We start from the raw sequence: 229,703 nt of genomic DNA on the forward strand, positions 1-229,703 counted from the left end.
GGATGATTTTATAAAGGAAAATGTCTGTTTTTTTGTTTGCTTTTGGCTTATAATACCTGATAGTGGAAAAAGAGTTCAAGTTTATCGATTAGAGAACCGCATATATGTTATTGCCATTTTGCTTTTAACTTTGGCGAGCGCCCGAGAGTAAGCTGAGGGACGTACTTTATTCTCTATCAATTAAAACATGAAATGCGGACATGGTTTGTATCCGGCTGGACTTTATTTCATCATTTATGTTGTCTTTAAGTAATCGTTCGAGAAAGCGATGATATTCATGAACAAAGAAACCCTAAAATATATACTCACGATTTTCTCAATATGTGCAACCCTTCAGGAAACCGATCATATGCGTATTGCCCATAGCTGGATTTTGAGTGAAATCGTACGATTTTTAATTTGCACGGCTGTGTTTTTGATCATGACATTTCTATTAGATGCTGTTTTTCCAAACAAAAAAGAGTCACACTAATGTGTGGCTCTTTTTGCTTAACATCATCTCATCAATAACATCACAAATGAATCAATCATTATGATCAAAAACAACAGGCAAAAATAAATAAGCGAGTAGATAAACATATCCTTTGCCCACTTCACGTCATCGCCTGTTTTGAAGCCTTTGATGCTTTTTTTGATCCATATGCCCCCGAGAACCAAGGCAGCTAAGAAATAAAAAGGGCTTATCCGATCGGTTCCGAGAGAAAAAGGAAATAACAGCGTCACCGGGACAAGGACTGCAATATATTGAATCATTTTTATTTTCGTTACATGATTTCCTTTTACAACAGGCAAGAGCGGAACGCCCGCCGCCCGATATTCCTCTTTGCGCCTGATTCCAATCGCCCAAAAATGCGGGGGCTGCCATAGAAACATAATCGCGTACAACAGCACTGCCGTCATGCTGATGTCTCCAGTTACGGCACAATACCCCATCAATGGCGGCGCTGCTCCCGGAAAGCTCCCAATAAAGGTGCTCCACACAGAGGTTCGTTTTACCCATACCGTATAGATGATTGCATAAAAAGTAAAGGCGGCCAGTCCGAGAAAAGCTGTTAATGGATTGAGGGAATAGAGCATCGCAAGGCCAGCGATTCCTAAAATGGAGCCATACGTTAAGATCATAGCTGGCGGCATTTTCCCTGTGACTGAGGCCCTGCTGCGGGTGCGTGTCATTTTTGCATCTATATGGCGGTCAAAATAATTATTATAGACAGTGCCGGAAGCCATAACAAACGCGGTTCCGAGCATTGCTGTCACCATTGTCATCAAAAAAGCGATTCCTGTTAATGGTGTTTCTGCCCTGGCAAATGCGATCCAAAATCCGCCGAAGGCAGCTATTGAGTTTGATATGATAATGCCGGGTTTTGCAAGTTTGATAAAATCGTAAACTGTTACCCGGTTCGCAGGTTTTATGTATGACGTTTCAGATATAGCCGCAGAATCCCTTGTATTCTCCAAAAATAGACGCCTCCCCCAAAAACTGCATGCTTTTGTTATCGTAACAAGAGGGCTGTGAAAACGCAATTATTTCCTATATCTGTCATAATATTGTCATTTTTAAAACAAAAAAATGGGGAGCTGGACTGCCCCCATTTCGGTAAACAAAGCCTAGTATCCTCCGCCGTATCCTCCGCCATATCCGCCGCCGTAACCGTACCACGGGGAGTAAGGCGGACGCGGGCGCGGGTAGTAGTAAGGCGGACGCGGATAAAACGGGAAGAACGGATAAAACGGTCTTGGATAATAATAAGGCGGATAAAATGGCGGTCTCGGGCGCGGATAATAATAAGGCTGTCTTTCATCATAAGGTGTAATTTGATCAAATGACTGTTCGTTTAAAGGATAATCCAAGAGGAAAACCTCCCTAACTTTTTTATTCTATTTACCATATTCTTGATGTGAAAGTTGGGTGTATGTACATTTGTGAATTCAATTTTTTTTATGGTGTAATCCTTGAAAAAGGATTGACAAGAACTTCTAAATCTCATAGTATTACAAATGTGAAATAAATGTTACTTTAATGTTACAAAAATATTTCTAAAAAGTTATGATTCTAACATTGATACAGGATAAATCGAAACGGTTATGAAAGAAGGAATTTGTGTTGTTGGCAAAAAGAATCAAATGGTTTCATGTATTATTAGCAGTTGTATGTGTGGCGGGCCTTATCGGCTTTTTCCATAATTCATTACAAAAAGAAACGGTTATGAATAAAGTGAAAACGGATTCTCAGTATGGGAATGTAGAGATCGCAACGCTTGTGAATGACGGGAAAACTTTCAATTACGCGGTCAACTATCCAGTTTTCAAAAATAAAAAAATGGATGCAGTATTAAAGAGTTTTGCAGAGAAAGAGGTTCGCCAATTTCAGAAGGAAACAAAAGACGTGAATCAGGAACATACGACAAAACGCAACGAATTAAATGTTGATTATCAAATTGTCCATTATGCCAAGCAGACAGTAGCGATTGTATTTACTGAATATAAATATATCGGCGGTGCAAACGGACAAACCGTGAAAAAAACGTTTAACTATGATTTTAGTAAGCAAGCTTTTCTATCAATTGATGATATTTTCAATGAGAATGCTGACTATTTACATAAGCTTTCGTTAATTGCCTATCATGAGCTGAAAAAAGATAAGGACATTGCTGCAGATGATGCGCTGTTAAAAGAAGGAACGGCACCGAAAAAAGAAAATTTCAGCCGCTTTGCCATTAAGGAAGATTATATCGAATTTTATTTTGATACATATCAGGTCGCAGCAGGCCATCTTGGAGAGCAATCGATTGCGATTAAGAAAAGCCTTTTGAAAGACATCGTAAAAGAACAATATATGGATAAAGCAAAAAACAAAAATAAAATCAAAGAACAAAAGCCAAAGCATGAAGTGATTTCCTTGCCCAAGGAGGAATCAGTTGATCCAAATCAAAAAGTCATTGCGCTTACTTTCGATGACGGCCCGAATCCTGCGACAACAAATCAGATTTTGGATTCCTTAAAGAAATATAAGGGCAATGCCACGTTTTTTGTTTTGGGGAGCAGGGTTCAATATTATCCGGAAACACTAAAAAGAATGCTGAAAGAAGGAAATGAGGTGGGGAACCATTCATGGAGCCATCCGCTTCTCACAAGGCTTTCAGTGAAAGGAGCGTTAAAACAGATCAATGATACGCAAGACATCATTGAAAAAATAAGCGGATACCGCCCGACGCTTGTAAGACCTCCATACGGCGGCATTAATGATGAACTGCGGAGTCAATTGAAAATGGATGTCGCGTTATGGGATATTGATCCGGAAGATTGGAAAGACCGTAACAAAAAAACAATCGTTGACCGTGTCATGAGCCAGGCGGGAGATGGAAGAACCATTTTGATTCACGACATTTACCAAACCTCTGCTGATGCGGCCGATGAAATTATAAAAAAGCTCACCGATCAGGGCTATCAATTGGTAACGGTCTCTCAGCTTGAAGAGGTGAAAAAACAAAGAGAAGCGAATTAATACGAAAAGGCTGCCGCGGATATTGTCCGTCTGGACAGCCTTTTTTCTATTTAATAAGAGCCTGTGGTGGCCCAAACATTCAGATTCGGTCCTGAATACTTGCCGAAAGCGTAAGAAGTCCTTGGATCTAAATCATATACCATCGGTGTATAACAGGACTTTTGGCCGGCGACCGCTTTTCCGTTGCCGCCTGCAGAATCACAGTTATATCTCTTTCCATCCGTGTTCCGGGTAATCTCCGCATTAGCCTCAAAGCCCGTCGTCAAAGTGTTATTCATCGTGATTTTTGCCCAAGCCGTTTTACATGTACTGCTGAATTTGAGCTCGACCACTCCGATGACTTGATTATTGGCATTGACTAAGTTTGAAGATTTTTTTGTGGAGCCGCTGGACGCACAGTCATTGTAATAAGGGCTTTTTCCATCGTAGGCATGAGTTTCCGCATTGGCGGGTGCTCCTTTGACGGCAAAAATAAATACTGCTGCGAATAACACCAATGAAGCCTTCGTAAACAATCTTTTCATGTCCTTTGTAACCTCCTTAATATGGCAAACAATAAATCATACGGAGGAACAATCAAAACATGCATGCTTTTTTGTGAACAATAAAGGCGGCCGGGAGGATGGAATTCTTGGCCGCCTATTGTGTGAGGTTAAGCTTTTACATCAATGGTTTGTCCAAGCGTTGGATGCTGAATCATCTTTAAGGTTTGATCTGCATTTTGCTGGGCGGTGTCCAACATTTTTTTCGTAAGTGCGATATTAACATTTTGGGCAAGCGATGCTTGATGCATCGCAACTGATAAAGCAGGAATATCCATCGTTCCACCTCCTATGCCTTACCTATCGGCGTCTTTGTATGATTTTACAGTGGAAAAAGGATTACTTTTCCCTGTTGACCCTTACGCTGCGGCATATCATATGTATTTGACAGGAAGGGATCAGGATGAATCTTGTCATGGAAAAGACCTTTGAGCAATACGAAAAGCTGTTTTCAATGGAAGAACAGAAAAGAGAGGATGAATTTCGGTATACGATGATGAGGCCGTTTGAAAAGATGTGGAGCGCCATCCGAGTCCGCTGAAAGCAAAGGAGCCAAACGGCTATGATGTGATGATGGCTGTGAAAATGCTTGGATTTGGATGTCCGTGACGCTGAAACCGGGCAGAAAGCTCTAAAAATATTGAAGGAATCACATGCTGCAGAGACAGCTGAAACTGCGCTTCGGCAATGTATGCGTTTTGCTGAGCGGAAGCAACTGGGGGTGAATGCCGGCGAGATCAAATTCGGACTTTATATCGCTGATCCAAATAAGCTACAGCTGCAAAAAGGCTACTGCGGGTTTGGCGGGATACCGGGCTTTATTCATGTATGGATTGACCCGAACAGCTATAACCTGAAAAGGATTCCTTCAATTATTGCGCATGAGTTTCATTATAATTTACGGTTTTCGTATATTGATTTTCATCACGGCTCTGTGAGTGTCGGGGATTATCTTGTGATTGAAGGGTTGGCTGAGTCATTTGCCAGAGAGCTGTTTGGCGAGGAACAATTGGGTCCTTGGGTAACGCGTTTCGATCATGAGGATTTGCAATATTCCATTGATGTGATCAATGAGGTGCTGGATGTGAAAAGGCTTTTCGGAAGTCAGCCGTTATATGTTTGGTGATCCAATTGCTAAAGAGCAGGGCTTTGAGCCTGCAGGATTATCGGCATTTGCGAGTTGCGGTTGGCTATCATGCCGTTCAGTCATTTATGGAGCAACAGCAAGTCACGATAAACGAGGCCACACGCTTAGATGCGAAGACTATTCTATCTCAGTGCGGGCTGTTTTCCAAATGAAAAAAGCGTCATCTAGCGGCGCTTTTTTCTTCCCAAAACAGCAGTTCTATGGCGGCACAGGCGGCTATTCCGATTGTATATGCTTCGATATCGCTCCATAAAAAACCGTACCCCAGTACAAGTCCGCCAAGAAAAGTGTCTCTGATCCGATCAATCCATTCAGCGTGATACAGCTGGCTGCATTCAATGACAAAACAGAAAGAAAGACTGATCATCCCCGATGTCATTGTCTTCAGTTTCTGAAATAGAAACCCGCATCCCGTAAAGATCATGGCGGCCCACAGCGAGTCTCCCAAATACATGTTGACGGTAGCTGGAAGAATGTTGGAGAACGCTCTAGATCCCAGCCCCAGCCCGATGACCAGTATGGTGAAAGCTGCATATATCCATCGATTTCGATTCATTAACAATTGATACCCCGTCTCGGTTGATCTCCCATGTATTGTAAGGAATATATCTTTTATTTGTCCAATAAAAAAGCGGCTGAACAGCCGCGAAAGGGTTTATTTTGCTTTTAGGTTTACATGGTCGGCGGTCTGGTCCGTGCCTATTACAAAATGGAGTTCATATTGGCCTGTATCATATACATAATCGATTTCATCGGTAAACGGAACAGTTAACACTCGATTCGCGGGACCTAATTCATTTCGCAGCACTTCCGGTGTTACCCCGCCTAAATTAAGCTGCCGCTCCACGCCGGTTCCAAAGTAGCGGATTTCTGAAATCGTCATGTCCTTATGATAGGAAAATCCGTAGCCCGGCTGCCCCATATTCCAGTGATATAAATCAAATCGATTGTCTCCCCCCACTGGTCTTTCCGGTTCCCCTAATGCTGCATGAACATCGCCTTTTGTGCTTTTGTTAATGGTCAGACCCTGCACCTGCTGAGGCATTTCTCCTGTGTAGGCGGTGTTGTAGAGATTTTTGACAAGCTCGGCGGCTGAGTGATTCGTATCTTCGGAGATCGTGCTTGTTTGCGTTGCTGCTTTTGCGGGAGTTGAGAAGGACGCCGCTCCAAAGCCGGAAAGAGTGCCTGTCAGTGCAGCTGCCGCGGTTAGAATAGACATTGTTTTTTTCATGTTAATCCCTCCTTTTTCATCTCGTTTCCCGGTGTTTATGCAATAAAACATGAGAGTGCGCTTTGTATGTTTTATTGATCACGCGCAAGGGAACAGAATTAGGTAATTCGGTATATAGAGCAAGAAAGGGGAATGGAGATGGCTGACAAGAAAAAAATCACTATAAACGGCGTTGAAATGGAAGCATCCGAAGAACAGACGGTGCTGCAGCTTTTAAATAACAGTTCAATTGAAGTGCCGCAAGTTTGCTATCATCCAAGCTTAGGGCCGATTGAAACATGCGATACGTGCATTGTCAGCATCAATGGCGAGCTGAAAAGATCGTGCTCCGCTGAGTTAAAGGATGGGGATGTCATTGACACGCTTTCGCCTGATGTAAAGAAAGCGCAGGTCATCGGGATGGACAAGATTTTATATAATCATGAGCTGTATTGTACAGTTTGCGATTACAACAACGGGGGATGCGAAATACATAATACGGTGAAGGAAATGAAAATCAATCACCAAAGCATCCCGTTTGATCACAAGCCCTACCATAAGGATGAATCCCATCCGTTTTACCGCTACGATCCGGACCAATGTATTTTGTGCGGCCGCTGTGTCGAAGCGTGCCAGGATGTTCAGGTAACTGAAACACTGACCATTGACTGGGAGCGGAAACGCCCGCGCGTCATTTGGGATAACGATGTGCCGATCAACGAGTCGTCATGTGTGTCATGCGGCCACTGTTCAACCGTCTGTCCATGCAACGCGATGATGGAAAAAGGAATGGAAGGGGAAGCCGGATATTTAACAGGCATCAATAATGAAACCCTGCGTCCGATGATCGAGATCACAAAAGGCGTAGAGACAGGTTACGGCTCGATTCTTGCCATTTCTGATATGGAATCGGCCATGCGTGATGAACGAATCAAAAAAACGAAAACCGTCTGCACGTATTGCGGCGTCGGCTGCAGCTTTGATGTCTGGACAAAGGGAAGAGACATTCTGAAAGTAGAGCCGCAGGAGGAGGCGCCAGCCAACGGTATTTCTACCTGTGTAAAAGGGAAGTTCGGCTGGGATTTCGTCAACAGTGAGGAACGCCTGACAAAGCCGCTGATCCGGGAAGGCGATCATTTCCGTGAAGCAGAGTGGGAGGAGGCGTTATCGCTGATCGCCAGCAAGTTCACCGAATTAAAAGATACCTTTGGTCCGGATTCACTTGCTTTTATTACATCGTCTAAATGTACAAACGAGGAATCCTATCTCATGCAAAAGCTGGCCAGAGGGATCATCGGCACAAATAATGTGGACAACTGCTCGCGCTATTGCCAATCTCCTGCGACTGCCGGCCTGTTCCGGACAGTGGGCTATGGCGGTGATTCAGGATCAATTACAGATATCGCGCAAGCGGATCTGGTTTTGATTATCGGTTCGAACACATCTGAGTCGCATCCGGTCTTGTCCACTCGGATTAAACGGGCTCATAAGCTGAGAGGGCAGAAAGTGATTGTCGCCGATATCAGAAAACACGAAATGGCAGAGCGCTCTGATTTATTTGTCCAGCCGCGTGCCGGATCAGATATCGTCTGGCTGAATGCGATCGCCAAATATTTAATTGAAAACGGCAAGGCCGATGAACGCTTTTTGCAGGAAAGAGTGAATGGCCGGGATGAATATGTAAAAAGCCTGGCGCCGTACACACTTGAATATGCCGAGGAGAAAACCGGAATCGATCAAGAAACCCTTATCCAAATGGCGGAGATGATTGGCCAAGCTGACAGTGTGTGCGCATTGTGGGCGATGGGCGTGACACAGCATATTGGCGGAAGCGACACGAGCACGGCAATCTCTAATCTGCTGCTTGTGACAGGAAACTACGGAAAACCGGGAGCGGGCTCATACCCATTGCGCGGCCATAACAACGTACAGGGAGCGAGTGACTTCGGAAGCATGCCTGACAGACTGCCGGGCTATGAAAAAGTGACGGACGAACAAGTCCGCCAAAAATACGAGCAGGCGTGGGGTGTGCCGCTGCCGAAGGAGCCGGGCATGACCAATCACGAGATGATTGAAAAAATCCATTCCGGCCAGTTGAAAGCAATGTATGTAAAAGGTGAAGAAATGGGACTGGTCGATTCCAATATTAATCATGTACATTCCGCCTTTGAAAAGCTTGATTTCTTTGTGGTGCAGGACATTTTCCTTTCACGTACAGCCGAGTTTGCTGATGTGGTTCTTCCAGCGAGCCCGAGCCTTGAAAAAGAGGGAACCTTTACAAACACAGAACGCCGGATTCAGCGTCTGTATCAGGTGTTTGAACCGCTGGGCCAATCAAAGCCTGACTGGCAGATTATTATGGAGGTTGCCAATAAGCTTGGCGCTGGCTGGCACTATGAGCACCCTGCTGACATTATGGAGGAAGCAGCCAAGCTGTCTCCGATTTATGCCGGCGTCACCTATGAACGGCTTGAAGGCTACAATTCCCTGCAATGGCCTGTAAGCGCTGATGGAAAGGATTCGCCTTTGCTCTTTACCGAGCGCTTTCCTTTCCCGGACGGAAAAGCCATTCTTTATCCTGTTCAGTGGACGGAGCCTGAAGAGTTCGGCGAGGAATATGATATCCATGTCAACAATGGGCGGCTCTTGGAGCACTTCCACGAGGGGAACCTGACCTACAAATCAAAAGGGATTTCCGAGAAAACACCGGAAGTGTTCCTAGAAATTTCTCCTGAGCTTGCGGCAGAAAGAGGGATTCAGGACGGAACCCTTGTCAGACTCACATCGCCTTTTGGAAATGTCAAAGTGAAGTGCTTGATCACTGATCGTGTCAAAGGGAAGGAAGTATACCTGCCCATGAATGATTCAGGGGAAGCGGCGATCAACCTGTTAACAGGCAGCCATGCCGATAAGGATACTGATACGCCTGCTTACAAAGAAACATCAGCCAAAATGGAAATTTTGAAGCGCGACGGGAACAATCCACTGCCTAAGATCAATCACCGCAATGGCAATCCGCAGCCGCAAATCGGTGTGCAGGTACAAAAGAAATGGGCGAGGAAGGATTATATTTTCCCTGGTGACGCCGTGAAAAGGGGGATTGGGCACCATGGCTAAAGCGATTAAACGAATTCAAAAAATCGAGGTAACCGAAGAGGATCAGCGAAAGCGTGATTTGAGGGAAATTGAAGATGCTCTAGTTGACCATAAAGAAGCGATTCTCGAAACCTTGCATATGCTCGGCCATATGAACGAGCGCGGCGTGCTGCCATTGCTGCGCGGCCTTTTTGGCCAAGGAGATAAAGTTCTTGACATCTTAGTGAAAAAGGCTGATACAGAGGAAACGGCCAACACATTGAAAAATCTATTGCTTCTGTTTGGAACCCTCGGCATGCTGGACGTGAAACAGCTGGAGCCTCTCATTTTGAAAGTGAATGCGGGAGTGGCAAACGCGGTGGAGCAGAAGGACAGGGAAGAAAAGACAGGGTATTTTGATATCATCCGTTCGCTCAAAGACCCGGAAATCAACAAATCAATTACACTGCTCTTTTCCTTTTTAAAAGGAATGGGACAAGATACAAAGGAGCTAGAACGCACGACGCAGCCTCCAGAACACCAAAAACATCATCAGGAACCCCGCGCAAAAAGGGGGATGAATAAGCGAGATTGACCACCCGCCCGAGCCGGCTTCAGCCAGCTCGGGTTTTTTGATGAAAAGGCCTAATGGACTAGTCGAAAATGTTCAAATACTAGAAATTAGTAAGTTTGTGATGAATGAGATAAAAATAATCGTTACTTTCTTACCTGTTAAGAAAAGGAAAAATCTGATTATAATAGAAATCGATTACTTTAGATGGGGGAACAGTCATGAAAAAAGTCTTATTACTACTGTTTGTCTTGACGATCGGGTTAGCGCTTTCTGCGTGCAGCCAATCGAGCGATGCGTCAGAGAAGGAAAAACCGAAAGAAAAAAAATCACAAGAAGAGCTTGAAAAGGAACTTGATAAGGAATTGAAAGAAGGCGGTGAGCCGAAGACCAAAAAAGATGATCAAATACATAAAATAGGAGAAACATTTAAAGCAGGACATACGAATTTTACAGTGAATAAAGTTGATAGAGTGCAAAAAGGTGAATATATGAATGTTGGCGGAGCTGTAAATGAGGAGACAAAAACAATAAAAGATGATGAGGAACGGCTTATTATAGAAGTTACGATGGAAAATATAGGGAAAGATTCAATAGGCTACAATTTTATCGGGTTTGATTTAAGAGATAAGAATGATCAATCAGTGCGGCCTGTTTTTTCTATAGAAGAGAAGGGCAGAATCCTTATGGGAGGAACACTAGTATCGGGGAAAAAGGTTACAGGTGTACTCAGTTATGTCATCCCTAAAGGAGAACAGAAACATTACACACTGGTATATAATCCGTTTTTAGCTGATACAAATAGCAGTAATGCAGAAGAGAGAGTAAAGGACGATATTGATTACTTGGTGAAGTTAGATTAGAAGCTAATTTACAGTTGCACGTTTTCATCTGTGGAAAACGTGCATTTTTTATAGCGAAACTTGACTTGAAAGGATGAGTGATAAAAGTGCAAGTCAAATGGCTGGAACGGGCGCAGCGGATTCGGGCGATCGCACAGGCGGGGCTCGCTTTTTCCAAGGATGTGTATGACAGAGAAAGGTACGAAGAGCTGATGAGGATCAGCGCAGAAATGATGGCGGATTACTCAAAGACGGACATTGAAGTGGTCACTGATTTATGGAAAGGCGAGAAAGGCTATCCGACACCAAAAGCGGATGTTCGTGCCGCTGTATTCCGAGAGAATCAGATTTTGCTTGTCCGGGAGATACATGATGAGCTGTGGTCGCTGCCGGGCGGATTTTGCGAGATTGGTTTATCACCAGCTGAAAACGTAGTCAAGGAAATCAAAGAAGAGTCGGGGTACGATACAGAACCGTCTCGATTGCTGGCCGTACTGGACAGCCAAAAACACCCTCATCCGCCTCAGCCTTATCATTATTATAAAATCTTCATTGAATGCAGGATGACGGGCGGGCAGGGGGAAACAGGATTTGAGACGAACCATGCCGCTTTTTTTCCAGAAGACAGGCTCCCGCCGCTTTCTCCAAAACGAAACACACCCTCACAGCTCTGCATGCTGTTTGACTTTTTGCGCCATCCGGACAAAAAAGCGATATTTGACTAAGCAAAAAAAGAGCCCTAAAGGCTCTTTTTTTATAGCGCAATATGTTTTTCGTTGGCAAGTTTCAGAAGGGTCAAAATAGAATCGGCTTGTTTATGGCCGAGTTTTTGCTTTAATTTGTTTTCTTCAACTAATCGGCTGCCATAAATCTCGACAGAAGCCTTGTCGACGACAGTATGCCAGTTTTCCTGCTTTTTTCCCTCAACAAGCGGTTTTCCGTGTCTCTCAGAAAAAGAGAACACAAATAATACAAATGCAAGTGAAAGTAGGATGCCGACAACTTGTTTTTTGAAATTGGTCTGTGCTGCCATGTTGTTCTCTCCTTCACCTTTTACCTTCTATTTAATCATAGATCCAGCTTATTTTACATAATGGGAAAGTCATTTTTGGAGTTAGTGCATTTGGTTGAAAACAGGGATATTTTTTGAGCGGAGCGGTGTAATTGAATGCATATTGGATTTGTGTGCTTATGCCTAAGGTCACGTTGTGAGCCAAAACAGCAGTGCAGAATAGAAAAAAATTGAAAGATTATGGTAAGATGAACGAAATTCGAGGGGGAATATATGATGCCTGCATCGGACATCATGATCGCCTGCCTGCTGTTATTGATCTGTCTATATTTGATTGTCCCTCTCTTTTTCGAAAGCGGGAGGTGAAGAAAGACGTCAATTGCTGAATTCTTTCAAGGGAGTGACAATACATGAATGTGTTAAACCGACGGCAAGCCTTGCAGCGAGCGCTGCTTAATGGAAAAAACAAACAGGATGCATATCATCCGTTTCCATGGTACGAATCGATGAGAAAGGAAGCGCCTGTTTCCTATGATGAAGAAAATCAAGTGTGGAGCGTTTTTCTTTATGATGATGTCAAAAAAGTTATTGGGGATAAAGAGGTGTTTTCCAGTTATATGCCGCAGCAGTCAAGCGTTATTGGGAATTCCATCATAAATATGGACCCGCCAAGGCATACGCAAATCCGTTCTGTTGTGAATAAAGCGTTCACACCGCGTGTGATGAAGCAATGGGAACCGAGAATTCAGGAAATCACAGATGAACTGATTCAAAAATGTCAGGGGCGAAGCGAGTTTGACCTTGTTCATGATTTTTCATACCCGCTTCCGGTTATCGTGATATCTGAGCTGCTGGGAGTGCCTTCAGAGCATATGGATCAGTTCAAAGCATGGTCTGATCTTCTGGTCAGCACACCGAAGGATCTGAGTGAAGAAGCTGAAAAAGCCTTTTTGGAAGAACGAAACAAGTGTGAGGAAGAACTGGCGGCGTTTTTTGCCGGCATCATAGAAGAAAAGCGAAACAAACCGGCACAGGACATCATTTCAATTTTGGTGAAAGCGGAAGAAACAGGCGAGAAGCTGTCAGGTGAAGAGCTGATTCCGTTTTGTACACTGCTGCTGGTGGCCGGGAATGAAACCACAACAAACCTGATTTCAAATGCGATGTACAGCATATTGGAAACGCCGGATATCTACGATGAACTGCGCAGCCATCCTGAACTGGTGCCTCAGGCAGTGGAAGAAACCCTGCGTTTCAGGGCGCCGGCACCGGTTTTGAGGCGCATTGCCAAGCGGGATACGGAGATCGGAGGGCATCTGATTAAAGAAGGTGATATGGTTCTGGCCTTTGTGGCATCAGCAAATCGTGATGAATCGAAGTTTGACAGGGCGCACACGTTTGATATCCGCCGCCACCCCAATCCGCATATTGCGTTTGGCCATGGCATTCATTTTTGTCTTGGGGCACCGCTTGCCCGTCTTGAAGCAACGATCGCTTTAACGTCTTTGATTACTGCTTTTCCGCATATGGAGTGCGTCAGTATCACTCCGATTGAAAACAGCGTGATATACGGATTAAAGAGCTTCCGTGTGAAAATGTAATAGATAAGGAGAATGGAGATTTATGAAAAAATACCATATTTCGATGATTAATATCCCGGCGTACGGACATGTCAATCCTACGCTCGCTTTAGTAGAGAAGCTTTGTGAGAAAGGGCATCGCGTCACGTATGCGACGACTGAGGAGTTCGCATCTGCTGTTCAGCAAGCCGGTGCAGAAGCATTGATCTATCATACATCCCTGAATATTGATCCTAAGCAAATCAGGGAGCTGATGGAAAAAAATGAAACACCAATCAGTCTATTAAAAGAATCACTAAGCATTCTGCCGCAGCTTGAGGCGTTATATCAGAATGATCATCCTGATCTGATTGTCTATGATTTTATTGCGCTAGCGGGAAAATTGTTTGCTGACAAGCTTCATGTACCGGTCATCAAGCTCTGTTCCTCATATGCCCAAAATGAATCCTTTCAGCTAGGAAATGAAGACATGCTGTTAAAAATGAAAGAAGCAGAGGCTGAATTTAGAGCCTACTTGGAGCAAGAGCAATTGCCGGCTGTTTCATTTGAACAGTTAGCTGTGCCGGAAGCATTAAATATTGTCTTTATGCCGAAGTCTTTTCAGATTCAGCATGAGACGTTCGATGACCGTTTCTGTTTTGTCGGCCCATCCCTTGGAAAACGCACGGAACAGGAAAGCCTGTTGATCGAAAAGGATGATCGCCCAGTTATGCTGATTTCATTGGGAACGGCGTTTAACGCATGGCCGGAGTTTTATAAGATGTGCATTGAGGCATTTCAGAATTCTTCATGGCAAGTGATTATGTCCGTCGGGAAAACGATTGATCCTGAAAGCCTGGATGAGATCCCTGCTAACTTTACCGTTCGTCAAAGTGTGCCTCAGCTTGAGGTGTTGGCAAAAGCCGATTTGTTTATTTCTCATGGCGGGATGAACAGTACGATGGAAGCGATGAATGCCGGTGTGCCGCTCGTCGTCATTCCGCAAATGTATGAGCAGGAGCTCACTGCCAAGCGTGTCGATGAATTAGGCCTTGGCGTTTATTTGCCGAAAGAGGAAGTGACGGTTTCCAGACTGCAGGAAGCGGTGCAGGCGGTAGCAGGTGATCAAGAGGTGCTCAGCCGCGTCAAGAATATGCAAAAGGATGTAAAAGAAGCAGGCGGAGCTGAGCGTGCGGCAGCTGAGATTGAAGCGTTTATGAAAAAATCCGCTGTACCGCAGTAAACATAAGAACCGAAATCACATTGATTTCGGTTTTTTATTTAAATGTTCTTTTTCATCCCGCACCTCCGGCATTCTCTGAGAAATTTCCCCCCTTTTACAGAGCTTTTGAACAGGGTGTAATCACAATTGTCGCAGCGTCCGCTGTGGACGTCCGGATATTCATTAAACTCGTAAATGATCGATGTATCGTAGCCTTTTGTTTCATATTCTTCTTTTTTTGTTTCCATGATCGATCCTCCGTTCGTAAACGTGTCTGCTGTATATCTTACAGCAAGCTTCCGGCGTATTCAATGGATTTTAGAGGCTTTGGTTTATCTTGATTTCTCCTTTGGTTTGCGCCACAATAGCTTTATTACGTTTGTATACATAAAAGAATGTGCAAGAAGGAGAGGAAACGGGTATGGGAAAAGGATTACATGGAAAGCGCGTGGCGATCGGGGGCTCCCGAAAAACCGAAGAAATCAGCACGATCATTGAAAAACAGGGCGGAACTCCTGTCATCCGTCCTCTCCAAGGAACGGTTTACTTGGCAGAGAAGCAGGTGGAGCCGGATTTGAGAACATTTGCGGAAGAAAAAGCTGACTGGATCATTTTCACGACAGGCATCGGGTTGGAGACTCTTGTCGATATGGCAGAGAAAATTGGACTGAAAGATGAGTTTCTGCAGGCCATTCGCCAAGCGAAAGCGGCGTGCCGGGGATACAAAACGCTGTCTGCGCTGAAAAAGCTTGGGATCACACCGGAAGCTTCGGATGAAGACGGGACAACAAGAGGCTTAATCCGTTCCCTGGAGCCTTACGACTTTAAAGGAAAAACAGTCATGGTGCAGCTTCATGGCGAAAAAGCGCCGGCCCTCATGGCATTTCTTGAAGAAAAAGGCGCGTCTGTCCTGCCGATTCTGCCTTATCAGCACATCCCGCCGGAGGAGGAAACGGTGGAACAGTTATGCCGAGAGCTGATAAATAGTAAGGTTGATGCCGTTTGTTTTACAACGGCCATTCAGGTTCGTTCCCTGTTTGATTTTGCCAAGGAGCGCGGCTATATCGATGAAGTGAAGGCTGTATTCGAAGAGCGGGTCATCGCTGCGGCTGTCGGAAAAGTGACTGCTGAAGCACTGCGGGAAGAAGGCATCACGAGATTGCTTGCGCCGGAGATTGAGCGGATGGGCGCGATGATTATTGAGCTGTCCAAGTATTATGAAGAAAAGGAATAACGAGTACAAAAAGCCGCTTTCCAAGGGAAAGCGGCTTTTGTATGCCGGAAAAGCCGATTGGCTGTATGCTGGTTTTCTGTCTCGCTGTTTTGAGAATCGTTAATTTCCGTCAAACCATGCTTTGTATCATTGCACTTTTGTTTAATCTTGAAGTTCCTGCTAGTCTGTTGCTATTTAAGCCTCTCAGTTCCATTTAATACTGTCAAACTATTTTACTGATTATTAAAGCACTAGTCTTTCTATAGCAAATGAAGTTTTTTCTGCAATTCTTCTTTTATTTCGTGTAAACGCTCATCAACCGAGACCTGGGGGATTTTATAGCCAACGAAGAAAGGGGAAACAACGAATCTTGGTACGATTTTGCAGATGATATGATGATTTGCATGATAGAAAAATAAATTATAGCTTGTGCATTTATAGCTGAAATCTTGGGTCAAATATGTAACAGCTGTTTGAATGTAATCAGCCATAAGGTCTGTATGTTTCAGCGAGTCACTTATGATGATATTCATTTCCGTGAAACCCATAATCGGATCGCTCGACAGGTTGAATTCGGCTTTATTTGGATGCTCTGCAACCTTAATCCCTAGAAAGTTCTCATATGAGAGCGATTCCATATAATCCACATATTTTAATCCGACAATCTGCATATGGGCGTGTTTTATACTGCCGCCTGAAAGCGGGCCGTGGTTTTTATACAATATGACGCTGTTGTATTGAGGATCCTGTTCCATATGTATCAGTTTTTCTAAGCTAAACCGTATCAGCTTTCTCATTTTTTCATTGCTGTAAGTCGTGATATCTTCATCGCACTGGCCTGTCTCCACAATCAGTGTCTGATACGTATCTTGGATAGTGGGATATTTGTTTTCGAGCCAAATCATTTCCCCGTCTGTTTCTAAAATGCCGGTGAGGTTATCACGGTCACAAAAAGGACAGGCGTTTTGCTTGTTGACAATGGTTTCAGGTTTTTGTGCACTGATATAGCTGGAAAAATATAATTTCTGCATTTGATGTAACGACCTTTCGAAATTTTCTAATTCCTTACTCCACTTCAACATTCTATATGGGTTACATGAGGCTTGCAATATTTTCTTTGTTTTTTGTATGAAATAACCAAAAAAGAATTAATTTTTTTATAAAATAATTTATGTTAAATAGGAAAACGTTTCCAAAGGGGGCAAAACCCTTATTTTATAAGGTTTTTAGGGTGTTTTTTCGTAAGGCGAAAGTCTTTAATTAAAAATCAATAAAAATATAAATTTTTAGAAAATAGTTATTTACAAATATTCCCCTCCTGTGTATATTAGGGAATATCTTACTGAAAGGAGAAAACTGGGAGTATTTCACTACAAAAGGAGCGAGCAAGAACATGACTACATCTCATTTTAAAAAAGGTGTGCTTTTTTGCCTGATTGCAGGTATTTGTTTTGGAGCGCAATGGCCTGTAGCTGGAAGAGCTCTGAAACATATTGATCCATTCTTTTTTACACTGATACGTTATCTGATTGTGGCAGTCGTGCTATCTATTATTCTGTTTTTTACAGAGGGATCCAAAAGTTTTAAGACGGAAGGGAAACTGATTCCGATTTGGTTTTATGGGAGTATGGCATTCTGCGCTTATAATTTTCTCGTATTTTTAGGTCAAAAGATGGCGGGCGATAACGGCGCTATTTTAGGCTCTATTTTAATGGCCTTGATCCCAATGGTGTCACTGCTTGTTTTATGGGTGTATAAAAAGAACAGACCTGAGAATGTTACACTGCTTTTGGTTGCGGTGTCCTTCATCGGCGTATTGCTTGTTGTGACAAAGGGGGATGTTGCTTTTTTTGCAGATAGCAATAATCAGGCCGTTCCTATTATTTTAATGTCAATCAGTGTGTTAGCTTGGGTTCTTTATACGATTGGAGGCAGCAGCTTTCCGGAATGGTCATCCTTGCGTTACACAGCGTTGAGCTGTATTTTCGGAAACATCACATCTATAGCTGTTATTTCAATATTTGTAATATTAGGAAAAATAGAAGTGCCTTCTATTAATCAAGTCGCGGACATCAAATGGGAAATGATTTATATGAGTATTTTTGCAGGTGTTATCGGTGTGTTTGCATGGAATATCGGCAATAAAATACTGACACCGATCAACGGTTCTCTGTTTATGAACTTGGTTCCGATTGTTTCGTTTATGATTTCTATTATCACAGGCTATAAAATGTCACCTGTTGAAGCAGGAGGAGCTTTCTTAACGATCGGTGCAATTGTGTTAAATAATATTTACCAGAGACGGCGTTCTGTCGCGCCTGCGGTTAAGACAAGCAAAAAAGAAGCGGTATAACATCAAATCCAATAAAAAAGGGGTTTTAAGATGAGTATAAAATTAATGGATGTCACGTTAAGAGAATCTGTTCATGTTGATGGGGCGAAGATCAATTTAGATGCTGCCCGCCAAGTTGTCAGCGGACTTTCAAAAGCGAATGTTGATTTTATCGAAATCGGCTATGTGTCTTCGAACGAAGGGCTTAATCTACAAAACTACTGTCCGATTGAATACATAGAAGAAATGGCTTCCGTGATAGATGCGGAGTCAAGCTCACAATTAGTGCTCATGCTGCATCCGGCTCAATATATAGAAGAATTTCTAGATCGTATGAAGCATCCTTCCGTTGGTATGGTCCGTTTATGCATTCCTCTTGCGAAAACGGATGCTAGCCTGCCGGTCATCAAAGAATTGAAAGCACACGGAATCAATGTCAGTGCAAACTTAATTAGGGCAAGTCATGCTAATATCCAAGACATTATCGTATTTACGGAAAAAGTCATAGAAGCGGGAGCGGATTATATCTACCTGGCTGATTCTAACGGAGCTATGATGCCGCCAGCTGTTTCATCTTTATTTACCAAGCTGAAAGAACATTCATCTGTAGAACTCGGTTTTCATCCTCATGACAATTTAGGCCTTGCCTCGGCAAATGCCATTGATGCGATTCAGTGCGGTGTACAGTTAATTGACGGAAGTTTATACGGTTTTGGTAAAGGACCGGGGAATCTGTGCATCGAGACATTTGCAGCGATACTCAATCGCTTAGACCTTAGCAAAAAATATGATATTTGTGAATTAATCCAGTTATCAAGACAAGCCTATTCCTTATTCATCAATGATGCGTCAGAGAATACCTTCTTTGACAAAGAGGAAGGGATTTTGTCCGGTCTGCATAATTTGAATTTAGATGTATTAGACAAGCTTGACAGAATGGCGCAATCAAGCGGTCTCAAGTTATTGGATTTATTAGTGATATTAGAAAAGCAGACGTTGATTCATCGTGCGGAATTTGCGCTGAGAAGCACCGAACTGAGTCAAGTAGGGTGAGGAAGGTCATGAACAAACCGAACGAAAAACGCAGTTGGAAACTGGAGTTAGGAACCGGGGACAGAGTAATTTTGGTTTTGCCGAGAATGGACGCAGATGCATTAAGCCGAGAAGAATGGATGGTGTCACTTGCACCGTACATCAGCAACTATACATTTATCATTTTAGATGTCCCGGAAAAACTGATCCAAGAGAATCAGGAAAAAGATTCATTTACCGTCCCTGAACTGGCACAGTGGGCACATGATTATGTCGAAAAGAATAACATCAAACCTTATATGATTTGGGGCTTTTCTCTCGGTGGGATGATGGCTCAGTATTTAAGTACGTTCACTGCATATGAAGACACTCCCGTTTTATTGGTGTCTACCATGTTATATCCAAATAAAAAATTAAAGGCTGTTTTTTCCACATGGTATATGCTTTGCGATAAATTTGGCGTAAAAGGGCTTCAAGCGGGATTAGTGCCGTGGGTCGTCAAAGAAAGCGAGCTTCCTTTAATGCGGTTGGAGACGACAGACATAGAAGATGAGGTGATTGCCGTGGCCAAAATGAAAGCCGGCGTGCAAGCTATAATAAGCCATAACGGAAAAGCATATCACGATCAGATGAAGTCACCGATTCAAATCATTTTCGGAGAAGAATCGATTTTATTAGGGGAAGAAGAGTCGGAATATTTTGAAAAATATGTTCCGCAGGCGAACATTTATTTTATACAAAACAGCGGTATGCGCATGTTCGGTGAAAAACCAGAGGAAGTCAAACAAGTGATCGAGAAATTTATTGATTCACATTTCGGAGCAGAGGTGTAAAAACAAATGTCGAAAATAACAGCAGCGGTTTTACCAGGAGATGGAATCGGTCCTGAAGTTATAGAATGCAGTCTACCTGTATTTGATCGATTAGGTGTCGATATTGATTTAAAGTTTGGTGATATCGGATGGGAGTTTTGGAAAAAAGAAGGTGATCCAGTTCCGCAAAGAACGTGGGATTTAATTGAAAAATGTGATGTGACATTATTAGGCGCGATCACCAGTAAACCTCACGCTCAGGGTCTAAAAGAATTAGATCCGTCATTACAAGATAAAAACTTGAAGTATGTCTCACCTGTCATCCAACTGAGACAAAAATTAAATTTGTTCGCAAATGTGCGTCCTGCTTACAGTTTAGAGCATCAGCAATCAAAAAAGTTTAGAATGACCGTCATTCGAGAAAACACAGAGGGACTTTATGCAGGACTTGACTTTTCACCGATACCCAAAGGTTTATATGATTTTATTCAGGCAAACAAGAACGGACTACATCATTGGCAGCTTGACGGAGAAGATGCTGCAGGTGCCGCGATTCGTTTGATTACGAAAAATGGTTTAAGGCGATTGTTGAAGTTTGCCTTTGAATGGGCGAAAAAATACAACTATCAACGAGTGACTTGGTCAGATAAGCCCAATGTGATGAGGCAGTCCGGTCAGTTTGCGTTAACCATTTTGGAAGAAGTGGCGAAGGATTACCCGGAAGTGGACTGGGAGGTCCAAAACGTTGATGCGACAGCAATGTGGATGGTAAAAGATCCGGGACATTTCGGCGTCATTGTCAGTGAAAATCAATTCGGCGACATTCTCTCCGATCTCGGAGCAGGAATCATGGGCGGCTTAGGTCTTGCACCGAGTTCAAACTTCGGTTACGAGAATGCTTATTTTGAACCGGTACACGGCTCAGCGCCAAAACATGCCGGTAAAATGAAAGTGAATCCGATGGCGCAATTTTTAACCATTTCTCTTTTGCTTGAGCATTGCGGATTTATGGAAGAAAGCATTCGGATCAAAAACGCTGTCAATAAGGTATTAAAAGATGGAAAAACGTTAACGTACGATTTAGGCGGTATCGCAAGCACAAAAGAAACGGCAAATGCTATCATTCAAAACTGCTAGGAGGACTGAATAAGTGGACAACCAACAAATTATAAAAGAACTGAAATCGTTTGATACGCCGACGATTTCTGACGCATTGGATAGTTTAAATATAAACGGCGGATTATGCGGTATCATACCGAGAAACAAGTCTGCAAATATTTGCGGAACAGCTTTTACGGTTGAATACAGAGAACCGAACGAAGAGGAACAGCAAGTTGCTAAAGCAGCCGATTTCATTGATGCAGCGGACGAGAATTCAGTCATCATTCTGGCTAACAACGGCCGTGCGGATTGCACCGTATGGGGCAACATTTTAACCCAAATCGCTATACAAAAGAAAATCGCGGGCACTGTAATAGATGGCGCTTGCCGTGATATTGACTTTATTCGGGAAACTGAGTACGCAATGTTCAGTAAATCAGTCTATATGAAAACGGGAAAAGGCCGTACGAAAAAAAGAGCCCATCAGGTGCCTGTCACGATCAGCGGCACGATCATTCAGCCAAACGATTTTGTTCGCGCGGACCAAAATGGAGTGATCGTCATTCCCCAACACGTTGCCGAAGAAGTTATCAAGCGCTGTAAAGCAATTGAAGAAACGGAAGAGAAAATTAAAGAAGCCGTTTCTCGAGGCATCCATTTAAAAGAAGCACGTGAAACGTATAAATATCATCGTCCTTGGGAGAATGAAGTGGTAGCCAAATGAAGCTTGACCGATTTTTAGATCTTCATGTACACGCATGGCCTGATACGTATAATAGAAGATATACGATTTTTAATTTGGGTGAAGAACTAAAAGCGAACAATGGAGCAGCCGTTATGAAAAGCCATTTGATGGTCACAACACCGCTTGCCCATATGGCCCGGGAGATGGGGCTGCCGCTCTTTGGCTCTATTACATTAAACCAGTATAACGGCGGTATCAACCGATCGGTGGTTGAAGCAGCGATTGCTGCAAACGGTCCAGATGATTCTTCAATGATGATTTGGTTTCCCACTTTGACCATACCGTCAAACAAACCAAAAACAAAACAAACAACATCTCACCCTGTTTTAGCTGAAAATGCAGTGAAATATGAAAGAGTCAGCGAAAACGGAAAACTTCGGCAGGAAACAAGGGAAGTCATTCAATTAGCATCGGCGTTTAACATTCCATTAGCAACAGGTCACTCTTCAAAAGAAGAAGTGTATATGCTGATTGAAGAAACAGAAAAACAAAATTGTAAGCTGATGATCACTCATCCGTTTTACCAATGTACGAATTTTACTATAGCTGAGATCATCGACATGCTTTCTTCTTCAAACAACGTCTATGTTGAATTTGCTGTTTTAATGAGCAAAATTGGTTATGACCGGCACGAGGATTTAGTAGAAGTGTTGAAAACATGGGGAACGGATCGTATTTGCGTATCGACGGATTTCGGGCAGTTAAAAAATGGCACAGTGACTGAAGCATATACGGAATATTTGACAGAAGTAAAAAAAGCTGCTGAAGCAAACGGATTTGATTTTAATAAAAAAAGCGCTGATGAAATTTGTTATTTGAATCCAACTGCTTTTTTAGGTGTGAAATAAAGATGAGCCCTTCCCGAAAAGGAAGGGCTCATCTTTCTGTGTCATCCATTTTCCTTCAATTGCTGATGCACTGTAAATAATGAAGGGTATGTCAGTACGCTTAAGATCACACATGTCAGCGCGGCTGACGCCATTGTTGTAAAGACGATTAACAGCTGAAAACGTACCGCCTGAATCGGGTCCGCACCGGCTAGAATCTGGCCTGTCATCATGCCGGGAAGCTGAACAAGTCCGAGCGTTTTCTGGCTTTCCAGCGTCGGAATCATGCTCATTTTCATCGCAGAAGTAAGAATGCGCTGTATAGATTGCTTCGGTGTGCCTCCAAGAGACAATATTAACTGAATTTCTTCTTTACGCACGCCGACTTCAGAGTTGAGCCGGTTTAAAAACAAACTTGCGAGCACCATCGAATTTCCGATGACCATCCCGCTGATTGGGATGACATATCGGGCCGTAAGCGGGATGATATGAAGAGACAGCAGAATTCCCTGCGTCACAATTTCTACAATCGCTAACGCGGCGAACACCCTCCAAAACGAACCGATTGTATTTTTCTTTCGTTTGATCACATTTTGCGCTGCCACTGCCAGCATTAACAGCACCATCAGCACGATAAAAACAGGATGGTCTCCGCGAAAAATCAGCGACAGTACATAACCGATGATAAGCAGCTGTACCGCGGCCCGGATGGTGGCAATGATCATGTCTTTTTCTACGCCGGCTTTAAAGGATTTTGATAAAAACAAGGCGATCAAAACAAAGATCATCGTTAAAGAGAGGGAAAGGTAATCCATTACCGGGTTCCTCCCTTCAAAAATTCCTTGGCTGCTTCATGCAGCGGATTAGAGAAAAATGTTTCAGTTTCTGCAATTTCCAGCAGCCGTCCATCCGCCATAAACCAAATGGTATCGGCTACTCGTTTTGCCTGCTCCATGTTATGGGTCACCCACATGACTGTCCATTTTTTCTCTTGATGCTGACGTTTAATCAGCTCTTCAATCTCAAGAACAGAAACCGGGTCCAAGGCCGACGTGATTTCGTCAAGCAATAAAATAGAGGAAGGATTTGCGAGTGTTCTGGCCAGTGACAGCCTTTGCCGCTGTCCGCCCGATAAGTCCTTGGCGCTTCTGTCTAACAGCTCTGGCGGCAGCCCTATAAGAGAAGCGAGCTCTTCGGGGGAGTATAGCTGGGATTGATGCAGCCTTTGCACGAGACTAAGATTGTCACGCACTGTTCCGTCGAGGACGGGAGCCGATTGAAACGCGAGAGCTGCCGTTCGCCTCAGCTCATTGACATTCCAATCCCTGATTTCCTTTCCGTATATGTTCACTTCGCCGTGATCCGGCGTTCTCATTAAATTGCACATGGACAGAAGGGTGCTTTTGCCTGAACCGGAAGGGCCTAAAACAGCTACGATTGCGCCCTGTTGAATGTCTCCGGTGACATCCTGCAATACATCATAGGCTTGTCCATCTTGTTCATAGCTTTTTCTGACTGATCTAAAGGAAATGGCTGGTATGTTTTGTGTTTGATCATTTGCTTCCATTACAATAATCACCTTTCAGTATAAGTAGGCTGAACCTATATTTAAATATAACGTGAAACCGATGCCTTTTGGTAGAAAAAATAAAGGAGAACAGGCTTTCACCTATTCTCCTGCTCAAACTATGCGGTCAGGTTTGGCTGTGTTTTCTTTTTCGGTTTTCTCGGCTGTGAAGCAAAGGTATGTAATACCATCCCCGCAATAATAATGAATAAACCGGCAAATGATAACAGGGACGGAAAAACGCCTGACAGCAGAACAATTTCACCAAACAGCGCGAAAATCACTTCACCGGACTGAGTGGCTTCAACGGCCGCGAGTTTCTGCGGGTTGTCTCTTACCATATCAGTGGCCCAGAAAAATAAAACCGTCGCAATGATGCCTGAGCTGACGGCAACGATAAAGGATTGAACGGTTTGCCCTGCTGATGGAAGGCCGTCTGACCACCAGCCGTAAGCCGCCAGTATAAGCCAGAACGGAAGGCTTGCCAATGTCATTCCCAGCACGCGCTGAAATGTATCAAGCCGGCCTCCGTATTCTTCCAGCATTCTCCGGTTTCCTAACGGATAGGCAAAAGCCGCAATAACAACCGGCAGCACACTGAAAAGCAGCATCTTCCCTGAAAGCGATTCTGCATGCTGAAGCTGAATCAGCGCCGCTCCGATCAGGATGATCACGGAAGTGCCAAGTGATACTAGGGGAATCTTTTGCCGAACGAGTTGCGGACCACCCGGCATGTCTTTTTTGACATAGAAAAAAGGAGATAAGAGCACACCGGCTACAATGGTGATTTGCCAAGTTCCGGCTACAAGCCATCCGGGACCGTAAGCAGCCGCAAAGGTAATCGGCGCGTAAAAAAGCACAAAACCGACAAAACTCCACTTGATCCAAAAGAACGGCTTTTTCCTCATCTCTTGTAAAAGAGGAGCGAATGTCCCTCTCATGATGACTATCAAACATAAAAAAGGCACCATAAAAATAAAGCGCAGCGAAGAGCTCCAAAGCCAGCTGCCTCCGGATAACTCCATCGCCCTGTTTAAAATAAAGGTAACGGCGAAAAAGAGTGAAGCTAATATTCCGATAATGATTGCTTTCATGATATCCCTCATTTTGGCATTATTTTTTATACTATACTATTCGGTATTATTCAGTTCAATGGAATCGTGAGAAAAACATCAGGTTTTGCGAGCCGCTAGGTGTGGAAGACAAAAAATAGGAGGTGACATTGATGGGAACAAAGACACAGACGTACTTCTTTCAGGATGACGGCAGGATTCCGAATCACCCAAATTTTCCGCTCGTTCGGTATCAAAACGCGTTCAGGGATACGAGTGAGGCAGAGCGGACCGTCAACTGGCATGGCTGGTCAAACAGCTGGTCAGGCAGTGTTTTTCCATACCATCATTATCACAGCAATACACATGAAGTGCTGATTGCTGTCCGCGGAGAGGCCATGATTCAATTTGGGGGAGAGAAAGGGGCCGTCATTCCTTTCTCATCCGGTGACGCTGTCGTGATTCCAGCCGGAGTCGGCCATAAAAAGCTAAGTGCTAGCTCAGATTTTACCGTCATCGGCGCATATCCGGGGGGCATTCAGTATGATATGAAGACGGGAGAGCCAGATGAACGGAAGGAAGCGATGAAACAGATCAAGCAGGTGCCGCTGCCGGCGAAAGACCCGATCACAGGAAAAAGGGCTCCTCTTTTGGAAATATGGGTAAAGTGAAGGGGAGAAATTGCTGGATTGTCAATAACTAGTGCCAGAGAAACGATATGACACGAGCTCCAAATAAATTAATTTCATAATCGAAGCAATTCACGTTCAAATTTTGTTCAAAAAGTGTTATCATATAGAAGGTAATCGAATTGGAGTTTTTTGTGTTTGCTATTTTCAGAGAGAGTAAAGGATTTTGACTTATTCAATTGTTTATTTTTGAGATAAAAATAATACTGAATATGGCAAGATGAAAAACTGGGTAGTAAACATTTATTTTTGTAAATGATTGTGCATGAATTCACAATCCTTATTCTTATGCCTTCAAGCGTGAGATCAGGGAGAGGCACTACCCTTTCCAAAAAAAATCAGCAAACTGCTTATAGTAAAGGAGAATTGGATATGCCAGAAACAATCGATCAAACAAATGCGTCTGTCAGCCAAAGCCAGCAAGATCTTATTGATCAGCTATTAAAGCCAGAAGTTCAAGAATCACTGACTGTTTTAGTTGACCAGCTTCCGAAGCTGACTGAGTTAGTGAATATTTTAACGAAGTCTTATGATTTCGCTCAGTCTGTAGCAACTGACGAAGTGCTAAAAAGCGACACAGTCGGTGCGATCACTGAAATTCTTGAGCCTGTAAAAGAAACGGCGAAAGAAGTAGCTGCGACTGCAATCGAAGCAAAAGACCGTGCAGAAGCAAGCAACGAAACGATTGGACTGTTCGGCCTGCTGCGCATGCTGAAGGATCCTCAAGCTCAAAAGCTGTTCCGTTTTGCTAACAGCTACCTTGAAGTGATGAACGAACGCGAAAACCAAAAATAATCTCAGATACAAATTGATATAAAGGACGGAGGATATACGATGTCAAAACATATTGTCATTCTAGGCGCTGGTTATGGCGGAGTTCTTTCTGCTCTAACAGTTCGCAAACATTACACAAAAGAACAAGCACGCGTGACAGTGGTAAACAAATACCCAACTCACCAAATCATTACGGAATTACACCGCCTTGCAGCAGGCAACGTGTCTGAAAAAGCGGTTGCAATGCCATTAGAAAAACTTTTCAAAGGCAAAGACATTGATCTTAAAATTGCGGAAGTAAGCTCTTTCTCAGTAGATAAAAAAGAAGTTGCGCTTGCTGACGGTTCTACATTAACTTATGATGCGCTTGTTGTAGGACTTGGTTCTGTCACAGCTTACTTCGGCATCCCAGGTCTTGAAGAAAACAGCATGGTATTGAAATCTGCTGCTGATGCGAACAAAGTCTTCAAACATGTTGAAGATCGTGTGCGTGAGTACTCTAAAACGAAAAACGAAGCAGATGCAACAATCCTTATCGGCGGAGGCGGCTTAACAGGCGTTGAGCTTGTCGGTGAGCTTGCTGACATCATGCCAAACCTTGCGAAAAAATACGGCGTAGACCATAAAGAAATCAAACTGAAACTGGTTGAAGCAGGTCCGAAAATCCTTCCTGTTCTTCCGGATGATCTTATCGAACGTGCGACGACAAGTCTTGAAAAACGCGGCGTTGAGTTCTTAACAGGTCTTCCTGTTACAAATGTAGAAGGCAACGTGATTGATCTGAAAGACGGATCAAAAGTTGTTGCCAACACATTTGTTTGGACTGGCGGCGTACAAGGTAACCCATTAGTCGGTGAATCAGGCCTTGAAGTGAACCGCGGACGTGCGACAGTAAATGACTTCCTGCAATCTACATCTCACGAAGATGTATTCGTTGCCGGAGACAGCGCTGTTTACTTTGCTCCAGATGGCCGTCCATACCCGCCAACTGCACAAATCGCATGGCAAATGGGTGAGCTGATTGGTTACAACCTATTCGCTTACTTAGAAGGCAAAACGCTTGAAACATTCAAGCCAGTAAACTCTGGTACACTTGCAAGCCTTGGACGCAAAGACGCGGTTGCCATCATTGGTGCTAATTCTACACCGCTTAAAGGTCTTCCTGCTTCCTTGATGAAAGAAGCAAGTAACGTACGCTACTTAACACACATTAAAGGACTATTCAGCCTGGCTTACTAATCCTTTCTTGTGGATCAGACATTGCCAAAAGCGTTCCTTCGGGGATGCTTTCCGGCAATGTCTTTTTTTGTTTCAAAAAAAGACATTGATCCTAGAGGAATATAAAGGTAAAATAAGACTAAATCAAAATGTTAACGTTAACATTTTGAAATAGAATGAAAGACGGTGAGGACATGGAACCCTTTATGGGCGAAAATTTTTTGTTGAAAAATGAAACCGCTGTCAACCTCTATCACCATTACGCGAAAGACATGCCGATTATTGATTACCACTGCCACTTAAGCCCGAAAGAAATCTATGAAAATAAGACATTTCAAAACATCACGGAAGCCTGGCTGTATGGAGACCATTACAAATGGCGCATTATGAGAGCCAATGGGATTGAAGAGACATACATTACAGGCGATGCGACTGATGAAGAGAAATTTATGGCTTGGGCGAAAACCGTGCCTATGGCGATCGGCAATCCCCTCTACAATTGGACCCACTTAGAACTGCAGCGTTTTTTTGGCATTTATGATGTTTTAAATGAGCAAACCGCGCCGGCTATATGGAAACAGACGAATGAACTGCTCAAAGAAGAAGGCTTCGGGGCAAGAGATTTGATTGTGAAATCAAATGTAAAGGTCGTTTGCACAACGGATGACCCTGTCGACTCTCTTGAATACCACCTATTATTAAAAGAAGACAAAGATTTTCCTGTCAGCGTGCTGCCAGGATTTCGGCCGGATAAAGGGCTTGAGATTAATCGTGAAGGCTTTCCTGATTGGGTGCGGGCACTTGAAAACGCTGCAGCCATATCGATTTCAACATACGATGAGTTTCTAAGGGCGCTGGAAAAACGAGTGCGGTTCTTCCATTCAGCCGGCGGCAGAGTGTCTGATCACGCGATCGATTCAATGGTATTTGCCGAAACGACAAAAGAGGAAGCGGGCCGCATTTTTTCTGACAGATTGCGAGGAACAGAGGTTGCTGATGAAGATGAGAAGAAATTTAAGACGTATACGCTTCAGTTTCTTTGCGGTTTGTATGCGGAACTCGATTGGGCGATGCAGTTTCATATCAACGCCTTAAGAAATACGAATACAAAGATGATGAAGAGGCTCGGACCTGACACAGGCTATGATTCTATGAATGATGAAGAAATAGCCAAGCCTTTATATAAACTGCTGAACTCAGTTGAGATGAAGAACCAGCTGCCGAAGACAATTTTATATTCACTGAATCCAAACGATAACTATGTCATCGCCAGCATGATCAACAGTTTTCAGGACGGTGTCACCCCGGGAAAAATCCAATTCGGCACGGCCTGGTGGTTTAATGATACAAAAGACGGGATGCTTGATCAAATGAAAGCGTTGTCAAATGTCGGCCTTTTCAGCCGCTTTATCGGCATGCTCACCGATTCCAGAAGCTTTCTTTCTTATACGCGCCACGAATATTTCAGGCGGATCGTCTGCAATTTGATCGGGGAATGGGTGGAAAACGGCGAAGTGCCGCGTGATATGGAGCTTTTAGGAAGCATTGTGCAAGGAATTTGCTATGACAATGCGAAACACTATTTTCAATTTCAAGAAGAGTAAGCAAACGTGTAACAAAGTGTCCACTCAGCATCACTGAGCGGATCACTGCCCGAAAATTTCTAAGACACAGAGGTGGAAGATGCGAACTGAACTGGCAAATAAGGTTGTGTCGATCGAAACAGAGAAAAGGCTTTCATTGAAAGAGAAGATTTCCTATGGTTTTGGTGATTTTGGCAACGGTTTTATGTTTGATCTCGGCCAGATTTATTTATTGAAGTATTTTACTGATGTAGCGGGAATCCCGGCTGCGATGGCCGGAGGCATTTTTTTAGTCAGCAAGCTGTTTGCAGCGATCACAGATCCAATTGTCGGCTCATCAATCGATTATCGCAAAAACATCGGCAAGCGGGGGAAATTCAGGCCTTATCTATTAATCGGCAGCATCGTGCTTGCGGTGCTTACTGTACTTATTTTTCTGTCTCCTAATGTATCAACGACCGGAAAACTGATTTATGCATATGCATCCTACATGATTTGGGGCATCGGTTATTCGTTTGTGAATATTCCGTACGGCTCATTAGGGGCTGCGATGACTCAAAATTCTGAGGATCGCACCTCCATTTCGACTTTTCGCCAGATCGGATCACTTGGAGCCTTGTTTATCACAAGTGTGGCCGTGATGCCGCTGCTCGTCAAATTTGATAATCCGAAGGTCGGCTACCCGGTGGTCATGGGCTTGTTCGCCGCACTCGGTGTGCTATGGTTTTATATTTGCTACCGCAACTGCAAAGAGCGCATTGTGATATCGGAAGCGCCAAAAGAAAAATTAACACTCTCATCTGTCGTCAAAACATTTATTGCGAATAAACCGCTGCTGACCCTTGTCTTAATGACGATTTTTTCAATTTCCGCATACAACATCAAATCCGCTATGCTCGTCTATTTCGCACAATATAATCTCGGCAATGTTGAACTGATGGCTTATATGAACTTTATTATTATCGGTTCTTCCTTTTTGGGCGTCATATTCCTTCCAAAGCTCGTCAAGATGTTTGGAAAAAAACGAACGGCAATGATTGGCTTCGGCATCAGTGTGGCTGCGGATCTGGTCAACTTTATGCTTCCGTCAAACGTCTATGTGTTTACGATTTTGGCCAGCATCGCCTTTATCGGAATCAGTATCCCGAATGGCATTACGTGGGCGCTTGTCTCCGATATTATTGACTATGGTGAATGGAAATCTGGTGAACGGAAAGAAGCAACGACATATTCACTTTTTAATTTCTCCAGAAAGCTTGCTCAGTCCTTGTCCGGTTTTCTCTCGGGCATCGGTTTAGGGCTTATCGGTTATGTTCCGAATGCAGTTCAGACAGCACAGGCACTGATCGGCATCAAAGCGCTTCTGCTTCTGTATCCGGCCATTGCTTTGGCATTAGCAATGATCATTATCGGTTTTCTTTATAAACTCACAGACCAGCAGCATGCACAGATCGTTCAAGATCTTCATCAAAAGAGCTGACAGCACAATATAAAGAATATTTAAAATAATTAGTAAATAACATGTATTTGTAAGGGTTTTCTCTAGGAGGTGCCCAAAGAACTAGAAAGGAAGGAGGCACTGGATTGAAAACGGTAACGATATCGGCTGAAGAAGCAAAGGAACTCGTTTTGGAAAAGCTGACTGATGCACGTTTGAATGAACAAGACGCTGAAAAAGTGGCAGATGTGCTCGTGCACGCCGATTTACGCAGCGTACATTCTCATGGGGTGCTGCGAACAGAGCACTATGTGAACAGGCTAAGGGCAGGAGGGATCAACCCTGAAGCGCATCCTGCCTTTAAAGAGACGGGACCCGTGACAGGAGTGCTGGATGGTGATGACGGTTTCGGCCATGTGATTTGTGATATGGCAATGGACCGTGCAATTGACATGGCAAAGAAAAACGGTGTCGGCATGGTGACGGCCGTAAACAGCAGCCATTGTGGAGCGTTAAGCTATTTTGTGCAAAAAGCGGCTGATGAAAAGCTGATCGGAATAGCAATGACACATACGGACAGTATCGTTGTCCCGTTTGGCGGGAGGACTCCCTTTTTAGGGACAAATCCGATTGCTTACGGTGTTCCGGCTAAGCAAAAAAAACGTTTATCCTAGATATGGCGACATCGAAAGTGGCTTTTGGGAAGATTTTGCAAGCACGTGAAGAGGGCAAAGACATACCTGAAGGATGGGGAGTCGATGAAAACGGAGAAGCAGTAACTGATCCTGACAAGGTCGTTTCACTTTCAACATTCGGCGGCCCGAAAGGCTATGGACTATCGATTGTCGTGGATGTGTTTTCCGGATTGCTGGCGGGCGCGGCTTTTGGCCCTCACATTGCCAAAATGTACAGCGGCCTTGATCAAAAAAGAAGGCTGGGGCATTACGTTTGCGCGATCAATCCGTCCTTTTTTACCGATCAGGATGCATTTTTAGAGCAGATGGATGCCATGCTCGATGAACTGCAGGCGTCCCCTCCGGCTGTTGGAGTCGAGAGAGTGTATGTGCCTGGCGAGATCGAGCAGCTGCATGAAGAAAGAAATAAAATCCACGGAATATCAATTGCTCGGAGCGTGTATGAATTCTTAAAAAGCAGGTGAGTAAAATGAAAGCGGTTCAAGTGCGAAAAGCGTATGATCTGGTGACAGCGGAGATGAAGAAGCCGGTTCTTTCAAAGGATGATGAAGTGCTCGTCAAAGTCAAGCGGGTCGGCATTTGCGGGTCAGACATGCACATTTATCATGGCACGAATCCGCTCGCCACCCTCCCGAGAGTCATCGGACACGAGGTAACGGGACAAGTGGAGGAAGTTGGGGCGAATGTGCGCAGCCTAAAAGCTGGTGACCACGTGGTCATTGAGCCGATTTCTTATTGCGGAACGTGTTACGCCTGCCGCAAAGGGCGGCCGAATGTTTGCGCAAAGCTTTCTGTATTTGGCGTACATGAAGACGGCGGCATGCGGGAATATATTGTGCTTCCGGAAAGACAGCTTCACGCAGTATCAAAGGACTTGCCTTGGGAGGAGGCGGTCATGGCTGAGCCTTACACGATAGGGGCACAGGCAGTGTGGAGGGGCCAGGTGGAAAAAGGTGATACCGTCCTGATCCAAGGAGCGGGACCTATCGGGATCTGTGTGTTAAAAATGGCAAAGCTGGCGGGCGCTCTCGTCATGATGACTGACTTGAACAACGAGCGGCTGGCATTTGCGAAAGAAAACGGTGCTGACGCTATTGTAAATGCCCAAACAGAACATGTTGCTGAGCGGGTCCGTGAATGGACTGGGAATGAAGGAGCCAATGTGGTCATTGATGCGGTTTGCCTGCCGGCGACTTTTGCGCTTTCAGTTGAGGTCGTTTCTCCGGCGGGACATGTGGTTGTGCTTGGATTTGATGAAAGAGCGGCACAGATTTCTCAGCTGCCGATTACAAAAAAAGAAGTCACGATAACGGGATCGAGATTGCAGACCAATCAGTTTCCAAAAGTGGTTGAGCTTTTGAATGAAGGCCGGTTAGCGCATAACGGGCTGGTGACCCATACCTTTTCAGTTGCTGACGTTCATCACGCATTTCAGTTTATCAAGGAGCACCCAGATCAGGTGCGGAAAGCTGTCATCACGTTTGATTAATGGACTGATTCCGGAGGTGTAAACATGAATATAACATTCAGATGGTATGGCCGAGGCAACGATACTGTCACGCTTGAACACATAAAGCAGATTCCCGGAGTCAAAGGCATCGTCTGGGCTCTCCATCAAAAGCCTGTCGGCGGCGTGTGGGAAGAAGAAGAAATCAAAGCCGAGACCGAATATATCCAATCCTATGGTTTTCATGCAGAAGTTGTAGAAAGCGTGAATGTTCATGAAGCGATTAAACTCGGAAACGAAGAGCGCGGCCGGTATATTGAAAACTACAAACAAACGATCCGCAATCTTGCCAAATTTGGCGTGAAAGTGATCTGCTACAATTTTATGCCGGTTTTTGACTGGACACGCACGGACATGTTCCGGCCGCTGGAAGATGGGTCAACTGCTTTGTTTTTTGAAAAGGCAAAGGTAGAAAGCCTTGAGCCCCAAGAGCTGATTCAGACGGTGGAGGAAGCATCTGACATGACACTGCCGGGGTGGGAGCCAGAAAAACTGGCTCGAATCAAAGAGCTGTTTGCAGCCTACAGAACGGTCGATGAGGAACAGCTATGGGACAATTTATCATTCTTTTTGCAAGAAGTCCTTCCTGTTGCTGAGGCGCATGGCGTACAAATGGCCATTCATCCGGATGACCCGCCATGGCCGATCTTAGGACTGCCGCGCATTATCACAGGGGAGGCAAGCTATAAGAAGCTGCGGGCGATATCAGATTCACCGTCTAATTGCATCACCCTTTGTACAGGTTCAATGGGAGCCAATCCCGCAAACGACATGGTGGAGATCGCTAAGACGTATGCAGGCATTGCTCCATTTTCACATATTCGGAATGTAAAAATTTTTGAGAATGGCAATTTTATTGAAACATCTCATCTGACGAAAGACGGTTCGATCAACATTCAAGGCGTGATGGAAGAACTGCATAAGCAGGATTACAAAGGATATGTCAGACCGGATCACGGGCGCCATCTTTGGGGCGAGCAATGCCGGCCGGGTTATGGCTTATACGATCGGGCCCTTGGCATCATGTACTTGAACGGACTGTGGGACGCATATGAAGCAATGGCCAAAAAAGAGGTGGAAGTATGATCCAGATGCATGAGAACTTGGCTGGTAAAACGGCTGTCATCACTGGCGGCAGCGGGGTGCTTTGCTCTGCAATGGCCCGAGAGCTTGCCCGTCATGGCATGAAGGTGGCGATATTGAATCGGACGGCTGAAAAGGGCCAAGCGGTCGTGAAGGAGATTACAGAGGCTGGCGGCACAGCATGCTCTGTTACTGCGGATGTGCTGGACAGGATGTCACTGGTACAGGCAAAGGAGGACGTCCTCAGCCGGCTTGGCTCTGTCGACCTGTTAATTAACGGGGCTGGCGGCAATCATCCTGCCGCGATAACCGATGTGGAGACATATGAAGAAGCGGGAGCAGGCCAATCCTTTTTTGATATGGATGAGGAGGGCTTTTCAACTGTATTCTCCACCAACTTCACCGGAGCGTTTTTGGCCTCTCAAGTGTTTGGAAAAGAGCTGCTGAAGGCGGATTCACCGGCGATTATCAATCTTTCTTCCATGAGTGCTTATTCACCCATGACGAAGGTTCCGGCGTACAGTGCCGCCAAAGCATCCATTAATAATTTTACGATGTGGATGGCCGTTCATTTTGCCGAAACCGGGCTGCGGGTCAATGCCATTGCCCCAGGCTTTTTTCTGACAAAACAAAATCATGATTTGCTGATCAATCAAGACGGAACCTTAACCAGCCGATCTCACAAAATTATTGCGGGAACACCGATGAAGCGCTTTGGAAAACCGGAGGACTTGCTCGGCACGCTGCTTTGGCTTGCGGATGAATCCTATTCCGGTTTTATCACCGGGATCACCGTTCCTGTCGATGGAGGATTTATGGCTTATTCAGGCGTATAACGAAATCGGAGCAACAGAAACTGAACCAACATAGGGGTGAGGTTGAGATGTTTTCAAAAGATAAGCTTCCCATTATCCTTTTTTTGTTCCTGGCAGGAGTGATTAATTACCTGGATCGCTCGGCGCTTTCCATTGCAGCTCCTTTTATTCAGGATGATCTCACATTGTCTGCTACGCAAATGGGCTTGATTTTCAGCAGTTTTTCGATTGGCTATGCCATTTTTAATTTTCTTGGGGGAGTGGCATCTGACCGCTATGGGGCAAAGCTGACCCTGTTTGTCGCCATGGTCGTTTGGTCGCTATTCAGCGGAGCAGTCGCCCTTGCCTTTGGTTTTGTCAGCCTTCTGATTATACGCATCCTCTTCGGAATGGGAGAAGGCCCGCTTTCTGCGACCATCAACAAGATGGTGAATAACTGGTTTCCGCCAACCCAGCGGGCGTCCGTTATCGGTGTGACCAACAGCGGCACGCCGCTCGGGGGAGCCATTTCCGGGCCGATTGTCGGCATGATTGCAGTGGCGTTCAGCTGGAAGGTATCCTTCGTTCTCATTATGATTATTGGTTTGATTTGGGCAGTGCTCTGGTTCAGGTTTGTCAAAGAAAAGCCCCCTGAGGCGATGAGGGAAGCACCGGCGATAAGAGCAGAAACGTCTCCCGGAGAAAAAATTCCGCTCACCTTTTATCTGAAGCAAAAAACGGTTTTATTCACGGCGTTTGCTTTTTTCGCCTACAATTATATTCTTTTCTTCTTTTTGACGTGGTTTCCGAGCTACCTTGTTGAAGAACGTGGATTAAGTGTTGAATCGATGAGTGTCATCACGGTCATTCCGTGGATTTTAGGCTTTATCGGGCTCGCAGCCGGGGGGTTTGTTTCTGACTATGTGTACAAAAAAACGGCCCGAAAAGGTGTGCTGTTCTCGCGCAAGGTAGTGCTCGTCACGTGTTTGTTTTCATCTGCGGTTTTGATTGGTTTCGCCGGGCTTGTGGCAACGACGGCAGGCGCTGTTACCCTTGTCGCTCTGTCCGTGTTCTTTCTTTATTTGACCGGCGCTATCTACTGGGCTGTCATTCAAGATGTAGTGGATCAAAACAATGTCGGTTCTGTAGGCGGCTTCATGCATTTCCTCGCCAATACGGCAGGAATTATCGGGCCGGCGTTAACCGGGTTTATTGTTGATCAGACGGGTACGTTTTCTGGAGCATTTTTGCTTGCAGGAGGGTTAGCTGTCTTTGCTTCACTTGCTGTTATTCGTTTTGTCCGTCCAATCATCGGCAAACCAGCAGGAACTGAAGCGGAGGATTCCGTGTCTTATTAATCTGGAAATAGAGTGGGAGAGAGGTATGTTTGATGATACAATATACAGTAAATAATCGCAGCCGGTATGATAAGGAAGGGAAATAGATGGTAACCATAAAAGATATCGCAAAACTCGCAAACGTATCCCACACAACCGTTTCCAGAGCACTCAACAACAGCCCTTACATCAAAGAACACACGAAGAAAAAAATACTGGAGCTCGCAGCACAGCTCAACTATACACCGAATGTAAATGCAAAAAGCCTGGCGATGCAAAAGTCACATACGATCGGGCTTTTCTTTACAAGTATCACAAACGGAACCTCACATAGCTTTTTTGCTGACACGATCAAAGGCGTCAATCAAGCCATAAGTGAGGATTACAATCTCTATGTACGCGGCATCGATGATCTGAAAAACTATGACTCCGTTACGCCGATGAGATATGACGGCATCATTTTAATGAGCCAAAGTGACATTGATAATTCTTTTATTTATCATATTCGGGAAAAAAACATCCCGCTCGTCGTGCTGAATCGCGACATTGATGACCGCAGCATCACGAATATTTTGTCTAATGACAAGGAAGGCTCGCAGGAAGCTGTAGAATACTTCATTAAGAACGGACATCAAGACATCGCCATCATCGAGGGAATCGAAGGCTTTAAATCCTCCCAGCAGCGAAAGGAAGGCTACTTAGCTGCACTGATTCATCATCATATTCCGATCAAACATGAATACAGTGTCAAAGGGCAATACGATATGGAAAGCGGCTTTCAAGCGATGGAGCGGCTGCTGGCGCTGCCAAATCCCCCAACCGCTGTCTTTTGCTCGAATGATGACATGGCAATCGGAGCGATGAATGCGATATTCGCCAAGGGCCTAAAGGTCCCTGATGATATTTCCGTAATTGGTTTTGATGATATTGGTTTTTCACAGTATATAACGCCGAGGCTTTCAACTGTAAAGCGCCCAGTAGAGAAAATCAGTGTACTTGGCGCGCAAAAACTATTGTCGCTGATCAGCGAGCCGGAAACAAAAGCAGAAAAAATTTTCGAAAATACAGAGTTCATGGTTCGTGATTCAGTGAGGCAATTGTCAACGTGATGCCCCGTTTTTCAGCGGGCATTCTTTCTGCGGAAAAATGTTAACGTGTGCATAAAGGAGAGGGAGGCAATGAAGGTGCAGAAGCTGAATAAAAACATGTACGATCACTATACACAGTATCCGGAAAAAATTCTCCAATTCGGTGAAGGGAACTTTCTTCGAGGCTTTGTCGACTGGCAGATTGATCAATTGAATCAACACACTGATTTTAATGGAAGCGTCGCAGTTGTACAGCCAAGGGGGTCAGAAAAAATCAAAAGATTAAACGATCAAGATGGCTTATACACACTTTTTTTACAGGGAATGAAAGATGGAGAAGCGGTAAACGAGCATATGATTATCAACTCAATCAGCCGTGGAATTGATCTGTTTTCTGATTATGAAGCTTACAAAAAGTTGGCTGCGAGCGAAGAGCTGCGGTTGATCATTTCCAACACCACTGAGGCTGGTATCGTATGTGATGAAAAAGACCGTTTAGAGGATAGGCCGCAAAAAACATTCCCTGGGAAATTAACTGCATTTCTATACTTTCGCTATCAGGCCTTTAAAGGAAATCAGACTAAAGGCTGTGTCTTGATCCCATGTGAGCTGATCGAGAATAATGGCGAAAAGCTGAAGGAAACCATTCTTCATTATGCAAAGCTGTGGAAGCTGGAAGAAGGATTTACACAGTGGATCCATGAGGCCAACACGTTTTGTAATAGTTTAGTAGATCGCATTGTCCCGGGTTTTCCTGTAGACAGCATTGATGAGATCACGGCTGATCTGGGCTATCAGGATGATTTGATTGTTGTAGGAGAGCAATATTATTTATGGGTTATCGAGGGGCCGGATTGGATTGGAAAAGAACTGCCCTTTGCGGCTGCCGGGCTCCATACAAAGATCGTAAGCGACCTCACCCCTTATCGGACAAAAAAAGTAAGGATTTTAAATGGCGCTCATACAGCAATGACACCAGTAGCTTTATTATACGGCTTAAAAACTGTGCGGGACGCTGTCGAGCATCCGGAAGTGGGGCGGTTTATCAGAGAGATGATTCATGACGAAATTCTTCCTGTTTTAAAAATGGAAGGGCTTTCTGAATATGCTGAGGATGTGCTGAATCGTTTCAAAAACCCGTATATTAAGCATTACCTGGAAAGCATAGCATTGAACTCCGTTTCCAAATTCAAAGCGAGAAACCTGCCGACTATTCAGGAATATGTTGAACAGAAGGGACAGCTTCCTGAACGCTTGGTGTTTTCGTTCAGCGCTTTGCTGTATTTTTATCAGGGAAACGAGAAATTGCAGGATGATCCTGATGTTCTTCAATTTTTCAAAGCTGTGTGGCATCAGGAGAATGGAGACTTGCTTTGTATTGCATCAAGAGTGTTAGGTGAACGGCGGCTGTGGGGGGCAGATCTCAACAAGATACCGAGGCTGACCGAGAGAGTTGCTGATTACTTGAATCATATTCATGAACTTGGCATGCAGCGGGCTTTTGAACAATGCTGCACACAAAGGGGAGAGGTACGATGAAGTCATGTATAAAGATTCATAAACAAGATAATGTCCTTCTTGCGCTTCGGGATATCCAAAAGGGAGAGCGGCTGAATGCTGACGGCGTGTCGATTGAAGTCAGAGATAATATAAAAAGAGGCCACAAGATTGCGCTGCAGCCGATCAAAGAAAACGACAGCATTATTAAATACGGGTTTCCAATCGGGCGTGCGACACAAGATATCTCGATCGGAGAGCATATTCATGTCCATAATACGAAAACAAATCTGTCTGATATCCAAACATACAGCTATACTCCGAGATTTGCAGAGAATCCATATTCAAATGAGAACCGGACGTTTAAAGGATTCAGAAGAGAAAACGGAAATGCCGGTGTGCGAAATGAATTATGGATTGTGCCAACTGTCGGCTGCGTCAATGGGATAGCTGAAAAAATGCTCCAGCGTTTTGTCAGAGAAACGGGGGATATTGCTCCATTCGATAACGTGCTCGTGTTAAAACACCAATACGGATGCTCGCAGCTTGGCGACGATCATGTAAATACGAAGCAAATCCTGCTGAATGCCATCCGCCATCCAAATGCCGGCGGCGTTTTGGTGTTAGGGCTTGGGTGCGAGAACAACGAGCTGGCAGGAATGAAGGAAGCACTGCAAGATGTGAACCTGAATCGGGTGAAATTTCTCGAATCCCAGTCGGTAACCGACGAAATGGAGGCAGGTGTTGCTTTGCTGAAGGAAATTCATGAAGCGGCAAAAGGCGATAGGAGAGAAGACATTCCGCTGTCCGAACTGAAGATCGGGCTGAAATGCGGAGGTTCGGACGGTTTTTCCGGCATAACGGCAAACCCGCTGCTTGGCCGTTTTTCAGACTATATCATTGCACAGGGAGGGAGCACGGTGCTGACGGAAGTTCCGGAAATGTTCGGTGCGGAAACCATCCTGATGCAGCGGGCTGCCAATGAAGAAGTGTTTCATAAGATTGTCCATTTAATCAATGATTTCAAACAATATTTTATCAAACATGATCAGCCGGTGTACGAAAATCCTTCGCCGGGCAACAAGGCAGGCGGCATTTCTACACTCGAGGATAAATCGCTGGGATGCACGCAAAAAGCGGGGATTTCACCTGTCGCGGATGTCTTGAAATACGGCGAAACGCTCAAGACAAACGGGCTGACGCTTTTGAGCGCGCCGGGCAATGACTTGATTGCTTCCTCCGCATTGGCGGCGGCCGGCTGTCAAATTGTTCTGTTTACAACGGGGAGAGGCACGCCGTTCGGCACCTTTGTCCCGACGGTGAAGGTAGCGACAAACACCCAGCTGTATGAGGCGAAGCCGCATTGGATTGATTTTAACGCAGGCCTTTTAGCGGAGGATGATGTTCATGAGGAATATGTGCTGCGAGAGTTTATCCAATATATGATTGAGGTGGCAAGCGGTCAGCTTGTAAACCATGAAAAGAATGATTTCAGAGAACTTGCCATTTTTAAATCGGGTGTAACGCTATAAAGAGAACAGGCTATCCTCCAAGAGGATAGCCTTCTTCATTAGATCAGTTTTAAGCCGCTGATTAAAATGATGGACGCCATAATAAATTGCAGCGGACGCGGGGAGAATCGAGGCGAGAGATGGCTTCCGATCAGCACGCCTGGAATTGAACCGAGCAGCAGATTAGCTGCCAGCATGTAATCCACGCTTCCGAAGCTTGCGTTCAAAATGCCTGCTGCTGTAACAAGAAGAAAAGCATGCGCGATATCGGTTCCGACAATCTGTGACGCTTTCATGTTAAATAAGTAAATCATAGCAATGGCAAATAATGATCCTGAACCAATTGATGTTAATCCGACGATAAATCCAAACACAACACCAATAAGAATCGTCAGCGCCCGCTTGTTTTCAAGCGGCATCAGCTGCCAGCGGTTCGGGCGAAGTTTTCGATCCAAAAACAAGCGGACGATGATTGAAATGGCAACCAGTGTTAACACATAGCCAAGAGCGTGCTTAATAATTTCTTCCTGATGCTGATGAAAGGCGGGGAACAAATGCAGTATGCCAATGGCCAGCGATGCACTCGGAATACTGCCAATGGCTAAGTATTTGACCAATTTAAAGTTAATCGTTTTCTGCCGCCAATGGGAGGCAACGCCAAACAGCTTTGTGATCGAGTTATATACAAGATCCGTCCCGACCGCGATGGAAGGATTAATTCCAAGCACAATTAAAAGAGGAGTCAATAAGGCAGCCCCGCCCACTCCCGTCAATCCGACTAAGGCTCCGACAAACAAACCCATCAATATGATGCTTACACTCATGATAAAGGCCTCCTGAAAACCCGACTATTTTTATCAGATTATATATGATTAGGTCATGTTAATCAATTAAATGTTTTGAATTTTTGTACGTTAGCTGCTTGAAATTTTGGTATGCTCAATATCTCTATTCATTTGCCCTATAATGAGTGTCTGGACGAAATCCAGAAGTGAGGCGGAGGCAAAAAAAAGATACCTTTTAACAGGTATCTTTTTTTCCTTTACATTACATGCGCTGCTGATAGAATGGAAGCTCCGTGTGGCCCATTTCCCGCACATAAACGAACAGGTTGCCTTTATGGTGAATTTCATGCTCCATTGCAAGCTGAAGCAGTGCGCTGCCTGTGACTTTTCTGCCGAAAACGGCTGTCAGGTCAATTTCTCTGTCCAGCTGCTCTTCAGTCAGCTGTTCAAGGATAGCGACCGTTTTGTCTGTATATGTTTTTGCCAGAACATTGAGATCTGTTTCTGTTTCTTCCTGCTTGTTTTGAAAAGGTGAGGCATTGCCTTCTTTAATGACATTTGCGAACAAGTGGAAAGACGTAAGAATGTGTTTGACCAGCTCTTCTGCTGACATTGATGTTTCTGCCGGTTTGTAGCTGTAATTTTCTTTGCTAATTTTTTCAGCCAGCTCATTGGTCACGTTTCGATGGGATAAAAAATGGCTGACAATTTGATTGGGTTGGCTCATTATGATCTCCTCCATATGTAAAAATGAATGGTGCAATGAAATCCTATATCAACGGTTATCAATTCACAAGCAATATGCTGTGGGATGAAACAAAAAGCGATGTCAATCGTATATATAACGTTCACAAAAGTTCAAGAAATGGAGATTTAACATGACAAACATACCTTTCATTTATCAGTACGAAGAAAAAGAGAATGAAAGAGCTGCGGCGGGCTACGGCACTTTTGGTTATCTTATTACACGAATTGAAGAGGCGCTTTATGATCAATATGGCGTTTTCTATGAGCTTTATTCGAGTGATGACCCGAATACTGAGTACTGGGAGCTTCTTGAAGAAGATGTCCGCAGCGGTTCATTGGAGACTGAGCATGTGGCTTATATATTTGAAAAGCTTGAAAAGAAAACCTTTGCTTACGATGAAGATGAAAAAGAACCGGATTATACCGTTCATCAATCTATAAGAAACAGCGTATATGCATATCCTGAAAAGGGTGTTGCTTTTGCCAGAATTCCATATTTTCAAGATGGGAGCATTATGAGCTTCGATTGCCTGTTTGCGGTTAATGATGAAAAAATGCGTGCATTCCTAGAGGGCGTCAGGCCGCGCCTTTGGGAAAAAAGCAAGCGGAAAGTGACCGTCTTTACGGATGGGGACGGCGGAACTTCAAAAGAACAGGAAGCGATCGTCAGAGAGGTTCAACGAAATCAGGTGATTATGAGCCCAGTGTTGAAAAAAGAAATATACCGTTCAATTGATCAATTTTTTCATAGTGATAAAACGTTTTATCAAACGTATAACATCCCTTACAAGCGCGGCATCCTGTTATATGGACCTCCGGGAAATGGAAAGACAACATTAGTAAAGTCGATTGCAGGCAGTATCGATGCACCTGTTGCCTATTGGCAAATAACAGAATTTACGTCAAGCGAGACAATAGAAGAAGTCTTTCAGTCAGCGAGACGCCTCGCTCCTGCAGTTTTGGTCATCGAGGATATAGATTCGATGCCGGAAGATGTGCGATCCTTTTTTCTCAATACGCTGGACGGCGCGACATCCAAAGAGGGGCTCTTTCTCATCGGCACGACAAACTATCCCGAAAAGATCGATCCGGGCTTGATGAATCGCGCAGGACGGTTTGACCGTGCCTACGAAATCGGACTTCCGGATGAAGAGCTGCGGCGGGAATATATGAAAATGAGAGGCTTTGACATCTTCCTGAATGAAGAAGAAATCAAAAGCACCGCGAAGCTTACAGAAGGCTTTTCCTTTGCACAGCTGGGAGAATTATATGTATCTTCTGCCCTTCAATGGCACCAAGAAGGGGAGCATCATATTGAAGCCATGGTAAAAGACATGACAGGAGAGCAAAGAAAAAGCCGGCACGGAAGCTGGATGGAAAGAAACAAGGTCGGTTTTCATTAAAAGAAAGCGCGGGTTTTGAAAAACCCGCGCTTTTTTGTTGCGGTTAGCCGAAATTCGACAATTGCGGTTATTTTGCGTTCTTCTTTTTCTTGTAAATATGATAAAATATGACATATCTCGGGTAACTCAAAAAGGGGGGATTAATTGAGGATGAAGCAGACGATTCCGTCCTCTTATGTCGGGCTTAAAATTAATGAATGGTATACCCATATCCGGCAGTTCCACGTTGCTGAAGCCGAACGGGTCAAGCTCGAAGTAGAAAGAGAAATCGAGGATATGGAAGAAGACCAAGATTTGCTGCTGTATTATTCTTTAATGGAGTTCAGGCACCGTGTCATGCTGGATTACATTAAGCCTTTTGGAGAGGACACGTCTCATCTGGAGTTTTCAGAATTATTAGAAGACATTGAAGGGAATCAATACAAACTGACAGGGCTTCTCGATTATTACTTTAATTTTTTTCGCGGAATGTATGAATTTAAGCAGAAAATGTTTGTCAGTGCCATGATGTATTATAAACGGGCGGAAAAGAATCTTGCCCTCGTCTCGGATGATATTGAGAAAGCCGAGTTTGCTTTTAAGATGGCCGAGATTTTTTACAATTTAAAACAAACCTATGTTTCAATGAGCTACGCCGTTCAGGCGTTAGAAACGTACCAAATGTATGAAACGTACACCGTCCGCAGAATCCAATGTGAATTCGTTATTGCAGGAAATTATGATGATATGCAGTATCCAGAAAGAGCATTGCCCCACTTAGAACTGGCTTTAGATCTTGCAAAGAAAGAAGGCAATCCCCGCCTGATCAGTTCTGCCCTGTACAATCTCGGAAATTGCTACGAGAAAATGGGGGAACTGCAAAAAGCAGCCGAATATTTTGAGAAATCTGTTTCTATTTGCAAGTCGGAAAAGTTCGATAATCTTCCGCATTCTATCTACTCTTTAACACAGGTTCTGTATAAACAAAAAAATAATGCCGAAGCGCAAAAAAAGTATCGTGAAGGATTGGAAATCGCCCGTCAATACAGTGATGAATTATTTGTGGAGCTTTTTCAATTTTTACATGCGTTATACGGAAAAAACATTGACACAGAATCAGTCTCACACACCTTTCAATTTCTTGAAGAACATATGCTGTATCCTTATATTGAAGAGCTGGCGCATGATGCTGCCCAATTCTATATTGAAAACGGACAGCCCGAAAAAGCACTTTCATTTTATGAGAAAATGGTGCACGCACAAAAACAAATCCAGAGAGGAGATTGTTTATATGAAATCTAAATGGATGTCAGGTTTGTTGCTCGTTGCGGTCGGGTTCAGCTTTACACAGGTAATGGTCCATGCAGGAGACACAGCAGCCACAGAGGATAAAACATTTCATATTGCGGCACGCAATCAAACATAATGATAACAAAAAAAAGACCCTCAGGGGTCTTTTTTTACTTCAGCTTCCATTCCTTTATGGTCAGCTCAGAAGATCCGCCTGCCACCAGCGGATCTGCATGTCCGATTTCCGCTGCCTCTTCCAGCGAACTTGCCTCGATGACGTATGCTCCGCCTGTGGCGTCGCTGAATGGCCCGAACATCTTTAAGCGCTTTTCTGCCTGTAAGCGATCCAAAAATTCATAATGTTCGGCTACATGCCCCTGCTTGAATTGATTTGTTCTTGTGGTCAGCATTAAATATGTGTTCATGCTCTTCCCCCTCCCAATGAACATCAGTTTAACACTATGATCCATATAACGGCGACAGATGAAATGAGCTTTTCGTCCTACGAATGCCACCTATTGATGAAAAAGAAAAAGGAGAGATGATAGGTGAGCATTCAAGTGAAGAAAAATTTGGTTTCTGAGGCGAAATACGCGCTGAAGTGTCCCAATCCGATGTCCGCTGAATACATTACCATTCATAACACGGCAAACGATGCGTCAGCGGCTAATGAAATCAGTTATATGATAGGGAACACCAGCTCGACAAGCTTTCATTTTGCAGTGGATGATCAAGAGGTGATTCAAGGTCTTCCGCTTAACCGAAACGCCTGGCATACCGGTGACGGCACAAATGGTACAGGAAACCGCAAATCCATCGGCGTTGAGATTTGCTACAGCAAATCGGGAGGTCCAAAGTACGAGGCGGCTGAAGCCTTGGCGATTTCATTTGTCGCACAGCTTTTGAAGGAGCGCGGCTGGGGAATCGATCGGGTGAGAAAGCATCAGGACTGGAGCGGAAAGTACTGCCCGCACCGCATTTTATCAGAGGGACGCTGGGATCAAGTGAAGGCGGCAATTGAGAAGGAACTAAACGGAGGCGTATCAACGAAAAAGGCTTCCGTCTCTTCTTCGGAGCCTGAATACCATGTGAAAAAAGGCGATACACTGTCAGGTATTGCCGCATCACACGGTGTCAGTGTGAAAACACTGCAAAGCATAAATCATATCACTGACCCGAACCGCATCATAGTCGGACAGATAATAAAGCTGCCTCAGACGGCATCTGCTTCTAAAAGCCATGCCGGGTCCTCATATCCGCTCCCATCCGGAGTGATCAAAGTAACAAGTCCTCTGACGAAAGGGACAAACGTTAAACAAGTGCAGAACGCTTTAGCTGCCCTTTATTTTTATCCTGATAAAGGAGCGAAAAATCACGGCATTGACGGCGTTTATGGCCCGAAAACAGCAAATGCAGTAAAACGTTTTCAGTCTGTCAGCGGATTAACGGCAGATGGGATTTACGGTCCGAAAACGAAGGCGAAAATGGAGAAAAAACTGTAATCAATAAACGGAAGCTGGCAGGCTTCCGTTTTCTTCTTACATACAAACTGCAGCAAGAACTTTTTGAATATCATAAATGCTCTCATCTTTTTTAAACTGTTTTGAGACAGCGGGAAGTTCCGCGCCGGAAATCCAAATTTTCAGTTCAGAGTCAAGGTCAAAGCGTCCGGCGGTCTCCACGCTGAATCTGGAAATGCTTTTGTACGGAATCGATTGAAATTCCGTTTTCTTCCCTGTGATTCCCTGCTTGTCTACAAGAATAAGCCGCTTGTCAGTAAAGACAATAATATCGCGAACCAGCTTAAATGCGGCATTGACATTCTCACCCTCTAGTAAAATATCAGCCAGTTCTTCTTTCGCCGCTGCCGTAGACAGTGTTGACGCATTGCCAAGTAATCCATCGATAAATCCCATGATATACCTCCTGGTACGTATTCTATCAAATCATACTATAAAAAGGTTTTCATTCATAGATGAGTAGAGTAAACTGGTGCTGACTGGCAAAGGAGAGCGTTCAAAATGAAAGATATGTATAAAAGCTTTGCAGCCCTTTCCGCGTCTGAATCGGAGTACCGGATTATCTATGAGGAAAAAAACGGAAGTGAATATATTGTCCTCGGACCTCATGGCGGCAGAATTGAACCTGGTGTCAGTGAGCTGGTACGGGCATTTTCCGATCAATGTTCGATTTATTTGTTTGAAGGTGTAAAGCAGCGTAATAACCGTTCCTTGCATCTGACAAGCACTTGTTTTGACGAGCCGCTGGCTGTAGAAAAAGTGAACGCCCACCATTATGCATTAGCAATTCATGGGTATCATGATCCAAAAACTCCGCATACACTGGTCGGAGGCGCCGATCGCCAGAAAGCCAAGCTTATTTGTGAGCGGCTGAATGAAGCGGGCTTTAGTGCCAAGCTCATCAATGAGAAGGACAGGCTGGCAGGTGTGCATCCGAAAAATATTGTCAATCGAACGAAAAGGGAAAAGGGTCTGCAATTGGAAATAAGCACGGCACAGCGAAAAGCATTGTTCTCTAATTTTGGCTGCCGTGATCAAAGCTACACACAAAATGATCTGTTTGATCGATATGTGGATGCCGTTAAGCTTGGTTTTTTGAACCAATGAAATTGGACCTGCACGATCAGCCTATTCCTTCATACGCTGGGGTTGTGCGAAAGTGTAGGGAGGAATGAATCATGTTTTATCATATTAAAGAGCTTCAATACCAAGCGAAGCCTGCTCATCCCGATCCTGTTTATGCGAAAAAACTTCAAGAGGTGCTGGGCGGTCAATTTGGTGAAATTAGCGTTATGATGCAGTATTTGTTTCAGGGGTTTAACTGCAGGGCGGATGCTAAGTATAAAGATTTGTTATGTGATGTGGGAACGGAAGAGATTGGGCACGTAGAAATGCTGGCTACGATGATTTCCAGGCTTGTGGACAATGCACCCGCTGATGTACAGGAGGATGCTTATAAAAGCAATCCAGCTGTTGCAGCAGTCATGTCAGGGATGAATCCTCAGCATGCTATTGTGTCCGGCTTGGGCGCGATGGCATCAGATAGTGAGGGCTATCCGTGGAATGCCAAATACATCATCTCAAGCGGAAATCTGTTGGCTGATTTTCGCGCTAACTTAAATGCGGAAGCACAAGGACGCCTTCAGGTGACACGGCTTTATGCCATGACTGATGATCCTGGGGTAAGAGATATGCTGTCATTTTTGATTGCAAGGGATACTTATCATCAAAATATGTGGTATGCGGCAATTAAAGAGCTGGAAGAAAGAGAACGGGATATTGTGGTTCCAACGACGTTCCCGCGTGAGCTCGAAAAGCAGGAAGTGTCCTATGATCTGTTTAACTTTTCCAGAGGGGATGAAAGCTCACAAGGAAGATGGGCTCATGGCGAAGCCTTTGACGGCCGGGGAGAGTTCAGGTATATTCCCGCTCCGATTGCGTTCGGGCCTGCGCCTCGTCTTAAACCGGCGCCAATGTGGGTGCATAATACAGTTCCCCCAATGTCGAAATGTTAGTTCTCTTCTGGGCTGAGGATATTTTCCTCAGCCCATATTTGATCAGCTGTATTTGCCGATATGATATAATGCTTTTTCCTCAGCGACCTGCAAGTGCTGCTGCTCGCCTTCCTCGTACGCATTTGGCCGCTTGTGTGATAATAAGTAAGCGAGCCGCTTCTGAAATTGAATACCTGCTTTACGCCGTTCAAACATTTCAAGCCTTTTTTCCGCAAATTCCTTTGTTACCCGGAAAACCGCTGCAATTGTCGCGAGCGCCTGGCTTCTCCATTGCGGCAGTTCCATCTGCAACAGCATAAAGGTTGGCACACAGAAGTGGTACATAAATTGATTTGCCTGAAATTCCTGCAGTTCCCGAAAGAGCTTGTTCATCTGAAAATGATTGCCTGCATGCTTTAACACATGGCACAGTTCGTGGCCAAAATCCTCCCATTGCTCTTCCCGTGATTTTCTCTGGTTCAACACGATACTGTACATGCCGTCGTATTTGACCATCATGCTCCCCATATCCTCAAAATGAACCCAAATATCCAGATCCTTTGCGATTTTCAGCATATCAATGTGATGTGGGGAGGTGATGCCCAGCCGGCTGTACAAATTTTTCACGTATTCCTCCAGATGTGATAAGTAATCTCCCAATTGAATACTCCCTTTCGAACGTGTGTTCTGTTTTTAGCGAGAAAGAAAAGCCCTTATAGGACTGGAAAGCGTGTAGAAATCTTTCCCTTTTCTTTAAAAAATAAACTCTTTTTTCTTTATATCGGTCTATTTTTTATATGTTTTAGAGAACAGAGAACGATTTATTTATTTTTCGGTTTGCGGTTCTTCTCTTTTTCTTTTAAATACTTGATAAATTCGATGGCCTGCTGTTTGCTTTCCGGGGAGAAATCCTGCATATCGCGGTACGCAAGCTGCAAGTCGGGATCTGAGAACACGTCGTCCTCGGATGTTTTGTCTTTTCCTGTTAATAAATAATCAGTTGTTACCTGAAAGTAATCAGCCAGCTTTTGGAGTGTGTCGTAATCAGGTTCGCTTCGCCCGTTTTCATAGTGGGAATATCGTGCCCGTGACACACCGATGTGAGATGCGATTTCTTCCTGTGTCCTTTTCCCTCTGAGACTCTTCAATCTGCCGCCTATCATACTATGACCTCTCTTTTTTAACTCCCTAAGTTACTTATGATTATAGATACAATATGTATCAAAATAAAGTCATGATAAAAAAAGTATCAAAAATAACTTGATGATACGAATTGTATCGTTTATACTTGGTAACAGTTGATACGAAATGTATCAAAAAATGATCAGGAGAGTGATTACATGTATCCGATCCAAATTGTTTTTAGTGAAAATCCCATAGATCAGCGCCATCTCGGACAATCCGGCGGCACTATTTCGTTTACGGCATGCGGCCTTCCGGTATTCCATTTTGAAACGCAGGAGCAGTTTCAAACCTACATGATGTTAAAAGGAGAAACGGCATACAATGAAAACCGATAAAAGCTATCCTTTTCCTACGTATTCAGGGTTGTTGAATTCAGAACATTATGACAAAATTGGTCCAGCGCTTTGGCTGTTTCTTTGGTTCATCAGCTCAACAACAAAAGAAATTGAAAAAGACGGTGTAAGCTGGGGAATTGTGCTAGGCCATAAGCCATTAAAAGCGAGAGAAATGGCTGCTGTATTCGGTGTGAGTGAAAAAACCGTCAGAAGATGGCTGGAGCTTCTGGAAAGCCATGAATACATAAAGGCTGTCCGTGCGCCCTACGGACTGATCATTTCGGTAAAGCATTCCAAAAAATTCAGCTTCAGATCGGACAGAACTGTACACGGGGGCATAAAGGAACGGCCATTTTCGCCGCAGGCTCCGGACACAGACGTCCGATCAGATAAAGATAAAACAAACACATATACTGCTGCTGATGATGCAGTGGATCACATTGCGAAGCGGTTTACACAATTACGGTCGGCTCAAGAAGGACGCACCGTGTATCCTTCCTCAAGAGATTATCAAGCCATCGCCCGTATTGTCGCCATTGGCGTTCCTGTGACGCAAACAATCAAATGGCTGGAGGAATGCTTTCAAGCCTTTGAAAACCGGCGGACCGCCGCTTCGGAAACAATCAAGGCCTTTCGCTACTGCTCGAAATTCATCGAGGACCGATTTTTCGCGCAGCAAGCCAAAAAGAATGCCGCAATTCAACCTGAGAGGATGGAAAGACATGAAAAAACGAACAATCGAGCAAATTTTGGACGAGCTGAGAAGAGGGAGACATCCATTACTGGCGGACAAACCGGCCGAATCAGACGCAAGCCGGTATGATTGCCCGCGATGCAAGGATCAGGGAGGCTATCTCATCAGGCAGAACGGCATGGAAGTCTGGACGATGTGCAGCTGCATGGCAGAACGGAAGGTGAAGCGGCTGCTAGGTGCGAGTGAGATTACCCCCGCCTTCAGACAGCTGGGCTTCAAGGAATTCTGCGTCGAGGGAAAGCCGCAGGCCATAAAAGACGCGTTTGAATGTGCAAAAGAATATGTGGCGGATTATGAACAAATCAAGGACAGCCGGAAAAACAGCATTGCTCTTTTAGGACAGCCGGGATCAGGGAAAACGCACCTTTTGACCGCTGCTGCCAATGAATTGATGAGAACAATCCATGTGCCGGTCATTTATTTTCCGTTCGTAGAAGGCTTTACTGATCTAAAAAATGACTTTGATCTTTTGGAAGCAAAACTGAGCCGAATGAAGCAGGCAGATGTGCTGTTCATAGATGATCTGTTCAAACCGGTTAACGGCAAACCCCGTGCCACAGATTGGCAACTAGAGCAAATGTATTCGGTACTCAACTACCGCTACTTAAACCATAAACCCATTTTGCTATCCAGTGAGCTGACGATTGAAACACTTGTCCGGGTTGATGAAGCGCTCGGTACGAGAATTTACGAAATGTGCAGCGACTACTTGGTGATTATCAAAGGGGCAGCCTACGAGCTTAACCACAGATTGGAGGGCGTCAGATAATGTGTAAGCTTTGTCAAACAAAGAAAGTCATTGTGGAACATACCGGTATTGGAGTCGTTTTTCATCCATGTCCGAACTGCCGGTCCGGCACTGATTTAACGCCTGTCATTCAAAAGCTGGAGCAAATGCTGACAGCAGGAAAAGCGAGGCTGAATATCTATGATTAAACAGCTGACTGCCCTGGTTGCTTTGCTGTTTCGGGCAAAGCGAACCGAAAAAAACATTGAACAATGGTATCAGGATGACGGGAAGTGAAAGTGATGGCAAAAAAACAAGCAGAGAAAAGCCCTGCACCATGGCGTGCTGTCCCGTGCGGGGATACGAAACCGATCTATATTTATTCAGCTTACAGTGAAGAAGAAAAAGAAAGATTCCCATATTCAAACGGACGGCTGATTGCCGCTGTCTTTGACCTCAGCTCTTTTTCGCAAAAAAGCAATGCCGCTTTGATGGCCGCTGCGCCTGAACTGCTGGAAGCATGCAAAGCATCTCTAGATTTTCTAAAAGGGGATTCTGTTCATTCTAAGGAACGCATCATTCAGCTATTGGAAAAAGTCAAAACAATCGCTGCACCGGGAAGGGAGGAAAAGAAACATGATCAATCCTAAAAAGCTGCCGCATATCGATTCCATCACATTGGAGAGCCAGTTGGAGGACGGAAAAATCCATGTCATTATTGTAGACGGCATCAAGCAAGAAGCATGGATCACAGAAGCGCCGGAGCACGGAAAAACACTCGTCGAAACGAGAAAGGGAGATCTTGCCCGTGTGGAATTTGAAATCGGCTTCAAATTAAATTAAAGCGAAAAAAAAGAATACGTCCAAGACGGAAAGCCTGCGGACACTGATCAACTGCACAGCATTTGTGCGTTGATTGGTGTCCGTTTTTTATTGCCAAAAATGAGGAGGATCATAGAATGCAAGACTTACTATTTGAATATAAACGCACACTCAAACAAACAAGAACACAATATAAACCGCTCGCTGAAGCAGATGAATCCGTGCTCTCTGCTGAAGAGCTGAAGGATAAAAAAATCATCAGAAATATGATTACTGATCTTGAATATGTAACAGAATGGCTTGAAAAAGGAAGACAACCCGGCATCAGACGGGCGATTGACCGTCGTGATGCCTACCAGCGGCTGATGATCAAAGATCCGAGAATCATCGAATCATTTTCCAGCACTATGATGGTTGAGCCGGACGGACAGGTATCAGAAGAAGACAGAGAGAGAATTCAAGAAGCATTAGCCCTGTTAACGGACAGAGAAAAAGAAATGTTTTTGCTGCATAAGGTAGAGTGCTTTTCTTATGAACGGATCGCTGATCTTCTCGGCGTGAAAAAATCAACTGTGCAAACGACCATCAAACGGGCGATCGCAAAGATGCAAAGACAGCAGGAAGAAATGAATCGATCGCTTGCCTGAGCTTGTCATACGTTTGCCACCTATAAGTGAATAGAGCATGACACATAAGCGGCTGGCGGGTTCAGCCGCTTTTATGAATAGACATCCATGCTGGAGGTGGCGGTGATGCCGTAGCATGAAAACACAACAGCGCGAACAAGCATTCGCAATCTATCGACAACATCAGGGAAACATCACAAATCGGGCGATCGCGGACACAATCGGCGTTTCTGCAAAAACGATCGGCATCTGGAAAAAACAAGACAAATGGAAAGAGGCTTTGTTTTCAGAAACCAGAAACGAACCAAAACAGCGCCGGATAGACAATGATGAATTAAATGAACGCCAGCGGCTGTTTTGCCTGTATTACGTCAAAAGCTTCAATGCCACACAGTCAGCAATCAAAGCGGGCTATTCTCCGGACAGCGCCCATGTGACGGGCAGCCGGCTGTTAAGGAATGAAAAGGTCGCTGCTGAAATCAGACGCATAAAAAAAGAAATGGTCAATGAAATGTTTATTGAAGCGATGGACGTGCTTCAGGTTTATATCAAGATCGCATTTGCAGATATTACGGACTATGTGACCTTCGGAAAAAAAGAGGTTCAGGCTGTCGGGAAATCGGGACCGCTGTTTGATGAAGATGATAACCCGATTATGAAGGAAATCAGCTTTGTCGATGTCAAAGATTCCGGGCTCGTTGACGGCACCATTGTGACGGAAGCAAAGCTCGGCAAAGAAGGCATCGCCATCAAGCTGGCCGATAAAATGAAGGCGCTCGAGAAACTGTCCTTATATTTTGATTTGTTTCCGGATCAATTTAAACAAAAAATTGAAAACGAGAAATTGAAGCTTGCCAAACAAAAAGCGGAGAAAACAGATGACAGCCAAGCGCCGCTTGAAATCATGATCAAACGAAAAGAGGGCAAATCATGATTGTAAAAGAAATCAACCCTCATTTCGAAGATTACGTGTTCAATTGGGAGCAGACGTACCAGTTTCTCGTCGGCGGCTACGGCTCATCCAAAAGCTATCATACCGCATTGAAAATCGTGTTAAAGCTGCTGAAGGAAAAACGGACGGCCCTTGTCATCCGCGAGGTATTCGATACCCATCGGGATTCAACGTTTGCCTTGTTCCAAGAGGTAATCGAAGAGCTCGGCCTCACAAAGGCTGTGGCATCCCTTTCTTCCCCGCTGCAGATGCGGTTTCAAAACGGCAGCCGAATCATGTTCAAAGGAATGGATAATCCGGCAAAATTAAAATCAGTTCATAACATTTCATTAATATGGATTGAAGAATGCTCAGAGGTGAAGTATGAGGGCTTTAAAGAATTAATCGGCCGTCTTCGCCACCCTGAGCTGAAGCTTCATATGATCTGCACCACCAATCCCGTCGGCACCTCCAATTGGACGTACCGGCATTTTTTTCGGGATGAACGCAATAATCGGTTCGTGCTGGATGACAGCGAGCTTTACGAAAAGCGGACGATTGTGAAGGGAGATACGTATTATCACCATTCCACTGCTAACGACAACCTCTTCCTCCCAGAAAGCTATGTGAAACAGCTTGACGGACTTAAGGAGTATGATCCTGACCTGTACCGGATTGCCCGCAAAGGCCGATTCGGCGTCAATGGGATCAGGGTGCTGCCGCAGTTCGAGGTACTCCCGCATGATCAAGTGAAAAAATGTATCGCAGCCATCAGCAAGCCAATCTTTCGTACAGGCATGGATTTTGGATTCGAGGAATCCTATAATGCCGTCGTCCGGCTTGCTGTCGATCCTGAAAAAAAATACCTCTACATTTATTGGGAGTATTATCAAAACAAAATGACAGATGACAGGACGGCTGATGAGCTGCGTGAGTTTATTGAGACACAGGAATTGATCAAAGCCGACTCGGCTGAGCCGAAAAGCATTCAATATTTCCGCCAGCAGGGCTTTCGGATGGTTGGAGCCAGAAAGTTTCCCGGCTCCAGGCTTCAATATACCAAAAAGGTAAAACGGTTCAAAAAAATCTTCTGTTCGGACCGCTGTGAAAATGTCATCTATGAGCTCAAGACACTTACGTATGCCAAAGATAAAAACGGAGCTCTGATTGAGGATGAATTCACGATTGACCCGCATACGCTTTCTGCCATTTGGTATGCGCTTGATGATTATGAGGTTGCTGATATGAAAGAGACAGCACACAAACGAATCCGGCCGAACCGAGAAAGGAGGAGGTCATAAATCATGCACAATCAAACAGTCAGAGCCACTGTATTTAAAGCCAATGCCGCCGCTCCACAGACAAAGCAAATCTATGAAGATGACTTTTCTGAGCTGTACGGAGAGGACATTATCGCTCCGCCCTACAATATCACCGAGCTCAAAACCATTGCCGAATACTCGACCATTCTTCAGCAATGCATTGATGCATACAGAGTAAATATTACAGGTTTTGGATTCGATGTTGAGTACACATTTGATGTCAACGCGAGTGATGTCGATCAGGCAAAAAAGAAAAAAGCAGAAAAAGACTGGGCCAGACTTGAAGCCTTTTATAAATGCCTTCATTTTGATGAATCAGCCGAAACGATTTTAGGATATGCCATCGAAGACAGGGAAAAAACAGGAAACGGTTTTATGGAAGTGCTGCGCGATGGGATGGGAAAACCGGCTGGGATCGAATATTTAGATGTGAAGAATATGCGTGTATGCGGTGCCGGTGAACCTGTCGAGGTTTCATTTGTATATGAGGAAAATGGAAAAATGAAAAGAATCAAGCGGCAAAAACGCTTTCGAAAATATGTGCAGATGATCAACGGAAAGAAAGTATTTTTCAAAGAATACGGTGATCCCCGAAAAATGGACATGCGCACGGGTGAATATGTGAGCGCATTGGCAGAGAAGTATCAAGCGAATGAAGCCATTCACCTCAAAATCGGAAGCGGCGTATACGGCGTGCCCCGCTGGGTCGGCAATATTGTCAATTTATACGGAGCCCGAAAAGCGGAAGAGCTCAATTTTATGTATTTTAAACAGGGCCGTCACGTTCCCGCTGCCATCACAGTGGAAAACGGGATGCTGTCGGAAGCTTCTTACCGGGAGCTGCAGGAATACATGAACGATCTTGAAGGTGTGGAAAACGCCCATAAATTTCTCTTGATTGAAGCGGAAGGTATCGCAAAAGAGAAGGATCTTCACGGTGGCGAGGATATTACGCCGGTTTCCGTGGAAATCAAATCCTTGGCGGAAATTCTCCAAAACGACGCCCTGTTTCTTGAATACGATGAAAAAAGCAGAAATAAGCTGCGTTCGGCGTTCCGCCTCCCGCCGCTGTATACGGGCGAGGCTCAGGAATACAACCGTGCGACAGCTGATACGGCTAGAAAAATTACGGAGGAGCAGGTCTTTCAGCCGGAGCGAAAAACGCTCGTGAATAAACTGAACACGCTGCTATTGCCGGAGCTGAATATCCATGACGTCAGACTGACATTAAAAGGACCGGACTTTCGTGATCCGCTTGAGATTGCGAAAGTGCTCGGTCCTTTTATTACAGCCGGAGCCGTTTCGCCGAATGATTTACGCGACCTTGCCGGACGGGTGCTTGGCAAAACGCTGGAGGAGTGGCCTGAGGAAATCTACAAACGGCCTGCAGGACAGGATGCGGAAAAGACAAACCTGGCTGCGCTCATGCAGGAGCTGAAAGAAAGCATCGAAGCGATCAAAACGTCCTGAAGGGAGGTGAATCAAGCAGGTGGCGCGGGAATTAAGAAATGCCAAAATCAGCTTTGTCAGTTATGTAGACAAGGCAGCTAACCAGACAGAATTTTTCTTTACGAAGTCAGACGGACCTCCGTCATTTGAAAAAAAGGTTCGGCTGTTTACAAAAAGTGAACAGGATGAACAAAAGCTCGTGTACGGAATCGTGTATGAGCCTGATGTTCCTGATGCCCACGGTGATTTTATGACCGCCGAGGAAATTGAAAAAGCGGCCCACGGCTTTCTCGCAGAAGCACGGGAGATTGATATCAATCACAGCTTTGAGGGCGGAACCGGCGTCGTGGTCGAGTCATATGTGGCGCCCGATGATTTTACGATCGGGTCTAAGCGGATTACAAAGGGCTCGTGGGTGCTCGTGACAAGAGCGTCTGACGAGGTGTGGGAACAGATTAAGGCCGGAATTATCACCGGCTACAGCATGGCGGGCACTGCTGACGTGTATGAGGAAGAACCGGTTGAAAAATCGGGATTCTTCAGTGTTTTCAAGCAAATGCTGGCTGACAAAACAGGGAAGGAGACTGAAGAAATGAGAAAAGAAGACATGAGAGAATCATTCGAGCATGCGCTTTACCCTTTGCTCAAACGGCTTGAGCGGATTGAAAAGAATACAGACACGGAGGAAAAGCCGGAGCAGACGGGTGATGATGAGCGTCTGAAAAAGCTCGTCGAGGACATGCTCGCTCCGCTGATCGAACGAATCGAAGCTTTGGAAAAAGCGCGAGGCGCGTCTAAGCAGACAGCGGACGATGCGGACGGCAATACAGAGCAAGTCAAAAAATCAATCTGGAGCGGACTGCTGTAAACCAGTCATAGAGGAGGAAATCAATTGAGAAATCAAGAGATCATTCGGAAAGCGGAAATGTCGCTTTCAGCTTTAAAAAGCGGCGGGCTTATGAATCCTGCACAAGCATCGGCTTTTATCCGCATGGTGCAAAATACGCCGACCATTTTCAGTGAATCCCGCGTGATTCAAATGGAAAATGACTCGCAAAAATTTGAAAAAATCGGCTTCGGTCAGCGTATTCTGCGGGCTGCGCAAGAAGGAAAAGCACTGTCAAACGACGAGCTGACAGTTCCAACGACAAGCACGGTCCAATTGAACACGAAGGAAGTCATTGCGGAAATTAACATTACGTATGACACACTCGAAAACAATATTGAAAAAGACGGCCTGCAACAGACGATCATGCAGATTTTAGCAGAGCGCGCAGCAGTTGATATTGAAGAGCTGATCGTTAACGGCGATACAGCATCAGCTGATCCGTATCTGGCACAGCTGGACGGCATCCGTAAACAGGCGGTTTCCCATATCGTTGACATGAACGGTGAAGAACTGTCCAGAGCAACATTCAAGAAAGGCTTAAAGGCAGTTCCGCCAAAATATTTGCGCATCCCTCAGGAATTCAGATTCTATACGTCTCACGGCTTAGAAGTTGAATGGAAGGACCGCGTGGCAGACCGCCAGACAAACCTTGGGGACCAGGCTGTTCAGGGCGGCTTGTCAACAGCATTCGGCGTACCGGTCAAAGGGGTATCCAATATTCAGCCGTACACAGTCGGTGAGGGAGACGCGCAATATGACGCTTCTGATATCATTCTCACACATCCGAAAAATATCATTCTCGGCTTCTCCCGCAATATCCGAATTGAAGTCGACAAAGACATCCGCTCCCGTAAATTCATTATTGTCTTAACGGCCAAGCTGGACAGCAAGTTCGAGGAAGAGGATGCCTGCGCGAAATTAATTAACGTAAAAGAATAATAGAAACGAGGTGGTCAGCTCATGCTCATTGAACCGACTGACGTAGCCTCCTATTCGGTCTATGATCGGGTGAAAAACAGGCCGGAAGAGTTGCTGGCGCAGGATATCATCGAGGCGGAAGCAGAAGCGGCTCTCATCACGGGCCACCGCTTTGAAGACAGCTTGTATGATCCGCTGCCCGGCAAGGTGAAGTTGGCTTTAGTAAAGCTTGCCCAGTATTTTGCGCTTGTCAACAGCGATGAAACTGCCTCATCAAGCTATCAGTCTGAGAAAATGGGGGATTATTCCTACACGGTTTCCGGAGAAGGCGGGATTCAGCGGCCTGAGGTGTATCATTTGCTCGAAGAGTTTATCACGCCGGGCTACGTCCCTGAATCCTCCAGACTGAAGGTGAGATCTTTATGAGCTACAAGCAGATGCTCATTCACCGTTGCGACATTTATCATGAAGCAGCGCAAGCGCCGTCTGCTGGCCGATTCGGGATTCCGGCAGATAAGCTGCAGCCGGTGATTTCATATCCGGATACACCCGATGAACAAGATGTCCCTTGCTATTTTACCGAAAAAACACAGCAGCTGGTCCAGGCGGAGCCCGATCAAACTGTATATCACAGCTTTCTCGTCCATTTTCCGTTGTCAGCGGACATCCGCGTAAACGATAAAATCATGTGGGAGAATCATAAATATATACTAAAGCTGCCGAAAAGGATCAGACAACATCATTGGGAAGTCATTGCGGTCAGAGATGAAAGCCTATGAAAATAGCGGGACTGAACCAGCTAAACACAACATTAAAAGAAGCAGCTTCAGGCGGCTTTTCCCGACAGGCGTCCCGGTGGCTTGAGGAGTGCGGGCAAGATTTTCTGGAAATCGTCCAATCTGAGCTCATCAGCACACAAACGATTGATACAGAGAAACTCCTCCGCTCGTTCGAAAAAGGGGCGGAGGATAATCTCTGGATTGTGCAAAGCGGCGGGCTTTCGCTTGAGGTCGGAACACAGCTTGATTACGCCTCATTTCTTAATGACGGCCATTGGACGTCAAAAGAAGACGTGAGATGGGTGCCGGGGCATTTTCAAGGCTCACGGTTTATTTATGATCCCGCGTCTTCAACGGGAATGGCGCTCAAGAGAAAATGGATTGCGGGCTCGGGCTACTGGGATCATGCGCTGCTTTTATATGAGCAGCTGTTTGAAACATCGCTGGAAAGCAAACTGTGCCAGTGGCTGAAGAAGCTGTAAAGGAGGAGCAGGATGAACAGCGAAACAGGGTCGATTATGGCATTTTTGTACAGCCGTTGGCCTGTACTCATTTATGAACGCGAGCTGCCTGATCACTTTCAGATACCGTCGTTATACGTCCCATCGCCTTCTGTGTTTGAGGAAACAGATACGGTCTCAACTTTTAAAAAAACCTACAGTCTCAATGTGAAGCTGTTTCATCATGACTCCGTACAGGCACTGGATGAAGCGGACAGGCTCGCGGATGCCATCAGAGAAGCGAGAAATATGGTTCCGCTGCTCAGTGAATCTGGAGAGAAGACAGGGGATAAAATCCGCATCTCCCGAATCGAGACAAGGGTAGGAGACAGAGGCGAGGCGGTCATGGTGATCAGGTGGAGCAGCCGGTATTATTATCACAAAACAAAACAGCCTGTCTTACAGGATATCGACATGAACAGCGGGGTGAAATAAGCGGTGGCAAAGGACAAACAACATAAAAAGGCTGTACATACAGAGAGCAGGGAAGCTCTTTTTGATACAGCGGATTTGATTAAGCACGCAAAGGAGCTGTTCGGCGTTAAGCCGGATATTCTTCAGGGGGCTTTATTTGGCGTGGATCAAACACGTATGACGAAATCAGAAGCCAATCAATTGATTCAAACATTTCTAAACGAGGAGGTCATGTCATCATGAATGGCGGAACATTTACAACAGGCAAAGAAAAAGAACGTGCAGGCATTTATTTTAACTTTAAAACGACAGCACAGGAGCGGGTGTCACTCGGAGAACGGGGAACAGTCGCACTCCCGGTCGCATCAAGCTGGGGGGAAGCGAAAACGTTTGTCTCCATTTCCAGCGTTGAGGATTTAAATAAAAAGGTGGGCCTCAGCATTGATGATCCATCATTATTGCTTTTGCGTGAAGCAAAGAAAAATGCGAAAACGGTATTAATGTACCGTCTAACCGAAGGTGTCCGAGCGTCTGCTGATATTGCCGAAGGTGTCAAAGCGACTGCTGTATATGGCGGATCAAAAGGAAATGACATCATCATCCGCATTAACCCAAATGTGCTCGATGCTGCTTCTTTTGATGTCACAACGTATATGGATGAGTCAGAGGTCGATAAACAGACCGTCAAAAAAGCGGAAGAATTAACAGCTAACGGGTATGTCACCTTTAGCGGAACAGGCGATCTTTCTTCAACGATTCCGCTCACTGGATCAGAAGGAGAGACTGCAGCTGAATCTCTGAATGCCTCAGCAGGGATCCGTTTATCCGGCGGTACGGATAAAGCCCCTGTCAACTCCGACTATACGGATTTCTTAGCCGCGGCTGAGACGGAGAGCTTTGATGTGATTGCGCTTCCTGTTGCAGAAGGCGACCAGCTGAAGGCGACATTTGCTGCATTTATTAAGCGCCTGCGCGACGAACAAGGACAAAAAGTGCAGGGGGTTACAGCGAATTATGCCGGTGACTATGAAGGCATCATCAACGTAACAGAAGGTGTGCTGCTCGAAGATGGCACGGAAGTTACGCCGGACAAAGCAACAGCTTGGGTAGCTGGAGCGAGCGCAGGAGCAACCTTTAACCAATCGCTGACGTTCGTTGAGTACGAAGGCGCCGTTGATGTGTTACACCGCCTTGACCACGATACGATTGTTGAACGTCTGGGCAAAGGAGAATTTTTATTCACATTCGACGCTCGTGACAAGTCCGTCAGTGTAGAAAAGGACATTAACTCGCTTGTTACGTTCACAGCTGAGAAAAACAAGAAATTTGCGAAAAACAAAATCGTTCGTGTCCTGGATGCTGTAAATAACGATTTAACACGCGAGCTGAAAGCCCTAATCAAATCAAGAAAAGGCAGCGGAAGCGATATTCCGGCATCTGAAGACGGACTTCAGTATGTGAAAACGATGATCACCCAATACATGACAACGCTTCAGGATGCGGGCGGCATCACCGGCTTTGATTCTGATGAAGATATCACCATTTCAATGAATGAAGACCGTGACGGCTTCTTGATTGACCTGGCCGTACAGCCTGTCGACGCTGCAGAAAAATTCTACTTTAATGTGGAGGTAAACTAATATGGCATTAAAAGCACAAAACACAATCTCAGGAAAAGAAGGCCGTTTATTCCTCGATGGGGAGGAAATGGCGCACATCAAAACTTTTGAAGCAAACGTCGAGAAAAACAAGTCTGAAGTAAACATTATGGGCCGCCGCATGACAGGCCATAAAACAACAGGGGCAAATGGAACAGGGACCGCAACGTTCTACAAAGTCACATCAAAATTCGTGCTATTGATGATGGACTATGTCAAAAAAGGCAGCGACCCTTACTTCACGCTCCAAGCCGTGCTGGATGATCAATCCTCCGGCCGCGGCACAGAGCGAGTCACGCTGTACGACGTCAACTTTGACTCTGCCAAAATCGCAAGCCTTGATGTCGATTCAGAAGCGTTAGAAGAAGAAGTGCCATTTACATTTGAAGACTTCGACGTGCCTGAAAAGCTATCTGACACGTTTTAATCAAAGCTGAACAAGCCATTACGCAGGCCTTTCTCAGAAAGGTCTGTTTTTTACACGATGAAATCAATCAAAAGACAAGGGAGTTTTTTACATGAGCGAGAAGAACGAAAACGTATATGATCTTTCCTTTTTTATGCCGGGAAAAACAATTGAAGCTGAAGAAATCAAAGTACCGATCTCAAAGCGTTTTGTTGATAAAAAAGGGAATGTCATTCCGTTTATTTTAAAACCAATTACTACTGAACGGATTGATGAATTAGAGAAAGAAAACACCACATTTAAAAATGTGAAAGGCCGCGGCCGCGTCAAAGATTTAGACTCCCAGCGCTTTTATGCGAGAATTGCCATCGAATCTACTATTTATCCTGATTTTCGTTCAAAAGATTTAAGGGAAGCATACAAAACTGCGGATCCGGTAGAAGTTGCCAAACGTGTATTATCTGTTGGGGGAGAGTATGCGAACTGGCTGAATAAAGCAATTGAAATCAATGGTTTTGAAGATGATCTTGAAGATCTAGAAGAAGAAGCAAAAAACTAGTAAAGGATGGCGATAAAGAAGCTGTGTATTTGTACTATGCAATGCATGAGCTTCATTACTCGCCATCCCAACTTCTTGAATTATATGAAGCACCAAAACATTTTAAAGCTCTTTTATTTGGGTTGATAGGTTATAAGCTAGATCTATTAGAAAAAGAATCAAGGAGAGGAGGGAACTAATATCGCAAAATTAACAGCCCGTTTTGATCTCGAAGACAAGGTATCTAAAAAACTAAAACGGATACATAAAGGATTCCAAGAGGTCGAAAAAAAAGTCAAAACCATTAATCGGCAAATCAAAATCAGTATCAGAGCGGAAGATCAGGCATTTTACCGGCTTAGAAAAATAAACGACTATATCATTTTGAAATTCGCGAAATCGCTTGAAATTAAAGTTGTACTTGATGACCAAGTCACTTCAAAGCTTGATGCAATTGAAAGAAAACTTAAACGGCTGCCAAAAGAAACGAAGCTGACTGTCTCTTTGGTAGACCGGACAGCAGTTGCGTATAAAAAAATAAAGAAGATGCTATCTAATCAAAAGCTATCATTCCTTTTGATTCCAGATGACAAGGTTACTTCTACAGTTAAAAGGATTATCGGTTATATTAAGAAAAATTTGAAAAACGGATACACAGTAAAACTAAAGGTCATCGATGAAATCACCAAAACAGTTAATCGATTAACAGCCCTTCTAAGGAAATTTGAAAAAACCTATTATGTAAAAGTGGTTGTTAAGACAAAAATATCAGACAAAATCAATAAAAAAGAAAGCCCGATTAACAAAGAAACTTCTAAGAAAGAATCAGACAAATCCTCAGATAAAGGCTCTGATAAAAGCTCAGATCAAAAACCTGGATGGGTCGGAAAAATAAAAGGCTGGCTGAAGGATTGGTGGACAAAATCAGCTTGGCCTTGGATTAAAGATACATTCAATGAAATAGGCAAAGCTTTTTTGGATCGTTTCAAAGAGAGATTGATAGAAAAGCTGAAAAATGATGTGTTTGATAAGATCATAGATAAAATTCTAGGACCACAAAAAAAGGACGATTCTGGTGAAAATTCTGACACAGATAAAAAAGTCCTTAACCGTAATACAGGAGGAAATTGTTGCTGCGACTGCTGTGAAGGCGGCGGCCTCAATCCGAGCACTAAAAATAAAAAAACCTATAGAAAAAAGAAAAGTCCCACAAAGGCTCCAAACAGAACACTCAAGGTTCCTGGAGAGGTGATAAGAAGACGCCAAAGCGGCACACCTGCTGAAAGTGCACCTAGGACCTCGGGTTCCAAGTTAAAGAACTGGCTTGGAGGCTTAAAATCGCTAGGGAAGGATTCATCCAAACTAGGTAAAGCGTTCAGAGGAATGGGAAAGGCTGTTCCATACGTAGGATCTGCTTTAGCAGTGTTTGATTTAGCTGGAATCAATAAAGATAATGCTGGCGAAAAGGTTGGTTCAATCGGAGGACGCATTGCCGGAGCGGAAGCTGGTGCAACAGCCGGAGCGGAAGCTGGTGCAACGATTGGATCTTTCGTTGGTCCGGAAGGTACAGCAATCGGCGGGGCAATTGGTGGAATTGGCGGCGGATTAGTAGGCGGAATCGGCGGCGAAGAAGCAGGTAAGAACATTGGTAAGATGTTTGATACTTCTAAGTTAAAGGAGAGCATAAGCAATTCACTATTTAACAAAGAGTGGTGGAGTGGAAAATGGAACTCCATTTCTGATACTGCCAATGGGGCTATTACTTGGATTGAAGATACATGGAGTAAAGTTTCAACTTGGTTTGACCAGTATGTGTTTACACCTATTTATAATGTTGCTGTACCTGTGATTAATTTTATAGTAGGATTATTCGCCTATGCATGGGATGGCATATTGGCAGTATGGAACATTGTCTACCCGTGGTTTAAGGATAACGTGTGGGATCCAATAAGCGGAGCAGTTACTAATGTTGCTACAACGATATGGACTGGGTTGTGCAACGCCTGGACGGTTATTTCAGGCATATGGTCTACTGTTTCAACATGGTTTATGGACAATGTGTGGAATCCTGTAAGTGAAGCCGTAACCACTGCGGCAACATGGATTTGGAGTAAGATCAATGATGCATGGACAATGATTTCCAATATTTGGATAGGTGTATCAAATTGGTTTTATGATAATGTATGGAACCCGATCGTCACAAAAGTAGAAGATATTAAAACTTCAATAAAAGAAAAATTCGATGATGCAAGGAAATTTTTTGAGGATGCATGGGATGGAATTGAAACTTGGTTTAATGAACATGTGAAAGATCCATTGGTTAAAGTATCAGAGAAAATTGCTGAGAAATTTCAATGGCTATTCGATTTAAAAGATTCAGTTGGAGGTTTCGTTGCAAAAGTAATACACAGGGGGGAGGAGGTTACTCACCTCAAGAAAAAACCTAGCAAAAAGGATTCGAAAGAGAAAAAAACTAGTTCCAAAACAATTACTAATAACATTTTTGCTCAATCTCCATCAAATAATAATATGACTGTTTTTCAACAAGCACTGGATCAGAACGCCACAGGCGGCTACATCACCAAACCAACCATCTCTTGGATCGGTGAAGCCGGCAAGGAATTCGTTATCCCGGTTGATAACAACCGAGGCCGCGGTAAAATGCTCCTTTCACAAGCGGCATCTAAGCTGGGGATGCAAGTCGTAGACGACATGGGAGCCGCTTCGTCTTCCGGTGGAAGTCCGGTATCTGTTTCAGGAGGAGCAGCTGTCAGTCCATTATCAGGCTCGGTCACCCCGGCAATGAACACTGCAAATCTGACTGGCCAAGCGTCCACACTCGGACAGCAATTTTCAGAAGGCTTTGGTAAAGGTATCAGCAACCAACCTGTCAAAATGGAGGACTGGAAAAAGAAAAACATCAATACGCCATTTACACAAATGATTTCTGCTTCACCAAATTACGGTAAACAAATGGTAAGCGGGTATGCCAAGGGCCAAAACGGCACTGCAACCGGAACGGACGGCTTTTTGCAATCAAAAGTTAAAACGCCGTACCAAGCCACTGTGAGCAAATCGTCTTCATGGGGCACAGGAACGGTCAAAGGCTTTGCGCAAGGACAAAACTCAACCCAAACAGGCACAGCACAATATGTCAGCACACATGTTGACAAACCGTTCCTGCGTTCAAAAGACACATCGAATAGCTGGGGTTCAGGCATGGTCGGAAACTTTGTGACAGGCATGAATTCTAAATCCAGTGAAGTAAAACAAGCGGCAAAGGATATGGCCAAGAGAGTGGAGCAGGCTTTCCGTGAGGAGCTAGATATCCATTCACCTTCCCGTGTCATGATGAGCTTGGGGCGTTTTGCTTCAATTGGTGTTGTCAAAGGCCTTGGCTCAGTAGATGTAAAGAAATATGCTGAAAAACAAGCCGGATCACTGGCGGCTGCCTATTCCGGAATGGGAGCCATGGGCGGGAACGTAAAACAATGGATTATGGCTGCTCTCATGGCCACAAAGACACCAATGAGCTGGCTTCCGGGACTTATGACGATTGCGCAGAATGAATCCGGAGGCAATCCGAATGCAATTAACTTGTGGGACAGCAACGCAAAAGCGGGGCATCCGTCACAAGGTTTGATGCAGACCATCCCAAGCACCTTTAATGATCACAAGGCGCCGGGCATGGGTAACATTAGAAATCCGATTCACAATGCAGCTGCTGCGATCGGCTACATTAAAAGCAGATATGGGTCAATCAATAATGTGCCGGGGATTAAAAGCTTGAATCATGGCGGTCCGTACGTCGGTTATGCCAACGGCGGACTGATTACGAAAGAACAAATTGCACGTGTCGGAGAAGGAAACAAGCGGGAATGGATCATTCCAGAGGAACGGGGCATACGAGGCCGCTATCTCCTTCAGAGAGCTGCGCAAGCTCTGGGAATGGAAGTGACAGATCCGTCTCAATCCGAGCAATCTGAGCTTTCTTCAGGTCGAGTTTCCGCTGTTACTTCAGCTAGCCGGCCAACCGCAACGGTTTCCGGATCAAAAGAGATTTATATTCAATTTAACGGAGACCAGCACTTCCATAATGGACAGGACGCTGAAACCCTTGCAGCGAGAATCAAGCAGGCGCTTATAGACGAACTGCAAAAGGATATCAATATTGGAACGAAGGGAGTCGTTGCATTTGACTAAATCCGTATATGAATTTTGGATTTCACAAGGGAAGGACAAGCTGCGGCTCCCCGTTCTTCCCGACCAGTTAAATATTTCAAATACGGTTCAGAATGAGACGGTTAAAGTAGCCAAGTTCGGTGACCTTACATTTATTGATGAACAGGGAGCGAAAGAAATTTCGTTCTCTTCGTTTTTTCCGAAGAAATACAGCCCAATAGCTGAATATCAAACCTTCCCGTCGCCGGAAAGTGCGATATCAAAAATTGAAAAATGGATGAAGGCCAAAAAACCGGTCCAGTTTTTGATTACGGGAACTAAAGTGAATCTGACTTGCAGCATTGAAGGTTTTTCCTATAGCGAAGGCCAGCAGGATATAGGTGATCGTTCCTTTGATATTCAATTAAAAGAATACAAAACCGCTTCCCCACGGAAAATCAAGCAGAAGAAAAAAACAAAGGCAAAACGTCCGTCGAAGGCTTCTCCGAAAACGTACACAGTGAAAAAGGGAGACACGCTATGGGACATTGCCGGCAGGTTTTACGGGAACAGCACCCAATGGCGCAAAATTTGGAACGCCAATAAAACAGCAATGATCAAACGAAGCAAACGAAACATCAGGCAGCCGGGCCACTGGATTTTTCCCGGCCAAAAATTAAAGATACCGCAATGAAACAGGTGATGTGAGATGATAGAGCTGTTCGTCATTAAAGACAAAGAATGGCTTGAACTGGTGGCAGAAAGCGTATCGCTGGAAGGCCATCGCTATCAGGCACCGCGCTCCATTGAAGCGACCATCGTCGTCAAACAGGGCGACCAGACGTATTACAGCGTCAATGAGGGAGATACCGTTTTGTTTAAGTGGAAGGGAAAAGAGCTTTTTCGGGGAATTGTTTTTGCAAGAACCCCTGACGAGTATACACTTGCCTTCAGCGCATACGATATGCTTCAGTACCTGGTCAAAAACCAGGATGTGTATGTGTTTTCCAATCAGCGGGCTGACCAGATGATCAGAAGGATTGCCAATGATTTTCAGATACCGACAACCTCGATTGCGAATACAGGCCATACGATCAAAAGCCTTGTCATTAAAAATGATACGACATTGTATGACATCATCTTAAAAGCGCTAAAACAGACGAAAAGCCAGACAGGACGGCATTATCAGCTGTATTCAGAAAAAGGAAAGCTCGGCCTGCGCGCTTGGCCAGATCCGTCAGAGGTATGGGTGCTGGAAACAGGTGTCAATATCACTGGCTACCAATACAGCACTTCCATAAACGACACGGCAACACGGGTGGTGCTTCGCCGGCAGAAGGATAATCGGACGTATAAAGCCTCTGTCAAGGACAGTTCAGGCTTAAATAAATACGGTGTGCTTCAATATACGGAAACGGTCACAGATGACATCAACCAGGCACAGCTTCAGCAGCGGGCAGATGTACGCCTTGCTGAAAAAAAGGGCGTGAAAAAAGAACTGAAAAATATTCAGGCAGTGGGCATCCCGGAAGTGCAGAGCGGCTTGCCCGTCTATATTTCGATTCCGGAGGCCGGTATCAAGAAAACCTATTGGGTAGATACGGACCGGCATGAATTTAAAGGAACGAAACATACGATGACCCTTGATGTTGTCGAAAAGAACACCTTGCCGGAAGGAGTTTCCTGATGAGATTGAGTGACGCTATAAAACATTTGGCTGTTGGCGCAGTTGACGCTGAGTCTCCGGTAGAACTGCTCCCGGCTGAAGTCGTTTCGGTTTCTCCTGTGGAAATCAAATTAAAAGAAAACAGCAAACTGATCATACCGGCTGACGCCATCATCATCCCAAAACGGATGCAGTCCGGGGGAGACGATGCACTCGAGCCGGGAGATCGCGTCATGACCGCGGCTCTGACTGGCGGCCAATCGTTTTTTATTTTAGATAAAGTATAGACAAAACCGCTTCGAACGAAGGGGTTTTTATTTAGCATGTAAAAAGGAGTGGGCATCATGGCCCTGACACCAGAAGTGGAGTTTGAAGATATTAAAGATGACAGCGAAGTCATTGAAACCTCGCAAACGTACAAAATAGATTTTGAAAACGGGAGAATTACAAATGAGCTGATTACCGGGCTTGAAGCGATCAGGCAGTTCGTCTATATCGCCTTACAGACAGAACGCTATGCGTATTCCATTTACAGCCATAATGTCGGAAATGAGCTTCAAGACGTGCTGACGGATCATGAGACGACCGATGCCTATAAAAAAATGGAGATTCCGAGGCTGATAGAGGAGGCGCTGGTTTATGATGACCGGATATCGGCTGTAACAGATTTTGAGATTGAAAAACAAGGCGACGCGTTTCATGTGTCCTTTGTGGTGGAGACGGATGAAGGGACGCTTGAGATTGAGGAGGTGATTGGCGAAGATGTTTGAAGATCAGACGTTTGAAGCGATTATGGAGCGTATGCTGAACAGCATTTCCGCAGATATTGACACAAGAGAAGGCAGCGTCATTTATAATGCGTTAGCCCCGGCGGCGGCCGAGCTTGCGAAATCTTATATATGGCTGGATACTGTGCTTGAGCTAGTTTTCTCTGATACCGCCCAAGGCGAATTTTTAGACAGGCGTGCAGCGGAAGCGGGGATTGAACGGACAGCCGCGACGAAGGCGGTCAGAGCGGGAGAGTTTACGTCGGGAGTAACTATTCCTGTCGGCTCCCGCTTCTATGTGGATAATCTTTATTTTCAATATATGGCAGATGGGACGCTCATCTGTGAAACACCTGGTGAAGCAGGAAACGCCAATCTGACCGGACGCAATTTGCTGTCATTGGATACCATTCCCGGTTTAGAAAAGGCCATTGTCAAAGAAATCCTGATTCCGGGACGCGAGGAAGAAGGAGATGACAGCTTAAGAGAACGGTATTTTACGAGGGTTCGGCGTGAGGCTGTCAGTGCCAATAAAATGCATTATAAAGAGTGGGCTGAAGAAGTGGACGGTGTTGGAAAGGCAAAGATCTTCCCGCTTTGGAACGGTGACGGCACGGTCAAAATTGTCGTCACGAATGCGAATCTTGAGCCGGCTTCCGACATCTTAATACAAAAAGTAAAAAATTATATTGACCCTGAACCAGGACAAGGGGAGGGACAGGCGCCAATCGGGGCTGTAGTTACAGTGGAAAGCGCGGTCTGGAAGGAAGTTGAGATTTCTGCCGAAGTGCTGCCTGAGATCAATCACTCAATTGATGAAGTGAAGTCAGAAATTGAAGAAGGCATTTTAAATCTCTTTAAGAAAATGGCGTTCGAAGACAACGTCATCCGTCTTTCTCAAATTAACAATATCGTCTATCATTCACCGTCAGTCAGTGACTACTCCAATATTCAAATCAACGGCACCTCTGAAAATCTGGTGCTGAGCGATGTGGAAATTCCTAAGCTTGGGCAGGTGAAGATCATTGAGCAAACAAGATGATATTGCAGCTTATCTGCCGCCGTTTCTTACCAGCCTTAAAGAAATGGCCGAGCTGCTGAAAGCGGAAGCGCCTGAGTTTGATAAACAGAATAACAGCATATTTGATCTGACGGATCAGTTATTCGTGCCGACGGCGACATGGGGGCTCAGCCGCTGGGAAAAGATTTTAAACGTGCCGCGGGAATCAGGCGACACTGATGAGATCAGACGGTTGCGGCTCATTTCAAAAATGTCGAACATCCCGCCGATTACTTACAAGGCCATTGAGCAGGCGGTGAATCGTTTCTTAAAAAACCCGTCTGCACAGGTCCGCCTGCTTCCCGGCGAATACCGCTTTAACGTGGATATCAATGTTGATGACCTTCAGCACATGAATGAGCTGATTGAAGCCGTAGAAAACATGAAGCCCGCTCATTTGTCATATACGCTCAGAGGCGGATTAAATGAGACGCTTCAAATCAAAGATACAGTCATCCTGAATCACCGCAGATACCGAACAGCCAGTGAGCTCAAGGTCGGTTATTCTGTCACCCTTAACAACAATGAGGTGGTTTTAACTTGATTTCAACTATATACAGAGAACGCACAGCGGCTGATCTAAAAAGCAGAATCGATCATGTGCTCCTCAACGGCCAAAAAACAGAAATAGTAGAGCTCGCCATTGACGGTGCGACTGTCACCGTTCTGACAAGACGTGAAGAAGACATCAAGCATATCGAAACGGTACAAATTTTTGACGAGCTGGGCAACATCATTACAGAAAGAAAAACAGACCTGGACGTCAGCGAAAACAGAACACTCGATTTCAGATTTACCTTTGAGGTGGTGTAAACATGGCATATGAAGAAAAAACAGACTGGCTTCCGGACGATCCGATCAACGAAGATGACGTCAACCGCTGGGAAAAAGGAATAAAAGACGCCCACACAGACCTGGCCGCCCACAAAAACGACATGAACAACCCCCACAACACAACAAAGGCGCAAATTGGGCTGGGGAACGTAGATAATGTGCAGCAGGCGGCGAAGAAGGATTTCGACAAGCATGAGCAAGATCAGGTGCGGCATATTACTGAGGAAGAACGAGAGAAATGGAACGGCAGTCAGTTATCTAAGATTACGAAAGATGATGGTTCAGTTTTTATCACTATTGGTAATGGACAAGACTTTAACGAGGTAGCTGCTCAACAAAAGAGATCATTTACTTTTTATACAGCAAAAACAGGTCTGAATACACCTCCGCAACCTACTAAAGGCATTTACTTGTACTCTTCTGAAAAAGAAGGGGAAGCAGTTGCTATGACAAATGATGGGGGCATCTGGAGAAAGACTCTAACGGGGGGAGAATGGTCGGAGTGGAATGCTTTCGAGACAGAAAGTGGATCTAAACTGAAGGCTGATCAAGCTGAAACAAATGCTAAATCTTATACGGACAATCATACTACTAACAGTAGCATACACATAACAAATGCTGAACGTACGAAATGGAACGGGGCTCAACTGACAAAGTTAACGAAAGATAACGGCAGAAGAACTTGGGTACCTGATGGGACTGATATTCTATCATTATCAACGGGGTATTATTATGGTGTAGGTAAGAATTTAGTAAACAATCCAGTTGATGATAATGCTTGGTATAACTACGATGTGATAGAGGGTGAGAGCGGCAGAAAAACAATTGTTGCTTACCAAAGCTTTGAAGTCACCATGTGGATTGGGATGGTGCATACCGATGGAGAATTCAGAGGATGGAAACGTCTGATCACATCAGAAGAATTGAATAGTGAAAATATCAATAAAATTGGCGATGAGTCACTTTATCAGGACGCATCATACTCTGGAAACAACTATCCTATTGGTATTACCACAGTCGGAATTCTTCAAGGGTCTACAGGATATCCTCATGAATACGGTGAAGTGCTGAATATAAAATCTAGTAAATACCGTTTTGCTCAGTTTTTCTTTTATGCTGGAAATACAGGCCAAAAGAAAATATTTATTCGTCATTGGTATGATAGTGTAGGCTGGACTGAGTTTATTACCATTCCTTCATCAGATGAACTAGAATCTGTTTTAAATACAGCAAGGCTTTATACTGACAGTCATGCGAATAACACGGAAATCCATGTTACGGAGAACGATAAAACAAAATGGAATAACAGCCAGATTTTCAAATTGACTCAAGATGACGGAACGTTGGAAAAATTATATAATGTTGATTTGAATAGTATTACAAAAACTGGATTTTATTACATTTTATCTTCGACTACTGAATTAAATGCTCCCATTAATAAAAATGGGTATTTACTTGTATATAATGTTGGAACCTATCCGTATCAAGAGTTTATTTCTTATTCGGGCGAAACAGCATCTATTCCAGACAATAGAAGAAAGTTTATAAGGAATAAAAAACAGGATTCAGAAGAGTGGAATCCATGGATGGAGATTGAATATTCACAGGGAGCTCAAGCGAAAGCAGACAAAGCATTAGCTGATGCTAAAAACTATGTTGACTCTAATTATACGAATAATAAATTAACAGTTCTTACAGGGTCCAATGCAATTCAAGACGCTAGAACAAGCGGCAATGAGTATCCTGCTGGGCTGACTTTTATGGATATAGGAGCAAATAACACAACAGGATACCCACTTACCTATGGAATTGTAAAAAATGAAAAGCATAGCAACTATCGATTTACTCAGTATTTTTATGGAACTGGAAACCAATCTAACACTTACTTTTCAAACACAGGTTCTTGGATCCGCCATTGGTGGGCAGATTCAGGCTGGACAGCTTGGCAGAAAATTTCAGGATTTGCTCACGCAAATATAGGAACTACAGGCATACAGTATTTGGATAAAGCAGCCCATACAAAAATTCAGTTCAATCGTAAAATAAAAGATAGTCACAATGCTTTTGATACTAAAAATAATAGATTCGTTGCTCCTAATGATGGAATGTTTTTAGTAGGAGTTGGGCTGTATATGTTGAATACACCGGCATACATCAATTTTCATTTGAAACTCTATCTAAATGGATCAGTGTATAAAACAGTTGACCATAAGAGAGGGTACTTTGAGAATAAGGAAAATGAAATGAATCTCGGTTTAAATGGTAATGTAACCGTTCCAATGAACAAAGGTGACTATATAGAAATCTATTGTTATTGTAATTATCAAGGTGATGATAGAAGAGGTGTATCCGATTATAACGGGGTATACAATTATTTAGACATTCAAGAACTTGGAGGACTGAACTATCCTACAGTATAAGTATAGGAGGAAAAACGATGATCGCAGAAGCAATCATGTATAAATACCCCAATACAGATCCAACAAAAGATTTTATCGTTCAAAATGACGGGGAAGGGTCTTATATAGCTGAATGGAACCTGCGCGCCCCCATCCCAACCCAAAAAGAGATCGAATCCTGGTGGGAGGAGCTGCAAAAAAACCCGCCGTACGAACCGCCTGGTCAGGTGGAGCTACTTGCTCAGGAATTGTCGCAGGAAAAGCTGGCACGCAAGCAGCTTGAAGAACTGAACAAAACATTGGGGAGCGAGCTGGCAGAAATAAAGCTTTCATTACTTTCTTTGAAAGGAGATCATGCTGAATGAATTATTGGGTGCTTGCCCTCTATTATGAGTGGGCGACAACGGATATGGTGAAACAGGCCGTAGCATATAAGGACTGTTCAATTGAGGATCTGGCAGAAGGTGTGAACAAAAAGCTGATTACATCTGATCAGTATAAAGAAATTACCGGTAAAGCCATGTAAGGCTTTTTTATTTTGCCTGTTTTTAGATCAAAAGGAGGATGAAGATGGTGAAGTATCAATATGAATTTCCTCTCGATAAGACTGGAAAAGCCGGAGCAGTAAAGCCCTATAGAGGAGAAAAAAATGATTTTGTGACACCTGTTTCGAACTTGTCCGGTGTCGCAGAGATTTTAACAAACGCTGCCTTAAAGGCAACTGAAGCATATAGTCAGCTCGGGCAAGACAGACTGGGCGCAGTTCTGGTTTCGAAAGTAAAGGGCTGGGCGTATGCAGATCGCGAAGGCACACTCTTTATAGAAGAAAGCGAAAATAACAACGTGTGGACAACGACAGCAGCAATGAATGTCGCAGCGGGTGTCCTGACGGCGACGGACTGGGTGTACCTTTCTAAACGGTATTACCGCTTCCGTTATGTGAATGGAAATCTTCAGCAATCAGAGTTTGTATTATACCAATCAGTCGGCGCGGGAGAAATGGATGTTCGTGTAAATGAAAAAGCCCCTTTGCAGATTGACCTTTCGGAAATTCAAACAGGGGATGGGCGGCTGAAAGTAAAAGCCAGCCAAACGTTTGACTTTGTCTTTCATGAAAATGCCGAGTCCGCAGGCGAGGGAGCTGCTTTACCTGTGAACGGCGCCGAACATTTACTCGTTGAAGTATACGGCACAGCGGAAATGAGTGAAGTCAAATTTTGGGGCAAATCGGTGTCAGGACAGAAAATTCCGATCAGCGGCGTGAAATCTGATGATGCGAGCTCTGCCTCGAGTACGTTAGGAAAAGCTGAGGCGTGGGCCTTTAATATTAAAGGATTTAAGGAAATTATTATGGAGATTGCCAGTATTAGCGGCGGGACTCTTTCGGTAAAAGGAACCGCGGTTTTATAACAAGTTCGGCCCTCGGAAGGGAGGTGATCCGCATGTAAAGGAGGAGTGAATGATGCAAGAAGAGACAGATGTGAATGTATTCCAGCAGGATTTAGCAGACATGAAAGGCGAGCATAAAGCGCTTGAACAGCGGGTTTCCGCATTAGAACGAGTGTCTGACCGGCAAGACCAGCAAATCATGACGCTGAACGAAAAATTAAACAAAATTGAAGAGAACACAACATGGATTAAGCGCACCATCACAGGTGCCATCATTACAGCAGTGTGCACAGGAATCATTGGCGGAGCCATCGCGATTATGTACAACCTGCTGCAGTATTAAGGGGGATTTTCATGAAAACGTATGACAAAGGCACGGTCATCAGGACGGTGCTTCTTTTGGTTGCATTAATTAACCAGACCATGCTGATGTTTGGCAAATCACCATTGGACATTCAGGAGGAGCAGATCAATCAGCTTGCTGACGCTCTTTATTCAGCCGGTTCCATCGTCTTTACAATTGGAACAACACTTGCCGCTTGGTTTAAAAACAACTATGTAACAGAAAAAGGGAAAAAACAGCGCGACTTGTTAAAGGAAAATAATCTGACAAAATAAGGAGAGATGAAAATGGTTAACATTATACAAGACTTTATCCCAGTCGGTGCAAATAACCGTCCAGGCTACGCAATGACACCTCTTTACATTACAGTGCACAATACAGCGAACACTGCAGCCGGGGCCGATGCTGCGGCGCACGCCCGCTATTTGAAAAATCCTGATACCACTACAAGCTGGCATTTTACAGTTGACGATACAGAAATTTATCAGCATTTGCCTTTAAATGAAAACGGCTGGCATGCGGGAGACGGAAACGGCAGCGGTAACAGGGCTTCGATCGGGATTGAAATCTGTGAGAATGCCGATGGGGATTTTGCACAAGCAACAGCAAATGCGCAGTGGCTCATCAAAACATTAATGGCTGAACACCATATCAGTCTCGCCAATGTCGTCCCTCATAAGTATTGGTCTGGGAAGGAATGTCCGCGAAAATTGTTGGATACGTGGGATTTGTTCAAAGCGGGGATTGGGGGAGGCGGCAGCCAAACCTACGTTGTGAAACAAGGTGACACACTTACATCCATAGCGAGAGCGTTCGGTGTCACTGTTGCTCAGCTGCAAGAGTGGAACAACATCGAAGATCCGAATTTTATTCAGATCGGTCAAGTGCTAATTGTAAGTGCCCCGTCAAATGTTCAAAAACCAGAACTTTATCCGCTCCCTGATGGTATCATTCAATTGACAACACCTTATACCTCAGGAGAACACGTCTTTCAGGTGCAGCGAGCACTGGCTGCTCTGTATTTTTATCCTGATAAAGGCGCTGTCAACAACGGAATTGACGGCATTTACGGACCGAAAACAGCGGACGCCGTTGCGCGTTTTCAGTCAGTTAATGGTCTAACTGCCGATGGTATCTACGGGCCTGCGACGAAAGAAAAGATCAGTGCTTTATTAGTTTTGTAGAAAAAGAAAACATTGACAATGCATGTTAGTAAAACCATACTGAATATGATGAATTTGTATTTTGGGTGGTTATACTATGCAAAAAGATATGAAACTAAATAATGTCAAAGGCGTATTGATATTTTTGGTTGTATTTGCCCATCTGCTGGGTGTTAGTAAAAGCGGGTTGGAAAATATGATTGAATTCATTTATTCATTCCATATGCCTGCTTTTATTTTTTTAAATGGTTATTTTTCCAAAAGGCCATCAATCAAAAAAGTGATCAATCTCATTCTGTTATATGTTATTTTTCAAACCTTTTACTGTGTGTACCGTTACTACGCAGGTAATTTTTCTGTCATTCAATTTACTTATGGCAGCCCGCATACTCACTTATGGTATATTGTCAGTCTGGGTAGCTGGTATACGTTGGCTATTATTTTAAAGAAAATAAACAGGAGAAAAATCTTAAAGCTGGCTTTACTGATCTTGTTGTTGGGGCTAAGTTTTTATTCCAGATTTTATGCAGATCAGGTTATAGAATTGATCAAAATATATTATAGCAATATGCATACGCAAACGCTCTCTATATTAAGGACTTTTGTTTTCCTTCCATTTTTCCTGGCTGGTTTTTATTGTTCAAGAGATCTGATGGGGAAAATATACAGTTCTTTAGAAAAATTTAAGTTTAAATTGTTTTCAACTTTAGCTATTTCTGTATTGGTATTCATTATATTAGATTTTCATCATGATAAATTTAATCAGCTGTTTTTTGGTTTTCTTGGCTATCAAAAGTTCCATATAGAGAATCACAGCTATACTGGTATTGTATTTTTTCATTATTCCTTAGCTGTATTAGGCATTTTCTTGTTATTCAATATAGTTGGGGCCGGCAAAAATAAGTTGACCCAATGGGGAGAAAACTCTCTTGCGATCTATTTATTTCATATGATCTTTGTCTTCCCGCTATTTACTCATAATAGCTGGCTAAATGAGCAAAGCCCTGACACCCGATTGATATTATGTTTTACGATGGCATTAGGAATAACGTATCTATTTGGATCTCGTGTTTTTAACCGGATCGTGAAATATCTAATCTATCCAATGAAATATTTAGAAATCATTTATGCACGGTTCTTTAATCAAACAGATAAAAATAATGAATATAAAAAGCGACATGTTGTTTAAATGTCGCTTTTTTTTGTGCGTTTTTTTAGATGTTTCAATATTATGGCACTACGCTCCCTCACCCGAAGCGAATACCCGGAAAGACCAAATCTTCCGTAATCAACAAACTTCACACGCCTCACCAATTTTTTCACTGTATCACCTGACAATATCCTCTGTTTGTTTTAGTATATGTAACCCTTTAAGAAAAGGAATAAGGACAAGAGCTGTTTTCCCTTGTCCTTTTAGTGTGATCATGCTTTTTTTCGTTTATACTCGTCAATCAGCCGTTCGTTTTCTTTGAAAATTCTTGCTGTATGCGGACTGACTTGATAGCTTGCGACACTGGTGGTTGAACGTTTTTTCAGGATTTTAAACGGCTTTGCCGCTCGGGGTTCGCATTTGTTTTGAAACGCGCGTTCCATTATCCTTCACCTTCCTCCTCAATTGGCAGCACCAAATCATATATGCTTGTTAATGATGTGAAAAGCAAATAATCAAATTCCGTGACAATGCTGTCAGACGTCAGCTTGATGACATAGCTCTGTGTCTCGATAGTAAAAGGGATGAGAACCATTTTTCCGTATTGGTCGTAATAAACATCCTTTCGATCAAGCCGTGTTTGCACGTCTGCCGGATTGTCCATATGCTCAGTTAACCGGTCTTTATCAGCCTGTGTCGAATAGTGACAAAGGGAGGCCGTTAAGTTCATTTTATCGGCATAGGTTTTCAACAGCTTATCAATACCTTCAGCATATGCTTCTATACTTCCATAATAAACATGGATCGGTTCGTTTTTCAATAGGTATTGGTATGTTTTCAGCCGATTGAGGTACATGTGGAGCATTTCGTTGTTTTCTTCGAGAATTTCTCTTGTGTCTGTTTCCAGTTCGCTGCCGGCCAGTTTTTTGACATATGCGCTTAAGAAGATGAAAGCATCAATTAAAGCGAAACTGACAGCCACAATGAGGTACCGTTCCCAGTGGGTAAACAGGGAAGAGGGCTCATATGTCCAGTATACCATAGCGCCCAGAACAAACAGCAAGTACCATGTTTTCCGGATGGCGGACATTTTTTCTTTGACCTGCGATTCGAACCGCCACGTGGCGTACACGTATAAGCCTAATCCGGCCATGATGCACCAGACCATGATCTGAAAGAATAAAAGCATACATCAATCCCTCACATCTGAAATAGGTTCTGCTTATTGTATTCGAGAGATCCGGCAGGTTTTCCTGTTTCATCAAAAAAACCGCTCCTTTGACAGAAGCGGTGTAACATTAGAAAATCATATTTAAAATAAAGTAAGCGATGGCACCAAGTGTAGCTGAAATCGGAAGCGTAATGACCCATGTAATAAGCATCCGCTTAGCTGTGCCCCAGTTTACGCCTTTTACCCGGTGTGACGCACCGACGCCAAGGATTGATGAAGAAATGACGTGGGTTGTACTGACCGGCAAATGAATAAATGTAGCACCGAAAATAATGGCTGCTCCGGTTAAGTCAGCAGATACGCCGTTTACCGGACGGATCTTCATGATCTTTCCGCCAACGGTTTTGATGATTTTCCATCCGCCGATTGAAGTTCCGAGACCCATCGCTGTGGCGCAGGCGAATTGCACCCATGTTGGAATATCATTAGCAGAAGTATGTAAATTCGCTGTGATGAGAGCCATTGTGATAATTCCCATTGCTTTTTGTGCATCGTTTGTTCCGTGTGTATACGATTGCAGGGCAGCTGTTACAATTTGCACTCTGCGGAATTGCTTGTTCGTTTTCGCCAAATTGCTGTCTTTGAAAATCAGCTTAACGATGCTGTAAAGAATAAAACCAAGGACAAAGGCAATAATTGGTGATAGGATCAGCGCTTCAATGATTTTAATGAAGCCCTTATAATTTAACGCAGCAAAACCGGCTGCCGCAATGGCTGCACCGGCAATAGCCCCGATGATGGCATGGGATGAGCTGCTTGGGATGCCGTAGTACCATGTGATAAGGTTCCAGGCAATCGCAGCAACTAGCGCAGCCAAAATCACGACAGAGCCATTCTCTAACGTATAAGGATCCACAATGTCTTTTGTAATGGTTTTGGCAACACCTGTAAATGTCATTGCTCCGACAAAGTTCATCACAGCAGCCAATATAATGGCATGGCGAGGTTTCAACGCTTTTGTTGATACCGAAGTCGCAATTGCGTTTGCCGTATCATGAAACCCGTTGATGAAATCAAACGCCAGAGCACAAATGACTATTAGTATCGTTAATATAAATAGAATATCCATTTTTACCCCTCGTTACGCGTTTTTCATAATGATGGTTTCAAGATTATTGGCAACACTTTGACAAGAGTCGGCTATTTCTTCAAGCGTTTCGTAAATTTCGCGATATTGAATAACTTTAATTGGATCTGTTTCATTTCCGAAAAGATTCTTTAATGATTTTCTGTGCAAGTTGTCACAGCTGTGCTCATATTCTTTAATTTTGATTGCGTGAGGCTGAATATCCTTTAAGCGGTTTTCTGCCAGCAGCTCTATGGTAATCAAAATCTCTTTCGCACATTCTCTGATGTATCCGCTGAATTTATCGATATGCTCGTCTGATGAAGTAATGGAGAAAATCTCCATCATGGCAGAGAAATGTTCGATACCGTCAAGCACATCATCCAGGCTGTTTGTCAGCTGAAGGATATCTTCGCGCTCAATAGGAGTGATGAACGCCTTGTTAAGCTCTTTAATCATGACATGAACATGATTGTCACCTTTTGTTTCGTATTCCTTTAACGTATCTGCAAATTCTTTAAGCGTCGTTTGGTTAGTGACCTTAAAATTCACAAAATATTCTGCAGTTTCGTCTATGTTCTTTGCAATTTCTGTTAAAAGGAGTGAGAACTTATCTTTTTTTCTTCTTATCATTAAAAACCCTCCATAGTTTGAATGAACAATGCACACATCAAATTATTATATAGCCTTTTGTCGAAAAAAAACAGGTAAAGTCGAAAAAAACGTATCTTGACTTTTTCGATAAATCATGTCTCCTTATTTTGACCTACTTCGCTACAAAAAAACGACCCAAGTTTGCAAAAACTTTCTGCTTAACGTAAAAAGTATATCAAAAGTTGTGTTTTTCCTGTCAACTTTTATCTTCTGTTTCACCAAAAAACGGTTCCCTAAACAAGGGAACCGTTTTATCAGTTTGCTTTTCGTTTTTTCATCCAGTAATAAACAGGCAGTCCGGCAAGGCCGATGAGGATGGATAATCCGCAGCTCAGTGTATCTGTAATGAGTGTGCTTCCTAACACAAAAAAGGAGCCTGCGATGGCCAAAATCGGCATGAAAGGATAAAGCGGGACACTATAGGCGCGCTTTTCTCCCTTTGCTCGCTTGCGGAGGATAAACACTGCAAAAAAGGCCATTACATAAAAAATGTAGATCATGAAAATAGAGATTTCTGAGAGCTTATCAGGGTTGCTGATCAGCATCATAATCAAAGCCACAGCAATTTGAAAAGAAATCGCAATCCATGGCGTGCGGAACGTTGGGTGTACATGTGACAGTTTTTCAGCGAATGGAAGCTGTTTTCGTTCCGCCATTGCAAATGACACTCGCGGGAAAGAAAGAACCTTTCCGTTTAAGCAGCCGAAGATACTGACAATAATCCCGACACTGATCAGCTTTCCGCCAATTGAACCGAACAGCATGGTGGCAGCAGTGCTTGTTGCATTTTCACCAAGCGTGACGATTTCGTTCGAAGACAGGATGTGAAGCAATGCAAAGTTAATGAAAATATAGATTGCTGTTACAATTAATAATCCGCCCGTCATTGCGCGTGGCAGCAGCTTTTCGGGATTTTTCATTTCTCCGCCGAGAGCGGCCAGAAGAATCCATCCGTCGTAAGCAAACAGTGTGGCCAAAATGGCTGCTCCGAAGTTCATATCGGAAATGCTCTCATTTACTGCTGTGAAAATGTGCTGATCGCCTTTCCAAAGACCAAAGATGATGATGCATGCAATCGGAATCAGCTTTCCGATCGTTGTCAGCGTTTGGACGAAGCCGCCGTATTTTGTACCGATAATATTAATAACGCATAAAAAGAGAACTGCTATAATTCCGATTACCTTTGATAGGACAGATCCCCAGCCGAAAAGATTTGCCATTAAAGATCCAAAATATAAACCTAGGGCGCCAATAATCGCCGGACCGTAAATGATAATCTGCACCCAGCCGCACAAAAATCCCCAAAACTCCCCATACACTTCTTCAAGGTACGTATAGAGCCCGCCGGTTTTTGGTATTTGCGTTCCGATTTCCGCGATTGTCAAACCGCCCGCCAGTGTTAAAATCCCGCCTAACAGCCAGGCGAACAGCGCTGTTTTTGAATCACCAGAATAAGCGAGCACAGCGCCAGGCTTCATAAAAACACCCGAGCCGATGATGGTTCCGATGACAAGAGTAAGGGCAAACAAGAGGCCTATCTCTTTTTTCAAACCGTTGTCTTCAGTATGCATGTCCTTAACCTCCTATGATGTTGAAGCTTATGATGAAGAATCTATTTTTCATATTGTAAACCCTATTTTAGAAAAGTGAAATAAAATAAATTTTCTGATTTTCGATAATTGCTTTGTTTGCGACGGATAAATTTATGAAAACGCCTACTTTATTAAGTTATAAACGAACAAATATATAATTTTTTAGTTGGAAAGTTCGTGTTTTGAGTTAGGGGTTTAGCTGGTATCGAAGGTGCAGCGTGAAATCAGCGAATGAACGAACCTTTGTTGAAGCTGATATGTTGACTTTTCCATGCGAATAAAATACCTTGTCATTAGAACAATAAACCTAAAACTATGATATAATATCTCGAAATCGAGATAAAATGACCTGGAGGGACAGCATATGAAAGTCAATGGCATTCACCACGTGTCTGCATTAACCGCCGATGCACAAAAAAACTTGGATTTCTATAAGAACGTATTAGGATTAAAGCTTGTCAAAAAATCCGTCAACCAGGATGAACCGACAATGTATCATCTATTCTACGGAGATGAAGTGGCCAATCCCGGAACCGAGCTGACGTTTTTCGAGATTCCCCGCATTGCACCGTTTCATGCGGGAACAAACAGCATTTCTTCTATTGGATTGCGCGTTCCAAGCACAGAAGCACTCCATTACTGGAAAGAGCGTTTTGAAGAGCATCAGGTGGCGCATAGCGGCATTGCCAAAAGAGCCGGGCGTGACATATTGGCATTCCAAGACCATGAAGGACAGCGCCTTGTCCTGACTGCTGATGAGAAAGGCAAAGGTTATGGCCTGCCTGTTAAACAAAGCGGCATTCCGGAAGAATTTTCATTTCGCGGGTTAGGACCGGTTGAACTGACTGTGCCTTACGCTGATTCAACCTTACACGTATTGATAAATATTCTTGGTTTTACAGAAATCAGCCGGGAATCAGTTGAAGGACAAGGAACCGCCGTTATTTTGGAATCAGGAGAAGGCGGTGCGGCAACGGAAATCCATTTAATAGAAAGAAATGATCTTCCGCGCGAGCGCCAAGGCAAAGGAAGTGTTCACCATGTCGCATTTCGCGTAAGAGATGAAGAAGAGCTTGCCGGATGGCATCAAATCATCAGCCGAGAAGGGTACAGCAATTCCGGCATTGTTGAACGCTATTACTTCAAGGCACTGTATTTCAGAGAGCCGAACGGCATTCTGTTCGAGCTATCAACAGACGGACCGGGCTTTATGGTTGATGAAAACCTTGATGAGCTTGGCCAAACGATCGCTCTTCCGCCGTACCTTGAACATCGAAGAGCTGAAATTGAAGCAAAACTAAAACCAATTCAATAAACTGTGTTTTCATTTGCCTTCCGGCGCGGCCGGAAGGTTTTTTATTTTGGCATAAACATTGGGCAGGAAAGATCATGCGCAGATTGGGAGAAAAGGCTTAAAACCCTTTGTGTATATGGGCGATTGGCATGAAAGAGCCTCGGCAAAAATATTGTCTTTGTTTATTAATAGTTTATTCATATTTGCTTGTTACACTATCTCAAAGTTAGACAAAAAGGAGTGAAAAACACGTGGAAAAGAAAAAACGCGAGCTGGATATCGTCCTCATCCTCATTTTGCTCGCATCTGCATTCTTAAATATCTATAACATTTGGAAGGACGACACGGTGAATCCTTATTACACCGCGGCAGTTACAAGTATGATGCAAAGCTTTCATAATTTCTTTTATGCTTCGTTCGATGCTGCCGGCTTTATAACAGTTGATAAACCGCCTGTTACATACCAAATCCAAACGATCAGTGCGCTGATATTCGGTATGCATGGGTGGAGTGTCATTCTCCCTCAGGCATTGGCGGGTGTAGGCTCAGTACTTCTCATGTACCTGCTGATAAAGCCGGCATTCGGAAAAACGGCGGCGCGCATTGCCTCATTTGTTATGGCCTGTACGCCAATTGCAGTAGCCGTAGCACGTACAAACAATGTTGATGCATTACTGGTATTTTTCTTGTTGCTGGCTACATGGCTTCTCTTTAAAGCCATCAGAAAAGGAAAGCTGATCTGGCTGTTAGCGGCATTTTTCGTCGTTGGAGTAGGTTTCAATACAAAAATGCTTCAGGCTTATATGATTTTACCGGCCTTCTTATTGTTCTATCTGATTGCGGCAAACGCCACGATGAAGAAAAAAATCATTTCGTTGGTAAGTGCATTTGCCGTATTAGCAGCCGTTTCGTTATCATGGCCGCTCATTGTTGACAATGTCCCTGCAAGCAAACGGCCTTATATCGGAAGCAGCCAGACCAACTCTGTTTTAGAATTGGCTTTCGGCTATAACGGGATTCAGCGGCTGACAGGCCAAAATTCCGGCGGCCAGGGTGGGACAAACGGAGACGCTTCAAAAGAAATGTCTTCTTCCGATAACACGCAAGCACCGCCTAATCAGTCATCCAGCAGCAGCTCTTCAAGTGATGACAAATCATCAAATGCCAATATGACGCAACCTCCAGCCAATGGCCAAATGCCAAGCAACGGAGAAATGCCAAGCGGCGGTCAAGGAGGCCCTCCGAGCGGAGGAGATGGCGGACAAGGCGGACCTGGCAGAGACGGAGGGAAAGGCGGTACAGGAACCGGCTCGAAAATGCAATCAGGTTCAGGAATGTTCGGAACGGGAACACCTGGTCCGCTGCGGCTTTTCCAACAAGAATTATCGGATCAAATCAGCTGGCTTCTGCCATTTGCAATTTTTGGAATCGCAGGCTTACTGATTGCAGGCGCGAGAGAAAGAAGAAGGCTATCTGCTGAACAGAAGGAAACGGTGTTCTGGGTCGCATGGCTTGTACCGATTGCCGGATTCTTCAGTGTCGCAGAATTTTTCCATCACTATTATCTCATTATGCTGGCACCGCCGATTGCGGCTCTAGTCGGTGCGGGCTGGGTTGCTCTTGTTCATCTGTACCGCAATCAGACAGGCTGGAAATCATGGCTTCTGCCGGCAGCGATTATTGCGACAACTGCATTTGAATTGTTTATTCTCAGGAACTACAACGATCAGATCGGAGCGGGCTGGAGCATTGGTGTAGGCGTTCTCGGCGCGCTGTCAGCGATTGCTCTGCTGCTGTTCAAACAGCGCCAAAAACCGATCAGTTATTATGTATCCCTTGCAGCTCTTCTCGCATTGCTGGTGATGCCGATTTATTGGGCAAGCACACCGCTTCTGTATGGAGGCAACAGCTCACAGCCTGAAACGGGTCCTCAGCTCGCTTCAACCAGCGGAAAAGGCATGAGAATGTCTGATGCAACTGTAAATGAAAAACTCATCAACTATTTAGAGGAGAATAACTCCGGAGCTGAATACCTATTCGCCACAACCGACTCGAACACAGCTGCTCCATATATTATCAAAACGAAGAAAGCTGTTATGACAATCGGCGGATTCAGCGGTTCTGACCCGGCTATCACGCTGACTCAATTTAAAAAGCTTGTAAAAGAAGGAAAGGTGAAATACTTCTTAGCTTCTGAAAGAGGAAGAGGCGGAAACAATGACATTGTTGAATGGGTAGAGAAAAACGGAATAGAAGTGTCATCAGATAAATGGCAATCAAGTTCTGAACAACAAACATCATCTGATCAGAAAACAGACAATACTGATTCAGCCGATACATCAAGCAGTAGCAAGGCTTCGGGCGAAAACGGCCAAATGGGCGGCGGACCTGGCGGAATGAATCAGTCGGCTACATTATACGAATTACATGCTGATGAATAGGAGGAGAAAACATGAGCAGACATATTCAATATTCCATTGTTGTACCTGTGTATAATGAGGAGCTTGTCATTCATGAAACCTATCAGCGCTTAAAAGAGGTCATGGATCAAACGAAGGAAAACTACGAGCTGCTTTTTGTCAACGATGGAAGCAAAGATCGCAGTATTGATATTTTAAGAGAACACAGCCTGATCGATCCGAGAGTGAAGATCATTGATTTTTCAAGGAACTTTGGGCACCAGATCGCCATTACAGCAGGTATGGATTATGCACAGGGGAATGCAATCGTCGTCATTGACGCCGATTTGCAGGACCCTCCTGAATTGATTTTAGATATGATTGAAAAATGGAAGGAAGGCTATGAGGTTGTGTACGCCGTGCGGACAAAACGAAAAGGGGAAACCTTTTTCAAAAAACAAACTGCGGCTATGTTTTACCGGCTTCTCAGCAGCATGACAGATATTGATATCCCGATTGATACGGGGGATTTCCGCCTCATGGACAGAAAAGTCTGTGATGAAATGAAGAGGTTAAAAGAAAAAAATCCTTTTGTCAGAGGGTTAGTCAGCTGGGTGGGCTTCAAACAGACAGCAGTCGAGTATGTACGTGATGAAAGGCTCGCCGGAGAAACAAAGTACCCGCTGAAAAAAATGCTGAAGCTGTCAATGGATGGCATCACGACGTTTTCACACAAACCGCTGAAGCTGGCAAGCTATGCGGGGATTCTCATGTCAGGTGCAGGATTTCTGTATATGTTTATCGTGCTCTATCTGAAGCTATTTACAGACAGCACGATTACAGGCTGGTCATCACTTGTTGTGATCCAGCTCCTGTTCAGCGGCATCGTTCTTCTAATTCTGGGGATGATCGGCGAATATATCGGCAGAATCTATGATGAAGCTAAAGACAGACCGCTTTACATCGTTCAGAAATCGTATGGAATTGAAAATAAAAGATTCTACAGAGACCAGCATATGTCATAATCACAAACCCCTGTCCATTAAGGACTGGGGTTTTTTATTCTGCATGAATCAATGGAAAAGATGCTGATAGACATATGGGAATAAGGGATTGCAAACTTGTACTGCCGTTCAGGCATGCTGAAATAAAAACAGCAAAGCCTAAAAAAGTTTTCAACCTTAGGCTTTGCTGCATGTCAGCTGTGATATTGCGGGGCTTTTAAGAAACGCATGATCACTGCCGTACCAGTGACGTTTAATAGAATACTGGCACCCAGTACAGCTCCCCACGCCAATGTCGATTCAGTAAGAAGAAAGCTCAGCAATAGAAAAGCCAATCCGGCGCAGATCATACTCAATCCCATGGTTTTCATGTTTATACCTCCTAGCAAACGATATCTCGTGCATCTGATGAGAATGATGTCAGTCTGTATGATATACGGATGCCTAGGCAGAAAGTTTCATAGTACGATCAGGTCTTTTGGTCAATAAAAAGCCTCAGTCCGCTTTTGCGGGCTGAGGCGCTATTTTTTTAAGAAGTTGTTTCTTCTTTTTGATCGAGTTTGATTTTTTTCGTCATTTCTTTGCCGTTTCTGAGGATTTTTACTTCAACGGTGTCACCGATGTTTGCGTCTTTATATAAGATATTGCGCAATTCACTGCCTGTATTGATTTTTTTGCCCTTCAGGCCGATGATAATATCCTCTGCCTTCAATCCAGCCTTTTCAGCAGGAGAGCCGGAAGCGACCTCGCGGATGTATACGCCCTTATTCAGCTGGCTGCCGAACAGACCGAGTGTGCCTTCCTGGTAGTTTTGCGGCACTTGTTCTAAATCAAGCATGCTGACACCGATATACGGACGTTCAATTTGTCCTTTGGACAGCAATTCCTCAGCAATCGGTTTGACGTCGTTGCTTGGAATTGCAAATCCGATGCCCTCAACATCATCTTCACTGATTTTCATGCTGTTAATGCCGACAATTTTGCCGTCTGTATTTAACAACGGACCGCCGCTGTTCCCTGGGTTAATCGCCGCGTCAGTTTGAATCACGTTAATGCTTGTTTGGCCGGCTGATGTTGACATTGAAACCGTTCTGTCCACACCGCTTACAATTCCTTGCGTCACTGTGCGGGACAAGTCTTTTCCGAGCGGATCTCCAATCGCAATGACGGTTTCGCCTGTTCTGAGATCAGATGAATCGCCGAAGCTTGCCACTTTTGTTACGTGGTCATCACTGATTTGGAGGACCGCTAAATCTGTTAACGAGTCACTGCCTACCAGCTTTGCTGTCGCTTCAGTGCCGTCATATAAAGAGACCTTCAGTGAAGATGCTCCTTCTACGACGTGGTTATTCGTAATGATATAAGCCTTGCCGTTCTCTTTTTTGAAAATGACACCCGATCCTGTACCGCTTTCTGTATCTTCACTGGAATCAGATGAGCCAGATCCGAACAAAGAGCTGTTTGACTGAGCCTGAAGATTTGTGATGCCGACAATCGCCGGTGAAAGGTCTTCCACCATATCTGAGATTTTAGAAGAATCCTCGCTCTTGAATGCAGATGAGCCGCTAGCGCTTGATGAGCTTTTGCTAGATTCAGAGGACGTGCTTTTAGCTGTAACTGATTGTGTCTGCTGCTCGCTGGATGACTGTTTTGCAGCGTCCTGAGAATCATGGTCGCCAAGCGGTGTAAACGTGTAAATCCCAAGGGCGAGACTGCCGCCGATCACTCCGCCGAGAAGCGGTCTGAACCATCCGAAGCCTCGTTTTTTCTTCTCCTGATCATGTATGACATTGCGGGCTGAGTAAGAGGTGCTCTGGTCGTTTTCTTTTGCTAGAAAGACCTCATTCTCATTTCCATCCGTTCTGTTTTCGTCACGATAGTTATCCATCATGTTCACTCCGTTTCTCTATTTTCACTCATTTTAATTTGATTATGATAGGTTTATGACTTGAGTTTATCATAAACAAAAACTGTGGGATAAAAATGAAAAGATTATGGGAAATTGTGAAAAAGGGCGGAAAACGGTACACTGTTTATTGTATATGAAAGGACTGAGTCGATGGAACAGATTGGATTGATTGGATATGGCAGCATGGCCGATATGATCGCCAGGCAGCTGTTGAAGCATGAACAAATAAAGGAGAATGATCTTTTTATTGAAACAAAAACGAGGGGGGAGCGGCTGCAGGCGCTGTTGTCAGATTATCCAAACGTATCGGCTGATTCGCTTGAGAACTGGGCCGAAACATGCCGTTTGATTTTGATATGTGTCCCTCCGCTCCATGTCATCGAAACAATGCGCCGTCTGCACCCGTATGTGAACAGGAATACACATATCGTATCCATTGCTGCCGGGGTGCCGCTGCGGCTTTTGGAGGCTGAAACCGAAGCCGGTATATCACGTGTCATTCCGAGCATTACGTCCGAAGCAGAAGCAGGCATCTCGCTTGTCGTTCACGGTGAAGCGCTGGCAACGGATAAAAAAGAACGCCTGAATGCATTGTTATCGGTTTTCAGCCGTGTACATGAAATCAAAGAATCGAATGTGGATGCTGCCAGCAACTTGACGAGCTCGGCACCGGGGTTTATAGCTGCCGTCTTCGAAGAACTGGCGCTGTCTGCTGTCAGAAACAGCAGCCTGTCCAAAGAAGAAGCCTTTGATTTTCTGATTCATTCGCTATACGGAACTGGCAAGATGCTGATCGAAAAGAATATGTCTTTCGAGGAAACGCTGGAACGTGTCGCAACGAAAGGGGGAATTACCGGAGAGGGAGCTGAGGTCATACGCGGCTCTGTGCCGGAAGTTTTTGACCAGGTGTTTGAAAAAACGCTGAAAAAATATGAGCTCCTTACAAAACAGGCAGAGAAACAGACCTGAATCCTTGAAAGAGGATTCTTTTTTTATCACCGAATCGTTGCGATTTTCTCCAGCTATATTGCATTTTTCCTCTTTTTTTAATATAATTTGTTAGAATATTCATAATTTAGTAAAAAAGGAGGAGCGTTATGAAACTGTACATGTCAGTAGATATGGAAGGTATTTCGGGTCTTCCGGACGATACCTTTGTAGATTCCGGCAAGCGAAATTACGAACGCGGGCGGCTCATCATGACTGAAGAGGCAAATTACTGTATCACCTCAGCGTTTAACAGCGGGTGTACCGAGGTGCTGGTCAATGACAGCCATTCGAAGATGAATAATCTGATGATTGAAAAGCTTCACCCTGAAGCAGATTTGATTTCCGGTGACGTCAAACCTTTTTCAATGGTAGAGGGACTGGATGAAACGTTTACAGGCGCTTTGTTTCTCGGTTATCATGCGAGAGCTTCGACTCCCGGTGTGATGTCACACAGCATGATTTTCGGCGTCCGTCATTTTTACATAAACGATCGGCCCGTCGGTGAGCTCGGGTTAAATGCATACGTTGCCGGTTATTATGATGTCCCGGTCATTATGGTAGCCGGAGACGACCGTGCGGCGAAGGAAGCGGAAGAGCTCATTCCGAATGTTACGACAGCCGCTGTTAAACAAACCATTTCAAGATCCGCAGTGAAGTGTTTGTCCCCCGCGAAAGCCGGCCGGCTGCTGACAGAAAAAACCGCCTTTGCCCTGCAAAACAAGGACAAAGTCAAACCGCTCACACCGCCTGACAGACCGGTTCTGAGCATTGAGTTCGCCAATTACGGCCAGGCAGAATGGGCGAATCTGATGCCGGGAACTGAAATAAAGCCGGGAACCACAACCGTTCAATTTCAGGCAAAGGACATGCTTGAAGCCTATCGGGCGATGCTTGTCATGACTGAGCTTGCGATGCGGACATCATTCTGCTAAAGGGGTGTGTTAGGCTTTGGCGCGATACATGATAAAGCGTTTTTGGGCAATGGCAGCTACGATTTTGGTGATTACCACCCTGACTTTTGTTCTCATGAAGGTCATTCCCGGATCTCCTTTTAACGAGGAGAGGGGCACTAATGAAGCCGTACAAAAAAATCTCGAAGCCTACTATCACTTAGACGATCCTCTCATTTTCCAATACATTTTCTACTTAAAATCCATCATTACATTCGATTTCGGACCTTCAATTAAAAAACCGTCAGACAGCGTAAATGATATGCTGGAACGCGGATTTCCCGTTTCCTTTGAGCTTGGAATGACAGCGATTGTCATTGCTGTGATCTCCGGACTGGTGCTGGGCATAGTCGCTGCGCTCCGCCGCAATGGCTTTTTGGATTACGCCGCGATGAGTCTCGCGGTACTCGGTATCTCCATCCCGAATTTTATTTTGGCAACATTGCTTATTCAGCAATTTGCTGTCAATCTCAAACTATTTCCCGCTGCTACATGGACGAGCCCGATCCATATGGTGCTTCCGACCGCAGCGCTTGCTGTTGGGCCAATGGCGATTATTGCGAGGCTTACACGGTCAAGCATGGTCGAAGTCCTGACACAAGATTATATCCGCACAGCAAAAGCAAAAGGGCTTTCTCCGTTCAAAATTATCGTAAAACACGCACTCAGAAATGCACTCATGCCCGTCATTACCGTACTGGGCACACTTGTTGCCAGCATCTTAACAGGAAGCTTTGTCATTGAAGAAATCTTTGCCATTCCCGGAATGGGAAAGTATTTTGTTGAAAGTATTAATCAGCGGGACTATCCCGTGATTATGGGAACGACCGTTTTTTACAGCGTCATTTTGATCATCATGCTGTTTTTGGTCGACTTGGCCTACGGTCTCTTAGACCCGCGCATTAAACTGCATAAGAAAGGGTGAAGCGTGTGAATCTCCCTGTACAAACGGATGAACGCCAGCCAGAGCAGCACATTCAGGTGCCGGATGAGTGGTTTGTTTCAAATCACGAAAAAAATCGGGAAGCCGATTCGGTCAAGCGGCCGAGTTTGTCATACACGCAGGATGCCTGGAGGAGGCTGAAGAAAAATAAATTAGCGATGGCGGGACTTTTTATTCTTTTATTTCTATTTGTCATGGCAGTTATCGGACCTCTTTTATCACCCCATAGTGTCGCGCGCCAATCGCTGGCCGAACAAAACCTCCCGCCCTCAGCCGATCATTGGTTCGGCACCGATGAACTCGGCCGGGATGTGTTTACCCGAACATGGTACGGAGCGAGGATTTCGTTATTTGTCGGAGTCATGGCAGCGCTGATTGATTTTGTGATCGGGGTCATTTATGGAGGCGTTGCCGGCTATAAAGGCGGCAGGACTGACAGCATCATGATGCGGGTGATCGAAGTGCTGTACGGCCTGCCGTATCTGCTTGTTGTCATTTTGCTGATGGTGCTGATGGGGCCTGGGCTGGGCACTATTATTGTGGCGCTGACGGTCACCGGATGGGTCGGCATGGCGAGAATTGTAAGAGGCCAGGTGCTTCAACTGAAAAATTATGAATATGTACTCGCCTCGAAAACTTTTGGAGCGAAAACCTTTCGCATCATCCGAAAGAATCTCCTGCCGAATACAATGGGGGCAATTATCGTACAAATGACATTAACCGTACCTGCCGCTATTTTCGCAGAATCCTTTTTAAGCTTTCTCGGTCTCGGCATACAGGCCCCGTTTGCCAGCTGGGGTGTGATGGCGAATGACGGCCTGCCTACGATTTTATCAGGGCATTGGTGGCGCCTGTTTTTTCCGGCCTTTTTCATTTCATTGACGATGTATGCGTTTAATGTGCTGGGAGACGGATTGCAGGATGCGCTCGACCCTAAGCTGAGGAGGTAGCTATATGGAAAAAGTTCTGTCAGTCAAAAATCTGCACGTTTCTTTTACGACTTACGGCGGTACGGTTCAGGCGGTCAGAGGGGTGACGTTTGATTTATATCAAGGTGAAACCTTTGCAATCGTCGGCGAATCCGGCTGCGGCAAAAGCGTTACCTCCCAAAGCATCATGGGTCTGCTTCCGCCTTATTCGGCGAAAGTGACAGAAGGCAGCATTCGATTTAAAGGAAAAGACCTTTGCCGTCTCTCTGACAAAGAAATGAGAAGCATAAGGGGAGCCGACATTTCTATGATTTTTCAAGACCCGATGACGGCGTTAAACCCGACGCTGACTGTCGGAGATCAGCTGGGGGAAGCGCTTCTGCGCCACAAAAAAATGAGCAAAAAGGCGGTCAGGGAAGAGGTGCTTTCCATGCTGTCATTGGTCGGCATTCCCGATCCCAAAGAGCGCCTGAGGCAGTATCCCCACCAACTCAGCGGCGGCATGAGGCAGCGGATCGTCATTGCGATGGCGCTGATCTGCGAGCCTGACATCTTAATCGCAGATGAACCGACCACTGCTCTTGACGTGACCATTCAGGCACAGATTTTGGAGCTGTTTAAAGAGATTCAGAGAAAAACGAATGTGTCTGTCATTTTGATTACACACGATTTAGGGGTCGTTGCCCAGGTTGCTGACAGAGTTGCCGTCATGTATGCCGGAAAAATAGCGGAAATCGGTACGAGAAAAGATATTTTTTATCAGCCGCAGCATCCATACACAAAAGGGCTGCTGGGCTCTGTCCCGCGTCTGGATTTGGATGGCGCGGAGCTGATTCCGATCGACGGAACACCGCCGGATTTATTTTCACCTCCGCCAGGCTGTCCATTTGCCGCCCGCTGTCCGAACAGGATGATCGTGTGTGACAGGATATACCCGGGGGAGACCATCAGATCTGACACGCACACCGTCAACTGCTGGCTGCAGGATCAACGGGCTGAGCATGCGGCGCTGTCCGGAGATGCGAAGGATTGACCACGAAAAGGGGGAAGAGAATGAAACGAGTGAAAAAGCTTTGGGGGATGGGCCTTGCATTGGGGCTTTCGTTTGCGCTGATGGGATGTACAGCAAACGAACAGGCCGGAAAAGAAAACGGTAGCGACAAAGCAAAAACAAGCGGAGAAAAGGTACTGTATTTAAATAACGAAAATGAACCGACTTCGTTCGATCCGCCGATCGGTTTTAATAATGTGTCGTGGCAGCCGTTGAATAACATCATGGAGGGGCTGACGCGCCTTGGGAAAGATAATGAGCCTGAACCGGCAATGGCAGAAAAGTGGTCTGTGTCAAAAGATAAAAAAACCTACACATTTACGATACGGGAAAATGCGAAATGGACAAACGGAGATCCGGTAACTGCCGGAGACTTTGAATACGCGTGGAAGCGGATGCTTGATCCGAAAAAAGGCGCTTCATCAGCGTTTCTCGGCTATTTTATTGAAGGCGGCGAAGCGTATAACAGCGGGAAAGGAAAAAAAGACGATGTGAAGGTGACGGCAAAGAACGATCGAACCCTGGAAGTAACGCTTGAAGCGCCGCAAAAATATTTTCTCAGCGTCGTATCCAATCCGGCCTATTTTCCAGTTAATGAAAAGGTCGATAAAGAAAATCCGAAGTGGTTTGCTGAGGCGGATACATTTGTCGGGAACGGGCCGTTTAAGCTGACGGAGTGGAAGCATGATGACAGCATCACAATGGAGAAAAGCGACACGTATTGGGATAAAGGCACCGTGAAGCTTGATAAGGTGAAATGGGCGATGGTCAGTGACAGAAATACAGATTACCAGATGTTTCAGTCTGGGGAATTGGATACCGCTTACGTTCCTGCTGAGTTAAGCGATCAGCTGCTGGACCAGGACAACGTCAGCATTGTTGACCAGGCGGGTCTATATTTCTACCGGTTTAATGTGAACATGGAGCCGTTCCAAAATGAAAACATCAGAAAAGCCTTTGCGATGGCTGTGGATCAAGAGGAAATTGTAAAGTACGTCACAAAAAACAATGAAAAACCGGCGCGCGCCTTTGTATCGCCTGGATTTACACAGCCTGACGGCAAGGATTTCCGTGAAGCGGGCGGAGACCTGCTGACGCCAAATGAAAGCAAAGCAAAGCAGCTGCTGGAAAAGGGCATGAAGGAAGAAAACTATGAGAAGCTTCCTGCGATCACCCTTACTTACAGCACAAAGCCGGAGCATAAAAAGATTGCCGAGGCGATTCAGCAAAAATTGAAAAATACTCTTGGCGTCGACGTGAAGCTGGCCAATATGGAATGGAACGTATTTTTAGAGGATCAGAAAGCGCTGAAATTCCAATTCTCTCAAAGCTCATTTTTGCCTGACTACGCCGACCCTATCAGTTTTCTGGAAGCCTTCCAAACAGGAAATTCGATGAACCGCACAGGCTGGGCCAATAAAGAATACGATCAGCTGATCAAGCAGGCGAAACATGAAGCCGATGAAAAAACGCGTTTCTCCCTTATGCATCAAGCAGAAAAGCTGCTGATCGATGAAGCGCCGATTATTCCGGTTTATTTCTATAATCAGGTCAACTTGCAAAACGAAAATGTAAAGGGAATCGTTCGGCATCCTGTTGGCTACATCGATTTAAAATGGGCAGATAAAAACTAACGCCGGCGATTGAGAAAATACTGCTTCTTTAAGTGAAGGAGCGGTATTTTTTCTCTTTCTTGCACGTATACGTAGGGTGCAGAGCAAATGAAAGGAGTGATTCGATTGAATCACAAGCCGAAAGCGCTGAAAAAGGGTGACACAGTCGGAGTGATTGCGCCCGCAAGCCCGCCGGATCCAAAAAAGCTTGAAACCGCGCTTTTATTTTTAGAAGAGCTCGGTCTTCAGGTGAAATTGGGCAAGGCGCTGAAAAACCAGCACGGCTATTTGGCGGGACAGGATGATGAGCGGCTGGCCGATCTCCATGAGATGTTCAGGGACGGGGAGGTAAAAGCAATACTGTGCGCATGCGGAGGTTTTGGGACTGGACGTATCGCCGCCGGCATTGATTTCAGCTTAGTCCGCAAACATCCTAAAATCTTCTGGGGATACAGCGATATTACGTTTTTACATACTGCCATCCATCAAAACACAGGCCTTGTCACCTTCCATGGCCCGATGCTCAGCTCAGATATTGGGCTTGAAGACGTTCACCCGCTGACTAAAGCATCGTATGAGCAGCTTTTCCAAGAGACAGAATTCACCTATACAGAAGAGCTTTCTCCGCTGTCGGTGCTTGTTCCTGGAAAAGCTGAAGGCGAGCTTGTCGGGGGAAATCTGTCTTTGCTGACGTCTACACTGGGCACACCGTTTGAAATAGATACGAGAGGAAAGCTTCTATTCATTGAAGATATTGACGAGGAGCCGTATCAAATTGACCGGATGCTGAATCAGCTGAAAATGGCAGGGAAGCTGACAGAAGCCGCCGGCATTCTTGTTTGTGATTTTCATAATTGTGTCCCGGTGAAGAGAGAGAAATCCCTCTCCCTTGAGCAGGTGCTGGAAGACTATATTGTATCAGCGGGCAAGCCTGCTCTGAGAGGATTTAAAATCGGCCACTGCTCGCCAAGTATCGCCGTTCCGTTCGGCGCAAAAGCGGCTATGAATACAGCAGAAAAAACAGTCGTCATCGAGGCGGGCGTTTCAGAAGGGGCGCTGAAGACATGAAAATCACTCAAATAGAAACAAGCCGAATCGCCGTGCCGCTGACAAAGCCGTTTAAAACCGCACTTCGCACTGTGTATACAGCAGAATCGGTCATCGTAAGGATCACTTATGACAGCGGTGCGATCGGATGGGGAGAAGCGCCTCCGACGATGGTGATTACTGGAGACAGCATGGATAGCATTGAAAGTGCCATTCACAATGTCTTGAAGCCGGCACTGCTTGGAAAAAGCCTGTCCGGCAGTGAGGCCATTTTGCACGACATCCAGCATCTCCTTACAGGAAACCAGAGCGCTAAGGCGGCTGTTGAAATGGCGGTATACGACGGCTGGGCGCAGATGTGCGGAATGCCGTTATACCAAATGCTCGGCGGATACCGAGATACGCTGGAAACGGATTATACCGTCAGTGTCAACTTCCCTGATGAGATGGCAGCGGATGCCGAGAATTATCTCAAACAAGGGTTTCAAACGCTGAAAATAAAGGTCGGAAAGAATGATATTGCAACAGATATCGCTCGTATCCAGGAAATCAGAAAACGTGTCGGGACAGCCGTGAAACTTCGTTTAGACGCCAATCAGGGGTGGACGCCGAAGGAAGCGATAACTGCCATTCGGAAAATGGAGGATGCCGGTCTGGGGATTGAGCTTGTCGAGCAGCCTGTCCATAAAGATGATCTCACTGGTCTCAAAAAGGTGACAGATGCGACAGACACGCCGATTATGGCCGATGAAAGTGTTTTTACGCCGCGGCAGGCGTTCGAAGTTCTGCAAACCCGGAGTGCTGACTTGATTAATATTAAATTGATGAAAGCAGGCGGCATCAGCGGTGCAGAGAAAATCAATGCCATGGCTGAGGCGTGCGGTGTGGAGTGCATGGTCGGCAGCATGATCGAAACAAAGCTGGGCATTACGGCCGCGGCGCATTTCGCGGCAAGCAAAAGAAACATCACACGCTTTGATTTTGACGCGCCGCTGATGCTGAAAACAGATGTCATCAAAGGCGGCATAACTTACAGCGGCAGCACGGTTACGATGCCTGACAGACCGGGTCTCGGAATCACCGGACTGCGCTTTTGAAGGGGGAAATAATAATGATGCACACTGTCATATCAGCAGTGGCCAACATCTGGACAGCACCTGATTCGCCGCGTCCATCAGATCAAATGATGCTTCGTCCGAACGTTTTGATCAGAGACTGGCTGGCGCGTATGACGTATGATGAGCGTCTTGGGTTATGTACAGACAATGTGATCCAAACTCAGGTTCTCTTTGGCGAGAAGGTGCTGGTAACGGGGGAACAGGACGAATGGGTTTCTGTGATCGTGCCGAGCCAGCCATCTCGAAAGGATAGACGCGGATATCCGGGCTGGATGAAAAAGAACCAGCTGAAAAAAACAAGCCCTATTCATACAAAATATAATTTGTTCATCAACAAACCTACTGCCTTTTTGTATAAAAGTAATGGAGAAAAGGAGTTTGAATTGAGCTTTTTGACGGTCCTGCCCTTTATTGCAGAAGAAAACGGATTTTTTAAGGTTGCAACCGCTATTGGGGAAAGGTTTGTGAAGCAAACTGACGCAGAGCCTGTCCGCGAACAGAAAGGGACCGCTGAAGACATCATTCAAACGGGGGCTTCCTTTCTTGGGCTTCCCTACCTGTGGGGAGGGATCAGCGGGTTTGGCTTTGATTGCTCCGGGTTTATGTACAGTATTTTTAAGGCCAATGGTTACAGCATCCCCCGTGATGCAGGTGATCAGGCAAAGGCTGGGGAGGATGTCCCGCTTGGTGATATGAAGGCCGGTGACCTGCTGTTTTTTGCTTATGAGGAAGGAAAAGGAGCGATTCATCACGTCGGTCTGTCCATAGGCGGCGGGAAAATGCTTCATTCTCCAAAGACAGGGAAATCAATCGAAATCCTTTCATTAAAGGAGACAATCTATGAAAAAGAACGATGTGCGGTGCGCCGCTGTTTTTCAGAATAAGGAGGGAGACAAATGACGCCACTGCCTTTGTTAGAGGTCAGCCAGCTGAAAATGCATTTTGAAGCAGGGAAAAAGCGGACAGTCAAAGCCGTCGACGGGGTCACCTTTCAGATTCATGAAGGAGAAACGTTCGGGCTGGTCGGGGAATCTGGGTGCGGGAAATCAACTCTAGGGAGAGTGCTGATGCGCCTTTATGAGCCGACAGAAGGGAGTGTGACCTACCGCGGCACAAATCTTCACGCGCTGAGTGAGAAAGAGCAGTTTGCCTTCAATCGCAAGCTGCAGATGATTTTTCAGGATCCTTACGCTTCACTTAACCCTCGCATGACCGTTCGAGACATTATTTTGGAGCCGATGGAGATTCACAATCTCTATCATACCCATAAAGCGCGGCTTCTCGTCGTGGACGAGCTGCTTGAGTCAGTAGGGCTTCATCCCGATTTTGGCAGCCGTTATCCCCATGAATTCAGCGGGGGACAAAGACAGAGGATTGGGATTGCAAGAGCACTGTCGCTAAATCCTGAGTTTATCGTGGCAGACGAGCCGATTTCTGCACTTGATGTCTCGGTTCAGGCGCAGGTGGTCAACCTGCTGAAGCGGCTTCAAAAAGAGAAAGGGCTCACGTTTTTATTTATTGCCCATGATCTTTCGATGGTGAAGCATATCAGTGACAGGATCGGTGTCATGTATTTAGGGCACATGATGGAAGTTACAGAAAGCGGAACCCTGTATCGTGAACCCCTGCACCCTTATACAAAGGCGCTTTTGTCCTCGATTCCGATTCCAGATCCAGAATTGGAGGACAAGCGTGAGCACATCCTCTTAAAAGGGGAGCTGCCGAGCCCGGTCAATCCGCCGAGCGGCTGCGTGTTTCGAACCCGCTGTCCGGAGGCGATGCCTGAATGCGGGGAGTCCCGTCCCCAGCTTCAAGAGGTCGAAGCCGGCCGATTTGTCGCTTGCCATTTGTATCGACATGCTGAGGCAAAAGAAAAAGTACGGTAAACAAAAAGAGTGGCTCTCATTTTTACGGAGCCACTCCTTGCTTTTATGATTGATGTAAAAATTTCACACAAACCGGGTAAGGGACAGAAACAGTTGATGGAAGCACTGTCAATCGGCCGGTTTCTTTATCTCTTTCAAACAGGACAAGGTTGCCTGTTTCTTCATTTGAAGCCACAAGGAAAGCTTCTGTTGGATCCAATACAAAGTCACGAGGCCAGTTTCCTTCTGTTGAAACTCTTTCCACGAAAGCCAGCTCGCCTGAGTATTGGTTTACTTCAAATACAGCGATGCTGTCATGTCCTCGGTTTGCAACGTAAACAAAACGACCGTCCTGTGTGACATGAATGGCGCTTCCCTGGCTGTTGTCTGTAAAATCATCAGGGATGGCAGAGATGACCTGGATTTCTCTGAATTCGCCGGCTGTCGGATTGTATTCAAGCGCAATCACTTCATTGCTTAATTCTGTCATGACATAAGCGTATTTTTCTTTCGGATGAAAAGCGATATGGCGAGGCCCTGCGCCGGGAGCGAAGGTATGGCTTCCAGATTCAGTCAATACGCCGTCTTTCAGCTTATAGGTGTACAGTTTATCGGTTCCTAAGTCAACCGCTACGACATAGTTGTGTTCAGGTGTGAACCCCGCGTAGTGTGTATGCGGCTTTTCCTGTCTCTCATGCGGCCCTTTTCCCGTGTGAGCAGCTTCTGAAGCTGGTGATTGCAAGCTTCCGTCGCCTTGAATTGGAAAAGCGTGGACCTTCCCGCTGTGATAATTGGCAGTTAATACGAATTGATTTTGATCATTGACGCTGACGTGGCATGGAGACGGCCCTTCAATTAACTGATGATTCAGAAATGTCAATTCGCCGCTGTTTTGATCGATTTGATAGGCAGCCACTCCGCCTTGGCCGTCTGCTTTTTCAATTGAATAAAGAATGGTGTTGTCTTTATTTGGCGTTACATATGTGGGGTTGCCCAGTTTTGCGGCAAGCTTGGGCTCGCTGAGTGTTTTTTTCTCAGTATCAAGCTCAAATGAATAAATCCCTTCGCTTCCGCCTTTTGTATATGTTCCGACATATCCTATGTACTTTGTCATGCGATTTCCCCCTTAAAATGATGTCATCTCTATATTAACGTATCTTGATAAAATAAGCTGTTCAAAACATGAAATAGGGGAATATTCTTCATTCGCCGCGAATCAGCGGCATCGTACAGCATCTGAACGAACCGCCTGATTTAATAATTTCTGACAGGTCGATTTCGATGATGTGATAGCCTCTTTTTGATAACTGTTGATTGACATGACGGTTGCAAGGGAGGCTGATGATTCTTTTTCTTCCGATAGAAAGCACATTGGTGCCAAGCGTAAATTGTTCGTCCTCAGGCACCTCAATGAGGTCATAACGTTTTGCCAGCATGTCAACTGCCTCTGGCTCAAGGGCTTTAGGATAAATTAACGCTTCGCTTTCAGATATGACGTTGAAAACGCAGTCCAAATGCAAAAATTTTTCATGAAGCTGTACTGGAATGACTGTATATTCAGGAAGTTCCTCTTCCAGCTGTCCGATGGCTGATATGTCGGTACGCTGGCTGATTCCGACGTAAACTGTGTCCCCATCAATGATGACGTCACCGCCTTCAATGCTTGTATCAAGCATACGGGTGTAAGAAATGCCTTGATCGTGGAAAAATTCTTTTATGACGGCCTCTTCCCCTTGGCGAATCGGTTCAGTCATGCTCGAGAGGAAGGCTTTTTCTCCGATGACAAATCCTATGTCGCGGGTGAAGACCTGCTCGGGGAGTCCGTCGCGGACCGGCAAAAGGATAACGTCGATGTTGTGTGACCTGAGTGCTTCAACCAGGCGGCGGTGCTGATCGGTGGCGGTTTTTACATGAATATTGTCATCTTCAAAATGTTTTTGGGTTTCGTTTATGACATCTTTTATGGTCATATGCTCCGGTTTGCATAAAATCACTTTCTCAAGTGTGCCGTATTCCGTTCGGCAGACTGTTTTGCGGTGATGTTTCGGGATGGATACATCCATTTGTTTCTCCTCCTGACCTTGTGAAGAATACATTTATTATTCCCTCATCATCAAAATCATTAAACGTTTTAGAAAGAAAACCTGGCAGACAAAGCATTTTAAATTTTAGACAAATAGCAGAGAATATTGTTTAATAGGAGAATATGAGTGCATTTAGCTAAACAATCAGACATCAAAGGGGAGAAAGGTATGGAAACACCGGAAACTAAATTTTGTAAAGAGTCAAAGGTTGTAAAAACCAGCAGGGTGTTCCCGCTTGATACGAACAACCATAATACGCTGTTTGGCGGAAAATTAATGAGCTACATAGATGATATAGCTTCTATTTCCGCGGCGCGCCATTGCAGACGGGAAACCGTAACGGCTTCGATGGACTCGGTAGATTTTCTGAAGCCGATCGGACAAAAGGATTCTGTCTGCTTGGAATCCTATGTCACATGGGTCGGCACTTCCTCCATGGAGGTGTTTGTAAAAGTCATAAAGGAGCATTTGATGACTGGCGAAAGGGAGCTTGCCGCGACATCTTTTTTGACGTTTGTCGCACTGGATTCAAATGGAAAGCCGGTGCCTGTACCGAGAGTTGTACCGGAAACAGAAGAAGAAATCATGCTGCATAATACAGCCGTTCAGCGCGCCAATGAACGAAAGAACCGCAAAAAACACAGCCAGGCGCTTGCGAATGCGCTGGGAACTGAAAAACCTTGGTAATCGTTAAACCCAAAACGTAAGTTTTGGGTTTTTTTGTGCTTTTCATTTTTCGATGGTGATTATTGCAGTGGTTAGTCAGTTTTTGCTAGGGGATTCTATAAAAAAGCAACAATTGTCATGTTGAATTGATAATTTTATGACAACTTTATAAAAGATTCATTTTATATATATCTTTTATTCATAACATCATGTATTTTAAAGATATATTTAAAATACATCTTTTTGAAAGGATTGTTTAAACAATGTTAGATCAGAAAACAATCGAAATCATTAAAAGTACTGTACCCGTATTACAACAGCATGGAGTAGCGATCACTGGCCGTTTTTACGATCTGATGTTTCAAGACCATCCAGAGCTTCTGAACATTTTTAATCAAACAAACCAAAAGAAAAAAACACAGCGTACTGCACTTGCAAATGCCGTTATTGCAGCTGCAGCAAATATTGACCAGCTTGGAAATATTATTCCGGTCGTCAAACAAATCGGGCACAAGCACCGCAGTATTGGAATCAAGCCTGGACATTATCCGATCGTCGGCAAATATTTGCTGATTGCGATTAAAGACGTTCTGGGAGATGCTGTAACACCCGATATTATGCAGGCATGGGAGAAAGCGTACGGCGTTATCGCTGATGCGTTCATCGGAATGGAAAAAGAAATGTATGAACAGGCGGAGAAGCAAGCTGGCGGCTGGAAGGAGTATAAGCCGTTCGTCATCGCGAAGAAAGAGCGGGAAAGCAAAGAAATTACATCCTTCTATTTGAAGCCGGAGGACGGCAAGCCGTTACCAGAATTTCAAGCAGGACAATATATCAGCATCAAAGTGCGTATTCCTGGTTCTGAATATACGCATATTCGTCAATACAGCCTGTCTGATATGCCGGGAAAAGATTACTATCGAATCTCAGTGAAGAAAGACGGTGCCGTATCGTCCTATTTACACGATGGGCTGCATGAGGGAGATTCAATTGAGATCAGCGCACCGGCAGGGGACTTTGTTTTAGATGCTTCCTCACAAAAAGATCTCGTTCTGATCAGTGCCGGAGTTGGCATTACACCAATGATCAGCATGCTGAAAACGTCTGTTTCCAAGCAGCCTGAACGGCAGATTCTGTTCATTCACGCCGCGAAAAACAGTGAATATCACGCATTGCGACATGAGGTGGAAGAAGCAGCAAACCATTCCTCTGTCAAGACAGCATTTGTGTATCGTGAGCCGACAGAGGAAGACCGTGCAGGTGATCTTCAATTTCATGAAGGGCAGATTGATCAGCAATTCCTTAAGGAGCTGATTGCCAATACAGATGCGGATTATTATATTTGCGGATCACAACCATTTATTACAGCAATGCATAAACTTGTGTCAGGCCTTGGATCAGCACCGGAGTCTATCCGTTACGAGCTGTTTGGCCCGCAATTAAGTATGGCACAGTCTGTTTGATCACATAAAAGAAACTCTTCTCTTTTCTGAGAAGAGTTTTTTTATTGAGATAGAAGGAGCGAACAAGCGCCTGCTTCTACATTCGGACAATCACTGATCCTCCGCCGCCGTTTGTGCATACACGGTTTTGCTGTTCTTGCATTGTTCTCAGCAATTCATTGTTTACCTCAATCGCTCTGATTAGCTGCTCCATTCTTAGCTCTAAGCCGGCTAGCCTGTCGATTGTCTGATGCTGCTGATAGTCTGCGGGCTGAGGAGCCAATGGTACATCATAGGGCCAATGGGTATTCGACTTCTGATTCTTCATGTTGTGCCTCCAATCTATGTTGCTTTCTATTTATGGTATGTGCCGGAGAAATGCACGTTCGCCTATTTCTAACACTGAAAATGGTGTGAGGTATAGCGCTTCTGCCTCAGGGCAAAATAGGCTCAATATGACTAGGGTGATGGAGGTAAAGGTCGGTGTTGTGGATCGTATGGTCATTTTTACTGAAACCAGTTATCGTATTTTCGATTGCGTATATTTTGTTTCGGCTTGCCGGCAAAAAAGCTGTGTCTCAAATGAACAATTTTGATCTGCTTTTGACATTCGCAATCGGAACCATTATCAGTGAGCCGATTCTTACATCCAGGCTGCCGATGTCGATTTATTACGCGGGCACTTTTTTGGTGCTTTATCTTATAATGAGCAAGCTAGCTCTTTCTAATAGATGGCGATGGCTGCTGGTCGTAAGCCCGACTGTCTTAATCAGAAACGGGGATATTGATGAACGCGGCCTGCGTAAAGAAAGGCTGACTGTTAATGAACTGCTCGGAAAACTTAGGGAAAAGGGCTATGCGGATCCGGCCGACATTGATCTTGCCATTATTGAAGAAACGGGAGAAGTAAGCGTCATTCCAAAAGAGGAAGCGAGAGCGGTGCAGGTGCGGGATTTGAATATGGAGGCTGAACGGAATTTTATCCCGATTCCCCTTATACTGGACGGCGAAATCCTTGATCATAATTTAAAGTACCTTCAAAAAAACCGAGCCTGGCTGTTTGAGAAGCTTGAGGAAAAAGGGTGCAGCCCTAAACTTCTGTCCTCGATCACACTTGGAACGATGAATGCCCGCGGCGACATATCGCTTGATTTACATACCTCAAACGAGCCGCGGCATGATCCTTATTTGTATAAACCGGGAAATAACAATTGAGATTGCTCTCTATTTTACTGAGAGCTTTTTTCTTTTTAAAGGGAATTTTTGTTTGGTGTCAAATGTACCTAGTTAGGGGGGACGACACATGAAGGACTTAATCATTAGAAACGACATGGCGCCGACGGTCTGCCTGCTTTATTCCGCTGTGGAAGAAAACAGTCTCCGTCTGGCTTCTATCGTAAGCCGCATGACACACAGTGAGCTTTATTATAAGGGGCGCTGTCAAACAAAAAACAGCACGGTCCAACTTTTGCACCACATCGCAAATGTTGATATCAGATGGGTCTGGCGTATTAAGGAAAACCGGATACCTGAGCATATTGAACAGGTTTACGGACCGATGACAGATGAAAACGGACAGCTGCCTGAACCGGAGAATCAGCCCGAATTGGATGAACTTCTGAAAAGACATCAGCATGTGGTAAACGAGCTGAAGTCGGTATGTTTCGCCTTAACAGAAGAAGATTTGCATCAGACGATTTTTTACGATGGTAACAGCGCAACTGTAAGATGGGGCATATGGCATATGGCGGATCATAATCGTTATCATCAAGCACATATTGAAGCCCTCAAAAAAGAATGGAAGCAGGATATGGCAAAATATGAGCGCTAAAACGAAGCTTGTGACCGGCCGAATTCGTTTGCGCTGTATGGAAGATCATGATCAGGCCTCTTTGTTTGAGCTGTTTAACGATCCTGACGTTATGAAATTTTATTCCGGGTTAAAAGATAAAAGGCAAACACGCGAGTGGATCAATTGGAACAAAAGAAATGAAAAAGGATACGGCGTCAGTCTGTGGATCGCCGAAGACATACGGACAGAGGATTTTTTGGGGCAATGCGGCATCGTTCCTCAGCAGGTCGACAATCAAACAGTAATGGAAATCGGCTATATGTTTGCCCGACGCCACTGGGGGAAAGGCTATGCGCAGGAAGCGGCTCGAGCCTGTCTGGACTACGGCTTCAACGAGCGGCAGTTCGGCAAAATGACGGCTTTGATTGACCCGGATAACAAAGCGTCCATACGGGTAGCGGAGAAAATTGGCATGCTATACAGCAGAACGATCAGAAAGTGGAATAAACCGATCGCGGTATATGAAAGAAAATCTTACAATTGAAAGAAGGTGTAAAGTTGTAGTATCATATTTGTCAGGTAAAGTTTTCTAGGGTTCCGCATGTGAATGAACATGGACTGGTCCGAGAGAAAGCACATACGCGTAAATAATAGCGCGTATGCACACGGAGGGAAAAAAGCCCGGGAGAGTCAATCTCATGTGAGACGACTGTCCGGGGTTTTTTTGTTTTCTGAAAATCTTAGCAGATAGAAAGGAATGGCGTAAAATGAAATGGGGATTGGTCGTGCTTGCCGCTGTTTTCGAGGTTGTTTGGGTGATAGGCTTGAAGCATGCTGACTCAGCTTTAACATGGAGCGGCACTGCCATCGGCATCTTATGTAGCTTTTATCTTCTCATAAAGGCGACTCACAGTCTGCCTGTTGGAACCGTGTACGCCGTCTTTACCGGACTCGGAACAGCCGGAACTGTGCTGAGTGAAATCGTTCTGTTTCATGAACCGGTTGGATGGCCGAAGCTATTGTTAATTGGTGTGCTCCTAATCGGTGTAATCGGATTGAAGCTTGTGACACAGGATGAGGCAGAGGAAAAAGGAGGCGAGGCATAATGCTGCATTGGATCAGTTTATTGTGCGCGGGCTGTTTGGAGATGGCCGGTGTTGCCCTTATGAATCAATATGCGAAAGACAAAAGCGTGAAATGGGTGCTGTTGATCATTGTTGGTTTTGCCGCTTCATTTTCCCTGCTGTCATATGCAATGGAAGCCATTCCGATGGGTACCGCTTACGCCGTCTGGACAGGCATTGGCACAGCCGGCGGCGCGCTTGTCGGCATCCTCTTTTACAAGGAGCCGAAAGACGCCAAACGGATCTTCTTTATCGCCTTGATTTTATGCTCAGCGATCGGTTTAAAAATTCTGTCATAAATTGATTTTTATCAAATCTTCAGTATAATGGATAAATAGTTTAGACTTAACAAGATAAGAGGGATTATTCATGAAATCATATATGACTCAGCGGTTAAACGAATACCGTGACGGGAATGAGGATAAAGGGCGCCTTTTGGTCAGCTGTCCTGATCAGCCGGGGATCGTTTCTGCGGTTTCTGCGTTTTTATTTGAACACGGCGCAAATATTATAGAATCCAATCAATATACGACAGACCCTGAAGGCGGCCGCTTCTTCCTGAGAATCGAATTCGACTGTGCGGGCATTCATGAGAAAAAAGAAACGCTGCAGGAGGCGTTTGCGCCAATTGCGGAAAAATTCGACATGACATGGAGCTTAACATTGGCAAGTGAACTGAAGCGCGTCGCCATCTTTGTCTCAAAGGAGCTTCACTGTCTGCATGAGCTGATTTGGGAATGGCAAACAGGCAACCTTATGGCGGAAATCGCTGTTGTTATCAGCAACCATGAGGATGCGAGAGAGCTTGTTGAGCGGCTGAACATTCCATTCCACTATATGAAAGCAAACAAAGACATCAGAGCGGAAGTCGAAAAGAAGCAGCTTGAACTGCTTGAGCAATACGAGATTGATGTAATCGTTCTCGCACGCTATATGCAGATCTTAACTCCTGACTTTGTCTCGGCTCATCCGAATCGCATCATCAATATCCACCATTCGTTCCTGCCTGCTTTTATCGGCGCGAATCCGTATAAACGTGCTTACGAGCGCGGCGTGAAACTGATCGGAGCGACATCTCACTACGTCACAAACGATCTGGACGAAGGGCCGATCATTGAACAGGATATTGAGCGCGTAGATCACCGCGATAATACAGAGGCGCTGAAAAACATCGGCAGAACAATTGAGCGCAGCGTGCTTGCACGTGCTGTAAAATGGCATTTGGAAGACCGTGTCATCGTTCATGAAAACAAAACAATCGTCTTTAACTAGACTGCAAGAGCCCGCGCCATGCGGGCTCTTTTGGGTGACAAAAAACCTTGACAAGTGCCTTTTTTCTTTGCATAATATAAAAAAATCATTGAGCGTTGAAGAGGATTAGTAAGCAGACCTTTCTGTGACAGAGAGCAAAATGAATCGCTGAAACATTTTGCCGCATGAAACCTGCTGAACCTGCCTTGGAGTCTTAGGGGGAAAACCTAGGCGCGTAACCTGGCGTTACAGGAGAGCGGAGCGTGCATAAGCGCGTTCAATCAAGGTGGTACCACGGAAACCCATTTCGTCCTTATGAAACAGGATGAAATGGGTTTTTTTATTGTAAGTTGGCTGGCGAAGAGCCGCGGAGGAGAATAAATGAAAAAACAAAGAATAGTAGTGAAAATAGGAAGCAGTTCGCTGACGAACAGCAACGGAAGCATTGATGAAGCGAAAATCAGAGAACATGTTCAGGCCATTTCCCTGTTGAAGAAAGCGGGACATGAAATGATTTTGATTACTTCAGGAGCCGTAGCGGCGGGGTTTTCCAGCCTTGGTTATCCGTCCCGTCCCGTTACCATCAAAGGAAAACAGGCGGCGGCCGCGGTCGGACAAACACTATTAATGCAGCAATATATGAATCAATTCAAACAATACGCACTGACTCCGGGACAAATCCTTTTAACGAGAAATGATTTTTCGAAAAGAGAACGGTACCGAAACGCGTATGCAACGATTATGGAATTACTCGAGCGCGGCGTTATTCCCATTATCAATGAAAACGATTCTACATCTGTTGAAGAATTGACATTCGGGGATAATGATATGCTTTCTGCGTTAGTCAGCGGATTGATTCATGCGGACCAGCTTATGATTCTCACTGACATCAACGGACTGTATGATGCCAATCCGAATGAAAATCCTGAGGCGAAACGTTTTGATTATTTGCCGGAAATTACGCCTGAATTGCTGGGATATGCAGGATCAGCCGGATCAAAGGTCGGCACCGGCGGTATGAAATCAAAGCTGTTAGCCGCACAAACTGCGCTGTCTCTCGGAGTGAAGGTGTTCATTGGTACAGGTAGCGGAGAGCAAAAGCTGGCAGACATTTTGGACGGCAGGGGAGACGGCACTTATATCGGAGACAAAGAACTATCCTCGGTCAACAACACGAGACAGTGGATACAGTTCCACTCGCCGATATCAGGAGAGATCCTCATTGATGCTGGTGCCGAGGAGGCGATGATCCATAAGGGAAGCAGCCTGCTGCCGGCTGGCGTTGTAGGTGTGAACGGGAGCTTTCCGAAAGGGGCCGTCGTGGAAGTCAGGGGACCGGGCGGCGTAATCGGCAAAGGCCAGACGCATTACTCCTCCGAGGAGATTATGGAGGCTAAAGGCAAACGAAGTGATGAACTTGATTTTGAAAAAACGTTTGAGGTTATTCATAGGAATGACTGGGTCAATTTAAAAGACTAGGAGGCGGAAAAATGAGTGAAGTTTCTGTAAAAGCGAAGCTGGCAAACGAAGCAGCAGCTGAACTGATTATGAAAACAACGGCTGAAAAAAATGAGGCGCTGAGCCTCATTGCAAACGGGCTCCGAAATGAAATGGATTTTCTCTTAATGGAAAATGCAAAAGATATTGAAAACGGTAAGAGCAATGGCTTAACACCTGATATCATTGATCGGCTGACACTGGATGAGAAACGCATTCGTGATATAGCGGATGCAGTAGAGCTTTTAATTGATTTAGCAGACCCGGTCGGTGAATCTCTTGAAACGATTGAAAAGGAGAACGGCCTTTTTATCGAAAAAATCCGCGTTCCGCTCGGTGTTGTCGGAATGATCTATGAAGCGAGGCCGAATGTAACAGTCGACGCTGCGACCCTCTGCTTAAAGACGGGTAACGCGGTTGTCCTGCGGGGGAGCTCTTCTGCCATTCACAGCAACAAAGCGCTCGTCAGTGTTATTCACAGAGCGCTTGAACAGTCACCGCTTCCAGTGAACGCTGTACAGCTGATTGAGGATACAAGCAGAGAAACGGCAAAAGAACTCTTTACGCTGAACGACGGTCTTGACGTATTAATCCCGCGCGGAGGCAAAAAGCTGATCGACCTCGTTGTGAGAGAATCAACAGTGCCTGTGTTAGAAACCGGCGCAGGAAACTGTCACATTTTCATTGATGAAACGGCCAAACCGGAAATGGCAGAAAAAGTAGTTGTAAATGCCAAAACACAGCGCCCTTCCGTATGCAACGCGATTGAATCATTGCTGATTCACAAGGCGTGGGCAGAGCAGCATGGGAAAGAATTGCTTGCTCAGCTGGAAAAAGCGGGAGTTGAAATTCGCGGTGATGAATTGGTATGTGAACTTCACCCTTCAAGCAAACAAGCATCAAAAGAAGATTGGGAAACTGAATTTTTAGCGCCTGTCCTCAGCGTAAAGACAGTTGAGAACGTTCAAGAAGCTGTGAAGCATATCCAACAATACGGCACCAATCATTCTGAAGCGATTTTAACTGAAGACGACAATAACGCCTCTTATTTCCAGACGGCTGTCGATGCTGCCGCGGTTTATCATAACGCGTCAACCCGTTTTACTGACGGTTTTGAATTCGGCTACGGAGCTGAAATCGGCATCAGTACGCAAAAGCTTCATGCCAGAGGGCCGATGGGGCTTCCTGCACTGACTTCTACAAAATACATCATTAAAGGAACTGGGCAAATCCGCGAATAGGCGACGTGGCGATGTTCAATTCAAAAGCTTATCCCTTAAAAGGGATAAGCTTTTTTATGCGCTGAAAAATTGACACTGCAAATTTAATTGTTTACAATTTAATTGTATAAAATATATTGGAGGAATGAAAAATGAGTCAGCCATTATTTACAGCATCTGTTTCAGCGGTAGGAGGAAGAGAAGGAAAGGTCATTTCATCAGACCGCGTTCTCGAGCTCGATGTCGCAATGCCGGGGACACCGAGAGCAAAGAAACTAGAAAAAGCGACAAATCCGGAGCAGCTGTTTGCAGCGGGTTACGCAGCTTGCTTTGACAGCGCACTGCAGCTGGTAGCAAGAACAGAACGGGTGAAAGTGGAGACAGAGGTTACAGCGCATGTCAGCCTGTTAAAGGACGAAGCAGATCAAGGCTACAAACTGGGGGTGACGCTGCAAGTGAAAGGAAAAGGAGTCAGTGCGTCAGAATTACAGGCACTTGTGCAAAAAGCGCACGGCGTCTGCCCGTATTCAAAAGCAACCTCTGGAAATATCGATGTGACACTTGAAGTAGCTGAATAAAAGAAAAGAGGATGCCTCGTATAAGGCATCCTCAACTTTTTTGATGGATTGTTTCCAGCAATGTAAAGAGAGCGGATTTTAACTGTTTCAGGTCTTCACCGGACTGTTTGGAGAGCCCCAAGATCGTTCCTGGTATGTCGGCAGCTTTTTCTCTTAATGATTCCCCGTCCTCTGTCAGGCTGATCAACACGGACCGCTCATCCTCTTCAGATCTTTTTCTCGTAATCAACCCCTGCTGTTCCATCCGTTTTAGCATTGGAGTGAGCGTGCCTGAATCTAAATACAGCAGCTCGCCCATTTTTTTGACAGTAAGCGTTTCATGTTCCCATAACAAAAGCAAAGCCAAATATTGCGGATACGTCACATTCAGCTTATCAAGCAGCGGCTTGTATTGCTTTGTCATTTCCCTCGAACTCGCATAAAGCAAAAAACAAAGCTGATTCTCCAATTTCATATGGTCAAATTCATTTTCCATCTTGTTCACCAACTCTTTCTGACATTCCATTCTATTGTATCTGAAAAACACCACTTTTCCTATTCTCGGCAAACTTAGCATGTTTAAAAAGAACAGAATGGGAAATATAACAACTAGATACGATATAAGGAGGATGGAAATGATGGCACTATTTACAGCTAAAGTAACCGCGCGAGGCGGCCGGGCAGGACATATTACTTCAGACGACGGTGTTCTAGATTTTGATATTGTCATGCCGAATGCCAAAAAAGAAGGACAAACCGGCACAAACCCGGAACAGCTCTTTGCGGCAGGATACGCTGCATGCTTCGGCGGCGCGCTCGAACACGTGGCCAAAGAACAAAATATCGAAATTGATTCCGAAATCGAAGGGCAGGTCAGCCTTATGAAGGATGAGAGCGACGGCGGGTTTAAAATCGGCGTCACACTGGTTGTGAACACGAAAGATTTAGATCGGGAAAAGGCACAAGAGCTTGTCGAGGCTGCTCATGAATTCTGTCCTTATTCTAAGGCGACCAGGGGAAATATTGATGTAAAATTAGAATTAAAATAACGATCGGCATCCTGAGATTCTCAGGATGTTTTTTTGTGTGGAAGCATGAGGAGCGGGCATGATCTTTTCGAAGGATGAATACATGTAGTATAGGTACATGTAGTATAGGTGAATTCAGTCTAGAGAAAAGGTGAGCACATGAAAAAAACAAAGCTGTCAGTTTGTATGATTGTGAAAAATGAAGAACGCCATATCGCCCGCTGTTTAGAGAGTGTGCAGCATATTGCCGATGAAATTATTGTGGTTGATACCGGATCAAACGATCGTACGGAAGACATTTGCAAAAGCTTTCATGCCCAAGTTTTTCGCCATAAATGGGAACAGGATTTTTCACAGGCGAGAAATGCCAGCCTGCAGCATGCCAAGGGAGAGTGGATATTGATCCTGGATGCCGATGAAGAGCTGGATCCGGACACGGGCAGCCTATTGCCTTCGCTGCTGACAGACAGCCTGCCGTCTCTCGGTTATGTGAAGGTCGTGAACTATACCGGGAAGCAATGGAATGAAAATGAAGCGTTTGAACAAAGGCAGATCAGGCTGATCCGCAATCAGCAAAACATAGTGTTTACGGGAAGTATTGGCGAAAGGCCTGAGGGAAAAGCGGCAAGCAGCTCTTTCACGCTTCCATGTATCATTCACCATTACGGCCATTTAGAGCAGGAGGCACAGCAAAAGCATCAGCGCAACATGAGCTTTTTGAATACGGAATTGCTGGCATCCTGCACTGACCCGTCTCTCGTCTATCAGAAAGCAGCTGAATATGACAGAGGAAACAAACATGATAAAGCCCTCAGCCTGGCAATGGATTATATCAATGAATGTAAGAGAAAAAAGCAAATTCCGCCGCCTAATGTCTATTATTTAAAGTATAAATTATTAATAGACGCAGAACGGTACGAAGAAGCGGAACACGATATCAATGAAGCACTCGGGCATTATCACGATTACTGCACGCTCCACTATTACAAAGGGGTCATCAAGTATCAGCTTAAAAAAGTAAGAGAAGCAATCACGGCATTTGAGGCTTGCCTTCAAATCACTAATGAAAATCATCAGTACGTAGAGGTAAAAGGAGCAGCCGATTTTAAATCAAGCTGCTGGCTCGGTGTCTGCCATGCTGAATCGCATCAGCATATGACCGCTGTGCTGTATTTGCAAAAAGCGCTGAAGGCCAATCCGAAGTGCCCGCGGGCACAGCGTCTTCTCAGCGAATTAACAAAGGATCAGGCCGCGCATGCCTGATCCTTTAATATTCTTTTTTATTGTCAAAAGCCCGCCATGCCTGAAACGGGGATAAATGCTCTGTCAAAGTCACTTGATAAAAGGGGATCGTTCTTTCTTCAGCTGGTTTATCAATTTCTTCATAAATGAACGAATCATCAAACCCCGCTTCGGCAGCGTCGGAATGCTCTGCCGCATAGTAAACGGCTTTTGGCCGGGCCCAGTAAATGGCGCCTAAACACATGGGGCACGGCTCGCAGCTCGTATATAAGATGCAATCATCAAGCTGATAGGTGCCAAGTGCCCGGCAGGCGTTCCGAATAGCTGTCACTTCCGCATGGGCAGTCGGATCATTGCTTGTTGTAACGTTGTTCTGCCCCTCGGCAATAATAGAACCGTCTTTTACAATAAGGGCCCCGAAAGGCCCGCCAACTCCTGCATTCACTCCTTCACGAGCGAGGTCGACAGCCCGTTTTAAGAACTTTTCATGATTCATCCCAAACCCTCCTGTCAATTGAGTGTTATAAGTATAGCCGAAAAAGGGGGCAAAGAACATTCTCAAAAAAGTGCAAAATAAACAAAGTATTTGGGGGATTTGCTAAGATAAGAGGAGAAAAGAGGAGGGGGAAACATGCTGCATTTATATATTGCCAGACACGGACAGACCCAATGGAACGTAGAAAAACGGATGCAGGGCTGGCTGGATTCTGATTTGACAGAACTTGGGCTGTACAACGCCCGCGCTCTTGGGGAGCGTCTGAAGGATATTGAATTGAATCAGGTCTACATCAGCCCGAGCAAGCGGACAGAAGAGACAGCAAAAACCATACTGGGATCGCGCAGGCCCCCGCTGGTGATAGATCATATATTCAGAGAAATGTCACTGGGCTCATGGGAAGGGAAAAAACAAGAGGATATTGAAAGGGACGAACCAGATCTTTTTCATGCTTATTTTCATTATCCCGAAGCTTATCGCCAGCAGGGATGTGAAACGTTTTTTGACTTTGAAAAACGGGTCAGGCTGGCTCTCCAAACGATTTTAGACAGCCATTCTTCCGGTAATGTTCTCTTGGTTACCCATTCTGTCTTTATATTAATGCTGTTAAATATCATAAAGGGGAGACGCGTTAACGACATATGGAATTCTGCTTACATACATGATACATCATTGAGCCTTGTGGAATTTGATGAAATGGAACAGCCAAAATAGTAAAAGAAGGGGACGGGAAGCATCGGAAACCGATTTCCGCTTTCTAATAGAAAAAACCATCTGCCAAAGACAGATGGTTTCTATTTTATACAAGCTGTGTCTGCTGAGCTCTTGCTTGTTTTGCAGCTTCCACCATGTTTTTCAATGCGGCAACCGTTTCTTCCTGCTGTCTTGTTTTCAATCCGCAGTCTGGATTTACCCAGAAGCGGTCAGTCGGACAGACGGCAAGCGCATCAACGATAATGTTGTACATTTCTTCAGTTGACGGCACCCGAGGGCTGTGAATGTCATACACACCAAGGCCAAGGCCTTTGAGATACGGATGCTCTTTTAAGTAATCTAAAAATCCTCCGTGGCTTCTGCTGTGCTCGATCGTAATGACATCCGCATCCAGATCATTGATCGTATCGACAATGTCTTCGAAGTTGCTGTAGCACATATGCGTATGAATTTGTGTCTCGTTTTTCACGGAAGAAGTGGTTAATCTGAATGCTTCTGCCGCCCAAGTCAAATATTCATCCCAATCGCGGGTTTTTAATGGAAGGCCTTCGCGCAGTGCTGGTTCATCGACTTGGATGATTTGAATGCCTGCGTCTTCAAGCGCTTTTACTTCTTTCCGAAGGGCAAGCCCGATTTGGAAGGCGATTTCTTTTCTCGAAATATCGTTTCGAGGGAAAGACCAGTTTAAAATTGTAACCGGACCTGTCAGCATTCCTTTCACATGCTTGGATGTCAGGGACTGTGCATATACCGTGTCTTTCACTGTCATCGGTTCAATAAATTCAACATCTCCGTAAATGACTGGCGGCCGAACACAGCGTGAGCCGTATGATTGAACCCAAGCATATTTTGTGAAGGCAAAGCCGGCCAGCTTTTCACCGAAGTATTCGACCATGTCTGTCCGTTCAAACTCACCGTGAACAAGGACATCAAGTTCCAATTCTTCCTGAATATCAATCCACCTTTTGGTTTCCGCATTGATAAAGTTTTGATACTGTTCATCAGACCATTCATTTTTCCGCCATTTTTGGCGTGCGCTCCGCACTTCAGCAGACTGCGGGAAGCTTCCGATCGTAGTCGTCGGCAAAAGCGGGAGGCCGAGAGATTCATTTTGCAGAGCTAAACGTTCTTCAAACGGTATCGGACGCTTGAAGTCATTATCTGTTAATTGCTCAAGCTCTTTCTTTTGTTCAGAATTCGTGCCTGTTGCAAACAGTTTAAGCGCCTGAATATCAGCTTTTGCCTGCTGGATTTGTTCGCTGATCGCCGCTTTTCCTGATACTAACCCTTCTTTCAAAGCTGTCAGCTCGGCCAGCTTTTCTTTTGCGTAGGATAATCCGTTCAGCAGATCCTTTTCCAAATGCTCGTCAGGATGTTTTGCTACCGGAACATGCAGCAGACTGCTTGAAGGCTGAATCCACAGTTCATCAACGTTTGCATAGCTGAGAATATCTAGAATGGCATCGAGACGTTCTTCAAGGTCTGCTTTCCAAATGTTGCGTCCGTCGATCACGCCGGCTGCCAGTACTTTGTCTGTCGGAAAGCCGTGTGTTTTCAGCTGTTCCAGGTTTCTGCCTTTGTCGTGAACGAAATCAAGGCCGATTCCCTGAACCGGGTAAGAGATCAGCTCTTCATAGGCATCAACAGAATCAAAATACGTCTGTAAAAGCACATTCAAAGAGGAAAGCTCACTTGTAATGCTTTCAAATAATTCTTTTGCGCCGCGAACATCTTCGCAAGAGGCGGTAACGAGTGCCGGCTCATCGATTTGAACCCATTTTACGCCTTCTTCTTCAAGCTCTTTCAAAAGCTGTACATATAACGGCACAAGGCGTTTTTGGATTGCTTTAGCTTCTGACGGTTCATAGCCTTTAGCAAGCGTAACGAACGTATATGGGCCGATAATCACAGGCTTTGTTTCAACGCCGTATGCCTGTTTGATTCGGCGATAATCTTCGAGCTGTTTGTTTCTTGTCAGGCTGAACTCAATGCTCTCGTCATATTCCGGAACGATGTAATGGTAATTTGTATTAAACCATTTTGTCATTTCACTTGATACAGCGTCTTTTATTCCGCGGGCGATAGCGAAGTATGTATCGGTAGCGTCAGTCAAATGTCTGAATCGTTTCGGAATCCAGTTAAAGCTGACCGCTGTGTCGAGTACATGGTCATACTGTGTGAAATCAGAAACAGGCACAACATCAATCTGCTGGTCAATTTGTGTTTTTACTGCGGATAAAAATAGGTCATCCATTTGCTTTAAAAACGTATCTTTATCAGTGCTGCCTTTCCAATACGCTTCAAGTGCTTTTTTCCATTCTCTGTTCAGTCCGATTCTCGGAAATCCTAAATTCGATGTTTTGATGGTTGTCATTGTTTCTCCTCCTTTATATGTAAAACACTCTAAGTTAACCCGCGGATACAGGCTGCTAAGAGGTTTCCTCACAAACAAAAAGCCTCTTTCCCATGAGAGAAAGAGGCTTTTCTGCGTAAAACACTGCCTCTCTCATCTCTCAGACACAATCTGATGGAATTAGCACCGTGCCTTATGAGACATCAGTCTCGGCGCGAAAAGCAGTGCGCCCCATTTCACAATGGAATTACGGTCGGTTGCTGTTGGGGTCAAAAGGCCAATCCCTCGCCCAACTCTCGATAAGAGAAAATGTTATTAATTTTTTGAAAAGTTGAATCATTTGTTGGTAATCTTAACAGCAATTCAAATTCGCTGTCAACATAGAATTTGAAATTTTATTTACAAATTACGGCATTTATTATATGAGAAAAATAAATTTATAGTGTCATCAAATGTGATTGCTCTGCTTTTTCTGCCAGCTCATCAGGAGCAGTTAAATACAGGAATCCATTGCCTGCCAGCGTTTTTGCGATATCAAGCGGGAGTGTCCTGCGAACCAGCTGTGCATAAACCTCAGGTTCAGAAAGCTTTCTTTGAAATGATTCTTCTTCAAAGCTTTTAATTAAAGCGAGCGCTCCGCTGACGTGAGGGGCAGCCATTGAAGTCCCGGTGAGCTTGCCGTATTTCTTGTTAGGGAGGGTGGATAATATATTTTCTCCCGGTGCCACAAGATCGATTTCTTTATTGGCGTTAGAAAATTCTGACGATTCTCGAGCTACGGAAACAGAACCAACCGCGATCACTTCATTATAAGCCGCGGGGTAGGAAAGCTCTTCTGTTCGTTCGTCGCCGTCACCTTCATTTCCCGCCGCGCAAACGACAAGCACTCCGTTTTTGACGGCGTTTTTCACGGCTTCTTCAAGCTCCGGAACATCGCTTGGTCCGCCAAGGGACATTGAGATGATATCGACTTTCTGTTCCACAGCGTAGTTAATGCCGTTAATAATCCATTCGTATTGTCCGCTGCCGTTTGCGCCGCCTAGAACCTTCACAATCAATAGGCTTGCCTCAGGAGCGACTCCAGCAATGCCGCCATTTGAATCATTAGCGGCAATTGTTCCGGCGACGTGTGTGCCGTGTCCGTTGTAGTCGGAAATCGCATCTTCCTTGCCGCCGTCATCATCTGTGAAGTTCTTTCCGCCGATGATTTGGTTTTTTAAATCAGGATGGCTTGTATCGCAGCCAGTGTCCAATACTGCAATTGTTACGTTTTTGCCTTTTACCCCTTTTGCCCACAATTCTGGCGCCTTAATCACTTTAATGCCCTCAGGAAGCTCGTTTACATCCATGATCTGCTCATTCGTCACATACGGGATCAAGCGGATTTCACCATTCATAAAAAAGCCCTCCTTTTTTATGCTTTCAAGTGGATTCAAGGGTGTTGCCTCATATTATATGAAAAAAGCAACCGCTCGGACAGAGCCATTTGAAGCATTTTGAAAAAATAGGATACACCCCAAAGAATTAGTTATTTTCAAAATATTGGATGGCTTCAGCGTGTATGACTGGGATTCAGCTATCAGTCAAGTTATAATAGTGTTGGGGAAAGGAGCAGTGTGATGAAACTGAATGAAAAATTATACGCATTTTTTTCAGAACATGTTGATCAAATGGCCGAGGAATGGATTGAAACGATGGAGGAAAGCGATCCGAACTCGCTTTACGCTCTACATAATGCATCTGTAACGGAAGAATTGAAAGAGCAGGACAGAGAATTTTATCGGCATCTGAATTACATGTATGTTTTACCGGAAAAACAATTTCTCGAAGAATTTCAAGAGTGGATCATTGAGCTGACAAACGACCAAAAGCATCTCGACACGCCGGTTCAGTACGTCATTCGGGAGTTTATGAGAAACCGAAGATTATACACGAAGTATCTTGAGAAGTTCGCAGAAGAAAATGAATCGGCATTTGAACCGGGAGAGAAACAGAAATGGGCTGATTTGATTGTAAAAGTCTTTGATTTTACGATTTATACATTCGTTGATCATGCTGAAACGAATGCCAAACAGCAATTAAACGCCCAGAGAGAAATGATATTGGAATTAAGCTCGCCTGTCATTACCCTGAGCAAATCAACAGCTCTGCTGCCGCTTGTAGGTGACATTGATACTGAACGGGCCAAGTTTATTCTGGAAAACACGCTTCATGCTTGTGCCAAAAGACGCGTAGAGCATCTGTTAATCGATCTGTCAGGCGTTGTGGTGGTTGATACAATGGTGGCGCACCAAATCTTTAAATTGATTGAGGCACTCAATTTAATCGGTGTCCGGTCAACTCTGTCAGGAATCAGGCCTGAAATCGCTCAAACAGCTGTACAGCTTGGAATTGATTTTTCGAATATAACGATTAAAACCAATCTTGCCCAGGCATTAAACTATCATCAATAATATAAAAAGCCGCTATCGTCGATAGCGGCTTTTTATGAGGCAAAACATAAGGATACAAGAAAAGATCCTGCGAACAAGAAGAGAACGAGACAAAAGAACAGCCAGTCGCGGCGATTTACGGACAGCGTTCGATAATATGTCCGATTCCTGCTTCCTGTAAACCCCTTCGATTCCATTGCCAGGGCGGTCCGTTCCGCTTTTCTGATGGCGCTTGCCAATAGCGGGATGGTATACCGCTTTAGCGCGCTGATTTTCTCAACGAAGCCGCTCTCTGCCGCTCCTCCTCTGATTTTATGGGCCTGCTGAATCAGCTGGACTTCATCCTTTAACAGCGGAAGAAAACGAAAACCTGCAATCACGCCATATGCGAGCTTTGGTGAGAGCTTGCACTGCTGGACAAGGCTCAGCATAAATAAAATGGGGTCAGTCGTAAAAACAAACATCATCGATAAGGCGGAAAAGCACAAAATCCGAAACCCGAGAGAGATGCCCACAGACACATTATCGCTGTTAATAGAGATAGGGCCGGCTTGAAATAAGAAATTTTCCGGGGTTGTCGGAACCTTGCCAAAAACAGCGGCTGTCCATACACATCCGAATGCCAAAATCAAAAACGGAATGGTAAACAAAAACCATTTTTTTAATGGGATTCCGGCCGCCAATAGGACACCCGACACGATGATGATATAAAAACACGCAGGGGTGTAAGGGTTGTAAATAAACGACAGCATGACAACGCAGCAAAAAACCGCCGCTGCTTTCACTGTCGGATTAATGAGATGTAACGGCTGCTTCATCACGCACCTCCTCTTGATATGCCATCCATTCATATAGAAGGGGAAGGGTGAGCTTTGCTTTTTGGACAAGCCTTGTTTTCTGAGAAAATAACTGCGCTGGAGATCCGTCAAAAACCAGGTCCGTATCGTGAAGCACAAGCACGCTGTCGGCATACGAAGAGACAAGCTCCATATCATGTGTAATCATGAGGACAGCGGTGCCTTCTTGCTTAATCCGCTGAATCATGTCCATGCATTCAGCCGCCGTGCGGGCGTCCTGGCCAAAGGTTGGTTCGTCTAATAATAAAACCTTTACGTCATGCATGAGCATGGTAGCGACGCTCAGGCGCCGTTTTTGCCCTTGGCTGATTGCAAACGGATGGTGATCAGCCAAATGCGCAAGACCGAAACGCTGCAGCAGATGCTGCGCTTTTTTCTTGGTTTCAGCATTTGCTTTCTTGCCGAACAGCAGCTCGTCATATACTGTGCCGGTGACAAACTGATGCTCGGGGTTCTGAAAAACAAATCCCATTCGTTTTCGCAGTTCATTTTCTTTATACGATTGAAGCGGCTTATCATATAGAAGAATCTTTCCGCTTTTCGGCTTCATCAGACGGGCGAGGACGGATAAGAGTGTTGATTTTCCGGTGCCGTTCGGGCCGACAAGCGCCGTCAAAGAGCCTTCGTGCAATGAGAAGCTGATGTCTTTGAAAATCGTCTGCTGTCCTCTTGCGAACGAAAGGCTGCTGACTTCCAGCACACGCTCCCCAGAAGGAACTTCTTTCTTTTCATTATGACCGGCAGGAAACGGTTCTTTAAAAAGCGTTTCTTTTGATAAAGTAAACGGCATACTGAGTTTTTCCTGCAGGTCACACACTTTTGGAATCGCGATGCCCATTTGTTTTAAGGTCTCCGCTTCGTGCTGAAATAGATCTTTCGTCCCGCCATCCAGCACTTTTTTTCCTGCTTTGTCCAGCACGATTGTCCGCTCAATCCAAGGCGTCCATTCATCAAGCTGGTGCTCAATGACGAGGAGGCTGAAGCCTTTTTCTTGCTGAAGCTCTTTCATCATGTGAACGAATTCCCGAGCTGAATAAGGATCTAACAGGGAAGTTGGCTCATCTAATATAATAAGCTCGGGCTCCATCGCCAAAATACAGGCGAGAGCCACTTTCTGCTTTTGTCCTCCTGACAGTGCAGATATTGTTTTTTCTTTTAAATGAGTAATACGTAATTTTTCTAATACGGCATCAATTTTCTCCGCCATCTCTTCTTTCGGAATCTGCAGATTTTCCAGCCCAAAAGCGATTTCGTCCTCAACCGTAAGCATGCAAAACTGCTGATCGGGGTCCTGAAAGACAACTCCGGCATGCTGTGCAATCGTTTCGGAAGTTTCAGCGTCTGTGACCGGCTTTTGATATAAAAATACATGTCCGGACAGTATGCCGTCGCAAGCCTCCGGGTACAGGCCATTTAAACAAAGGGCGAGCGAGCTTTTTCCGCACCCGCTCGGTCCCAGCAATAAAGCGCATTCTCCTTTGTGAAGTGCAAACGAAATGTTTTGAAAAACCGGTTTCTCGTCTTCTTCATAAGAGAAGCCGAGCTGGTCAACCGTTAGGAACTCATCAAAGGCTTGCATGTTCTGAAGCCCGCTTCCGTTTCTTTTTCAATTCCTTCCCGAGTGCCATTCCGTTTAACACACCCGTATAAGCAAGAGAGTCGCTGACAGCCTTTCCGAGAAGCCCTGCAAGAAGCGCGCCAGAAATCAGACGGATCACAAGCATCATGAGAAGATAGCCCGGTGAATAGGTTGCATAGCCAGAAACAAAGAGATCATAAATAAAGCTTGCTACTGAAGACCCCATTCCTGCCAGCAGAAGGACGGGCAAAGAGTATGCTTTCCAGCGTGTCGCGAGAAATACCGCTTCAGCCCCGAGTCCTTGAACAATGCCGATAACGATGACCATCGGGCCAGACGGATTTCCCAGCAGGCACTCAACGAGAGCGGCAATGATTTCAGAAACAAGCGCTGCACCCGGTTTTCGAATAATGTACGCGGCGATGACAGAAACGATAAACCAAATGCCGTAAATCGGTTCATAAGCGATTGGCCCGAACATACCTGCAAGTACATTTCCGAAATGCGTAAATAATAAATAAACAACGGCAAAAACGATACTGATAACAGACATGATGACAATTTCTTTTACTTTCCAGCTTTTCATATTATCCCTGCTTTCTGTTTTTTCTTGATGGACTGTTAGCCGAGACATTGACAGTCATGGTTACGTGGTTTGTTTGCTGTTCAGCCATGCGGAAAACGGCTTCCATTGTTCTGAATACGTCATGTGCATCCCCGTCAAGCTCACTCGCGTAATGGACCCCCTGTACGAAGGTGCCTTCTGCTTTCGCAATCTCGACAGCTTCCATGATCAAGCCCATATAATCGGGCTCATTCAGCGGATACAGCGCAAATTGGCACGGCGCTTCCGCATTCAGGCTGCGGACAGCTTCTTCATTGACGCGCTTGCCGTCTGCAAAAAGATATGTATCTCCTTGTGTATCGCCCGGGCAACCGATAGAAAACGTCCCGTTCATGACGATGTGTTGTTCGCTGTTCGCCGCATAGAGATAAATGGCTTTGGCAGCGTCGAATACATGATCAATCGATCCGCGCAGGACTGTGCTGATATGATCGGTTTTCGTCCAAACGTTGGATGTGTCGGTTTTTTTCAGCGCCGACTTAATCACACTAATAAAATCATCCGTCATCGGATATAAAGAGAACCGAAAACCGGCAATTCTGCTTGTGCCGCAAATATGATCCATTTCTCCGACCTCCTGTTTTTTTGGTAAAATAAAAAACTGCATATCCTAAGGGAATATGCAGTCATAGATCGATTAAGCGCACAAAAAAATACACCATTCGGTCAACCTGCACTTCCCCACGCTGGTATTATCCAGATCGGGTCATAAGGGATCAAAGCGCGTGTTTGCGCGCTTTATCTCAGCCAAAACAGCACCCCTAGTGCTTTCCGTATACAATTTTTTATTTTGACATCATAATAGATGATAAGAACCATTTTGTAAACAATGAAATCATTTTTTTCATTTTGGGATAGGAGAGGATGATCGCTTTTGGAAAAAGGGAACATATTAATTGTGGAAGATGAAGAAAAAATCGCCAGGGTGCTTCAGCTTGAATTGGAATATGAAGGATACAGCGTCACCATCAAACACAACGGCACAGAAGGACTGAATGCCGCCGCGGAAGGCGGGTATTCCCTGGTGCTTCTTGACGTCATGCTCCCGGGATTGAGCGGATTGGAAGTGCTGCGCCGCTTGAGAAAAACGGATCAGCAGACACCGGTCATTTTATTAACGGCTCGCGACAGCATTCCTGACAAGGTAACAGGGCTGGATATCGGCGCGAATGACTACGTCACAAAGCCGTTTGAAATCGAGGAATTGCTTGCGAGAATCAGGGCGGCGCTGCGCCAAAACGGAACAAAAACAGAAGATATCGGCACCTATCTTACATATGACGACTTGCGGGTGAACGAAAAAACCCGTGAAGTGAGACGCGGAGATAAAGAGGTGGAATTAACGCCCCGGGAATTTGATTTGCTCGTCTATATGCTGAAGCATCCGCAACAGGTGCTGACACGGGAGCAGATTCTAAACTCGGTATGGGGATTTGATTATATCGGTGATACAAATGTCGTGGATGTTTATATCAGATACATCAGAAAAAAACTTGACTATCCTTACGAAAAACAGCTGATCCATACCGTTCGCGGGGTCGGCTATGCCATTAAGGGGTAAACGATGAAGCTGAAGACCAAGATTCATCTGTACACATCAATATCGCTGTTGATTTTATTAATTTTGGTCCATACCGCAGTCTATCTCATTTTTTCATCTGCGCTGACCTCAAAGGATGCAGCCCGGCTTGCAGCTGAGACGGATAACATTTCTGAAGCACTGCATGCAGCTGAAACAGAAGGAGTGGCTTTGCAGGACATGCTGCAGGCTTATCTTCCGGCAAACGGCATGGTCCGTGTAGTGAATGGTGATCAAAAAGCCGTCATGACCATGACAAAGGAAAAAGCATATAAAGAATTTCCCCTGTCTTTTCACAGCGGGGAAACGGCAGATGTAAGAAAACATGACGGCAAGCTGTTTGCTGAGGCTGCTGTTCCGGTTATTTGGACTGATGGACAAGTGGTTTCTCTTCAGCTGGTTGAAAGGCTTGAGAACACAGAAGAGAGTCTGTTTCTGCTGAAAATCATTTTAATCGCTGCAAGTGCTGCTGTTTGTATCGCTTCTTTTTTTGCCGGCAGCTTGCTTGCCCGCCGTATCATCAATCCGATCAGACGCTTAATGGTGACAATGAAAGACATACAGCGGGAGAAAGCATTCAAAACGATTTCATTGGAAGGGCAGTCTCACGACGAGTTATATCAAATGGGGCTGACATTTAATGAGATGGCGATGATGCTGAAAGAGCACTACGATAAACAGCAGCAGTTCGTTCAGGATGCTTCACACGAATTGAAAACTCCGCTCACCATTATAGAAAGCTACAGCAGCCTGATGAAGCGGTGGGGGGCAAAAAAACCGGAAGTGCTTGAGGAATCGATAGATGCCATTCATTCAGAAGCGGTGCATATGAAGAAACTGACCAATCAGCTGCTGGCGCTGGCAAAAAGCCATAAAGGACTCGAGCTTGATCTGAAAACAATCGATTTGATTGAAGTGTCGCGCGCCGTCATGCAAACGCTCCAGTCCGCCTATCAGCGTGACATTTTGCTTGAAACAAATAAGGAGAGCCTGCTTGTAACTGCTGATGAAGAACGCATCAAGCAGCTGCTGACCATATTGCTCGATAATGCCATAAAGTATAGTGAAAAACCCATTGTGATGTCAGCCGGAACGAAGGATGGACGGCCGTTTCTGTCAGTGAGGGATGAAGGCATCGGAATCCCTGAGGAGCATATCCCGCACCTGTTCGAACGGTTCTATCGGGCGGATGAGGCACGAAACAGAAAAACAGGCGGGACGGGTTTAGGCCTTTCCATTGCCAAGCACATCGCCGATGAGCACGGCATTGAGCTGAGTGTAAAAAGCAAGCCGGGACAAGGAACAGCTGTGACCATGCAATTCAAAGAACAGAATGGGGGAGGCCGATGAACAAACCATTACAAGCAGTATTTGCTGCGGCAGCAGCGGTTTTAGCCGTCATCATCTGTGCAGTTCTTATCATTCGGCAAACCCACGAGGACGTCCTGTCAAAGGAGGCTATCGTAAAAAAAATCGAAGCCTCTTATGAAGGCGAGATCACGAAAGTAACACAATCAAAGGACAACAAAACCTATGACTTGACCCTTGAAAATCCTAAGGGGACGTATTTTATAAAGGCGGATGCAAAGTCGGCAGACATTCTTTCGATGAACAGAGTAAAAGCGATGAAGCCAACTGCCATGACAGAAAAAGAAGCCAAGCATCTCGCACTTGAGCAGGTGCCGGGAACCGTTAAAAAACAAACACAACAAAATCGTGTCGCCACATATACCATACAAAAAGAAGACGGAAAAACATACGAAGTGAAGGTAGACATGGTGGCAAGAGCAGTCGTGTCTGCTGATCAAATCAGCAGTAAAGATCAACAAAAAACACCGATTACGAAAAAAGAAGCCAAAACCATTGCTGAGCGAGAAACGGGCGGAACAGCGGAGGACGCTGATCTGGAAGAAAGTGAGGGCACTCTCATCTTTGAAGTGGATGTTGATCTTCCGGAAGATAAGGAAGCAACAGTGAAAATCAATGCCTACACCGGAAAAATTGCGAACATTGTGTATGAAGATTGACGGTTTCTCATCAAATTCTCATCTTTCTCTCGTTTTCCTTTCATGTTGAGTATGTAAACTGTACACTTACAAAAACAAAGGAGGAATCACATATGCTGAAGAAAAGATGGATGGTTGGCCTTTTAGCAGGATGCGTAGCGGCTGGCGGGTTCAGCTACAACGCGTTTGCGAAAGAAAACAATGGAAACACACAGACGGCTTCTGCCAAGACTGGTGCACTCACTGAACAGGAAGCAGAATCGATTGCCAAAACGGTTGTTGACGGCACAGTGGATGACATCGACAGAGACATGTACAACGGTAAAGAAGTCTATGAAGTAGAGATTGAAAAAGACGGTGAAGGCTACGACGTTTATGTAGATATCAAGACAAAACAGGCGCTCAATGACCCGTTAAAAGAGAAAGCAGAACAAGTCATAATGACAAAAGAAGAGGCTGAAGAGATTGCCTTAAAGCAAACAGATGGAACCGTAACAGAAAGCAAGCTTGACGAAGACGACGGTGTTTACATCTATGAAATTGAGATCAAAACGAAACAGGGAACTGAGGCAGAGTACGAAATCTCTGCAAAGGATGGACATATCATTAAGCAGGAGATAGACGACTAATCAAAACCCCGCAGCAGCGGGGTTTTTTCATGATAAGAAACCTTCTATTGGACAAACTAAATAGAAAAGGAGGCGAAACGCATGGAAAAGAAAGAGGAGCAATACATCAATCAGGCTGAATATGTACCACATCCGACGAAGGAAGGAGAATACGCTTTATTTCTTCATGAAACATATCATTTACTCTCTGAGGATGATGAGACGCAAACAACAGAATAAGGGCTTAGGCCCTTATTTTGTTCCGTAATGGTGATGGAAGCGCATTAATTACTTTTTTGAGTTGACACAGCTTGTTTTTTTCTGTAATCTCAGTGTGTCAATTCAATTAGGAACTTCGTTAGGTGAGGCTCCTGTATGGAGATACGCTGCTGCCCAAAAATGTCCAAAGACGCCAATGGGTCAACAGAAATCATCGACATAAGGTGATTTTTAACGCAGCTGGATGATTGATCCTATGCCATACAGTGCTAAAGCTCTACGATTGAAGGCGCTCCCGCACGCTTTTTTGCCGTGCTTCTTTCTCCTTCAATCCCGAAGGCTTTTTTTATGCCTTTAAAACGAAATGTACAAAAGGAGGTGCGGAGTATGGATTCTCCCCATTCGAGTCAATCTGAAGAAGTACCCATATACTATGACAGCAAGACAATTGATTACACGATGAGGAGACGATCTGCCGCACCTTCAGGCGAGGCCGGCACGTCTCCGTAGAGGAGGTACGAGTCCCGATGGTTCAAAACATGACCTATGACGAACTCATATTACGCATCATTATTTTACTGCGAGACGGGAAAATCAGGGATTTCAGAAGCGTGATTGATGAGCTTCAGCCCTATGATATGGCATTTATTTTTAAAGAAATGCCGGAAAAACACCGCGCCCGCTATTTATCTTACTTAACTGTGGAAGATATCACTGATATGATCGGAGAGCTGGAACGCGAATTTCAGCTTGCCGTCTTAAATAAAGTCGGAAAAACAAAAGCAACACTTGCAATGAACAAAATGGACAACGATGACCTCGCTCAATTGCTTGATGAAATGGACGAGGAACTGAAGGAACAGCTTTTGTCCAGCATGGAAGCGTCAGAGTCAAAAGCTGTCCAGCTTTTGATGAATTATCCGGCGGACTCAGCGGGACGCATGATGACAAACCGGTTTGTATGGATTCCTCAGCATTATACAGTCAAAGACGCAGTCGTCAAACTGAAAAGCTTTGCCGAAATCGCTGAATCGATCAACTACTTATATGTCATCAATGACAGCAAACAGCTGGTGGGCGTTCTTTCCTACCGCGATTTGATTCTGGGCGAACCTGAAGAAAAGGTGCAGGATTTAATGTTTACCCGTGTTATCTCAGCAGGCGCCCTTCAGGATCAGGAAGAGGTAGCACGCCTGATTGAACGGTACGATTTCCTGGCGATCCCGGTTGTGGAAGAAAACAATGTCCTTGTCGGCATTGTAACGGTCGATGATATTATCGACGTCGTCATTCGGGAAGCAGATGAGGATTACGAAAAATTTGCCGCTTCCGGTAAGGATATCACATTTGACACAAAGGCATACGTGGCCGCGTACCGGCGCCTGCCTTGGCTGATTTTGCTCCTGTTTATCGGCCTGATTTCAGGAAGCATTATCAGTTATTTTGAAGATGCGCTGCAGCAGGTTGTCGCACTGGCGTTTTTCATGCCGATGGTGTCTGGAATGACAGGAAATACAGGGACACAATCCCTCGCGGTTGTCATCAGAGGGCTATCTAAAGAAGAGATGAACAAAAAAACGATTGTACGCCTGATCTTCCGGGAGTTCAGAACAAGTATTTATATCGGGGCGGTTTGTTCTGTTCTGATTGCGATTATCGCCATTTTATGGCAGGGGAATGCGCTTTTGGGATTCGTTGTCGCTTCTTCACTGCTCTTTACTTTAATTATCGGCACGATGTCCGGAACAATTATCCCTATCATTCTGCACAAGCTGAAAGTAGACCCTGCGATCGCTTCAGGACCGCTAATTACAACGTTAAACGATATTTTGTCTTTATTAATTTACTTTGGCATTGCCACTGCATTCATACACTCATTATAAACGTAAAAAGTCCGTCTCAATTGCGAGTCGGACTTTTATCATTTAACGGTTTTTGTACCGAAAGTGAGCATTAAGCTGCCCCTCCAGCATTTTTTTCCGCACTTGCGGATCGTTTTTTAACATCTGCTCTTTTTTGCGCATATCCTTTAAAATCTCTGCCGTCTGTACGCCGTCTTCACGCTTATTGGCGATATCCATCAGGCGCTCCACATCGGCAAAAGAATATTTTCTCGTGCCCCTTGAAGAACGCTGCGGATAAATGAGCTTCCGTTCCTCATAATACCTGATCTGTCTTACGGACAATCCTGTCAATTCACTCACAATCCCGATTGAAATCACTTTTTTGTCTTTATAAGAATGATCTTCTGTGGTCATTTTTCCACCCCTGGATGTCTTTTGATAATAGTATATAAAAAACAAAGAGAAAAAACCTGACGCTTGTCATATTTTCTAACATGAAATAGAAGATTTTTGAAAAAATGCGGAAGAAAAATTAACAAGAATAATGCGTAACACACAAGCGCGTTTTATCCTTTATGTAACGAATAAATGAGGAGGAAGGATAATCATGGAGGAAGAAAAAGCGGTCTCACTGGCAAAAGAAATTATCGAGTTGGATATTAAGCGTGATGAAATGCTGGAGACGTTTATGCAGCTTGCCGGAGAACATGCTTTTCAATTATTGCGATCGGTTCAAAACGGACTCTACCGAAAATCTTCGTAAACATAAATTCTTTACATTAGATTCATACCACGTTCATTTAAATAGAGTATCTTGTGTATAGGATACCTCAAAATGAAGGAGGACGCTATGAGTAATTTATTGAAATCCGCTTTAGAAAAAGAACGCAGCCACTATTCAGAAAAACTTTTTCAAATCGGAGTTTATAATAAAGAAGTAATGAACAAAATGACGATTTCCGAACTGCGAAAGGAATACGCGTATTTCTTCCGCGGCATCGCAGATCACAAAAGATATCCTTATACAAGATAATGTATAAGGATTTTTTTTGTTTTCAGAAGGAATTTCTCGAATTAGCGCGAATACGTATAGTAAGGGACTGAACTCTTATTATATGTAAGGGTTTTCATTATTTTTTTATAAAAATCCTATATTACGAGGTAGATATGATGAGATTATCGTTTAACGAAGAAGAAGTTGAGCGTGCGATGAATTTGTACAGAGTTTTTGCAAGGGCTTTCAAAAGTGTGTCTGAACATAGTATCCGTGACAGCAAAGAGCACGGTTTTAATCCGACTGAGTTTGCTGTGCTGGAGCTTCTCTACACAAGAGGCCCGCAAAAATTACAGCAAATTGGGTCGAGACTTCTGCTTGTGAGCGGAAACGTCACATATGTTATTGACAAATTAGAAAGAAACGGTTTTTTAGTAAGGGAGCAGGACCCGAAAGATAAACGCTCCGTTTACGCGCACTTAACTGACAAGGGAAATGAATATTTGGATAAAATTTATCCGATTCATGCACTGCGTATTGCGAGAGCATTTTCAGGCCTTTCGCCTGATGAACAGGACCAGCTGATCGTCCTGTTGAAGAAAGCAGGCATTCACAGCCAGCATTTGCTGTTTCGTTAACATGTTACACTCTCCGTTTTCAGGAGAGTGTTTTTTTGTTTCATGTGATCCTTTTTAAAACATCCTCAATCTTCCGATCAGATATTTCACCAAGATATTTATTGACGTGTTTTTCGTATTCTTTCACCTGTTCATTCGATTGAAAAAATGCCGCAATCTGCTCTTCTGCCTTCTGCATGTCCCAGTTTCTCATATCTGTGACAAGCTTCCGCTCCTTTAACAGCTTCAAATTCATTTCCTCCTGGCCTGGCAGCGCATGATAAATAAATACCGGAAGCCGTTTCTGCAAACATTCGCTGATGGTCACGCCTCCGGGTTTTGTCATAATGCCTGACGCCTGATCGTATAAACGGTTCATTTCTGCTTTGCTGTGAAGATAGGGGATCGGCTCAATAAAAGGGTGGCGTAAACTTTTGACATAGCAGTAGAGCTTTTCGTTCCTGCCGCATAATATTTTGTATAAGATATTTCCGCCTGGCGACAGATCCTGAACCCATTTTAGAATCCCGCCGACTCCCATACTGCCGCCTGTGATCATGATGGTGTATGGCGGATGATGCGGACAGGTGTCTGCTGTCCTCATTTCAAAAATCTGGTGAACGGGAATACCGGTCAAGTAGATGCTTTTCTGATCAATTCCTTCAGACATGAGCCGCTTCTTGACATCCATGATCGGAACAAAATGATAATCAATGTTCTCCCGTCCCCATAATTGATTCACAAAAAAATCAGTGTATACATTTACAACCGTCATATTCGGATATTCAGGTTTTAGCCGGTTCAGCAGATAAGAAGGCAGCGCATGTGTGCAGAAAGCGATATCAGGCTGTTTTTCTTTAAGGATCTGCCTCATTTGCTGTGTGAATAGCCACTCGTACATGGTATAGCGTTTGTCATTCTGGTATTCTCCGCAGGCAAGGAGCCTGTAAATGCCGCTGTACGTTTTCGGGAAATATTGAATCCATTTTAAATATGTCTCGGAGGATAGTTTTTCTAACCGTCTATACGCGTGTGAAAAGATATCGATTTTCTCAGATGCCAGTCCTTGAGACTCCAATTCTGCCTGAAGGGCATCGGCGACATGATGATGTCCGGTAGAAATGCTTAAAAAAGGAAAGATGAGAATCTTTTTCATGACGGTCCTCCTTAAAAAATATGGCAACTATATTTTGGGGAGAACGTTGACAAAATATAAGGGTGTTTTTGATCATAAGGAAGGTGAAGAGATGAAAACCTGTTTCCTTTCCATTTGGAGAGTGATTGACCCGATATATTTCTTTTTTTCAAGGCTGACCTTGATTGACAAAGATCGCAAGAGTGTCTTTCGAGTCAGGCTGACGAAATACAAAGGGCATCATGTCGTGCTGAGCGACGGAACGCATATAAGAAAAAATGATGTCCTACTTAAAATTCACCTGCATAATATTAAGCTGATCAGGGAGCTGCAAAGCATTGAGAGTGCAGTCAGAAAGGGGATCATTATCTATCAAAAAGTATATCAATCGATGCCGATATTATTGGAATACATCAACAATCATAAAAAAAGTGAAAAAATTAAAGGGATTGTGGGAATTACCATGCTTGACAAAGGTGTGGAAAGGCTGGGCTTTGATGTTGTCGCCCCGGTCAATCCTTTTTACAGATGCTTTAAAAAGATAACCCATCTGCCGATTTTATATCTCACTTCAAAGCCAGTGAGCTTTCGGCATTTACCGAATTCATCCTATTTGTTTATCTCCAAAGAAAAGCTTCAGAAAACTTATCAAAAAAAAGACTGATGCCTTGGTCAGCACAGTCTTTTTTGATTATATCTGATGAAATGTTACCTCAGGGCGGCTTCCGACACGGATATTCACACCGGTTTGTCCCAACCCTTCGCTAATATAAAACGGTTTATCGTGGTGATAATGAAGACCTTTAATCATGTTCATTCGAACAAGCTTGCCCATTTTCACCAAATGATACGGTTTAGGCCAGTGAATTTGTCCGCCGTGAAAATGGCCTGACAGCAGATAGTCAAAATGAACATCTTTCATATCCAGAATAATGTTTGGGTCGTGTGTTAAAACAAGATGATAGCCATTTTCTAGATTTTGATAAGAGCTGGTAATATTGCTGCGATTCGTGCTGTAATCATCAATGCCGATAATATTGACAGGCCCTGCAGACGTCTCGATTTGAACATGTTCATTTTGCAGCGTAATACAGCCGTTTTCCTCTAATACACGCTTCAATCTTTGAAAGTCCTTATCTTTCAATACATAATCATGGTTACCGAACACCGCGTACATACCATATGCAGGCTTCAGCTTTTGCAATGCGTTTAAGTAGCCTGCCAGCTTCGGAATATTGCGTTTCCGATCCAGAAAATCCCCGGTCAGCGCGATGATGTCCACAGGCTGATTGTTTGTTAAATGATAAAGCTCTTCAGGTGAAACAGAAATGTTTTCTAAGTGAAGATCTGATAAATGAAGGATGTTTAACTTTTTTCTGGCTGGAAGGCCGTCTTTTTGATCGATTGAAATGGTGTTGACCTTAACATCTTTTGTATTGCGGTTCGCTTTATAGATAAATGGCACACATAAGAGTACGGCCAATGAAAGTAAGATTGTAAACAACATATATCCCCTCCCTCCTATCAGTATAGTAAGTAATCCAGACCTATGGATAGCGGGAATTAATGGGTAAGAGACAGGTTAAAAAATGGATTGTCATCTCATGAATGTTTTGGAAGGGAAAAGGGATAATAAATTTTGACACATGAGGCAGAACATGCCGGATATGAGTCAGAATAACAGATGGATGTGTAAGCGATGTTACGATTAATGAGACAACAAAAAAAAGAAACATATTATCTCTGGATCGCATTATTTCTTCTTTTGCTGTATGTATCTCCGCTTTTTATTTTAAAGGAAGATGCCCATATTCGCGTCCACGATAATTTAGATTCCAATATCGCTTGGTACAAGGTTCTCGCAGATAGCGGAGAAATCGTCGGCAAGGTTGACGCCGCCATTCCGCAAATCATTAACGGGCTGCCGCGGGATGCCTTTGGCACCGAGTTGAGCGGAATTGTTTGGCTGCACGCTTTCTTTTCTTCCATGACCGCCTATGCCATAAGCCAGACGATTACAAGACTTGTCGCTTTTTTGGGAATGTATGTGCTGCTGAAGAAACATGTGATTCCTGAACCAAAAGCGGCTTTCATTCGAATTGGCGTATCGCTGGCATTTGCTTTAACACCTTTCTGGCCTTCGGGAATGCTGAGTACGCTTGGATATCCTTTGGCATTATGGGCTTTTTTGAATATCCGAAAAGGGGATATCACATGGAGAGAGTGGCTGACGCTTGGTTTGCTGCCCTTATATTCCAGTTTTGTATTAGGTTTCTTCTTTTTCTTGGCAGGAATGGCATGCTTTTGGCTGTATGATGCCATTACAAAAAGAAGATGGAATTTGATGTTCCTGGGCAGTATTGCATTCATGACAAGTATTTATCTTTTCGTCGAGTATCGGCTCGTTTATTCGATGCTGTTTTCGCATGCGCCGATGCATCGGATTGAATTTATCTCATCCAGGCATGACGTTTGGCATTCTCTTCGTTTATCCGTAAAAAACTTTGTCTATGGCCATAATCATGTGATGACCGTTCACACTGTTGTCATCCTGCCGATCCTGCTGCTTGTATTTGCAGCTGTGCTGTTCAAGCAAAACAGGACAAAGTCAGAAAATGTTTATCTGTTTTTATGTGTGCTTAATTACGCACTGTCATTATGGTATGCGTTTTGGTTCAACAAAATATGGGCGGTGCCAAAGCAGAAATTTGCCTTTTTAGCAGAATTTAATTTTGCCCGTTTTCATTTCTTGCGGCCGCTTGTCATATACGTGAGTTTTGCGCTTGCTTTATATCTTATTTGGCGGATGGGAAGAGGGTGGAAATGGCTTGTATATGCTGCTGTGGCTGCACAGCTAATGGTGTTGGCGCCTTTTAATGAAGAATATACGTATGGCGTTCACTACAATGCGCCAACATTTCGGGAGTTTTATGCGTCTGAGCAATTCAAAGAGATTAAGGAGTATATCGGGCGTCCGCAAGATTCGTACAGGGTGGCAAGCATTGGGCTGCATCCGTCTATCGCCCAATATAACGGGTTTTATACGTTAGATACGTATAACAACCTGTATCCGCTCTCATATAAATATGAATTTAGAAAAATCATCGAAAAAGAGCTGGACAAAAACGCTCGGCTGAAACGGTATTTCGATGAATGGGGCAGCCGCTGCTATCTTTTCGTGGATGAACTTGGCAAACGATATGATTTTAAAAAGAACTCGAAGAAAACGATCAACAATTTGGAATTAAACACAGATGTATTTAAAGAAATGGGCGGGCGTTACATTTTTTCTTCAGTTCCGATCATGAATGCCGATCAAAACCATCTCTCGCTCGTCAAGACATTTGACCATAAAGATTCCGCCTGGCGCATTTATTTATATGAGACAAGATAAGGAGGATATCGATTGAAACAGCCACAGCCAGTGTTAACCATCGTCGTTCCGTGTTTCAATGAAGAGGAAGTGTTTCAGGAGACAAGCCGTCAGCTGACAGAGGTTGTAGACGGCTTAATTGAAGAAAAATTAATCGCTGAAGACAGTAAAATTCTGTTTGTCGATGACGGCAGCAAAGACCGCACATGGTCCTTGATTGCTATGGAAAGCATAAGAAACAAGAAGATTACCGGCTTAAAATTAGCCTGCAATGTCGGACACCAAAAAGCGCTTTTAGCCGGTCTGCATAAAGCGAAAAACAGATCAGACTGCGTCATTTCGATTGATGCTGATCTTCAGGACGACATCTCTGTAATCCGGGATTTTATGCTGAAGTATCATGAAGGCTGCGAGATTGTTTACGGTGTCCGCCGCAGCAGAAAAACCGATACCTTTTTTAAGCGCACGACAGCATTAGGGTTTTATCGCCTCATGAATAAGCTTGGAATTAAATTAATTTATAATCATGCTGATTTTCGGTTAATGAATAAAAGGTCGCTTGAAGAGCTCGCTCGCTATCCGGAAGCGAATCTGTTTTTAAGAGGCATTGTTCCCATGATCGGCTTTAGATCAGCTGAAGTCTTATATGACCGCAAGGAACGCTTTGCCGGTAAAACGAAATATCCGCTTAAAAAAATGCTATCATTCGCTTTTAACGGGATAACATCATTCAGTGTCGCCCCGATTCGATTCTTTACGCTTTTAGGTTTTGTTTTACTTTTCGTCAGTGCTGTGGCAGGAATCGGCGCTTTCGTTCAAAAGCTGCTCGGCCATACAAATGCAGGCTGGGCGTCGCTCATCATTTCCATATGGTTTTTGGGCGGGCTGCAATTAATGGGAATCGGGATTATCGGAGAGTATATCGGAACGATTTTTTCTGAAGTGAAAAGACGGCCGAAATATGCAATTGATGTTGATTTGTATAATGAGCCGATGAGCCCGCTCCAGCGCCAGGAAAAAGAGCGGTTAGAAAAAAAGTATAGTTAAACAGAAAGAGCTGACTTAATCAGTCAGCTCTTTCTGTGTGTCGATTGATCATCACGCCCGTCACATTCTGTGAAAGTCAGTTCTTTTTCTTCAACTGATGTAAAATGGCGCTAAGTGGTTCATCTTGCGGGTTGCGGTAAAAATCATAAAATGGGCAGCCCTGCTTCTTAATCCGATCAACGACAGTATCAATCGTAAACAGAGCGGGTGTTAAGGATGTTTGTACCTCGTGCCAATAGAGCGGTGCCGCGACAGTGCCGAGCTCGTTTCCTCTTGTCGAATAAGGGCAGATAATCGTTTTTCCCTCTGCATGCTGCAGATAATCGAGATACAATTTACCATGCCTGTTTTTAATCAAGCGTTCTGTAGTAAAGAGCTCGGGAAACGCATTGGTGCAGTACGCTGCGATCAGCTGTGTAAATTGCCGTGTTTCTTCATACGTAAACGCCTCTGGGGACAAGGGAATATAAAGCTGGATGCCCTTGTTGCCGGACAGCTTCGGGTACGATGTGATGCCAAAGGAATCAAACAGCCGCTTCAGTTCATTTGCGGCCTGCACGGCCATGAGAAAATCATCGCGTGAAGGCGGGTCCAAGTCAATGACAATCTCAGCCGGACGTCTGCTTTTTATGGTTTGAAAAGGAACATGAAACTCTAAAGCAAGCTGATTGGCAAGCCATAATAATGTAGACATATCCTCACAGACGATATGTTCATGGCTTCCGTCAAAGAACGATTGAACAAAATCCGGCGCATAGTCCGGCTTATTTTTTTGGAAAAATGATTCGCTTCTTGATCCATGCGGATACCGAATGACGGTGACAGCACGGCTTTTCAGAAATGGGAACAGGTAGTCACTGACTTCAATCATGTACTGGATAAAATCTTCTTTTGTTTTTTTATTCTTTTCAAATACGATTTTATCCAGGCTTGTGAACTGAAGCTTTGGATGGACCGGTTTTGAGCGGCGTATGACTTGCGCATACGTGCATTCAGTCCAGTCCATATGGAATTCAAAACCGACAAACGATACCTCTCTTAATGTGCCTTGGTGAATCGTTAAGTATTGAACGGTTGCACAAATCGATGGTTCAAGCGTAAATTCGCCCGACGGTGTTTTATGTCCGTGCTGTTCCATTATCTCGCGTATGGCGTTTTTTTCTTCATCGCGCATTCCGTGTGAGACAGAGGCAATCGGTGTCATTACGCCGTTTTTTAACACAGAGACCGTCAGAAATCCATTATTGGGGTTGAACCCTGTTATACAAACATAAGCTTGTTTAAAATTTTTATATTTGAGCCAATCGGACGACCGCTTCTTTTCAAGCCATTTGCTGTTTGTTTTCTTCGCTACAATTCCTTCTCCGTCATACTTGATCACCTTCTCCCAAATCGGATCAAATTGATCATAGCAGGGGATATACTGAATGGTTTCCTTAGCATAAGGGTCTGGAGATGCAGGAAGCTTTGCCGCAGACACGAGATCAAACAGCGACTTTTTTCGATCCAGATACGAAAGAGAGGATACAGCTTCTCCGCTTCGCTCTAACAGATCAAAGGCGAGAAAGCAGCAAGGGCGCGCGTTTGCAGATTCCTGAATCTTTTCCGGCCTTTTTAAACGCCCCCGCACTTGAAGGTGTTCAAAATCTGCACGACAAGGGTTCACCAGCCATACGATTTCGCCATCAAGTGTCAGCGGAAGATCTTTTTCCATGTGCTGAAAGGCGGTTTTGGCGAATTGTGTGATTTCAGGGAAGGTGCTGTTAAGCTCCAAGCCGTTTCTGCTGGTTAAGGTTACACATGCCGAATGGATGCGGAGAATACAGCGGTACCCGTCATATTTCACTTCGTAGCGCCATTCTGCTCCTATTGGCGGTGTCGAAGTAAGGACGGGCTGCATCGTAAATGCCATGGGTTATGATGTGCCGGAGGCTTTTTTTCTTGTCGTTTTTCGTTTTTTATCTCCGGCTCCTTTCGGTTCAGCGGGTTGTGCTGGTGCTGCTGCCGGTGCTTCCCGATTCGGCCTTCTGGTCCGGTCGATGCTGGCTTGCAGGGCGCTGACCAGGTCAATGACATCTTCACGAGGAGGCGCTTTATCAGGAGTGACCGCTGTTTCTTTGTTCTCAAGCTTGTCGTTGACTCTTTGCAGCAGGGCGTGCCGGTACGTGTCTTCATATTTTTCAGGCTCAAACTCAGTCGTCAGCTCATTTATTAATGTGATAGCAGTTTGCAGTTCCTTATCGTTTACATTCGATTGATCCGGTACACCCGGGACATGAGCAGCGCTTCTGACCTCATCCGGATAATGGATAGACTCCATGACGATACAATTTTCATAAACGCGGAGAATGGCCAGCTGCTGCTTCGACCTGATTGTCATATTGGCGATGCCGATCTTTCCGGTTGAGCGCAGCGCCTCGCGCAGCAGGGTATAGGCTTTCGTGCCGTTATCCCCGGGTCCGACAAAGTAGGAGCGGTTAAAATAAATCGGGTCAATTTCCTGTAGCTGAACAAAATCAACAATCTCAACCGCCTTCTCTTCATGCTCCTGCTTTAAGCTTTTTAAATCTTCGTCTGTCAGCACTACATATTTGCCTTTTACATATTCATATCCTTTTACAATTTCATCAGGACCGAGTGTTTTTTCACAATTTGTGCAAATTTTTTCGTATTTGATTGGCGCATGATCCTCCTTATGAAGGCTGCGCAGCTTAATGTCTTTATCTTCAGTGGCCGCATATAGCTTGATGGGGATGTTTACTAATCCGAAACTGATCGATCCCTTCCACATTGTATGCATATCGATAAACCCCTTTTTTTCTTTAGTGTGAAGTGGGGAAGGGTGATTCATGTGTAGCAACTTATGGGTAAAAAAACAGCCGTCGCCTTATTGCGGCGGCTGTTCGAGAAGTAATTGTTCGAGTTGTTCCGGCGGTATCGGCCTGCTGAACAAGTAGCCCTGTAAATGATCACAGCCTTTTTCATAAAGAAGCTGTTTTTGAGCGGAATTTTCTACACCTTCAGCAATCACCTGCAAAGACAGCTGATGGCCCATCGCGATTATCGCTCCGGTAATTTGCTCTGATTTCGGATGGGTCTGAATATCGTCGATAAACGATTTGTCGATTTTCAGCCTGTGAATCGGAAAGTCCTTCAAATAGCTAAGGGAGCTGTGTCCCGTTCCGAAATCGTCAATGCTGATTCTGATTCCTAATTCCGTTAAAGAAGACAAAACCTTCTTGGAGTGATCGAGATTGTCCATTGTCATGCTTTCTGTCACTTCAACTTCCAGAAGTTGCGGAGGAAGCTGATATTTCATTAGCGTATCCTTGATCAGGGGAATCAGATCTTCAGATTGAAACTGTCTTGCAGAAATATTAATGGCGACAGAGAGGTCAAATCCTTTGTCATACCAAGCCCTTGCCTGCTTGCATGCTTCATCAATTATCCACTTTCCGATATCAATAATGAGACCCGTCTCTTCGGCAACACCGATAAATTCTCCGGGCGGACGAAGCCGCCCATCGGGTGTAACAAGGCGTATCAGCGCTTCTGCACCTGTCATTTTTTGATTTTTTGCACTGAATTGCGGCTGATAATGCAAGACAAATCTATTGTTTTCTATGGCCTCTCTGAGTACCATCTCTTGGTTAAGCTTGACGGTTTCCTTGTTGCCGATTGAAAAAGAATAGTATCTGTATTTGCTTTTGTTTCGTTCTTTAGCGGCATACATTGCCATATCAGCCTTTTTCATCAATTCAAGACCGTCCGTCCCGTCTTTTGGCGATATCGCAATTCCGATACTGACAGATGTAACAAGCGTGTGATCCTGAATCTTAAATGGTTTTTTGAATTTTTGGATAATTTTTCTTGCTAAAACATCTGCTTCGCCTGTTCCGGTATTGGCATCCTTCAATATAATAATAAATTCATCTCCGCCAAGACGGGCGATAAATCCATTATCAGGCACAACTGATGACAGACGTTTAGCCGCCAGCTGAAGCAGCTGATCGCCAACATTATGCCCTAATGCATCGTTAATCACTTTAAAACGGTTTAAGTCCAGAAAGAATACAACGGTGCTATTGTTTAAGGTATGCTCACGATTCATTACCTCTGTTAAGTGCGAAATGGCATGCCGTCTGTTGGGTAAATCTGTGAGTGAGTCATAATGAGCCATTCTATGGATTTCTTTTTCTGCCCTGTACTGCTTTGTCACGTCTTTGCAAATGACATAAATGCTGTCAAGCTCTTGATTGACTTCAACAGGTATAAGCGTAATATTTAAGTGAAACTGCCCTTTTTCTGTGATAAGATCGCTGTCACTGTTAATGGCTTGTTTTTCTGTTTTGACTTGCTCAAAGAGGCGCTTAATCTTCTGCGATGTATAATTTCTCAAATCGTGCATGCTAAAGCCAAATGTTCTGATCATATCCTCACCAGCATGATTGGAAGATATAATGTTTCCTTCTAACGACAAAATAAAAATTGCGTCAATATTGTGGACGATTAAAGACTGAAATCTCTGTTCGTTATCTTTTATGCGTTCGCTTTGTTTAACGAACTTTCGATCGGCATGGGAACTGAATAATAACAGTGTCTGAATACTGAAAATGATTAACGCAACAAAAATAGACCAATGAAACGTATGGACCTCCATATGGCTTCGGGGCGGTGCCATGTCCATGTGGAAAGTTGCCGCAAGCATTCCCGTATAGTGCATGCCAGAAATACCTGCTCCCATCACGAGCGAGCTGATGACTTTATAGAACATAAGATGGTCAGAATGTTTTTTCATGGCCAAGTCAAAGAATATTTTTAACGAGACGAAAGATGCTGCAATCGCAATGATAATGGAAACTGTAAAAAGAATCGGTTCGTATATAATCATTACCCGGGAAATGGCAGCCATTCCGATATAGTGCATAGATGCAATAGATACGCCAAGCACAACTGATCCAGTAAGCAGTCTGTAATATGTAAGAATGTGCCGGCTGACAAAATATAATGAGACAAATGATCCGGAAACAGATGCGCCTATGGATGCTATTAAAGGAAAGAATTCATATTGCAGCGGCATCTCCGTATGGACGGCCATCATCCCGACAAAATGCATTGACCAAATTCCGAATCCCATAATAAGTGAGCCGCTGATCAGCCAAACTTTGCTTTTTAAGCCTGTATTGATGGTGACTTTCCTTGAGACTTCAAGGGAAGTGTACGATGCGGCACAGGCAATAAGAATAGATAAACATATAAGCGTCGTATTATACGTTGCGTGTATTTCCAAATGGAGATTCCCCCTGTGTAAGTCTTGTTGGCTCTCTATATTATCGGCTGCTTAACCGCAGAGTTTCAGCCTGTAAGTCCATAGAAATACATGTGAGATCTATTTTTTAGTTCGGCTGACCGTGAAAAATGTGTTAAAATCATGTTGATGTTTTCCGAAAAACAAAATGCGTTATACATAAATATCGAAAAAAGGGAAGTGATGGCTATCGAAGAGCTGGTTATGTCATGGATAGAAGCATTTAAAAGTTTATCTTATTTTGGAATATTTCTAGCGCTCTGTATTGAGTTTATCCCTGCTGAGATCGTCCTGCCGCTTGCAGGTTATTGGGTATCTAGAGGAGATATGACGCTTTTCGGCGCTGTTTTGGCGGGATCGCTTGGGGGTGTTGCCGGCCCGCTCACGCTGTATTGGATAGGACGATACGGAGGAAGGCCGTTTCTTGAGCGTTTCGGGAAGTACCTCTTTATTAAGCCTGAAGCTCTCGATAAGTCGGATGAATTTTTTAAAAAGCACGGGGGATTTGTAGCCTTCAGCGGTCGTTTCTTGCCAGGCATACGTACATTAATCTCCATTCCATGCGGAATTGCAAAAATGAACGTTTGGGTGTTTTCGCTCTATACGTTCATCGCCATGGTGCCGATAACATTTGTATATGTCTATCTCGGTGTGAAGCTCGGTGAAAACTGGAAGGAGGTCGGCGCTATTCTCGATCAATATATGCTTCCGATCGGGATAGCAATTTTAGCTCTTTTCGCGCTCTATTTGCTGATAAAAAAGAGGAAAAAACGAACGCAGTCTGAACATTTATCTGTATTTTTGAAAAATAAACGTTGACAAATAATCGAGCTCCGCATATCATTGACGTATAATATTATATTTCTTGAAATCCCAAAGGGGAGTAGCGTCCGGAATGTTTTCCGGAAACAAAGTCGTCATTTCATGGATTGCCATATCCATCGGCTTTGTTGGCATGCTTTATTCATGTCTAGCAAGACCTTTGCCTTATGTCGGCAAAGGTCTTTTTTGCATGGTCCGGCCGGCATAAGATCGGATGAAGAGAAAGAATACAACTTTTTGGGGAGGGTATCTTTTATGGATGCAGCACTATTATTAGAGTATGGTTGGGTTCTTCTCGTCTTGATCGGGCTGGAAGGTATTTTAGCCGCTGATAACGCGTTAGTTATGGCGGTAATGGTAAAACATTTGCCGGAGGAAAAAAGGAAAAAAGCGTTATTTTATGGATTGGCAGGGGCTTTTGTTCTGCGGTTTGGCTCTTTATTCGCCATTTCATTTTTGGTCAACGTATGGCAGGTTCAAGCAATTGGCGCGCTCTATTTGCTGTATATCTCAGCAAGCCATTTATTAAAAAGATATGTATTTAAGAAGGAAGACACGCATAAAGAGACGAAGCAAAGCGGTTTTTGGCCGACTGTTTTAAAAGTTGAACTGGCAGATATCGCGTTTGCGGTTGATTCCATCTTAGCGGCAGTAGCTCTCGCGGTGACACTTCCTGCAACATCGCTTCCGAAGATCGGCGGACTTGACGGAGGACAATTTATCGTCATTTTGGCCGGAGGTATCATCGGCCTGGTGATCATGCGATTTGCAGCTTCAATGTTTGTTAAATTATTAAAGGAACGTCCAAGCCTAGAAACAGCAGCCTTTGTCATTGTCGGCTGGGTCGGAGTGAAGCTTGCTTTATATACACTTGCCCATCACGATATAGCGGTTGTTTCTGAGCACTTTATCCATTCTGGAACATGGAAGCTGATATTCTGGGGTGTCTTAGCGGCAATCGCGGTTTGCGGCTGGTTTATGTCAGGTGCAAAAAAACAGCCGGAGAGCGCACAAAACGAACAAAAGAACAGCAGCCGGGAAAGGGCGTAATCTGAAAGACTCTGCTTGTAAAGCAGAGTCTTTTCGTGTTTAAAGCGTTTTCAATGGCGAAATAAAATAACATTTTTATAACAGCTTTGTTACAAAAAACACGTATAAAACCCCCTTAATTCTCGATAAAGGCACGAAATCATGTATAGTACGTCAGAATGGTTTGTCATAATTGAGACATTGGAAATCAATATTTCTTTTTCGCCTTTGCGATTCCCTATCAAATTAGCTATCATTAATGAGTAGTTATAGGGAGGAACTGAGGTGAAACCAGTGCTTAGCCTTTTGTTTAAATTGGGAAAAAAGAAGCAAACGCTTGAAAAAGCTGTTGAAAGTATACAAAAAGGCAATAAAGATCTGCAAAACGAATTAATACAGCAATATAAGCCATTTATCGCAAAGACGGTTTCATCCGTTTGTAAACGATATATAGATGAAAAAGACGATGAGTTCAGCATCGGGCTGATCGCATTTAATGAAGCAATTGAAAAATACTCACCCGAAAAAGGCAATTCATTGCTCGCATTTGCCGAGCTTATTATAAAAAGAAAAGTCATTGATTACATCAGAAAAGAAGCTAGAAGCGCACAAAACATAAATATCGATTTACAGGAAGGAGACGATCAGGAGTCATCACAAAGCCTGATTGAAGCCGAGCTTTCCATTGATGAATACCGCCGTCAAATTGAACAAGAGCAAAGGCGGGAGGAAATCCTCTATTTTCAAAAACAGCTTAAAGATTATGGTTTATCGTTTCAAGAGCTGCTTGAAAACTCTCCAAAGCATGCGGATGCAAGACAAAACGCCATAAAGGTGGCGATGACCCTTGTGGAACATGAAGAATTGGCCGCTATCCTGTATACAAAAAAACAGCTTCCGGTGAAACAGCTTGAACAGCTTGTATCTGTAAGCCGGAAAACAATTGAGAGAAACAGAAAATATATTATTGCGATGTGTATTATCATTACGGGTGATTATATTTATTTAAAAGATTATCTTAAAGGGGTGCTGCACTCATGAGAAGAGGGATCATAGTAGAGAAAAATAAAAAATTCGTCACGTTGCTGACCCCTGACGGACAATTTTTAAAAGCCAAAAATGATCGCCGCAGCTATGAAATTGGAGAAGAAATCATGATTCCGAGTGAAACACGCATGGGCAGAAGGGCCAGCTTTTTTGATTTTTTTAAACTGCGCCCTTTCAAAATGGGGATTTTTACGATGACTGCTATTATGCTCTTTATTTTTATAGTTCTCCCCATTTTTTCTAATAATAAGGCCTATGCGTATATGACAATTGATATCAATCCAAGCGTTGAAATGGCATTAAACAGCGATTACGAAGTGATTGAACTGACTCCTTTAAACGATGAAGGAAAAAAGGTCGTAAATGATATAGATGACTGGGAGAAGACTGATTTTAAAAAGGTGATTGATGATATTATAACTGACTGCAGTGAGCACGGATATGTGAAGGAATCGAAAGAAATATTGATTTCCACTGTTTATGAAAATTCGGACGACAATACATATAAAACTGCTGTGAAAAAGCAGCTCAATGATGTGACGGAAAAATATAAATCGACATACCGCATGGAATCTCTCGAGTCAGATATGCAAACGAGAGAAAAAGCACAGAAGGAAGGCGTTTCAACAGGCAGCTACATTAAATCAAATAAAAAGAAAAATAAAGATTCAAAAGAAGACTCCAGCAAACCATCCGGAGAAGAGGATCAAAAGAATGCCGGAAATGAGGATGAAAACACTGACCAAACAGACGGCCAGGACAATAAGCAAGGAGATAAGGAACAGCTGGATGACCCGGATTCCGGAGAACAGACAGAAGATGCAACGGATACACAAACTGATGATCATGAAGATAAAAATGTAAAGGAATCAGATGAAAACACGAATGCTGAAAAAGATGGGGATCATGAGCAAACCCCAACACAAGATCCTCAAGATAAAGGAAATGAAGACAGCAGCGGTGAAAAGGGCCAAAGCGAATATCACAGAAACTGGAATAACGGTGAAAGAGGCCAAGGCCAGTATCATAGGAACTGGAATAACGGTGAACAAGGTAAGAACCGTTCTTCGTCAAGCGGGGATAACGATTCTGACCGCCGTAATCCAAACGGCTACAGCAGTAATAATCATTCAGCTCAAACTGAAGATTCGCCGAGTGACCCCGGCGAATAAAGACCTGAATTTATTTAGTTGTGCCATTTAATTGTGATTGTGCTTGCTGTACCAGCCGCTTTGTCATTTCCCCGCCTACAGAGCCGTTAGCGCGTGCGACTGTATCAGAACCAAGGTTTACACCGAATTCTTGAGCCACTTCGAGTTTAAATTGGTCAAGTGCCTGCTCCACCCCTGGAACAACGAGTTTATTTCTGCTCGCCATCTTTTTCATCTCCTTTTTCTATAAAGAAATTCTTAACGCGTATTTAGTTTGAAATGTACGGGGTTTATTTATGCTGGCAATTGTTGTGGAAGATAAGAAAACCCCCGGTTTTGAGCCGGGGGGAGACGCAGACTATAGAATATCTGCTGTCATTTTATAGGCGGTCGCCTGAATATGAAAGGTCAAAATGGAGAGGACTGTAATGACGATAATCTGTCTGATTTTAAGCCATTGGCTGTCATTCAGTTCTTCAAAACGGCGGCGAAGTCGATCTGTCTCCTGTTCGACGATCTCCTGCAGATTTGATTCTTTCATAGAAGGCGTATCTTGGTGATAAATGGCATCAAGCACATATGCACAGCTTTCATAATAAGCAATCGGGCTGATAACATCATCTGATCTGTCTGAGATGGTGTTAAAGGCCACTTTTAAAATTGCGCGTATATGTTCAAAGTCATAAATGGATTTTAAATCACGTACAATTAAAAGAATGACTGCCTGTTCAACTGAATACTTCTTGCCCAGTTCTGGGTGTCCAATCAGATCTTTAATATCACGCTTTACCCAGTTTTGGATCGCGGTCGACTTTAACGAAGTCAGCTCGCATAAGTTGCCAAGTTCTACGATCTCGTTTGTTGAGAGACCGTATTCTTTTTTCTGTTTTTTTCGTTCGTATCTTAAAAGAAATTCAGGAATTTCAAGGTGATTGGCTGCTTTTTCTGCTGACATGTTCGCTGATTGGACGAGAATGTCAAGCGGGCTTGTTTCTCCCAGTCCTTTTAGAGAATAGAGCAGCCGTACCATATCGATTCGAGTGAGTTTAAAAGTGTTCATTGTTCACCTCTTCAATACAATTTGACGCAGATATAAGGCTATGTATGAATTCAAAATTAAAGCGTCAGCAATACAATAACATCATACGTCTAATTACTTGCATTTTCAAACTGATGTTTTATAATTTAAATATACAGGTTCTTTTGAACTTAAAATAACGGAGGTTATTATGGCGAAAAGAATTTTTCTGTTTCTTTTAACGAATATTTTGGTGCTAACAACAATCGGGATCGTATTGTCGGTTTTAAGCTCTGTTACTGGCGTCGGAACGTACTTTACAGCTGATGGCGGTATCAACCCAGTTGCGCTCCTTGTATTCAGCTTAGTTGTTGGTTTCGTCGGCTCGTTTACGTCTCTTGCGATGTCCAGATGGATGGCAAAAACGATGATGGGCGTAAGAGTGCTGAATCCGAACAAGCACACGCTCAGTTACGAGGAACAGCAATTGGTTGATCGTGTTCACCGATTAAGCCGCTCTGCCGGGTTAACGAAAATGCCGGAGGTCGGAATTTACCGTTCACCTGAAGTGAACGCGTTTGCGACTGGACCGTCAAAACGGCGTTCCCTTGTGGCAGTTTCGTCGGGACTGCTGGAGCAAATGGATGACGCCGCGGTTGAAGGTGTGCTTGCCCACGAGGTCGCCCATATCGCTAATGGTGATATGGTGACAATGACGCTATTGCAAGGTATCGTTAATACCTTTGTCGTCTTTTTATCCCGTATTGCAGCGTGGATTGCGAGCCGTTTTGTCAAGGAAGATCTTGCGCCGATCGTTCATTTTATCGCAATGATTGTGTTTGATATCGTCTTCTCAATTCTTGGCAGCCTGGTTGTGTTTGCGTACTCACGCCATCGTGAATTTCATGCTGACAGGGGCGGAGCGGATCTAGCCGGCAAGGATAAGATGATTCATGCGCTCCGTACGCTTAAGAGCTATTCTTCCCGCATTATGGAAGACGATCAGACAGCTGTTCAAACATTAAAGATTAACGGCAGGAAGCGATCTTCGCTTTTCTCTACTCACCCTGATTTAGATGAGCGAATCAGACGGTTAGAAGCTAAATAACAACATTCCTCTGAGACCATCCTCAGAGGTTTTTTTATTCCTTTGACTAAAACAATAAAAAATGAAGCAAGTTAAGAAAATGTTTCGTAAAAGCCTTTAAAAATGGGCCTAATATCTTTAGAATAATTACCGTACTTAAAAAGAGAGGCAGAAGGATTTTACATGAAATTTAAGCTTGGAAAATTGATACAGGCATTATCTCCAGCCCAGCTGATTGCATTATATTATTTTCTTGCAGTTACTGTGGCGGTTATATTGCTGAGTCTGCCGGCGGCGCATAAACCGGGGGCGGACTGGACGTTTATTGATGCGCTGTTTACGGCTGTCAGCTCAGTCAGCGTAACGGGGCTGACAGTAGTGGATACAGCTGATACATTCAGCACAATAGGCATTTTTATATTGGCATTTGTTCTGCAATTTGGCGGAATCGGGATTATGACGCTCGGAACGTTCATTTGGCTGATCATGGGAAAACGAATCGGGCTGAAAGAACGGAAACTGATTATGGTTGACCAAAACCAATCCCAGTTTTCAGGGATTGTCAATCTCATGAAGCAGGTTCTTTTTCTGATCTTGTGGATTGAATTTTTTGGCGGGCTCATACTCGGCACTTATTTCTTAACCTACTATGATTCCTATCAGGAGGCTTATTTACACGGATTTTTTGCCAGTATCAGCGCAACCACAAATGGCGGATTTGATATTACCGGTAATTCGATGATCCCTTTCCGCCACGATTATTTTGTGCAATTTATTACTATGCTTTTAATTGTATTTGGCGCAATTGGATTTCCCGTTCTTGTGGAAGTAAAGGATTTCTTGTTTTCAAAGCATCGAAGATACCCGTTTACACTCTTTACGAAAATCACAACGATTACGTTTGGCTCACTTGTCGTGTTTGGGGCTATCGGCATTTATATCCTGGAAGCAAACCACGCGTTTGCCGGAAAATCATGGCATGACATTTTGTTTCTGTCCCTTTTTCAATCAACGGCAACCCGAAGCGGGGGGCTGGCTACTATTGATATCAGCCAATTGTCCGATGCTACAATCTTTTTTATTTGCGCGCTGATGTTTATCGGAGCGTCGCCAAGCTCAGTGGGAGGAGGGATACGGACAACGACTTTCGCCCTGAACCTTCTTGCGCTGTTTCATTTTGCCCGCGGCAATAAAGCGGTAAAGGTATTCAAGCGGGAGCTTCATCCTGCTGATCTCATGAAGTCGCTCGTTGTCACAATGATGGCCATCCTGCTCGTTTTTGGCGCGACACTTATCCTGACCATTACAGAAAAGCATTCTCTGCCGGAGCTCTTGTTTGAAGTGTGTTCGGCATTCGGTACAACCGGCCTGTCACTTGGAATTACTGCTGATTTGAGTGACGTTGGAAAATGCGTTATTATGATTGTCATGTTTATCGGGCGAATCGGTATTCTGACCTTCTTGTATCTGATTGGAAGAAAAGAGATCGAAGCGAATTATCATTATCCGAAGGAAAGAGTGATTATCGGATAAAACGGCACCGCATGTTTTGCGGTGTTTTTTTGATTGCCAAAAAAAAGATGTGTGATGCTGTTTCAGTTGGAGAACCTAACATCAACAGGTGCAGTTAACGATTTTGCACCTTTTAATGAAGTAAAATGTCTGAAAAACGGGCGAGGGGGATTCGTATGAAGCGCAAAGCTGAAGTGAATGAAGCCATAAAAAATAACAATACACCTACCGAGAGCATGGACCCAAATTCATATAAGACACAGTACCATGACGATCCGAATTTTAGGGGTGCAAACCGCAATTCCAAACAGGGTCAGCAAGGAGGCATGTGATTTTGAAGAAAAACCGTCACAGCAGAGATATGCAAAATCATAAAAAGCCGATGAATAAGAAGGTGCTTGAAGAAGAATTCTCAAGTGAATTAGGGGATTACAATGCCGGGAAGATCATCGAAACACTGGAAATCACAAAGCCTAAAAAGAAAAAAGAGAAAAAGCAAAAATAAAAAAGACCTCTTAGGCGGTGTCCCGCTTAAGAGGTGCTTTTCTATTTTAAATAAGCATTTTTGCTGCTTCCCCTGACGAATTGCATAAAGCTGGTCATTCTCAGCTCAATGAAGGGCTGAGCAACTGTCTTCACAAAATTGCTGGAGAGAATAGACGTAAGGGCAGCGGTTAAAAGCAATAGAATGACGAGGTTCTGATAGTCAGTGAGCTGATCCTCAAGGCCAATCTGCCGCAGCGTTTTTATGATAAACCCATGGAGCAGATAGACGTAAAATGTCCGCGTGCCCCATTTAGTGAAGAAATAGCGTTTTTGCGGAACAAGTGCTAAAAAGCTGAAAGTGGCCGCAAAGGCGAGTACATACCAGCCGATTCTGATCAGGCCGCTTGCCACGGTCACGTCTCCGAATGAAGAATATGGTTTAGAACCGAACAAAAATGAATAGTCAAAATCGATGCCCCAGCAGATGACAAATACGGCGGCAAGCACTCCGGGGGCAATTTGTTTGCCTCGTTTCGATCTCAATAAATCAAAATGATGTTTATTCAAATAAAATCCGACAAGGAACATCGGCAAGAATACAAACGTTCGCGATAAACTCAGAGTGTTGCTGACAAAGTCAAGATAACCGATCAGCACGGCAATTCCGCAGCTGACAAACAGCGCCCATAGCTTAGGCAGCTTTGAAAAAGGATATAGCAGCAGGTTCCAAAAAAATAAACTGACGAGAAACCATAACGACCATTGCGGATCAATCGGATTCACATTTGCCATGCTTTCGTCTTGCATAATGTAATAAAAGACGGAATAGATGATTTGGAAAATCAAATACGGAATAATCAGCTTGACCGCCAGCTTTTTTACATACCCCGGGCGTTTAAAGCCTTTCGAGAAATAACCGGATACGAGAATAAAGGCAGGCATGTGGAATGTGTAAATGAACTTGTAGAGGTAGAGCATAAAGTTGTTATCATTAATAAAAGAACGAAGAATATGACCGAATACAACAAGGAATATCAATAAGAATTTTGCATTATCAAAATAACTGTCCCGCGATTTACTCATAGCATCACCTTCTCTTTAATCAGTCACTAAAAGATTATTCCCTGCTGGTACATATTTTAAAATAAAAGATGAAAAAGGAATCTAAAAAATCACTGATTGTTAGGACGATGTAAAGTGGCGGTAAGGATCGTAGAAATTGTCTTCATAATGTAATCACGCTGACATTTTCTGAAATTTATAGGGCAAATGAAGGAAGTTCCCGCATTTTGTAGAAATATTGAGGGATAGGTTTTGAAGAAGGAGTGTACACGCATGGAAACTCTTGATGTCCAGACAAACTCAGAGCTGCGGGAAGAATTGAAGCGTCTTAAAGAAGAAAATGCCCGGCTGAAAAAGGAATTGAATCAGCATCAAGTGATTGTTAACAATACGCTCGATGCTATTTTTATATGTGATAATGAAATGCGGATCGTTCAGGCGAATGAAGCGACAGAGAGGATGCTTCAAGTTGATTCGGAAGATTTGAAAAAGCGTTCCGTTTTGGATTTTTTGTTTTCTATCCCAAAGGATGAGTTGAATTTAGCCGTAAAGAAGTTTTTTAAGAAAGGGTTCTTATGGAAGGAGGTTCCAATCAGGCTTGATAGCGGAGCAACAAAATACATAGAGTTTCTGGCCAAACGAGGGATTGGCGAGGATTACTTTTTTGTTGTCATGAGAGACATATCTTCCAAGAAGATTTTAGAACGGGAATTTTCTATGAATGAACAGCTTTTTAAGGACTTGTTTGACAGAGCTGTTGATGGTATCGTCCTGTTTGATAAAGATGGCGGTTTTATTGATGCTAATTTGTCTTTTTGTAAAAGTTTTGAAATCAATCAAAATGAGCTGTCTCATTTGTCATTGTATGAATTCATAGACAGCGGCTCACGCAAAGATTTCGATAATGTCTGGAGGACGCTCAACCGCAAAGGAAAAGCGAAAGGAGAGCTGCCCGTCAAGCTTCGTTCAGGAGTCCAAAAGCTATTTGAATTCACGATTACATCAAACATCATCAGCGGTTTTTACATGTCCATTATGAGGGATATCACAGAGAAGCGGTCTATGGAACTGCAGCTCTTTAAAAGTGAGGAGCGCTTCAGAGAAATATTTGAAAATGCGATGGACGCCATTATCATTTGGTCGAATGATGGAAGAATCGTGAAGGCCAATCAGTCAGCCTGTAAAATCTTTGAGCTGCCGATGAATTTGCTGTTAAAAAGAAGACTGTGTGATTTTCTCGTTGACTCACAGCAGAAATACAGCATAACGAAAAGGAAATACGCAAAATACGGAGAGATCAGGGAAGAGCTGCTGTTTCAAATGGGGAACGGGCAGTTCAAGGAACTCGAATTTACTTCAAAGCGGACAATCCTTGAAAACCAGCACTTGACGATTTTAAGAAATGTCAGCGACAGAAAGCGGATGGAAAAGGAGCTTCGGGAAAGCGAGCTGAAATTCAGAAAGGTGTTCAATGGCTCAATGGACGGCAATGTATTGTTCGACAATCAATACCGAATCATCGACGCCAACCCGTTAGCAAGCAATATATTAGGCCTATCACACGAAGAGATTAAAAAGCACAGCCTGCTGGATATTATCTCATCATATGAAATAGAAAACCTTGCATCACCGGCGAGACAGATTAATTTTGATGAAATGGACAATGAAATTCCGTTCTTGCTGAGCAGCAATGACAACAGAAAACTGGAATTCTCATTTAAACGAAATATCATACAAAATATGAACCTGGCTATCTTTAAAGACGTAACCGAGCGAAAAGAACTGGAAGAGCGCCTGCGCAAGTCGGATACCCTTCATGTTGTCGGCGAACTCGCTGCCGGCATCGCTCATGAAATCAGAAATCCGATGACTGCTCTTAAAGGCTTCATTCAGCTCCTGAAAGGAAGTGTGGAGGGAGACTACGCCCTTTACTTCAACGTGATCACCTCAGAACTTAAGCGCATCGAATCCATCATCACCGAATTCTTGATTTTAGCCAAGCCCCAGGCCATTATGTATGAAGAAAAACATGTGACCCAAATCATGAGAGACACCATAGACCTTCTAAACGCGCAAGCCAATTTAAGCAACGTACAAATTTATCTTGATTTAATGGACGACATTCCCCCGATCTATTGTGAACCGAATCAGCTGAAACAGGTATTTATCAATATATTAAAAAATGCCATCGAAGTGATGCCTGACGGCGGAAACATTTTTGTGACGATAAGGACACTGGATCAAGATCATGTTCTCATTTCCTTAAAAGACGAGGGAATCGGAATGACAGAAGATAAATTAAAGCGCCTTGGTGAACCGTTTTATACGACAAAGGAACGGGGCACTGGACTTGGGCTTATGGTAAGCTATAAAATTATTGAAGAACATCAAGGCGAAATCATGGTCGAAAGTGAAGAAGGGAAGGGCACCGTTTTCCACCTTACGCTTCCCGTCAGACAGAATGCTGAAGAAAGAAGGATTGATGAATGAACTACTATACGACAGCGGAAACGCCGGTCGGGAAACTCATTATTGCTGAAGAAGGCGGCAAAATCACCCGTCTATTTCTCAGTCATGAAGATTGGATAGACTGGAAAGAAGCTGTTCAGAACACAGAGCACAAAGAAACGCCTTGTTTGGCAGAAGCGAAAAAACAGCTTCATGAATATTTTGCCGGCGAAAGGAAGACATTCTCACTGCCGCTGAGTCAAAAGGGCACTCCTTTTCAGCAAAAAGTGTGGGAGGCGCTGGCGATGATACCATACGGAGAATCCCGAAGCTATGGTGACATTGCCGCTGCGGTCGGCAGCCCGAAAGCGGTGCGCGCAGTCGGACAGGCTAACAAAAGGAATGACCTGCCGATTTTTGTCCCATGCCACAGAGTGATTGGCAAAAACAGCGCGTTAACAGGATACGCCGGGAGCAAAACTGATATCAAAGCATTTTTGCTGAACATCGAGCAAATTTCCTACAAAGAAAAATAAAACATATGGCACGTTCCCTTTTTTCACGGCCGACATATCATTTTATTAAGTGAAAAAAGTTGGTCTGATGAAAAAGGAGGACAAAGCAATTGAAGCCGAGCCGCTCTGAAAAAATTGCTGTTTTTGCCAAACTGTTTGTGAAACTGCATATCTTATCAAGCGCTCAAAAAGATGAAATCATCAATATTAATAAAAACAAACAAAAAAACCGCTGACTCGGCCCAAAATGAGCAAAGTCCAGCGGTTTTTTAGTGAACCTTTTCGCCTTTGAACAGCTGTTCAATTTCTTCTTCATAGGAACCGGTCATAATCCCTTTTTCTGTGATAATTCCTGAAATGAGATGATGCGGTGTAATGTCAAAAGCGGGATTAAAGACAGGCACATCGGTTGGAGCGGTGCGGACTCCGGAAATCTGCCTTACTTCCTCGGGATCCCGTTCCTCTATCGGGATATCATCGCCGCTTTTCACTTTCGTATCAAATGTAGATAATGGTGCGGCGACAAAAAACGGAATATCAAAGGCGTTTGCTAAAATCGCGAGACCGTATGTTCCGATTTTATTTGCCGTATCACCGTTCTTTGCAATTCGATCGGCTCCAACGATGACAGCGGAAATTTGTTTTTCCTTCATCGTATGGGCGGCCATGCTGTCTGTGATCAGAGTGACATCAATGCCTCCCTGCATCAGCTCCCACGCAGTAAGGCGTGAACCTTGAAGGACAGGCCTTGTTTCACAAGCATAAATATGCAGTCCCAAATCCTTTTGTTTGGCCAAGTAAAATGGAGCGAGTGCCGTACCGTAGCGGCTTGTCGCGATAGAGCCGGCATTGCAGATCGTCATAATCCGGTCGCCTTTTTTGAAAAGCTGCAGGGCATTTTGGCCGATCATCCGGCACGTTTCCTCATCCTCGACCTGTATCTGAATCGCTTCATGGACAAGATTTGTTTTTGCTTCATTTACGGAAATGGCGTTTTTGATCGAGTGACTCAATCTCTCAAGCGCCCATGATAAATTAATGGCCGTAGGCCGTGAGCTGTTTAAATACTGTTTGATGTCATCCAGTTTCTCGCGGAATTCCGTGACATCATCTGTTTCGATTTCTTTTGCAGCGAGCGCAAGCCCGAAGGCAGCCGTAATGCCGATGGCCGGAGCGCCTCTTACTTTTAGCGTGACAATGGCGTCATATACATCCTCTTTCGTCGTAAGCTCTAAATATTCCGTCACATCGGGAAGCTTTTGCTGATTTAAAATGGTAATCGCTGTTTCTTTCCATTCAACAGAACGCGGAACAGCAAATGAATGGGTCATGAATGGATCATTCCTTTACAAGTAACTTAAATAATTCAATAACTTCCGTTATCGTTTTGAATTCCGAACGTTTTTCGATAAAAGCTGTGCCTGTGTCCAGCGCCAGCCGTTTTCTGCTGATTCGTTTATCAAACGGCACGATCGCATCCAGATCAGCCACATGTGCCAGACCGATCGTGCGGCGTATCAGTTCGCAGCCGGCAAACCCGATCGCTTCTTCGAAAATATGAGTGAGCGTATCCGCAAGGTACCCGTCGATTTTGGCGTAAACATCCAGGCTGTCCTTCTCCCAGGCTTCACTGAACGTCTCTTTAAACGTTTCCCAAACCCGGCTGACATGTTCATATAACGGCTCTCTGTCATCGCCGTCACGGCTGAGAGCGTTCAAAAATAAGTTGGCGATAAATTGGCCTACATCGAAGCCGATCGGTCCGTAAAAAGCAAATTCAGGATCAATCACCTTTGTTTCATGTTCGCTGGCGAAAATGCTTCCTGTATGCAAATCACCATGAATCAGCGTTTCTGCAGACGTTAAAAATGACTTTTTCAGCTTTGCGGCTTCGATTTTGAGGGTGTCATTATTCCAAAGCTTTTCGACAAAGGGACGAAGCTCTTCTTCAAAATCATTTGTGTCATGGTCAAAGAAAGGGTCTGTAAAGACGAGCCTTTCCGTTATGTCGCACAGCTCCAGATTTGTAAACTGTTTAACAAGCTGTTTTTTCACCTTGGGTTCAAGCGCGTAGTCTGATGAATAGAAAAGTGTTTTTCCTAAAAATTCACCGATGTGCTGTGAAAGGTGCGGATAGGTTTCACCCTCAATAAGTCCTTTTCTTGCGATTTTCAGGTGAGAAAGATCCTCCATGACGGTAACCGCCATTTCCGTATCAGAATAAAACACTCTTGGAACCAGATGAGGGACATGCTCGCCCTGGCGGATGAGAGCGCTGCTTTCGATTCTTGCACGATCGATTGTCAGCGGCCAGCTTTCTCCGACCACTTTTGCATAAGGAACCGCCTGTTTAATGATCAGCGCTCTGTCATGTTCTTGGTCATGAATATGAAACACGTAATTTAGGTTGCCGTCGCCGATCTCCCGGCAGGTCAGCGTGCTCTTGCTTTGGAATAAGCCAAGCTTCACCGCCAGTGCCACAGCGGAGCTTTCATTTAACGTTTCGTATAAAGGTGTTTTCGTGACTGCCATCGTCATAACCTCCAATTATGTAATCTGTAAATATGTTTGCAGCTGAATGGCCGTAAAAAAGCCTCCTTCTCAGAGAGAAGGAGGCTAACATCTATGTCCGCCTCTCTTATCTCTCAGATCAGATCTGAATGGAATTAGCACCGTGCCTTAAGAGACCAGCGTCTCGGCGCGAAAAAGATGCGCCCCATTTCACAATGGAATTACGGTCGGTTGCTGTTGGGGTCAAAAGGCCAAATCCCTCGCCCAACTCTCGATAAGAGAATATATTCACTTGTTAAACAATTCTAATTTATCAGTTGATGAACATACTAACAGGTGTTTTAATAAGTTGTCAATATATTTTTTAATATAAATCTTTTCTGATATCATCAAAAACAGGGATGCTTTCCCGCACCTCGGCGCTTTCCTGAAGGTCAATTTCCGCTCTGACAATGCCTTCTTCCCGGCCGCCTTCAGCTAGTACACGCCCCCATGGATCAATAATCAGGCTGTGTCCGGCGAATTCATTATCCGGATTTGAACCGGTGCAATTGCAGGCTGCGATAAAGCATTGATTTTCAATGGCCCGCGCAATAAGCAGGCTTTTCCAATGATCAAGGCGGGGAAGAGGCCATTCCGCGGAAATAAACAGCACGTTGGCGCCCTTTGTCGTATGTTTTCTGATCCACTCTGGAAAACGGATATCGTAACAGATCAGTCCTGAGCTTTTGACGCCATCAAGCTCAAAATATCCGTCTTCGGAGCCGGCTGATAAATACACATGCTCATCCATCAGCTGAAAGAGATGGGCTTTTCTGTATTCTTTAATGATTTGTCCTTCCTTATCCGCAATGTACATTGTATTATAAACATCAGAACCCTTCCTGACAGCGACCGATCCTGCAACAATATGAACGCGATGTTTTTTTGCCGTTTTCTTCAGCCAGCTCTTAGCAGAACGCCCATCTTCATCAGCAAGCTCATCAAGGTTAGACAGGTCATATCCGGTCGTCCATAATTCAGGCAGAACAAGAACATCAGCATGTTTGCTTTCCTTTTCGATGAAAGATTCAGCCTTTTTTATATTTTCCGAAGGTTTACCATATGAAATATCAAACTGAAGACAAGATATCGTCCATTTCATCTTTTAACACCCCAAATTTTTCTTTACTTTTTTCATTTAACCATATATGATGATGGACTATCATTTCAAGATTTTTTTAGAAGGTGAGAATAGATGAAATTTGAACAGTCTCAGATATTGAAGGAATTGCCTAAACAATTCTTCGCTTCTCTGGTGCAGAAAGTGAACCGAAAGCTCGCAGAAGGACACGACGTCATCAATCTCGGACAGGGAAATCCGGATCAGCCGACTCCGGGACATATCGTCGAGGAAATGAAACGAGCCGTTGCTGATCCTGAAAATCATAAATATTCGTCTTTTCGCGGCTCATACAGACTGAAGTCAGCAGCGGCAGCATTTTATAAAAGAGAATACGGCATTGATCTTGACCCTGAAACTGAAGTCGCTGTTTTATTCGGCGGTAAAGCCGGTCTTGTCGAGCTCCCGCAATGCTTATTGAATCCCGGTGATACGATTTTAGTGCCGGATCCCGGCTATCCTGATTACTGGTCAGGTGTCACACTCGCGAAAGCGAAGATGGAGAGGATGCCGCTCGTAGAGGACAGGGCGTTTCTTCCTGATTACAGCAGCATCGGCGCTGAAGTGAGGGATCAGGCGAAACTGATGTATTTAAATTATCCGAATAATCCGACTGGAGCAGTTGCTACTTCTGATTTTTTTGAAGAAACCGTGCGTTTTGCGAAAGAAAACAGGATCTGTGTCGTTCACGATTTTGCTTATGGCGCTGTAGGATTTGACGGCTGCAAGCCTTTAAGTTTTTTGCAGGCTGAAGGTGCGAAGGATATCGGAATTGAAATATATACGCTGTCAAAAACATATAATATGGCAGGGTGGCGGGTCGGCTTTGCTGTCGGAAACGCTTCTGTCATTGAAGCGATCAATCTTTATCAAGACCATATGTTTGTCAGTCTTTTCAGAGCGACTCAGGAGGCTGCAGCGGCGGCACTGTTAGCTGATCAAACGTGTGTGGCGGAGCAAAATGCCCGTTATGAGAGCAGGCGAAGCGCTTGGATTGCAGCATGCCGGGAAATCGGCTGGGATGTAACAGCTCCGGCGGGTTCATTTTTTGCATGGCTGCCTGTGCCTGAAGGCTATACTTCTGAGCAGTTCTCAGATCTTTTGCTGGAAAAAGCGAATGTAGCGGTTGCCGCTGGAAACGGCTTCGGTGAATATGGCGAGGGCTACGTCAGAGTCGGACTGCTGACAAGTGAAGAAAGACTCAAGGAAGCGGCTTATCGAATTGGGAAACTGAACCTGTTTACCCAAAAAAGCATTGACAAGATCTTATAACGGTGGGATAATTCAAAATAATTTATAAAATCTATATTTTCTTATCAAGAGCAGGCAGAGGGACGAGCCCGATGAAGCCCGGCAACCGACTTATAAAGCACGGTGCTAATTCTTGCAGCTAGCGGCTGAGAGATAAGATTCGGACGTGAAACGAAACCTCTTTAGACGCGATTGCAGTTTGAAGAGGTTTTTTATATGGACGAAAATGAAAGGAGCTCTGGCATGAGTGAGTTATTAGCAACATATCTCCTGACAGAACCGGGATCCGATACAGAGAAAAAAGCAGAACAGATCGCAACAGGATTGACAGTAGGCTCCTGGACTGATCTGCCTCTGGTAAAACAGGAGCAATTGCAAAAGCACAAGGGGCGGGTAATAAAGGTTGAGGAGAGAGAGGGAACAAATCAAGCAGTGATCACAATTGCCTATCCTGAAATCAATTTCTCTCAGGATATCCCGGCTTTGCTGACAACAGTGTTTGGCAAGCTGTCGCTGGACGGAAAAATTAAATTAATCGATCTTCACTTCTCTGAAGCGTTTAAACGCACGCTGCCAGGGCCGAAGTTTGGCATATACGGCATTCGGAAGCTGCTTGGGGAGTTTGAGAGGCCGCTGTTAATGAGCATTTTTAAAGGGGTTATCGGAAGAGACCTGAGTGATATTAAAGAACAGCTCAGACAGCAGGCCCTTGGCGGAGTTGACTTGATTAAGGATGATGAAATTTTCTTTGAGACAGGTCTGGCGCCTTTTGAAACAAGAATTACAGAGGGAAAGCAAATATTGAGAGAAACGTATGAGCAAACCGGACATAAAACGCTGTATGCTGTGAATTTGACTGGACGTACGGCTGATCTGAAAGATAAAGCGAGACGCGCCGCCGAATTGGGAGCGGATGCGCTTTTGTTTAATGTCTTCGCTTACGGCTTGGACGTCATGCAGAGCCTTGCGGAAGATCCTCAGATCTCAATCCCGATTATGGCGCACCCAGCGGTCAGCGGGGCATTTACATCCTCGCCGTTTTACGGCTTTTCTCACGCTCTATTGCTAGGAAAATTAAACCGGTATTGCGGTGCTGACTTCAGTCTCTTTCCGTCTCCGTACGGTTCGGTTGCGCTTCCAAAAGAGGATGCGCTGGCGATTCATGAAGAATGTGTAAGAGAGGATGCTTTTAACCAAACATTTGCTGTTCCGTCCGCAGGCATTCATCCCGGTATGGTTCCGCTTCTCATGCGGGACTTCGGCATAGATCATATTATTAACGCCGGGGGAGGCATACACGGTCATCCGAACGGCGCCCAAGGCGGAGGCAAAGCGTTCAGAGCCATTATTGATGCAGTCTTAGAAGCCCAGCCGATTGATGAAAAAGCCGAACATTGCAAGGATCTGAAGCTTGCGCTAGAGAAATGGGGAAAGGTTGAAGCGGTATGATGACTCGAAAGCCTTTAATTATTTGCGATTTTGACGGAACCATTACGATGAATGACAACATTATAAGCATCATGAAAACATTCGCTCCGCCGGAGTGGACGGCATTAAAAGACGGCGTGCTGTCCAAAACGCTGTCCATTAAGGAAGGTGTCGGACAGATGTTCGGCCTTTTGCCAAGCCGTTTAAAAGACGAGATTACAAGATTTGTATTGCAAGATGCAAAAATCAGGGAAGGCTTTCGGGAATTCGTAGCGTTTGTCAAGGAGAATGAGATTCCGTTTTATGTCGTAAGCGGAGGCATGGACTTTTTTGTATATCCATTGCTTGAAGGCATTGTGGAGAAAGACCGCATTTATTGCAACCATGCTTCCTTTGACAAAGACTATATTCATATTGACTGGCCTCATTCATGCAAGGGGACGTGCAGCAATCAATGCGGGTGCTGCAAGCCGTCGGTGATACAAGAGCTTTCTGAACCGAACCAATATATCATCATGATCGGTGATTCGGTTACGGATGTAGAGGCGGCAAAGCTGTCGGATCTTTGTTTTGCAAGGGATTATTTATTAAACGAATGCCGGGAGCATCACCTGAATCATCTCCCGTATCAGGATTTTAATGAGATTAGAAAAGATATTGAGAACGTCACGGAGGTACAGAAATGGCTGCAAAACAAAAGCGCTGGCAAGAGCTCGCTAAAGTAAAACGGGAATTGGCTGAACGAGATTGGTTTCCGGCGACTAGCGGCAATCTGTCTATTAAGGTTTCTGATGAGCCTTTAACATTTCTCGTAACTGCAAGCGGAAAAGATAAACGAAAAGAAACGGATGAAGATTTTCTGCTGGTGGATCAAAATGGAGAGCCTGCCGAAAACGGACATTCTTTGAAACCGTCAGCGGAAACGCTCTTACATACACACTTGTACAATAAAACAAATGCCGGATGCTGCCTGCACGTCCACACGGTAAACAATAATGTGATCTCAGAGCTATATGGAGACCGAAAGAAAATCACCTTCAGAGGCCAGGAAATTATAAAAGCGCTCGGCCTGTGGGAAGAGAATGCAGAAGTGACCATTCCGATCATTGAAAATCCGGCTCATATTCCGACGCTCGCGGCACTGTTTGCCGAAGAGGTTTCAGAAGATTCAGGAGCTGTTCTGATCCGAAATCACGGTATTACCGCTTGGGGGAGAACGGCATTTGAAGCAAAAAGAGTGCTTGAAGCATATGAATTTTTGTTCAGCTACCATTTGAAATTGAAAACACTCCAGCATCAGCTGGTTAAATAAAAGGAGGAACTTAAATGGCAACTATTCGAATTCATGATGAGGCGAATACAACGATTGAAAATCAAGAGGAAGTAGCAAGCTTTCTAGATAGTCAAGAGGTTATTTATGAGCAGTGGGATATTGCGAAGCTTCCGGAACAGCTCTCTGAGAAATATGATCTGACCGAAGAAGAAAAACAGCAAATTCTTGATACCTTTGAAACTGAAATTAAAGATATCTCAGCCCGCCGCGGCTATAAAGCACAGGATGTTATTTCATTGTCAGACAGCAATCCAAAACTTGATGAACTGCTTGAGAACTTTAAAAGAGAGCATCACCATACAGACGATGAGGTCCGTTTTATCGTAAGCGGACACGGCATTTTTGTCATTCAAGGCAAAGACGGCACGTTTTTTGATGTCCGTTTAAACCCCGGAGATTTAATCTCAGTGCCTGAGAATATCCGCCATTATTTCACACTTCAGGAGGACCGCAAAGTGGTTGCGGTGAGGATCTTTGTCACAATTGAAGGCTGGGTTCCGATTTATGAAAAAGACAGCGTGAATCAATAAGCAGGAAAAGCCCCGTTTATCAAAACGGGGCTTTTTATATTTATTGCAAACGCCACTTTTCATATTGTGACATTTCTTTTTTAATTAGCGTCCAAATTAAACCTAAAACAGCTGCATCGTCAATGATCCCAAGACCGAGGATAACGTCTGGAATGATATCGAGCGGCATGACGATATACAAGATGGCAGCAATCAGAAGCAAAAGCGTTTTAACCTGTGAACGAGGGTAGTTGCCGTTTCTCCAATCGCGAAGCATTTGAAAAAAAACGCTGATGTGCTGCATGCATTTTTTTCGGTTTTTCCTTTTTAAAATTGCTTTTCCGCCTGCCGCTCCGAGCATTATTGCTTTCTTTTTCTTCATAAAGCATACCTCCTGCCTGGCGGGTGTTTAAGATATTCATCACCTGGGTATTATTCTTCTAATCCTATCAATATATCTATTATACCTGAAAAATTAACTTATTTAATGAAAATATGTTTACAAATAAAGTATAATCTGTAATAATGCACAATAACCCAATCAAACTTGTTTCCTATTTCTTAGCGGCGAGGGGTGAAGTGAATGGGCGGTTCTTCAGAACAAGAAAGATTGTTGGTGTCTATTGATGAAAAAAGAAAGTTAATGATAGATGCCGCTAGAAAGCAGGGATTTACAGGGCATGACACGATCAAACACAGTCAGGAGCTGGATTGTTTAATAAATGAATATCACCAGCTCATGCAAGAAAACGAACATTCTCAAGGTATTCAAGGCCTTGTTAAGAAATTAGGCTTGTGGCCCCGCAGAGATGTTATGCCTGCATATGATGCAAATAAATAGCGGCGTTATCAGATGCATATATAAAGAGAGAGAGCTTTTCAGGAGCGCTCTTTTTTTCTGGAAAAATTCATATGAAAGAGGGAACTGATGAAAGAACTGGCGATTATCATTACTGAAATGGTTAATCAATTTCACGATGCTTTTATTTCATTATGCGGCATGTTTGGCATTCATTTAACCGACAAAGAAATGCATTTTTGGGTGATCGGCATGTTTGGCATTTTCTTTTTCGGCGTCACTCACGCTGTGTTTACATGGCTTTCTAAGTGGAGCATGACAGCCCTATCCTTTATCTATACCGTTACAGTCATTATCGTCATCGTATTTGCGATTGAAATTCAGCAAAAAGTGACGGGGAGAGGGAATATGGAGTTTTTAGATGCTACTGAAGGCTTAAAGGGTTTTTTGGTATTCTTTATGTTGTTTTTGCTTTTGAAAATGTTGTTGCGCTTGATCAAAATGCTCTTTTCTGGCAGAACAGCAAACAAATCGAACGGCAATGCCCGGTCACGACGGTAAAAAACCCTCCTGACACAGTCAGGGGGCTATGAAGCGGATACTGGGAGAGTGATCGTCACTTCTGTTCCTCTTCGCACTTCACTTTCGATATGAATGGAGCCTCCGTACATCAGCACGATCCGTTTACATACGACAAGGCCGAGACCCGTTCCTTTTTCTTTAGAAGTCACAAAGGGAAGGAAGATATGATCCAGCATTTCCTGAGAAATCCCTTGACCGTGATCCACAACTTTGATGATGGCCTTTTTATCCGAAGCTCCCAAGGAGATCGTCAGTTTGCCTCCTTCAGGCATTGACTCGAGGCCATTTTTTGCTACATTTAAAATCACTTGTTTAATATGATCTTTTGTACATTTTACTAGTAAGGGCTGCTCAGTTAAATACTGTAATTCGACTTCAACGTTGTATAGGTTGCCTTCTGAATAGATGATCGGCATAATTTCGCCGATAATATCTTGAAGCGAGTTCAGCTCCCATTTTTCAGCTGTCGGCTTGCCGAGAACGAGGAACTCACTCACAATTTGATTAATGCGCTTTATCTCCTGTTCAATGATAGAGAAGTAAAGCTGATCTTCTTCGCCTTTATATTTCTTTTGCAACAGCTGAATAAAGCCGCTTATGCCGGTGAGCGGGTTACGGATTTCATGGGCCGTGCTGGCTGCAAGCGTTCCGATCAGCTCTAATTTTTGTGCCTCATTTTCCGAGCGCTCCAGCTGGGTCTGCCGCTTCAGCAAATAATACAGCACGAGAATAAAAAGGATATTCAGTAGAACAATAATACATGAAAGTGGGAGCACAAGGCTTTTCGTCAGTTCTTCTATTGTAACCGGGTTCGGATATACTTTCATATTCCAGCTGATATCATCCAGATATCCGCTGACGGGTTTTTGATCTTCTGCATGAGAGGCCTGTCCGCTCGTAAAAATCATTTTCCCGTCTTGGTTCACAACTTCGATATAAACATCAGGGCTCAGCAAGTTAATAAGGTTTTTCAAATAATCAATTTGAATAGCTGCGACAAGATAATCAGTCACATTTTCTTCCGAGTTCAAAACAGGGACACAAATGGTAAAAATCGGCTGACCTGTAATTCTGCTCGAATAACTATCTGAAATGACTGTCTTTTTTGTTTCCTTTGCTTTTGTAAAAAAAGATCTGTCGGCCAGGTTTACTTTCGTTTTTAATTCCGTTGTGCTTGCGGTGACGTCTCCTTTGGCATTTAGAAAATAGAGGCCCGAAAATCTTGGCTCTGAATCAAAGGTTTTTTCCAAAACTGACTGCATTTTCTTTATATCAACCGGTCTGTCAATGGCGATGGACAAGGAGGTCATCCTCGCCTTTGTTTCTCCGATTAAATAATTGATTTTGTTGCGGTGAAGGTTCAGCAGGACACTCGCTTCTTGCTTATGTTCTGCAGCTATTGTATCTTTTTCTTTTTCATATACAAAAAAGCTGATGACGATTGCCGGAATCACGACCAGTATAATATAAAGTTTGACTCTCCCGCAGGCGCCTTTTAGTATTTTCAATTTGCATCGCTCCAACATACACCTGATTAGAGGTATTATATCATTGTTTCTTCATCTTTAATAAGAAAAAATAACCAAAAAAATTAGAAAAAGATGTTGAACAGCTTACAACATAAAAAAGAAGAGAAATATTGGAAAGATTTTTATTGACATTTCGGTCTTTGTTTATTAATGTTTCTCTGTAACGGTTTCTAAAAGGATGATTGAGACATGACAGAAAAATCACTGAAGTTATTTATCGTGCTGTCGCGCGCGTATCGTTCTATTAACGATCATATGAATAAGCATATTCATAAGCATGGGCTGAATCCGACTGAATTTGCTGTGCTTGAGCTCTTGTATCATAAAGGCGATCAGCCGCTGCAGCAGATAGGGGATAAAATTCTCTTGGCCAGCGGGAGCATCACATACGTAGTAGATAAGCTGGAGCAAAAAGAACTCCTTATTCGAAAAGCGTCTCCTACAGACAGACGAGTGACGTTTGCACAAATTACTGAAAAAGGCATCGGTCTTTTGAACGATATTTTTCCTGGTCACGCTGCTGAAATTGATGAAATGATCAGCGTATTAAGCGAAGAAGAGGTAGAGATGTGCACGGAAATGTTAAAAAGAGTAGGATTAAACGCAAAACAATTTCATAATAAGTAAAAAAAGGAAGCCTGATATGTCACAAGGCTTCCTTTTTTACTATTTTTCATTTGTTTCTGCTGCGCCTCTCGGCAAGATGAGAACTTCAACGCGCCGGTTTTTGCTTCGGCCTTCCGCTGTTTTGTTGGAAGCCACCGGCTTATACTCACCATAGCCCTTGGCACTGAACACTTTTGCGTCAAGTTTGGGGTTTTCAATCAGGAGCCCCATAAAGTTTACGGCTCTCATGACACTTAAATGCCAGTTTGATTGGAATTCAGAATTTTTAATTGGCATATTATCAGTATGTCCGCTGATAATAATATTTCTCGGCGGGTTAATCACAAGAAGATTTGAAATCTCTTTTGCAAGCGGAACATCTTCTTTGCGGATGGTCGCTTTTCCAGAATCAAAGAAAATACTGTCTTTAATCGTAATGAGCAGGCCTTCACTTGTCATCTTTGTTTCCAGCTGATGTTCCAGCTTTTTATCTTTGATGAACTTTTCCACTTGGCTTCTCACATTTTTAAGTTCTTCTTGATCAGCTGCTTTTTCTCTTTCTTTCTTGCTTTTCTCTTTCTCTTCTTTTTCTTTTTTCACTTCATCGATGCCGTCTGACTCGTTTTCAGGAGGGGTGACACTGGAATAGTCCAGTACGCCGGTGCCGCCTGTAAAGACTTCATTAAATGATTTTGAAAGCATTTGAAATTTAGCTGCGTCAATCGAGCTGCTCGCGTACAGCACAATAAATAATGCCAGGAGAAGAGTAAGGATATCGGCGTAAGGAACCAGCCACGATTCATCAACGTGCTCGTCCTCATGCTTCTTCTTCTTTTTTCTCGCCATTTTGCGCCTCTCCTTGTTCTGCAAATTTCAAGCGGTCCTTCGCAGGAAGGTACATTAAAAGCTTTTGTTCGATGACTTTCGGTGCTTGTCCTTCTAATACGGACAGGACGCCTTCAATCATCACTTCACGCAGTTTTACTTCTTGTTTTGATTTTCGTTTTAATTTATTTGCGAAAGGATGCCATAGCACATATCCCGTAAAGATACCGAGAAGGGTGGCAACAAAGGCTGCACTGATGGCGTGTCCAAGCTCATCTGTATTGTCCATATGAGAGAGGGCGGCAATCAGTCCGATTACAGCGCCGAGTACTCCGAGTGTCGGCGCATAAGTTCCCGCTTGTGTAAAAATAGCGGCTCCGGCTTGGTGTCTGTCCTCCATCGCTTCAACTTCCTCTGTCATGATATCTCTGATAAATTCTGCGCTTTGCCCGTCAACAGCCATGCTGAGTCCGTTTTTCAGGAAAGCGTCATCTACATCCTCAATGCTTGCTTCTAAAGCAAGCAAACCTTCGCGGCGTGCAAGCTGGGCCCATTCAGAGAACATAGGAATAAGCTCTTCTATTGTCAGCTGTTTGTTTTCCTTAAACAACACTCGGAACAGCGCAGGCACTTTTTTAATTTCTTTTGTTGGGAATGCGATAACTACTGCTGAGATCGTCCCTGCGATAATAATTAAAATGGCAGCGGGGTTTGCAAGCGCGCTGAAACTGACGCCTTTTAGAACCATCCCGACGCTCAATGCCACAAAAGCAAGAATAATACCGATTAACGAAGTTTTATCCATAGTTTTCACCAAATCCTTTTTTACTAGCTTGTCTATGGTTAATATCGGTTTCGGTGCCCGGAACTTTAGGGACATTGTGAATTTGTTCATGAAATATTCAAGGAAGAGGCATAGAAGGGAGAAATAAACAAAAACGGGCCTTTCAAAATTGAAAAGCCCGCAGTTTAGCGATAGTGAACCTGGCAGCTTGATTGCAAGCTGTTCTTCAGACTGTCTTCATATAATAATAGAAATATCAACTCACTGTATATGAACACGCTCCATCCCTCCTTAAGAAAAGTGTAAGAGATGAAGGAGAGGAAGGCTTCAGGGGAAGGAATGGTATTTTCTCAGCCAAGAGTATGAATGCACAAAAAAAGCGGCTTCCTAAATAGGAAACCGCTGATCGTTATTTCGCTTGCACTTTGATTGTATGGTCTTCTACAGTAACGTGAAAACGTGTGATTTCACTATTGTCAAGCAGCAGATCAGTCATTTCATCCTCCACCCATTCTTGGATGGTTCTTCTGAGCGGACGTGCACCGAATGCCGGGTGGTAGCCCAGCTCAGCAATTTTTTCTTTCGCTTCGTCTGTCACACTCAAGCTGATGCCGCGTTCTGCCAATGTTTCTTCAAGTTCACCAAGCAGCAGGCCGACGATTTTGACCAGGTGTTCTTTTTCCAGTGAGCGGAACTCAATAATGCTGTCAAAACGGTTGAGAAACTCAGGTTTAAAGAACATGCTCAGTGAATCAATCAATGTTTGTTCTTCGATTACACTGTCATCTGATTGGAAACCGACTTTTATTTGTTTTTCGCCAGCACCCGCGTTGCTTGTCATGATAATCACAGTGTCTTTAAAGCTTACGGTTCTGCCTTGGCTGTCTGTCAGACGGCCATCCTCCATAATTTGGAGGAACATATGCTGAACGTCAGGGTGTGCTTTTTCAATCTCATCCAGCAACACGATGCTGTATGGATTGCGGCGCACTTTTTCTGTTAATTGACCAGCTTCCTCATGGCCGACATATCCAGGCGGTGAACCGATGATTTTAGATACGGCATGCTTCTCCATGTATTCGCTCATATCGAGGCGGATAATGGCATCTTTCGTGCCGAATAATTCATCTGCCAGTGTTTTAGAAAGCTCTGTTTTCCCTACCCCGGTAGGGCCGACAAAGAGGAAGGAGCCGACTGGTCTGTTTTTGGATTTTAATCCTGCGCGGCTTCGTCTTACCGCTTTTGCCACTTTTTGAACAGCGGCTTCTTGTCCAATGACACGTTCATGAAGTTTTGCCTCAAGCTCTTTCATTTTTGTTTGTTCATCTGCCTGCAGTTTGCCGACAGGGATGCCTGTTTTTTGTTCAACAATTTCCTGAATGTGCTCAGCCTCCACAGTGACATCGGAATGAGCGGAAGAGCTGTTCAGTTTTTTCTCTAATGCGATTTCTTCATCACGAAGCTTTGCAGCCAGTTCATAATTTTCTTCTTCCAGGGCTTTTGTTTTTTCAGCTTCAATCGCAGTTAAACGTTCAGCCGCATCCTCATCATTCAGTTCATCAATTAACAGGTTGGCCTTTGACCCTGCTTCATCCAATAGGTCAATTGCTTTATCCGGCAGGTGTCTGTCTTGAATGTAACGGGATGATAAAGTCACACAAGCTTTGATTGCTTCATCACTGAATGTCACGCCATGGTAGGCTTCATATTTGTCTTTAATTCCTTGCAGAATGTGGATGGCCTGTTCAATTGAAGGCTCCTGCACCATGACAGGCTGAAAACGTCTTTCCAGCGCGGCATCTTTTTCGATTTGACGATATTCTTTCAATGTAGTCGCACCGATAACTTGCAGTTCGCCTCTGGCAAGGGCGGGTTTGAGAATGTTGCCTGCGTCCATTGATCCTTCTGCAGAGCCTGCGCCGACGAGAAGGTGAATTTCATCAATGAACAGAATGACATTTTTTCGTTCTTTCAGCTCAGTGATCAGCTGTTTCATTCTCTCCTCAAATTGGCCTCTGATTCCTGTGTTTGCAACAAGGGATGCAACATCAAGCAAGTAAAGCTCTTTGTTTTTCAGTTTGTTTGGAACATCACCTTCAGCGATTTTTAAAGCAAGTCCTTCGGCGATGGCGGTCTTCCCTACACCCGGCTCACCAATGAGGACTGGATTGTTTTTGTTGCGGCGGTTCAGAATTTCGATCACGCGTGCCACTTCTTCATCACGGCCGATGACAGGGTCAATGAGGCCCGCTTTTGCACCGTTTGTAATATTTTGGGCCAGCTCATCAAGCAATCCTTTTTTCTCGCTTTGTTTTGCTGCGCTTTGTTCTCTCGGCTGGAATGCTTGTTCAAACGGAAAACCGAAAGATTGAGGACCCATGCTCATTGAAGGTTTACGGGTCAGTTCGTTATAGCAAGTTTCGCATAGAACCATATGTTTATGAACAGAATTTATTTGCATGTTAAGGCGAATCGTCGCCTCGTTTTTATGACAATGTTGACAACGCATTTGCCAAAACCTCCTTAAAAGTTTGATCTTCTTTGACCAATGAATGTGAAGAAAAAGGCCGTTTGGATTTGACCTTCTTTGACTAATAGTATACGGCAAACTTAACGGCTTTCAAAACAATATGCTCAAAGCAGTCTGACTATTTGACTAACTTTGACCAATTGAGTTTTAAAAAAGGCCGGTTCGTTTGACCAACTTTGATTAATAGTATACTCTGACTATCTTTGACTTTCAAGTCTTTTGCGTAAAAAATTTTTGAATTTGTTTACACAGTAAAACATGTTTTCTTCGTCTTTTCAAGGAACTTGTCTCATAGGTTATAAAAAGGCATAGATGGATCAAACTGCGGTTCGTTCGGAGGGGAGAAATGGAACAATCAAAAGGATCAGCAAGTCAGCTTGCTTTCGTGTATATCGGCACAGTGGTTGGAGCTGGATTTGCGACTGGCAGGGAAATTGTTGAGTTTTTTCTGAAGTTCGGCTGGTTCGGTTTATTCGGCATTATCGTCAGCGGCGGGATGTTTACGTTACTGGGAGCCAAGCTGATGATCATTTCAAAGCGAATCAATGCCAAGTCATATCAAGAAATGAACATATTCTTGTTCGGGGCAACGGCTGGCCGGATTATTAATGTGTTTATGCTGTTTGTTCTCCTCGGCGTCACATCTGTTATGCTCTCAGGCGCAGGGGCGCTTTTTGAGGAGCAGCTGGGGATGTCCGCTCAAATTGGGATGCTGATTACAATTGGGTTGAGCTTAATTGTGATGACTAGAGGTGTAAAAGGCATTTTCGGTGTCAACGTGTTTGTTGTTCCTCTTTTGATCATCTTTTCTATGATTGTGGTGGCCGATTCTTTTATTTTCAGCGAGTCGAGAAACGCAGCTCAGTGGATATGGCCCCATCGCTGGGACTGGCTCTTATCAGCGTTTTCTTACGGCGCTTTGAATTTATCGCTTGCCCAAGCGGTTTTGGTTCCGCTGGCGAATGAAATGTCATCCGAAAAAGTGATCAAAAAAGGCGCTTTAATCGGAGGCACGATGCTGACGATTGTGCTGTCCGCGAGTTTTCTGTCTTTATCGATGCTCCCGGATGTATTTTTGTATGATATACCGATGGCTCAAGTGGTTTATCTCTTTGCACGATCTGTCCATTTGATTTATTTGCTCATTATTTTCGGTGAAGTGTTCACATCGGTTATCGGCAATCTATACGGATTAGAAAAACAAGTGCAAAGCTTTCTTCCAATCAAAAGCAAATATATCTTTGCAGCCATTATGATCACGGCTTATATCACGAGCCAAATCGGGTACGGCAAGCTCATTTCAACGATTTATCCATTGTTTGGTTATGTAAGTCTGGCCTTTATTGGCGCCCTGATTTGCAAAAAGGCTCCGCGGCGGCACAGTTTATAATCACATATATAATGAAGCGGGCCGTCATTGCAGAACAGCGTTTGACCGGGACGCTGGAGCTTACTTTTTTTATTGTCAAGAAAAACAACATTATGGTAAGATAGCAGAAGTGAAAAAAATTGAAGAAAATCCGTGCGATATGCGGGAGAGGTTCTAGCTACACCCTCTATAAAAAACTAAGGACGAGCTGTATCCTTGGATACGGCCTTTTTTATGTTTTTCTAGAGCACCTTCCGAAAAGGTGTTTTTTTGCGTGAATCAGCTGTAGCGATGTCTCTCGCCGACGTTTTTATTGCGGAGAAGGAGAGGAATCATGAAAAAAGAAAAAGCAATTGTCGTATTCAGCGGCGGTCAAGACAGCACCACATGCTTACTGTGGGCCCTAAAGGAATTCGAAGAAGTCGAAACGGTGACTTTTCATTATAATCAGCGTCATTCGCAGGAAATTGAAGTGGCAAAATCTATTGCAGAAAAGCTTGGTGTGAAAAACCATTTGCTTGATATGTCACTTTTAAATCAGCTTGCACCGAATGCTCTGACAAGAAATGATATTGAAATAGAAGCAAAAGATGGTGAATTGCCATCTACATTCGTTCCAGGCCGCAACTTGGTATTCTTATCCTTTGCGTCTATCCTGGCATACCAAATTGGCGCACGCCACATTATTACGGGAGTTTGCGAGACAGACTTCAGCGGCTATCCTGATTGCCGTGATGAATTCGTAAAATCTTGCAATGTAACGGTGAACCTGGCGATGGAGAAGCCGTTTGTGATTCATACGCCTCTTATGTGGCTCAATAAGGCGGAAACGTGGAAGCTTGCAGATGAGCTTGGTGCCCTTGACTTTGTAAAAAACAACACGCTGACATGCTATAACGGCATCATCGCAGACGGCTGCGGCGAATGTCCGGCATGCCACCTTCGTTCAAAAGGGTATGAAGAATATATGGCAATGAAAGGAGAGCGTGCATAAATTGTTATCTCAAATTTATCCGCAGGCCCAGCACCCATATTCATTTGAATTGAATAAGGACATGCACATCTCTGCTGCTCATTTTATCCCTCGGGAAAGTGCAGGCGCGTGCAGCAGGGTTCACGGCCATACGTATACCGTAAATGTAACCATTGCCGGCGACGAACTTGACGATTCAGGCTTTCTTGTCAATTTCAGCGTGCTAAAAAAATTGGTGCACGGAAACTATGATCATACGCTTTTAAATGATCATGAAGAATTTTCTAAGGACGACCGGTATTCACTGCCGACAACTGAAGTCGTGGCGAAAACGATTTATGACAAGGTGCAGGCTTACTTAGACACATTGGAGAATAAGCCAAGCTGTGTACAGGTGTTTGTCCGTGAAACACCGACAAGTTATTGTGTTTACCGTCCGAAAAAGGGTGGTTCGAATGGCTAAAGGAATTCCTGTGTTAGAAATTTTCGGCCCGACGATTCAAGGGGAAGGCATGGTGATCGGACAGAAAACAATGTTCGTCCGGACAGCGGGCTGTGATTATTCCTGCAGCTGGTGTGACTCCGCCTTCACCTGGGACGGTTCTGCTAAAAAAGATATTCGCTGGATGACGGCTGAGGAGATTTTTGCAGAGCTTAAGGATATTGGGGGAGACGCGTTCTCCCACGTGACGATCTCGGGCGGCAACCCGGCCCTGTTAAAGCAGCTGGATGCTTTTATTGAACTGCTGAAGGAAAATAACATCCGTGCAGCGCTTGAAACCCAGGGAACCGTTTATCAGGATTGGTTTACGCTGATCGATGATCTGACGATTTCCCCAAAACCGCCAAGCTCAAAAATGGTGACGAACTTCCAAAAGCTTGATCACATTTTAACTTCGCTTAAAGAGAATAATAGACAGCATGCTGTCAGCTTGAAGGTAGTCATTTTTAATGATGAAGATTTGGAGTTTGCCAAAACAGTGCACAAGCGTTACCCGGGAATCCCGTTTTATTTACAAGTCGGTAATGATGACGTGCATACGACGGATGATCAGACATTGATTGCCCATTTGCTTGGAAAATATGAAGCCCTTGTTGATAAGGTAGCTGTTGATGCGGAGCTGAATCTGGTCAGAGTGCTCCCGCAGCTGCACACCCTGTTATGGGGAAACAAACGCGGAGTATAATAGAAAGGAAGATAAATATGACGACAAGAAAAGAATCAGAATTAGAAGGTGTAACACTGCTTGGCAACCAAGGAACAAATTATTTGTTTGAATATGCGCCGGACGTGCTTGAATCCTTCCCAAATAAACATGTAAACCGTGATTACTTTGTAAAATTCAACTGTCCTGAATTCACATCTTTATGCCCGAAAACAGGACAGCCTGACTTTGCAACAATCTATATCAGCTACATTCCTGATGAAAAAATGGTTGAAAGCAAATCATTAAAGCTATACTTGTTCAGCTTCAGAAATCATGGTGACTTCCACGAAGACTGCATGAACATCATCATGAATGACTTGATCGAATTAATGGACCCGCGCTACATTGAAGTATGGGGCAAATTCACGCCAAGAGGCGGAATTTCCATTGACCCATACACAAACTACGGAAAGCCTGGCACGAAGTATGAGAAAATGGCCGAATACCGTATGATGAATCATGACTTATATCCGGAGACGATTGATAATCGGTAATAAGAGAAGCCACATAAAAGTGGACTCTTATGCAGTGAATTACGGTCGCGGAAGTAATGTAAGACGTACAAATATGTACGTCTTTTTTTGTGCAAAAATACTTACGTAAGTTCTTTGACAGAGAGGCTGGCAAAATCAGAGGGAAATATGTTGAAAATCGCCTGCTTTTTCTGTAGGACATCCGCACAAGCTATTATTTACACTGTATATGGGTAGCGCAATCCGGAAGCACCTTAAGTATATCCCAGTTATCCTCTGCATTTTTCAGTGGTGAAGTTTACGTTCTCTTAAATTTATTTTGCAGGAAGCTTGAACGTCTTTTTTAGACTAGTACCGCGACAAGTTATATTACGTCTACATACCAATAAAGTAGACATCAAAAAGTGAAAGAGAGGACGAAACTGTGTGAAAATTCTTTTTCTCGAGAGTCATCCCATGTGGCTCTATGGTTTACCAAATGGGTTTAGGGAAGCAGGCCATACCGTAATGATTTCAGGTCCTGTAAGCCGGGAAAATATTACTGAAATGATAGACGAATTTAAACCGGATCTAATCGTATCTATGGGATGGACACCAGAGCATTCAAGGGAAAAGCAAGCTTGGATACGCAACGCAACTAAAAAGGTGAATATCCCTCTCGTTTATTGGGCAACTGAAGACCCGCTGCACACTCAAAACTTTACCATCCCGTTAATTAAAAAGATGAAACCGGATTTTGTTTTCACCGTTACACCTTCTCTGTGTAAAATTTATGAAAGCATGGGGATTAAAGCAGCTCACTTAGACTTTGCATATCACGAAAGTATACATCATCAGATTAAACCATTGGAGAAATACAGTTGTGATATAGCAGTGGTGGCTAATGCTTACCCTAATTATCTTGAAGAACATCCGGAAGTGTTCCGTTCGTCCTCTTTAAAAACGCTTATTCGCCCTCTTATACGAAAAGGGATTCGCATAGATTTCTGGGGGAAAAATTGGGAAAAAATGAGTAAACATATAGGAAAAGAAATTCCCCGTAATTGGATTCATGGATACCTCGATTATACTGAAGCATATAAAGTTTACAGTTCAGCAAAAATCATTATCGGTTTGCAAAACTGTGAAAGCCAGCTTACGCAGCGCACCTATGAGATTCTTGGTTCCGGCGGGGTTTTATTAACATCGGATACACCGGCAGTTCGAGGTAAATTCAAACCTGGCCGCGATCTCATCGTCTCTTCCTCGCCAAAAGAAACATTTGAAAAGGTGAAATACTATTTGAATCACGATAGCGAGAGAAAAAAGATTCAGATAAACGGTAAAAAGGCAGTGAAGAATGACTCCTATCGGCATAGAGCTGAGAGAATGATTGAGGTGCTAAAAAGAAGAGGAATCATAAGGAACGTAGGGGAAACCATACATTACGTAGATGTTCTCAAAGAAAAATACGAGATTCATCATGTTACTCCCGGTGAAACATTATTGAAAATTGCCATGAAGTATAAAGTTTCTCTGCAGCAAATCATGGAGCTTAATCATTTCAAATCAGATCAAATATATGCTGGACAAATTATTAAAATAAGACAGAAACGGTCTAGAGATGTGAAAAATAAATTTTTCTAAAGGAGAGTAATAAGAATGAATGGGAAAATACCTAAAACAAAAAACCAACTGAATAAAGTAAAAAGAACGCCTCGTTATATGGAATTTCCCGTGACATACGAAGTGTATCATGTGGAATCTGGTGATACACTATGGACGATTTCCAAATCCTTTAATATTCCGGTACAACAACTTATGAATCTTAATAAGCTTTCTTCAGATATCATTTATCCTGGACAAATGATAAAGATAAGAGAGAGGTAATCTATGAAGTTTCGGAAACGAAACAAATTGAAAAATGATCAATCATTTTTTTATTTGTTGGGAACTTGATATTTTTGGGGATAAGGGGTTATGAGATGTTTCAAATGAGCTATTTCTATTCTGGATTAGGTTGCGATTATATTCATCACGTTGATCAAACGAATGGAGTATTAAATGTCGTGTCTCCTGACTTTTTCTATATCAGGAAAGATGGATCATTGCTTCTCCGTTCAGCTAATCCCGATGTAATTAAGGCCCTTCATAGAAGAAAATTAAAAGTAGTTCCTTTTCTGAGCAATCATTGGGATCAGGGTTTGGGACGATCTGCATTAAAGAACCGAGTGCTTTTGGCTAAACAAATTTCTAATGCAATAGAAGAACTGAACCTAGACGGAGTCAATATCGATATAGAAAATCTTACAGAGAAAGATCGGCAGGCATTTACGGATTTTGTTAGACTGGTGAGAAAAGGTATTCCTAAGCGTAAAGAGGTATCAGTTGCAGTGGCGGCAAATCCTTTTGGCTGGACGAAGGGCTGGCACGGATCATATGATTATGAGCATTTAGCTAAGTATGCAGACTATCTTATGGTTATGGCCTATGATGAAAGCCGCTCTGCTGGGCCTACTGCAAGTGTAGGCTGGGTGGAAAAGTCCATTCAGTATGCTCTCATTCAAAAAATCTCTCCCCAAAAACTAGTTTTAGGATTGCCTTTCTATGGCTGTTGCTGGATGCAAGGCCACTCTGCCTCACAAGCCATTTCCCTTTCCCTTGTTAACTCAATCATAAAAAGACATAACGGGACAATTATTTTTGATACGAAGAGTCAATCTCTAAAAGCTGTTTTTACTGTCAAACACTGCAAGGGCCCATGGCCACAGGGAACATATACATTATGGTTTAAAAATGAACAATCACTCATAGCAAAAATAAAACTCGTTCAAAAATATCATCTGAAGGGTCTTGGCAGCTGGAGTCTTGGACAAGAGAATACGTCAGTCTGGGACACAGTATTTAACAATATATAAGGATGTATAGGTCAGAGTAAAAATCGAAGATAATTGCATTGAATCTCTAAATCTTGGACATCCTTATTATGAGAACAGGTAAATAGTGAGGACAAGGGTTTGCATTCCATAGATTCTTGTCCGGAAATGTTCTAAGAGGCAGTATATTGTGCTTGAAATACAGATTCAAACTCTGTTATAGAGCGCATTTCATGTAGAATCTGCTTCCATGATGGAAACCATACACACGCTACCTTGTGAGCAGGATGATTACATTTCATTCAGAAGTGTTCAGGATTGATATGGAGAAGCACGAAACATACACACATGTAATTTTTTGCAAAATGGATGCTTTTTTAAAAATATAATGAATGTGATTGTATGAACTTCACATGAACGGCTTGATTGACCGCTCTCATTAATGGATGCCAAGATACAGCATTTCTGTTATGATCCGTGATTCGTACAAAGCCTGACACAGTGCCGCATGGTGAACCGTAATTTGTTGATAATCGATCATATAGTTTCTCCTGAGAAATGAGGAGGTTTTTACATAAAAAAGACGAGTGAATCCGGGGGAATGTCACTCGCCGCTTTCTAATGAAAAGACGGGATGCTGGATGGCAGCTCGTCTGTTTTATTATAAAATATCGAACGTATGTTTGTAAAGGTGTCTTTTCTTACGAATTGGGTAACATAACGATCGGAACAGATTCATTGTAAACGTCCGCTAAGATATGCTAAGATGCATGGACTATAAAGGAGTGATGAAAAGTGAAGACATTGCGATTAAACGGTGTTACGTTAGAAATGGCTGCATATCAAGAAGAAAACGAGCCGAAGCGTAAAATTTTATTTACCCTTAACGTGACGAGTGAGACTTACCATGATATCGCTGTCCTGTTGTATGAAAAAACGTTTAACGTCGAGGTTCCGGAGCGAAACCTTGTCTTCAACGGGGAAATCACAAATTATTCAACGTCATTGGTCAACCTGTACGAACCAGGATCCGCCAGCGAATTTTATATAGAAATAACGGAAACAGACAAAAACGCCGATTCATAATCGGTGTTTTTATGTAAAAAAGCTGCCGGCGGCAGCTTTTGAGAAAGCGAATTTCATATGTAAGGTGTTTAATTGATCGTCTTGCAGTTGCGTATGAATGTGGAAATAAGGAGGTTTTAATAGGAGTCTCTGATGATCTTGTAATTTTTATGATTAACAACTGTCAATGAATCTAACTCAAGATCCCGATAGTTATCCATGATCGTCACATCAACAATAACAGAATTCTCATTTACTTTTTCAACAACACCGGTTAATCCGTTCTTAAATTCAATGACGTTTCCAACCTTAGCGATTTTCACAAGCTTCCTCTCCTTTAAACATAATAATGCCTTTTGAAAGTATTTTGCAGTATTTTCATTGAGAAGTAAAGCGATAAGGAGTTTTATCTCCCTAAGGAATTGTCCTGACGTTATAAAGATGATATATTGATTTTCGTCAAAAGAAAGAAAAAGGGGGAATTTTCGTTGCATCCCGAAGAGATAACTGAACTGATTGAACAGCTGCGCACTGGTGCAATAAACGAACTGAGAGTCCAGAAAGAGCATTTCCTGGATTTCAGGGCCGTGTTATCTAAACAAGATGATTTTAAACATTTCCGAGGCATTGCCCAGCAAGGCGGAGATGTTATATTTCAATACTTAGAACAGCCAAGAAGCTGAAGGTTTCTCACTCGTGGGAAGCCTTTTTATCATATATGACAGAATCAAGACCCTTTATTACATTCGTTTGTAACATACGTAAACAAAATGTAAATCGCCAAAAATGGATAAACATGTTTTAAAATGACAAGATTTATAGAATTTCATCCTGTTTTTCTTCCGTTAACTAACGCGTCATCCGGTATATTCCATCCTGATACCACTTTGGGAGAGTTGGAAAATCTTTTTCCGTGAAAATGAATGGATCTCTTGTTAAGGTTATGAAGTGTTTTTTGAGCACTTTAAGGAGGAAACTGTATGACGTCGAAATTCACTGCTCTGGCTGTTTTTCTTCTTTGTTTCATGCCTGCAGCAAAAATTGAACATACACAAGCTTCACTACTGAGCACAAAGAAGACAAAACATGAAGAAGCGAAATGGCTTGAACATATAGATCTAGACACAAACGAATCTTTCCCTTCACTGTCTGCTGATAAGGACCAGAAAAAAATAAAGCCAATCAAGCTGTCAGCACACACTGAAAAGAAAGAGGAAGACAAACCAGCCGAAACAAATGAAAAGAAAGACACATATACACAGTCTGAAAAAGATTTGCTGTCCCGCCTCGTTCACGCAGAGGCTAAGGGAGAATCATATAAAGGCAAGGTTGCTGTAGCGAGCGTTGTGCTGAACAGAACGGAGAAAAAAGGTTTTCCTGATACCATAAGAGGGGTTATTTATCAGAAAAACGCCTTTGAACCAGTCTCAAACGGAAGCATTAATCAAGAGCCTGATCAAGAATCGATTGCAGCAGCTGAAGAAGCGCTGTCTTCTAAAAATAGAGAAACAGATGCCATATTCTTTTATAATCCGAAAACAGCGTCGGATGATTGGATTCGCTCAAGAAAGATCGTAGAAAGAATCGGCAGGCACGTTTTTGCCATTTAAGCATAGAAGAGACAATGTGTCTCAGCTATGCTTTTTTTCATATAAAGAGTAAAAATAAAATAATTTTTGAACTTGTCTCATATGATGTTGGTAGTACAAGAGACAAGGGGAGACATCATGAATCGATTTGTGAAAGGGATCATTCTTTTATCCATTGCCGCCTTTTTCGCTGAATGCCTTGAATTTGTCGTGAATATGATTTTGGCGCGGGAGCTTGGCGAGCACGGGATGGGGCTTTACATGAGTATTTTGCCTACAATCTTTTTAATTATTGTCATCGCAAGCTTGGAACTGCCGATTTCAATTTCTAAATTTATTGCCGAATCAAACCCTAAGCTTCATGAAAGCATGCTGAGGCACGCTTTCAGAATGACAGCCGTTTTTACAGCGTTTTCTACGGCCGCCGCCAGTATTGCGCTTCCGTTTATTCCGGTATTTGATACATACCACCCGTTTATTAAAGGGATTGTCATCGGCTTAATTCCTGTTGTTGCCTTTACTTCAATCGCCAGGGGCTACTTTATGGGTGTGCAAAAAATGGGGAAGATCGCAGTCGCCAATGTGCTGAAAAAAATCATCCAGCTCTTGTGCTTGTTCCTCTTTTTTCAATGGTACTCATTCGAATTGGATATGGCGGTGCTGATTTCCTTGTTTGTTTTGGTCGTGAGTGATGTGGTCGTGCTTGTTTATTTATACTCACAATTCATCATGGCGAGGCGGGCGGTAACCGGCCAGCAGCACATTCATTTGCGCGGAAAGGATGTAAGAAAAAGACTGCTTGCTGTTTCCATTCCCACAACAGGGCTGCGCATTTTTCATGCCATTGTCAATGCCATTGAACCCTTTTTAATAAAAGGGGCGCTTTTGGGAGCAGGTGTTGCCGGGACAGCGGCGATCGATCAGTATGGAATGCTGGCAGGAGTGGCTGTGACAATAGGCTCGTTCCCCGCTTTTATTGCCCATTCGTTAATGGTCGTTATGATACCGAGTATTTCTGAAGCTTACGCGCTTTCGCAGTATGACGTTGTCCTAAAAAGGCTGAAACAGTCAATTTTCATTACATTTGGTTACGGTATCCCGGCTGTCTGGATCATGTTTCAGTTTGCGGGACCTCTCACGCATCTGTTTTTTCACTCCCCTGAAGCTCAGTATTACCTGCAGCTGTTGTGGCCTTACTTTCTCTTTCATCTTTTTGTCATGCCGCTCCAGGCATGCTTAATCGGGATGGGCTTTGTGAAAGAAGCGTTTTATCACAATGTGTGGAGCCATATCGTTGCTTTAAGTATGATGTATGTACTGGGATCAATGGAGAATCTGCAAATGCTCGGGATTATCCTGGGGATGAACACAGGCATGATTTTACTGACGAGCCTTCACTATACACAGATTTGCAAAGCGCTGCGGGTATCAGTTTTTCTTACGGGTGGAAGCAGAACGCCGCGAATTGAAGGATGATAAAGAAAAAGCAGGGGCAAGCTAATTGTAAAGCATGAAAGGAAGATTCCATGTTGACAAAGCGCTTGCTTACTGTATGCCTTATGTTATTGGGGATGATTGCATGGTCTCCTGCTGTGTCAGCCGCTGACGATAAACAGCCTGCCGTTCCCGCTGTTTTTCTCATGAAAACAATAGAAGGGGAGGATATCTCGATTCCGAATAAAGGGCAAAAAACGATCCTGCATTTTTGGACATCTTGGTGTCCGCCCTGCAAAAAAGAGCTCCCCCAGTTTCAATCATTTTATGATGCCCATCAATCCGGCAGCGTGAAGCTGGTAACGGTAAATTTAGTGAATTCGGAACAAAATCAGCAAGCCGTTGAAGACTTTATAAAAGCAAACAAGCTGACATTTCCGATTGTTCTTGATGCAAAAGGGGAATTGATGAAAGAATATCGCATCATCACGATCCCAACCTCGTTTTTATTGAATGAAAAGGGAGAAATTGAAAAAACAAAAATAGGCCCGATGACGGCGGAACAACTGAAAGAATGGACGGAAGAATAGCTGAGAGCATAGCCTCTCAGCTTTTTTCATATAATGAAGAATTGGATAAATATTAATGATAATTATTATCAAGAAGGAATTAAAATAATTATAATTGAAATTCTCTTCACGCATGCTATAATAAAGATAGACATCAAGAGATACTGACGATATAGCTGCCTTTTGGGCGGCGATTTTGTTTTTATAAGAGAAATGAAGATGATTTGCGTTCTCAATTAGAGAGGAGATTTTGATATGAATGAACAAGTTATCGTTCAACAAGATCCGCACGAGCCATTAAATACAGGACAGAGAGAGAAAAACTGGGTGCAGCATGCTGAGCTTATCGCAGCACTTGTGTCAGGCGCTCTTATTTTGGCAGGCTGGCTCTTATCCGGACATCAAGTATTATCAGTAACGCTTTACTTGCTGGCTTTTGTGATCGGCGGATTCGCTAAAGCAAAGGAAGGAATCGAAGAAACGCTCGAATCCAAAACACTGAATGTAGAGCTTTTAATGATTTTCGCTGCCATTGGTTCCGCCTTGATCGGATACTGGGCAGAGGGTGCTATTTTAATATTTATTTTTTCCTTAAGCGGAGCTTTAGAAACATACACGATGAATAAAAGCAGCAGAGATTTAACTTCTTTAATGCAGCTTGAGCCTGAAGAAGCAACACTGATGGTCAATGGCGAAACCAAAAGAGTTCCGGTTTCGGACTTAGAGGCCGGAGATATGATTGTGATCAAACCTGGAGAACGTGTAGCGGCCGACGGAGTCATTGAAACGGGCTCAACAAGCCTTGACGAGTCAGCATTAACAGGCGAATCAATGCCTGTAGAAAAAAGCACCGGCGATGCTGTGTTTACGGGAACTGTGAATCGCAACGGCTCCTTGACGGTCCGTGTCACGAAAGCCAATGAAGATTCGTTATTCAGAAAAATTATCAGATTGGTTGAATCTGCGCAAAGCAGTGTGTCACCCGCACAGGCTTTCATCGAGCGATTTGAAAATGCCTATGTAAAAGGTGTGCTGATCGCAGTAGGGCTCTTATTATTCGTTCCGCACTTTGCGCTTGGCTGGAGCTGGAGTGAAACCTTCTACCGCGCAATGGTGTTTATGGTTGTCGCGTCACCTTGTGCGCTTGTTGCCTCTATTATGCCGGCGGCGCTTTCCTTGATTTCAAATGGCGCACGCAACGGTATGCTTGTTAAAGGGAGCGTCTTTCTTGAGCAGCTCGGCTCTGTGCAAATGATCGCCTTTGACAAAACAGGCACTGTGACAAAAGGACAGCCTGCTGTTGAGACTGTCAGAATCGCAGAAGGATTCAGTGAATCAGAGGTTCTTGAGGCTGTCTATGCCATCGAAACGCAATCAAGCCATCCGCTCGCGCAAGCGATAACAGCGTACGCTGAAAGCCGCGGCGTGAATCAGTCCGGCTACATATCGATAGAAGAAACATCAGGGTTTGGCGTTATGGCTGAAGTGTCGGGAGCAAAATGGAAGATCGGCAAAGCAGATTTTATCGGCGCGGAAATGGCAGGGCAATTTATAAAACAAGCAGCATCAGATGTCACTCAAAGCGGGCACACGATTGTATTTGTGAAAAAGGATGATCAAATAGCGGGCTGTATCGCACTGAAAGATCAAATCAGGCCTGAAGCAAAAGAGGTCATGGAGGAACTGAACCGGCTTGGGATTAAAACAGCCATGCTGACAGGAGATCATAAGGACACGGCCCAAGCGATAGCGAAGGAAGCCGGCATGACAACTGTTGCGGCAGAATGCCTGCCTGACCAAAAAGTAAATGAAATCAAACGGTTAAAGGAAGAATTCGGAACGATTGCAATGGTCGGTGACGGAATAAACGATGCACCGGCACTTAAGGCGGCGGATGTCGGCATTGCGATGGGCGGCGGAACAGATGTCGCTCTTGAGACCGCTGATATGGTGCTTATGCAAAACGATTTGAAAAAGCTCGTAAACATGTGCAGCCTGTCACGGAAAATGAACAGGATTGTTAAACAGAATATTGTGTTTTCTCTAGGCGTGATCTGCCTGCTGATTTGCGCGAACTTTTTGCAGGTGATGGAATTGCCATTTGGGGTGATCGGTCATGAAGGAAGCACGATTTTGGTGATCTTAAACGGGTTAAGACTTTTAAAATAAAACCAGCAGTCCAATCGGGCTGCTGGTTTTTTTATGTATCAAGCTTTGCCTTCTTTTTTGTCTTTATCAGATCTTTTCGTGATAATAATGAGCGCGAGAATGCAGCAGAGAAAACCCGCAGCACAGCCTAGGATAGAGCTGTAATAATAAAAGCCGACCAACTTCATACCGATAAAAGGAGCGGAAATTCCCAAAACCGTTAAGAGCATAACTATTTTTCGTCTGAAAAAATTCATCAGCAAACGGAACAACTCCCTGCGATTGAACTCTACTCCCAGTATACAGGATGAGAGGCGGAAAATAAAAGGGGTGAAAATGAAGGCGCCGCGAAAGGCAAAGACCTGCAAAACCTGTTACAATGAAAGACAGAACAAAGCATTGCAAATGGCAGGGAGGAACAAAAAGTGAATAGAATAGAGCGCGTCTCTTCATGGCTGAAGGAAGCGGGGCATACGGCCGCATTTATTCATACGAAAGAAAATGTTTTTTACTTAACTGGTTTTTACACAGAGCCGCATGAACGATTAATGGGCTTATTTATTTTTCAAGAAGAGGAGCCTTTCTTCGTTTGCCCGGGAATGGAAGCAGACCAGGCCCGCAGCGCAGGCTGGGATCATGAGATTATTGGCTATGCAGATCACGAAAATCCGTGGGAACTGATAGAGAAAGCCTTGAAAAAGCGGAATGTCAGCATACATACACTTGCGGTAGAAAAGGATTCAATCTCACTAGCACGCGCAGAACAGCTGAAGCATTCGGCCGGCGGGGCTCAATTCGTTTCAGCAGAAGAAACACTTAATCAATTTCGCCTGACTAAAGACGACAATGAAATTCGTTTGCTCAAAGAGGCGGCAAAGCTTGCTGATTACGGTGTTGAAGTCGGCACAGCCGCTTTGCGAGAGGGCATCAGTGAAGTGGAAGTGCTCGCTCAAATTGAGTATGAGCTGAAGAAAAAAGGAATTCAGGGCATGTCTTTCTCTACAATGGTTTTATTCGGAGAAAAATCAGGCCAGCCTCATGGAAATCCGGGTACAGCCACATTGAAAAAAGGTGATTTTGTTTTATTTGATCTGGGTGTTATTCTTGATGGCTATTGCTCTGATATTACAAGAACGTTTGCATACAAGTCCATCAATCCGAAGCAAGAGGAGATCTACGAGACCGTGCTTCAAGCAGAAAAAGCCGCGATGGAGGCAAGCAAGCCCGGTGTCAGAATCGGTGACCTTGATTTAACTGCGCGCGGCATCATTGAAAAAGCGGGATACGGAGATTATTTTCCTCACCGGCTTGGACACGGGCTCGGAATTTCTGTCCATGAGTACCCATCTATGAGCCAAGCCAACGATACACTGTTGCAGGAAGGCATGGTCTACACGATCGAACCGGGGATTTATGTGCCTGAAGTTGGCGGCGTGCGCATTGAGGATGACGTTCACGTAACAAAGGACGGAGCGGTTGCCCTGACCCAATATCCGAAGGAATTAATCATACTGCCGTAATAGAAATAAAAAAGGACTTTGTTCTCGACATCGTCCTTTTTTATCTGCATTAAATAAAAAAATCATCAAATGTTCGAAAGGGTTTAATTTCATGTTTTTGGTTGAGAGGTTTTACAGCAAGACAACTGCCGCCGAGAACAGTCAGACATAATCCAATTAAAATGAAGAAACCCATGTGATCTTCTCCTTTCAGCTAAAAACACAAAATATGTCTGGTACGTCCCTATCATATTGTATGAAACGCATTCCAGATCAAGGGAATTTAGAAAGAAGGGAATCTATGGCGAATATTAAGGACATTGCAGAAAAAGCCGGTGTCTCCGTTACAACGGTTTCCAGAGTCATAAACAATCACCCTTACGTCAGCGAAGACAAAAGAAATAGAGTGCTTGAGGCCATGGAGGCATTGGAGTACACGAGAAATATCCACGCTGTGCACCTGTCAAAAGGATTTTCAAACATGATTGGTGTTGTCTTGCCGACGATTAACCTGCCTTATTTTGCCGAGCTGATTGCAGGAATAGCTGACGCAGCCGCAGAATCAGGAATTCACCTCTCTTTATTCCAAACAAACTATGATGTACAGAAAGAAATCTTTGCGTTGTCCCAATTAAAGCAACGCCAGGTTGACGGGTTGATTTTTTGCTCAAAGGCGCTTGCTGATGAGAAACTCATGGAATGGGAGGGACCGATACTGCTTTGCCAGAATTCAGATATCAGCCGTTTTCCAACCATCAGCATTCCTCACCGGGAAGCATTCCGGAATGGCTTAGACTATTTAATTGCCAAAGGGCACACAAAAATAGCGATCTGCTTGGCAAGGAAAAAGGGCATGAACAGCCATTTTCGAATTAAAGCGTATAAAGAAGCATTGGAAGAGATCGGAGAAGTATTTCGTGAAGAATGGGTAGTTGAGAAAGCGATTACAATCAATGATGGCAAGGCGCTTTTTCATAAATGGAAAAAGTGGAAGGAAAAGCCGACGGCTATTTTTGTTGCCAATGACCAGGTTTCAGCAGGGCTTTTTCTTGAAGCAAAGAACCAGCGGGTATCGGTACCGGATGAACTTGCAATCCTAAGCGTTGATAACCATGAAATCAGCCAAGCGCTTGGTATTACAACGATCGATATTCAGACAAGGGAAATGGGAAAGCAGGCATTTGCCATGCTGCAAAAAAGAATTCAAGGGCAGTCAATCGGAAGGAAGGTTCTGGATTACCGTCTCATCAAAAGATCGACTGTTTAGTGAAAGCATCGAAAAAAGGTTTGACGTGCATTCCGTTCGTTATGTACGATATGATGTATTGAATGACAAAAGGAGCTGAGGATCGTGAATGGGTCCTTCACAGTGAAAAAGGTACTGAATAATAACGTATTAATTGCTTCTCATCATAAATACAGCGAAGTCGTTTTAATCGGAAAAGGTATTGGTTTCGGAAAAAAACAAGATGATGTCATTGAAGATAAAGGCTACGATAAAATGTTCATTTTAAAGGACGAGAAGGAACAAAAGCAGTTTAAAAAGCTCCTTGACTATGTTGATGAAAAGCTCGTTGATATTTCAAACGATGTCATTTATCACATCAGCAATAGGACTAACCACTCATTAAATGAACATATTCACATTGCGCTGACAGACCATATCGCATTTGCGATTAAAAGACAGCAGCAGGGCTTTGATATGAAAAATCCATTTTTAATGGAGACTCAGTCACTATATCCTGACGAATACCAAATTGCTAAAGAAGTCATAGATATAATCAATGAAAAAGCGGGAATCTGCTTACCGGAAGGAGAAATCGGCTTTATCGCCCTGCATATCCATTCAGCCCTGACAAACCGTCCGTTGTCCGAAGTCAATCAGCACTCGCAGCTGATGGCGCAGCTTGTTGAGGTGATTGAAGACTCGTTTCAAATGAAAGTAAACAAGGAAAGTGTCAACTATTTGCGGCTGATCCGGCATATCAGATTTACAATAGAAAGAATTAAAAAAGAAGAACCGACTAAAGAACCAGAAAAATTAATGTTGTTATTGAAAAATGAATATCCGCTATGCTACAATACAGCTTGGAAATTGATTAAAATCTTGCAGCAAACATTGAAGAAACCAGTTCATGAGGCGGAAGCGGTTTATCTGACGCTTCATCTGTACCGATTAACCAATAAAATTTCATAAATTCAGTTTAACCTTATAACGTGTTACTGATCCGATCAGGCATGAGTGATTGAGGGGAAAAAACGGGAAGTTCATTCTCGTTCTTTTGTGCACCCAATTTTGCTCATGCCCTTTTTGTTGTGTAAAAGGGCAAATGTAAACGGTTAAACTGGAAGACTTACGCCTGTGAATTCGTTGTCATGATTTTTAGCTGTAAGGTCAGACTAGTAAAAAGAGGAGGTCAATTCTTATGTTTAAAGCATTATTCGGCGTTCTTCAAAAAATTGGGCGTGCGCTTATGCTTCCAGTTGCAATCCTGCCGGCTGCGGGTATTTTGCTTGCGATCGGAAATGCGATGCAAAATAAGGACATGATTCAAGTCCTTCATTTCTTGAGCAATGACAATGTACAGCTCGTAGCAGGTGTTATGGAAAGCGCTGGGCAAATTGTTTTCGATAACCTTCCGCTTCTTTTCGCAGTGGGTGTAGCCATCGGGCTTGCCAACGGTGATGGAGTTGCAGGGATTGCAGCGATTATCGGTTATCTGGTGATGAACGTATCCATGAGTGCGGTTCTTCTTGCAAACGGAACCATTCCTTCTGATTCAATTGAAAGAGCCAAGTTCTTCACGGAAAACCATCCTGCATATGTAAACATGCTGGGGATACCTACATTGGCGACAGGCGTGTTCGGCGGTATTATCGTCGGTGTATTAGCTGCATTATTGTTCAACAAATTTTACACAATTGAACTGCCGCAATATCTTGGTTTCTTTGCGGGTAAACGTTTCGTTCCGATTGTGACGTCAATTTCTGCACTGATTCTGGGTCTTATTATGTTAGTGATCTGGCCTCCGATCCAGCATGGATTGAATGCCTTTTCAACAGGATTAGTGGAAGCGAATCCAACCCTTGCTGCATTCATCTTCGGGGTGATTGAACGTTCGCTTATTCCATTCGGTTTGCATCACATTTTCTATTCTCCGTTCTGGTATGAATTCTTCAGCTACAAGAGTGCAGCAGGAGAAATCATCCGCGGGGATCAGCGTATCTTTATGGCGCAGATTAAAGACGGCGTACAGTTAACAGCAGGTACGTTCATGACTGGTAAATATCCATTTATGATGTTTGGTCTGCCTGCTGCGGCGCTTGCGATTTATCATGAAGCAAAACCGCAAAACAAAAAACTCGTTGCAGGTATTATGGGTTCAGCGGCCTTGACATCCTTCTTAACAGGGATCACAGAGCCATTGGAATTCTCATTCTTATTCGTTGCCCCTGTCCTGTTTGCGATTCACTGTGTATTCGCGGGACTTTCATTCATGGTCATGCAGCTGTTGAATGTGAAGATTGGTATGACATTCTCCGGCGGTTTAATTGACTACTTCCTATTCGGCATTTTGCCGAACCGGACGGCATGGTGGCTTGTCATCCCTGTCGGCTTAGGACTTGCGCTCATTTACTACTTCGGATTCCGATTTGCCATCCGCAAATTTAATCTGAAAACACCGGGACGCGAGGATGCTGCGGAAGAAACAGCAGCAGCTGGGAAAACAGGTGAAGCGGGAGATCTTCCTTATGAGATCCTGCAGGCAATGGGTGACCAGGAAAACATCAAACACCTTGATGCTTGTATCACTCGTCTGCGTGTGACTGTAAACGATCAGAAAAAGGTTGATAAAGACCGTCTGAAACAGCTTGGTGCTTCCGGGGTGCTGGAAGTCGGCAACAACATTCAGGCTATTTTCGGACCGCGTTCTGACGGTTTGAAAACACAAATGCAGGACATTATTGCGGGCCGCAAGCCTAGATCTGAACCGAAAACATCTGCTCAAGAAGAAGTAGGACAGCAGGTTGAAGAAGTGATTGCAGAACCGCTGCAAAATGAAATCGGCGAGGAAGTTTTCGTTTCTCCGATTGCCGGGGAAATTCACCCGATTACTGATGTTCCTGACCAAGTCTTCTCAGGAAAAATGATGGGTGACGGTTTTGCGATTCTTCCTTCTGAAGGAATTGTCGTATCACCGGTGCGAGGAAAAATTCTAAATGTATTCCCGACGAAACATGCGATCGGCTTGCAATCTGACGGCGGAAGAGAAATTTTGATCCACTTTGGTATTGATACTGTCAGCCTGAAGGGCGAAGGATTTACGTCTTTCGTATCAGAGGGAGACCGCGTTGAGCCTGGACAAAAACTTCTTGAAGTTGATCTGGACGCAGTCAAACCGAATGTACCATCTCTCATGACACCGATTGTATTTACGAACCTTGCTGAAGGAGAAACAGTCAGCATTAAAGCAAGCGGCTCAGTCAACAGAGAACAAGAAGATATTGTGAAGATTGAAAAATAAGGTGTTAGTACGCTGTGCTTGTCAGATGACAAGTACGGCTGTATGATATAATATTGTGAAGTAATAAAGCTTTAAGTTAAAAGGAGAATGATAAAAATGGCACAAAAAACATTTAAAGTAACTGCAGATTCTGGAATCCACGCTCGTCCTGCGACAGTTCTAGTACAAACTGCAAGCAAATACGACGCTGACGTTAATTTAGAATATAACGGCAAAACAGTTAACCTTAAATCTATCATGGGCGTTATGTCTCTAGGTATCGCTAAAGGTGCTGAGATCACAATCTCTGCTACTGGCGCTGACGAAAACGATGCTCTTAACGCTTTAGAAGAAACAATGAAAAGCGAAGGACTCGGCGAGTAATGCAAGAATTAAAAGGGATTGGTGCTTCAGCCGGCATCGCGATTGCAAAAGCGTACCGGCTTGAAGAGCCAGATTTAACGGTTGAAAAGAAAAACATCTCTGATTCTGAAGCGGAAGTAAGCCGTTTTGATGAAGCGATTGCACGTTCAAAAGAAGAGCTCGAAAAAATCAAAGAGCACGCTTTGAAAGAACTGGGTCAGGATAAAGCTGATATTTTTTCTGCTCACCTTTTAGTTCTCAGTGACCCTGAGCTTCTGAACCCTGTGAAAGAAAAAATCAGCACTGATTCAGTGAATGCTGAATTCGCTTTAAAAGAAACGTCTTCTATGTTCGTTACCATGTTTGAATCAATGGACAACGAATATATGAAAGAGCGTGCGGCAGATATCCGCGACGTAACAAAACGCGTAACCGGCCACCTGCTTGGCGTTGAAATTCCAAACCCAAGCATGATTTCAGAAGAGGTTATTATTGTAGCTGAAGACTTAACACCGTCTGACACAGCTCAATTAAACCGTGAGTTCGTAAAAGGATTCACAACTGATATCGGCGGACGCACTTCTCACTCTGCCATCATGGCGCGTTCTCTTGAGATTCCTGCAGTTGTCGGAACGAAAGCGGCTACAGGCACGATCCAAAACGGCGTGACTGTTATCGTTGACGGCATCAATGGCGATGTCATTATTGACCCATCTGCGGAAACTGTAAAAGAGTATGAAGAAAAACATAATGCTTATTTGGCCCAAAAAGCTGAGTGGGCGAAGCTAGTCAATGAACCGACTGTCTCAAAAGACGGACATCATGTAGAGCTTGCAGCGAACATCGGTACTCCTGATGATGTGAAAGGCGTTCTTGAAAACGGCGGAGAAGCAGTTGGCCTTTACCGTACAGAATTCCTTTACATGGGAAGAGATCAGCTGCCTACAGAAGATGAGCAGTTTGATGCTTATAAAACGGTTCTTGAGCGTATGGAAGGAAAATCAGTTGTCGTGCGGACACTTGATATCGGCGGAGACAAAGAGCTTCCTTACCTGCAGCTTCCTAAAGAAATGAACCCGTTCTTGGGATACAGAGCGATTCGTCTTTGCCTTGAAGAGCAAGAAATCTTCAGAACACAGCTTCGCGCGCTGCTTCGTGCAAGTACATACGGAAACTTGAAAATCATGTTCCCTATGATTGCGACAGTTAACGAATTCAAAGAAGCAAAAGCGATCCTTCTTGAAGAGAAAGAAAAGCTTGTAAAAGCGGGACAGGCTGTATCTGACGATATTGAAGTCGGTATGATGGTTGAAATTCCGTCAACTGCAGTCATCGCTGATCAGTTTGCTAAAGAAGTTGATTTCTTCAGTATTGGAACAAACGATTTGATCCAATACACAATGGCAGCTGACCGTATGAATGAACGTGTATCTTACCTGTATCAGCCATACAATCCGGCGATCCTTCGCCTAATTACACTTGTAATTGAAGCGGCACATAAAGAAGGTAAATGGGTTGGCATGTGCGGAGAAATGGCAGGAGACGAGATTGCGATTCCGATCCTTCTCGGCCTAGGCTTAGATGAGTTCTCAATGAGCGCAACGTCTATCCTTCCGGCAAGAACACAAATCAGCAAATTGTCTAAACAAGAAGCTGAGTCATTCAAAGAGAAAATCTTATCTATGAGCACGACAGAAGAAGTTGTCGCGTTCGTAAAAGAAACATTCAAGTAATATACAAAAACCAGACGGCCTCCGGCCTGTCTGGTTTTTTTCATAAGTAAGGGTATAGAAGGGCACAATAACATGGCTAGGAGGGATAGTATGTCAAACCAATTTAACGCAGGAGATACAGTTTACGTTATTTACAGAAATCCGCACGCCGCCAATGTTGCCCACATAAAGGAAGCTGAAATTGTGCACCATCCATACCATGAAGGTGAGCTTTCCCTGTTTATTTATGAAACCTATCATCCGTTTGCTGAGGACGATGCTGTGTTTGCAAGCTATGAAGAAGCCAAATCACTCTACAAAGAACTATTTGATATTGATCCGTATGAGTAACAAGGAAATCATTACAACTCATATCCTTTCCGTCTTATGTGAAAAGTAACGGTAGTAAAGGAAAAGGATGTGGCATTATGCAGAACCCATTTGTTCCGCAGCTTGTGTATATTGAACCGAGAGCGCTGGAATATCCGCTGGCCCAGGAATTACATGATAAATTTGAGAAAATGGGCATTGAAATCAGAGAAACGACATCCCACAATCAGGTGCGTAATATTCCCGGAAAAAACCACCTTCAGCAATATCGCAATGCGAAGTCAACCTTAGTCATCGGAGTCAGGAAAACATTAAAATTTGATTCTTCCAAACCTTCGGCTGAATATGCCATACCGTTTGCAACAGGCTGCATGGGGCATTGCCATTACTGCTATCTGCAAACAACGATGGGGTCAAAGCCGTATATCAGAACTTATGTAAACGTCGAAGAGATTTTGGATCAGGCAGATAAGTATATGAAGGAGCGCGCACCAGAGTTCACCAGGTTTGAGGCTTCATGTACGTCAGACATTGTAGGAATCGATCATCTCACACACACGCTGAAGCGCGCCATTGAACATTTTGGACAAAGCGAGCTCGGAAAGCTCAGGTTTGTAACGAAATTCCATCATGTCGATCACCTATTAGATGCAAAGCATAACGGGAAAACGAGATTCAGATTCAGTATTAATGCTGACTATGTGATTAAAAACTTTGAGCCGGGAACCTCACCTCTTGATAAGCGGATAGAAGCGGCCGTAAAGGTTGCAAAAGCAGGGTATCCGCTAGGCTTTATTGTTGCACCGATTTATATTCATGAAGGCTGGGAAGAAGGGTACAGACATTTGTTTGAAAAACTTGATGCCGCTTTGCCGGAGGATGTCAGGCATGATATTACGTTTGAATTAATTCAGCACCGTTTTACAAAACCGGCCAAACGGGTTATCGAGAAGAATTATCCGAAGACAAAGCTTGAGCTAGATGAAGAAAAACGGCGTTATAAATGGGGCCGATACGGAATCGGCAAGTATATTTATCAGAAAGATGAAGAGCACGCACTGCGGGAAGCGCTTGAATCCTATATCGATACCTACTTCCCTAATGCGAAAATCGAATATTTCACTTAAAAGGGCTGTTTTGATGAACAGCTCGTTTTTTTATAAAAAGGATTTTTCCATTCCATTAAAACACCGAAATTCAATGATTCTTCATCCTCTAAATAATTGCTGACTACTCGAATCGGAGAACGGCCGCAGTGCAGGAGAAAGGACAGCACAGGGTCTTTTTTTCTGCCCTCTATTACATCTTCAACGTATTGTACAGCGCTGATCTCACCTGCGCATTTATGATAAAAAGGAATGCGCCCGCCGCCGAGAAGACGCTCCAGCCGTTTGTCAACAGTCAGCTCATACATCGTGTTCATCAGCCATTTTCCAATTCCAAGCTTTCGATACTGAGGAGAAACTGAAATATCCACTACATATAAAGTATTCCCATGAGGATCATGATTTTTAATAGATCCGTTGTCTGTCGCCTGCGCCCATGTATGGTCAGGTGACTCAGGCTCAAAATGTACGATAAGAGCAGTCATAGAACCGACAATTTTGCCATTGACCAGCGCACACAAAGCGCCTTCCGGAAAGGTTTTGATATGGCTGTCAAGCTGTTCCCCTGACCACAGCAATTCCTGAGGAAACGGAGGGGGGAAACATTCTCTTTGAAGTGACATCAGCCCCTTTATGTCAGTCTCTGAATAGTTACGGATGGTCAGAACCTCAAATTTTCTGCCGTTGTGCACGTACATTTGTTTTAGTATGATCATCACCCCTCCTTGTGTTGTCGTTCCATGATAATGAGGATTGAATTTTCAGTAAATATATTCCGGTGTTCATATAATTTATTACTTCATTATTCATTTTTTAAACAAAAGGACCGATATAAAAATTAGGGGGGGATTGGTTTGTTTAAAAAACTTCACATGAAGATTGCTGTTTTTGTTTCGATTATGTTAATCGTCACAGTTGTTCTTTTAATGCTGTCTTCTTATCTGACGCTAAAACCGCTGATTACAGAGGATGGGAAAAATACAACTCAAAACGTGACGCAGTCACTTGAACAAAATATTGAATTGCAATTAAAGAGTTATGCTATTTCGTTATCAAGATTGGCTAATGGGGAATTAACTCATACATTTGTAACAAAACCAAGTAAAGAAGCTTCTCAGCTGTTTAACGATGACATTAAACAAATCAAAGATAACGATGATTATGTTGCGTTGGCTTACATAGGCACCGCGAAAAAAGAAATGTTTACATATCCGAAAGCCGATTTTGCTGATGATTATGATCCGACCTCAAGATCGTGGTATAAGCTTGCAGCTCAAACCCCTGATCAAGTTGTTTGGACAGAGCCCTATAAAGATGTCGTGACGGGAGATATGATTGTGACTGCATCGAAAGCGATCCTTGACGAGCAAAAAGTGATAGGGGTTGCCAGCTACGATTTGAAGCTCTCTGCTATCCAGAGCATGGTCAATAAGCAACAGGTGCCTTACAATGGATTTGCCTTTTTAGCTGATGCAAGCGGCAATCTTTTGGCCCATCCGTCAAACCAAGGAAAAAATATATCAAAGGATCAAACACTGCAAACCATTGCATCTGAGAAAAAAGGGATACAGGATGTGGATGGGAAAATGGTTGTGTACCAAACGATTGGGGAAACGGGATGGAAAGTCGGCACACAATTTGATACCGATCAATTAATGTGGATTTCAGATAAAATGAATCGGGCGAATCTTTGGATATCATTGATTGCGCTTATCATCACAATTATTCTCAGCTACTTCCTGGCCAAAACGATAACCGGTCCGATACAGCAGCTGATTGCAAAAACGAAGGCAGTTTCCGCAGGCGATTTAACAGTGCACGCTGAATCAAAATCCAAGGATGAAGTCGGGATTTTAACAAATGACTTTAACCAGATGGTTGAAAATATGAGGGAAATGGTTGAACAAGTGAGACTTTCTTCAGGGAAAGTATCTGATACCTCTGAGCAATTAACGGCTGTCTCTGCGGAAACAAATGAAACAAGCGGACAAATTGCAAAAGCGATTGAAGAAGTAGCTGCAGGGGCATCAGAACAGGCTTCTGAAGTTGAAACCATTAACGAAAAATCAGAAAGCCTGTCAACGAAAATCAGACAAATCGCTCAGGAGGCAGGCGGAATGAAAGAACGCTCAAAATCATCTGAGGATGCAAGCTATAAAGGACTTGACGCGCTCGGCCAGCTGCTGATGAAGTCAAACGAAGCCAACATGGAAACGAAAAAGGTTGAAACGATGCTGCTGGATTTGGAAAATCAAACAAAAAATATTGAAGAAGTCGTTACAGCGATTTCGAATATATCTGATCAGACTAACCTGCTGGCCTTAAATGCCAGCATTGAGGCAGCCAGAGCCGGAGAAAGCGGACGCGGTTTTGCCGTCGTAGCCGATGAAGTGCGGAAGCTGGCTGAGCAATCAGCCCTTTCTACAAAGCATATCAGCGAGACTGTGAAGCTGATCCAGCTTGAGACAAAAGAAGCCTCTCACGCAATGGTTGAGGCAAGCAGAATGAATGATGAACAAAACAGTGCCATTCATGAGACAGGAGAGGTATTAAACACGATCACTGCGGAAATGCAGTCGCTGGTACAAGGCATTGATCACATTTACGAAGAAATTCAAAGGATGAGTGAAGAACAGCTTGCGATTTCTGAAGCCATTCAAAGCATTTCCGCCATATCACAGGAATCGGCAGCTGCAGCAGAAGAAGTGAACGCATCAACTGATGAACAGCTAATCACGCTTGATAAAGTCAAACACTCAACGGAAACGTTAAAACATGCAAGCCAAGAGCTTATGAACACAATTGCAAAATTCACATTGTAATTCAAATACAGCCCCAAAACATGATTTGTTTTGGGGAGTTTTTTATTTTAAGACTCTACTATATAAAGAATGAATATGGTAGTCTAGAAAATGAAGTGAAAATGATAAATTTTAGCTAAAATCAAAACGAAACATCTGGGAGGAATGACCTTGAAAAAAACAATTGGTTTTATCGGTCTTGGGGTGATGGGGAAAAGCATGGCATCACATATTCTCAATGACGGCCATCCTGTTTTGGTGTACACCCGGACAAAAGAAAAAGCAGAAAGCATACTGCAAAAAGGCGCGGTATGGAAAGAAACGGTCAAAGATCTTTCTAAAGAAGCGGACGTTATCATTACAATGGTCGGCTATCCCAGTGATGTGGAAGAAGTGTATTTCGGAAGCGGCGGAATTATTGAAAATGCAAAAGAAGGCGCATATCTCATTGATATGACGACATCTAAACCTTCGCTTGCGAAGAAGATTGCGGAAGCGGCCAAAGAAAAAGCATTGTTCGCTTTAGATGCCCCTGTTTCCGGCGGAGATATCGGTGCACAAAACGGAACACTCGCGATAATGGTTGGAGGGGAAAAAGAAGCATTTGAAGCCTGTATGCCGATTTTCTCTTTAATGGGAGAAAACATTCAGTATCAAGGACCGGCTGGAAGCGGCCAGCACACGAAGATGTGTAATCAAATTGCAATTGCGGCGGGTATGATCGGTGTAGCTGAAGCGATGGCATATGCCCAAAAATCAGGCCTGCAGCCGGAAAATGTCCTGAAAAGCATTACAACGGGGGCAGCCGGAAGCTGGTCACTGTCAAATCTCGCTCCCCGTATGCTGCAAGGTGACTTCGAGCCAGGTTTTTATGTGAAACATTTTATAAAAGATATGGGAATTGCACTAGAGGAAGCGGAATTAATGGGAGAAGAAATGCCAGGCTTGTCACTTGCAAAATCTTTATATGACAAGCTCGCTGCACAAGGTGAAGAAAACAGCGGAACCCAAAGTATATATAAGCTTTGGGTGAAATAAAAAAGATATCTGAATCATACAGTGATCCATTAGGCTGTCGAGAAAATCTTGACAGCTTTTCTAATTAAAACATGAGGCATACGGTTTACAATGCTGTTGCCACTGATCTGCATTTATTTTATATTCTTGTTTCTTAAAAAATCACCCTTTTCTATACCCATTTTTTCATTTGACAAAATTGAACGGGTATTTTACTGTTGCTTTAACTAAAAACGGGAGGGTGAAAATAAGAACATGATTCAATAATCCTAACTTGAGAAAGAATCAATAGCTTAACATATTCATTCAGTTTCAGTACAATTCTTTCGTTGATCTGAATGCTTATTTGGTTTGTTTATTGATTGATTTTCTGAGATAGGATTATGAAGTAATGTTCTTTATTTGTACAGACTAAGTGGCTTTAAAGATCAAGCCTACTTAGGTATGAACTATGCATTGCCTCCTATCTCAGAAAAATGAGAATAGGAGGCATTTTTTTGCACACCATATTTTATGGGGGAGTGTATATGAAGTTTGAACAGCAGGAAATAAATATTCTAGGCTCTGATTCAGGTCCATATGGAATAGCAGTTTCACCCGAGGGAAAGGTATGGTTTACTCAACATAAAGCAAACAAGATTAGTTGTATTGATAAGAAGGGACAAGTTCAAGAGTACACTGTTCCGACACCTGATGCTAGAGTAAAGTGTTTAACGGTGTCTTCAAAAGGAGATATTTAGTTTACCGAAAATGAAGCTAATAAGATAGGAAAACTGACAACAAATGGGCAATTTATAGAATATCCTTTGCCGCATCCAAATTCCGCCCCATATGGAATTACGGAAGGTCCAAACGGCGATATTTGGTTTACTGAGATGAATGGAAATCGAATAAGTAAATTGACGGCAGAGGGCAAGATTCATGAATATGAACTACCTAATCAAGGATCATACCCTACTTTTATTACAGTAGGTTCAGATCAGTCAATTTGGTTCACTGAAAACCAGAACAATGCTATAGGCAAAATAACCGAGTCAGGAGAGTTAACGGAATTTCCAATTCTTACACCAGCAGCAGGACCAGTAGGGATTACAAACGGGCATGATGATGCACTTTGGTTTGTAGAAATAATGGGTAATAAGGTAGGTAAGATTACGGTTTCCGGTGAAATAACTGAATATGACATCCCTACACCAAATGCACGTCCCCATGCAATCGTGGCAGGCGTGAAATCTGATTTATGGTTTACCGAATGGGGGGCAAATAAAATAGGAAGGCTGACAATTGATCACACAATTGAAGAATATACAATCAATACACCTTATGCTGAACCTCATGGAATTGGATGTGATAATGAGGGAACAGTGTGGTTTGCATTAGAATGTAACAAAATAGGAAAACTAAACTTAATCAAAGAATGAGGAGCCACTCTTTGGCTCCTCTGGCAGTCGAGAAAACCTCGGCAGCCTCTATTTCGCCATCACTTGGTGTTAATTGCACATACTGTAAAAGCCATCGATCATATAAATCACCCCGCATGTATGGAAGACAAAATCGTTTGTCTGTTTCAAGGAAAACGGAAGTGACCGAACGAGTTTTCCTCGCAGCCGTGTGCCAAAACATGAAGAAAATTATCACACACCTATCCGAGCAGGGCTGGGTATACGGGAACTTTTTCTTGTTATGGAAACAGAGTAGAAATAAAAAACAAAAAAGCTTGTAGAGAAAACATGGTTTTCTCTACAAGCTGAAGATTACTTGTCTCGTACAGGATATTTATTATTTTCCGATGAATTGCTGTGTCCAGATGCTTCCAGACTCAACGTAGCCTACACCGATGTGAGTAAAGTTAGGATTTAGAATGTTTTTTCTGTGTCCTTCACTGTTCATCCAAGCTTTTACAACTTCCTCTGGTGTCTTTTGGCCCTTAGCGATGTTTTCACCTGCTGTTTTGTAGCTGATTCCGAAAGATTTCATCATATCAAACGGTGAGCCGTAAGTTGGGCTTTGGTGGTCAAAGTAGTTTTTGTCTTTCATATCCTGAGATTTTGCGCGAGCAGATTTGCTCAACGTTTCATCAATTTGAAGAGGTTTTAACCCTTGTTTTTGTCTTTCTGCATTTGTAAGCTCAACAACTTTTTTCTCATAGGCGCTTACAGATGAAGGCGCAGATGTAGTTGTGTTTGTTTTTTCAGCTTCAGGTGCTTTAGAAGCGGTGTTGTGTTCAGTAGCAGCTGGTGCTTTAGAAGCAGTGTTTTTTTCAGCAGCTGCTTTTTCAGCAGTTTTTTGTGCAGGTTTTGCAGTTTCAGTCTTTTGAACATCCTGAATGTTCATGTTAGATTGCTTCGCATATTTTTGAAGAAGCTGCTTGATCTCTTTTTCGTTTGCAGCGTCTAATGTTTTGATATTTGTTTTCATATGCAGTTTTTTCACTGCATCGTTAAGGGACATGTTTTGCACAGTGTTCCCCGTTTTTACCGTTACCACATGCTGGCAGGAGAGTTCTTTCGCTGATGCTTGCTGTACGCCCCCGAATGTGAATAATCCAACCGCAGCGGCAGCAGATAAAATAAATGCTTTCTTCATTAGTTCATAACCTCCTAGAGTTGTTTGTTTCTACAGAAAAATCATAACATAGCTTTTTTGTCATAAAGAATCCAACACTTTCCTTTGACAAATAGAGATTGTCATTTTCGTAACGTATATGCGCTAAATCGCTAAGGAGAAGGGAATTAGCTGGATATCATGATTTTATCGTACAGTTACATTGCTTCCTTTTTCTTGAATCGTTAGTTAAATTTTAATGTGTTTTTATGTTGACAGTTTTTTTTATCCCTTTTTGCTGTAACAACTGTTACAAAGGTGTTACAATTAATCTCAGTATATGTAAATATATTGAATGATTTGAGAGGGGTAACCAGAAGTGACTGAAATAGGACGTGAACCAAAGAAAAAGAGCAAAGGAAACAGAGCAATCAGAATGAACCTTTTTTTCCTTGCTGTCTTTGTTCTATTCACTGCATTAATCTTTAAGCTTGGCGTCGTTCAAATTGTTGAAGGCGAACAGCATGAAGAAGACGCTGAGAAAGCAAATGCAAAAACAGCGTACTATCCGGCGCCGCGAGGGAAGATGTACGACAGAAACCAGAAAGTGGCTGTCGATAACCAGAGCGTGCCTGAAATTGTGTATGTTTCAACATCGAGCACAAAAACAGAAGATAAAATCAAAACAGCGAAGCGGCTTGCTGCTTTCATTCATATTGATACTGAATTTTTGAAGGAAAGAGATTTGCGTGATTACTGGATTGCATCTCATCCGAAAAAAGCTGCCGCTCTGCTAAAGGAATCGGAAAGCAACCTGAAAGGGGACCAGGCTTACAAGCTCCAGGTTGAGCGTGTTCCAGATGAAGAATTGAAGGCTATTCAGCAAGATGACGAAGAAATGGAAACCGCTGCGATATATACAAGGTTTTCAAGCGGAAATGCTTACGAACCTCAAATTGTAAAAGCGATGAATCCAAATGAAAGCAATAGCAATGGAAAAAACGGGACGCTGCTTGATGAGAAGAAAAGCTCTACGCAACGGCCAAAAAATGACTTAACATATGATGAGATTTCAATTGTTTCTGAGCATTTAGAGGAGCTTCCTGGAATCGACATCGTCAACGATTGGACACGAAAATATCCTTATGACAAAACCCTCTATTCCGTGTTCGGGGGCGTCACGACACCTGATCAGGGCCTGCTGAGCGACCGGAAAGATTTCTACTTAACTAGAGGCTATGCGAATAATGACAGGGTGGGAAAAAGTTATTTAGAGTATCAATATGAAGACTATTTAAATTCTCATAAAGAAAAAGTGCAATACGTAGTAGACAATAAAGGAAATGTCGTCAGCCAAAAAACCATTGACAAAGGCAGCAGGGGATACGATCTTCAGCTTTCTTTCGACATGGAGCTCCAAGCAAAAGTGGAAAAGATCGTTGAAGAAGAAGTGAGAAACAGCCGTGCACGTGGGAACTATATGCTTGACAGAGCCTTTGTCGTGATGATGGATCCGAATAACGGCGATATTTTGTCGATGGCGGGAAAAAAGATAGATTTAGAAACAAACAAAATTCAAGATTATGCGATAGGCGCATTTACGACCCAATATGAAATGGGTTCGGCAGTGAAGGGTGCCACCGTACTTGCCGGCTATCAGGACGGGATTCCGCATTATAAATATTTTGTTGATACACCTCTTTATTTTGCAGGAAACGGTAACAAGCCTAAGAAGTCCTATATGAATATGGGAACTATTAACGAATTAACCGCATTGCAAAAAAGCTCAAACGTATACATGTTTAATGTTGCCATGCACATTGCCGGTGTCACGTATAAGCCGCATGGACCTCTTCCCGCTGATCAGAAGGATTTGAACAAAATGAGAAATTACTACAGCCAGTTTGGCCTGGGAGTAAAGACAGGTATTGATCTGCCTCAGGAATCAGCCGGCATGCAAACTACACCTGATGCGGTAGGGGGATTAATATTAGACTTGGCCATTGGACAATACGATACATATACACCGCTTCAAATGGCGCAGTACATCTCATCCATTGCCAATGGGGGCTACCGTGTTCAGCCAAGAATTGTTACAAGTATCCATGAGCCCAGCAATAAAGAGGGCCTTGGGAAGACCATTGAACAAAGAAAGCCAAACATTCTCAATAAAATTAACAACTCAGAAAGTGACATACAGCAAGTGCAAACAGGTATGAAATTAGTCACCTCTTCAGGGACAGCTAAAAATACGTTTACAGAAGATGTATCAGGGAAAACGGGAACTGCTCAAACATTTTATTACGGAACAAACCGTAATTGGTGGGGGCAAAGCACATACAATCTAACTTTTGTCGGCTATTATCCGTCGAAAAATCCAAAAGTGGCATTTAGTGTTGTTGTTCCTTCTGTAGCGAACGACCACGACCCGATCAATAAACTCATTGCCAAAAGAGCTATCCACGCCTACGCAGAGCTCGAAAAAAAACACAGCAAAAAATAAAAAACAGGGTGCACAACGAAAAGATTGTGTGCCCTTTCTTTTATTCAAAAATTGACGTTCACCATAAGAATAGAAGGAGAATACTCATTTTCTAGCGAATCATACTAGGTAAAAGTCAATCTGTATATGTCGAAACACGATGATCATGCAAAGGAGGGATTCTGTGGAACAGGATACGCAGCATGTTAAACCATTTCAAACAAAAACCGATATTCATGCAGTCTTGGCCTCTAATGGACGCATCATTTATATATCTGCCAACTCCAAACTGCATTTAGGCTATCTCCAAGGAGAGATGATCGGATCATTCCTCAAAACGTTTCTTCATGAGGAAGACCAATTTTTAGTCGAAAGCTATTTTTATAATGAACATCATCTGATGCCGTGCACCTTTCGTTTCATTAAAAAAGATCATACGATTGTGTGGGTGGAGGCTGCGGTAGAAATCGTTACGACAAGAGCTGAGCGGACAGAACGGGAAATCATTTTGAAAATGAAGGTTCTTGAAGAAGAAACAGGCCATCAATCCCTAAACTGCGAGAAACATGAAATCAAGCCTGCAAGCCCGGAATCGACTACATATATAACGGATGATTATGAACGGTTAGTTGAAAATCTCCCGAGTCCGCTATGCATCAGTGTCAAAGGCAAAATCGTCTATGTAAACAGCGCGATGCTTTCAATGCTGGGAGCGAATAGCAAGGACGCTATTATTGGCAAATGGTCCTATGAATTTATTGAAGAAGAATATCATGATATCGTGAAAAACAGGATTATACGAATGCAAAAAGGAATGGAAGTCGGAATGATAGAACAGACGTGGAAAAGGCTTGATGGCACACCTGTTCATTTAGAAGTGAAAGCGTCCCCGACCGTCTACAAAAACCAGCAGGCTGAGCTGCTGCTGCTGATCGACATCTCTTCAAGGAAAAAATTCCAAACCATCCTGCAAAAAAGCCGCGAACGATATCAGCTGCTGATTCAAAATTCGATTGATACCATTGCAGTGATTCATAATGGCAAATGGGTATTTATGAATGAGTCGGGAATTTCACTGTTTGAAGCGGCTACCTACGAAGATTTAATTGGCAAAAACATATACGATCAGCTGCATCCATGCGATCATGAGGACGTAAAAGAGCGAATCCAAAACATTGCCGAGCAAAAAACAGAATCAGAAATCGTCAAGCAATCCTGGTTTACCTTCCAGAACAGGGTCATCTATACGGAGATGGTCTGCATTCCGACGACCTTTTTTGGTGAAGCGGCTGTCCAAGTCATTCTTCGTGACATTTCTGAGAGAAAACAAACAGAAGAATTGATGCTCAAATCGGAAAAATTATCAATCGCTGGGCAGCTTGCGGCGGGAATTGCCCATGAGATCCGGAACCCTCTAACAGCGATTAAAGGATTTTTACAGCTGATGAAACCGACGATGGAAGGAAATGAACATTACTTTGATATTGTATTTTCTGAACTCAGCCGTATTGAATTAATCCTTAGTGAGCTGCTAATGCTGGCGAAACCCCAGCAAAATGCCGTAAAAGAATATTTAAACCTGAAAAAATTAATTGGTGAGGTCTCGGCACTGTTAGAAACACAGGCAAATTTGAATGGTATTTTTATCAGAACCAGCTATGAAAAAGACAGCATTTATATAAACGGGGATCAAAACCAATTGAAGCAGGTGTTCATTAATTTAATTAAAAATGCAGTGGAGTCTATGCCTAATGGGGGAACAGTAGACATTATCATCACTGAGGATGAGCATTCTGTTCATGTCACTGTCAAAGATGAAGGAGAAGGCATACCTGAAAAAGTGCTGAACCGGATTGGAGAACCATTTTTAACGACAAAAGAAAAGGGAACGGGACTCGGACTGATGGTGACATTTAATATTATTGAAAATCATCAGGGAGTCATCCATGTGGACAGCCATCCCGAAAAAGGCACAGCGTTTAAAATTTCATTTCCAAAAAAATAAAACAACGGCTTAAACGCCGTTGTTTATCGTCTGCATTGATTCCCGTTTTTTTAATACAAATAACTCTAAACGATCCAGGCCTTCTCTTAGCGTGTCCAGCGAGTATGCGAAAGACAACCTCACATATCCTTCACCATACTTTGAGAACGAGCTGCCCGGCACAAGTGCCACACCAGCATCCTCCAAAAGAGCCATACTAAAATCAAATGAAGACATTCCAAATGATTTAATAGAAGGAAAGATATAAAACGCACCAGACGGTTTTACAACGTCAATACCCATTGAAACTAGGCGGTCATACACATAGTCCAGACGTTTTTTGTACTGTTCCCTCATAATCAGGGCGTCGTCAAAGCCGTTTGTCACAGCTTCAAGCGCGGCTTGTTGCGATATGGATGATGCGCACGACACATTGTATTGATGAACCTTCAAAATGTGCTTTGCAATGTCTTTCGGTGCGAATAAAAATCCAATTCTCCAACCGGTCATACTGTGTGATTTTGACAAGCCGTTAATGACAATCGTTTGATCCCGCAGATAGGTTGCGATGGAGTAATGCGGTCTGTCATACGTTAATTCACTGTATATTTCATCAGACAATACGAAGACATTTCTTCCTTTTAAAAGGGCGGCGATGCTTTTCAGCTCTTCTTCAGATAAAGTCACGCCGGTAGGATTTGACGGGTAAGGAAGCACTACACATTTGGTGTTAGGGGTCAGAGCGTCTTCAATCAGCCGGGCAGTAAGCTTAAAGCCGTGTGACGTCGTATCAACAATGACAGGTTCGGCACCGCACAAATTGATAATAGGTTCATAGCCCGGATAAATCGGACCTGGCATAATCACTTCATCACCAGGAGATAAAATCGTCCGGAATGCAGCGTCAATGGCTTGGCTTGCACCTGTTGTAATGATGATTTCAGATTCAGCATCATAGTTGAAATCCGCTTTTTTCTTCATATAAAGCTGCACAGCTTGTCTCAGCTCGAGGTAGCCGGCGTTCGGCGTATATGACGTCACGTTTTCATCAATGGCTTTTTTGGCGGCAGCTTTCACGTGATGCGGCGTGAAAAAATCAGGCTGGCCGATTGTAAGTGAAATAACATCTTCGTGTTGTGCTACAAGATTTGAGAATTTGCGTATTCCTGAAATTTCAATTTCTCTTGCTTTCGGATTCAGCAAATGTTCCATAATTCATCACCTTAACAAATATAATGAGTTTATCCTATTTTACCACTAGCTGATCATTTGTCACCTGTTTAGCCGATATATTTCGATTGTATGCGCCTTTTTTCTAAACATACCTTTTTTAACAGAAAAAAAGAAGACAACCAGCGATTTGATTGTCTTTATTGTATCATGTTCTATTATTGTTTATATGTGCCAATTTCATTAATAACCATAATCAAAATGAAGGTCTTGGTGCCAAATCATATACGGGGGATGCTCTTCTTGAAGGTCAGCTGATTCTTTCTTCATATGCAGATAAGTCTCTTCACTGATATCTTCTAAAACAGTCATTTCATTTTCTTTAAATATTACTAAGGTACCCATTATTTACACCCTTCTTTGGAAAAATCCTTGACTATTTTATCACTGTTACTTGGAAAGTCAATGGTTATTAGGAAAAAAGTTTCTTTTTTTGTGAATCACAGCATGTGGCTCCCAGTATCCGATTTTGAAGTGCCATGCCATTCACTTTTTACAAATTACGCCGATATATACAGTACAATACTGAATGCGAATAGCGAGGGATTGAATTGTCGTTACAACAATACGAAATTTTATTGGATTCTGGTACAAATGAATTAGAAATTGTGAAGTTTGGCGTGGGCGATAATGCTTTCGGAATTAACGTCATGAAGGTAAGAGAGATTATTCAGCCAGTCGAGGTGACATCAGTGCCTCACTCTCATCAGCATGTTGAAGGCATGATTAAGCTCAGAGGAGAGATTCTTCCTGTGATCAGCCTCTTCTCATTTTTTGGAGTTGAGCCTGACGGATCAAAAGACGAGAAATATATCGTGACTGAATTTAATAAACGGAAAATCGTTTTTCATGTCGGCTCTGTTTCGCAAATTCACCGAGTGTCCTGGGAAGCTATTGAAAAACCGACATCGTTAAATCAAGGGATGGAGCGGCACCTTACCGGGATTATTAAGCTCGAAGACCTGATGATCTTTTTGCCTGACTATGAGAAGATTATTTATGACATCGAATCAGATTCAGGTGTGGATACGTACAATATGCATACCGAGGGCTTCGATGAAAGAAGAACTGATAAAAAGCTTATCATTGTAGAGGACTCACCGCTCTTAATGCGCCTCTTGCAGGATGAATTAAAAGAAGCAGGGTACAACAATATCGCTTCGTTTGAAAACGGAAAAGAGGCATATGACTACATTATGAACCTTGCTGAAAACGAAACTGATTTATCAAAACAGATTGATATGATTATCACTGATATTGAAATGCCAAAAATGGACGGACACAGGCTCACAAAGCTGCTGAAGGAAAATCCGAAAAGCTCAGATGTGCCGGTTATGATTTTCTCATCGTTAATTACAGATGATCTGCGTCACCGCGGAGAGGTTGTTGGCGCAGATGAGCAAATCAGCAAGCCTGAGATCAGTGATTTGATTAAAAAAGTGGATACGTATGTTATCGAATAAATAAAAACAGCCGTTGCCTAAAGGGGCACGGCTATTTTTATTTTAAAAGTAACTTTCGCCAAGTTTTTTAAAGACCGGTTTATGGTAAGCCGGCTGCTGGCGATTTGGCACAAGCGGCTTTTCTTTCATGCCGACATATTCTTGCAATAGGTGTTTCGCTTTTGTTAAAGACATTTGAGCTTTAGGATTTCGGTACGATTGATTAAGTGTACCTAAATGCGGAAGATGTTCGAAGTCTTCTTTAGTTGGAGGCATGTGAAAATAGTAGTCTCCGATTGAGATAAGCACGTCCGATTGCTGTTGGCTGAACCTTGGATTTTTTGAAAAATGAAGCCCTATTTTCTTTCCTTTACCTTCTTTGACAAGCTTTTGCAAAGCCCGTTTTTTCAGCAGATATAGGTATTTAGGGTTGGGGGCGGTTTTTGCATGGCGATTCACAGTGTAAACTGCTTTTGAAAGATTTTCTACGGTTGGCTGCAGATCTTTCGTATATGCATGGTCGTCCATTATTTCTCTCCTTTGCTCTAATCAAATTCTATATGATTAGATTATACTTTTTTAAAGTTGAAATGCAAATATTGAATGTAAAAATGCGCTTTTTTCTAAGAAAAAAAGCGCATTTTTTACGTATATTATACAGATCTTGCTTTCTTTTTCGGCTGCTCTTGAAATGCTTCCTGAACATTTACTTCTACAGCCTGCGCACTGTATTTTGGCAGTGCAACAAAATAAAAAATAAAAACAAGCAGGATGATAACGCCCATGCCGTAATAAAGATAATCAATGTTTGAAACGAACTTAGGAAATAACAGCGCAACTAAGCCGAGTGTCAAAGACTGTGCAAACATCATAAAAGGGTCCTGCAAGCCGCTGACACGTCCCATCAGCTTCGGATGAACAATCTTTGGCATCCATCCTCCAATTGCAATGTTGATCGGTCCGATGCACATTCCCAGGGTAAAAGCTGCCGCGTAAAACACCCATAAAACGTTCGTATAGCCAAGGACGAAAATCAGCAAGCCTGCAATGAAAATCGGTATTGACATTAAAAAGTGCGGCTTCACTTTTTTAGAGATGACTGTACCGATTACACTTCCAGCCAGCAGCCCAAACCCGAGTGCGATCGTAAATACAGACGTATGCCACTCATAACGGTCAGGCGCCAATCCATATTTCATTGTAAACATCGGCAATACGGCGAATCCTCCGTTGACAAATCCAAAAATGAAGAAACCGAATATAAGAGATGCCAGCAGTTTGTTTTTTAAAATATAGAGAATGCCTTCCTTAAAATCATTGAATGAATCTTTAACAGAAGCTTTTCTCCAGCTGAATGCACCGTTTGGCTGTCGGGCTTCTTTCGGAATCCGGCAGCTGCGGATCAGCAGCCCGGAAATGATAAAGCTGACAAAATCAAGAATAATGGCGCCTTCAATTCCAATTGTGTTGTACATAACAGCGCCGATTCCGACCCCGAACACCATAAAAATACTAAAAAGCATCTGGTTAAGCCCTGCCGCTTTCGCATAATGCTCCTTTGGCAGGATGGCTTGTACCAAACTGTTTTCTGCCGGAAAGAAAAACTTCGTGACAGCGCTTCTGACAAATAAAATACAAAAAACAAGAGGAATATTGCCGGTAAATAAAGTGAAAAAAAGAACGACAGTCAGGCCGGCTCTGATCCAATCACAGTTTTCAGCTACCTTTTTTCTGTCAAACCGGTCTGCCACGACTCCCACGATCAGAAATACAAATACGGTCGGAAGGGAATACATCAGCTCCGCCAAGGTCGTATATGAAGGCTGGCTGCTGAAGCGGTCCAGCAAGAAAAAAGCAAAGGCCATGTTGCCTACTGTCGTGCCCATTTGAGAAGCGAGTGCTGCGAAAAATAGTCGAACAAAATTACGATTTTTAAATATATCCATAAAAACGCTCCTTACCCTAAAGGTCCCACTTTATCATATTATAAACCGCCTGTTTTTGAAACAAATAAGAAAACATTACCGGTTAATTAAGACTCTTGTTCCGTTTGGCACAATGGAAGCGAGCTCGATTACGTCTTTGTTATGCATGCGAATGCACCCTTTAGAAACAGCCTTACCAATCGAAGATGGATTATTCGTCCCGTGTATTCCGTAGTGCTGCTTTGAAAGGCTTAACCAATAAGCGCCAAATGGGCCGCCGGGATTGCGCTGGCGGTTAATAATGTAAAACTCGCCAGTAGGCGTTTGCGTTAGGATTTTGCCAACGGCGATGGGATAGGTTTTCATTAACCGATTATTTTGAAACAGCGTAAGGGTCTTCGCTCCGATTGAGACTGCGATATGATATGGGATTGTATTAGGGTCAGGCAGTCCGGGGATGACAATGGACTGCCCCGCAGTGAGCCCTGCCTGCAGTGACGGATTAGCTTGGAGTAATGCAGCCGTGCTGATTCTGAAATCAGCCGCGATACTGTTCAGTGTATCACCTTGCTTCACCTGGTACGTAAGCAGTTTCCTCATCCTCTCCTTTTTACTTATAAGTATTGACGAGGAGCCCATCCTGCTACATTAATTTGTGCTTTTTAAGGTAAAAACAGCAATTTCAGGCTTTGCCAGAAACCGCAAAGGCAGCCTGGTCATCCCGAGGCCGCGGTTTACGTAAATATGAGTGCTGCCCGTATGATACATTCCCTCTGTGTAGACATTTCCATATGGAGGCGTAATAATCGGACCGTAAAAAGGCAGCTGAATCTGGCCGCCGTGTGTGTGGCCGGACAGCTGAAGATTCACTGGATACTCTGTTGTATTCAAGGCTGCATCAGGTTCATGAACGAGCAGAATGGAAAAAAGACTGTCGCTTAGCCTTGAAAGGATGCCTACATAATCGGGTTTTCCTAGCATTAAGTCATCAAGTGATGCAATCTCAATTTCACTGCCATCCGCGAGCGTCAATGTTTGATAGCCATTGCGGTATACCGTAAAACCCCCGGCTGTCATCAGACTTTTGTATACGGCAGTTCCATAGCCTCCGTGATCATGATTGCCATAAATACAAAGCTTGCCGAAGGGCGCATTCAGTTTTCTTAATAACGGAATCACTGCCTGGTGTTGCTGATACGTATCAGGATTATCGATAATATCACCGGTAAACACAATGAGATCAGGTTTACATTCATTGATTGTCAGGATGACAGTTTTTAAATCTTCCAGAGTAAAATAATCACTCAAGTGTGTATCACTGAACTGCACGATTTTAAAACCGTCAAATCCGTGCGGGATGAGAGAGCTTTTTATGGTGTGTTCGGTTGTCTCAATCATGTGCGGCTCCAGATATCTGGCATAGCCGTATCCTCCGCCGGCCGTTATAGCTCCGGCAGCAAGAGCGCCGAACATACCTTTCAGAAATTGCCTTCTGGACATCTTTTTCATTTCAAACCAACCTTTAATAGAGTTTTTCTATTATATCATCTGTAGCTTTAAAAAATCTCATGTCAGCATGTACTGACAGAGGCAGGCATATAATGATAGAATAATATTGAATGAATACTCATTCACAACAGGAGGGAGAAACATGGAAAAAAAGGCAGTTATCATTACTGGCGGGTCAAGCGGCATGGGAAAAGCAATGGCGAAAAAACAGGCTGAATTGGGCTGGTACGTTATGGTGACAGGGAGGAAACAGGAAGCACTTGAGGAAACGAAAAGAGAAATTGAGACCTTTGAGGGGCAGGTTATCTGTTTTCAAATGGATGTCCGTTCTGATTCCGCCGCTTCAGAAATGATTCAAGAAGCGATAAAAGCGTTTGGCCGGCTTGACGCGCTGATTAACAATGCGGCCGGAAACTTTATTTGTCCGGCAGAAAAGCTGACGCCCAATGGATGGAAAGCCGTCATTGAGATTGTTTTAAACGGTACATTCTTTTGCAGTCAAGCCGCGGCAAGGCATTGGATCGACCAGCAGCAGAAGGGCGTCATTGTAAATATGGCTGCTACATACGCTTGGGGAGCGGGAGCGGGGGTCGTTCATTCCGCTGCAGCCAAAGCAGGGGTATTGTCACTGACAAGAACACTGGCCGTTGAGTGGGGGAGCAAATACGGCATCCGAACAAACGCGATCGCACCCGGCCCAATTGAACGAACAGGCGGTGCGGATAAGCTTTTTGAATCAAAAAAAGCGAAGGCCCGCACAATGAACAGCGTACCGCTGGGCCGGCTGGGCACGCCGGAGGAAATCGCCGCTTTGGCCGCGTTTTTGCTTTCTGACGAAGCATCCTATATAAACGGGGATTGTATCACAATGGATGGGGGGCAATGGCTGAATCCTTACCCGTTTTAAAGCATATTAATCTTTGGATCCAATGTGGTATAATCAGACAAAGATAGAGAAGCAGGTGATAACATGTTGGATCCACTTGATATTTTAACGAACATTGATGATGTCCTTCCATATTACCAGGCAATTTTCAGTGCCGAGGAACAGAAGATCATCGGGTATGAAGTGCTTGGACGTATTTTGGCAGATTCAGAAATCCAAAGTCTCGGGCCCTTCTTTTTAGATGCAGGGATACCCGAAGAATATAAATTAGAGGTTGATAACAGAATTATCCGCCAGGCTCTTGACCGCTTTTTGGAGGCTGATTCTGATCTGCTGATTTTTATGAATCAGGATGCCAATCTACTGATGCTTGACCATGGTGAAAGCTTTCTGGAGCTTCTGAAAGAATATGAAGCTAAGGGAATTGAACTCCATCGTTTTGTGCTTGAAATTACAGAGCACAATTTTGAAGGGGATATTGAGCAGCTCTACCATATGCTTGCCTACTATCGTACATACGGAATAAAAATCGCAGTTGATAACATCGGAAAAGAAAGCAGCAACTTAGACAGAATTGCCCTGCTTTCGCCAGATTTGTTGAAAATCGATTTGCAGGCCCTGAAAGTATCACAGCCGTCACCGTCATATGAGCATGTGCTGTACAGCATATCTTTATTAGCAAGAAAAATCGGTGCGGCGCTGCTGTATGAAGACATTGAGGCGAACTTCCAGCTTCAGTACGCCTGGAGAAACGGAGGCCGCTATTTTCAGGGCTATTACTTGGTGTCTCCATCTGAAACGTTTCTAGAGAGAGATGTATTGAAACATAGACTAAAAACTGAATTTCATCAATTTATCACACATGAGAAAAAGAAATTGGAAACCGTCTATGAGCACTCCGAACAGTTTTACAAACGAGTGCATCAGGCTGTGACCTCTTTGAGAAAAAACAATCTGTCTTCTGATGATGACTTTATTAAAAAGCTGGCGGAAGAGCTGACAGATTGCAGCTTTAGAATTTACATGTGTGATGAAGAAGGCGACCAGCTGACGGGAAATGTGTTTAAACAAGATGGAGAATGGATTTACCAGCCGGAATATGCGGAAAAGAATTGGAGCTGGCGTCCTTATTTTCTGGAGAACATTATGAGAATGAGAAATCTCAGAAAGGGATTTTTCAGTGATTTGTACAGTGATTTGGAAACAGGTGAAATGATCAGAACGTTTTCGTATCCGATGGATGATCAAATGTATTTATTTATAGACTTGCCTTATTCTTATTTATATGAGCAGGATGGATTGATTTAAGCGGCTGAATAGCCGTTTTTTTTATAAATTGAAAAAAACATCAAAAAACAATTGACATTGATACTGAGAATCATTATCATTTAATTATAGAGAGAAGCTACTCTCTGTTCCCCAACCCCTCTATCAGATCAAGATCCGAAAAAGCTTGGCGCTACCCCCGCCAAGTTTTTTTATTTGCCAGAGCATAAGACAATCCAATGAAACAATAAACCTTACTAGTGAAGAACACTGAACGCTAGGAGGAACAAAAATGTTTAAAAGAAGCAACAGACTGTTCATTGATCTCGCCTGAACACCCGGATCCCAATGCGGCAACGGAAGTGCAAGAGCTATTAGGCGGCAAATTTGGTGAGATGTCCACTCTGAATAATTACATGTTCCAGTCCTTTAACTTTCGAAGCAAGAGAAAATTAAAAACGTTTTAAATCTCGTATCCAGTATGACTGCTGAGGAGTTCGGCCATGTTGAACTTGTATCTAATCTTTAATGCTGACAGGGTCGACTTTTTAAAGGCGATCCCGATGCAACACCGATGCGGGATGCAAAAAACAAATGAAACGCCCAGCAGAAATAGCTAAAACGTCTTATCCATTTGATTCAATGGGAAAAGCCTGGACCGGAGAAAATGTGTTTAACAGCGGAAATCTGGTGCTGGATTCGATTCATAACTTTTTCCCAGGATGCGGTGCCCGAACTCATAAAATGAGAGTGTATGAAATGACTGATCACCCGGTGGCCAGAGAAATGGTCGGATATTTGCTCGTGCAGGGCGGCATTGATATCGTGGCATATGCGAAGGCGCTTGACATTGCGACAGGCGCCAATATCGGCAAAATGCTGCCGATCCCGAATCTTGACAACAAACATTAAATGTGAAGAGCAGGGCAATCTCATACGAAGCTGTATACCTTCAGCAATACAGATTACAAGGATATCAATAAAATATGGAAGGGCGAGCATCCGATTGACGGCAGTGAGCTTCATGTGTAAAGAGAGCGCCGATGCCAGATTTCAGAGAAGTGCCGGAGGAATTTGCACCAGGAATTTCAAAAGAGGATTTTGATAAAATTGCAAAACAGCTTCTTGACTCTGCAGGCATCTCAAAAAAATCATAATTGTGTGTATGACATTCAAAAAAAGCCTCAAACTAATAAAAAAACGTTTTTTCACTTTTTTTCTTTTCTTAAATTCAGCAGTGAAAATGCCATCCTGTCCGACTTTATGGTATGATGCTCAATAGAACTTGTATTATAATAAATACTTGTTGATTTGAAGTTGCTTTTTGAAAGGAGTCTTTTTTTAGAATGTCACAATTAATGGGTATCATCACACGGCTGCAAAGTCTGCAAGAAACAGCGGAAGCGGCTAACGAGCCAATGCAGCGTTATTTCGAAGTAAATGGTGAAAAAATATGCAGTGTTAAATATTTCGAAAAGAATCAAACGTTTGAACTGACGGTTTTCCAAAAAGGCGAAAAACCTAACACATATCCGTTTGATAATATCGACATGGTTTCCATCGAAATCTTTGAACTTCTTCAGTAAGATTCCTGAAAAAGGGCGAACAAGCTTCCGCTTTTGCAAAAAGTAATTGAAACGATAAGGAACATACTTGTTTCATGGTTGTAAATCCTTGAAAAGGAGTGTCGTCATGGCTGATTCTTTTCTGTTTTATAATCTTTCAGAAGCAGAGATGACCTTTCAAGATGTGATGGAACGGCTTAAAGCCTTTGTTCGAAAGGACCCCCGTTCTTCCTATGTGTTATCGATCGGAACCGATTCACAGGTCTACCGCGATTACACAAAGTTTATTACCGCATTGCATTTGCACCGTACCGGCAAGGGAGCTTGGGGCTGTTTGAAAAATCATGCAGTCGACAGACCCATACATAGCCTTCGGGAGAAGATTTCGTTAGAAACGGCGTACAGCCAAGAAACGGCCGCTCATATTCTTGATGGGCACTTAATGGATATTACCGATCTGCTCCTGCCCTTTACCGGTGAGGGGGCGGATCTTACCTTTGAGGTTCACTTGGATATTGGGAAAAAAGGCCTTACAAAAGAACTGATTCAAGAAATGACAGGACGTATCACTTCCATGGGGATTGAGGCAAAAATAAAACCGGATTCATACACTGCCTTCAGCTATGCAAATCGTTTCACAAAATAATTCCGGCTGAAAAGCCAAGGGAAATGTCGAATTATGCGGTTGACGTTTGTTTTCTGATTACTTATTCTAGCGGTAGAGCTGAAAGTAAGCTATCTTGCTTTCAGAGGTATTCAGTATAAAACAGGGGGCCTGATTGCGAATGAGTCTTATCGGTGAACGATTTACAGAAGAAGAACAAAAACTTCTGCTGAATATCCTGATCAACCATGAGTATGCCATCGAGCTTTTAAGCAGTGAGATCAACGATATAGAGACAGGTACCAAAAACGTTGACGGAACCACCTACAAAAAACTTGTAACGCTTTACGACCGATTTCGATTTGAAAATTAATGGAACGCCCTATAATTGATACTCGGACAAAGAGTATCTTTTTTATTGAATGGAAACTTTTCGACAAATACTGATAAAGTTTATATTATTGTAATATAGGGAATGTATTGTTGATGAAAATGAAAAGGGGTCGAAAACATGATAAGCTTACAATCAGACCAGCTTCTTGAGGCAACAGTCGGACAATTTATGATTGAGGCGGATAAAGTAGCGCACGTTCAAGTCGGCAACAATCTTGAGCACGCATTATTAGTGCTGACAAAAACCGGATACACTGCTATTCCAGTTCTTGATGCTTCCTATCGTTTACATGGCTTAATCGGTACAAATATGATCATGAACAGTATTTTCGGGCTTGAGCGAATTGAGTTTGAAAAGCTTGACCAGATTACGGTCGAGGAAGTCATGGTGACTGATATTCCGCGTCTGCATATAAATGATCCAATTATGAAGGGGTTCAGCATGGTCATTAATAATGGATTTGTCTGTGTTGAAAATGACGAGCAGGTGTTTGAAGGGATTTTTACAAGAAGAGTGGTACTAAAGGAATTAAATAAGCATATACGCTCATTGAATAAGTAGGCTTCACGGCCTATTTTTATTATATTGGCAGAGCAACAAAGAAAGCGCATACATAAGTTAAACCAGAATAGGGCTTGAAACAGAAACAAAAATTTTATTAGAATGGGAGATAAGAAAAACTTATTGATCATAAAAAGGAGGACGACATGCAGCTTCAAGAGCTTCATATGCTCGTAGTTTTAGCTGAGGAATTAAATATGAGAAAGGCGGCGGAACGGCTTTTTGTCTCCCAGCCGGCTTTATCTCAGCGCTTACAAACGATTGAAAAGGCGTGGGGCACAAAAATCTTTTTAAGATCCCAAAAAGGTTTAACGGTAACGCCGGCCGGTGAGAAAATCATTCAGTTTGCGAATGATGTGACGTTAGAGCAAGAAAGAATAAGAGAAAATATTGACGAGCTTGAAGGGGAAATTCACGGCACATTGAAGCTTGCTGTCGCTTCCATCATCGGCCAGCATTGGCTTCCTAAAGTCCTGAAAACGTATGTGGAAAAGTATCCGAATGCAAAGGTCTCGCTCATTACCGGATGGAGCAGCGAAATGCTGAAAAGCTTATATGAAGACCAGGTACATATCGGCATTATTAGAGGCAACCCTGAGTGGAAGGGCCGTAAAGATTACTTAATGACAGATCACCTGTATTTAGTGGACACCGAAATTTCCTGCATTGAGGACATCGCCCATACAGAACGGCCGTTTATCCAATTTAAAAGCGACAGCACATATTTTCAGGAAATACAGCACTGGTGGCATCAAAAATTTAAAACGTCGCCAAAACAGACAATATTGGTTGATCAGATTGAAACGTGCAAACAGATGGCGCTGCACGGAATTGGTTATGCCATTTTGCCGTCTGTTACTTTGCAAAACGAAGATAAAGTCAATAAAATGCCTCTGTTAGACACAAAGGAGCAACCAATCGGACGGGATACATGGCTATTAGGCTATGAACCTGCCTTTGAACTGAAGCAAGTTCAAGCTTTTGTTCAAGTGATAAAGGATATGCTGGATCAGGAAAATCCATTTTAAAGACAGCGATGTGCTGTCTTTTTTTATTTATATATTGACAATGAAAATCATTATCATTTAAAGTGATACATATGATATTGAAAATCATTATCAATTGATGAGGTGATACCATGGCGAAAGCCTTGATTACATATGCCAGCATGTCGGGAAATACAGAAGACATTGCTGCAATTATAAGAGATACGCTTCAAGAATATAAGTTGGATATCGATTGTGTTGAGATAGATGATGCAGATGTGTCTGCTCTGACATCCTATGATTATGTGCTGATTGGCACGTATACATGGGGCGACGGCGATTTGCCTTACGAAGCGGAGGATTTTTTTGAAGAGGTCAAACAGCTTCAGCTTAATGGCTTAAAAACAGCGTGCTTTGGATCTGGTGATTATTCTTATCCAAAGTTTTGTGAAGCGGTCAACTTGTTCAGTGCCATGCTGCAAGAGGCTGGAGCTGCTGTTTACCAGGAAACATTAAAAATCGAACTCGCGCCTGAAACAGATGAAGATGTAGAAAGCTGCAGAGCGTTTGCAAGAGGGTTTCTTGCATGGGCAGATTATATAAATAAGGAAAAAAGCCATGTTTCATAAAGGAGCCACTGCTGTCACGGCATCAGCATGTTCAGGTTATTTTGTGGCAGTACAAAGAGAAGGTATTTTCCACTATTCTTTGGAGCATGGCTGGAAAAAGCTTTTTCGGTTGAAAAGCAAAATTCATTGCATCAGCTACATAGGCCCGTACTTATTTGGCGTCGGTGAGAAGGGAACGGTCATTCGCTCGTCTGACGAAGGAAAAACCTGGACGATGTCGAGCTTTCCGACAAATGCAACAGTGTGGGCGATTACCGGCCGGAAAGACGGATTTGTCTGCGCCCACGGCAGGCACTGCATTTATGTATCGGATAACTTTGGGGTTTCATGGCGCGTCATAAAACCTTTTGCCGAATTTAATAACCCGCCTGTTATCCGTTCGTTGTGCCTGCACGGCAGCAGTCTTTTCATTGGCACGCAAATACACGAATGTTTTGGTGGCATTTGGGCTTACGACTTTACACGTGACACTGTCCAAATCGTTAAGAAAGAAATAAACAGGATGACGGCATCCATGATTGTGTTCGATGAATATTGGCTGGTGGCGGCGATGGGTTCTGTGAAAGGAAAGCACGGTGCTGTCACTGTACGAAATATATTAACCGATGAAGAATTCACCATACAATCCAGCACGATCAGAAAAGAAGAATCATTTCTTGATGTTTCTGAGGATGATGGAATTATATATGTCACCACAACGCAAGATGAAAATGGTTATTCGATGATTTACCAGGCTGATCTCGAAGCTCGTTCGTTAACATGGTTCGATACCATTAAGGGGCATGGATGGAGAGTGGCCAATCAGAAAGAGAACTTCTTTTGTGCAGGCTTGTATGAATGTAAATTTGTCCAGCCGTACGAAGTTTCAGCAATGATACATTAGAGGAGGAGTATTAAATTGGGGAAGATTTTGCTCGTTTATGCAACAATGTCAGGCAACACGGAAGCAATGGCAGATTTGATTGAGAAGGGGCTTCAGGAGGCGGAAGCGGAAGTGGACCGTTACGAAGCGTTGGATATTGATGATGCACAGCTGTTTAACGATTATGACCATATCATTATGGGAACCTATACGTGGGGCGACGGAGACCTGCCTGATGAATTTTTAGACATTGCTGAAGACATGGATGAGATTGATTTTTCCGGAAAGACATGCGCTGCATTCGGTTCCGGTGATACAGCATATGAATTTTTCTGCGGAGCGGTTGATACGCTCGAAGCGAAAATAAAAGAACGGGGAGGCGAGATTGTGCTGCCTTCGGTGAAAATCGAAAATAATCCAGAAGGTGAAGAAGAAGAAGAATTAATGGAGTTCGGGAGACAATTCGCAAAGAAAAGCGGGTGCGTTGTCTGATCACCCAATGGGAACTGCTAAAGCGGCTGTTCCTTTTTTTCTTGTCTTTGCATCTTTCCTTTGATACAGTAATGAGGTAGAAAATCAGGAGGAGGACTATACATATGAAAATGATGGACGCAAATGAAATTATTTCATTTATTCAAAATAGTACAAAATCTACACCTGTTAAGGTTTACGTGAAGGGTGAGCTGGAAGGAATCAATTTCGGCGAATCTGCGAAAGCTTTTATCAACGGAAACACTGGTGTTGTTTTCGGTGAATGGAGCGAAATTCAAACAGCAATTGAAGAAAATCAAAGCAAAATCGAAGACTATGTGGTTGAAAATGACCGCCGCAATTCTGCGATTCCAACGCTGGATCTTAAAAATATCAAAGCGCGTATCGAGCCTGGCGCAATCATCCGCGACCAAGTTGAAATCGGCGATAACGCAGTCATCATGATGGGTGCTTCTATCAATATCGGTTCAGTCATCGGCGAAGGTACGATGATTGATATGAACGTTGTTTTGGGCGGACGAGCTACGGTTGGCAAAAACTGCCATATTGGCGCGGGTTCTGTACTTGCCGGCGTTATTGAGCCGCCATCCGCTAAACCGGTTGTCATTGAAGACGACGTTGTAATCGGCGCAAATGCTGTTGTGCTTGAAGGCGTAACAGTAGGTAAAGGAGCCGTTGTTGCTGCGGGAGCGATTGTAGTAAACGATGTTGAGCCTTACACTGTTGTAGCAGGAACACCTGCTAAAAAAATCAAAGACATTGATGAGAAAACAAAAGGCAAAACGGAAATCAAGCAGGAATTACGCCAGCTGTAAGGAATGGTTTGATAAAAGGCGTGGATAATATATCCACGCCTTATTCGTATAGCAGGAGGAATGAAAATGAAGAAAGAGGAGCTCATCGCAATCCGCAGAGATCTGCACCGTATACCGGAGCTTGGATTTCAGGAGTTCAAAACCCAGCAGTATTTATTAAATGTCTTGAAACAATATCCGCAAGACAGAATTGAAATTGAGAAATGGCGAACAGGGCTTTTTGTAAAGGTGAACGGGACGGCGCCAGAAAAAATGCTGGCGTACAGAGCGGATATCGACGCACTTTCCATTGAAGAGCAGACAGGTCTTCCATTCGCATCAGAGCATCACGGCAACATGCATGCCTGCGGACACGATTTGCATATGACGATTGCACTCGGCATTATTGACCATTTTGTTCACCATCCGGTCAAACATGATTTGCTCTTTCTGTTTCAGCCGGCAGAGGAAGGGCCTGGCGGTGCTGAACCTATGCTTGAGAGCGATGTACTAAAAAAGTGGCAGCCTGATTTCATCACGGCACTGCATATTGCTCCGGAGCTGCCTGTAGGCACGATCTCGACAAAAAGCGGCCTCCTTTTTGCGAATACCTCAGAGCTTGTCATCGATCTGGAAGGAAAAGGGGGACATGCAGCCTATCCGCACTTAGCAGAGGATATGGTTGTAGCGGCAAGCACACTTGTCACCCAGCTGCAAACGATCATCTCTAGAAACACAGATCCGCTTGACAGTGCCGTTATTACGGTTGGTACCATTACCGGCGGTTCAGCGCAAAATATCATTGCGCAAACAGCTCATCTGGAAGGCACGATCCGCACGCTTTCTGAAGAATCAATGAAGAAGGTAAAGGAACGGATTGAGGATATAGTGAAAGGAATCGAAATCGGGTTCCGCTGCAAAGGAAAAGTCACATATCCTTCTGTGTATCACCAAGTTTATAATACGAGCGGCCTGACAGAAGAATTTATGTCTTTTGTTGCTGAACATCAACTGGCAACAGTAATAGAAGCAAAAGAAGCAATGACTGGAGAGGATTTTGGCTACATGCTGAAAAAATATCCCGGCTTCATGTTCTGGCTTGGCGCTGATTCTGAACATGGGCTTCATCACGCAAAGCTGAACCCTGATGAAAATGCGATAGAAACAGCGGTTAACGTGATGACAGGTTATTTTTCTGTTTATGCCAATTAAGTACAAATGAAAGAATAAAATTCCATGAATTGAACACTCTAATAAACGGAGGTGTTCAATAATGGCTAAAAAAATTGGAATTGAGCAATCGTTATCAGATGTAGAAGCAGCATTAAAAGAAAAAGGTTATGACGTTGTAATGATGAAAAGCCCTGCCGATGCAAAAGGCTGTGACTGCTGTGTCGTAACAGGTCTTGATAATAATGTGCAAGGGATAGCCGATACGGTAACACAAGCACCTGTCATTACAGCTTCCGGGATGACTGCTGAAGAAATTTGCAGTGAAGTTGAAAGCAGAATTCAGTAAATGAAAAACCGAAGCAAACAGCTTCGGTTCTTTTATTTATTCTGTTTCTTTCGGAAAAGCGCGGTCAAGCGCGGTTTTTATTTCTTTTTTCAGCACTCGCTCGACCCGCCACTGTTCCATATTTTCTGTTTTGGCGATGACTCTGATCACAATTTCAGAAGTTCCCAGTTCTTGAATCCCGATGACATTTGGGCCTTCTTTTATTTGGGGAAGAGCGGCTGCCGTTTCATCACATACTTGCTGTAAAATATGAATCATTTCATCAATGTCTCTTTCAGCCGGCACTTTAATATCAACCAGAGCCTGCATGGTTCCCCGGGAATGATTGCTTACGTTTGTAATGTTTCTGTTTGGGATGTAATGAAGTGTTCCATCAAAGCTGCGGATTTGAGTTGTCCTTAAGCCAACCTGCTCGACAATTCCGTTAAAGGTAGAAACCGTAATATAATCTCCGACATCCAATTGTTTTTCAAGCAAAATAAAAAAACCTGTCACGATGTCGCTGACAAGCCCTTGGGCACCAAATCCGACAGCCAGTCCTACGATTCCTGCTCCCGCTAAAAGAGCGCTTGGATCGTAATGAAATAAATCAAGAACCATGACGAAGAATATGAAAATCAATATGTAAGCAAATATGTTAAGAGTCAGGCTTCGCAGGGTATGTGCACGTCCGATAGACAAGCTGTTCTGCTCTTCGAATTTTGCAAACAGGTGTTTAATGATTTTCATGCCTAATGATCGAACAATAAAATAGAGCAATATCATTATGACAAGTTTAATGAGCAGAACACCGGCATTTGTAATCAATCCCGCCCAATCGTATTGTTTAATAAAATCCATGTTGGAGCTCCTTTTCTGTAATGATTGCTGAATGTTGACATTCATTACCCTATACAAGAATATGTTAAACGTTTTATTCAAAATTGTCGAAGCCAAAGACATGTATAATTTGTTAAAAATTGACTCGGGAAATCTGCTCCTATATAATGGGCATTGTGATGCTATTAACGGAAAATGGATAATCATCCTTTATTTTCATGCGGATCCGGCATTTAAGCCAAACTATCAATTGGAGGGATACATATGGCAGAACGTATGGTAGGTAAACAGGCTCCTCGTTTTGAAATGGAAGCAGTCCTTGCAAGTAAAGAATTTGGCAAAGTAAGTCTTGAGGAAAACATGAAAAACGACAAATGGACAGTACTGTTCTTCTATCCAATGGACTTCACTTTTGTTTGTCCGACGGAAATTACTGCTATGTCTGACCGCTATGACGAATTCGAAGATCTTGATGCAGAAGTCATCGGGGTTTCTACTGATACAATCCATACTCATTTGGCGTGGATTCATACTGACCGAAAAGAAAACGGCCTTGGCCAGCTGAAATATCCGCTTGCTGCCGATACAAACCATGAGGTATCCCGTGAATATGGCGTATTAATCGAAGAGGAAGGTGTGGCCCTGCGGGGATTGTTTATTATCAATCCTGAAGGCGAGCTCCAATATCAGACTGTTTTCCATAACAACATTGGCCGTGATGTTGATGAAACGCTTCGTGTTCTTCAAGCGCTGCAAACTGGCGGACTTTGCCCGGCCAACTGGAAGCCAGGCCAAAAAACACTTTAATACTTTCTAGAACGAAAAACGGTCTAACATATTCGTTAGGCCTTTCTGTTTAATAGGAGGGAAAAGCAATGAAATTACGTCAGCCCATGCCTGAATTGACTGGGGAAAAAGCTTGGTTGAATGGTGAAGTAACAAGAGAGCAATTGATCGGAGAAAAGCCGACGCTTATTCATTTCTGGTCCATCAGCTGCCATCTGTGCAAAGAAGCGATGCCGCAAGTGAATGAATTTCGTGATAAATATCTAGATAAACTGAACGTTGTGGCTGTGCATATGCCTCGTTCCGAAGATGATCTTGATCTCGAAAAAATTAAAGAAGTAGCAGATGAACACGACATCACTCAGCCGATTTTTGTCGACAGTGATCATGCTTTAACCGATGCATTTGAAAATGAATATGTGCCTGCATACTATGTGTTTGATCAAACAGGACAGCTCCGTCACTTCCAAGCTGGGGGGAGCGGAATGAAAATGCTTGAAAAACGTGTCAACCGCGTTCTTGCTGAAACAGAGGTAACAGAATAGTTATTCGTAAAAAACCTGATCCTATCGGGTTTTTTTATTTGTACAAGAAAGTAATCGCAGAAGAGTAAGAAGCTTATTTTTCCAAATTTGGATATAGGATATGTGGATTTTCCTGCTTAAGGGGCTAAATAAACCGCTATTTTTTTATGTTTTTCTTCAAAATTAGATATATTTCATATTCCAGAACTCGAAAATTGTAGATATTACACTAAATTTCATTAAAGAAGTAAGTAAAATATATATTTTCAACATTATACCAATTCAATTTGAAAGACCTTTGATCCCTTGTGAATAAAGGACTCTTTTGAAAAATAAAACATTTTCAGAAAATAAGGAATTTTTCATAGAGTAAATATAATAGTAAAATGCTAAAATAATAGTTGATAAAATTACTTTTGTAATCTAATATCTTAATAAAGATGTTAATTCTGATAGGGGGTACATTGAGGAATGTTTAATGAAAGAGAAGCTTTGCGCTTGCGGTTAGAACAATTAAATGAAGCTGAAGTGAAAGTCATTCGTGAATATCAAATCGAACGTGATAAAATATACGCAAAGTTAAGAGAGCTGGACAGAAATGGAAGCCCTTCCGAAATCAAAAAGGATTTCCGTTCTGAAAGAAAAACGGACTCTCTGCCGGTTCTTGCTGAGCTTGCGGCTCAGGAAATCAGAAGCTATCAGCCGCAGTCACAGCAGCAGTCCGTCCAGCCTCAGCTTCAATCAATTTCCTCTCTTCCTGCCGGTATACCAGACGGATCAACACGAAGAAGAAGAGGAACGGCAAGACCGGGATCAAAAGCAGCTAAGCTGCGTGAAGCTGCTATTAAAACGTTAAAACGCCACAACGCGGCGATTAAGAGCTCGGAGCTTCAAAAAGAGATTGAAAAAGAAAGCGGTCTTGAAATCCCTAATATGACAACGTTTATGCAAAGCTTAATTAAAATGTACCCGGAAGTGAAAAAGCCGTATCGCGGCCAGTACATTTTAGAGGGCGAAATCGAATCAACTGAATCTGCAGAATCAGCTGATGAATAAACATACAGAAAAACTGCTTGGCATGATGCTCAAGCAGTTTTTTATTGAGGTTTTTTATGTGAAGATTTGTTTTCCTTCTCGAGATTAAGCTTATACACCCACTTTTGATAAGGCTTTTCTTCAGCAGCTCTGTTTTTCAGTTCTTCGATTTTATGGCTCATGGCCTGATCAGTTGATTGGGCGCGGGCGAGCTGCTTTTGAAGCGCATGTATCTGTTGGGTGACATCTTCAAGTATGGTTTCTACATGGTTTGGCTGCGTGAAGACCGCTGGAGCTTCTTCTGCCGTTTTTTCTTTTTGTTTCGTGCCGCCATCAATATCGGCAAAATGAGAAGCAATCCAGGCATCGCTTTCATCAAGCTGGCGTTTATACGATATAATAGTTTCGTGAAATAATTTTTCTTTCGTTTTTTCTATTTCGAGCAGTCTTTCTTTCGTTTCTATAATTCGATCTTTCATATGGTCAACTTCTATTTTAATATGTTTTAGCTGATATTCTTTTTCTACCATTTGCTCTTTTAGACGGCCGTTTTCGTCTTTTATCATTTCGGTTTGCTGTTTTGCCTGAAGCAGCGCGTCTTGTTCCTGCTTAATAGAGGCCTGAAGCTGGCTGATTCGTTTATGCAAATTTTTATTTTCTTCTTCAATTTTGATTTTAGCTATATAAAGCTTATGTTTTTCTTCAATTTCGGCATTGCGTTTGTAGGTTTCTGCAGAAAGAAGCTCCTGCAAAGCAACGATTTTATCAAGCAGCTCAGCTCTTATGTGGTGCAGGGTTTGGCTGGTGTGGGAGGCGTTTTTTTCTTTCGTTGACATTTGTGTTAATTCGGCAGACAACTGCTGGAGTTTTTCTTTCATATCGTTATTTTCTTTGAGCAGTTTGTTATTTTTCTGATGGAAGTAGCTTGCTTCAAGTTCGGCAATAAGCTTATGGCATCTTGATAGCTCTGATTTTAAATATAGGTTCTCCTGAGACACGTCGTGGAAAAAAGGACCTGATCTTTTCATTCGAACCAACTCCCTCATGATGTTAACACTACAATATGCAAATACTGAACAGCTATTCCTCTTTAATAAACAGACAAGCAGTGGCGTCGGGGCCTTGCTTTTGCTATGCTTTTAACGAACTAGAGGTGAGATGATATGGAGCAGATCAATGTACTGCTGGCAGGAGGAGCCTCACGACGCTTCGGAGAACCGAAGGCGTTTGTGAATTGGAGAGGCAGGATGTTTTACGAATGGGCTAAAATGGCGCTTGGAGAACATGCGGTTATCATCAGCCGTCCTGAGTTTATTGATAGATTTCAAGAAAATGGCGAAACCGAAGTGTATCCAGATGCTGAGCCGTTTCAAGGAATGGGGCCTTTGGCTGGTATATATACCGCTTTTAAAAAGACAGACGGTGATCTTTATACTGTTCTTTCCTGTGACACGCCACTGATACAAAGAAGGACCATGCTGGAGCTCAAGCGTCTGATGACTGACGGAACAGATGCGGTCGTCCCGGTTTCAGACGGACGAGAGCAGCCATTGATTGCAATTTACCATAAAAGAATCATGCCCATTCTATATGATCAGCTTTCTGAGAAGAGATTAAGAATATCAGATTTGTTAGGCCGAATTTCAGTTCGTTATATACAGGCTGAAGAAATTGGGGCAAATCCGGCTGAGTTTATCAACATTAATACACGGGATGATTTTAACTGTTTGGAAGAAAAAACGGACTCCTTCAGATGGGACTGAGGGGGCAAAAACATGTTAAGATGACATAAAAGATAAGGAGAACAGTTTGATGGAGGAGCGTTATTCACGGCAAATCAGATTTAAGCAAATAGGCGAAGTAGGCCAGAAAAAACTGGGAGACAGCCATGTGCTGGTTGTCGGAGCTGGGGCGCTTGGGACTGCAGGTGCTGAAGGGCTTTCGAGAGCTGGGGTCGGTACCATTACCATTATTGACCGTGACTATGTGGAGTGGAGCAACCTGCAAAGGCAGCAGCTTTATAACGAAAGCGATGCCAAGCTCCGTATGCCGAAAGCTATGGCTGCTAAAGAGCATCTATCTGCCATTAACAGCGGAATACATATTGAGGCGCATGTTGCCGAAGGAACAGCCGAAACGCTTGAGCCGCTGATTGAAAAGGCAGATGTCGTGCTCGACGCGACAGATAATTTTGAAACCCGCATGCTGATCAATGATCTAGCCCAGAAAACAAAGACACCGTGGGTCTATGGCGCTTGTGTAAGCAGTCAGGGGATGTTCATGACGATTATGCCGGGAGAAACCCCTTGTCTATCCTGTCTGTTTGAGCAAATTCCTGTCGGCGGGGCGACGTGTGATACGGCCGGCATTATTCCGCCTGCTGTGCATATCGTGTCTGCCTATCAGCAGGCGGAGGCTTTAAAGCTGTTAACCGGCCAAACAGACGCCGTACAGCGAGGTTTTGTGACATTCGATGTCTGGAACAACTCACATATGAAGATTAACGTTGATCATGTACGCCGTGAGGATTGCCCGTCTTGCGGAGCACATGCGGTTTATCCTTATCTCCAAGACTGGAACACACCCAAAGCCGCTGTATTGTGCGGCCGTGATACAGTTCAGGTAAGGTCGGAATCATTAAAAAGAATTCCGAAACAGGAGCTTATCAAGCGGCTGAAAACAATCGGCAAGGTTGAGGCCAATGCGTTTTTGCTGCATATTTTTTACGAAGATTTCAGAATCGTCATTTTCAATGACGGACGGGCGCTTGTGCATGGAACAAATGATGTGAAGGAAGCCAATTCCGTGTTGGCAAGAGTAATTGGATTGTAACAACAGGAGGGGTCAGAATGCTGGAGAAAAGAACACCGATACCGGTGGCCGAGGCAGTTCGGCGTGTCAGCCATTTTCAAAAACAAGGGGAAACAGAATGGGTGGCGCTTGAAGACAGCCTCCATCGATGTTTAGCTGAAGATGTAACAGCAGATCACCACGTACCCGCGTTTGACCGTTCGCCATACGACGGTTTTGCTGTCAGAGCGTGCGATACGGCTGAAGCTTCACGTGAGAACCCAGTTCGGTTTGAGGTTATTGACCATATAGGAGCGGGGGCTGTATCTGAAAAAGAACTTGGCCCGTTTCAGGCCGTGCGGATTATGACTGGCGCGCAAATCCCTGAAGGAGCAGATGCTGTCGTCATGATTGAGCTGACTCAAACCTTTGAGGAGAACGGACAAGCGTTTATGACTTTAAAACGCCGCTTCCAGACGGGAGATAATATTTCAAAAACTGGTGAAGACGCTCAAAAAGGGAGTGTTTTATTGAGAAAGGGCACCCGGGTGACACCGGGAGTGACTGCGCTTTTGGCAACCTTCGGATACGCGTCTGTGCCTGTTGTGAGAAAGCCTGTTGTCGGGATTATCGCAACCGGTACCGAATTGCTGAATGTCAGTGATCCGCTGGAGCCGGGGAAAATCCGCAACAGCAATGCCAGTATGGTGTATGCGCAAGTGATAGAAGCAGGCGGATTGCCGCTTTATTTAGGAAAAATTTCTGATGATCTGGATAAAAGCTTTGCCGCGGTCAAAGAGGCGATAAAAAAAGTTGATTTCCTGATTACAACCGGCGGCGTGTCAGTGGGTGATTTTGACTTTTTGCCTGCGATCTATGAAAAACTCGGAGCGGACGTGCTGTTTAATAAAGTAGCCATGCGCCCGGGCAGCGTGACGACGGTGGCGCATGCAAACGATATGCTGCTGTTTGGCCTTTCGGGTAATCCGTCGGCATGCTATGTCGGCTTTGAACTGTTTGTCAAACCGATGATCCAGACATGGCTTCTCAATGAAAAACCGCATTCGATTTGTGCGGAGGCCGTTTTGACCAAGGATTTTCCAAAGCCGAACCCATTTACCCGATTTGTTCGTGCTTTCGTGTATCATCAGGAAGGAAAACTGTTGGCGGCACCCGTCGGATTAGATAAATCCAGCTCCGTCACGTCACTTGCAGAAGCAAATGCGTTTATCATTCTGCCGGGCGGCACGAGAGGGTATGAATCAGGCAGGACGGTTCAAGTGCTGCTCATCAGAGAAGAGAATGGAAGTGAGTGGCCTTGGTCTGTCCTTTCCCGATCGTCCAAGTTGTAGGATTTCAAAACAGCGGGAAAACAACGTTTATTGAGCGTATTCTTAAAAAAGCTTTTGAAGAGGGGCTCAATTTAGGCTGTCTAAAGCACCACGGTCACGGCGGTGAACCGCAGACGTTCACTGAAGGAAAAGACACTGACCGTTATCGAGCGGCAGGTGCTGGTGTGACAGCAGTAGAAGGTGCTGGTGTGTTACAGCTGACTGCCCGCCGCAATTGGGATTTGCCGCAGCTGATCGAGCTATATCGGTTTCTCGAAACAGACTGCCTTTTGATTGAAGGCTTTAAGAAAGCCTCTTATCCTAAAGTCATTATACTAAGCAAAAAGGAAGATCTAGAAGCACTGCAGGCAGTAAATACAATCGCCATCATCTATAGAAAAAAAGAGCATATGACAGAGCACCCGGGGTTACCCGTTTTTCATGCGGACGATCCGGTTGCCGTGGATTTTGTGCTTTCACAGCTGAAGGGGGAATCTGCATAATGGAACGGTTTGAGATTACGACAACACCCATTAATACTGAAGACATCATCAAAAAAGTGGAGAAACGGGAAGCAGGGGCGATTACCACATTTATTGGCACGGTTCGGGAATGGACAAACGGAAAAAGAACGGTTCGGCTGGAATATGAGGCATATGAACCGATGGCTGTGCAGATGCTGGCTCAAATCGGTGCTGAAATCGAAGATAAATGGGAAGGTGCTTCAGCTGCGATCACGCACCGTATAGGCGTGCTTGATATCGGTGAAGCAGCGGTCGTGATCGCTGTATCTTCTCCTCATCGAAAGGCTGCATATGAAGCCAATGAGTATGCGATCGAACGAATAAAACAGATCGTGCCGATTTGGAAAAAAGAAATTTGGGAAGACGGTGAGCAATGGATCGGCGATCAGCTTGAAACAACAGCTTATCCGAACGGAAAACCAGATCTAAGCGGGGGAGAGCAGCATGATTAAAATTCTTTTATTTGCAGGGCTTGCTGAACAGGCTGGCAAACAAGCGTTAGAATTAGATATGGAACAAGCAACTACAGACGAAATAAAAGCGAGTCTAAAAGAACAATACGGCCTATCATCCATTGATACTGCTATGATTGCCGTTAACGAAAGCTATGTAAAGGAAAATACTTCTGTATCTTCAGGTGACACGGTAGCCATCATTCCGCCGGTCAGCGGAGGATGAAAACCCGGGCGGCACTCAGCCGCCCGGGTTTTTTGTGCTTCATTCGCATATCCCCAAGTACTCCCAGCATACAATGATTTTCTGTAAGCGTTTATTTTACATAAGGGACTCCCTATAAAGTAAGAGACTCACTCTAACATTAGACTGAATTTTTGAAAAACAATAGAAATTTATTTCGGGTATCGATATAGTAAAGAAGATATAAACGAGAAAGGTGCTGGATATGGAGACATTTAAAAGATTAAAAATGTTTTATTGGCCGTACAGAAAGGTGTTTATGTGGTCGCTGCTGGCCATGCTTTTGATGACTGCAATTACTGTCGTTTATCCGATTATCCTGCAAATCACGATTGATGAAATCGTGCTGGGGAGGAAGTACCAGCTTGCAGCATGGGTCAGTTTTGGATTTATTGCGGTGATGGCACTGAAAGGAACTGCTACTTTTTTTCATCAATATTTAGGTGATATGTTCGGGATCAAATCCGTTTATCGGCTTAGAAATGGCCTGTATGAAAAACTGCAGAGGCTTTCCTTTTCTTATTATGATAATGCAAAAACAGGTGATTTGATGTCCAGGCTGACAGCAGATGTTGAAGGGCTTCGTTTTTTCTTATCATATGGCCTCGCTGAGCTCATTCGATTCGGCCTGCTGGTCGCCATCAGCCTGTCGGTCATGTTTTACTATTCTGTTCCGCTTACACTTGTGACAATCGCTGTTCTGCCATTTCTCGCTGTTGCAGTCTATCAGTTTGACAAAAGAGTCCACCCCGCCTTCAGAGGCATCCGCAAATCATTTGCGAAGCTCAATACAAAAGTGCAGGAAAATATCAGCGGCATCAATACGGTTAAATCTCTTTCCAGAGAAGATTTCCAAATCAGTACTTTCAATAAAGCCAATACGGAATACAGAGCGCAATATTTACAAACATCATCCATCTGGTCTGCGTATTTCCCTTTAATGGAGTTTATCGGGAACATTAGTATTGTAGCTCTCCTCTCATACGGCGGCTACTTGGTTATGCAAAATCAGCTTAATCCCGGTGAGCTTGTCGCTTTCTTCAGCCTTGTCAATTATATGATGTGGCCGATTATGAACTTAGGCTTTGTCATCAATATGTTCTCTCAAGCAAAGGCATCAGGGGAACGCCTGCTCGAGATTCTCGAAAAAGAAGAAGACATCACAGATCATCCTCATGCTTTGCATAAACAAAAATTAACCGGAGATATCCATTTTAAAAATGTTTCTCTTGCGTACGGAAAAGAACAAACAAACGCGCTGTGCAATGTAAGCTTTGAGGCAAGCAGCGGGAAGGTAATCGGACTATTGGGCCCGACAGGTTCAGGCAAAAGCTCAGTGACACAGCTCCTCACCAGATTCTACAGCCCTGTTGGCGGAATGATTACCATTGATCATAAACCCATCACAGATTATTCGTTAAAAACCCTTCGCTCCAATATCGGTGTTGTACTTCAAGAATCTTTTCTGTTTTCATCTACAATTCGATCCAACATTTCATACGGGAGGCCGGATGCCTCAATGGAGGACATCATCGAAGCGGCAAAAAGGGCGCAGGCTCACGACTTTATTATGGAGCTTCCTGACGGATATGACACCATGCTTGGAGAGAGGGGAATGGGGCTTTCCGGCGGACAGAAACAGCGTATTGCCATTG

The 229,703-nt window shown here is 43.8% G+C and carries 241 protein-coding genes, 9 pseudogenes, 7 riboswitches and 1 other annotated feature (1 of these 258 cut by a window edge); of the genes and pseudogenes, 184 read left to right on the forward strand and 66 right to left on the reverse strand.

Translation table 11 applies throughout. From position 1 onward, the window contains the following. Window positions 1-495: 495 nt before the first annotated feature. The gene (cyoE, locus tag MOC09_RS01535; protein WP_268358855.1) at window positions 496-1,497 is read right to left on the reverse strand and encodes a heme o synthase; all 1,002 of its coding nucleotides are present in this window, start codon (window positions 1,495-1,497) and stop codon (window positions 496-498) included. 111 nt (window positions 1,498-1,608) lie between these two features. Next, window positions 1,609-1,851 carry a spore coat protein CotT gene (gene cotT, locus MOC09_RS01540; RefSeq protein ID WP_268369334.1) on the reverse strand — a complete coding sequence of 81 codons (243 nt, stop codon included), beginning with the start codon at window positions 1,849-1,851 and terminating at the stop codon, window positions 1,609-1,611. Between the two features lie 253 nt (window positions 1,852-2,104). On the opposite strand from cotT, the gene MOC09_RS01545 reads away from it, so the two are divergent. Further along, entirely contained in the window at window positions 2,105-3,505 is a 1,401-nt protein-coding gene (locus tag MOC09_RS01545) for a polysaccharide deacetylase family protein (RefSeq protein ID WP_268358848.1), read from the forward strand. 50 nt (window positions 3,506-3,555) lie between these two features. Here the strand turns inward: MOC09_RS01545 and MOC09_RS01550 are convergent, their stop codons facing one another. Both MOC09_RS01550 and MOC09_RS01555 read right to left on the reverse strand, forming a co-directional pair. After that, window positions 3,556-4,029: a YjfA family protein gene (locus MOC09_RS01550; RefSeq protein WP_268369336.1), complete on the reverse strand. Its 474-nt coding sequence runs from the start codon at window positions 4,027-4,029 to the stop codon at window positions 3,556-3,558. Window positions 4,030-4,157: 128 nt separating this feature from the next. Beyond that, complete coding sequence (locus MOC09_RS01555) at window positions 4,158-4,325, reverse strand: YjfB family protein (protein ID WP_014476499.1); 168 nt, start codon at window positions 4,323-4,325, stop codon at window positions 4,158-4,160. A 125-nt stretch (window positions 4,326-4,450) separates the two neighbouring features. Here MOC09_RS01555 and MOC09_RS01560 point away from each other — a divergent pair. Continuing rightward, a pseudogene (locus MOC09_RS01560) lies at window positions 4,451-5,346 on the forward strand (DUF2268 domain-containing protein). 12 nt (window positions 5,347-5,358) lie between these two features. Here the strand turns inward: MOC09_RS01560 and MOC09_RS01565 are convergent. Both MOC09_RS01565 and MOC09_RS01570 read right to left on the reverse strand, forming a co-directional pair. Beyond that, a pseudogene (locus MOC09_RS01565) lies at window positions 5,359-5,750 on the reverse strand (DUF2809 domain-containing protein). A 99-nt stretch (window positions 5,751-5,849) separates the two neighbouring features. After that, window positions 5,850-6,425 carry a YjgB family protein gene (locus MOC09_RS01570; protein WP_268358843.1) on the reverse strand — a complete coding sequence of 192 codons (576 nt, stop codon included), beginning with the start codon at window positions 6,423-6,425 and terminating at the stop codon, window positions 5,850-5,852. 138 nt (window positions 6,426-6,563) lie between these two features. Here MOC09_RS01570 and fdhF point away from each other — a divergent pair, with 138 nt between their 5' ends. The 4 genes from fdhF to MOC09_RS01590 all read left to right on the forward strand — a co-directional run bounded on the left by fdhF (window position 6,564) and on the right by MOC09_RS01590 (window position 11,617). Beyond that, window positions 6,564-9,521: a formate dehydrogenase subunit alpha gene (gene fdhF / locus MOC09_RS01575; RefSeq protein WP_268358842.1), complete on the forward strand. Its 2,958-nt coding sequence runs from the start codon at window positions 6,564-6,566 to the stop codon at window positions 9,519-9,521. After that, window positions 9,514-10,074, forward strand: coding sequence for a DUF1641 domain-containing protein (locus MOC09_RS01580; RefSeq protein WP_268358840.1), 561 nt, complete (start codon window positions 9,514-9,516; stop codon window positions 10,072-10,074). Before fdhF ends, MOC09_RS01580 begins: the two co-directional genes overlap by 8 nt. A gap of 197 nt (window positions 10,075-10,271) precedes the next feature. After that, window positions 10,272-10,913 (forward strand): DUF4352 domain-containing protein, encoded by a 642-nt coding sequence (locus MOC09_RS01585; protein WP_268369338.1) that lies wholly within the window; start codon window positions 10,272-10,274, stop codon window positions 10,911-10,913. Between the two features lie 77 nt (window positions 10,914-10,990). After that, window positions 10,991-11,617 carry an NUDIX hydrolase gene (locus tag MOC09_RS01590; RefSeq protein WP_268358838.1) on the forward strand — a complete coding sequence of 209 codons (627 nt, stop codon included), beginning with the start codon at window positions 10,991-10,993 and terminating at the stop codon, window positions 11,615-11,617. A gap of 29 nt (window positions 11,618-11,646) precedes the next feature. Here the strand turns inward: MOC09_RS01590 and MOC09_RS01595 are convergent, their stop codons facing one another. Then, entirely contained in the window at window positions 11,647-11,925 is a 279-nt protein-coding gene (locus MOC09_RS01595; RefSeq protein ID WP_268369339.1) for a hypothetical protein, read from the reverse strand. A gap of 389 nt (window positions 11,926-12,314) precedes the next feature. Here MOC09_RS01595 and MOC09_RS01600 point away from each other — a divergent pair, with 389 nt between their 5' ends. Together MOC09_RS01600 and MOC09_RS01605 are read left to right on the forward strand one after the other, a co-directional pair. Then, window positions 12,315-13,505, forward strand: coding sequence for a cytochrome P450 (locus tag MOC09_RS01600; protein ID WP_268369340.1), 1,191 nt, complete (start codon window positions 12,315-12,317; stop codon window positions 13,503-13,505). A gap of 22 nt (window positions 13,506-13,527) precedes the next feature. Beyond that, window positions 13,528-14,706 (forward strand): macrolide family glycosyltransferase, encoded by a 1,179-nt coding sequence (locus MOC09_RS01605; RefSeq protein WP_268367029.1) that lies wholly within the window; start codon window positions 13,528-13,530, stop codon window positions 14,704-14,706. 38 nt (window positions 14,707-14,744) lie between these two features. Here the strand turns inward: MOC09_RS01605 and MOC09_RS01610 are convergent, their stop codons facing one another. Then, entirely contained in the window at window positions 14,745-14,933 is a 189-nt protein-coding gene (locus tag MOC09_RS01610; RefSeq protein WP_019258112.1) for a hypothetical protein, read from the reverse strand. Between the two features lie 173 nt (window positions 14,934-15,106). Between MOC09_RS01610 and MOC09_RS01615 the strand changes: the two genes are divergently transcribed. Beyond that, window positions 15,107-15,919, forward strand: coding sequence for a uroporphyrinogen-III synthase (locus MOC09_RS01615; RefSeq protein ID WP_268360051.1), 813 nt, complete (start codon window positions 15,107-15,109; stop codon window positions 15,917-15,919). A gap of 239 nt (window positions 15,920-16,158) precedes the next feature. On the opposite strand, the gene MOC09_RS01620 is transcribed toward MOC09_RS01615, so the two are convergent. After that, window positions 16,159-16,929 (reverse strand): DUF4931 domain-containing protein, encoded by a 771-nt coding sequence (locus tag MOC09_RS01620; protein ID WP_268360052.1) that lies wholly within the window; start codon window positions 16,927-16,929, stop codon window positions 16,159-16,161. Window positions 16,930-17,291: 362 nt separating this feature from the next. Between MOC09_RS01620 and MOC09_RS01625 the strand changes: the two genes are divergently transcribed. Genes MOC09_RS01625 through MOC09_RS01650 form a run of 6 tightly spaced genes read left to right on the forward strand, consistent with a single transcriptional unit; the run spans window position 17,292 to window position 22,768 of the window. Continuing rightward, the gene (locus tag MOC09_RS01625; RefSeq protein ID WP_268360053.1) at window positions 17,292-18,251 is read left to right on the forward strand and encodes a DMT family transporter; all 960 of its coding nucleotides are present in this window, start codon (window positions 17,292-17,294) and stop codon (window positions 18,249-18,251) included. Between the two features lie 30 nt (window positions 18,252-18,281). Next, window positions 18,282-19,283: a hypothetical protein gene (locus MOC09_RS01630; protein WP_268360054.1), complete on the forward strand. Its 1,002-nt coding sequence runs from the start codon at window positions 18,282-18,284 to the stop codon at window positions 19,281-19,283. Window positions 19,284-19,291: 8 nt separating this feature from the next. Continuing rightward, window positions 19,292-20,095 carry an alpha/beta fold hydrolase gene (locus MOC09_RS01635; protein ID WP_268369341.1) on the forward strand — a complete coding sequence of 268 codons (804 nt, stop codon included), beginning with the start codon at window positions 19,292-19,294 and terminating at the stop codon, window positions 20,093-20,095. 6 nt (window positions 20,096-20,101) lie between these two features. After that, window positions 20,102-21,211, forward strand: coding sequence for an isocitrate/isopropylmalate dehydrogenase family protein (locus MOC09_RS01640; protein ID WP_268360056.1), 1,110 nt, complete (start codon window positions 20,102-20,104; stop codon window positions 21,209-21,211). A gap of 13 nt (window positions 21,212-21,224) precedes the next feature. Continuing rightward, window positions 21,225-21,899, forward strand: coding sequence for an RraA family protein (locus MOC09_RS01645; RefSeq protein ID WP_268360057.1), 675 nt, complete (start codon window positions 21,225-21,227; stop codon window positions 21,897-21,899). Further along, window positions 21,896-22,768 (forward strand): DUF6282 family protein, encoded by an 873-nt coding sequence (locus tag MOC09_RS01650; RefSeq protein ID WP_268369342.1) that lies wholly within the window; start codon window positions 21,896-21,898, stop codon window positions 22,766-22,768. The genes MOC09_RS01645 and MOC09_RS01650 overlap by 4 nt, the downstream gene beginning before the upstream one ends. Before the next feature lie 41 nt (window positions 22,769-22,809). Here MOC09_RS01650 and MOC09_RS01655 read toward each other — a convergent pair whose 3' ends face one another. The 3 genes from MOC09_RS01655 to MOC09_RS01665 all read right to left on the reverse strand — a co-directional run bounded on the left by MOC09_RS01655 (window position 22,810) and on the right by MOC09_RS01665 (window position 25,408). Continuing rightward, window positions 22,810-23,562, reverse strand: coding sequence for an ABC transporter permease (locus MOC09_RS01655; protein WP_268360059.1), 753 nt, complete (start codon window positions 23,560-23,562; stop codon window positions 22,810-22,812). Further along, the gene (locus MOC09_RS01660) at window positions 23,562-24,314 is read right to left on the reverse strand and encodes a phosphate ABC transporter ATP-binding protein (RefSeq protein WP_268360060.1); all 753 of its coding nucleotides are present in this window, start codon (window positions 24,312-24,314) and stop codon (window positions 23,562-23,564) included. Before MOC09_RS01660 ends, MOC09_RS01655 begins: the two co-directional genes overlap by 1 nt. Window positions 24,315-24,433: 119 nt before the next feature. Continuing rightward, window positions 24,434-25,408, reverse strand: a complete 975-nt coding sequence (locus tag MOC09_RS01665) for a multidrug resistance efflux transporter family protein (RefSeq protein WP_268360061.1) — start codon at window positions 25,406-25,408, stop codon at window positions 24,434-24,436. A 131-nt stretch (window positions 25,409-25,539) separates the two neighbouring features. Between MOC09_RS01665 and MOC09_RS01670 the strand changes: the two genes are divergently transcribed. The 13 genes and pseudogenes from MOC09_RS01670 (at window position 25,540) to MOC09_RS01730 (ending at window position 40,601) form a co-directional block, all read left to right on the forward strand. Then, on the forward strand, window positions 25,540-26,037 hold the full coding sequence (locus tag MOC09_RS01670; RefSeq protein ID WP_268369343.1) for a cupin domain-containing protein: 498 nt from the start codon (window positions 25,540-25,542) through the stop codon (window positions 26,035-26,037). 390 nt (window positions 26,038-26,427) lie between these two features. Next, the gene (locus MOC09_RS01675) at window positions 26,428-26,850 is read left to right on the forward strand and encodes a DUF1641 domain-containing protein (RefSeq protein ID WP_003220510.1); all 423 of its coding nucleotides are present in this window, start codon (window positions 26,428-26,430) and stop codon (window positions 26,848-26,850) included. A gap of 39 nt (window positions 26,851-26,889) precedes the next feature. After that, entirely contained in the window at window positions 26,890-28,068 is a 1,179-nt protein-coding gene (locus tag MOC09_RS01680) for an NAD(P)/FAD-dependent oxidoreductase (RefSeq protein ID WP_268367030.1), read from the forward strand. A gap of 173 nt (window positions 28,069-28,241) precedes the next feature. After that, entirely contained in the window at window positions 28,242-29,651 is a 1,410-nt protein-coding gene (gene uxaC / locus MOC09_RS01685; RefSeq protein ID WP_268369344.1) for a glucuronate isomerase, read from the forward strand. A 79-nt stretch (window positions 29,652-29,730) separates the two neighbouring features. After that, a complete protein-coding gene (locus MOC09_RS01690; RefSeq protein ID WP_268362538.1) occupies window positions 29,731-31,110 on the forward strand; it encodes an MFS transporter in 1,380 nt (459 codons plus the stop codon). Between the two features lie 104 nt (window positions 31,111-31,214). Further along, window positions 31,215-32,227, forward strand: a pseudogene (gene allD, locus MOC09_RS01695) (ureidoglycolate dehydrogenase). Window positions 32,228-32,232: 5 nt separating this feature from the next. Beyond that, window positions 32,233-33,252, forward strand: coding sequence for a zinc-binding alcohol dehydrogenase family protein (locus MOC09_RS01700; protein WP_268362543.1), 1,020 nt, complete (start codon window positions 32,233-32,235; stop codon window positions 33,250-33,252). Window positions 33,253-33,276: 24 nt separating this feature from the next. Then, on the forward strand, window positions 33,277-34,356 hold the full coding sequence (gene uxuA, locus MOC09_RS01705; protein WP_268362544.1) for a mannonate dehydratase: 1,080 nt from the start codon (window positions 33,277-33,279) through the stop codon (window positions 34,354-34,356). Beyond that, complete coding sequence (locus MOC09_RS01710; protein ID WP_268362546.1) at window positions 34,353-35,189, forward strand: SDR family oxidoreductase; 837 nt, start codon at window positions 34,353-34,355, stop codon at window positions 35,187-35,189. Before uxuA ends, MOC09_RS01710 begins: the two co-directional genes overlap by 4 nt. Before the next feature lie 47 nt (window positions 35,190-35,236). Continuing rightward, the gene (locus MOC09_RS01715) at window positions 35,237-36,505 is read left to right on the forward strand and encodes an MFS transporter (protein WP_268369346.1); all 1,269 of its coding nucleotides are present in this window, start codon (window positions 35,237-35,239) and stop codon (window positions 36,503-36,505) included. Window positions 36,506-36,591: 86 nt separating this feature from the next. Beyond that, window positions 36,592-37,593, forward strand: a complete 1,002-nt coding sequence (locus MOC09_RS01720; RefSeq protein WP_268362552.1) for a LacI family DNA-binding transcriptional regulator — start codon at window positions 36,592-36,594, stop codon at window positions 37,591-37,593. Between the two features lie 75 nt (window positions 37,594-37,668). Continuing rightward, on the forward strand, window positions 37,669-39,111 hold the full coding sequence (locus MOC09_RS01725; RefSeq protein WP_268369536.1) for a tagaturonate reductase: 1,443 nt from the start codon (window positions 37,669-37,671) through the stop codon (window positions 39,109-39,111). Beyond that, window positions 39,108-40,601, forward strand: coding sequence for a UxaA family hydrolase (locus MOC09_RS01730; RefSeq protein ID WP_268369349.1), 1,494 nt, complete (start codon window positions 39,108-39,110; stop codon window positions 40,599-40,601). Before MOC09_RS01725 ends, MOC09_RS01730 begins: the two co-directional genes overlap by 4 nt. A gap of 38 nt (window positions 40,602-40,639) precedes the next feature. Here MOC09_RS01730 and MOC09_RS01735 read toward each other — a convergent pair whose 3' ends face one another. Next, a complete protein-coding gene (locus MOC09_RS01735; protein ID WP_268362556.1) occupies window positions 40,640-41,404 on the reverse strand; it encodes a sulfite exporter TauE/SafE family protein in 765 nt (254 codons plus the stop codon). Between the two features lie 223 nt (window positions 41,405-41,627). Beyond that, window positions 41,628-42,092 (reverse strand): DinB family protein, encoded by a 465-nt coding sequence (locus MOC09_RS01740; protein ID WP_268369351.1) that lies wholly within the window; start codon window positions 42,090-42,092, stop codon window positions 41,628-41,630. 151 nt (window positions 42,093-42,243) lie between these two features. Here MOC09_RS01740 and yjoB point away from each other — a divergent pair, with 151 nt between their 5' ends. The 3 genes from yjoB to phrA all read left to right on the forward strand — a co-directional run bounded on the left by yjoB (window position 42,244) and on the right by phrA (window position 44,920). Then, the gene (gene yjoB / locus MOC09_RS01745) at window positions 42,244-43,515 is read left to right on the forward strand and encodes an ATPase YjoB (RefSeq protein ID WP_268369353.1); all 1,272 of its coding nucleotides are present in this window, start codon (window positions 42,244-42,246) and stop codon (window positions 43,513-43,515) included. Window positions 43,516-43,659: 144 nt separating this feature from the next. After that, complete coding sequence (rapA, locus tag MOC09_RS01750) at window positions 43,660-44,796, forward strand: response regulator aspartate phosphatase RapA (protein ID WP_268367033.1); 1,137 nt, start codon at window positions 43,660-43,662, stop codon at window positions 44,794-44,796. After that, window positions 44,786-44,920, forward strand: coding sequence for a phosphatase RapA inhibitor PhrA (gene phrA / locus MOC09_RS01755; RefSeq protein ID WP_268362747.1), 135 nt, complete (start codon window positions 44,786-44,788; stop codon window positions 44,918-44,920). Before rapA ends, phrA begins: the two co-directional genes overlap by 11 nt. A 34-nt stretch (window positions 44,921-44,954) precedes the next feature. Here the strand turns inward: phrA and MOC09_RS01760 are convergent, their stop codons facing one another. Beyond that, complete coding sequence (locus tag MOC09_RS01760) at window positions 44,955-45,209, reverse strand: YciI family protein (protein ID WP_268362744.1); 255 nt, start codon at window positions 45,207-45,209, stop codon at window positions 44,955-44,957. 123 nt (window positions 45,210-45,332) lie between these two features. Between MOC09_RS01760 and MOC09_RS01765 the strand changes: the two genes are divergently transcribed. Continuing rightward, on the forward strand, window positions 45,333-46,286 hold the full coding sequence (locus MOC09_RS01765; RefSeq protein WP_268362742.1) for an N-acetylmuramoyl-L-alanine amidase: 954 nt from the start codon (window positions 45,333-45,335) through the stop codon (window positions 46,284-46,286). 36 nt (window positions 46,287-46,322) lie between these two features. Here MOC09_RS01765 and MOC09_RS01770 read toward each other — a convergent pair whose 3' ends face one another. Then, window positions 46,323-46,700, reverse strand: coding sequence for a PH domain-containing protein (locus tag MOC09_RS01770; RefSeq protein ID WP_268369355.1), 378 nt, complete (start codon window positions 46,698-46,700; stop codon window positions 46,323-46,325). Between the two features lie 105 nt (window positions 46,701-46,805). On the opposite strand from MOC09_RS01770, the gene MOC09_RS01775 reads away from it, so the two are divergent. Further along, window positions 46,806-47,411, forward strand: a complete 606-nt coding sequence (locus MOC09_RS01775) for a poly-gamma-glutamate hydrolase family protein (protein ID WP_268362737.1) — start codon at window positions 46,806-46,808, stop codon at window positions 47,409-47,411. A gap of 71 nt (window positions 47,412-47,482) precedes the next feature. Next, window positions 47,483-48,319 (forward strand): manganese catalase family protein, encoded by an 837-nt coding sequence (locus tag MOC09_RS01780; protein ID WP_268362736.1) that lies wholly within the window; start codon window positions 47,483-47,485, stop codon window positions 48,317-48,319. Window positions 48,320-48,361: 42 nt separating this feature from the next. On the opposite strand, the gene MOC09_RS01785 is transcribed toward MOC09_RS01780, so the two are convergent. After that, window positions 48,362-48,958, reverse strand: a complete 597-nt coding sequence (locus tag MOC09_RS01785) for an ImmA/IrrE family metallo-endopeptidase (protein ID WP_268362733.1) — start codon at window positions 48,956-48,958, stop codon at window positions 48,362-48,364. A gap of 161 nt (window positions 48,959-49,119) precedes the next feature. Further along, the gene (gene xre / locus MOC09_RS01790) at window positions 49,120-49,461 is read right to left on the reverse strand and encodes an HTH-type transcriptional regulator Xre (RefSeq protein ID WP_014476533.1); all 342 of its coding nucleotides are present in this window, start codon (window positions 49,459-49,461) and stop codon (window positions 49,120-49,122) included. A gap of 177 nt (window positions 49,462-49,638) precedes the next feature. On the opposite strand from xre, the gene MOC09_RS01795 reads away from it, so the two are divergent. The 37 genes from MOC09_RS01795 (at window position 49,639) to MOC09_RS01975 (ending at window position 77,522) form a co-directional block, all read left to right on the forward strand. Beyond that, window positions 49,639-49,818 carry a hypothetical protein gene (locus MOC09_RS01795; protein ID WP_268362730.1) on the forward strand — a complete coding sequence of 60 codons (180 nt, stop codon included), beginning with the start codon at window positions 49,639-49,641 and terminating at the stop codon, window positions 49,816-49,818. Further along, a complete protein-coding gene (locus MOC09_RS01800; protein ID WP_268369357.1) occupies window positions 49,805-50,641 on the forward strand; it encodes a phage portal protein in 837 nt (278 codons plus the stop codon). The genes MOC09_RS01795 and MOC09_RS01800 overlap by 14 nt, the downstream gene beginning before the upstream one ends. Beyond that, entirely contained in the window at window positions 50,541-51,341 is an 801-nt protein-coding gene (locus MOC09_RS01805; protein WP_268369358.1) for an ATP-binding protein, read from the forward strand. The genes MOC09_RS01800 and MOC09_RS01805 overlap by 101 nt, the downstream gene beginning before the upstream one ends. Then, window positions 51,341-51,508, forward strand: coding sequence for a hypothetical protein (locus MOC09_RS01810; protein ID WP_003245588.1), 168 nt, complete (start codon window positions 51,341-51,343; stop codon window positions 51,506-51,508). Before MOC09_RS01805 ends, MOC09_RS01810 begins: the two co-directional genes overlap by 1 nt. A gap of 84 nt (window positions 51,509-51,592) precedes the next feature. After that, complete coding sequence (locus MOC09_RS01815; RefSeq protein WP_268362721.1) at window positions 51,593-51,949, forward strand: phage portal protein; 357 nt, start codon at window positions 51,593-51,595, stop codon at window positions 51,947-51,949. After that, entirely contained in the window at window positions 51,936-52,142 is a 207-nt protein-coding gene (locus MOC09_RS01820; protein ID WP_268362719.1) for an XtrA/YqaO family protein, read from the forward strand. Before MOC09_RS01815 ends, MOC09_RS01820 begins: the two co-directional genes overlap by 14 nt. 116 nt (window positions 52,143-52,258) lie before the next feature. Continuing rightward, window positions 52,259-52,768 carry a sigma-70 family RNA polymerase sigma factor gene (locus MOC09_RS01825; protein ID WP_268362716.1) on the forward strand — a complete coding sequence of 170 codons (510 nt, stop codon included), beginning with the start codon at window positions 52,259-52,261 and terminating at the stop codon, window positions 52,766-52,768. 115 nt (window positions 52,769-52,883) lie between these two features. Then, window positions 52,884-53,681 (forward strand): phage terminase small subunit, encoded by a 798-nt coding sequence (xtmA, locus tag MOC09_RS01830; protein ID WP_268362714.1) that lies wholly within the window; start codon window positions 52,884-52,886, stop codon window positions 53,679-53,681. Beyond that, complete coding sequence (locus tag MOC09_RS01835; protein ID WP_268367034.1) at window positions 53,678-54,979, forward strand: PBSX family phage terminase large subunit; 1,302 nt, start codon at window positions 53,678-53,680, stop codon at window positions 54,977-54,979. The genes xtmA and MOC09_RS01835 overlap by 4 nt, the downstream gene beginning before the upstream one ends. A 3-nt stretch (window positions 54,980-54,982) precedes the next feature. Further along, entirely contained in the window at window positions 54,983-56,470 is a 1,488-nt protein-coding gene (locus MOC09_RS01840) for a phage portal protein (protein WP_268362711.1), read from the forward strand. 19 nt (window positions 56,471-56,489) lie between these two features. After that, the gene (locus MOC09_RS01845) at window positions 56,490-57,317 is read left to right on the forward strand and encodes an XkdF-like putative serine protease domain-containing protein (RefSeq protein ID WP_268369359.1); all 828 of its coding nucleotides are present in this window, start codon (window positions 56,490-56,492) and stop codon (window positions 57,315-57,317) included. Between the two features lie 24 nt (window positions 57,318-57,341). Beyond that, window positions 57,342-58,277, forward strand: coding sequence for a phage major capsid protein (locus tag MOC09_RS01850; RefSeq protein WP_003232690.1), 936 nt, complete (start codon window positions 57,342-57,344; stop codon window positions 58,275-58,277). 21 nt (window positions 58,278-58,298) lie between these two features. Then, on the forward strand, window positions 58,299-58,682 hold the full coding sequence (locus MOC09_RS01855; RefSeq protein WP_268369361.1) for a DUF3199 family protein: 384 nt from the start codon (window positions 58,299-58,301) through the stop codon (window positions 58,680-58,682). Further along, on the forward strand, window positions 58,679-59,035 hold the full coding sequence (locus MOC09_RS01860) for a YqbH/XkdH family protein (protein WP_268362702.1): 357 nt from the start codon (window positions 58,679-58,681) through the stop codon (window positions 59,033-59,035). Before MOC09_RS01855 ends, MOC09_RS01860 begins: the two co-directional genes overlap by 4 nt. Continuing rightward, window positions 59,032-59,517, forward strand: coding sequence for an HK97 gp10 family phage protein (locus MOC09_RS01865; protein WP_268369363.1), 486 nt, complete (start codon window positions 59,032-59,034; stop codon window positions 59,515-59,517). The genes MOC09_RS01860 and MOC09_RS01865 overlap by 4 nt, the downstream gene beginning before the upstream one ends. A 12-nt stretch (window positions 59,518-59,529) precedes the next feature. Further along, window positions 59,530-59,970 carry a phage portal protein gene (locus tag MOC09_RS01870; RefSeq protein WP_268369365.1) on the forward strand — a complete coding sequence of 147 codons (441 nt, stop codon included), beginning with the start codon at window positions 59,530-59,532 and terminating at the stop codon, window positions 59,968-59,970. Between the two features lie 3 nt (window positions 59,971-59,973). Continuing rightward, on the forward strand, window positions 59,974-60,192 hold the full coding sequence (locus MOC09_RS01875; RefSeq protein ID WP_268362695.1) for a hypothetical protein: 219 nt from the start codon (window positions 59,974-59,976) through the stop codon (window positions 60,190-60,192). Then, window positions 60,189-61,589, forward strand: a complete 1,401-nt coding sequence (locus MOC09_RS01880; protein WP_268362693.1) for a phage tail sheath family protein — start codon at window positions 60,189-60,191, stop codon at window positions 61,587-61,589. The genes MOC09_RS01875 and MOC09_RS01880 overlap by 4 nt, the downstream gene beginning before the upstream one ends. 1 nt (window position 61,590) lies before the next feature. Next, a complete protein-coding gene (locus MOC09_RS01885) occupies window positions 61,591-62,034 on the forward strand; it encodes a phage tail tube protein (protein WP_003232677.1) in 444 nt (147 codons plus the stop codon). A gap of 91 nt (window positions 62,035-62,125) precedes the next feature. Beyond that, entirely contained in the window at window positions 62,126-62,572 is a 447-nt protein-coding gene (locus MOC09_RS01890; RefSeq protein ID WP_003232676.1) for a phage-like element PBSX protein XkdN, read from the forward strand. A gap of 29 nt (window positions 62,573-62,601) precedes the next feature. Further along, window positions 62,602-62,751 carry a hypothetical protein gene (locus tag MOC09_RS01895; RefSeq protein WP_003239113.1) on the forward strand — a complete coding sequence of 50 codons (150 nt, stop codon included), beginning with the start codon at window positions 62,602-62,604 and terminating at the stop codon, window positions 62,749-62,751. Window position 62,752: 1 nt separating this feature from the next. Then, the gene (locus tag MOC09_RS01900; RefSeq protein ID WP_268369538.1) at window positions 62,753-66,754 is read left to right on the forward strand and encodes a transglycosylase SLT domain-containing protein; all 4,002 of its coding nucleotides are present in this window, start codon (window positions 62,753-62,755) and stop codon (window positions 66,752-66,754) included. Continuing rightward, window positions 66,747-67,406: a LysM peptidoglycan-binding domain-containing protein gene (locus MOC09_RS01905; protein WP_268369366.1), complete on the forward strand. Its 660-nt coding sequence runs from the start codon at window positions 66,747-66,749 to the stop codon at window positions 67,404-67,406. The genes MOC09_RS01900 and MOC09_RS01905 overlap by 8 nt, the downstream gene beginning before the upstream one ends. A gap of 15 nt (window positions 67,407-67,421) precedes the next feature. Then, complete coding sequence (locus MOC09_RS01910) at window positions 67,422-68,399, forward strand: XkdQ/YqbQ family protein (RefSeq protein ID WP_268369367.1); 978 nt, start codon at window positions 67,422-67,424, stop codon at window positions 68,397-68,399. Further along, a complete protein-coding gene (locus tag MOC09_RS01915) occupies window positions 68,399-68,665 on the forward strand; it encodes a DUF2577 family protein (protein ID WP_268369368.1) in 267 nt (88 codons plus the stop codon). Before MOC09_RS01910 ends, MOC09_RS01915 begins: the two co-directional genes overlap by 1 nt. A gap of 57 nt (window positions 68,666-68,722) precedes the next feature. Further along, window positions 68,723-69,148 carry a DUF2634 domain-containing protein gene (locus MOC09_RS01920; RefSeq protein WP_268367036.1) on the forward strand — a complete coding sequence of 142 codons (426 nt, stop codon included), beginning with the start codon at window positions 68,723-68,725 and terminating at the stop codon, window positions 69,146-69,148. Next, a complete protein-coding gene (locus MOC09_RS01925; protein WP_268367037.1) occupies window positions 69,141-70,187 on the forward strand; it encodes a baseplate J/gp47 family protein in 1,047 nt (348 codons plus the stop codon). The genes MOC09_RS01920 and MOC09_RS01925 overlap by 8 nt, the downstream gene beginning before the upstream one ends. Next, entirely contained in the window at window positions 70,171-70,749 is a 579-nt protein-coding gene (locus MOC09_RS01930) for a YmfQ family protein (RefSeq protein WP_268369370.1), read from the forward strand. Before MOC09_RS01925 ends, MOC09_RS01930 begins: the two co-directional genes overlap by 17 nt. Next, window positions 70,746-71,018: a hypothetical protein gene (locus MOC09_RS01935; RefSeq protein WP_268360125.1), complete on the forward strand. Its 273-nt coding sequence runs from the start codon at window positions 70,746-70,748 to the stop codon at window positions 71,016-71,018. Before MOC09_RS01930 ends, MOC09_RS01935 begins: the two co-directional genes overlap by 4 nt. A gap of 2 nt (window positions 71,019-71,020) precedes the next feature. Beyond that, a complete protein-coding gene (locus tag MOC09_RS20215) occupies window positions 71,021-73,459 on the forward strand; it encodes a pyocin knob domain-containing protein (protein WP_419900978.1) in 2,439 nt (812 codons plus the stop codon). 17 nt (window positions 73,460-73,476) lie between these two features. Next, window positions 73,477-73,803: an XkdW family protein gene (locus tag MOC09_RS01945; protein WP_268369372.1), complete on the forward strand. Its 327-nt coding sequence runs from the start codon at window positions 73,477-73,479 to the stop codon at window positions 73,801-73,803. Then, a complete protein-coding gene (locus MOC09_RS01950) occupies window positions 73,800-73,964 on the forward strand; it encodes an XkdX family protein (protein WP_019258164.1) in 165 nt (54 codons plus the stop codon). The genes MOC09_RS01945 and MOC09_RS01950 overlap by 4 nt, the downstream gene beginning before the upstream one ends. A gap of 44 nt (window positions 73,965-74,008) precedes the next feature. Continuing rightward, the gene (gene xepA, locus MOC09_RS01955; protein WP_268369374.1) at window positions 74,009-74,848 is read left to right on the forward strand and encodes a phage-like element PBSX protein XepA; all 840 of its coding nucleotides are present in this window, start codon (window positions 74,009-74,011) and stop codon (window positions 74,846-74,848) included. A 52-nt stretch (window positions 74,849-74,900) separates the two neighbouring features. Continuing rightward, the gene (locus MOC09_RS01960) at window positions 74,901-75,170 is read left to right on the forward strand and encodes a hemolysin XhlA family protein (RefSeq protein WP_268360136.1); all 270 of its coding nucleotides are present in this window, start codon (window positions 74,901-74,903) and stop codon (window positions 75,168-75,170) included. A gap of 11 nt (window positions 75,171-75,181) precedes the next feature. Then, entirely contained in the window at window positions 75,182-75,445 is a 264-nt protein-coding gene (locus MOC09_RS01965) for a phage holin (RefSeq protein WP_268360129.1), read from the forward strand. Window positions 75,446-75,457: 12 nt separating this feature from the next. After that, window positions 75,458-76,354, forward strand: coding sequence for an N-acetylmuramoyl-L-alanine amidase (locus MOC09_RS01970; RefSeq protein WP_268360130.1), 897 nt, complete (start codon window positions 75,458-75,460; stop codon window positions 76,352-76,354). A 76-nt stretch (window positions 76,355-76,430) separates the two neighbouring features. Next, a complete protein-coding gene (locus tag MOC09_RS01975) occupies window positions 76,431-77,522 on the forward strand; it encodes an acyltransferase family protein (protein ID WP_268360131.1) in 1,092 nt (363 codons plus the stop codon). Here MOC09_RS01975 and spoIISC read toward each other — a convergent pair. From spoIISC to steT, 6 genes are all read right to left on the reverse strand, one after another. Then, window positions 77,519-77,671 carry a three component toxin-antitoxin-antitoxin system antitoxin SpoIISC gene (spoIISC, locus tag MOC09_RS01980; protein WP_268360132.1) on the reverse strand — a complete coding sequence of 51 codons (153 nt, stop codon included), beginning with the start codon at window positions 77,669-77,671 and terminating at the stop codon, window positions 77,519-77,521. The genes MOC09_RS01975 and spoIISC overlap by 4 nt on opposite strands. A gap of 84 nt (window positions 77,672-77,755) precedes the next feature. Further along, the gene (gene spoIISB, locus MOC09_RS01985) at window positions 77,756-77,926 is read right to left on the reverse strand and encodes a three component toxin-antitoxin-antitoxin system antitoxin SpoIISB (protein WP_268360133.1); all 171 of its coding nucleotides are present in this window, start codon (window positions 77,924-77,926) and stop codon (window positions 77,756-77,758) included. Continuing rightward, window positions 77,926-78,672 (reverse strand): toxin-antitoxin-antitoxin system toxin SpoIISA, encoded by a 747-nt coding sequence (gene spoIISA, locus MOC09_RS01990; protein ID WP_268360134.1) that lies wholly within the window; start codon window positions 78,670-78,672, stop codon window positions 77,926-77,928. The genes spoIISB and spoIISA overlap by 1 nt, the downstream gene beginning before the upstream one ends. A gap of 109 nt (window positions 78,673-78,781) precedes the next feature. Then, the gene (locus MOC09_RS01995; protein WP_268360135.1) at window positions 78,782-79,783 is read right to left on the reverse strand and encodes an inorganic phosphate transporter; all 1,002 of its coding nucleotides are present in this window, start codon (window positions 79,781-79,783) and stop codon (window positions 78,782-78,784) included. Window positions 79,784-79,795: 12 nt separating this feature from the next. Next, window positions 79,796-80,413, reverse strand: coding sequence for a DUF47 domain-containing protein (locus MOC09_RS02000; protein WP_003218470.1), 618 nt, complete (start codon window positions 80,411-80,413; stop codon window positions 79,796-79,798). Window positions 80,414-80,688: 275 nt separating this feature from the next. Further along, window positions 80,689-82,005: a serine/threonine exchanger gene (steT, locus tag MOC09_RS02005; protein ID WP_268360137.1), complete on the reverse strand. Its 1,317-nt coding sequence runs from the start codon at window positions 82,003-82,005 to the stop codon at window positions 80,689-80,691. 385 nt (window positions 82,006-82,390) lie between these two features. Between steT and MOC09_RS02010 the strand changes: the two genes are divergently transcribed. From MOC09_RS02010 to MOC09_RS02025, 4 genes are all read left to right on the forward strand, one after another. Continuing rightward, window positions 82,391-83,341 (forward strand): ring-cleaving dioxygenase, encoded by a 951-nt coding sequence (locus MOC09_RS02010; protein WP_268360138.1) that lies wholly within the window; start codon window positions 82,391-82,393, stop codon window positions 83,339-83,341. A gap of 82 nt (window positions 83,342-83,423) precedes the next feature. Then, complete coding sequence (locus MOC09_RS02015) at window positions 83,424-83,564, forward strand: hypothetical protein (RefSeq protein WP_268360143.1); 141 nt, start codon at window positions 83,424-83,426, stop codon at window positions 83,562-83,564. Between the two features lie 7 nt (window positions 83,565-83,571). After that, window positions 83,572-85,761 carry an ArnT family glycosyltransferase gene (locus tag MOC09_RS02020; protein WP_268369376.1) on the forward strand — a complete coding sequence of 730 codons (2,190 nt, stop codon included), beginning with the start codon at window positions 83,572-83,574 and terminating at the stop codon, window positions 85,759-85,761. 11 nt (window positions 85,762-85,772) lie between these two features. Next, a complete protein-coding gene (locus MOC09_RS02025) occupies window positions 85,773-86,744 on the forward strand; it encodes a glycosyltransferase family 2 protein (protein ID WP_268360140.1) in 972 nt (323 codons plus the stop codon). Window positions 86,745-86,917: 173 nt separating this feature from the next. Here the strand turns inward: MOC09_RS02025 and MOC09_RS02030 are convergent, their stop codons facing one another. Then, entirely contained in the window at window positions 86,918-87,094 is a 177-nt protein-coding gene (locus tag MOC09_RS02030) for a hypothetical protein (RefSeq protein ID WP_268369377.1), read from the reverse strand. Between the two features lie 158 nt (window positions 87,095-87,252). Then, window positions 87,253-88,611: a serine protease HtrA gene (gene htrA / locus MOC09_RS02035; protein WP_268369378.1), complete on the reverse strand. Its 1,359-nt coding sequence runs from the start codon at window positions 88,609-88,611 to the stop codon at window positions 87,253-87,255. 171 nt (window positions 88,612-88,782) lie between these two features. Here htrA and proG point away from each other — a divergent pair, with 171 nt between their 5' ends. The 10 genes and pseudogenes from proG to MOC09_RS02085 all read left to right on the forward strand — a co-directional run bounded on the left by proG (window position 88,783) and on the right by MOC09_RS02085 (window position 99,159). Further along, complete coding sequence (gene proG / locus MOC09_RS02040) at window positions 88,783-89,601, forward strand: pyrroline-5-carboxylate reductase ProG (RefSeq protein ID WP_268369380.1); 819 nt, start codon at window positions 88,783-88,785, stop codon at window positions 89,599-89,601. A gap of 128 nt (window positions 89,602-89,729) precedes the next feature. Further along, entirely contained in the window at window positions 89,730-90,554 is an 825-nt protein-coding gene (dppA, locus tag MOC09_RS02045; protein WP_268362921.1) for a D-aminopeptidase DppA, read from the forward strand. Window positions 90,555-90,570: 16 nt separating this feature from the next. Further along, window positions 90,571-91,497 carry a dipeptide ABC transporter permease DppB gene (gene dppB, locus MOC09_RS02050; RefSeq protein ID WP_268362920.1) on the forward strand — a complete coding sequence of 309 codons (927 nt, stop codon included), beginning with the start codon at window positions 90,571-90,573 and terminating at the stop codon, window positions 91,495-91,497. Between the two features lie 5 nt (window positions 91,498-91,502). Further along, window positions 91,503-92,465 carry a dipeptide ABC transporter permease DppC gene (gene dppC, locus MOC09_RS02055; RefSeq protein WP_268367040.1) on the forward strand — a complete coding sequence of 321 codons (963 nt, stop codon included), beginning with the start codon at window positions 91,503-91,505 and terminating at the stop codon, window positions 92,463-92,465. A 4-nt stretch (window positions 92,466-92,469) separates the two neighbouring features. Next, window positions 92,470-93,477: an ABC transporter ATP-binding protein gene (locus MOC09_RS02060; protein WP_268367041.1), complete on the forward strand. Its 1,008-nt coding sequence runs from the start codon at window positions 92,470-92,472 to the stop codon at window positions 93,475-93,477. 20 nt (window positions 93,478-93,497) lie between these two features. Continuing rightward, entirely contained in the window at window positions 93,498-95,129 is a 1,632-nt protein-coding gene (gene dppE / locus MOC09_RS02065; protein ID WP_268367042.1) for a dipeptide ABC transporter substrate-binding protein DppE, read from the forward strand. An 87-nt stretch (window positions 95,130-95,216) separates the two neighbouring features. Then, the gene (locus MOC09_RS02070) at window positions 95,217-96,176 is read left to right on the forward strand and encodes a S66 peptidase family protein (protein ID WP_268367043.1); all 960 of its coding nucleotides are present in this window, start codon (window positions 95,217-95,219) and stop codon (window positions 96,174-96,176) included. Further along, window positions 96,173-97,260, forward strand: a pseudogene (gene ykfB, locus MOC09_RS02075) (L-Ala-D/L-Glu epimerase); the annotation flags it as partial. The gene MOC09_RS02070 and the pseudogene ykfB, both read left to right, overlap by 4 nt. A gap of 6 nt (window positions 97,261-97,266) precedes the next feature. Further along, the gene (locus MOC09_RS02080; RefSeq protein WP_268369540.1) at window positions 97,267-98,157 is read left to right on the forward strand and encodes a C40 family peptidase; all 891 of its coding nucleotides are present in this window, start codon (window positions 97,267-97,269) and stop codon (window positions 98,155-98,157) included. Between the two features lie 12 nt (window positions 98,158-98,169). Next, entirely contained in the window at window positions 98,170-99,159 is a 990-nt protein-coding gene (locus MOC09_RS02085) for an oligopeptide/dipeptide ABC transporter ATP-binding protein (protein ID WP_268369383.1), read from the forward strand. 43 nt (window positions 99,160-99,202) lie between these two features. Here MOC09_RS02085 and pgl read toward each other — a convergent pair whose 3' ends face one another. Both pgl and MOC09_RS02095 read right to left on the reverse strand, forming a co-directional pair. Next, a complete protein-coding gene (gene pgl, locus MOC09_RS02090) occupies window positions 99,203-100,252 on the reverse strand; it encodes a 6-phosphogluconolactonase (RefSeq protein ID WP_268369385.1) in 1,050 nt (349 codons plus the stop codon). Between the two features lie 88 nt (window positions 100,253-100,340). After that, a complete protein-coding gene (locus MOC09_RS02095; RefSeq protein ID WP_268369387.1) occupies window positions 100,341-101,201 on the reverse strand; it encodes a dimethylarginine dimethylaminohydrolase family protein in 861 nt (286 codons plus the stop codon). A 189-nt stretch (window positions 101,202-101,390) separates the two neighbouring features. On the opposite strand from MOC09_RS02095, the gene MOC09_RS02100 reads away from it, so the two are divergent. Both MOC09_RS02100 and hmpA read left to right on the forward strand, forming a co-directional pair. Then, a complete protein-coding gene (locus tag MOC09_RS02100) occupies window positions 101,391-101,909 on the forward strand; it encodes an acyl-CoA thioesterase (RefSeq protein WP_041520929.1) in 519 nt (172 codons plus the stop codon). Between the two features lie 242 nt (window positions 101,910-102,151). After that, window positions 102,152-103,351 (forward strand): NO-inducible flavohemoprotein, encoded by a 1,200-nt coding sequence (gene hmpA / locus MOC09_RS02105; protein ID WP_268369389.1) that lies wholly within the window; start codon window positions 102,152-102,154, stop codon window positions 103,349-103,351. Window positions 103,352-103,427: 76 nt separating this feature from the next. On the opposite strand, the gene MOC09_RS02110 is transcribed toward hmpA, so the two are convergent. Further along, entirely contained in the window at window positions 103,428-103,658 is a 231-nt protein-coding gene (locus MOC09_RS02110; RefSeq protein WP_268367047.1) for a hypothetical protein, read from the reverse strand. Between the two features lie 155 nt (window positions 103,659-103,813). Between MOC09_RS02110 and MOC09_RS02115 the strand changes: the two genes are divergently transcribed. From MOC09_RS02115 to MOC09_RS02155, 9 genes are all read left to right on the forward strand, one after another. After that, window positions 103,814-104,545, forward strand: coding sequence for a DUF421 domain-containing protein (locus MOC09_RS02115; protein WP_268367048.1), 732 nt, complete (start codon window positions 103,814-103,816; stop codon window positions 104,543-104,545). An 88-nt stretch (window positions 104,546-104,633) separates the two neighbouring features. Next, window positions 104,634-105,161: a DinB family protein gene (locus MOC09_RS02120; protein WP_268369391.1), complete on the forward strand. Its 528-nt coding sequence runs from the start codon at window positions 104,634-104,636 to the stop codon at window positions 105,159-105,161. Then, on the forward strand, window positions 105,151-105,666 hold the full coding sequence (locus MOC09_RS02125) for a GNAT family N-acetyltransferase (protein ID WP_268369394.1): 516 nt from the start codon (window positions 105,151-105,153) through the stop codon (window positions 105,664-105,666). The genes MOC09_RS02120 and MOC09_RS02125 overlap by 11 nt, the downstream gene beginning before the upstream one ends. Window positions 105,667-105,700: 34 nt before the next feature. After that, window positions 105,701-105,812, forward strand: a riboswitch (guanidine-I (ykkC/yxkD leader). A 77-nt stretch (window positions 105,813-105,889) separates the two neighbouring features. Beyond that, a complete protein-coding gene (ykkC, locus tag MOC09_RS02130) occupies window positions 105,890-106,228 on the forward strand; it encodes a multidrug efflux SMR transporter subunit YkkC (RefSeq protein WP_268359696.1) in 339 nt (112 codons plus the stop codon). Continuing rightward, window positions 106,228-106,545 (forward strand): multidrug efflux SMR transporter subunit YkkD, encoded by a 318-nt coding sequence (ykkD, locus tag MOC09_RS02135; protein ID WP_268359693.1) that lies wholly within the window; start codon window positions 106,228-106,230, stop codon window positions 106,543-106,545. The genes ykkC and ykkD overlap by 1 nt, the downstream gene beginning before the upstream one ends. Window positions 106,546-106,615: 70 nt before the next feature. Further along, on the forward strand, window positions 106,616-107,518 hold the full coding sequence (gene purU, locus MOC09_RS02140; RefSeq protein WP_268369397.1) for a formyltetrahydrofolate deformylase: 903 nt from the start codon (window positions 106,616-106,618) through the stop codon (window positions 107,516-107,518). An 86-nt stretch (window positions 107,519-107,604) separates the two neighbouring features. After that, window positions 107,605-107,815: a binding site (T-box leader), on the forward strand. A 63-nt stretch (window positions 107,816-107,878) separates the two neighbouring features. Beyond that, window positions 107,879-108,976 carry a glutamate 5-kinase gene (proB, locus tag MOC09_RS02145; protein ID WP_268359689.1) on the forward strand — a complete coding sequence of 366 codons (1,098 nt, stop codon included), beginning with the start codon at window positions 107,879-107,881 and terminating at the stop codon, window positions 108,974-108,976. 11 nt (window positions 108,977-108,987) lie between these two features. Next, a complete protein-coding gene (proA, locus tag MOC09_RS02150) occupies window positions 108,988-110,235 on the forward strand; it encodes a glutamate-5-semialdehyde dehydrogenase (RefSeq protein ID WP_268369399.1) in 1,248 nt (415 codons plus the stop codon). Between the two features lie 131 nt (window positions 110,236-110,366). Beyond that, complete coding sequence (locus MOC09_RS02155) at window positions 110,367-110,792, forward strand: organic hydroperoxide resistance protein (protein WP_010333956.1); 426 nt, start codon at window positions 110,367-110,369, stop codon at window positions 110,790-110,792. A gap of 31 nt (window positions 110,793-110,823) precedes the next feature. Here MOC09_RS02155 and MOC09_RS02160 read toward each other — a convergent pair whose 3' ends face one another. Then, the gene (locus MOC09_RS02160; RefSeq protein ID WP_268359684.1) at window positions 110,824-111,267 is read right to left on the reverse strand and encodes a MarR family winged helix-turn-helix transcriptional regulator; all 444 of its coding nucleotides are present in this window, start codon (window positions 111,265-111,267) and stop codon (window positions 110,824-110,826) included. Between the two features lie 142 nt (window positions 111,268-111,409). Between MOC09_RS02160 and MOC09_RS02165 the strand changes: the two genes are divergently transcribed. Continuing rightward, window positions 111,410-111,820, forward strand: a complete 411-nt coding sequence (locus tag MOC09_RS02165) for an organic hydroperoxide resistance protein (protein WP_268359682.1) — start codon at window positions 111,410-111,412, stop codon at window positions 111,818-111,820. Between the two features lie 138 nt (window positions 111,821-111,958). Further along, window positions 111,959-113,062: a TPR domain-containing glycosyltransferase gene (locus MOC09_RS02170; RefSeq protein WP_268359680.1), complete on the forward strand. Its 1,104-nt coding sequence runs from the start codon at window positions 111,959-111,961 to the stop codon at window positions 113,060-113,062. A 4-nt stretch (window positions 113,063-113,066) separates the two neighbouring features. Here the strand turns inward: MOC09_RS02170 and MOC09_RS02175 are convergent, their stop codons facing one another. Then, the gene (locus tag MOC09_RS02175) at window positions 113,067-113,537 is read right to left on the reverse strand and encodes a nucleoside deaminase (RefSeq protein WP_268369401.1); all 471 of its coding nucleotides are present in this window, start codon (window positions 113,535-113,537) and stop codon (window positions 113,067-113,069) included. A 135-nt stretch (window positions 113,538-113,672) separates the two neighbouring features. Between MOC09_RS02175 and MOC09_RS02180 the strand changes: the two are divergent. Continuing rightward, window positions 113,673-114,298, forward strand: a pseudogene (locus MOC09_RS02180) (histidine phosphatase family protein). A 38-nt stretch (window positions 114,299-114,336) separates the two neighbouring features. On the opposite strand, the gene metE reads toward MOC09_RS02180, so the two are convergent. Then, on the reverse strand, window positions 114,337-116,625 hold the full coding sequence (gene metE, locus MOC09_RS02185; protein ID WP_268359672.1) for a 5-methyltetrahydropteroyltriglutamate--homocysteine S-methyltransferase: 2,289 nt from the start codon (window positions 116,623-116,625) through the stop codon (window positions 114,337-114,339). Between the two features lie 129 nt (window positions 116,626-116,754). Beyond that, window positions 116,755-116,910, reverse strand: a riboswitch (SAM riboswitch). Between the two features lie 131 nt (window positions 116,911-117,041). Then, entirely contained in the window at window positions 117,042-118,001 is a 960-nt protein-coding gene (isp, locus tag MOC09_RS02190; RefSeq protein WP_268362305.1) for a S8 family peptidase, read from the reverse strand. Between the two features lie 222 nt (window positions 118,002-118,223). On the opposite strand from isp, the gene rsbRB reads away from it, so the two are divergent. Continuing rightward, window positions 118,224-119,057, forward strand: a complete 834-nt coding sequence (rsbRB, locus tag MOC09_RS02195; RefSeq protein WP_268362307.1) for an RsbT co-antagonist RsbRB — start codon at window positions 118,224-118,226, stop codon at window positions 119,055-119,057. 32 nt (window positions 119,058-119,089) lie between these two features. Here the strand turns inward: rsbRB and thiX are convergent, their stop codons facing one another. The 4 genes from thiX to MOC09_RS02215 are packed head-to-tail and all read right to left on the reverse strand — an operon-like array spanning window position 119,090 to window position 122,662. Further along, complete coding sequence (gene thiX, locus MOC09_RS02200) at window positions 119,090-119,854, reverse strand: HMP/thiamine ABC transporter permease ThiX (RefSeq protein ID WP_268362309.1); 765 nt, start codon at window positions 119,852-119,854, stop codon at window positions 119,090-119,092. Continuing rightward, entirely contained in the window at window positions 119,829-121,472 is a 1,644-nt protein-coding gene (locus MOC09_RS02205) for an ABC transporter ATP-binding protein (protein ID WP_268369403.1), read from the reverse strand. Before MOC09_RS02205 ends, thiX begins: the two co-directional genes overlap by 26 nt. Next, window positions 121,459-122,058 carry an ECF transporter S component gene (locus tag MOC09_RS02210; RefSeq protein WP_268369405.1) on the reverse strand — a complete coding sequence of 200 codons (600 nt, stop codon included), beginning with the start codon at window positions 122,056-122,058 and terminating at the stop codon, window positions 121,459-121,461. Before MOC09_RS02210 ends, MOC09_RS02205 begins: the two co-directional genes overlap by 14 nt. A gap of 1 nt (window position 122,059) precedes the next feature. Further along, window positions 122,060-122,662: a Ykof family thiamine-binding protein gene (locus tag MOC09_RS02215; RefSeq protein ID WP_268369406.1), complete on the reverse strand. Its 603-nt coding sequence runs from the start codon at window positions 122,660-122,662 to the stop codon at window positions 122,060-122,062. Window positions 122,663-122,758: 96 nt separating this feature from the next. After that, window positions 122,759-122,870, reverse strand: a riboswitch (TPP riboswitch). Between the two features lie 101 nt (window positions 122,871-122,971). Here MOC09_RS02215 and ykoG point away from each other — a divergent pair. From ykoG to mgtE, 7 genes are all read left to right on the forward strand, one after another. After that, window positions 122,972-123,658 carry a two-component system response regulator YkoG gene (gene ykoG / locus MOC09_RS02220; protein WP_268362317.1) on the forward strand — a complete coding sequence of 229 codons (687 nt, stop codon included), beginning with the start codon at window positions 122,972-122,974 and terminating at the stop codon, window positions 123,656-123,658. A 3-nt stretch (window positions 123,659-123,661) separates the two neighbouring features. After that, window positions 123,662-125,026: a two-component system sensor histidine kinase YkoH gene (gene ykoH, locus MOC09_RS02225; protein WP_268362320.1), complete on the forward strand. Its 1,365-nt coding sequence runs from the start codon at window positions 123,662-123,664 to the stop codon at window positions 125,024-125,026. Beyond that, window positions 125,023-125,703: a PepSY domain-containing protein gene (locus MOC09_RS02230; protein ID WP_268369407.1), complete on the forward strand. Its 681-nt coding sequence runs from the start codon at window positions 125,023-125,025 to the stop codon at window positions 125,701-125,703. Before ykoH ends, MOC09_RS02230 begins: the two co-directional genes overlap by 4 nt. Window positions 125,704-125,795: 92 nt before the next feature. Beyond that, window positions 125,796-126,311, forward strand: coding sequence for a PepSY domain-containing protein (locus MOC09_RS02235; protein WP_268362325.1), 516 nt, complete (start codon window positions 125,796-125,798; stop codon window positions 126,309-126,311). Between the two features lie 81 nt (window positions 126,312-126,392). Further along, window positions 126,393-126,530 (forward strand): transcriptional regulator SplA domain-containing protein, encoded by a 138-nt coding sequence (locus MOC09_RS02240; RefSeq protein ID WP_003218541.1) that lies wholly within the window; start codon window positions 126,393-126,395, stop codon window positions 126,528-126,530. A gap of 107 nt (window positions 126,531-126,637) precedes the next feature. Beyond that, a riboswitch (M-box (ykoK) riboswitch) is annotated at window positions 126,638-126,804 on the forward strand. Window positions 126,805-126,896: 92 nt separating this feature from the next. After that, window positions 126,897-127,019, forward strand: a complete 123-nt coding sequence (locus tag MOC09_RS02245; RefSeq protein ID WP_010330178.1) for a hypothetical protein — start codon at window positions 126,897-126,899, stop codon at window positions 127,017-127,019. A gap of 17 nt (window positions 127,020-127,036) precedes the next feature. Continuing rightward, entirely contained in the window at window positions 127,037-128,392 is a 1,356-nt protein-coding gene (mgtE, locus tag MOC09_RS02250; RefSeq protein ID WP_268369409.1) for a magnesium transporter, read from the forward strand. Window positions 128,393-128,434: 42 nt separating this feature from the next. On the opposite strand, the gene tnrA is transcribed toward mgtE, so the two are convergent. Continuing rightward, window positions 128,435-128,767 carry a MerR family transcriptional regulator TnrA gene (gene tnrA / locus MOC09_RS02255; protein ID WP_003232541.1) on the reverse strand — a complete coding sequence of 111 codons (333 nt, stop codon included), beginning with the start codon at window positions 128,765-128,767 and terminating at the stop codon, window positions 128,435-128,437. A gap of 193 nt (window positions 128,768-128,960) precedes the next feature. On the opposite strand from tnrA, the gene MOC09_RS02260 reads away from it, so the two are divergent. The 3 genes from MOC09_RS02260 to MOC09_RS02270 all read left to right on the forward strand — a co-directional run bounded on the left by MOC09_RS02260 (window position 128,961) and on the right by MOC09_RS02270 (window position 129,985). Further along, the gene (locus MOC09_RS02260; RefSeq protein ID WP_003218545.1) at window positions 128,961-129,116 is read left to right on the forward strand and encodes a hypothetical protein; all 156 of its coding nucleotides are present in this window, start codon (window positions 128,961-128,963) and stop codon (window positions 129,114-129,116) included. A gap of 87 nt (window positions 129,117-129,203) precedes the next feature. Then, complete coding sequence (locus MOC09_RS02265; RefSeq protein ID WP_268362330.1) at window positions 129,204-129,386, forward strand: stress protein; 183 nt, start codon at window positions 129,204-129,206, stop codon at window positions 129,384-129,386. Window positions 129,387-129,520: 134 nt separating this feature from the next. Next, window positions 129,521-129,985 (forward strand): MarR family winged helix-turn-helix transcriptional regulator, encoded by a 465-nt coding sequence (locus MOC09_RS02270; protein ID WP_003232536.1) that lies wholly within the window; start codon window positions 129,521-129,523, stop codon window positions 129,983-129,985. On the opposite strand, the pseudogene MOC09_RS02275 reads toward MOC09_RS02270, so the two are convergent. Then, window positions 129,982-131,120: pseudogene (locus tag MOC09_RS02275) on the reverse strand (MGDG synthase family glycosyltransferase). The gene MOC09_RS02270 and the pseudogene MOC09_RS02275 sit on opposite strands and share 4 nt — an antisense overlap. Before the next feature lie 91 nt (window positions 131,121-131,211). On the opposite strand from MOC09_RS02275, the gene MOC09_RS02280 reads away from it, so the two are divergent. Continuing rightward, window positions 131,212-131,763 carry a YkoP family protein gene (locus MOC09_RS02280; protein WP_268362646.1) on the forward strand — a complete coding sequence of 184 codons (552 nt, stop codon included), beginning with the start codon at window positions 131,212-131,214 and terminating at the stop codon, window positions 131,761-131,763. Window positions 131,764-131,790: 27 nt separating this feature from the next. On the opposite strand, the gene MOC09_RS02285 is transcribed toward MOC09_RS02280, so the two are convergent. Beyond that, window positions 131,791-132,603: a metallophosphoesterase gene (locus MOC09_RS02285; RefSeq protein ID WP_268362649.1), complete on the reverse strand. Its 813-nt coding sequence runs from the start codon at window positions 132,601-132,603 to the stop codon at window positions 131,791-131,793. Between the two features lie 195 nt (window positions 132,604-132,798). Here MOC09_RS02285 and MOC09_RS02290 point away from each other — a divergent pair, with 195 nt between their 5' ends. Further along, window positions 132,799-134,493: a DUF6044 family protein gene (locus MOC09_RS02290; protein ID WP_268369411.1), complete on the forward strand. Its 1,695-nt coding sequence runs from the start codon at window positions 132,799-132,801 to the stop codon at window positions 134,491-134,493. A 12-nt stretch (window positions 134,494-134,505) separates the two neighbouring features. After that, on the forward strand, window positions 134,506-135,519 hold the full coding sequence (locus MOC09_RS02295; RefSeq protein ID WP_268369412.1) for a glycosyltransferase family 2 protein: 1,014 nt from the start codon (window positions 134,506-134,508) through the stop codon (window positions 135,517-135,519). 76 nt (window positions 135,520-135,595) lie between these two features. Here MOC09_RS02295 and MOC09_RS02300 read toward each other — a convergent pair whose 3' ends face one another. From MOC09_RS02300 to MOC09_RS02310, 3 genes are read right to left on the reverse strand one after another with little or no spacing between them, the layout of a single operon-like run. After that, window positions 135,596-137,431 carry a DNA ligase D gene (locus MOC09_RS02300; protein ID WP_268369414.1) on the reverse strand — a complete coding sequence of 612 codons (1,836 nt, stop codon included), beginning with the start codon at window positions 137,429-137,431 and terminating at the stop codon, window positions 135,596-135,598. A 3-nt stretch (window positions 137,432-137,434) separates the two neighbouring features. Further along, window positions 137,435-138,370: a Ku protein gene (locus MOC09_RS02305; protein WP_268369415.1), complete on the reverse strand. Its 936-nt coding sequence runs from the start codon at window positions 138,368-138,370 to the stop codon at window positions 137,435-137,437. A 36-nt stretch (window positions 138,371-138,406) separates the two neighbouring features. Further along, window positions 138,407-140,809, reverse strand: coding sequence for an EAL domain-containing protein (locus MOC09_RS02310; protein ID WP_268369417.1), 2,403 nt, complete (start codon window positions 140,807-140,809; stop codon window positions 138,407-138,409). Window positions 140,810-140,982: 173 nt separating this feature from the next. Here MOC09_RS02310 and MOC09_RS02315 point away from each other — a divergent pair. The 4 genes and pseudogenes from MOC09_RS02315 (at window position 140,983) to MOC09_RS02330 (ending at window position 144,897) form a co-directional block, all read left to right on the forward strand. Continuing rightward, a pseudogene (locus MOC09_RS02315) lies at window positions 140,983-141,646 on the forward strand (DedA family protein). A gap of 258 nt (window positions 141,647-141,904) precedes the next feature. After that, on the forward strand, window positions 141,905-142,699 hold the full coding sequence (locus MOC09_RS02320; RefSeq protein WP_419900977.1) for a TerC family protein: 795 nt from the start codon (window positions 141,905-141,907) through the stop codon (window positions 142,697-142,699). A 264-nt stretch (window positions 142,700-142,963) separates the two neighbouring features. Beyond that, window positions 142,964-143,719, forward strand: a complete 756-nt coding sequence (gene sigI, locus MOC09_RS02325; RefSeq protein ID WP_268367054.1) for an RNA polymerase sigma factor SigI — start codon at window positions 142,964-142,966, stop codon at window positions 143,717-143,719. After that, a complete protein-coding gene (locus tag MOC09_RS02330; protein ID WP_268369419.1) occupies window positions 143,716-144,897 on the forward strand; it encodes an anti-sigma factor domain-containing protein in 1,182 nt (393 codons plus the stop codon). Before sigI ends, MOC09_RS02330 begins: the two co-directional genes overlap by 4 nt. 10 nt (window positions 144,898-144,907) lie before the next feature. On the opposite strand, the gene sspD is transcribed toward MOC09_RS02330, so the two are convergent. Beyond that, complete coding sequence (gene sspD / locus MOC09_RS02335) at window positions 144,908-145,102, reverse strand: acid-soluble spore protein SspD (protein WP_003218568.1); 195 nt, start codon at window positions 145,100-145,102, stop codon at window positions 144,908-144,910. Window positions 145,103-145,234: 132 nt separating this feature from the next. Beyond that, window positions 145,235-145,936 (reverse strand): transcriptional regulator HtpK, encoded by a 702-nt coding sequence (htpK, locus tag MOC09_RS02340; RefSeq protein ID WP_268358249.1) that lies wholly within the window; start codon window positions 145,934-145,936, stop codon window positions 145,235-145,237. 169 nt (window positions 145,937-146,105) lie between these two features. Between htpK and htpX the strand changes: the two genes are divergently transcribed. The 4 genes from htpX (at window position 146,106) to MOC09_RS02360 (ending at window position 148,998) form a co-directional block, all read left to right on the forward strand. Then, complete coding sequence (htpX, locus tag MOC09_RS02345; protein ID WP_268358248.1) at window positions 146,106-147,002, forward strand: protease HtpX; 897 nt, start codon at window positions 146,106-146,108, stop codon at window positions 147,000-147,002. A gap of 162 nt (window positions 147,003-147,164) precedes the next feature. Next, window positions 147,165-148,514: a Ktr system potassium transporter KtrD gene (gene ktrD / locus MOC09_RS02350; RefSeq protein WP_268367055.1), complete on the forward strand. Its 1,350-nt coding sequence runs from the start codon at window positions 147,165-147,167 to the stop codon at window positions 148,512-148,514. Between the two features lie 155 nt (window positions 148,515-148,669). After that, entirely contained in the window at window positions 148,670-148,825 is a 156-nt protein-coding gene (locus tag MOC09_RS02355; protein ID WP_003232510.1) for a hypothetical protein, read from the forward strand. Between the two features lie 2 nt (window positions 148,826-148,827). Beyond that, window positions 148,828-148,998 carry a hypothetical protein gene (locus MOC09_RS02360; RefSeq protein WP_268358247.1) on the forward strand — a complete coding sequence of 57 codons (171 nt, stop codon included), beginning with the start codon at window positions 148,828-148,830 and terminating at the stop codon, window positions 148,996-148,998. 41 nt (window positions 148,999-149,039) lie between these two features. Here the strand turns inward: MOC09_RS02360 and MOC09_RS02365 are convergent, their stop codons facing one another. Then, window positions 149,040-150,062, reverse strand: a complete 1,023-nt coding sequence (locus MOC09_RS02365; RefSeq protein ID WP_268369421.1) for an acyltransferase family protein — start codon at window positions 150,060-150,062, stop codon at window positions 149,040-149,042. A 252-nt stretch (window positions 150,063-150,314) separates the two neighbouring features. Between MOC09_RS02365 and kinE the strand changes: the two genes are divergently transcribed. The 3 genes from kinE to MOC09_RS02380 all read left to right on the forward strand — a co-directional run bounded on the left by kinE (window position 150,315) and on the right by MOC09_RS02380 (window position 153,240). Further along, on the forward strand, window positions 150,315-152,531 hold the full coding sequence (kinE, locus tag MOC09_RS02370) for a sporulation two-component system sensor histidine kinase KinE (protein ID WP_268358245.1): 2,217 nt from the start codon (window positions 150,315-150,317) through the stop codon (window positions 152,529-152,531). After that, on the forward strand, window positions 152,528-153,025 hold the full coding sequence (locus MOC09_RS02375) for a methylated-DNA--[protein]-cysteine S-methyltransferase (RefSeq protein WP_268369423.1): 498 nt from the start codon (window positions 152,528-152,530) through the stop codon (window positions 153,023-153,025). The genes kinE and MOC09_RS02375 overlap by 4 nt, the downstream gene beginning before the upstream one ends. An 89-nt stretch (window positions 153,026-153,114) precedes the next feature. Beyond that, window positions 153,115-153,240 (forward strand): hypothetical protein, encoded by a 126-nt coding sequence (locus tag MOC09_RS02380; protein WP_003218585.1) that lies wholly within the window; start codon window positions 153,115-153,117, stop codon window positions 153,238-153,240. A gap of 33 nt (window positions 153,241-153,273) precedes the next feature. Here MOC09_RS02380 and mtnA read toward each other — a convergent pair whose 3' ends face one another. The 3 genes from mtnA to MOC09_RS02395 form a co-directional block, all read right to left on the reverse strand. Further along, complete coding sequence (gene mtnA / locus MOC09_RS02385; protein ID WP_268369424.1) at window positions 153,274-154,335, reverse strand: S-methyl-5-thioribose-1-phosphate isomerase; 1,062 nt, start codon at window positions 154,333-154,335, stop codon at window positions 153,274-153,276. A 7-nt stretch (window positions 154,336-154,342) separates the two neighbouring features. Continuing rightward, the gene (mtnK, locus tag MOC09_RS02390; protein ID WP_268369425.1) at window positions 154,343-155,536 is read right to left on the reverse strand and encodes an S-methyl-5-thioribose kinase; all 1,194 of its coding nucleotides are present in this window, start codon (window positions 155,534-155,536) and stop codon (window positions 154,343-154,345) included. A gap of 103 nt (window positions 155,537-155,639) precedes the next feature. After that, window positions 155,640-155,796: riboswitch (SAM riboswitch) on the reverse strand. 83 nt (window positions 155,797-155,879) lie between these two features. Then, window positions 155,880-156,659, reverse strand: a complete 780-nt coding sequence (locus MOC09_RS02395; protein ID WP_268358241.1) for a carbon-nitrogen family hydrolase — start codon at window positions 156,657-156,659, stop codon at window positions 155,880-155,882. Window positions 156,660-156,752: 93 nt separating this feature from the next. Between MOC09_RS02395 and mtnE the strand changes: the two genes are divergently transcribed. The 5 genes from mtnE (at window position 156,753) to mtnD (ending at window position 161,219) form a co-directional block, all read left to right on the forward strand. Next, a complete protein-coding gene (gene mtnE, locus MOC09_RS02400) occupies window positions 156,753-157,949 on the forward strand; it encodes a methionine-glutamine aminotransferase (protein ID WP_268369427.1) in 1,197 nt (398 codons plus the stop codon). 38 nt (window positions 157,950-157,987) lie between these two features. Next, window positions 157,988-158,088: riboswitch (SAM riboswitch) on the forward strand. An 83-nt stretch (window positions 158,089-158,171) separates the two neighbouring features. Next, window positions 158,172-159,377 (forward strand): 2,3-diketo-5-methylthiopentyl-1-phosphate enolase, encoded by a 1,206-nt coding sequence (mtnW, locus tag MOC09_RS02405; protein WP_268369429.1) that lies wholly within the window; start codon window positions 158,172-158,174, stop codon window positions 159,375-159,377. Then, complete coding sequence (gene mtnX / locus MOC09_RS02410) at window positions 159,374-160,081, forward strand: 2-hydroxy-3-keto-5-methylthiopentenyl-1-phosphate phosphatase (protein ID WP_268358238.1); 708 nt, start codon at window positions 159,374-159,376, stop codon at window positions 160,079-160,081. The genes mtnW and mtnX overlap by 4 nt, the downstream gene beginning before the upstream one ends. Then, window positions 160,039-160,668, forward strand: coding sequence for a methylthioribulose 1-phosphate dehydratase (locus MOC09_RS02415; RefSeq protein WP_268369431.1), 630 nt, complete (start codon window positions 160,039-160,041; stop codon window positions 160,666-160,668). The genes mtnX and MOC09_RS02415 overlap by 43 nt, the downstream gene beginning before the upstream one ends. A 14-nt stretch (window positions 160,669-160,682) precedes the next feature. Beyond that, window positions 160,683-161,219, forward strand: a complete 537-nt coding sequence (gene mtnD, locus MOC09_RS02420; RefSeq protein ID WP_268369433.1) for an acireductone dioxygenase — start codon at window positions 160,683-160,685, stop codon at window positions 161,217-161,219. A gap of 40 nt (window positions 161,220-161,259) precedes the next feature. On the opposite strand, the gene MOC09_RS02425 is transcribed toward mtnD, so the two are convergent. Continuing rightward, on the reverse strand, window positions 161,260-161,580 hold the full coding sequence (locus MOC09_RS02425) for a YkvA family protein (RefSeq protein ID WP_268358236.1): 321 nt from the start codon (window positions 161,578-161,580) through the stop codon (window positions 161,260-161,262). A 201-nt stretch (window positions 161,581-161,781) separates the two neighbouring features. Between MOC09_RS02425 and spo0E the strand changes: the two genes are divergently transcribed. Both spo0E and MOC09_RS02435 read left to right on the forward strand, forming a co-directional pair. Beyond that, window positions 161,782-162,039, forward strand: a complete 258-nt coding sequence (spo0E, locus tag MOC09_RS02430) for an aspartyl-phosphate phosphatase Spo0E (RefSeq protein ID WP_268358235.1) — start codon at window positions 161,782-161,784, stop codon at window positions 162,037-162,039. 87 nt (window positions 162,040-162,126) lie between these two features. Further along, window positions 162,127-162,558, forward strand: coding sequence for a hypothetical protein (locus MOC09_RS02435; RefSeq protein WP_268358234.1), 432 nt, complete (start codon window positions 162,127-162,129; stop codon window positions 162,556-162,558). A gap of 26 nt (window positions 162,559-162,584) precedes the next feature. Here the strand turns inward: MOC09_RS02435 and kinD are convergent, their stop codons facing one another. Next, window positions 162,585-164,105 carry a sporulation kinase KinD gene (gene kinD / locus MOC09_RS02440; protein ID WP_268358233.1) on the reverse strand — a complete coding sequence of 507 codons (1,521 nt, stop codon included), beginning with the start codon at window positions 164,103-164,105 and terminating at the stop codon, window positions 162,585-162,587. A 192-nt stretch (window positions 164,106-164,297) separates the two neighbouring features. Here kinD and mhqR point away from each other — a divergent pair, with 192 nt between their 5' ends. Beyond that, the gene (gene mhqR / locus MOC09_RS02445; RefSeq protein ID WP_021479410.1) at window positions 164,298-164,735 is read left to right on the forward strand and encodes a MarR family transcriptional regulator MhqR; all 438 of its coding nucleotides are present in this window, start codon (window positions 164,298-164,300) and stop codon (window positions 164,733-164,735) included. Window positions 164,736-164,774: 39 nt separating this feature from the next. Here the strand turns inward: mhqR and motB are convergent, their stop codons facing one another. The 3 genes from motB to clpE all read right to left on the reverse strand — a co-directional run bounded on the left by motB (window position 164,775) and on the right by clpE (window position 168,832). Beyond that, window positions 164,775-165,560, reverse strand: coding sequence for a flagellar motor protein MotB (motB, locus tag MOC09_RS02450; protein ID WP_268369435.1), 786 nt, complete (start codon window positions 165,558-165,560; stop codon window positions 164,775-164,777). Further along, on the reverse strand, window positions 165,532-166,344 hold the full coding sequence (gene motA, locus MOC09_RS02455; RefSeq protein ID WP_003238984.1) for a flagellar motor stator protein MotA: 813 nt from the start codon (window positions 166,342-166,344) through the stop codon (window positions 165,532-165,534). Before motA ends, motB begins: the two co-directional genes overlap by 29 nt. A 388-nt stretch (window positions 166,345-166,732) precedes the next feature. Next, window positions 166,733-168,832 carry an ATP-dependent protease ATP-binding subunit ClpE gene (gene clpE / locus MOC09_RS02460; protein WP_268358231.1) on the reverse strand — a complete coding sequence of 700 codons (2,100 nt, stop codon included), beginning with the start codon at window positions 168,830-168,832 and terminating at the stop codon, window positions 166,733-166,735. Between the two features lie 367 nt (window positions 168,833-169,199). Here clpE and MOC09_RS02465 point away from each other — a divergent pair, with 367 nt between their 5' ends. From MOC09_RS02465 to MOC09_RS02505, 9 genes are all read left to right on the forward strand, one after another. Next, on the forward strand, window positions 169,200-170,243 hold the full coding sequence (locus MOC09_RS02465) for a hypothetical protein (protein WP_268358230.1): 1,044 nt from the start codon (window positions 169,200-169,202) through the stop codon (window positions 170,241-170,243). A 141-nt stretch (window positions 170,244-170,384) separates the two neighbouring features. Next, window positions 170,385-170,429, forward strand: a riboswitch (PreQ1 riboswitch). Window positions 170,430-170,556: 127 nt separating this feature from the next. After that, entirely contained in the window at window positions 170,557-171,216 is a 660-nt protein-coding gene (gene queC, locus MOC09_RS02470) for a 7-cyano-7-deazaguanine synthase QueC (protein WP_003238979.1), read from the forward strand. Beyond that, entirely contained in the window at window positions 171,209-171,658 is a 450-nt protein-coding gene (gene queD / locus MOC09_RS02475) for a 6-carboxytetrahydropterin synthase QueD (RefSeq protein WP_268358229.1), read from the forward strand. The genes queC and queD overlap by 8 nt, the downstream gene beginning before the upstream one ends. After that, window positions 171,651-172,382, forward strand: coding sequence for a 7-carboxy-7-deazaguanine synthase QueE (gene queE / locus MOC09_RS02480; protein ID WP_268358228.1), 732 nt, complete (start codon window positions 171,651-171,653; stop codon window positions 172,380-172,382). Before queD ends, queE begins: the two co-directional genes overlap by 8 nt. Before the next feature lie 17 nt (window positions 172,383-172,399). Beyond that, complete coding sequence (queF, locus tag MOC09_RS02485) at window positions 172,400-172,897, forward strand: preQ(1) synthase (RefSeq protein ID WP_003218613.1); 498 nt, start codon at window positions 172,400-172,402, stop codon at window positions 172,895-172,897. Window positions 172,898-173,302: 405 nt separating this feature from the next. Beyond that, the gene (locus MOC09_RS02490) at window positions 173,303-174,502 is read left to right on the forward strand and encodes a glycosyltransferase family protein (RefSeq protein ID WP_060398503.1); all 1,200 of its coding nucleotides are present in this window, start codon (window positions 173,303-173,305) and stop codon (window positions 174,500-174,502) included. Between the two features lie 15 nt (window positions 174,503-174,517). Then, entirely contained in the window at window positions 174,518-174,745 is a 228-nt protein-coding gene (locus MOC09_RS02495) for a LysM peptidoglycan-binding domain-containing protein (protein ID WP_268369437.1), read from the forward strand. A 95-nt stretch (window positions 174,746-174,840) separates the two neighbouring features. Beyond that, complete coding sequence (locus tag MOC09_RS02500) at window positions 174,841-175,773, forward strand: glycosyl hydrolase family 18 protein (RefSeq protein WP_268358225.1); 933 nt, start codon at window positions 174,841-174,843, stop codon at window positions 175,771-175,773. Window positions 175,774-176,526: 753 nt separating this feature from the next. Beyond that, window positions 176,527-176,817, forward strand: a complete 291-nt coding sequence (locus MOC09_RS02505; RefSeq protein WP_268358224.1) for a DUF3219 family protein — start codon at window positions 176,527-176,529, stop codon at window positions 176,815-176,817. 116 nt (window positions 176,818-176,933) lie between these two features. Here the strand turns inward: MOC09_RS02505 and MOC09_RS02510 are convergent, their stop codons facing one another. Continuing rightward, a complete protein-coding gene (locus tag MOC09_RS02510; RefSeq protein ID WP_003232446.1) occupies window positions 176,934-177,119 on the reverse strand; it encodes a YkvS family protein in 186 nt (61 codons plus the stop codon). A gap of 165 nt (window positions 177,120-177,284) precedes the next feature. On the opposite strand from MOC09_RS02510, the gene MOC09_RS02515 reads away from it, so the two are divergent. The 5 genes from MOC09_RS02515 to pfeT all read left to right on the forward strand — a co-directional run bounded on the left by MOC09_RS02515 (window position 177,285) and on the right by pfeT (window position 182,557). Continuing rightward, complete coding sequence (locus MOC09_RS02515; protein ID WP_268358223.1) at window positions 177,285-177,479, forward strand: hypothetical protein; 195 nt, start codon at window positions 177,285-177,287, stop codon at window positions 177,477-177,479. Between the two features lie 297 nt (window positions 177,480-177,776). After that, a complete protein-coding gene (locus tag MOC09_RS02520; protein ID WP_268367056.1) occupies window positions 177,777-178,406 on the forward strand; it encodes a cell wall hydrolase in 630 nt (209 codons plus the stop codon). Window positions 178,407-178,523: 117 nt separating this feature from the next. Beyond that, complete coding sequence (gene ykvU, locus MOC09_RS02525) at window positions 178,524-179,861, forward strand: sporulation protein YkvU (protein WP_268362175.1); 1,338 nt, start codon at window positions 178,524-178,526, stop codon at window positions 179,859-179,861. A 50-nt stretch (window positions 179,862-179,911) separates the two neighbouring features. Then, the gene (gene stoA / locus MOC09_RS02530) at window positions 179,912-180,409 is read left to right on the forward strand and encodes an endospore biogenesis thiol-disulfide oxidoreductase StoA (protein WP_268362177.1); all 498 of its coding nucleotides are present in this window, start codon (window positions 179,912-179,914) and stop codon (window positions 180,407-180,409) included. A gap of 234 nt (window positions 180,410-180,643) precedes the next feature. Further along, a complete protein-coding gene (pfeT, locus tag MOC09_RS02535) occupies window positions 180,644-182,557 on the forward strand; it encodes a metal-transporting ATPase PfeT (RefSeq protein ID WP_268362179.1) in 1,914 nt (637 codons plus the stop codon). Between the two features lie 38 nt (window positions 182,558-182,595). On the opposite strand, the gene MOC09_RS02540 is transcribed toward pfeT, so the two are convergent. Beyond that, window positions 182,596-182,799: a hypothetical protein gene (locus MOC09_RS02540; RefSeq protein ID WP_268362182.1), complete on the reverse strand. Its 204-nt coding sequence runs from the start codon at window positions 182,797-182,799 to the stop codon at window positions 182,596-182,598. 162 nt (window positions 182,800-182,961) lie between these two features. On the opposite strand from MOC09_RS02540, the gene papB reads away from it, so the two are divergent. From papB to splB, 8 genes are all read left to right on the forward strand, one after another. After that, window positions 182,962-184,056 carry a di/tri-peptidase gene (gene papB / locus MOC09_RS02545; RefSeq protein ID WP_268362184.1) on the forward strand — a complete coding sequence of 365 codons (1,095 nt, stop codon included), beginning with the start codon at window positions 182,962-182,964 and terminating at the stop codon, window positions 184,054-184,056. Between the two features lie 280 nt (window positions 184,057-184,336). Then, complete coding sequence (locus MOC09_RS02550; RefSeq protein WP_268362186.1) at window positions 184,337-185,302, forward strand: LacI family DNA-binding transcriptional regulator; 966 nt, start codon at window positions 184,337-184,339, stop codon at window positions 185,300-185,302. 84 nt (window positions 185,303-185,386) lie between these two features. Continuing rightward, window positions 185,387-186,232, forward strand: coding sequence for a glucose PTS transporter transcription antiterminator GlcT (gene glcT, locus MOC09_RS02555; protein WP_268362188.1), 846 nt, complete (start codon window positions 185,387-185,389; stop codon window positions 186,230-186,232). Window positions 186,233-186,461: 229 nt separating this feature from the next. Further along, window positions 186,462-188,561: a PTS glucose transporter subunit IIABC gene (ptsG, locus tag MOC09_RS02560; RefSeq protein ID WP_268369439.1), complete on the forward strand. Its 2,100-nt coding sequence runs from the start codon at window positions 186,462-186,464 to the stop codon at window positions 188,559-188,561. 96 nt (window positions 188,562-188,657) lie between these two features. Further along, entirely contained in the window at window positions 188,658-188,924 is a 267-nt protein-coding gene (locus MOC09_RS02565) for a phosphocarrier protein HPr (RefSeq protein WP_003218637.1), read from the forward strand. After that, on the forward strand, window positions 188,924-190,636 hold the full coding sequence (gene ptsP / locus MOC09_RS02570) for a phosphoenolpyruvate--protein phosphotransferase (protein ID WP_003218638.1): 1,713 nt from the start codon (window positions 188,924-188,926) through the stop codon (window positions 190,634-190,636). The genes MOC09_RS02565 and ptsP overlap by 1 nt, the downstream gene beginning before the upstream one ends. Before the next feature lie 90 nt (window positions 190,637-190,726). Beyond that, complete coding sequence (splA, locus tag MOC09_RS02575) at window positions 190,727-190,966, forward strand: splAB operon transcriptional regulator SplA (RefSeq protein ID WP_003218644.1); 240 nt, start codon at window positions 190,727-190,729, stop codon at window positions 190,964-190,966. Window positions 190,967-191,043: 77 nt separating this feature from the next. Next, on the forward strand, window positions 191,044-192,072 hold the full coding sequence (gene splB, locus MOC09_RS02580) for a spore photoproduct lyase (protein WP_268362192.1): 1,029 nt from the start codon (window positions 191,044-191,046) through the stop codon (window positions 192,070-192,072). Here splB and MOC09_RS02585 read toward each other — a convergent pair. Then, window positions 192,069-192,767, reverse strand: a complete 699-nt coding sequence (locus MOC09_RS02585; RefSeq protein ID WP_268369441.1) for a GNAT family N-acetyltransferase — start codon at window positions 192,765-192,767, stop codon at window positions 192,069-192,071. The two genes, splB and MOC09_RS02585, sit on opposite strands and share 4 nt — an antisense overlap. 138 nt (window positions 192,768-192,905) lie before the next feature. On the opposite strand from MOC09_RS02585, the gene mcpC reads away from it, so the two are divergent. From mcpC to MOC09_RS02600, 3 genes and pseudogenes are all read left to right on the forward strand, one after another. Then, window positions 192,906-194,873, forward strand: coding sequence for a methyl-accepting chemotaxis protein McpC (gene mcpC / locus MOC09_RS02590; protein ID WP_268369442.1), 1,968 nt, complete (start codon window positions 192,906-192,908; stop codon window positions 194,871-194,873). A gap of 150 nt (window positions 194,874-195,023) precedes the next feature. After that, window positions 195,024-195,890 (forward strand): NAD(P)-dependent oxidoreductase, encoded by an 867-nt coding sequence (locus tag MOC09_RS02595; RefSeq protein ID WP_268362200.1) that lies wholly within the window; start codon window positions 195,024-195,026, stop codon window positions 195,888-195,890. A gap of 506 nt (window positions 195,891-196,396) precedes the next feature. Beyond that, window positions 196,397-197,290, forward strand: a pseudogene (locus tag MOC09_RS02600) (virginiamycin B lyase family protein). A 358-nt stretch (window positions 197,291-197,648) separates the two neighbouring features. Here MOC09_RS02600 and MOC09_RS02605 read toward each other — a convergent pair. Then, window positions 197,649-198,455, reverse strand: coding sequence for a CAP domain-containing protein (locus MOC09_RS02605; RefSeq protein ID WP_268362204.1), 807 nt, complete (start codon window positions 198,453-198,455; stop codon window positions 197,649-197,651). Window positions 198,456-198,792: 337 nt separating this feature from the next. On the opposite strand from MOC09_RS02605, the gene MOC09_RS02610 reads away from it, so the two are divergent. Both MOC09_RS02610 and kinA read left to right on the forward strand, forming a co-directional pair. Next, window positions 198,793-200,916: a peptidoglycan D,D-transpeptidase FtsI family protein gene (locus tag MOC09_RS02610; protein ID WP_268369444.1), complete on the forward strand. Its 2,124-nt coding sequence runs from the start codon at window positions 198,793-198,795 to the stop codon at window positions 200,914-200,916. 163 nt (window positions 200,917-201,079) lie between these two features. After that, the gene (gene kinA / locus MOC09_RS02615) at window positions 201,080-202,900 is read left to right on the forward strand and encodes a sporulation histidine kinase KinA (RefSeq protein ID WP_268369446.1); all 1,821 of its coding nucleotides are present in this window, start codon (window positions 201,080-201,082) and stop codon (window positions 202,898-202,900) included. A gap of 9 nt (window positions 202,901-202,909) precedes the next feature. On the opposite strand, the gene MOC09_RS02620 is transcribed toward kinA, so the two are convergent. Together MOC09_RS02620 and MOC09_RS02625 are read right to left on the reverse strand one after the other, a co-directional pair. Continuing rightward, window positions 202,910-204,091, reverse strand: a complete 1,182-nt coding sequence (locus MOC09_RS02620; protein ID WP_268369448.1) for an aminotransferase A — start codon at window positions 204,089-204,091, stop codon at window positions 202,910-202,912. 201 nt (window positions 204,092-204,292) lie between these two features. Next, entirely contained in the window at window positions 204,293-204,454 is a 162-nt protein-coding gene (locus MOC09_RS02625) for a hypothetical protein (protein ID WP_268369449.1), read from the reverse strand. A 206-nt stretch (window positions 204,455-204,660) separates the two neighbouring features. On the opposite strand from MOC09_RS02625, the gene cheV reads away from it, so the two are divergent. Next, the gene (cheV, locus tag MOC09_RS02630; protein WP_268362217.1) at window positions 204,661-205,572 is read left to right on the forward strand and encodes a chemotaxis protein CheV; all 912 of its coding nucleotides are present in this window, start codon (window positions 204,661-204,663) and stop codon (window positions 205,570-205,572) included. Window positions 205,573-205,614: 42 nt separating this feature from the next. Here cheV and MOC09_RS02635 read toward each other — a convergent pair whose 3' ends face one another. From MOC09_RS02635 to MOC09_RS02650, 4 genes are all read right to left on the reverse strand, one after another. Beyond that, window positions 205,615-206,079, reverse strand: coding sequence for a YkyB family protein (locus MOC09_RS02635; RefSeq protein ID WP_003232406.1), 465 nt, complete (start codon window positions 206,077-206,079; stop codon window positions 205,615-205,617). 125 nt (window positions 206,080-206,204) lie between these two features. Next, window positions 206,205-207,497 carry an MFS transporter gene (locus MOC09_RS02640; protein WP_268362220.1) on the reverse strand — a complete coding sequence of 431 codons (1,293 nt, stop codon included), beginning with the start codon at window positions 207,495-207,497 and terminating at the stop codon, window positions 206,205-206,207. A 75-nt stretch (window positions 207,498-207,572) separates the two neighbouring features. Next, a complete protein-coding gene (locus MOC09_RS02645; RefSeq protein WP_268362231.1) occupies window positions 207,573-208,067 on the reverse strand; it encodes a L,D-transpeptidase family protein in 495 nt (164 codons plus the stop codon). A 57-nt stretch (window positions 208,068-208,124) separates the two neighbouring features. After that, window positions 208,125-208,985: a metallophosphoesterase gene (locus MOC09_RS02650; RefSeq protein ID WP_268369451.1), complete on the reverse strand. Its 861-nt coding sequence runs from the start codon at window positions 208,983-208,985 to the stop codon at window positions 208,125-208,127. Window positions 208,986-209,127: 142 nt separating this feature from the next. Between MOC09_RS02650 and fadH the strand changes: the two genes are divergently transcribed. The 14 genes and pseudogenes from fadH (at window position 209,128) to MOC09_RS02720 (ending at window position 219,543) form a co-directional block, all read left to right on the forward strand. After that, window positions 209,128-209,892 (forward strand): 2,4-dienoyl-CoA reductase, encoded by a 765-nt coding sequence (gene fadH / locus MOC09_RS02655; RefSeq protein ID WP_268369453.1) that lies wholly within the window; start codon window positions 209,128-209,130, stop codon window positions 209,890-209,892. 63 nt (window positions 209,893-209,955) lie between these two features. Next, complete coding sequence (locus tag MOC09_RS02660) at window positions 209,956-211,179, forward strand: EAL-associated domain-containing protein (protein ID WP_268369455.1); 1,224 nt, start codon at window positions 209,956-209,958, stop codon at window positions 211,177-211,179. A 250-nt stretch (window positions 211,180-211,429) separates the two neighbouring features. Beyond that, window positions 211,430-212,294 (forward strand): annotated as a pseudogene (locus tag MOC09_RS02665) (manganese catalase family protein). Window positions 212,295-212,483: 189 nt separating this feature from the next. After that, complete coding sequence (locus MOC09_RS02670) at window positions 212,484-212,723, forward strand: YkuJ family protein (protein ID WP_003218671.1); 240 nt, start codon at window positions 212,484-212,486, stop codon at window positions 212,721-212,723. Window positions 212,724-212,829: 106 nt separating this feature from the next. Continuing rightward, window positions 212,830-213,348, forward strand: coding sequence for a ribonuclease H-like YkuK family protein (locus tag MOC09_RS02675; RefSeq protein ID WP_268361070.1), 519 nt, complete (start codon window positions 212,830-212,832; stop codon window positions 213,346-213,348). A gap of 133 nt (window positions 213,349-213,481) precedes the next feature. Then, window positions 213,482-213,679: an AbrB antirepressor AbbA gene (gene abbA, locus MOC09_RS02680; protein WP_010886502.1), complete on the forward strand. Its 198-nt coding sequence runs from the start codon at window positions 213,482-213,484 to the stop codon at window positions 213,677-213,679. 138 nt (window positions 213,680-213,817) lie between these two features. After that, window positions 213,818-214,261 carry a cyclic-di-AMP-binding protein CbpB gene (gene cbpB, locus MOC09_RS02685; RefSeq protein ID WP_268361071.1) on the forward strand — a complete coding sequence of 148 codons (444 nt, stop codon included), beginning with the start codon at window positions 213,818-213,820 and terminating at the stop codon, window positions 214,259-214,261. 146 nt (window positions 214,262-214,407) lie between these two features. Continuing rightward, window positions 214,408-215,289, forward strand: coding sequence for a transcriptional regulator CcpC (gene ccpC, locus MOC09_RS02690; protein ID WP_003238920.1), 882 nt, complete (start codon window positions 214,408-214,410; stop codon window positions 215,287-215,289). Between the two features lie 110 nt (window positions 215,290-215,399). After that, window positions 215,400-215,876, forward strand: a complete 477-nt coding sequence (locus MOC09_RS02695; RefSeq protein ID WP_268369457.1) for a flavodoxin — start codon at window positions 215,400-215,402, stop codon at window positions 215,874-215,876. After that, on the forward strand, window positions 215,866-216,759 hold the full coding sequence (locus MOC09_RS02700; protein ID WP_268369458.1) for an exo-alpha-sialidase: 894 nt from the start codon (window positions 215,866-215,868) through the stop codon (window positions 216,757-216,759). Before MOC09_RS02695 ends, MOC09_RS02700 begins: the two co-directional genes overlap by 11 nt. 15 nt (window positions 216,760-216,774) lie before the next feature. After that, window positions 216,775-217,230 carry a flavodoxin gene (locus MOC09_RS02705; RefSeq protein ID WP_268361076.1) on the forward strand — a complete coding sequence of 152 codons (456 nt, stop codon included), beginning with the start codon at window positions 216,775-216,777 and terminating at the stop codon, window positions 217,228-217,230. A 104-nt stretch (window positions 217,231-217,334) separates the two neighbouring features. Continuing rightward, complete coding sequence (dapD, locus tag MOC09_RS02710; protein ID WP_003238912.1) at window positions 217,335-218,045, forward strand: 2,3,4,5-tetrahydropyridine-2,6-dicarboxylate N-acetyltransferase; 711 nt, start codon at window positions 217,335-217,337, stop codon at window positions 218,043-218,045. Between the two features lie 66 nt (window positions 218,046-218,111). Next, window positions 218,112-219,236, forward strand: a complete 1,125-nt coding sequence (locus MOC09_RS02715; protein ID WP_268361077.1) for an N-acetyldiaminopimelate deacetylase — start codon at window positions 218,112-218,114, stop codon at window positions 219,234-219,236. 61 nt (window positions 219,237-219,297) lie between these two features. After that, window positions 219,298-219,543 carry a YkuS family protein gene (locus MOC09_RS02720; protein WP_003238909.1) on the forward strand — a complete coding sequence of 82 codons (246 nt, stop codon included), beginning with the start codon at window positions 219,298-219,300 and terminating at the stop codon, window positions 219,541-219,543. 36 nt (window positions 219,544-219,579) lie between these two features. On the opposite strand, the gene mscT is transcribed toward MOC09_RS02720, so the two are convergent. Further along, complete coding sequence (mscT, locus tag MOC09_RS02725) at window positions 219,580-220,383, reverse strand: small-conductance mechanosensitive channel protein MscT (RefSeq protein ID WP_268369460.1); 804 nt, start codon at window positions 220,381-220,383, stop codon at window positions 219,580-219,582. A 243-nt stretch (window positions 220,384-220,626) separates the two neighbouring features. Here mscT and ahpA point away from each other — a divergent pair, with 243 nt between their 5' ends. The 3 genes from ahpA (at window position 220,627) to rok (ending at window position 222,728) form a co-directional block, all read left to right on the forward strand. Further along, the gene (ahpA, locus tag MOC09_RS02730) at window positions 220,627-221,169 is read left to right on the forward strand and encodes a biofilm-specific peroxidase AhpA (protein ID WP_268361079.1); all 543 of its coding nucleotides are present in this window, start codon (window positions 220,627-220,629) and stop codon (window positions 221,167-221,169) included. 68 nt (window positions 221,170-221,237) lie between these two features. Further along, the gene (gene ykuV / locus MOC09_RS02735) at window positions 221,238-221,693 is read left to right on the forward strand and encodes a thiol-disulfide oxidoreductase YkuV (RefSeq protein ID WP_268369462.1); all 456 of its coding nucleotides are present in this window, start codon (window positions 221,238-221,240) and stop codon (window positions 221,691-221,693) included. Window positions 221,694-222,143: 450 nt separating this feature from the next. Then, window positions 222,144-222,728 carry a transcriptional regulator Rok gene (gene rok, locus MOC09_RS02740; RefSeq protein WP_268361082.1) on the forward strand — a complete coding sequence of 195 codons (585 nt, stop codon included), beginning with the start codon at window positions 222,144-222,146 and terminating at the stop codon, window positions 222,726-222,728. A 41-nt stretch (window positions 222,729-222,769) separates the two neighbouring features. Here the strand turns inward: rok and MOC09_RS02745 are convergent, their stop codons facing one another. Further along, complete coding sequence (locus tag MOC09_RS02745; protein ID WP_268369464.1) at window positions 222,770-223,735, reverse strand: sporulation protein; 966 nt, start codon at window positions 223,733-223,735, stop codon at window positions 222,770-222,772. Window positions 223,736-223,870: 135 nt separating this feature from the next. On the opposite strand from MOC09_RS02745, the gene MOC09_RS02750 reads away from it, so the two are divergent. The 7 genes from MOC09_RS02750 to MOC09_RS02780 form a co-directional block, all read left to right on the forward strand. Further along, on the forward strand, window positions 223,871-224,470 hold the full coding sequence (locus MOC09_RS02750) for a molybdenum cofactor guanylyltransferase (RefSeq protein ID WP_268369466.1): 600 nt from the start codon (window positions 223,871-223,873) through the stop codon (window positions 224,468-224,470). Between the two features lie 49 nt (window positions 224,471-224,519). Beyond that, on the forward strand, window positions 224,520-225,539 hold the full coding sequence (locus MOC09_RS02755; protein ID WP_268361086.1) for a MoeB/ThiF family adenylyltransferase: 1,020 nt from the start codon (window positions 224,520-224,522) through the stop codon (window positions 225,537-225,539). Window positions 225,540-225,556: 17 nt separating this feature from the next. Next, the gene (glp, locus tag MOC09_RS02760; protein WP_268369468.1) at window positions 225,557-226,849 is read left to right on the forward strand and encodes a gephyrin-like molybdotransferase Glp; all 1,293 of its coding nucleotides are present in this window, start codon (window positions 225,557-225,559) and stop codon (window positions 226,847-226,849) included. After that, window positions 226,810-227,331, forward strand: coding sequence for a molybdopterin-guanine dinucleotide biosynthesis protein B (mobB, locus tag MOC09_RS02765; RefSeq protein ID WP_268361091.1), 522 nt, complete (start codon window positions 226,810-226,812; stop codon window positions 227,329-227,331). The genes glp and mobB overlap by 40 nt, the downstream gene beginning before the upstream one ends. Next, a complete protein-coding gene (locus MOC09_RS02770; RefSeq protein WP_268361093.1) occupies window positions 227,331-227,804 on the forward strand; it encodes a molybdenum cofactor biosynthesis protein MoaE in 474 nt (157 codons plus the stop codon). The genes mobB and MOC09_RS02770 overlap by 1 nt, the downstream gene beginning before the upstream one ends. Next, window positions 227,797-228,030 carry a molybdopterin converting factor subunit 1 gene (gene moaD / locus MOC09_RS02775; RefSeq protein WP_268369470.1) on the forward strand — a complete coding sequence of 78 codons (234 nt, stop codon included), beginning with the start codon at window positions 227,797-227,799 and terminating at the stop codon, window positions 228,028-228,030. Before MOC09_RS02770 ends, moaD begins: the two co-directional genes overlap by 8 nt. 223 nt (window positions 228,031-228,253) lie before the next feature. Then, window positions 228,254-229,703, forward strand: the 5' portion of a protein-coding gene (locus tag MOC09_RS02780) for an ABC transporter ATP-binding protein (protein WP_268369472.1). 308 nt of this gene lie beyond the right edge of the window; the window shows 1,450 of its 1,758 coding nt (coding positions 1-1,450); the start codon lies at window positions 228,254-228,256; the stop codon falls past the right edge of the window.

Origin of the sequence: Bacillus sp. N12A5 (assembly GCF_026790125.1) — a bacterium.
Taxonomy (GTDB): domain Bacteria; phylum Bacillota; class Bacilli; order Bacillales; family Bacillaceae; genus Bacillus.

Excerpts from the sequence above, each read along its gene's own strand:
- MOC09_RS01580 (WP_268358840.1), top strand. The coding sequence starts at position 9,514 with ATGGCTAAAGCGATTAAACGAATTCAAAAAATCGAGGTAACCGAAGAG.
- MOC09_RS01620 (WP_268360052.1), bottom strand. The coding sequence starts at position 16,929 with ATGCAGAAATTATATTTTTCCAGCTATATCAGTGCACAAAAACCTGAA.
- MOC09_RS01885 (WP_003232677.1), top strand. The coding sequence starts at position 61,591 with ATGGCATTAAAAGCACAAAACACAATCTCAGGAAAAGAAGGCCGTTTA.
- dppA (WP_268362921.1), top strand. The coding sequence starts at position 89,730 with ATGAAACTGTACATGTCAGTAGATATGGAAGGTATTTCGGGTCTTCCG.
- MOC09_RS01700 (WP_268362543.1), top strand. The coding sequence starts at position 32,233 with ATGAAAGCGGTTCAAGTGCGAAAAGCGTATGATCTGGTGACAGCGGAG.
- metE (WP_268359672.1), bottom strand. The coding sequence starts at position 116,625 with ATGACAACCATCAAAACATCGAATTTAGGATTTCCGAGAATCGGACTG.
- MOC09_RS02355 (WP_003232510.1), top strand. The coding sequence starts at position 148,670 with ATGAAGCGCAAAGCTGAAGTGAATGAAGCCATAAAAAATAACAATACA.
- tnrA (WP_003232541.1), bottom strand. The coding sequence starts at position 128,767 with ATGACCACAGAAGATCATTCTTATAAAGACAAAAAAGTGATTTCAATC.
- MOC09_RS01915 (WP_268369368.1), top strand. The coding sequence starts at position 68,399 with ATGAGATTGAGTGACGCTATAAAACATTTGGCTGTTGGCGCAGTTGAC.
- pgl (WP_268369385.1), bottom strand. The coding sequence starts at position 100,252 with ATGACAAAGTACATAGGATATGTCGGAACATATACAAAAGGCGGAAGC.
- MOC09_RS02425 (WP_268358236.1), bottom strand. The coding sequence starts at position 161,580 with ATGAAGAAAAAGAAAGCAATAATGCTCGGAGCGGCAGGCGGAAAAGCA.
- MOC09_RS02770 (WP_268361093.1), top strand. The coding sequence starts at position 227,331 with ATGGAACGGTTTGAGATTACGACAACACCCATTAATACTGAAGACATC.
- fadH (WP_268369453.1), top strand. The coding sequence starts at position 209,128 with ATGGAAAAAAAGGCAGTTATCATTACTGGCGGGTCAAGCGGCATGGGA.
- MOC09_RS02070 (WP_268367043.1), top strand. The coding sequence starts at position 95,217 with ATGAAAGGAGTGATTCGATTGAATCACAAGCCGAAAGCGCTGAAAAAG.
- MOC09_RS01625 (WP_268360053.1), top strand. The coding sequence starts at position 17,292 with ATGACTACATCTCATTTTAAAAAAGGTGTGCTTTTTTGCCTGATTGCA.
- MOC09_RS01595 (WP_268369339.1), bottom strand. The coding sequence starts at position 11,925 with ATGGCAGCACAGACCAATTTCAAAAAACAAGTTGTCGGCATCCTACTT.
- MOC09_RS02170 (WP_268359680.1), top strand. The coding sequence starts at position 111,959 with ATGAAAAAAACAAAGCTGTCAGTTTGTATGATTGTGAAAAATGAAGAA.
- MOC09_RS01775 (WP_268362737.1), top strand. The coding sequence starts at position 46,806 with ATGAAAGATATGTATAAAAGCTTTGCAGCCCTTTCCGCGTCTGAATCG.
- htpK (WP_268358249.1), bottom strand. The coding sequence starts at position 145,936 with ATGAACACTTTTAAACTCACTCGAATCGATATGGTACGGCTGCTCTAT.
- MOC09_RS02415 (WP_268369431.1), top strand. The coding sequence starts at position 160,039 with ATGGCTGCAAAACAAAAGCGCTGGCAAGAGCTCGCTAAAGTAAAACGG.
- MOC09_RS02025 (WP_268360140.1), top strand. The coding sequence starts at position 85,773 with ATGAGCAGACATATTCAATATTCCATTGTTGTACCTGTGTATAATGAG.
- MOC09_RS02085 (WP_268369383.1), top strand. The coding sequence starts at position 98,170 with ATGACGCCACTGCCTTTGTTAGAGGTCAGCCAGCTGAAAATGCATTTT.
- MOC09_RS02160 (WP_268359684.1), bottom strand. The coding sequence starts at position 111,267 with ATGGAAAATGAATTTGACCATATGAAATTGGAGAATCAGCTTTGTTTT.
- MOC09_RS02620 (WP_268369448.1), bottom strand. The coding sequence starts at position 204,091 with ATGGAACATTTGCTGAATCCGAAAGCAAGAGAAATTGAAATTTCAGGA.
- ykkC (WP_268359696.1), top strand. The coding sequence starts at position 105,890 with ATGAAATGGGGATTGGTCGTGCTTGCCGCTGTTTTCGAGGTTGTTTGG.
- xre (WP_014476533.1), bottom strand. The coding sequence starts at position 49,461 with ATGATAGGCGGCAGATTGAAGAGTCTCAGAGGGAAAAGGACACAGGAA.
- MOC09_RS02670 (WP_003218671.1), top strand. The coding sequence starts at position 212,484 with ATGTCACAATTAATGGGTATCATCACACGGCTGCAAAGTCTGCAAGAA.
- MOC09_RS01860 (WP_268362702.1), top strand. The coding sequence starts at position 58,679 with ATGAGCTACAAGCAGATGCTCATTCACCGTTGCGACATTTATCATGAA.
- clpE (WP_268358231.1), bottom strand. The coding sequence starts at position 168,832 with ATGCGTTGTCAACATTGTCATAAAAACGAGGCGACGATTCGCCTTAAC.
- MOC09_RS02300 (WP_268369414.1), bottom strand. The coding sequence starts at position 137,431 with ATGGCATTTACGATGCAGCCCGTCCTTACTTCGACACCGCCAATAGGA.
- MOC09_RS02205 (WP_268369403.1), bottom strand. The coding sequence starts at position 121,472 with ATGCAAGCCTTTGATGAGTTCCTAACGGTTGACCAGCTCGGCTTCTCT.
- MOC09_RS02290 (WP_268369411.1), top strand. The coding sequence starts at position 132,799 with ATGTTACGATTAATGAGACAACAAAAAAAAGAAACATATTATCTCTGG.
- MOC09_RS01800 (WP_268369357.1), top strand. The coding sequence starts at position 49,805 with ATGAAAACCGATAAAAGCTATCCTTTTCCTACGTATTCAGGGTTGTTG.
- MOC09_RS02565 (WP_003218637.1), top strand. The coding sequence starts at position 188,658 with ATGGCACAAAAAACATTTAAAGTAACTGCAGATTCTGGAATCCACGCT.
- ptsG (WP_268369439.1), top strand. The coding sequence starts at position 186,462 with ATGTTTAAAGCATTATTCGGCGTTCTTCAAAAAATTGGGCGTGCGCTT.
- MOC09_RS01655 (WP_268360059.1), bottom strand. The coding sequence starts at position 23,562 with ATGGATTACCTTTCCCTCTCTTTAACGATGATCTTTGTTTTGATCGCC.
- MOC09_RS01855 (WP_268369361.1), top strand. The coding sequence starts at position 58,299 with ATGCTCATTGAACCGACTGACGTAGCCTCCTATTCGGTCTATGATCGG.
- MOC09_RS02155 (WP_010333956.1), top strand. The coding sequence starts at position 110,367 with ATGAGTCAGCCATTATTTACAGCATCTGTTTCAGCGGTAGGAGGAAGA.
- mtnD (WP_268369433.1), top strand. The coding sequence starts at position 160,683 with ATGGCAACTATTCGAATTCATGATGAGGCGAATACAACGATTGAAAAT.
- MOC09_RS01870 (WP_268369365.1), top strand. The coding sequence starts at position 59,530 with ATGAACAGCGAAACAGGGTCGATTATGGCATTTTTGTACAGCCGTTGG.
- uxaC (WP_268369344.1), top strand. The coding sequence starts at position 28,242 with ATGGAACCCTTTATGGGCGAAAATTTTTTGTTGAAAAATGAAACCGCT.
- proA (WP_268369399.1), top strand. The coding sequence starts at position 108,988 with ATGAGTGAAGTTTCTGTAAAAGCGAAGCTGGCAAACGAAGCAGCAGCT.
- MOC09_RS01715 (WP_268369346.1), top strand. The coding sequence starts at position 35,237 with ATGTTTTCAAAAGATAAGCTTCCCATTATCCTTTTTTTGTTCCTGGCA.
- MOC09_RS02165 (WP_268359682.1), top strand. The coding sequence starts at position 111,410 with ATGGCACTATTTACAGCTAAAGTAACCGCGCGAGGCGGCCGGGCAGGA.
- MOC09_RS01710 (WP_268362546.1), top strand. The coding sequence starts at position 34,353 with ATGATCCAGATGCATGAGAACTTGGCTGGTAAAACGGCTGTCATCACT.
- MOC09_RS02330 (WP_268369419.1), top strand. The coding sequence starts at position 143,716 with ATGAGAAGAGGGATCATAGTAGAGAAAAATAAAAAATTCGTCACGTTG.
- MOC09_RS01630 (WP_268360054.1), top strand. The coding sequence starts at position 18,282 with ATGAGTATAAAATTAATGGATGTCACGTTAAGAGAATCTGTTCATGTT.
- kinE (WP_268358245.1), top strand. The coding sequence starts at position 150,315 with ATGGAAACTCTTGATGTCCAGACAAACTCAGAGCTGCGGGAAGAATTG.
- MOC09_RS01605 (WP_268367029.1), top strand. The coding sequence starts at position 13,528 with ATGAAAAAATACCATATTTCGATGATTAATATCCCGGCGTACGGACAT.
- MOC09_RS02395 (WP_268358241.1), bottom strand. The coding sequence starts at position 156,659 with ATGAAATGGACGATATCTTGTCTTCAGTTTGATATTTCATATGGTAAA.
- ykkD (WP_268359693.1), top strand. The coding sequence starts at position 106,228 with ATGCTGCATTGGATCAGTTTATTGTGCGCGGGCTGTTTGGAGATGGCC.
- mscT (WP_268369460.1), bottom strand. The coding sequence starts at position 220,383 with ATGGATTTTATTAAACAATACGATTGGGCGGGATTGATTACAAATGCC.
- MOC09_RS01865 (WP_268369363.1), top strand. The coding sequence starts at position 59,032 with ATGAAAATAGCGGGACTGAACCAGCTAAACACAACATTAAAAGAAGCA.
- ccpC (WP_003238920.1), top strand. The coding sequence starts at position 214,408 with ATGCAGCTTCAAGAGCTTCATATGCTCGTAGTTTTAGCTGAGGAATTA.
- spoIISA (WP_268360134.1), bottom strand. The coding sequence starts at position 78,672 with ATGCTTTTATTCTTTCAGATCATGGTCTGGTGCATCATGGCCGGATTA.
- MOC09_RS02210 (WP_268369405.1), bottom strand. The coding sequence starts at position 122,058 with ATGAAAAGCTGGAAAGTAAAAGAAATTGTCATCATGTCTGTTATCAGT.
- rsbRB (WP_268362307.1), top strand. The coding sequence starts at position 118,224 with ATGAAACTGAATGAAAAATTATACGCATTTTTTTCAGAACATGTTGAT.
- MOC09_RS01945 (WP_268369372.1), top strand. The coding sequence starts at position 73,477 with ATGATCGCAGAAGCAATCATGTATAAATACCCCAATACAGATCCAACA.
- motA (WP_003238984.1), bottom strand. The coding sequence starts at position 166,344 with ATGGATAAAACTTCGTTAATCGGTATTATTCTTGCTTTTGTGGCATTG.
- xtmA (WP_268362714.1), top strand. The coding sequence starts at position 52,884 with ATGAAAACACAACAGCGCGAACAAGCATTCGCAATCTATCGACAACAT.
- MOC09_RS02660 (WP_268369455.1), top strand. The coding sequence starts at position 209,956 with ATGTTGGATCCACTTGATATTTTAACGAACATTGATGATGTCCTTCCA.
- MOC09_RS02500 (WP_268358225.1), top strand. The coding sequence starts at position 174,841 with ATGTTTCAAATGAGCTATTTCTATTCTGGATTAGGTTGCGATTATATT.
- MOC09_RS02110 (WP_268367047.1), bottom strand. The coding sequence starts at position 103,658 with ATGAAGAATCAGAAGTCGAATACCCATTGGCCCTATGATGTACCATTG.
- glp (WP_268369468.1), top strand. The coding sequence starts at position 225,557 with ATGCTGGAGAAAAGAACACCGATACCGGTGGCCGAGGCAGTTCGGCGT.
- MOC09_RS01975 (WP_268360131.1), top strand. The coding sequence starts at position 76,431 with ATGCAAAAAGATATGAAACTAAATAATGTCAAAGGCGTATTGATATTT.
- MOC09_RS01735 (WP_268362556.1), bottom strand. The coding sequence starts at position 41,404 with ATGAGTGTAAGCATCATATTGATGGGTTTGTTTGTCGGAGCCTTAGTC.
- MOC09_RS02320 (WP_419900977.1), top strand. The coding sequence starts at position 141,905 with ATGGATGCAGCACTATTATTAGAGTATGGTTGGGTTCTTCTCGTCTTG.
- MOC09_RS02305 (WP_268369415.1), bottom strand. The coding sequence starts at position 138,370 with ATGAATCACCCTTCCCCACTTCACACTAAAGAAAAAAAGGGGTTTATC.
- dppE (WP_268367042.1), top strand. The coding sequence starts at position 93,498 with ATGAAACGAGTGAAAAAGCTTTGGGGGATGGGCCTTGCATTGGGGCTT.
- phrA (WP_268362747.1), top strand. The coding sequence starts at position 44,786 with ATGAAATCTAAATGGATGTCAGGTTTGTTGCTCGTTGCGGTCGGGTTC.
- MOC09_RS01720 (WP_268362552.1), top strand. The coding sequence starts at position 36,592 with ATGGTAACCATAAAAGATATCGCAAAACTCGCAAACGTATCCCACACA.
- spo0E (WP_268358235.1), top strand. The coding sequence starts at position 161,782 with ATGGGCGGTTCTTCAGAACAAGAAAGATTGTTGGTGTCTATTGATGAA.
- moaD (WP_268369470.1), top strand. The coding sequence starts at position 227,797 with ATGATTAAAATTCTTTTATTTGCAGGGCTTGCTGAACAGGCTGGCAAA.
- pfeT (WP_268362179.1), top strand. The coding sequence starts at position 180,644 with ATGAATGAACAAGTTATCGTTCAACAAGATCCGCACGAGCCATTAAAT.
- queE (WP_268358228.1), top strand. The coding sequence starts at position 171,651 with ATGGCTAAAGGAATTCCTGTGTTAGAAATTTTCGGCCCGACGATTCAA.
- MOC09_RS01795 (WP_268362730.1), top strand. The coding sequence starts at position 49,639 with ATGTATCCGATCCAAATTGTTTTTAGTGAAAATCCCATAGATCAGCGC.
- MOC09_RS02625 (WP_268369449.1), bottom strand. The coding sequence starts at position 204,454 with ATGGGTACCTTAGTAATATTTAAAGAAAATGAAATGACTGTTTTAGAA.
- MOC09_RS02465 (WP_268358230.1), top strand. The coding sequence starts at position 169,200 with ATGGAACAATCAAAAGGATCAGCAAGTCAGCTTGCTTTCGTGTATATC.
- ykvU (WP_268362175.1), top strand. The coding sequence starts at position 178,524 with ATGAATCGATTTGTGAAAGGGATCATTCTTTTATCCATTGCCGCCTTT.
- mtnX (WP_268358238.1), top strand. The coding sequence starts at position 159,374 with ATGATGACTCGAAAGCCTTTAATTATTTGCGATTTTGACGGAACCATT.
- MOC09_RS01965 (WP_268360129.1), top strand. The coding sequence starts at position 75,182 with ATGAAAACGTATGACAAAGGCACGGTCATCAGGACGGTGCTTCTTTTG.
- MOC09_RS01640 (WP_268360056.1), top strand. The coding sequence starts at position 20,102 with ATGTCGAAAATAACAGCAGCGGTTTTACCAGGAGATGGAATCGGTCCT.
- MOC09_RS02435 (WP_268358234.1), top strand. The coding sequence starts at position 162,127 with ATGAAAGAACTGGCGATTATCATTACTGAAATGGTTAATCAATTTCAC.
- xepA (WP_268369374.1), top strand. The coding sequence starts at position 74,009 with ATGGTGAAGTATCAATATGAATTTCCTCTCGATAAGACTGGAAAAGCC.
- ykoH (WP_268362320.1), top strand. The coding sequence starts at position 123,662 with ATGAAGCTGAAGACCAAGATTCATCTGTACACATCAATATCGCTGTTG.
- MOC09_RS02715 (WP_268361077.1), top strand. The coding sequence starts at position 218,112 with ATGAAGAAAGAGGAGCTCATCGCAATCCGCAGAGATCTGCACCGTATA.
- MOC09_RS02265 (WP_268362330.1), top strand. The coding sequence starts at position 129,204 with ATGAGTAATTTATTGAAATCCGCTTTAGAAAAAGAACGCAGCCACTAT.
- MOC09_RS01670 (WP_268369343.1), top strand. The coding sequence starts at position 25,540 with ATGGGAACAAAGACACAGACGTACTTCTTTCAGGATGACGGCAGGATT.
- MOC09_RS01910 (WP_268369367.1), top strand. The coding sequence starts at position 67,422 with ATGATAGAGCTGTTCGTCATTAAAGACAAAGAATGGCTTGAACTGGTG.
- MOC09_RS02650 (WP_268369451.1), bottom strand. The coding sequence starts at position 208,985 with ATGAAAAAGATGTCCAGAAGGCAATTTCTGAAAGGTATGTTCGGCGCT.
- MOC09_RS01925 (WP_268367037.1), top strand. The coding sequence starts at position 69,141 with ATGTTTGAAGATCAGACGTTTGAAGCGATTATGGAGCGTATGCTGAAC.
- MOC09_RS01680 (WP_268367030.1), top strand. The coding sequence starts at position 26,890 with ATGTCAAAACATATTGTCATTCTAGGCGCTGGTTATGGCGGAGTTCTT.
- MOC09_RS02060 (WP_268367041.1), top strand. The coding sequence starts at position 92,470 with ATGGAAAAAGTTCTGTCAGTCAAAAATCTGCACGTTTCTTTTACGACT.
- MOC09_RS01970 (WP_268360130.1), top strand. The coding sequence starts at position 75,458 with ATGGTTAACATTATACAAGACTTTATCCCAGTCGGTGCAAATAACCGT.
- MOC09_RS01650 (WP_268369342.1), top strand. The coding sequence starts at position 21,896 with ATGAAGCTTGACCGATTTTTAGATCTTCATGTACACGCATGGCCTGAT.
- MOC09_RS01780 (WP_268362736.1), top strand. The coding sequence starts at position 47,483 with ATGTTTTATCATATTAAAGAGCTTCAATACCAAGCGAAGCCTGCTCAT.
- MOC09_RS02120 (WP_268369391.1), top strand. The coding sequence starts at position 104,634 with ATGAAGGACTTAATCATTAGAAACGACATGGCGCCGACGGTCTGCCTG.
- MOC09_RS02030 (WP_268369377.1), bottom strand. The coding sequence starts at position 87,094 with ATGAAAACCATGGGATTGAGTATGATCTGCGCCGGATTGGCTTTTCTA.
- MOC09_RS01660 (WP_268360060.1), bottom strand. The coding sequence starts at position 24,314 with ATGGAAGCAAATGATCAAACACAAAACATACCAGCCATTTCCTTTAGA.
- MOC09_RS01600 (WP_268369340.1), top strand. The coding sequence starts at position 12,315 with ATGAATGTGTTAAACCGACGGCAAGCCTTGCAGCGAGCGCTGCTTAAT.
- MOC09_RS02235 (WP_268362325.1), top strand. The coding sequence starts at position 125,796 with ATGCTGAAGAAAAGATGGATGGTTGGCCTTTTAGCAGGATGCGTAGCG.
- MOC09_RS02375 (WP_268369423.1), top strand. The coding sequence starts at position 152,528 with ATGAACTACTATACGACAGCGGAAACGCCGGTCGGGAAACTCATTATT.
- proG (WP_268369380.1), top strand. The coding sequence starts at position 88,783 with ATGGAACAGATTGGATTGATTGGATATGGCAGCATGGCCGATATGATC.
- rok (WP_268361082.1), top strand. The coding sequence starts at position 222,144 with ATGTTTAATGAAAGAGAAGCTTTGCGCTTGCGGTTAGAACAATTAAAT.
- MOC09_RS01835 (WP_268367034.1), top strand. The coding sequence starts at position 53,678 with ATGATTGTAAAAGAAATCAACCCTCATTTCGAAGATTACGTGTTCAAT.
- MOC09_RS01635 (WP_268369341.1), top strand. The coding sequence starts at position 19,292 with ATGAACAAACCGAACGAAAAACGCAGTTGGAAACTGGAGTTAGGAACC.
- MOC09_RS01950 (WP_019258164.1), top strand. The coding sequence starts at position 73,800 with ATGAATTATTGGGTGCTTGCCCTCTATTATGAGTGGGCGACAACGGAT.
- hmpA (WP_268369389.1), top strand. The coding sequence starts at position 102,152 with ATGTTAGATCAGAAAACAATCGAAATCATTAAAAGTACTGTACCCGTA.
- splB (WP_268362192.1), top strand. The coding sequence starts at position 191,044 with ATGCAGAACCCATTTGTTCCGCAGCTTGTGTATATTGAACCGAGAGCG.
- MOC09_RS02270 (WP_003232536.1), top strand. The coding sequence starts at position 129,521 with ATGATGAGATTATCGTTTAACGAAGAAGAAGTTGAGCGTGCGATGAAT.
- purU (WP_268369397.1), top strand. The coding sequence starts at position 106,616 with ATGAAATCATATATGACTCAGCGGTTAAACGAATACCGTGACGGGAAT.
- steT (WP_268360137.1), bottom strand. The coding sequence starts at position 82,005 with ATGCATACTGAAGACAACGGTTTGAAAAAAGAGATAGGCCTCTTGTTT.
- MOC09_RS02550 (WP_268362186.1), top strand. The coding sequence starts at position 184,337 with ATGGCGAATATTAAGGACATTGCAGAAAAAGCCGGTGTCTCCGTTACA.
- yjoB (WP_268369353.1), top strand. The coding sequence starts at position 42,244 with ATGACAAACATACCTTTCATTTATCAGTACGAAGAAAAAGAGAATGAA.
- sspD (WP_003218568.1), bottom strand. The coding sequence starts at position 145,102 with ATGGCGAGCAGAAATAAACTCGTTGTTCCAGGGGTGGAGCAGGCACTT.
- queF (WP_003218613.1), top strand. The coding sequence starts at position 172,400 with ATGACGACAAGAAAAGAATCAGAATTAGAAGGTGTAACACTGCTTGGC.
- MOC09_RS02755 (WP_268361086.1), top strand. The coding sequence starts at position 224,520 with ATGGAGGAGCGTTATTCACGGCAAATCAGATTTAAGCAAATAGGCGAA.
- MOC09_RS01610 (WP_019258112.1), bottom strand. The coding sequence starts at position 14,933 with ATGGAAACAAAAAAAGAAGAATATGAAACAAAAGGCTACGATACATCG.
- MOC09_RS01585 (WP_268369338.1), top strand. The coding sequence starts at position 10,272 with ATGAAAAAAGTCTTATTACTACTGTTTGTCTTGACGATCGGGTTAGCG.
- kinD (WP_268358233.1), bottom strand. The coding sequence starts at position 164,105 with ATGTTGGAGCGATGCAAATTGAAAATACTAAAAGGCGCCTGCGGGAGA.
- MOC09_RS02605 (WP_268362204.1), bottom strand. The coding sequence starts at position 198,455 with ATGAAGAAAGCATTTATTTTATCTGCTGCCGCTGCGGTTGGATTATTC.
- splA (WP_003218644.1), top strand. The coding sequence starts at position 190,727 with ATGTCAAACCAATTTAACGCAGGAGATACAGTTTACGTTATTTACAGA.
- htrA (WP_268369378.1), bottom strand. The coding sequence starts at position 88,611 with ATGGATAACTATCGTGACGAAAACAGAACGGATGGAAATGAGAATGAG.
- htpX (WP_268358248.1), top strand. The coding sequence starts at position 146,106 with ATGGCGAAAAGAATTTTTCTGTTTCTTTTAACGAATATTTTGGTGCTA.
- MOC09_RS02010 (WP_268360138.1), top strand. The coding sequence starts at position 82,391 with ATGAAAGTCAATGGCATTCACCACGTGTCTGCATTAACCGCCGATGCA.
- mtnK (WP_268369425.1), bottom strand. The coding sequence starts at position 155,536 with ATGGCAGTCACGAAAACACCTTTATACGAAACGTTAAATGAAAGCTCC.
- MOC09_RS01840 (WP_268362711.1), top strand. The coding sequence starts at position 54,983 with ATGCACAATCAAACAGTCAGAGCCACTGTATTTAAAGCCAATGCCGCC.
- MOC09_RS02175 (WP_268369401.1), bottom strand. The coding sequence starts at position 113,537 with ATGAATCATGAAAAGTTCTTAAAACGGGCTGTCGACCTCGCTCGTGAA.
- MOC09_RS02695 (WP_268369457.1), top strand. The coding sequence starts at position 215,400 with ATGGCGAAAGCCTTGATTACATATGCCAGCATGTCGGGAAATACAGAA.
- ptsP (WP_003218638.1), top strand. The coding sequence starts at position 188,924 with ATGCAAGAATTAAAAGGGATTGGTGCTTCAGCCGGCATCGCGATTGCA.
- MOC09_RS02240 (WP_003218541.1), top strand. The coding sequence starts at position 126,393 with ATGGAAAAGAAAGAGGAGCAATACATCAATCAGGCTGAATATGTACCA.
- MOC09_RS02675 (WP_268361070.1), top strand. The coding sequence starts at position 212,830 with ATGGCTGATTCTTTTCTGTTTTATAATCTTTCAGAAGCAGAGATGACC.
- MOC09_RS01570 (WP_268358843.1), bottom strand. The coding sequence starts at position 6,425 with ATGAAAAAAACAATGTCTATTCTAACCGCGGCAGCTGCACTGACAGGC.
- MOC09_RS02095 (WP_268369387.1), bottom strand. The coding sequence starts at position 101,201 with ATGGATGTATCCATCCCGAAACATCACCGCAAAACAGTCTGCCGAACG.
- MOC09_RS02585 (WP_268369441.1), bottom strand. The coding sequence starts at position 192,767 with ATGATCATACTAAAACAAATGTACGTGCACAACGGCAGAAAATTTGAG.
- MOC09_RS01555 (WP_014476499.1), bottom strand. The coding sequence starts at position 4,325 with ATGGATATTCCTGCTTTATCAGTTGCGATGCATCAAGCATCGCTTGCC.
- MOC09_RS01995 (WP_268360135.1), bottom strand. The coding sequence starts at position 79,783 with ATGGATATTCTATTTATATTAACGATACTAATAGTCATTTGTGCTCTG.
- mtnE (WP_268369427.1), top strand. The coding sequence starts at position 156,753 with ATGAAATTTGAACAGTCTCAGATATTGAAGGAATTGCCTAAACAATTC.
- MOC09_RS20215 (WP_419900978.1), top strand. The coding sequence starts at position 71,021 with ATGGCATATGAAGAAAAAACAGACTGGCTTCCGGACGATCCGATCAAC.
- thiX (WP_268362309.1), bottom strand. The coding sequence starts at position 119,854 with ATGAAGCAGCCGTTACATCTCATTAATCCGACAGTGAAAGCAGCGGCG.
- MOC09_RS02080 (WP_268369540.1), top strand. The coding sequence starts at position 97,267 with ATGATGCACACTGTCATATCAGCAGTGGCCAACATCTGGACAGCACCT.
- MOC09_RS02100 (WP_041520929.1), top strand. The coding sequence starts at position 101,391 with ATGGAAACACCGGAAACTAAATTTTGTAAAGAGTCAAAGGTTGTAAAA.
- MOC09_RS01960 (WP_268360136.1), top strand. The coding sequence starts at position 74,901 with ATGCAAGAAGAGACAGATGTGAATGTATTCCAGCAGGATTTAGCAGAC.
- MOC09_RS02280 (WP_268362646.1), top strand. The coding sequence starts at position 131,212 with ATGAAAACCTGTTTCCTTTCCATTTGGAGAGTGATTGACCCGATATAT.
- mtnA (WP_268369424.1), bottom strand. The coding sequence starts at position 154,335 with ATGACCCATTCATTTGCTGTTCCGCGTTCTGTTGAATGGAAAGAAACA.
- MOC09_RS01615 (WP_268360051.1), top strand. The coding sequence starts at position 15,107 with ATGGGAAAAGGATTACATGGAAAGCGCGTGGCGATCGGGGGCTCCCGA.
- MOC09_RS02245 (WP_010330178.1), top strand. The coding sequence starts at position 126,897 with ATGGATTCTCCCCATTCGAGTCAATCTGAAGAAGTACCCATATACTAT.
- MOC09_RS01805 (WP_268369358.1), top strand. The coding sequence starts at position 50,541 with ATGAAAAAACGAACAATCGAGCAAATTTTGGACGAGCTGAGAAGAGGG.
- uxuA (WP_268362544.1), top strand. The coding sequence starts at position 33,277 with ATGAATATAACATTCAGATGGTATGGCCGAGGCAACGATACTGTCACG.
- MOC09_RS01770 (WP_268369355.1), bottom strand. The coding sequence starts at position 46,700 with ATGGGATTTATCGATGGATTACTTGGCAATGCGTCAACACTGTCTACG.
- stoA (WP_268362177.1), top strand. The coding sequence starts at position 179,912 with ATGTTGACAAAGCGCTTGCTTACTGTATGCCTTATGTTATTGGGGATG.
- MOC09_RS02365 (WP_268369421.1), bottom strand. The coding sequence starts at position 150,062 with ATGAGTAAATCGCGGGACAGTTATTTTGATAATGCAAAATTCTTATTG.
- MOC09_RS02720 (WP_003238909.1), top strand. The coding sequence starts at position 219,298 with ATGGCTAAAAAAATTGGAATTGAGCAATCGTTATCAGATGTAGAAGCA.
- fdhF (WP_268358842.1), top strand. The coding sequence starts at position 6,564 with ATGGCTGACAAGAAAAAAATCACTATAAACGGCGTTGAAATGGAAGCA.
- MOC09_RS01890 (WP_003232676.1), top strand. The coding sequence starts at position 62,126 with ATGAGCGAGAAGAACGAAAACGTATATGATCTTTCCTTTTTTATGCCG.
- MOC09_RS02520 (WP_268367056.1), top strand. The coding sequence starts at position 177,777 with ATGACGTCGAAATTCACTGCTCTGGCTGTTTTTCTTCTTTGTTTCATG.
- dapD (WP_003238912.1), top strand. The coding sequence starts at position 217,335 with ATGAAAATGATGGACGCAAATGAAATTATTTCATTTATTCAAAATAGT.
- isp (WP_268362305.1), bottom strand. The coding sequence starts at position 118,001 with ATGAATGGTGAAATCCGCTTGATCCCGTATGTGACGAATGAGCAGATC.
- MOC09_RS02750 (WP_268369466.1), top strand. The coding sequence starts at position 223,871 with ATGGAGCAGATCAATGTACTGCTGGCAGGAGGAGCCTCACGACGCTTC.
- MOC09_RS01920 (WP_268367036.1), top strand. The coding sequence starts at position 68,723 with ATGGCCCTGACACCAGAAGTGGAGTTTGAAGATATTAAAGATGACAGC.
- MOC09_RS02000 (WP_003218470.1), bottom strand. The coding sequence starts at position 80,413 with ATGATAAGAAGAAAAAAAGATAAGTTCTCACTCCTTTTAACAGAAATT.
- MOC09_RS02635 (WP_003232406.1), bottom strand. The coding sequence starts at position 206,079 with ATGGACGACCATGCATATACGAAAGATCTGCAGCCAACCGTAGAAAAT.
- MOC09_RS01730 (WP_268369349.1), top strand. The coding sequence starts at position 39,108 with ATGAAGTCATGTATAAAGATTCATAAACAAGATAATGTCCTTCTTGCG.
- MOC09_RS01760 (WP_268362744.1), bottom strand. The coding sequence starts at position 45,209 with ATGAACACATATTTAATGCTGACCACAAGAACAAATCAATTCAAGCAG.
- proB (WP_268359689.1), top strand. The coding sequence starts at position 107,879 with ATGAAAAAACAAAGAATAGTAGTGAAAATAGGAAGCAGTTCGCTGACG.
- MOC09_RS02125 (WP_268369394.1), top strand. The coding sequence starts at position 105,151 with ATGAGCGCTAAAACGAAGCTTGTGACCGGCCGAATTCGTTTGCGCTGT.
- MOC09_RS02640 (WP_268362220.1), bottom strand. The coding sequence starts at position 207,497 with ATGGATATATTTAAAAATCGTAATTTTGTTCGACTATTTTTCGCAGCA.
- MOC09_RS02260 (WP_003218545.1), top strand. The coding sequence starts at position 128,961 with ATGGAGGAAGAAAAAGCGGTCTCACTGGCAAAAGAAATTATCGAGTTG.
- MOC09_RS01740 (WP_268369351.1), bottom strand. The coding sequence starts at position 42,092 with ATGAGCCAACCCAATCAAATTGTCAGCCATTTTTTATCCCATCGAAAC.
- spoIISB (WP_268360133.1), bottom strand. The coding sequence starts at position 77,926 with ATGGAACGCGCGTTTCAAAACAAATGCGAACCCCGAGCGGCAAAGCCG.
- ahpA (WP_268361079.1), top strand. The coding sequence starts at position 220,627 with ATGGCAGAACGTATGGTAGGTAAACAGGCTCCTCGTTTTGAAATGGAA.
- MOC09_RS01820 (WP_268362719.1), top strand. The coding sequence starts at position 51,936 with ATGATCAATCCTAAAAAGCTGCCGCATATCGATTCCATCACATTGGAG.
- mgtE (WP_268369409.1), top strand. The coding sequence starts at position 127,037 with ATGGTTCAAAACATGACCTATGACGAACTCATATTACGCATCATTATT.
- MOC09_RS01690 (WP_268362538.1), top strand. The coding sequence starts at position 29,731 with ATGCGAACTGAACTGGCAAATAAGGTTGTGTCGATCGAAACAGAGAAA.
- MOC09_RS01550 (WP_268369336.1), bottom strand. The coding sequence starts at position 4,029 with ATGAAAAGATTGTTTACGAAGGCTTCATTGGTGTTATTCGCAGCAGTA.
- queC (WP_003238979.1), top strand. The coding sequence starts at position 170,557 with ATGAAAAAAGAAAAAGCAATTGTCGTATTCAGCGGCGGTCAAGACAGC.
- MOC09_RS01825 (WP_268362716.1), top strand. The coding sequence starts at position 52,259 with ATGCAAGACTTACTATTTGAATATAAACGCACACTCAAACAAACAAGA.
- MOC09_RS01880 (WP_268362693.1), top strand. The coding sequence starts at position 60,189 with ATGAATGGCGGAACATTTACAACAGGCAAAGAAAAAGAACGTGCAGGC.
- MOC09_RS02745 (WP_268369464.1), bottom strand. The coding sequence starts at position 223,735 with ATGAAAAGATCAGGTCCTTTTTTCCACGACGTGTCTCAGGAGAACCTA.
- MOC09_RS01665 (WP_268360061.1), bottom strand. The coding sequence starts at position 25,408 with ATGAAAGCAATCATTATCGGAATATTAGCTTCACTCTTTTTCGCCGTT.
- MOC09_RS01810 (WP_003245588.1), top strand. The coding sequence starts at position 51,341 with ATGTGTAAGCTTTGTCAAACAAAGAAAGTCATTGTGGAACATACCGGT.
- mhqR (WP_021479410.1), top strand. The coding sequence starts at position 164,298 with ATGACAGAAAAATCACTGAAGTTATTTATCGTGCTGTCGCGCGCGTAT.
- mtnW (WP_268369429.1), top strand. The coding sequence starts at position 158,172 with ATGAGTGAGTTATTAGCAACATATCTCCTGACAGAACCGGGATCCGAT.
- cbpB (WP_268361071.1), top strand. The coding sequence starts at position 213,818 with ATGATAAGCTTACAATCAGACCAGCTTCTTGAGGCAACAGTCGGACAA.
- MOC09_RS02230 (WP_268369407.1), top strand. The coding sequence starts at position 125,023 with ATGAACAAACCATTACAAGCAGTATTTGCTGCGGCAGCAGCGGTTTTA.
- MOC09_RS01675 (WP_003220510.1), top strand. The coding sequence starts at position 26,428 with ATGCCAGAAACAATCGATCAAACAAATGCGTCTGTCAGCCAAAGCCAG.
- MOC09_RS02495 (WP_268369437.1), top strand. The coding sequence starts at position 174,518 with ATGAATGGGAAAATACCTAAAACAAAAAACCAACTGAATAAAGTAAAA.
- ykuV (WP_268369462.1), top strand. The coding sequence starts at position 221,238 with ATGAAATTACGTCAGCCCATGCCTGAATTGACTGGGGAAAAAGCTTGG.
- MOC09_RS02700 (WP_268369458.1), top strand. The coding sequence starts at position 215,866 with ATGTTTCATAAAGGAGCCACTGCTGTCACGGCATCAGCATGTTCAGGT.
- ktrD (WP_268367055.1), top strand. The coding sequence starts at position 147,165 with ATGAAATTTAAGCTTGGAAAATTGATACAGGCATTATCTCCAGCCCAG.
- MOC09_RS02215 (WP_268369406.1), bottom strand. The coding sequence starts at position 122,662 with ATGGATCATATTTGCGGCACAAGCAGAATTGCCGGTTTTCGGTTCTCT.
- motB (WP_268369435.1), bottom strand. The coding sequence starts at position 165,560 with ATGGCGAGAAAAAAGAAGAAGAAGCATGAGGACGAGCACGTTGATGAA.